The organism is Thalassotalea piscium (assembly GCF_030295935.1).
Classification (GTDB): domain Bacteria; phylum Pseudomonadota; class Gammaproteobacteria; order Enterobacterales; family Alteromonadaceae; genus Thalassotalea_B; species Thalassotalea_B piscium.
In genome coordinates this window covers 173,015-403,700 of record NZ_AP027362.1, presented here as the reverse complement: position 1 = coordinate 403,700, position 230,686 = coordinate 173,015, and the positions used below count along the sequence as shown (strand labels likewise).

170 protein-coding genes, 2 tRNA genes, 3 rRNA genes and 2 pseudogenes (2 of these 177 cut by a window edge) are annotated in these 230,686 nt (G+C 37.5%); 80 read left to right on the top strand and 97 right to left on the bottom strand.

Going from position 1 to position 230,686, the window contains the following annotated elements:
- The 3 genes from accB to QUD79_RS01615 all read left to right on the top strand — a co-directional run.
- A protein-coding gene (gene accB / locus QUD79_RS01625) for an acetyl-CoA carboxylase biotin carboxyl carrier protein (RefSeq protein WP_184425193.1) crosses the window boundary here: on the top strand, positions 1-218 show its 3' end. Its footprint begins 229 nt before the window's first position; the window shows 218 of its 447 coding nt (coding positions 230-447); the start codon falls outside the window, past its left edge; it ends in the stop codon at positions 216-218.
- A gap of 24 nt (positions 219-242) precedes the next feature.
- Positions 243-1,589: an acetyl-CoA carboxylase biotin carboxylase subunit gene (gene accC / locus QUD79_RS01620; RefSeq protein ID WP_184425191.1), complete on the top strand. Its 1,347-nt coding sequence runs from the start codon at positions 243-245 to the stop codon at positions 1,587-1,589.
- A 117-nt stretch (positions 1,590-1,706) separates the two neighbouring features.
- Positions 1,707-1,871, top strand: coding sequence for an oxidoreductase-like domain-containing protein (locus QUD79_RS01615; protein ID WP_221435229.1), 165 nt, complete (start codon positions 1,707-1,709; stop codon positions 1,869-1,871).
- A gap of 45 nt (positions 1,872-1,916) precedes the next feature.
- Here QUD79_RS01615 and elbB read toward each other — a convergent pair whose 3' ends face one another.
- From elbB to QUD79_RS01600, 3 genes are all read right to left on the bottom strand, one after another.
- Positions 1,917-2,570 (bottom strand): isoprenoid biosynthesis glyoxalase ElbB, encoded by a 654-nt coding sequence (gene elbB, locus QUD79_RS01610; protein WP_184425189.1) that lies wholly within the window; start codon positions 2,568-2,570, stop codon positions 1,917-1,919.
- 28 nt (positions 2,571-2,598) lie between these two features.
- On the bottom strand, positions 2,599-4,041 hold the full coding sequence (locus QUD79_RS01605; protein WP_184425187.1) for an aminotransferase-like domain-containing protein: 1,443 nt from the start codon (positions 4,039-4,041) through the stop codon (positions 2,599-2,601).
- Positions 4,042-4,714: 673 nt separating this feature from the next.
- Positions 4,715-7,138: a zinc-dependent metalloprotease gene (locus QUD79_RS01600; RefSeq protein WP_184425185.1), complete on the bottom strand. Its 2,424-nt coding sequence runs from the start codon at positions 7,136-7,138 to the stop codon at positions 4,715-4,717.
- Positions 7,139-7,333: 195 nt separating this feature from the next.
- On the opposite strand from QUD79_RS01600, the gene QUD79_RS01595 reads away from it, so the two are divergent.
- The 6 genes from QUD79_RS01595 to QUD79_RS01570 all read left to right on the top strand — a co-directional run bounded on the left by QUD79_RS01595 (position 7,334) and on the right by QUD79_RS01570 (position 13,587).
- A complete protein-coding gene (locus QUD79_RS01595) occupies positions 7,334-8,305 on the top strand; it encodes a class 1 fructose-bisphosphatase (RefSeq protein ID WP_184425183.1) in 972 nt (323 codons plus the stop codon).
- 186 nt (positions 8,306-8,491) lie between these two features.
- Entirely contained in the window at positions 8,492-9,034 is a 543-nt protein-coding gene (locus QUD79_RS01590) for a GbsR/MarR family transcriptional regulator (RefSeq protein WP_184425181.1), read from the top strand.
- Positions 9,035-9,049: 15 nt separating this feature from the next.
- The gene (locus QUD79_RS01585; RefSeq protein WP_221435228.1) at positions 9,050-10,459 is read left to right on the top strand and encodes a cytochrome ubiquinol oxidase subunit I; all 1,410 of its coding nucleotides are present in this window, start codon (positions 9,050-9,052) and stop codon (positions 10,457-10,459) included.
- A complete protein-coding gene (locus QUD79_RS01580; protein ID WP_184425179.1) occupies positions 10,456-11,472 on the top strand; it encodes a cytochrome d ubiquinol oxidase subunit II in 1,017 nt (338 codons plus the stop codon). Before QUD79_RS01585 ends, QUD79_RS01580 begins: the two co-directional genes overlap by 4 nt.
- A 295-nt stretch (positions 11,473-11,767) precedes the next feature.
- Complete coding sequence (locus QUD79_RS01575) at positions 11,768-12,688, top strand: manganese-dependent inorganic pyrophosphatase (protein ID WP_184425177.1); 921 nt, start codon at positions 11,768-11,770, stop codon at positions 12,686-12,688.
- A gap of 350 nt (positions 12,689-13,038) precedes the next feature.
- Positions 13,039-13,587, top strand: a complete 549-nt coding sequence (locus QUD79_RS01570) for a GNAT family N-acetyltransferase (protein WP_184425174.1) — start codon at positions 13,039-13,041, stop codon at positions 13,585-13,587.
- Between the two features lie 115 nt (positions 13,588-13,702).
- On the opposite strand, the gene QUD79_RS01565 is transcribed toward QUD79_RS01570, so the two are convergent.
- Both QUD79_RS01565 and QUD79_RS01560 read right to left on the bottom strand, forming a co-directional pair.
- Positions 13,703-16,399 (bottom strand): M14 family zinc carboxypeptidase, encoded by a 2,697-nt coding sequence (locus QUD79_RS01565; RefSeq protein ID WP_184425172.1) that lies wholly within the window; start codon positions 16,397-16,399, stop codon positions 13,703-13,705.
- Between the two features lie 140 nt (positions 16,400-16,539).
- Entirely contained in the window at positions 16,540-17,013 is a 474-nt protein-coding gene (locus tag QUD79_RS01560) for a hypothetical protein (protein ID WP_184425170.1), read from the bottom strand.
- A gap of 242 nt (positions 17,014-17,255) precedes the next feature.
- On the opposite strand from QUD79_RS01560, the gene norR reads away from it, so the two are divergent.
- From norR to QUD79_RS01535, 5 genes are all read left to right on the top strand, one after another.
- On the top strand, positions 17,256-18,818 hold the full coding sequence (gene norR / locus QUD79_RS01555) for a nitric oxide reductase transcriptional regulator NorR (RefSeq protein ID WP_184425168.1): 1,563 nt from the start codon (positions 17,256-17,258) through the stop codon (positions 18,816-18,818).
- Between the two features lie 392 nt (positions 18,819-19,210).
- Positions 19,211-19,480: a hypothetical protein gene (locus QUD79_RS01550; protein ID WP_184425232.1), complete on the top strand. Its 270-nt coding sequence runs from the start codon at positions 19,211-19,213 to the stop codon at positions 19,478-19,480.
- Positions 19,467-20,663, top strand: a complete 1,197-nt coding sequence (locus QUD79_RS01545) for an NnrS family protein (RefSeq protein WP_184425166.1) — start codon at positions 19,467-19,469, stop codon at positions 20,661-20,663. Before QUD79_RS01550 ends, QUD79_RS01545 begins: the two co-directional genes overlap by 14 nt.
- 79 nt (positions 20,664-20,742) lie before the next feature.
- A complete protein-coding gene (locus QUD79_RS01540; RefSeq protein WP_184425164.1) occupies positions 20,743-20,907 on the top strand; it encodes a CCGSCS motif protein in 165 nt (54 codons plus the stop codon).
- A gap of 225 nt (positions 20,908-21,132) precedes the next feature.
- Positions 21,133-23,055: a DNA topoisomerase III gene (locus QUD79_RS01535; protein ID WP_184425162.1), complete on the top strand. Its 1,923-nt coding sequence runs from the start codon at positions 21,133-21,135 to the stop codon at positions 23,053-23,055.
- Positions 23,056-23,085: 30 nt separating this feature from the next.
- Here the strand turns inward: QUD79_RS01535 and QUD79_RS01530 are convergent, their stop codons facing one another.
- The 13 genes from QUD79_RS01530 to QUD79_RS01470 form a co-directional block, all read right to left on the bottom strand.
- Positions 23,086-23,277, bottom strand: a complete 192-nt coding sequence (locus tag QUD79_RS01530) for a DUF3185 family protein (protein WP_184425160.1) — start codon at positions 23,275-23,277, stop codon at positions 23,086-23,088.
- A 323-nt stretch (positions 23,278-23,600) separates the two neighbouring features.
- Positions 23,601-23,819 (bottom strand): DMT family transporter, encoded by a 219-nt coding sequence (locus QUD79_RS01525; protein WP_286290737.1) that lies wholly within the window; start codon positions 23,817-23,819, stop codon positions 23,601-23,603.
- 553 nt (positions 23,820-24,372) lie between these two features.
- The gene (gene fadA, locus QUD79_RS01520; RefSeq protein ID WP_184425156.1) at positions 24,373-25,536 is read right to left on the bottom strand and encodes an acetyl-CoA C-acyltransferase FadA; all 1,164 of its coding nucleotides are present in this window, start codon (positions 25,534-25,536) and stop codon (positions 24,373-24,375) included.
- A gap of 15 nt (positions 25,537-25,551) precedes the next feature.
- Positions 25,552-27,711: a fatty acid oxidation complex subunit alpha FadB gene (gene fadB, locus QUD79_RS01515; protein ID WP_184425154.1), complete on the bottom strand. Its 2,160-nt coding sequence runs from the start codon at positions 27,709-27,711 to the stop codon at positions 25,552-25,554.
- 245 nt (positions 27,712-27,956) lie between these two features.
- Positions 27,957-29,507 carry a M23 family metallopeptidase gene (locus QUD79_RS01510; protein WP_184425152.1) on the bottom strand — a complete coding sequence of 517 codons (1,551 nt, stop codon included), beginning with the start codon at positions 29,505-29,507 and terminating at the stop codon, positions 27,957-27,959.
- Positions 29,508-29,581: 74 nt separating this feature from the next.
- Complete coding sequence (locus QUD79_RS01505) at positions 29,582-31,519, bottom strand: pre-peptidase C-terminal domain-containing protein (RefSeq protein WP_184425150.1); 1,938 nt, start codon at positions 31,517-31,519, stop codon at positions 29,582-29,584.
- Positions 31,520-32,221: 702 nt separating this feature from the next.
- Positions 32,222-32,650, bottom strand: coding sequence for an ion channel (locus QUD79_RS01500; protein ID WP_343043974.1), 429 nt, complete (start codon positions 32,648-32,650; stop codon positions 32,222-32,224).
- 243 nt (positions 32,651-32,893) lie between these two features.
- Positions 32,894-34,129, bottom strand: a complete 1,236-nt coding sequence (locus tag QUD79_RS01495) for an ABC transporter permease (RefSeq protein WP_184425148.1) — start codon at positions 34,127-34,129, stop codon at positions 32,894-32,896.
- Complete coding sequence (locus tag QUD79_RS01490) at positions 34,129-35,313, bottom strand: efflux RND transporter periplasmic adaptor subunit (RefSeq protein ID WP_184425146.1); 1,185 nt, start codon at positions 35,311-35,313, stop codon at positions 34,129-34,131. Before QUD79_RS01490 ends, QUD79_RS01495 begins: the two co-directional genes overlap by 1 nt.
- Positions 35,310-36,467, bottom strand: a complete 1,158-nt coding sequence (locus tag QUD79_RS01485) for an efflux RND transporter periplasmic adaptor subunit (RefSeq protein ID WP_184425144.1) — start codon at positions 36,465-36,467, stop codon at positions 35,310-35,312. The genes QUD79_RS01490 and QUD79_RS01485 overlap by 4 nt, the downstream gene beginning before the upstream one ends.
- Positions 36,460-37,419 (bottom strand): HlyD family secretion protein, encoded by a 960-nt coding sequence (locus QUD79_RS01480; RefSeq protein WP_184425142.1) that lies wholly within the window; start codon positions 37,417-37,419, stop codon positions 36,460-36,462. The genes QUD79_RS01485 and QUD79_RS01480 overlap by 8 nt, the downstream gene beginning before the upstream one ends.
- A complete protein-coding gene (locus QUD79_RS01475) occupies positions 37,407-38,087 on the bottom strand; it encodes an ABC transporter ATP-binding protein (protein WP_184425140.1) in 681 nt (226 codons plus the stop codon). Before QUD79_RS01475 ends, QUD79_RS01480 begins: the two co-directional genes overlap by 13 nt.
- Positions 38,088-38,416: 329 nt before the next feature.
- A complete protein-coding gene (locus QUD79_RS01470; RefSeq protein ID WP_184425138.1) occupies positions 38,417-40,639 on the bottom strand; it encodes a bifunctional diguanylate cyclase/phosphodiesterase in 2,223 nt (740 codons plus the stop codon).
- Positions 40,640-40,953: 314 nt separating this feature from the next.
- On the opposite strand from QUD79_RS01470, the gene QUD79_RS01465 reads away from it, so the two are divergent.
- Positions 40,954-41,859, top strand: coding sequence for a TIGR03899 family protein (locus QUD79_RS01465; protein ID WP_184425136.1), 906 nt, complete (start codon positions 40,954-40,956; stop codon positions 41,857-41,859).
- Between the two features lie 325 nt (positions 41,860-42,184).
- Here the strand turns inward: QUD79_RS01465 and QUD79_RS01460 are convergent, their stop codons facing one another.
- From QUD79_RS01460 to QUD79_RS01425, 8 genes are all read right to left on the bottom strand, one after another.
- Positions 42,185-42,925 carry a phosphoadenylyl-sulfate reductase gene (locus tag QUD79_RS01460; protein WP_184425134.1) on the bottom strand — a complete coding sequence of 247 codons (741 nt, stop codon included), beginning with the start codon at positions 42,923-42,925 and terminating at the stop codon, positions 42,185-42,187.
- Positions 42,918-44,660 carry an assimilatory sulfite reductase (NADPH) hemoprotein subunit gene (gene cysI, locus QUD79_RS01455; RefSeq protein WP_184425132.1) on the bottom strand — a complete coding sequence of 581 codons (1,743 nt, stop codon included), beginning with the start codon at positions 44,658-44,660 and terminating at the stop codon, positions 42,918-42,920. The genes QUD79_RS01460 and cysI overlap by 8 nt, the downstream gene beginning before the upstream one ends.
- The gene (locus QUD79_RS01450; RefSeq protein WP_184425130.1) at positions 44,660-46,453 is read right to left on the bottom strand and encodes an assimilatory sulfite reductase (NADPH) flavoprotein subunit; all 1,794 of its coding nucleotides are present in this window, start codon (positions 46,451-46,453) and stop codon (positions 44,660-44,662) included. The genes cysI and QUD79_RS01450 overlap by 1 nt, the downstream gene beginning before the upstream one ends.
- A 386-nt stretch (positions 46,454-46,839) precedes the next feature.
- Positions 46,840-46,954 (bottom strand): 5S ribosomal RNA (gene rrf / locus QUD79_RS01445).
- A 224-nt stretch (positions 46,955-47,178) separates the two neighbouring features.
- A 23S ribosomal RNA gene (locus tag QUD79_RS01440) occupies positions 47,179-50,174 on the bottom strand.
- Positions 50,175-50,570: 396 nt separating this feature from the next.
- Positions 50,571-50,646: transfer RNA gene (locus QUD79_RS01435), tRNA-Ala, on the bottom strand.
- Positions 50,647-50,774: 128 nt separating this feature from the next.
- Positions 50,775-50,851 (bottom strand) — tRNA-Ile (locus QUD79_RS01430).
- 115 nt (positions 50,852-50,966) lie between these two features.
- Positions 50,967-52,509, bottom strand: a 16S ribosomal RNA gene (locus tag QUD79_RS01425).
- Together the 16S, 23S and 5S rRNA genes with 2 tRNA genes alongside form the textbook arrangement of a ribosomal RNA operon.
- 801 nt (positions 52,510-53,310) lie before the next feature.
- Here QUD79_RS01425 and QUD79_RS01420 point away from each other — a divergent pair.
- On the top strand, positions 53,311-53,757 hold the full coding sequence (locus tag QUD79_RS01420) for an RNA recognition motif domain-containing protein (RefSeq protein ID WP_184425568.1): 447 nt from the start codon (positions 53,311-53,313) through the stop codon (positions 53,755-53,757).
- A 263-nt stretch (positions 53,758-54,020) separates the two neighbouring features.
- Here QUD79_RS01420 and kynA read toward each other — a convergent pair whose 3' ends face one another.
- The 7 genes from kynA to QUD79_RS01385 are packed head-to-tail and all read right to left on the bottom strand — an operon-like array spanning position 54,021 to position 61,068.
- Positions 54,021-54,869 (bottom strand): tryptophan 2,3-dioxygenase, encoded by an 849-nt coding sequence (gene kynA / locus QUD79_RS01415; protein WP_184425566.1) that lies wholly within the window; start codon positions 54,867-54,869, stop codon positions 54,021-54,023.
- Between the two features lie 3 nt (positions 54,870-54,872).
- Positions 54,873-56,261, bottom strand: a complete 1,389-nt coding sequence (locus QUD79_RS01410; protein ID WP_184425564.1) for an FAD-dependent oxidoreductase — start codon at positions 56,259-56,261, stop codon at positions 54,873-54,875.
- Between the two features lie 2 nt (positions 56,262-56,263).
- The gene (gene kynU / locus QUD79_RS01405) at positions 56,264-57,547 is read right to left on the bottom strand and encodes a kynureninase (RefSeq protein WP_184425562.1); all 1,284 of its coding nucleotides are present in this window, start codon (positions 57,545-57,547) and stop codon (positions 56,264-56,266) included.
- 26 nt (positions 57,548-57,573) lie between these two features.
- Complete coding sequence (locus tag QUD79_RS01400; RefSeq protein WP_184425579.1) at positions 57,574-58,587, bottom strand: amidohydrolase family protein; 1,014 nt, start codon at positions 58,585-58,587, stop codon at positions 57,574-57,576.
- Positions 58,587-59,150: a 3-hydroxyanthranilate 3,4-dioxygenase gene (locus QUD79_RS01395; protein WP_184425560.1), complete on the bottom strand. Its 564-nt coding sequence runs from the start codon at positions 59,148-59,150 to the stop codon at positions 58,587-58,589. The genes QUD79_RS01400 and QUD79_RS01395 overlap by 1 nt, the downstream gene beginning before the upstream one ends.
- A 16-nt stretch (positions 59,151-59,166) precedes the next feature.
- Entirely contained in the window at positions 59,167-59,595 is a 429-nt protein-coding gene (locus tag QUD79_RS01390; protein ID WP_184425558.1) for a RidA family protein, read from the bottom strand.
- 9 nt (positions 59,596-59,604) lie between these two features.
- Positions 59,605-61,068, bottom strand: coding sequence for a 2-hydroxymuconic semialdehyde dehydrogenase (locus QUD79_RS01385; RefSeq protein WP_184425557.1), 1,464 nt, complete (start codon positions 61,066-61,068; stop codon positions 59,605-59,607).
- Positions 61,069-61,591: 523 nt separating this feature from the next.
- Here QUD79_RS01385 and QUD79_RS01380 point away from each other — a divergent pair.
- Positions 61,592-64,474: a M16 family metallopeptidase gene (locus tag QUD79_RS01380; protein ID WP_184425555.1), complete on the top strand. Its 2,883-nt coding sequence runs from the start codon at positions 61,592-61,594 to the stop codon at positions 64,472-64,474.
- Positions 64,475-64,799: 325 nt separating this feature from the next.
- Here QUD79_RS01380 and QUD79_RS01375 read toward each other — a convergent pair whose 3' ends face one another.
- Entirely contained in the window at positions 64,800-66,680 is a 1,881-nt protein-coding gene (locus tag QUD79_RS01375; protein ID WP_184425553.1) for a methyl-accepting chemotaxis protein, read from the bottom strand.
- 329 nt (positions 66,681-67,009) lie between these two features.
- Positions 67,010-67,621, bottom strand: a complete 612-nt coding sequence (locus tag QUD79_RS01370) for a DUF938 domain-containing protein (protein ID WP_184425551.1) — start codon at positions 67,619-67,621, stop codon at positions 67,010-67,012.
- A 276-nt stretch (positions 67,622-67,897) separates the two neighbouring features.
- Between QUD79_RS01370 and QUD79_RS01365 the strand changes: the two genes are divergently transcribed.
- The 9 genes from QUD79_RS01365 to QUD79_RS01325 all read left to right on the top strand — a co-directional run bounded on the left by QUD79_RS01365 (position 67,898) and on the right by QUD79_RS01325 (position 78,349).
- Positions 67,898-69,175, top strand: a complete 1,278-nt coding sequence (locus QUD79_RS01365; protein WP_184425549.1) for a lipopolysaccharide biosynthesis protein — start codon at positions 67,898-67,900, stop codon at positions 69,173-69,175.
- A complete protein-coding gene (locus QUD79_RS01360) occupies positions 69,172-70,269 on the top strand; it encodes a glycosyltransferase (RefSeq protein ID WP_184425547.1) in 1,098 nt (365 codons plus the stop codon). Before QUD79_RS01365 ends, QUD79_RS01360 begins: the two co-directional genes overlap by 4 nt.
- The gene (gene wzy, locus QUD79_RS01355; protein ID WP_184425545.1) at positions 70,253-71,605 is read left to right on the top strand and encodes an O-antigen polysaccharide polymerase Wzy; all 1,353 of its coding nucleotides are present in this window, start codon (positions 70,253-70,255) and stop codon (positions 71,603-71,605) included. The genes QUD79_RS01360 and wzy overlap by 17 nt, the downstream gene beginning before the upstream one ends.
- A gap of 5 nt (positions 71,606-71,610) precedes the next feature.
- A complete protein-coding gene (locus tag QUD79_RS01350; RefSeq protein ID WP_184425543.1) occupies positions 71,611-72,774 on the top strand; it encodes a glycosyltransferase family 4 protein in 1,164 nt (387 codons plus the stop codon).
- Positions 72,771-73,931, top strand: coding sequence for a glycosyltransferase family 4 protein (locus tag QUD79_RS01345; RefSeq protein ID WP_184425541.1), 1,161 nt, complete (start codon positions 72,771-72,773; stop codon positions 73,929-73,931). Before QUD79_RS01350 ends, QUD79_RS01345 begins: the two co-directional genes overlap by 4 nt.
- The gene (locus tag QUD79_RS01340) at positions 73,924-74,523 is read left to right on the top strand and encodes a sugar transferase (RefSeq protein WP_184425539.1); all 600 of its coding nucleotides are present in this window, start codon (positions 73,924-73,926) and stop codon (positions 74,521-74,523) included. Before QUD79_RS01345 ends, QUD79_RS01340 begins: the two co-directional genes overlap by 8 nt.
- On the top strand, positions 74,516-75,157 hold the full coding sequence (locus QUD79_RS01335; protein WP_184425537.1) for an acetyltransferase: 642 nt from the start codon (positions 74,516-74,518) through the stop codon (positions 75,155-75,157). Before QUD79_RS01340 ends, QUD79_RS01335 begins: the two co-directional genes overlap by 8 nt.
- Positions 75,158-75,169: 12 nt before the next feature.
- Complete coding sequence (locus QUD79_RS01330; protein WP_184425535.1) at positions 75,170-76,351, top strand: DegT/DnrJ/EryC1/StrS family aminotransferase; 1,182 nt, start codon at positions 75,170-75,172, stop codon at positions 76,349-76,351.
- 66 nt (positions 76,352-76,417) lie between these two features.
- Entirely contained in the window at positions 76,418-78,349 is a 1,932-nt protein-coding gene (locus QUD79_RS01325) for a polysaccharide biosynthesis protein (protein WP_184425533.1), read from the top strand.
- Positions 78,350-78,379: 30 nt separating this feature from the next.
- Here QUD79_RS01325 and QUD79_RS01320 read toward each other — a convergent pair whose 3' ends face one another.
- The 3 genes from QUD79_RS01320 to QUD79_RS01310 form a co-directional block, all read right to left on the bottom strand.
- Positions 78,380-78,841, bottom strand: coding sequence for an RNA methyltransferase (locus QUD79_RS01320; protein ID WP_184425531.1), 462 nt, complete (start codon positions 78,839-78,841; stop codon positions 78,380-78,382).
- A gap of 87 nt (positions 78,842-78,928) precedes the next feature.
- Positions 78,929-80,062, bottom strand: coding sequence for an MltA domain-containing protein (locus tag QUD79_RS01315; RefSeq protein ID WP_184425529.1), 1,134 nt, complete (start codon positions 80,060-80,062; stop codon positions 78,929-78,931).
- Positions 80,062-80,619: a glutathione peroxidase gene (locus QUD79_RS01310; protein ID WP_184425577.1), complete on the bottom strand. Its 558-nt coding sequence runs from the start codon at positions 80,617-80,619 to the stop codon at positions 80,062-80,064. Before QUD79_RS01310 ends, QUD79_RS01315 begins: the two co-directional genes overlap by 1 nt.
- Positions 80,620-80,724: 105 nt before the next feature.
- Here QUD79_RS01310 and QUD79_RS01305 point away from each other — a divergent pair, with 105 nt between their 5' ends.
- The 3 genes from QUD79_RS01305 to QUD79_RS01295 all read left to right on the top strand — a co-directional run bounded on the left by QUD79_RS01305 (position 80,725) and on the right by QUD79_RS01295 (position 86,195).
- Entirely contained in the window at positions 80,725-81,825 is a 1,101-nt protein-coding gene (locus tag QUD79_RS01305) for a M28 family metallopeptidase (RefSeq protein ID WP_184425527.1), read from the top strand.
- Positions 81,826-82,032: 207 nt separating this feature from the next.
- On the top strand, positions 82,033-83,115 hold the full coding sequence (locus QUD79_RS01300) for an efflux RND transporter periplasmic adaptor subunit (protein ID WP_184425525.1): 1,083 nt from the start codon (positions 82,033-82,035) through the stop codon (positions 83,113-83,115).
- On the top strand, positions 83,112-86,195 hold the full coding sequence (locus QUD79_RS01295) for an efflux RND transporter permease subunit (RefSeq protein ID WP_184425523.1): 3,084 nt from the start codon (positions 83,112-83,114) through the stop codon (positions 86,193-86,195). The genes QUD79_RS01300 and QUD79_RS01295 overlap by 4 nt, the downstream gene beginning before the upstream one ends.
- A gap of 476 nt (positions 86,196-86,671) precedes the next feature.
- On the opposite strand, the gene orn is transcribed toward QUD79_RS01295, so the two are convergent.
- A complete protein-coding gene (gene orn / locus QUD79_RS01290) occupies positions 86,672-87,220 on the bottom strand; it encodes an oligoribonuclease (protein WP_184425521.1) in 549 nt (182 codons plus the stop codon).
- A gap of 207 nt (positions 87,221-87,427) precedes the next feature.
- On the opposite strand from orn, the gene rsgA reads away from it, so the two are divergent.
- The 5 genes from rsgA (at position 87,428) to QUD79_RS01265 (ending at position 92,761) form a co-directional block, all read left to right on the top strand.
- A complete protein-coding gene (gene rsgA, locus QUD79_RS01285; RefSeq protein ID WP_184425519.1) occupies positions 87,428-88,462 on the top strand; it encodes a small ribosomal subunit biogenesis GTPase RsgA in 1,035 nt (344 codons plus the stop codon).
- Positions 88,463-88,528: 66 nt separating this feature from the next.
- The gene (gene asd, locus QUD79_RS01280) at positions 88,529-89,407 is read left to right on the top strand and encodes an archaetidylserine decarboxylase (protein WP_491590167.1); all 879 of its coding nucleotides are present in this window, start codon (positions 88,529-88,531) and stop codon (positions 89,405-89,407) included.
- A 4-nt stretch (positions 89,408-89,411) separates the two neighbouring features.
- The gene (locus QUD79_RS01275; protein WP_184425517.1) at positions 89,412-90,158 is read left to right on the top strand and encodes a glycerophosphodiester phosphodiesterase; all 747 of its coding nucleotides are present in this window, start codon (positions 89,412-89,414) and stop codon (positions 90,156-90,158) included.
- Positions 90,159-90,415: 257 nt separating this feature from the next.
- Entirely contained in the window at positions 90,416-90,802 is a 387-nt protein-coding gene (locus tag QUD79_RS01270; RefSeq protein ID WP_184425515.1) for a BlaI/MecI/CopY family transcriptional regulator, read from the top strand.
- A gap of 12 nt (positions 90,803-90,814) precedes the next feature.
- Positions 90,815-92,761 carry a M56 family metallopeptidase gene (locus QUD79_RS01265; protein WP_184425513.1) on the top strand — a complete coding sequence of 649 codons (1,947 nt, stop codon included), beginning with the start codon at positions 90,815-90,817 and terminating at the stop codon, positions 92,759-92,761.
- Between the two features lie 398 nt (positions 92,762-93,159).
- Here QUD79_RS01265 and QUD79_RS01260 read toward each other — a convergent pair whose 3' ends face one another.
- Complete coding sequence (locus tag QUD79_RS01260; protein WP_184425511.1) at positions 93,160-93,621, bottom strand: Spy/CpxP family protein refolding chaperone; 462 nt, start codon at positions 93,619-93,621, stop codon at positions 93,160-93,162.
- A 146-nt stretch (positions 93,622-93,767) separates the two neighbouring features.
- On the opposite strand from QUD79_RS01260, the gene QUD79_RS01255 reads away from it, so the two are divergent.
- Genes QUD79_RS01255 through QUD79_RS01245 form a run of 3 tightly spaced genes read left to right on the top strand, consistent with a single transcriptional unit; the run spans position 93,768 to position 96,930 of the window.
- Complete coding sequence (locus tag QUD79_RS01255) at positions 93,768-94,469, top strand: response regulator transcription factor (protein ID WP_184425509.1); 702 nt, start codon at positions 93,768-93,770, stop codon at positions 94,467-94,469.
- Positions 94,469-95,851, top strand: a complete 1,383-nt coding sequence (locus QUD79_RS01250; RefSeq protein ID WP_184425507.1) for an ATP-binding protein — start codon at positions 94,469-94,471, stop codon at positions 95,849-95,851. Before QUD79_RS01255 ends, QUD79_RS01250 begins: the two co-directional genes overlap by 1 nt.
- A 26-nt stretch (positions 95,852-95,877) precedes the next feature.
- Positions 95,878-96,930 (top strand): alpha/beta fold hydrolase, encoded by a 1,053-nt coding sequence (locus tag QUD79_RS01245; protein ID WP_184425505.1) that lies wholly within the window; start codon positions 95,878-95,880, stop codon positions 96,928-96,930.
- Here the strand turns inward: QUD79_RS01245 and QUD79_RS01240 are convergent, their stop codons facing one another.
- Positions 96,931-97,830, bottom strand: a complete 900-nt coding sequence (locus QUD79_RS01240; protein ID WP_184425503.1) for a cation diffusion facilitator family transporter — start codon at positions 97,828-97,830, stop codon at positions 96,931-96,933. It abuts the gene before it with no gap.
- 126 nt (positions 97,831-97,956) lie between these two features.
- On the opposite strand from QUD79_RS01240, the gene trmL reads away from it, so the two are divergent.
- Positions 97,957-98,421 (top strand): tRNA (uridine(34)/cytosine(34)/5-carboxymethylaminomethyluridine(34)-2'-O)-methyltransferase TrmL, encoded by a 465-nt coding sequence (gene trmL / locus QUD79_RS01235; RefSeq protein WP_184425501.1) that lies wholly within the window; start codon positions 97,957-97,959, stop codon positions 98,419-98,421.
- Between the two features lie 41 nt (positions 98,422-98,462).
- On the opposite strand, the gene gpsA is transcribed toward trmL, so the two are convergent.
- From gpsA to QUD79_RS01215, 4 genes are all read right to left on the bottom strand, one after another.
- Positions 98,463-99,458 carry an NAD(P)H-dependent glycerol-3-phosphate dehydrogenase gene (gene gpsA, locus QUD79_RS01230; protein WP_184425499.1) on the bottom strand — a complete coding sequence of 332 codons (996 nt, stop codon included), beginning with the start codon at positions 99,456-99,458 and terminating at the stop codon, positions 98,463-98,465.
- Positions 99,459-99,470: 12 nt separating this feature from the next.
- The gene (gene secB / locus QUD79_RS01225; protein WP_184425497.1) at positions 99,471-99,980 is read right to left on the bottom strand and encodes a protein-export chaperone SecB; all 510 of its coding nucleotides are present in this window, start codon (positions 99,978-99,980) and stop codon (positions 99,471-99,473) included.
- 65 nt (positions 99,981-100,045) lie between these two features.
- A complete protein-coding gene (grxC, locus tag QUD79_RS01220) occupies positions 100,046-100,303 on the bottom strand; it encodes a glutaredoxin 3 (protein WP_221435245.1) in 258 nt (85 codons plus the stop codon).
- 56 nt (positions 100,304-100,359) lie between these two features.
- On the bottom strand, positions 100,360-100,785 hold the full coding sequence (locus QUD79_RS01215) for a rhodanese-like domain-containing protein (RefSeq protein ID WP_184425495.1): 426 nt from the start codon (positions 100,783-100,785) through the stop codon (positions 100,360-100,362).
- A 287-nt stretch (positions 100,786-101,072) separates the two neighbouring features.
- Here QUD79_RS01215 and gpmI point away from each other — a divergent pair, with 287 nt between their 5' ends.
- The 3 genes from gpmI to QUD79_RS01200 all read left to right on the top strand — a co-directional run bounded on the left by gpmI (position 101,073) and on the right by QUD79_RS01200 (position 104,636).
- Positions 101,073-102,614, top strand: coding sequence for a 2,3-bisphosphoglycerate-independent phosphoglycerate mutase (gene gpmI / locus QUD79_RS01210; protein WP_184425493.1), 1,542 nt, complete (start codon positions 101,073-101,075; stop codon positions 102,612-102,614).
- Positions 102,615-102,627: 13 nt separating this feature from the next.
- On the top strand, positions 102,628-103,788 hold the full coding sequence (locus tag QUD79_RS01205; protein WP_184425491.1) for a murein hydrolase activator EnvC family protein: 1,161 nt from the start codon (positions 102,628-102,630) through the stop codon (positions 103,786-103,788).
- A 92-nt stretch (positions 103,789-103,880) separates the two neighbouring features.
- Entirely contained in the window at positions 103,881-104,636 is a 756-nt protein-coding gene (locus tag QUD79_RS01200; protein ID WP_286289531.1) for a divergent polysaccharide deacetylase family protein, read from the top strand.
- Positions 104,637-104,654: 18 nt separating this feature from the next.
- Here the strand turns inward: QUD79_RS01200 and QUD79_RS01195 are convergent, their stop codons facing one another.
- Positions 104,655-105,428: a S1 family peptidase gene (locus QUD79_RS01195; RefSeq protein WP_184425489.1), complete on the bottom strand. Its 774-nt coding sequence runs from the start codon at positions 105,426-105,428 to the stop codon at positions 104,655-104,657.
- A gap of 203 nt (positions 105,429-105,631) precedes the next feature.
- Between QUD79_RS01195 and QUD79_RS01190 the strand changes: the two genes are divergently transcribed.
- The 3 genes from QUD79_RS01190 to QUD79_RS01180 all read left to right on the top strand — a co-directional run bounded on the left by QUD79_RS01190 (position 105,632) and on the right by QUD79_RS01180 (position 108,633).
- Positions 105,632-106,462: a patatin-like phospholipase family protein gene (locus QUD79_RS01190; protein ID WP_184425487.1), complete on the top strand. Its 831-nt coding sequence runs from the start codon at positions 105,632-105,634 to the stop codon at positions 106,460-106,462.
- A gap of 429 nt (positions 106,463-106,891) precedes the next feature.
- Positions 106,892-107,695, top strand: a complete 804-nt coding sequence (locus QUD79_RS01185; protein ID WP_184425485.1) for a PEP-CTERM/exosortase system-associated acyltransferase — start codon at positions 106,892-106,894, stop codon at positions 107,693-107,695.
- 47 nt (positions 107,696-107,742) lie between these two features.
- Complete coding sequence (locus tag QUD79_RS01180) at positions 107,743-108,633, top strand: ThiF family adenylyltransferase (protein WP_184425483.1); 891 nt, start codon at positions 107,743-107,745, stop codon at positions 108,631-108,633.
- Between the two features lie 427 nt (positions 108,634-109,060).
- On the opposite strand, the gene QUD79_RS01175 is transcribed toward QUD79_RS01180, so the two are convergent.
- The 5 genes from QUD79_RS01175 to wecB all read right to left on the bottom strand — a co-directional run bounded on the left by QUD79_RS01175 (position 109,061) and on the right by wecB (position 120,336).
- Positions 109,061-109,513, bottom strand: coding sequence for an REP-associated tyrosine transposase (locus tag QUD79_RS01175; RefSeq protein WP_184425481.1), 453 nt, complete (start codon positions 109,511-109,513; stop codon positions 109,061-109,063).
- Between the two features lie 1,921 nt (positions 109,514-111,434).
- Positions 111,435-112,271, bottom strand: a complete 837-nt coding sequence (locus tag QUD79_RS01170; RefSeq protein WP_184421917.1) for a PEP-CTERM sorting domain-containing protein — start codon at positions 112,269-112,271, stop codon at positions 111,435-111,437.
- 148 nt (positions 112,272-112,419) lie between these two features.
- A complete protein-coding gene (gene prsT / locus QUD79_RS01165) occupies positions 112,420-115,194 on the bottom strand; it encodes an XrtA/PEP-CTERM system TPR-repeat protein PrsT (RefSeq protein ID WP_184421920.1) in 2,775 nt (924 codons plus the stop codon).
- Between the two features lie 35 nt (positions 115,195-115,229).
- Positions 115,230-117,983 (bottom strand): XrtA/PEP-CTERM system TPR-repeat protein PrsT, encoded by a 2,754-nt coding sequence (prsT, locus tag QUD79_RS01160; RefSeq protein WP_184421923.1) that lies wholly within the window; start codon positions 117,981-117,983, stop codon positions 115,230-115,232.
- A gap of 88 nt (positions 117,984-118,071) precedes the next feature.
- A complete protein-coding gene (wecB, locus tag QUD79_RS01155) occupies positions 118,072-120,336 on the bottom strand; it encodes a non-hydrolyzing UDP-N-acetylglucosamine 2-epimerase (protein WP_184421926.1) in 2,265 nt (754 codons plus the stop codon).
- 441 nt (positions 120,337-120,777) lie between these two features.
- Between wecB and xrt the strand changes: the two genes are divergently transcribed.
- The 8 genes from xrt (at position 120,778) to QUD79_RS17445 (ending at position 131,922) form a co-directional block, all read left to right on the top strand.
- Positions 120,778-122,169 carry an exosortase gene (gene xrt / locus QUD79_RS01150; RefSeq protein WP_184421942.1) on the top strand — a complete coding sequence of 464 codons (1,392 nt, stop codon included), beginning with the start codon at positions 120,778-120,780 and terminating at the stop codon, positions 122,167-122,169.
- 35 nt (positions 122,170-122,204) lie between these two features.
- Positions 122,205-123,689: a right-handed parallel beta-helix repeat-containing protein gene (locus QUD79_RS01145; RefSeq protein ID WP_184421945.1), complete on the top strand. Its 1,485-nt coding sequence runs from the start codon at positions 122,205-122,207 to the stop codon at positions 123,687-123,689.
- A 186-nt stretch (positions 123,690-123,875) separates the two neighbouring features.
- Positions 123,876-126,524: a PKD domain-containing protein gene (locus QUD79_RS01140; protein ID WP_184421948.1), complete on the top strand. Its 2,649-nt coding sequence runs from the start codon at positions 123,876-123,878 to the stop codon at positions 126,522-126,524.
- 301 nt (positions 126,525-126,825) lie between these two features.
- Positions 126,826-128,313, top strand: a complete 1,488-nt coding sequence (locus tag QUD79_RS01135; protein WP_184421951.1) for an oligosaccharide flippase family protein — start codon at positions 126,826-126,828, stop codon at positions 128,311-128,313.
- A gap of 2 nt (positions 128,314-128,315) precedes the next feature.
- The gene (locus QUD79_RS01130; RefSeq protein ID WP_184421954.1) at positions 128,316-129,503 is read left to right on the top strand and encodes a glycosyltransferase family protein; all 1,188 of its coding nucleotides are present in this window, start codon (positions 128,316-128,318) and stop codon (positions 129,501-129,503) included.
- A 131-nt stretch (positions 129,504-129,634) separates the two neighbouring features.
- Positions 129,635-129,916, top strand: a complete 282-nt coding sequence (locus QUD79_RS01125; RefSeq protein WP_184421957.1) for an acyltransferase family protein — start codon at positions 129,635-129,637, stop codon at positions 129,914-129,916.
- Between the two features lie 23 nt (positions 129,917-129,939).
- The gene (locus QUD79_RS01120; RefSeq protein ID WP_184421960.1) at positions 129,940-131,142 is read left to right on the top strand and encodes an IS256 family transposase; all 1,203 of its coding nucleotides are present in this window, start codon (positions 129,940-129,942) and stop codon (positions 131,140-131,142) included.
- A gap of 9 nt (positions 131,143-131,151) precedes the next feature.
- Positions 131,152-131,922: an acyltransferase family protein gene (locus QUD79_RS17445; protein WP_350226576.1), complete on the top strand. Its 771-nt coding sequence runs from the start codon at positions 131,152-131,154 to the stop codon at positions 131,920-131,922.
- Positions 131,923-131,999: 77 nt separating this feature from the next.
- On the opposite strand, the gene QUD79_RS01115 is transcribed toward QUD79_RS17445, so the two are convergent.
- Positions 132,000-133,187 carry a glycosyltransferase family 4 protein gene (locus QUD79_RS01115; protein WP_184421963.1) on the bottom strand — a complete coding sequence of 396 codons (1,188 nt, stop codon included), beginning with the start codon at positions 133,185-133,187 and terminating at the stop codon, positions 132,000-132,002.
- Positions 133,188-134,452: 1,265 nt separating this feature from the next.
- Between QUD79_RS01115 and QUD79_RS01110 the strand changes: the two genes are divergently transcribed.
- Positions 134,453-136,393 carry an acyltransferase family protein gene (locus QUD79_RS01110; RefSeq protein ID WP_184421965.1) on the top strand — a complete coding sequence of 647 codons (1,941 nt, stop codon included), beginning with the start codon at positions 134,453-134,455 and terminating at the stop codon, positions 136,391-136,393.
- A gap of 64 nt (positions 136,394-136,457) precedes the next feature.
- Here QUD79_RS01110 and QUD79_RS01105 read toward each other — a convergent pair whose 3' ends face one another.
- The 10 genes from QUD79_RS01105 to QUD79_RS01060 all read right to left on the bottom strand — a co-directional run bounded on the left by QUD79_RS01105 (position 136,458) and on the right by QUD79_RS01060 (position 148,352).
- Positions 136,458-137,807 (bottom strand): O-antigen ligase family protein, encoded by a 1,350-nt coding sequence (locus QUD79_RS01105; RefSeq protein ID WP_184421967.1) that lies wholly within the window; start codon positions 137,805-137,807, stop codon positions 136,458-136,460.
- A gap of 54 nt (positions 137,808-137,861) precedes the next feature.
- A complete protein-coding gene (locus QUD79_RS01100; protein ID WP_184421970.1) occupies positions 137,862-138,890 on the bottom strand; it encodes a glycosyltransferase family 4 protein in 1,029 nt (342 codons plus the stop codon).
- Between the two features lie 691 nt (positions 138,891-139,581).
- Entirely contained in the window at positions 139,582-140,691 is a 1,110-nt protein-coding gene (locus QUD79_RS01095) for a GNAT family N-acetyltransferase (RefSeq protein ID WP_184421973.1), read from the bottom strand.
- Between the two features lie 82 nt (positions 140,692-140,773).
- The gene (locus QUD79_RS01090; protein WP_184421976.1) at positions 140,774-141,766 is read right to left on the bottom strand and encodes a polysaccharide deacetylase family protein; all 993 of its coding nucleotides are present in this window, start codon (positions 141,764-141,766) and stop codon (positions 140,774-140,776) included.
- A gap of 11 nt (positions 141,767-141,777) precedes the next feature.
- Positions 141,778-142,932 (bottom strand): hypothetical protein, encoded by a 1,155-nt coding sequence (locus QUD79_RS01085; protein WP_184421979.1) that lies wholly within the window; start codon positions 142,930-142,932, stop codon positions 141,778-141,780.
- On the bottom strand, positions 142,932-144,074 hold the full coding sequence (locus QUD79_RS01080; RefSeq protein ID WP_184421983.1) for a glycosyltransferase family 2 protein: 1,143 nt from the start codon (positions 144,072-144,074) through the stop codon (positions 142,932-142,934). The genes QUD79_RS01085 and QUD79_RS01080 overlap by 1 nt, the downstream gene beginning before the upstream one ends.
- The gene (locus QUD79_RS01075) at positions 144,068-144,586 is read right to left on the bottom strand and encodes a serine O-acetyltransferase (protein WP_286289511.1); all 519 of its coding nucleotides are present in this window, start codon (positions 144,584-144,586) and stop codon (positions 144,068-144,070) included. The genes QUD79_RS01080 and QUD79_RS01075 overlap by 7 nt, the downstream gene beginning before the upstream one ends.
- Entirely contained in the window at positions 144,583-145,698 is a 1,116-nt protein-coding gene (locus QUD79_RS01070; RefSeq protein ID WP_184421986.1) for a glycosyltransferase, read from the bottom strand. The genes QUD79_RS01075 and QUD79_RS01070 overlap by 4 nt, the downstream gene beginning before the upstream one ends.
- Before the next feature lie 3 nt (positions 145,699-145,701).
- Complete coding sequence (locus QUD79_RS01065) at positions 145,702-146,901, bottom strand: TIGR04063 family PEP-CTERM/XrtA system glycosyltransferase (RefSeq protein WP_184421989.1); 1,200 nt, start codon at positions 146,899-146,901, stop codon at positions 145,702-145,704.
- Positions 146,902-146,948: 47 nt separating this feature from the next.
- A complete protein-coding gene (locus tag QUD79_RS01060) occupies positions 146,949-148,352 on the bottom strand; it encodes a TIGR03013 family XrtA/PEP-CTERM system glycosyltransferase (protein ID WP_184421992.1) in 1,404 nt (467 codons plus the stop codon).
- A gap of 236 nt (positions 148,353-148,588) precedes the next feature.
- Between QUD79_RS01060 and QUD79_RS01055 the strand changes: the two genes are divergently transcribed.
- From QUD79_RS01055 to QUD79_RS01035, 5 genes are read left to right on the top strand one after another with little or no spacing between them, the layout of a single operon-like run.
- Positions 148,589-149,212 carry an XrtA/PEP-CTERM system exopolysaccharide export protein gene (locus QUD79_RS01055; RefSeq protein ID WP_385958500.1) on the top strand — a complete coding sequence of 208 codons (624 nt, stop codon included), beginning with the start codon at positions 148,589-148,591 and terminating at the stop codon, positions 149,210-149,212.
- Positions 149,213-149,259: 47 nt separating this feature from the next.
- Positions 149,260-150,849, top strand: coding sequence for an XrtA system polysaccharide chain length determinant (locus QUD79_RS01050; protein WP_184421998.1), 1,590 nt, complete (start codon positions 149,260-149,262; stop codon positions 150,847-150,849).
- 3 nt (positions 150,850-150,852) lie between these two features.
- Positions 150,853-151,782, top strand: a complete 930-nt coding sequence (locus tag QUD79_RS01045) for an XrtA-associated tyrosine autokinase (protein ID WP_184422001.1) — start codon at positions 150,853-150,855, stop codon at positions 151,780-151,782.
- Positions 151,748-153,343, top strand: coding sequence for a TIGR03016 family PEP-CTERM system-associated outer membrane protein (locus QUD79_RS01040; RefSeq protein ID WP_184422004.1), 1,596 nt, complete (start codon positions 151,748-151,750; stop codon positions 153,341-153,343). The genes QUD79_RS01045 and QUD79_RS01040 overlap by 35 nt, the downstream gene beginning before the upstream one ends.
- A gap of 4 nt (positions 153,344-153,347) precedes the next feature.
- Entirely contained in the window at positions 153,348-154,376 is a 1,029-nt protein-coding gene (locus tag QUD79_RS01035; RefSeq protein ID WP_184422007.1) for an XrtA/PEP-CTERM system-associated ATPase, read from the top strand.
- Between the two features lie 862 nt (positions 154,377-155,238).
- On the opposite strand, the gene prsR is transcribed toward QUD79_RS01035, so the two are convergent.
- Together prsR and prsK are read right to left on the bottom strand one after the other, a co-directional pair.
- Positions 155,239-156,591, bottom strand: coding sequence for a PEP-CTERM-box response regulator transcription factor (gene prsR / locus QUD79_RS01030; protein ID WP_184422010.1), 1,353 nt, complete (start codon positions 156,589-156,591; stop codon positions 155,239-155,241).
- Positions 156,592-156,629: 38 nt separating this feature from the next.
- Complete coding sequence (gene prsK, locus QUD79_RS01025; protein WP_184422013.1) at positions 156,630-158,666, bottom strand: XrtA/PEP-CTERM system histidine kinase PrsK; 2,037 nt, start codon at positions 158,664-158,666, stop codon at positions 156,630-156,632.
- Positions 158,667-158,941: 275 nt separating this feature from the next.
- On the opposite strand from prsK, the gene QUD79_RS01020 reads away from it, so the two are divergent.
- Positions 158,942-159,340: an MbcA/ParS/Xre antitoxin family protein gene (locus QUD79_RS01020; RefSeq protein ID WP_184422016.1), complete on the top strand. Its 399-nt coding sequence runs from the start codon at positions 158,942-158,944 to the stop codon at positions 159,338-159,340.
- Positions 159,334-160,014: an RES family NAD+ phosphorylase gene (locus tag QUD79_RS01015; protein ID WP_184422019.1), complete on the top strand. Its 681-nt coding sequence runs from the start codon at positions 159,334-159,336 to the stop codon at positions 160,012-160,014. Before QUD79_RS01020 ends, QUD79_RS01015 begins: the two co-directional genes overlap by 7 nt.
- A 94-nt stretch (positions 160,015-160,108) precedes the next feature.
- On the opposite strand, the gene QUD79_RS01010 is transcribed toward QUD79_RS01015, so the two are convergent.
- The 5 genes and pseudogenes from QUD79_RS01010 to QUD79_RS00990 all read right to left on the bottom strand — a co-directional run bounded on the left by QUD79_RS01010 (position 160,109) and on the right by QUD79_RS00990 (position 165,079).
- Positions 160,109-161,545: a sensor domain-containing diguanylate cyclase gene (locus tag QUD79_RS01010; RefSeq protein ID WP_184422021.1), complete on the bottom strand. Its 1,437-nt coding sequence runs from the start codon at positions 161,543-161,545 to the stop codon at positions 160,109-160,111.
- Between the two features lie 244 nt (positions 161,546-161,789).
- Positions 161,790-162,818: pseudogene (locus QUD79_RS01005) on the bottom strand (Abi family protein).
- 176 nt (positions 162,819-162,994) lie between these two features.
- The gene (locus tag QUD79_RS01000) at positions 162,995-164,179 is read right to left on the bottom strand and encodes a BaiN/RdsA family NAD(P)/FAD-dependent oxidoreductase (RefSeq protein WP_184422024.1); all 1,185 of its coding nucleotides are present in this window, start codon (positions 164,177-164,179) and stop codon (positions 162,995-162,997) included.
- Positions 164,180-164,273: 94 nt separating this feature from the next.
- Positions 164,274-164,747, bottom strand: a complete 474-nt coding sequence (locus QUD79_RS00995; protein ID WP_184422025.1) for a peroxiredoxin — start codon at positions 164,745-164,747, stop codon at positions 164,274-164,276.
- 143 nt (positions 164,748-164,890) lie between these two features.
- Complete coding sequence (locus QUD79_RS00990) at positions 164,891-165,079, bottom strand: YgaP family membrane protein (protein WP_184422028.1); 189 nt, start codon at positions 165,077-165,079, stop codon at positions 164,891-164,893.
- A 140-nt stretch (positions 165,080-165,219) separates the two neighbouring features.
- Between QUD79_RS00990 and QUD79_RS00985 the strand changes: the two genes are divergently transcribed.
- The 3 genes from QUD79_RS00985 to QUD79_RS00975 are packed head-to-tail and all read left to right on the top strand — an operon-like array spanning position 165,220 to position 169,930.
- The gene (locus tag QUD79_RS00985) at positions 165,220-165,543 is read left to right on the top strand and encodes an ArsR/SmtB family transcription factor (RefSeq protein ID WP_184422031.1); all 324 of its coding nucleotides are present in this window, start codon (positions 165,220-165,222) and stop codon (positions 165,541-165,543) included.
- Positions 165,540-168,851: an efflux RND transporter permease subunit gene (locus tag QUD79_RS00980; RefSeq protein ID WP_184422034.1), complete on the top strand. Its 3,312-nt coding sequence runs from the start codon at positions 165,540-165,542 to the stop codon at positions 168,849-168,851. The genes QUD79_RS00985 and QUD79_RS00980 overlap by 4 nt, the downstream gene beginning before the upstream one ends.
- Positions 168,848-169,930: an efflux RND transporter periplasmic adaptor subunit gene (locus QUD79_RS00975; RefSeq protein WP_184422038.1), complete on the top strand. Its 1,083-nt coding sequence runs from the start codon at positions 168,848-168,850 to the stop codon at positions 169,928-169,930. Before QUD79_RS00980 ends, QUD79_RS00975 begins: the two co-directional genes overlap by 4 nt.
- Positions 169,931-169,952: 22 nt before the next feature.
- On the opposite strand, the gene QUD79_RS00970 is transcribed toward QUD79_RS00975, so the two are convergent.
- The 4 genes from QUD79_RS00970 to prlC all read right to left on the bottom strand — a co-directional run bounded on the left by QUD79_RS00970 (position 169,953) and on the right by prlC (position 174,817).
- Complete coding sequence (locus QUD79_RS00970; protein WP_184422041.1) at positions 169,953-170,744, bottom strand: class I SAM-dependent methyltransferase; 792 nt, start codon at positions 170,742-170,744, stop codon at positions 169,953-169,955.
- Between the two features lie 6 nt (positions 170,745-170,750).
- The gene (locus QUD79_RS00965) at positions 170,751-171,440 is read right to left on the bottom strand and encodes a DNA-3-methyladenine glycosylase I (RefSeq protein ID WP_184422043.1); all 690 of its coding nucleotides are present in this window, start codon (positions 171,438-171,440) and stop codon (positions 170,751-170,753) included.
- Positions 171,441-171,470: 30 nt separating this feature from the next.
- Positions 171,471-172,631 (bottom strand): GGDEF domain-containing protein, encoded by a 1,161-nt coding sequence (locus QUD79_RS00960; protein ID WP_184422046.1) that lies wholly within the window; start codon positions 172,629-172,631, stop codon positions 171,471-171,473.
- A gap of 140 nt (positions 172,632-172,771) precedes the next feature.
- Positions 172,772-174,817 carry an oligopeptidase A gene (gene prlC, locus QUD79_RS00955; protein ID WP_184422049.1) on the bottom strand — a complete coding sequence of 682 codons (2,046 nt, stop codon included), beginning with the start codon at positions 174,815-174,817 and terminating at the stop codon, positions 172,772-172,774.
- A 232-nt stretch (positions 174,818-175,049) separates the two neighbouring features.
- Between prlC and QUD79_RS00950 the strand changes: the two genes are divergently transcribed.
- The 6 genes from QUD79_RS00950 (at position 175,050) to QUD79_RS00925 (ending at position 188,847) form a co-directional block, all read left to right on the top strand.
- Complete coding sequence (locus tag QUD79_RS00950) at positions 175,050-179,615, top strand: EAL domain-containing protein (RefSeq protein WP_184422052.1); 4,566 nt, start codon at positions 175,050-175,052, stop codon at positions 179,613-179,615.
- A 72-nt stretch (positions 179,616-179,687) separates the two neighbouring features.
- Entirely contained in the window at positions 179,688-181,040 is a 1,353-nt protein-coding gene (gorA, locus tag QUD79_RS00945; protein WP_184422055.1) for a glutathione-disulfide reductase, read from the top strand.
- Between the two features lie 524 nt (positions 181,041-181,564).
- Positions 181,565-182,644, top strand: coding sequence for a GGDEF domain-containing protein (locus QUD79_RS00940; RefSeq protein WP_184422069.1), 1,080 nt, complete (start codon positions 181,565-181,567; stop codon positions 182,642-182,644).
- A gap of 2 nt (positions 182,645-182,646) precedes the next feature.
- Positions 182,647-184,053 carry a sensor histidine kinase gene (locus QUD79_RS00935; protein WP_184422072.1) on the top strand — a complete coding sequence of 469 codons (1,407 nt, stop codon included), beginning with the start codon at positions 182,647-182,649 and terminating at the stop codon, positions 184,051-184,053.
- Positions 184,054-184,458: 405 nt separating this feature from the next.
- Positions 184,459-187,194 (top strand): DNA polymerase I, encoded by a 2,736-nt coding sequence (gene polA / locus QUD79_RS00930; RefSeq protein WP_184422075.1) that lies wholly within the window; start codon positions 184,459-184,461, stop codon positions 187,192-187,194.
- A gap of 228 nt (positions 187,195-187,422) precedes the next feature.
- Positions 187,423-188,847 (top strand): tetratricopeptide repeat protein, encoded by a 1,425-nt coding sequence (locus QUD79_RS00925; RefSeq protein ID WP_184422078.1) that lies wholly within the window; start codon positions 187,423-187,425, stop codon positions 188,845-188,847.
- A gap of 64 nt (positions 188,848-188,911) precedes the next feature.
- On the opposite strand, the gene QUD79_RS00920 is transcribed toward QUD79_RS00925, so the two are convergent.
- The 4 genes and pseudogenes from QUD79_RS00920 to QUD79_RS17500 all read right to left on the bottom strand — a co-directional run.
- Entirely contained in the window at positions 188,912-189,877 is a 966-nt protein-coding gene (locus tag QUD79_RS00920; protein ID WP_184422081.1) for a tetratricopeptide repeat protein, read from the bottom strand.
- Positions 189,878-189,880: 3 nt separating this feature from the next.
- Positions 189,881-191,548 carry a M1 family metallopeptidase gene (locus tag QUD79_RS00915; protein ID WP_184422084.1) on the bottom strand — a complete coding sequence of 556 codons (1,668 nt, stop codon included), beginning with the start codon at positions 191,546-191,548 and terminating at the stop codon, positions 189,881-189,883.
- 295 nt (positions 191,549-191,843) lie between these two features.
- Positions 191,844-192,491 carry a c-type cytochrome gene (locus tag QUD79_RS17505; RefSeq protein WP_385958576.1) on the bottom strand — a complete coding sequence of 216 codons (648 nt, stop codon included), beginning with the start codon at positions 192,489-192,491 and terminating at the stop codon, positions 191,844-191,846.
- Positions 192,474-193,061, bottom strand: a pseudogene (locus QUD79_RS17500) (c-type cytochrome); the annotation flags it as partial. The gene QUD79_RS17505 and the pseudogene QUD79_RS17500, both read right to left, overlap by 18 nt.
- A 248-nt stretch (positions 193,062-193,309) precedes the next feature.
- Between QUD79_RS17500 and yihA the strand changes: the two are divergent.
- Positions 193,310-193,960 (top strand): ribosome biogenesis GTP-binding protein YihA/YsxC, encoded by a 651-nt coding sequence (gene yihA / locus QUD79_RS00905; protein ID WP_184422087.1) that lies wholly within the window; start codon positions 193,310-193,312, stop codon positions 193,958-193,960.
- A gap of 323 nt (positions 193,961-194,283) precedes the next feature.
- Here the strand turns inward: yihA and gapS1 are convergent, their stop codons facing one another.
- The 4 genes from gapS1 to QUD79_RS00885 all read right to left on the bottom strand — a co-directional run bounded on the left by gapS1 (position 194,284) and on the right by QUD79_RS00885 (position 198,368).
- Entirely contained in the window at positions 194,284-195,879 is a 1,596-nt protein-coding gene (gene gapS1 / locus QUD79_RS00900) for a GapS1 family protein (RefSeq protein WP_184422090.1), read from the bottom strand.
- Between the two features lie 36 nt (positions 195,880-195,915).
- Positions 195,916-197,223 (bottom strand): hypothetical protein, encoded by a 1,308-nt coding sequence (locus QUD79_RS00895; protein WP_085285898.1) that lies wholly within the window; start codon positions 197,221-197,223, stop codon positions 195,916-195,918.
- Positions 197,224-197,261: 38 nt separating this feature from the next.
- The gene (locus QUD79_RS00890) at positions 197,262-197,927 is read right to left on the bottom strand and encodes a hypothetical protein (RefSeq protein WP_184422093.1); all 666 of its coding nucleotides are present in this window, start codon (positions 197,925-197,927) and stop codon (positions 197,262-197,264) included.
- Positions 197,928-198,002: 75 nt separating this feature from the next.
- Positions 198,003-198,368, bottom strand: a complete 366-nt coding sequence (locus tag QUD79_RS00885; RefSeq protein WP_139175630.1) for a hypothetical protein — start codon at positions 198,366-198,368, stop codon at positions 198,003-198,005.
- An 82-nt stretch (positions 198,369-198,450) separates the two neighbouring features.
- Between QUD79_RS00885 and QUD79_RS00880 the strand changes: the two genes are divergently transcribed.
- On the top strand, positions 198,451-198,609 hold the full coding sequence (locus tag QUD79_RS00880) for a hypothetical protein (RefSeq protein ID WP_184422097.1): 159 nt from the start codon (positions 198,451-198,453) through the stop codon (positions 198,607-198,609).
- An 85-nt stretch (positions 198,610-198,694) separates the two neighbouring features.
- On the opposite strand, the gene QUD79_RS00875 is transcribed toward QUD79_RS00880, so the two are convergent.
- The 6 genes from QUD79_RS00875 to QUD79_RS00850 form a co-directional block, all read right to left on the bottom strand.
- Positions 198,695-198,880, bottom strand: a complete 186-nt coding sequence (locus QUD79_RS00875) for a hypothetical protein (protein WP_143327783.1) — start codon at positions 198,878-198,880, stop codon at positions 198,695-198,697.
- A 96-nt stretch (positions 198,881-198,976) separates the two neighbouring features.
- Entirely contained in the window at positions 198,977-201,886 is a 2,910-nt protein-coding gene (locus tag QUD79_RS00870; protein ID WP_139175627.1) for an AAA family ATPase, read from the bottom strand.
- Between the two features lie 1,233 nt (positions 201,887-203,119).
- Entirely contained in the window at positions 203,120-203,377 is a 258-nt protein-coding gene (locus tag QUD79_RS00865; RefSeq protein ID WP_139175624.1) for a hypothetical protein, read from the bottom strand.
- Between the two features lie 852 nt (positions 203,378-204,229).
- Positions 204,230-204,868: a DUF2971 domain-containing protein gene (locus QUD79_RS00860; protein ID WP_085285903.1), complete on the bottom strand. Its 639-nt coding sequence runs from the start codon at positions 204,866-204,868 to the stop codon at positions 204,230-204,232.
- A gap of 420 nt (positions 204,869-205,288) precedes the next feature.
- Positions 205,289-206,785, bottom strand: a complete 1,497-nt coding sequence (locus QUD79_RS00855) for an N-6 DNA methylase (RefSeq protein WP_085285904.1) — start codon at positions 206,783-206,785, stop codon at positions 205,289-205,291.
- Between the two features lies 1 nt (position 206,786).
- The gene (locus tag QUD79_RS00850) at positions 206,787-207,401 is read right to left on the bottom strand and encodes a restriction endonuclease subunit S domain-containing protein (RefSeq protein WP_085285905.1); all 615 of its coding nucleotides are present in this window, start codon (positions 207,399-207,401) and stop codon (positions 206,787-206,789) included.
- Positions 207,402-207,916: 515 nt separating this feature from the next.
- On the opposite strand from QUD79_RS00850, the gene QUD79_RS00845 reads away from it, so the two are divergent.
- From QUD79_RS00845 to QUD79_RS00825, 5 genes are all read left to right on the top strand, one after another.
- On the top strand, positions 207,917-208,543 hold the full coding sequence (locus QUD79_RS00845) for a hypothetical protein (RefSeq protein WP_085285906.1): 627 nt from the start codon (positions 207,917-207,919) through the stop codon (positions 208,541-208,543).
- A gap of 2 nt (positions 208,544-208,545) precedes the next feature.
- Complete coding sequence (locus QUD79_RS00840; protein WP_085285907.1) at positions 208,546-210,432, top strand: TnsB C-terminal domain-containing protein; 1,887 nt, start codon at positions 208,546-208,548, stop codon at positions 210,430-210,432.
- 13 nt (positions 210,433-210,445) lie between these two features.
- A complete protein-coding gene (locus QUD79_RS00835; RefSeq protein ID WP_158088370.1) occupies positions 210,446-211,417 on the top strand; it encodes a TniB family NTP-binding protein in 972 nt (323 codons plus the stop codon).
- Between the two features lie 8 nt (positions 211,418-211,425).
- Entirely contained in the window at positions 211,426-213,090 is a 1,665-nt protein-coding gene (locus tag QUD79_RS00830) for a TniQ family protein (protein ID WP_233144071.1), read from the top strand.
- 254 nt (positions 213,091-213,344) lie between these two features.
- The gene (locus QUD79_RS00825) at positions 213,345-214,820 is read left to right on the top strand and encodes a serine hydrolase domain-containing protein (RefSeq protein WP_184422100.1); all 1,476 of its coding nucleotides are present in this window, start codon (positions 213,345-213,347) and stop codon (positions 214,818-214,820) included.
- Positions 214,821-214,989: 169 nt separating this feature from the next.
- On the opposite strand, the gene QUD79_RS00820 is transcribed toward QUD79_RS00825, so the two are convergent.
- From QUD79_RS00820 to QUD79_RS00795, 6 genes are all read right to left on the bottom strand, one after another.
- On the bottom strand, positions 214,990-215,613 hold the full coding sequence (locus tag QUD79_RS00820) for a tyrosine-type recombinase/integrase (protein WP_085285911.1): 624 nt from the start codon (positions 215,611-215,613) through the stop codon (positions 214,990-214,992).
- Between the two features lie 185 nt (positions 215,614-215,798).
- The gene (locus tag QUD79_RS00815) at positions 215,799-216,455 is read right to left on the bottom strand and encodes a Qnr family pentapeptide repeat protein (protein ID WP_085285910.1); all 657 of its coding nucleotides are present in this window, start codon (positions 216,453-216,455) and stop codon (positions 215,799-215,801) included.
- A 674-nt stretch (positions 216,456-217,129) separates the two neighbouring features.
- Positions 217,130-217,516, bottom strand: coding sequence for a hypothetical protein (locus QUD79_RS00810; protein WP_184422104.1), 387 nt, complete (start codon positions 217,514-217,516; stop codon positions 217,130-217,132).
- A 167-nt stretch (positions 217,517-217,683) separates the two neighbouring features.
- Positions 217,684-218,559, bottom strand: coding sequence for a carboxylate/amino acid/amine transporter (locus QUD79_RS00805; protein ID WP_184422106.1), 876 nt, complete (start codon positions 218,557-218,559; stop codon positions 217,684-217,686).
- 147 nt (positions 218,560-218,706) lie between these two features.
- Entirely contained in the window at positions 218,707-218,901 is a 195-nt protein-coding gene (locus QUD79_RS00800) for a DUF1294 domain-containing protein (RefSeq protein ID WP_184422109.1), read from the bottom strand.
- A gap of 132 nt (positions 218,902-219,033) precedes the next feature.
- On the bottom strand, positions 219,034-219,474 hold the full coding sequence (locus QUD79_RS00795) for a DUF1294 domain-containing protein (RefSeq protein WP_184422395.1): 441 nt from the start codon (positions 219,472-219,474) through the stop codon (positions 219,034-219,036).
- Positions 219,475-219,689: 215 nt separating this feature from the next.
- Here QUD79_RS00795 and QUD79_RS00790 point away from each other — a divergent pair, with 215 nt between their 5' ends.
- Together QUD79_RS00790 and QUD79_RS00785 are read left to right on the top strand one after the other, a co-directional pair.
- The gene (locus QUD79_RS00790; RefSeq protein ID WP_184422112.1) at positions 219,690-222,113 is read left to right on the top strand and encodes an alpha/beta hydrolase family protein; all 2,424 of its coding nucleotides are present in this window, start codon (positions 219,690-219,692) and stop codon (positions 222,111-222,113) included.
- Positions 222,114-222,573: 460 nt separating this feature from the next.
- Positions 222,574-223,524, top strand: a complete 951-nt coding sequence (locus QUD79_RS00785) for a DMT family transporter (RefSeq protein ID WP_184422114.1) — start codon at positions 222,574-222,576, stop codon at positions 223,522-223,524.
- Positions 223,525-223,581: 57 nt separating this feature from the next.
- Here QUD79_RS00785 and QUD79_RS00780 read toward each other — a convergent pair whose 3' ends face one another.
- The 3 genes from QUD79_RS00780 to QUD79_RS00770 all read right to left on the bottom strand — a co-directional run bounded on the left by QUD79_RS00780 (position 223,582) and on the right by QUD79_RS00770 (position 227,651).
- The gene (locus QUD79_RS00780) at positions 223,582-223,812 is read right to left on the bottom strand and encodes a hexameric tyrosine-coordinated heme protein (protein ID WP_184422117.1); all 231 of its coding nucleotides are present in this window, start codon (positions 223,810-223,812) and stop codon (positions 223,582-223,584) included.
- 73 nt (positions 223,813-223,885) lie between these two features.
- On the bottom strand, positions 223,886-226,705 hold the full coding sequence (locus tag QUD79_RS00775) for a DUF2339 domain-containing protein (RefSeq protein ID WP_184422120.1): 2,820 nt from the start codon (positions 226,703-226,705) through the stop codon (positions 223,886-223,888).
- A 58-nt stretch (positions 226,706-226,763) separates the two neighbouring features.
- On the bottom strand, positions 226,764-227,651 hold the full coding sequence (locus tag QUD79_RS00770; RefSeq protein ID WP_286289452.1) for a LysR substrate-binding domain-containing protein: 888 nt from the start codon (positions 227,649-227,651) through the stop codon (positions 226,764-226,766).
- 139 nt (positions 227,652-227,790) lie between these two features.
- Between QUD79_RS00770 and QUD79_RS00765 the strand changes: the two genes are divergently transcribed.
- On the top strand, positions 227,791-228,921 hold the full coding sequence (locus tag QUD79_RS00765) for an S-(hydroxymethyl)glutathione dehydrogenase/class III alcohol dehydrogenase (RefSeq protein WP_184422123.1): 1,131 nt from the start codon (positions 227,791-227,793) through the stop codon (positions 228,919-228,921).
- Positions 228,922-228,993: 72 nt separating this feature from the next.
- Positions 228,994-229,833: an S-formylglutathione hydrolase gene (gene fghA / locus QUD79_RS00760; protein WP_184422126.1), complete on the top strand. Its 840-nt coding sequence runs from the start codon at positions 228,994-228,996 to the stop codon at positions 229,831-229,833.
- 91 nt (positions 229,834-229,924) lie between these two features.
- On the opposite strand, the gene dmeF is transcribed toward fghA, so the two are convergent.
- Positions 229,925-230,686, bottom strand: the 3' portion of a protein-coding gene (gene dmeF / locus QUD79_RS00755) for a CDF family Co(II)/Ni(II) efflux transporter DmeF (RefSeq protein ID WP_184422144.1). Its footprint extends 210 nt past the window's final position; 762 of the gene's 972 nt are visible here — the last part of the coding sequence; its start codon lies beyond the right edge, outside the window; it ends in the stop codon at positions 229,925-229,927.

Sequence of the window (230,686 nt, the reverse complement as noted above, 5' to 3'; positions counted from 1 at the left end):
CTCCTATGGTTGGAACTTATTATTCAGCAGGCTCACCAGATTCTCCAGCGTTTGTAGAAGTAGGTCAGCACGTTCATGTTGGTGACACGCTTTGTATCGTTGAAGCAATGAAGATGATGAACCAAATAGAAGCAGACAAATCAGGTGTGATCAAAGAAATTCTAGCTGATAACGAAGATGCTATTGAGTTCGACCAACCGCTATTCATCATTGAATAAGCCCAACAAATAAAGGGTCATTCTATGTTAGATAAAGTTGTTATCGCCAACCGAGGCGAAATTGCACTAAGAATACTTCGTGCATGTAAAGAATTAGGAATTAAAACGGTAGCCGTTCACTCCACTGCAGACAGAACGTTAAAACATGTATTATTAGCCGATGAAACAATTTGTATAGGTAAACCTTCTGCTACTGACAGTTACCTTAATATTCCTATGATAATTACTGCGGCTGAAGTCACTAATGCTGTCGCCATTCATCCTGGATATGGTTTTCTAGCTGAAAATGCTGACTTTGCTGAGCAGGTAGAAAAGTCAGGCTTTACTTTTATTGGTCCAAAAGCTGAAAGTATCCGATTAATGGGAGATAAAGTGTCTGCCATCAAGGCAATGAAGGCAGCAGGTGTACCTTGCGTACCGGGTTCAGACGGACCTTTAACTAATGATGAGTCGCTAAACCTCGCTCATGCTAAACGTATCGGTTACCCAGTAATTATTAAAGCATCAGGTGGTGGTGGTGGTCGTGGTATGCGTGTAGTGCGTGAAGAGTCTGAACTCATCAATGCAATTCAGCTTACCAAAAGCGAAGCACGCGTTACCTTTAATAATGATATGGTTTACATGGAAAAGTTTCTTGAAAACCCACGTCATGTTGAAATTCAAATAATGGCTGACGGACAGGGTGGCGCAATTCACTTAGGTGAGCGTGACTGTTCAATGCAACGTCGTCATCAGAAGGTAGTTGAAGAAGCGCCAGCCCCTGGAATAACACCAGCAATGCGTGCCCAAATTGGCGAGCGTTGTTGTCGTGCATGTATAGAAATTGGTTATCGTGGTGCAGGAACTTTCGAATTTTTATATGAAAATGGTGAGTTCTACTTTATTGAAATGAATACTCGTATTCAAGTAGAGCACCCTGTAACAGAAATGGTCACCGGCGTTGATCTAATTAAAGAGCAACTACGCATCGCTGCTGGACAACCATTGTCTTATACTCAAGAAGATATAAAAATTTCAGGTCATGCAATAGAATGCCGCATTAATGCTGAGGATCCACGCACGTTTGTACCTTCGCCAGGTGTAATTACACGCTTTCATCCGCCAGGTGGTATGGGAGTTCGTTGGGATTCTCATATTTATGCTGATTATGCTGTACCACCACATTATGATTCTATGATTGGTAAATTGATTACCTACGGCGATAATCGTGATGTTGCGATTGCCCGTATGCGTAACGCGTTGAATGAGTTAGTTATCGACGGTATTAAAACAAATATTGCTTTGCATAAAGACATTCTTAATGATCAAGGCTTTATTAATGGCGGAGCAAACATCCATTACTTAGAGAAGAAGCTTGCTGAAGCGGAATAGTTTAGGCTAGCCGACAAAGTTGATTAAAGCTCTGCACACGCAGAGCTTTTTTATTTATAATAGCTATGCACTACGTATACAGAAATAACCAAATAGAAGGTGAGAATTAAAAGTTATATGCCAGATTTACTAGAAAAACCAGAGCCTCCTACAGACGGTGAATGTTGTGACAGCGCATGTACCCCGTGTGTATGGGATACATACTACGCGGCAAGAAAAGCTTGGCGTTTACAACAGGCTGAGCTAAAAGAACAACAAGAAAAGCAAAGTAATAATGAATAAGCAAAATGCTAGCCTGGTTTAAACGCCAAATCATATTTATGCTAATTAAATAAGCTCAATAACTTTTGCCACAAGCTTGTTTATTCCCTGCGCAGCTTCACTAATATTAGTCGCCAACATAAAAGCGGGTGTAGTTACAAGTTTCGCTTGTTGATCCACAACAATACCATCCACTGGACAATTTTGATGGCTAAGTCCTAAGGCAGTTAACGCACTTGCAACGCCCACATCTGTACCTATAGTACCTTGAATGTTCTTGCCATAAATAAATGGCAGCATCGCTGGTGCAATACACATATAACCTGCTGGTTTACTTGCTTTAGCAAAAGATTTAGCTGCATTTAAAATTAATGGATTTACCGTGCATTGATCACCATTGATAGCAAAGTCGCATAAGTTTTTTGCTGCGCCAAATCCACCAGGAAAAATAATCGCATCAAACTCACTTTCAACAAGCACTTCTATATTTTCAACATCACCTCGTGCTATTCGAGCCGACTCAACCAAAACATTTCGCGTTTCACCGTCACTTACTTCACCCGTTAAGTGATTAATAACGTGATGTTGCTCAATGTTAGGCGCAAAACAGCGATACTTTGCTCCTGCTTGTTCAATGGCTAATAATGTAAGCACGGTTTCATAAATCTCGCTACCGTCATAAACACCGCAGCCACTAAGTATTACTGCCACATTTTTCATAGTTACCTCTTTTATTACTATATTTACGCTAATTTGAATATTGCTGAACTAGCTTACCTAATTTTTTAACTGCCTGCTCAATATCCTCACCCCACTGTACGCCATAACTTATCCGCATAAAATTTTTAAATTGTCCTGAAGGTGAAAACATTTGGCCTGGGGCAAAGCTCACCCCATTTTCAATCGCCTGATGAAAGAAGTCACTTGTATTTACATGAGACTGACACCTTACCCACAAAACACTTCCCCCTTGGGGTTGAGAAATACGAACTTGATCAGGAAAATCAGCAGCAATAGCAGCTCGAAGTCTCTCACAATTATAAGAAAGCTTTTTTCTTAATACGATAAGATGACGATCATACTCTCCACTCATTAAGTAATCATTAAGTGTCCATTGTGGTAGCATTGCAGTGGAGCATGACTGCGCTCTTTTTATCCGTTTTGCCTTCTCTTCATACTTTCCTGCCAGCAACCACCCGACACGATATCCTGGTGCTGCGGTTTTCGAAAAAGAAGAGCACGTCATCACTAAGCCTTTTTCTGAATATAGTTGGGCTGGTGTAGGGCGTTTACCTGTAAAGTATAAATCGCTATATACATCATCTTCAATTAAAGGAATATTACGTTTTTCTAACATTGACACCAATTGCTGACGTTGTTTGTCTGGCATTAAAGAGCCGAGCGGATTATTTACTGCAGTTGAAAATAAACAAGCTGTTACTTGATGCTGGTCGAGTAAGCTTTCAAGATCGCTAATACTTACACCATTATCGGTACAGGTATACACTTCTAACGCTTTCATCCCTAGGCTTTCAATAAGTTCAATAATACCGAAAAAACAGGGCGACTCAATCGCAATGATGTCTCCGGCCTTTGCCACACACTGTAATGCAATAGACAGCGCTTCTTGAGCACCGCTTGTGATCAGTATTTCTTGGTGGTTTATATCAACACCCAAATTTTGATAACGTGTTGCTAAACTTAATCGCAGCTTTATATCGCCATTTACCGGACCATAACTTACCGCTTTATCAGAAACCTTACTCAACACACTGCGCATATAACGTGCAAGTGTTTTATCAGGTGGATGTGCTTGAATAGGATTTGATACTCCTAGCGCTACAGTATCAGGACGATGAATAACTTCGTAGTTTTTTTCAATTAAGTGTCCGCAAGTAACGGCTTCAGGCGGTCGACAGGCCCACTTATCACGTCTTGGCAATAATTTTTTTGCTTGCTTTGCTCGTAAATAATAGCCTGATTGCGGCCTTGCAGAAATGAGTCCTTGGCGCTCAAGTTCAACATAAGCCTGTTTAACGGTTGGTATACTAATGGAGAATTGTTGGCTTAACTTACGCAGGCTAGGTAATTTATCACCCGCCATTAAGTTTCCATTAACTTCTTGTTTGGTTATGTAGTCTATAACTTGCTGATAAAGAAAGTCTGATGAGCTTCGATCTAATAAACGCATAACTGTATAGGTGCTATTTCCGTTTTTCTGTATATGTTATTACAACAAAAACGCCGTAAACTGTCCAACCATAAAGTGTTCAACCTGAATTCTGGATAAGCTAAGTACACCAATGCACATAGAACTTGTGAAGAAACAATTTATACCAATCTCACTAATTATGTGATCATTTCTACTGGCTAAAACAATCAACTACTGCGTTATTTATTTTATAATTAGAACAACTAGTTATGAAAATAAATGCCTTGTATTTGACTGTTTTCACTGCGTATAAAATAGATCACTTATTTAATGAAACTGGTATTAAAGCATTGTAAAACTTTACTTTTTCTTTTGTTTGCGCACATCCATTACCCCGAGCTCAGGTTACTTATTTTTAGGTGTGCAAATATTTAGTTTCCAACTTTAGAAAAGATGAAAAGCACATTTTTAGAAATTTTTTATGGTCATTAAGAATTGAGTCAACAAAATATCGGTTGGCGATTTCATATTAACGCTAAACCCGTTAATGAACGCGTAAAAAAACCCACTTATCCCGTTATAAGTGCATGCGCAAGAGAATCACCATAGGATAGAGGCTTAAAACCCTTGAGTAGTTTTGTGCACCAGACATTTTTTAAGTGTAAATGCACCACGGCATAGTATCCTTCCTTACTATGCCGTTTTTTTTCGGTTAGTTATTGCCAATCGGCGAACCAGGTGGCAATTGAATTGTAGAGGTTGGCGTAACCAACTTACCTTGTGCCAAGCTAAAACTAATTTGATTCGCTAATAGTTTAAACTGTGCAGCCATTAACTTATATTTCTTTGAACGGCTTTTATCAGATAACCACTGATTCAACTCAGTTAGGGTTACAAATACCTCCGCTCTTACTTCGCTAACAAGCGCTTCATTGTGCCAAAGCCCTAAGAGTTGCTCGACTACTTGCTGGTTTACTCGTTGCTGAACCAGCAAACCTAATCCTGATGGCACTGAAGACTTTATCGTTTGTGATATTATCTGCTCAAACATAGTTGAGACTGAAGGAATATCCGAGTCCATAACGGCTTGCTGCTGTAAACGTGCTAAACGTTGCGCATTAAACATTAATGCTAATACTTGCTTAGCACTCGCTTGTGCTGCTGAAACCGGATCAAATGTTAAGCCTGTTTTAGCATCAAAGCTTTCGCGGTTGCGGCTATAGCCATAAGCTTTAGGCGGAATTAATTTAACAATATGACTTGGTAACGTTAATACTTCAGTACGCAAACTACTTAATAATGCATTAATCGCTTGTTGCTGAAGTTTTCCATCTACCCATACCATTGAGCTGTCACTGTCTAGTCCTCTCACTTGGTAGCTATAATCAACACCAGCAATTAGTTTAGCCGCCGCTTCAACCTGATAGCGATGAAAGTTGTATATTGGCACTAATACTTGCTCTATTTCTGACAGCGGTGTATTAACCGGAATACTATTAAGGCCAAAGTTTGCTAGCGCTTTATCTCTAATCGAAAGTACTCTAATCAACTCTTCTGCTGGGTTCTTGCCATTATCCCATAAGTGTCCTGTGTTATGAGCTCCTGATGCCGGTCTAGCGTCTGGATCAGATACATAAAGCAAACCTTTATCCTGTGCTGTTTTAATCGCAGAAGCTAAGTATTGTTGTTCTTTATCTGCAGGTATATCAGCGTAACCATAATCAATTACATATTTATCCCAAACACCGATTTTATCATCGTAAGCATTCGATAAATCTATTTCGCCATCGACTAATTCAATTAATGGATGAGGGTAATCCATAACCGATGCACGGTCATTAACACTTGCTGCAAAGTTATGTGCAATACCTAATGTATGACCAACTTCATGTGCAGATAATTGACGAATTCTCGCAAGTGCCATCTCTTTCATTATACTCGTATCTACATGTTCAGATGTAAAAGGTGATGTTAACCCTAGCGCAATTAAATAATCTTGGCGTACACGTAAAGAGCCTAAAGTTACATGACCTTTTATAATTTCACCTGTTCTTGGATCAATTACTGATGAACCATAAGACCAGCCACGAGTAGCACGATGAACCCATTGAATAACGTTATAACGAACATCCATTGGATCTGCATCTGCAGGTAGTACTTTTACTTGAAACGCATTTTTATAGCCAATAGCTTCAAACGCTTGGTTCCACCAACGTGCACCGTCAAGTAAAGCGCTCTTCACGGGCTCAGGCACGCCAGCATCTAAATAATAAACTATCGGTTCAACCGCTTCACTGACAGCAGCCGTAGGAGATTTTTTAGCTAAGCGATGGCGAGGGATAAAACGTTTAATAATTGGCTCATCAATAGCGCTTGCATAGTCCGCATAGCTTTGTGACCAATAACCACTATAAGGATGAAATATACGCTGCTTATAATTATTGTCTGGAAGTTTAATTAATGAGTGATGTAAATTAACAGTAACCGCTTTAGCATCTGGAGTTACGCTACGTAAATACCTACCCGCACCAGAGCCTTTAAAAGTAACCGTTGCTTCTAATTCAATATTTTCTGGAAATGCCTTACTACGCTGTGGATAAACAAAACTTCTAGAAAGATCTATTGCAAAATTACCTTGCTTACTATTTTTGAGTCGGTCGGCTAAATTATGAATGTCTGACAGTAAAAAAGGTGTGTAATCAACAATCACTTTTTTACCGTTTTCTCCTTCACTCTCAATATTGAAGCCCCAAATGATAGAGCTAGCAAACGCTTCGTTAACTGATTTTTTTTCTAGTTCGTTATCAGTATCAGCGCGATAATCAGTATTTAATTGCCTCAACATTACTTTATCGCCAGCTCTTTCAAAGCGAACTAAGCGGGTATCACCCAATTGTCCTCTATCTAGGCCTATATCATTTGAACCGATGCCATGAGGTAGACTACTTTGAAATATAAAGTCATGGTTAAATTGACTAATTTCTAAATAGACTTTGCCTGTTGTGTCATCTAAATAAAAAGAAAAATAGCCACTTTGAATTTTCTTATCTGCGATAAACTCAGTATAGTTACTGGCAGCCTTTGTAGTAAAAGCAATACTCAATAACACCAAAGCAAAAAGACGAACGAATTTCATATAATTCCTTATTCTATTATAATAATGTTAATTTCTACTGAAGAAAGTCTATTTCTAGGTATAATTACCATGAAATTTTCAATTAAACTTTCAGATTACGTAAACAATTTAACCGCACCTGCTAGTAACTTTGTAGTATAGCTAGTAGAGCATAATTTAAAATACATACAACAACAAAGTTAATTAGGTATCAAAATGCAACGACTTGCGCCGGCACTACGAGCTGACAATGTTCCTCTCGATTTAATCTCATTAATAAAAACCATACTTGCAGCTACCAAAGAAATTTCATTTCGTGTAAGCCAAGCACAATTAGGCGGTTTAATGGGCTCTACCCTTGATGAGAATATACAAGGCGAAGTGCAAAAAAAACTCGACGTAGTCGCTAATGAATTGTTTAAAGATATCTTGCTAGAATCTGGTTTTGTTAAAGCTATTTCATCAGAAGAAGAAGACACTTCCGTTGCCGGTGAAGACAATGGTAAATTTATTGTTTCATTTGACCCATTAGATGGCAGCTCTAATATTGATATTAACTCACTCATTGGCACCATCTTTTCTATTCATAAAGCAAAACCTGAATTAGCCGCTGGTGACCCTGATCAATTTAAGCAAGCAGGTAATACTCAAGTGTGCGCAGGCTATGTACTATATGGCCCTTCAACTATGTTGGTAATGACCACAGGTAAAGGCACCCACTTTTATGTACTAGATCGCACACATGGTGGCTATTTACTAGTTGAGCGTAATGTACAAGTACCTGTTGATACACAAGAATTTGCCATTAACATGTCGAATCAACGCTTTTGGCAAGCCCCAATGCAAAATTATATTAATGACTTACTTGCAGGTGATACTGGCCCTAGAGGAAAGAACTTTAATATGCGTTGGATCGCTGCTATGGTTGGCGACATTCATCGCGTACTAACTCGCGGTGGTATTTTTACCTACCCTGCTGACAATAAAGATGCTAATAAACCTTATAAACTGCGCTTAATGTATGAAGCAAACCCAATGAGTTTTTTAATTGAGCAAGCTGGAGGCATGGCAATGACTAGCGAAGGTCGTATTATGGATATGGAACCAAGCGATATTCACCAACGTGTTGAAGTAATTATGGGCTCTAAAAACGAAGTAGAACACTGCCTGTCTTATTACAAAAAATAATTTCGTTAAAGTTAAAAACCAGTACAGCCCGTTAAACATCTGTTTAACGGGCTTTTTTAATCCCATGAAAGCAAGTTGCTTTCATTTTCGCTTCAACATACAGCAAAAAAAGTGGCAATTGTATTGACTTAAATCAATAAAGGATTACAATTTTCACAAATTACTGAAAATTCAAAAGATACAAAAATGACAATAACACCAATGCAGCAAACATTAATTTCTCATTTTGGTGAAATGGGCTCTCGATGGGGGCTAAATCGAACATTAGGGCAAATGTACGCGCTTATTGTGTTAACTGAACAGCCAATTAATGCCGATCAAATCAGTGATGCGTTACTCATTTCTCGTTCGAATGTAAGCATGGGTTTAAAAGAGCTTAAATCTTGGAATCTAATAAAACTACACCATATTCCTGGCGATCGTAAAGAGTACTTCTTAGCTCCTAAAGACATCTGGGAAATTGCCCGTACCTTGATAGTTGAACGCAGAAAACGAGAACTCGACCCAACGCTCAGTACATTTCGTGATGCACTATTACAAGAACCAGTAAATGATGCCGACAAATATACTCAGCAACGCGTTAGAGAAATGCATGACTTAATGGAAATGGTTACCGTTTGGAGTACTGAACTGCAAAATATGTCTTCTGAGAAGCTATCTACACTGCTAAAGCTGGGTTCAGGCATTAGCAAAATTATTGACGCTAAAGAAAAATTCCTTAAAAAATAACGGAGTAGTACTGTTATGCTCGATATAGCTACGGATCCTAACGAGTTAAGCTTTATGCTTTCTCGGATTCAATTTGCCTTAAATATTAGTTTTCATATTTTGTTTCCAACGATAAATATTGCGCTTAGTTGGATGCTGTTATTTTTCAAAATACGATATAGTCAAACCCAAGACGAGACTTGGATGCGTATCTACCGATTTTGGGTACGTATTTTTGCCCTTAGCTTTGCCATTGGCGTTGTTACAGGTATAACTATGTCATTTCAGTTTGGTACAAACTGGCCTGGTTATATGGAAACTGTCGGCAATGTTGCAGGACCTTTATTAGGCTATGAAGTGCTTACCGCTTTCTTTTTAGAGGCCTCTTTTTTATCTATTATGCTTTTTGGTGGTGAACGTGTTTCCCAACGCGTTCATACCGCGGCAACATTATTTGTCGCCATAGGTACCAGCATGTCGGCGTTTTGGATAATTGCGCTTAATTCATGGATGCACACTCCTCAAGGTTACGAAATGATCGACGGTGTAGCCTATGTAACTAGTTGGATTGAGGTGATTTTTAATCCTTCTATGCCTTACCGCGTAATTCATATGTTATTAGCATCAGCGCTAACTGCAGCTTTCTTTGTTGCAGGTATATCAGCTTATCGAGTATATAAAGGTGATAGTAAGTCGTCTGCAAAAATAGCGTTAAAATTTGCGTTAGTCGTTGCTGCAATAGCGATGCCTTTGCAACTGTTTATAGGCGATTTACATGGGTTGAATACATTTAAATATCAACCTGCTAAAGTAGCAGCAATGGAAGGAGCATGGCAAACTGAAAAAGGGTTACCATTATTAATTTTTGCGATACCTGATGAAGAAACGCGTAAAAATAATTTTGAAATAGCCATACCAAAATTAGCTAGCCTTATTTTAACTCACGACAAAAATGGTGAAGTAAAAGGCCTCAACGAATTTAAGGGTGAGCACCCACCCGTAGCACCAGTTTTTTATAGCTTTCGAATTATGATCGGGGTTGGCTTACTCATGTTAACTTGCGCTTGGTTAGGTTGTTATTTTTTCGTCTATAAAAAACAGTTTCCATCTTGGTTACTTAAAAGCACTATCCTAATGACCTTTTCTGGGTGGGTGGCTACGCTTGCCGGATGGTACGTTACTGAGATAGGTCGACAACCTTACCTAGTTACAGGTTTATTAAGAACACGAGATGCTGTAACCAATACGCCTTCTGAGCATATCGCAATATCACTGACCATTTATATAGCCGTATATACATTTTTATTATTTGCCTACATAAGCACATTGTTTGTAATGACACATAGAGCCATTAACTTAGAACAAAAAGATCTGGCCAGATCGGACATGAAAGACGATCAGTTACTTGAAATCCCTAACAATACTCAAACAAGGTCTGCACCATGAATATTCCTGACAACGATTGGTTACCCGCGGTTTTTCTAGGGTTAATGGCATTATCATTTTTAGTTTATGCAATATTGGATGGTTATGATTTAGGGGTCGGTGTTTTACTTCCATCCGACACTGCTCAAGAAAACAATCAACAACATCGCGATATGATGATTTACTCTATTGGTCCTTTTTGGGACGCCAACGAAACATGGTTAGTTATGGCAATTGGCTTATTGCTTATTGCTTTTCCAAGCGCATACTCAATAATTTTACAAGCGCTCTACCTTCCCACAGCCTTGATGTTGGTAGGTCTAATATTGAGAGGCGTTTCTTTCGATTTTAGAACAAAAGCCCCAAGTAAAAATAAAACAAAATGGGACTTAGCTTTTAAAGCAGGTTCTTTATTAACCACTCTCAGCCAAGGCTATATGTTGGGACGCTATGTTACAGGTTTCGAAAACACCACTTTTGGCTATGGTTTTTCTATTTTGGCAAGTATCTGCGTAACCGCTGGTTATTCTTTTATTGGGGCTGCTTGGTTAGTCATGCGCACTGAAGGTAAGCTACAAATTAAAGCAGCACGATGGGCTATTTATTGTAATACATTAATGGCAATAGGTATTATTGCCGTTTGTTTAACAAATCTATTCTTTAATAAAGCGATAATGGATAAGTGGTTAAGTTTTCCGCAAGTTTTTGTCATGATCCCAATGAGCTTTTTATTAATATTCTTGTTTAGTTCTATTCATCTATATCTTACAAAAGTGCCAACTAAGAATGATGTTGGCTGCTGGTTTCCATTTGTATGTGCAACACTGATTTTTATTTTATCGTTTTTAGGGCTGGCATATAGTTTTTATCCCTACATAATTTGGCAAAAAATTACTATTTGGGAGGCTGCTAGCGCACGTAATTCCTTAATGTTTATTTTTATAGGTGCCGTCATAGTGCTACCAACTATTATCGCTTATACAATTTTTTCTTATCGCGTTTTCTGGGGTAAAACAACTAAGCTAAATTACTAGGGCGTGTTGATCTTTCGAGTAAAAATTTCGTACGAATTAAACATGATTTAATTGAGGCGTAGCGAATAAAGTGTAGTTTTTCTACGGCGTTTTCACTTATTTATGGGGAACAACCCCATTACATAAGTTCAGCCTTGTATAAACACCAAATAAATCGCTGCAAAAGTGTACAGTAAAGATCAACACGCCCTAAGGGTTAATATGGATGTAGCACATAAAAAAAATACAGGTATGTTTTTACCTTAGTAATAAGTTTTTGTTAGAATGTCGCAAAATTAAGTAAGAGATATTTTAAATGCCAAATTATGTGGTGGGTCATAAAACCCCTGATTCAGATTCAATAGTTTCAGCTATTGCCCTTTCATACCTAAAAACCACTTTAGGCGAAGAAACAGTACCTGCACGTTTAGGTGAGTTATCACCAGAAACCATGTTTATTTTAGACAAGTTTGGCTTCGAACAACCTGAACTAAAAACAAGCTATGCTGGTGAAAGTTTATATATTGTGGATCACTCTGATCGCGTACAAGGTCCAGACGATATTGATGATGCAACTATTTTAGGCATCATCGACCATCATAAATTAGGTGACATCACTACCTCTACTCCATTAGAGATTTGGGTTAGGCCTGTAGGGTGTACCAATACCATTATTAAAATGATGTACGATTTTTATGATGTAGAGATACCTAAAGATATTGCGGGTGCAATGCTTTGCGCAATTTTAAGCGATACGGTTATTTTTAAATCACCCACTTGTACAACAGCTGATATTAAGTGTGTTGAAGCACTAGCTGAAATTGCTGGTATTGAAGATCCTAAAGCATTAGGCATGGAAATGTTTAAAGTAAAATCAGCGGTAGAAGACACACCAATTCGTGATCTGGTGTTACGTGATTTTAAAGACTTTAACATGCACGGGAAGTTAGTTGGGATTGGTCAACTAGAAGTCATCGATTTAAGTATTTTTGACACAATGAAAGACGAATTAATTGCTGACATTGCTCAATTAAAAACTGAAGGTAATCGCCATAGTGTTATTTTATTACTTACCGATATTATGAAAGAAGGTTCAGAACTTTTAGTGGTTAGTGATAACGACAACTTAACTGAAAAAGCCTACGGTAAAGCAACGGTAAATAATCGTGTATGGATTGACGGTGTTTTATCACGTAAAAAACAAGTGGTTCCACCACTTCAAGACTCGTTAGCCTAAGCTTAACTAGTCGGCTTTGTCCATTACCCCAACTTAAAAATTAAGCTAACCTGAGTTCGGGATAATGGATGTGCATAAAAACCATCTAAAGTAATACTTTACAATCCGTTAAATTATTTTTCACAAGTTCTGTGCATTTTTACTACCAATGCTATAAGTTTTGTGCGAATCAAGGCTGATTTGTGTACCTAATAGCTGGCTATTAGTAGCAAATTAAACGTAGATACGCGCAAAAATCGTAGCTTTGGTGTACTTAGCTTATCCCGAATTCAGGTTAAGTATTAAGCTCTGTAAAATACAGAGCTTATGCTTTAGTCTATAACACTCCCCTTCACCAATTATTGCTGACTATGAAAATTGCTAATTCCACTCGATTATCATACAGATTAATGAATAATGATGATGCTGATAAGCTGTTTCAGCTTGATCAAGACCCAGCAGTAATGGCATTTATTAATGGCGGGAAGCCATCATCACGTGACCAAATAAATACAGTATTAATACCACGTATGAATGCCTATCGAAATGCAGTAAAAGGCTGGGGCTTATGGCAGGTTAATACCATAGATACTAATGAGTATATTGGTTGGGTTTTAGCTCGCCCGATGCACTTTTTTTCAGATACCCCTGAGATTGATAATATTGAACTTGGTTGGCGTTTTTTTCAATCAACATGGGGAAAAGGCTATGCAAGCGAAGCTGCACTAAATATTATAAAGCAATTAAGTACAAACAAAGAGATTAAATGCTTTAGCGCAATCGCTGATGAAACTAACCTTGCTTCAATCGGCGTAATGAAAAAAATAGGGATGAGCTATATAAAAACATATCGCCATATTGACCCATTATTTGAATGTGATGTGGTTTACTATCAAGTTAGCAATAACTATAAAACCTAGAAACAAATCTAGAAACAAACGTAGAAATAAAAACTACCAATCATTTAATGCCAGTCAGTTAATAGCTGACTGGCATTTTTAATGTTAGTTATTTCAATTGGTATTACTAGCCATTTTATCTTAGAGGCGATGCATGAGCAGACGCCCTGAAAATACTATTTAACAACATAAGGTTTAAACCGTCTAAATAAGCCCTTGTTGTTGGATCTTGGGTAAAGCTAATAATCATACCTTTGGACATAGGCTGATGAATTAAAAAAGGCTTGTAAGCAAGTTGTTTCTTATTTTCTTCCCATAAGTAGCCGCTAGCTAGCACGTTATCGGCAGCATTGAACCAAGCTAGGTTTTTACCCGAGGCTAACTTAATTGGTGTATATATATCGTTACCTGCTGCAATAGCCACTAAACTTTTATTAACACCTGCAGTAAGCCAGTGCTCTTGATCTACTTCAATATTAGCCAGTACACCAGCAACATAATCTGGTTTTTCTTTGCTATTTTCACTTGCACTGACTAAATCGTCTTTTGAGGTAAATAGTTTTCCGTCAACCATAGATTCTTCTTTACTCTTATCGTCAGACGACTTGTCATCTGAGTCTTTAAATGCACGCTCTCTTTTAACATCTAATAAAGCAACAGTATGGTCAGCAGCGAACTTGGTTGCACTGCCTAGGGTAATTAATACGCCTCCTTGTTTGACCCATTGCTTAATATTACTTACCCCAGCTTTACCTAATACACTTTTATAGTTGCCAGCAGGCAGAATAAGCACTTGGTAATGAGATAAGTCTGCAGTTTTTAAGGTTTGTGTGCGAATTGCAGTTACCGGATAGTTAAATTGACGTTCAATAACAAACCTTGTGCTACCTGCACTTAGCGAATTAACAGGCACGTCCCACGCCATCGCAATATTAGGGGCTGTCATGGTAACTGTATTGCCACTACCAAAACTTGGTCCTTGCGTTACCCAACTGGTATTAACACCCATAACCTGTGCACCTGTTAAGGCAGCTATTTTTTCAATTTTCGTCATTAAGTCAGCATCGTTATTACGTTTTTCAATTATTAACGATCCCGCATTAAAGTGATGTTTTCCATCTAAAACAAAAGCTTTATCTGCACTTTTAACCGCTATATTTTGTAATAACGCTTCAGTTAAAAAGCGTCCTGCTGCCATATCTCCCCATTGCACAACATAACCGACAGTGGCAGCTAAATTAGTTACTGCGCCAGTCAGTTTATCGTTTTCGCTGACTTTGTCGCTCGCGATAGTGATTGCTTTACCACAGTGCTCTACATCGACATCGAACATTAGAGGTAATGACCAACCCGTGGTGTCATATATTTCATCGTTTAATTTACGGCTACGTCTACGTTCTTGCTCTTTTAAAAAGTTGCTATCCATATCAACTTGTTGAGTAAAGGTAGTTTGTACAAAACGGCCTTTAGGTTGAGCAGTATCGATATAGTAAGTACCTGCTTGATAACTTTTACCACAACTTTTAAATGCTTCTTTGGCTCTAAAAACATCAACATCATGCTGTGCCATTAAGGTAGCAAGTCGGTGAGTACCCGCTTTATTACGCTGATTTGGCATAATAAAAACACGCTCTTTTTTGTTGTCTTTACCTGCTTTAATCGCACTCACTTGATATTCATAATAATCAGCGAGAAGCTTCTCATGATTTTTTGCAACTGCTTCTGCTGTTGAAATTGAAGCAACGAAATGTCGGTGAACGGTATTGAAATACGTGAGCATCTCGCCGGTATTCTTTTTAAAGATCTCACCTCTAGATGATGAAACTTCATACGTAGATGCTGATGCACCATAGAAGGTCGGCCAACTATCGCCATAACCAGGATAGAACGCATCAAATATTTCACGGGTAAAAAAGTCAAAACCTAAACGATCAAAATGTTTACCATTATTTTTACCAATAACCGACATGTTATCAATTTGAGTTTTTGTCATATGTGGATTAAAGGGTTGCGCTGAAGGTGAGAAATAATAGCTTTGATCGCCTCCCATTTCGTGTAAATCAATAACCACTAAAGGACGATAATAATTCATTGCTTTAATTCTTCCAGCCGTTTCAGGTTGGGTAATTGCTAACCAATCTCTATTCATATCAAATAGATAGTGGTTAGAACGCCCACTTGGCCATGGTTCGTTATGCTCTGCACTTAACCGGTCGCTACTATGCTTCATTCCTACAGTCGCATAATACCTGCTAGTAAAGCGAGTACGGCCATCAGGGTTTTGTAAAGGGTCAATAAAGACAATAGTGCTTTTTAAAATGGCTTGGTTAGTAGGCTCATTTTTCGCTGCTAATAAATGGTAAGCGGTCATCATAGCCGCGTCGGTACTGCTTATTTCATTACCATGTACGCCATAGCCTAACCATACTGAGCTTGGCAACTGGTTAATTAAGGACTTTGCTGTGTTTTTATCAGTTTTACGAGGATCAGATAGTTTTTGCATTTGTGTTGCAAACCCGTCTAAATCTGCAATATTTTCACTATTGCCTATCGCCGCATAAATAAGTTTTCGCCCTTCCCAAGTACGTCCGTATTCAAATAGCTTAATCCGCTTAGGGTCAGCCAACTCTAGAGCTTCAAAATAGCGAAGCATATCCCTATGGTCAGTAATTCTTTCGCCTACATCGTAACCCAAAACCTGCTTAAACGTAGGAATACTTGTATCGTATTGGCTGCCAGGCCACATGTTTAAAGTAGAGTTAGCTAAAGTTGTAAAAGAAATAAAAAGGGTAATAAACAATGTATAAATTATAGGATTAACGTAAAACGCCATGAGCTTACCAATTCCAAGTATTAAGATAGTGACTAAACTATCGTTAAGTTGCTTTTTTATCAATAGAAATAGTCACTCACATTAGACTATATTTGCGTTTACTGAGTGACGTATTTATCTTTCTACAATATTTATAACTATTAATGTAGCAGCGCCTGCCATTGTGGGTCGTTAAAATAATCAGGGTAATCTTTTAATGCTTTTATCACCAATATCGCCCCCTGTTTTTTCTTATTGCCTTGTTTCATTTTACCTGCACCTTCAGCAATTTGTGCTAATAAAATATGAAGCTGTGCGTCGGCTTCTGGCGGCAGTTTGCAGTTTTCAAAAAGGTAGTTTAGCTGATTATTGAGTGCTCCAGCTAACTGTGCATATTGTGGTTCTGTAAAACGGTCATAATGAATTTCATCTATATGCTTTGTGATCTCTTGCTTAATTGATGTCATACCAATATGTAAGCTTTCATCAATTGCCCATTTCTCACCATGGTTCAAAACTATTTGTTGCTGACTCGCATCATGGTGATGACTGTGATCCACTTTTTCTTCAGCCATAACATAAAAATTACTGCCCAAAGTAATTAATAATAGTAAGGGTAAATTAATCAGTTTCATTTAAAATCCTAACAAAGAATGTAAAGCTAGATATAAGCACAAATTAAAAAGATTTCATAGCGAGATAATCAACCAAGTGTGTTTCATATTAACAGACAATTAATTTTGCAGTGGTGTACCTAACTCTTATGCTAGTTTGAGTATAAAATATATAACAACAATGCTAAGCTCATACAACGAAATAGCGGGATCCAATAACGATAGTAGATAAGTTACTATCACTTTTCAGTAAAGGTACTATTTTGTTAGATAAAACCTTATTAAAAATCGCACTAGATTTAAGTTTAAGCTTACCCAAAAAAGCACATTATAAACGTTTGATGCAAGCGGTTAATGAAGTGATGCCTTGTGATGCTGTTGCTTTACTTGAGTTAGAAGGCGACAAGCTAGTACCTGTTGCTATTGATGGTTTATCGCCTGAAGTTTTAAATATGAAGTTTAACCCTGAAGAGCACCCCCGCTTAAAAGCAATTTTGTCTTCTAGAAAACCAATACGCTTTGATGCAGATTCAAGCTACCCCGATCCCTATGATGGGCTGTTAGCCATAGATCCTAAGCGGACATTAGACGTGCATGACTGTATGGGCTGTTGCTTATATGTAGAAGAAAAGCTTGTAGGAGTGCTCACCTTAGACGCATTAACAGTTGGTGCATTTCGCGCAATAGACGACATAACAATTGCAACAATCGCTGCACTTGCGGCAGCCACTATTCGTAACGCAAAGTTAATTGCCCAACTTGAACAAAAAAACGAACAAAGTATCTGCTTAGCCAATGAGTTAGTTAAAGAAGCACGCGATGCTAAAGGCTCAAGCTTTATTGGTAAAAGTGCCAGCATGCGCGAACTTAAGAATGAAATTAAAGTGGTTGCCCAATCTCAATTATCTGTACTTATTACAGGTGAAACCGGCGTTGGAAAGGAAGTGGTGGCAAGAACACTCCACGCTGAGTCTTTAAGAAATAATAATGCACTGGTACAAATTAATTGTGCTGCTTTATCTGAAAGTATAATAGAGAGTGAACTTTTTGGTCATGTTAAAGGTGCATTTACTGGCGCAGATAAAGAACGCATTGGAAAGTTTGAGCTTGCTAATAAAGGCACTTTATTTCTTGATGAAATAGGCGAGCTTTCTTTAAATGGACAAGCAAAGTTATTAAGGGCATTGCAAGAAGGAGAAATTCAACGCGTTGGTATGGATAAAAACATTTACGTTGATGTGAGAATTATTGCTGCCACTAACAGAAACTTACTAGAAGAAGTTGAGCAAGGTCGTTTTCGTGAAGATCTATACCACAGGCTAAGTGTTTTCCCACTACACATTCCTGCGTTGAGAAACCGAATTGAAGACATACCCGAATTAAGCAGCTTTATTCTTGATAATATTAAAGGAAAACTGGGCACTAATAATGTCAAAATAAGCCAAGCGGCGATGGAGCTATTAATGCATTATGATTGGCCTGGTAACGTTAGGGAGCTACAGCATGTATTAATGCGCGCAGGCTTACGTGCAACAACGAATACACGAGGTAAACAAGGAATGATAGAACCTGAACACTTAGGTTTAGATATCCCCACTGCAGCCCAGATTCAAGATACGTCAGCATTATTAACTCATCAAAATTTACCGTTCAACGAGGCAGTTGCCAACTTTCAACGTAAAATAATTATATCAGCTCTAACAAGTAATGATTATATCTGGGCAAAGGCTGCTCGAGAGCTACAACTAGATCGTGCTAATCTCTACAGGTTGTCCAAACGCCTCGGCATTGATATCAGTCAACTGCAACAAAACAAGTCAAATTGACACGAACCTACATTGCAACCAAACCAAACCTTATTAGAGCTCACCATAAAAACCATTAAATTCAAAAGCATAAAATATAAAATTTGAAAGTCAGATATTTTTATAAAACTGTAGCCCAAATAACTTTCTCTAGCCGCTATCCGTGTCATTTAGACATTAAAATAAAGTCAAAATGACACCTTTTAGTTATAACTACTCATCCAAAAAACAATAAGTCACTGATAATTAAGTGTAAATTATTCTGGCATGCTTTGTGTATTGTTACTATAAAGTAGAAATTCTTATGAGTTTTGATGTTATTTCTAACCCTTTAAGGCCAATTATCGATGCGAATCTTCAAAGCAAGCCTAGCGCTAATTAACACTTTATTTTCTCTGTTAGCGGAGTAAACAATGCTTAAACCTATGCCTTTACTCAATCAAGTAATCCATTATGGTCGCTACCTGTTAATTTTCTCGTTTATCGGGTTTATTAGTTGCTTACTGATTAGTTATCCATACGCAGAGTATTTTTCTATTGGGGTACAAGTCAGTGCACATATTTTAACAATTGTTTTAGCTGGCATATTTAAATTAACTGTTGTTGCTTTAATGGCAGCTACAAAAGAATTGAACGCTGACAGTGCCAGCACAAAAGCTAAGGATGTTTATGCTACAGCCTGAAGTGTTAAGCAAAGAATTATCAATTATGCCTTTTTTTAGACTAGCATTTAGGCCATTTTTCTTATTACCTGTATTGCTTTCGATACTCTCATTAATTGTTTGGCTAGCTGTTATTAATGGCGCTATAACATGGAAGGGAGGTATCGCAGTTAATAACTGGCACGGTCATGAGATGGTATTCGGCTTTGCCGCTAGTATTGTTATTGGTTTTTTACTGACTGCAGCACAAACATGGACAGGGGTTCGAAGCATACATGGCTGGAATTTAGCCCTTTTAGTGTTATGTTGGCTGGTTGCACGTATTGCTTTTATCAGTAACTCACCTGCAATATTGATAATAGGAATGATAGCCCAATTAATATGGTGGGCTGTTTCTGTTGCCTACCTCAGCTATATGCTTATTAAGTCAAACAATGGTCGTAATCTAGTTTTTATTCCATTGTTACTACTATTAGCAACGTTAAACGCAACAATGCTATATGCTAGCATTACTTACAATATTTCTTTTGCAAGCCACTTAGCTTATCTAGCCGTACTTATGATCACAGCTGTTGTTACTATTTTAGGTGGTCGAGTCATTCCATTCTTTACAACTCGCGCCTTAAACTTACCCGCAATAAATGCAAAGCTTTTTTTAGAACGATTTATGGCCATTGTAATGGCATTAACCATTGCATGTTTTGCACTAAGTTACTGGTTTAATCTTTCGGTTGTATTACCGGTATTATTTTTAATTGCAGGAGCTTGCCAAATTGCCCGTATGGCGAACTGGCGAACTTTATCAACCCTAAAAACACCATTGTTATGGTCATTACATTTTGCCTATTTAAACATGGGCATTGGCTATGTAGCCTTAGGTAGCAGCTATTATTTTAATGTGATCAGTTTCTCCGCAGCCCTGCATATTATTACCGTAGGTACAATAGGTACTATGACACTAGCCATGATGTCGCGCGTATCGTTAGGCCATACGGCTAGATCATTACAAAGTAATGGATGGGTTAACCTCTCATTTGCTGTGCTGTTAATTGCCACCTTACTACGCTTTATTTTACCATTATTTAATTTGTCATCTTTAGGCTACTTGCTTGCTGGTATCGGCTGGGCATTGGGCTTTGGAATATTCCTTATTTATTACACACCTATTTTACTTAAGGCACGAACCGATGGCCGAAGTGGTTAACCAACAACTAATCAATTTCAGTCATCATCGCTGAAGACTGAATAACATAAATATTTAACATCAAAAAAGAGGATACATTATGTTTAGCTTTTTAAACCCAACAAAGACTAAAAAAGAATTAGCACCAGAGCAATTCACACCAAGCGATGCAGAGCATAAACAAGCCGTTGAACAAAAAGTTGAAAAAGAAAAGCCCGTTCACGGTGAAGATGGCGTTTGTTGCGGTGGTTGTGGCGGACAATAACTCAAAAGTAGTTATCTCAATTACTGCCAGCGGTAGGGTCTGATTATGGGGAGCAACCACACGAAACAGACGCCGCCCTGTATAAGTACCAAACAAACTGTTGCAAAAACAACTGTTAAAGATCAACAGGCTCTAGTATTGATTCATTAGTTTTGCTGCTTTGAACTGGATATATAAACAGTGTTTGGTTAAACTAGTCATTAGTTTAACCAATTAGCGCTTTACATGAATTTATATATTGCTGAAAAGCCCAGTTTAGGGCGTGCTATTGCCGATGCACTGCCTAAGCCTCACAAGAAGCAACAAGGCTATATTGAAGTTGGCAACGGTGATATTGTTACTTGGTGCATAGGCCATATTCTCGAGCAAGTTGAGCCTGATGCATATGATCCAAAGTATAAAAAATGGCAACTTGACCATCTACCTATCATTCCAGAACAATGGCAACTCAAGCCTAAATACAAAACTAAAGGGCAACTTGCTGTTATTCGCACACTGGTAAAAAAAGCAACGCGCTTAATTCATGCTGGTGACCCAGACCGTGAAGGACAACTGTTAATTGATGAAGTCATCGACTATCTCAAAGTAAGTGCTGCTAAAAAGAAAAGTGCTCAGCGCTTATTAGTAAGCGATTTAAACGTGTCTGCCGTGCAAAGATCGTTAAAACAGCTTAAATCTAACCAAGCGTTTATCCCACTTTCAATTTCGGCATTAGCTCGCAGCCGAGCTGATTGGTTATACGGCATTAACCTAACCAGAGCGTATACGTTACAAGGCGCAAAAGTAGGTTATCAGGGGGTCTTATCTGTAGGCCGTGTACAAACACCTATTTTAGGTTTAGTCGTAGCGCGCGATCTAGAAATTGAAAACTTTGTTGCTAAACCTTTTTATCAAGTGAGTGCCGATATCGTCACCCCAAATAATGAAACGTTTACCGCTCTGTGGCAACCAAGTGAAGCTTGTCAACCTTATATGGACGAAGAAGGACGCGTATTGTTGCAGAGCCTAGCTGAAAATGTAATCAAACGCGTAACCGATCAGCCTGCCCATGTAGTAGAAACAAAAAATGAGGAAAAAAAGCAACAACCGCCGCTACCATTTAACTTATCTACACTACAAATAGAAGCAGCGAAACAGTTTTCTATGAATGCAAAATTAGTGCTCGATGTTTGTCAGGCATTGTATGAGAAGCATAAATTAATTACCTACCCTCGTTCGGACTGCCGTTACCTACCTAATGATCAACACCAACAAGCACAAGGCATTATAAATCATATTGCGAGTTCCAATTCACCATTAGCAGAAGGTGCCAGTAATGCTAATGCTCAATTAAAAAGCTTTGCGTGGAACGACAAAAAAATAACCGCTCACCATGCGATTATCCCGACAGAAAAATCGGCTAAGAACATTACCCTTAACAGTTTTGAAAGCAATGTATATCAGTTAATCTCTCGCCAATACCTTGCCCAGTTTTATCCTGTGTATCGCTATTCTCACCGAAAGATATCACTAAAAATAGCCGGCGGATTATTTAATGCTAGTGCTAATGTACCAATTCAAATTGGTTGGAAATGCTTATATAAAAAGTCGACTAATGCAGCTGCTGAGGATAGTAAGCAACAACATTTACCTGATGTTAAACAAGGTGAAACATTGCATTGCTTGAAAGGAAATTTATTAGAAAAGCTAACACAATGCCCTGCAGCATTTACCGACGCAACATTATTAGCCGCAATGACAGGCATTAACCGCTTTGTGACTGATAAAGTACTAAAGGCAGTATTAAAAGACACTGATGGCTTAGGCACTGAGGCTACACGCGCAGGCATTATTGATTTGCTGTTTAAGCGCTGCTACTTACAACGCCAAGGTAAAAAGATACATGCCACAGATGTTGGTAAAGGCTTAATAAATGCGCTACCTGAACAATGCACAAAACCTGACATGACAGCTCAATGGGAAGCTTCATTAAATGCCATAGGTGAACAAGCAACAAGCTATCAACAATTTATGACCCCCTTGAATGAGACATTAATTCAATTGATTGCTAGTGCTTCAAGCCAACTACCAACGAGCTTACAAGGAGTGAAATCGACTCAAAAGCCGGCGTATAAAAAACGCTGGAAAGCGAAGAAAAAAAGTAGTTAACATGGTTATTTTTTTGATTTTGTTTTTAGCCTACTTTAGCTTGGTAATACCAATTAAAACACAAACCACTCCACCAATAAGGCCAGCCCATGCTTCAATGGGAGTATCGCCACTAAGCGCTCTACCCACCTGAGATGCTGCAGAATCATAAACATCATAACCCCAAACGGTTAAGGCAACACCAATAACAACAAGTACTATTGCAATCACTTTATTATTCATTTGAACTCCAAACAATTATATTATTTCAACTTATACCAGTTTCATTAATTAAGTGATCTACTTTTTATGCAGTGAAAACAGTCAAATACAAGCCATTTATTTTCATAACGTGTTGCTCAGGGCAATTATGCTCCCGCATTGCCCACATAAGCTACATCCTTGTAGCGATAATTATAAAATAAATAACGCAGTAGTTGATTGTTTTAGCCAGTAGAAATGATCACATAGTTAGTGAGATTGGTATTAATATACATGATAATTAATAAACACGCCCTACTGTTACCCTATTTTATCATTTAATAGCTAACCATTTATCGGAATCATTAACCAATTACTTTAAGCCCAACAACACCAACAAATATTAAGCCAAAACAAAAAAGATGCGCAAGTGTGTGCTGTTGATCAAACAAGTAATGATTAATGACTGCAATAGAAGATGCACCCACTGCTAACCAAACCAAATAGGCATGGCTTATAGGAATGCTTTTCAAGGCAATTGAAAATAGTACTAAACTCAGTGTCATCGAAATAACAGCAAAGATAACATAAGGGATGTTAGGGTCTGTTAATCTTTCCTTTTAGGCTCTGCTATAGGTTAATTTTTAAGATAACAAGGCGAAAATAGTGCAATGTATTCATTCTACCTTAACTATTTTTAACGTGGTTAGGTTGAAAAATAACCATAACCCTTTGGGTTGCCTTGAAAAATCGTCACTCTTTGTTGCTTAATGTGCATTTGGAACAACCAAATATTACATTAAGCGCCTCGATTGACACCTTATTCAAGTGCAACAGAGCTATAAACTGAAAGATCAACAGCCCCTTGCAAAAGATTCTGACTTTTGAAGACCTACTAACCACCCAGCCTCTAGAATTCCTGCAATAAATAAGATTAACCAAGACATAATATACCCTATTAAATGTGGGGTCGTCCCCTAATAAAATAGAGCGGTGAGGTCGTCCCCACATCAATGTTAATTTAACTTGGCAAATTCTAACAACTATAAAATTAAAAAAGCCAACCAGTGCTTCAACTGATTGGCTTTTTATATAGCTGCTTAAAGACTCAGCAAAATTACATTATTAAAGGAAGTGTTAAACACGCTCGATAACGGTTGCAATACCTTGGCCTAAACCAATACACATAGTCGATAAACCAATATTTACGTCTTTGCTTTCCATTAAGTTAAGCAATGTAGTAGTAATACGAGCACCCGAACAACCTAATGGGTGACCTAAAGCAATGGCACCGCCGTTAAGGTTGATCATCTCGTCCATTTTATCTTCAATACCTAAATGGCGAACACATGACAATGCTTGAGCAGCGAAAGCTTCATTAAACTCCGCTAATTCGATATCTTCGATACTTAAACCAGCACGCTTTAATGCTTTTTTAGTGGCAGGTACAGGACCGAAACCCATCGTAGATGGATCACAACCGGCAACACCCATGCCACGAATTTTCGCCCGCGGTGTTAAACCTAGCTCTTTTGCTCGCTCTGCAGACATTACTAACATTGCTGATGCGCCATCAGATAACGCTGATGAAGTACCCGCTGTTACCGTACCATTTACAGGATCAAATACTGGACGAAGCCCAGCTAAGCCTTCAATCGTTGTTTCTGGTCGAATAACTTCATCATGTTCTATCAGTTTTAATGCACCCATAGCATCATGCCCAAGGGTTGGTACAATTTCATTCGCCCAACGACCTTCAAGCATCGCTTTATGCGCCAAGCGATGCGAACGCTCAGCAAAGGCGTCTTGTTGTTCACGAGTAACGCCATGTTGTTTACCTAATAACTCAGCAGTTAACCCCATATTACCGGCAGCACGCGAAATATATTTACTTAATGCAGGATCAAAATCTACATCGTACATCATAGGTACATGCCCCATGTGCTCAACACCACCAATAATAAATACGTCGCCTTGACCTGACATAATATTAGTTGACGCATCATGCAACGCTTGCATAGAAGACCCACATAAACGGTTAACCGTTACTGCGCCAACATGCTTTGGAATGCTCGTTAACAGCTGAGCATTACGTGCAATATTAAAACCCTGTTCTTTCGTTTGTTTAACATTACCCCAAATAATATCTTCAATTAATGCAGGATCTAAATTAGGGTTGCGTGTTAACAATGCTTGCATCAAATGAGCTGAAAGCCCTTCTGCTCTAACATTTCTAAAAACGCCCGCTTTAGAGCGTCCCATTGGTGTACGAATACAATCGACAATTACGACTTCTTTCATGGTGTTCTCCTCGGCTTAAGCTGTTTTTACGTCAGTGGTGAAATACGATTTACCTGATTTTGCCATTTCACGTAGGCCATCAGTTACTTGGTATATCTCGCCAAGATGCGCATATTTATCAGCCATAGCGATAAATTTATCTAAACCTAATGTTTCTAAATAGCGAATTGGACCACCTCTAAATGGAGGGAAGCCAAGACCATAAATGAGACCCATATCCGCTTCAGCCGCAGTGTCAACTACACCTTCTTCTAAACAACGAACCACTTCATTCACCATAGGGATCATCAAACGAGCAATAATCTCTTCACTTTCAAAAGCCTTGTGCTCTACAGAGATCAGGTCGTAGGCAGCTTGCGCTGCTAGTTTTGTTGGCTTACCGCGTTTATCTTTGCCGTAGTCATAAAACCCAGTACCGTTTTTCTGACCAAAACGTTTAGCATTATATAATGCACTTACTGGGTCATTCTCAAGTTTCCCCATTCGTGTTGGAAATCCATCAGACATTACGCCTGTACAATGATCAGCAGTATCGATACCAACAACATCTAGTAAATATGCAGGTCCCATCGGCCAACCAAATTGTTTTTCCATAACTTTATCAACGGCAGTAAAGTCAGCACCTTCAAGTACTAGCTGGCTAAAGCCTGCAAAGTATGGGAATAAGACACGATTAATATAAAAACCTGGGCAATCGTTAACAACAATCGGTGATTTCCCCATTTTAGCGGCATAAGCTACAACCGCAGCAATAGTTTCATCAGAAGTATCTTTACCTCTTATCACTTCAACTAATGGCATTTTATGTACAGGGTTAAAAAAGTGCATACCACAGAATTTATCTTTTCGTTTAATGCTTTGCGCTAATAAATCAATTGAGATAGTTGAAGTATTTGACGTTAAAATAGTATCTTCGCTAACATTGTTTTCAACTTCAGCTAACACTGAAGCTTTAATTTTAGGGTTTTCAACAACCGCTTCAACCACAATATCAACATCTTTAACACTGTCATAACTGAGTGTTGGCGTAATATTATTTAAAACGCCTGCCATTTTCTTAGCAGTAATACGTCCACGATCGGCAAGTTTAGTTAAAATACCTGCCGCGGTAGTTAAACCAAGGTCTAATGCAGCATCGTTAATGTCTTTCATTATAATAGGCGTGCCTTTATAGGCAGACTGATATGCAATACCACCACCCATAATTCCTGCACCTAATACTGCGGCTTTGTTCACAACTTTAGTCGCTTGCTTGCCCGCTTTCTTAGCCTTACCTTTTACAACTTGGTCAGCTAAAAACAAACCGATTTGTGCAGTTGCTGCATCTGTTTTAGCTAATTTTGCAAAACCTTTGTTTTCACATGCCATTGCGCCGGCACGATCAAGGCCTGCAGCAGTTTCAATGGTATTAACCATAACCATAGGCGCTGGATAATGCTTGCCAGCATTGGCAGCTATCATTCCTTTACATGTACTGAAAGTCATAACGCTTTCAACTGGGCTAAGCTTTAAAGCTTCAAGCTTAGGTTGGCGCTTACTGCGCCAGTCAAGCTTGTTGGCAATCGCATCATTAAGCATATTTAAAGCTGCTTCACGTAGGTTTTCAGGAGCAACCACAGCGTCTAATACTCCTACCGCTAATGCTTGTTCGGGTTTATGTGCTCGGCCTGTAGACATCCACTCAACCGCATTATCTGCACCAATTAAACGAGGTAAGCGTACAGTACCACCAAATCCAGGCATCAAGCCTAGCTTCACTTCTGGTAGACCAATAGAGCAGGTTGTATCTGCAATGCGGTAATCACACGCTAAGGTCATTTCACAACCTCCGCCTAATGCAAAACCATTAATAGCAGCAATTGTTGGCATATTTAAATCTTCAAACGCGTCAAAAACATCTGAACCATCTTTAATCCATGGAATTAGTTTTTCTTCTGGTAACTTAAACGTTTCAATAAATTCGGTAATATCAGCACCAACAATGAAGTTAGATTTACCTGAGGTCACTAAAACACCTTTGGCTTCTTTGCATTGATTGATTGCTGAAATCGCAGCTTTGTAGTCTTGAAATGTTGCTTGATCAAATTTATTCACTGAACCTTCAGCGTCAAATTTAAACTCTACTATGCCATTTTCCAACAACTCGGCGGAAAGGCTCTTGCCCTGAAATAACATGCCTGTCTCCTCATATTTAATTTAGGAATATATCTTTGCTACTAATAATAGTTGATTGAGTGTGCCTTGAAAGAAAAATAATTGCAAATTATTTAAACGGGCGTTTTAATCGGGTGTCTTAAAATAAGATAATTATCAAAATAGCGTAACCAAGTAATCTAGTTTGTCGTTTCATAATAATTAGGTATTTAGAGAGGGTAGTATATGAAAACCGCCCAAATAATGGGTATTTGGGCGAGAAGTAATTATTTTGACAGTGAGAGTGTATAATTGCCATAACCAGAATATGAATAAACAATCACTCGGTAATAGCCACTATTAGCACTATAGTTAATTAGTTCTGTGGAACTAGGCTTTGTAGATGTAGCCACCGAATACCATTGGTAACCATTCCAGCGCTCAAGTCGTAATTCAAAATCAGCACTTGAAGGACCACTAAGGCTTGCTTTTATAGCACCGCCATTATAATAAAACCAGCTTCCGTTAGGTTGTATTTGGCTAGCGCGATTAGCTAAATAACCAGTATAAATTACACTGTTATCAGGCGGTGTCGTTTCACTAACACCTGAATTATAAATATTTGACCAAGCGCAATAACGTCGGCTATTTTTCTCTAACCAAAAATAATTACAGTTTTCATCGTAGCTATTGCGACCTGTTTTCACTTTATAATCAGAAAATTTCATGCCATTTAAATGATAGTATTGACCATTTTTTTTCATTGAAAAGTGCAAATGTGGCCCAGTTGACGCCCCGCCATTACAGAGCGCTTGTGACTTATTGCTTGCATAGTTGGCAATAGGTGTATTTCGCTCAACATAAGCACCTGTTCCATACTGGATGTTTGATAGATGATAATAGGTAGTTGACCAACCATCTTGATGTATAACCTCCATTAGGCAAGATGAATGATACTTAACGGTACCGGGGGCTGCTGCAGACACCCAGATATAACTTAAGTTGTCACCCCAATAACCACCCTGGTTAAAGTCAAGCGATGACTGAGGATAGCTTCCACTTCCAGAATTGCCGTGACTACCCCCATTTTTCCAATAATCACCTTCAGGAAATGGCAACTGAAAATAGCTATCCAAGTCATTAACATCATTGCTAGTTTGCTGTCTTAGTGCATTGCGCTCTGTTTCAGTATTTATAGCATTAAATAGCAAATTATACTGGGTTATCAAACCAATCATTTTTGATTGATTTATCTGCTCAACTGCAGCCAAGTTATTAGTGCTTTTTTCTTGCTTAGAGAATAGTTGATTAATTGCACGAATAGCGTCAGCATCTGTTGTTAATTTTTCATTCTTACCTGTAACTTTAAACGAGTGCCCTTGATAGAAAGATGATGCTAGTTTTTCACTAATCTCTTCAACTTGCTCTGCAAAACCTGTTTTGCTCGAAAGTGTCGCGAACGGCTTTTGCAATTGCTCATCTGTGCCAGGAGCTGAAATCAACCCTGTTTGTTGCTCAATAAGTGAAATAAGAAGTTTAGGGCTAATTGAGGAGTAACCCGCGTAATGCGATATAACTTCCGCATAATCAACAAGGTGTGGAGAGTTCTGCTGCAAATATTCTTTAACATCAAAACTAAGCATTTCCTCATAGCCGTACAATAGCTGCTGTTTGGTAACCGTCATTAACTTTTGCTGTTCGACAATTTCAGCAGGGGTTTTTACGCTGTTTTCCACATTCAGAGGTGTTGCAAATGTCAGTGCTGAGTAACAACCGACAGCAAATCCTAAAATTAATTTACTGCTCGTTGCTAATAGTCCTTTATTAAATTGTTTCATATTTTAGCCTATAAATTTACAATACAAATAAAATAAGGCTCCTTTAACAGTTCTTAAAGGAGCCTTTCTCAATGTTATTCAGGGATGTTGTAGCGTAAGGTCGCGTTGCCATTACCCGAGTAGCTATATATATACCAACGATAGTAACCTGCGCTGCCAGTATAATTTATGCTTTCATTATTCTGGGGTGTTTTACTGCTTGCAACATAAGTCCACTGATAGCCATTCCAGCGCTGTAAGTATAAGTCAAAATCTGTTTGACCTGTCGCTGAAACCGACAATTGAGCTTGATGAGTGCCAGCCTTAGCATAATAATAACCGTAGTAATTGTCGGGTAAAGTGACATAGTGTCCTTGGCTAATATACTTACGACCTAAGTACTTGTAATTATTAGTTTCTACATTGTAATCTGCTAACACATTAATATTATTACTATTAACAATTGCAGCTACCGTAATATAATATGTGCCTTGCTGTGGATTGCTGATAGTACAACTTTCTGTATTAGAACTACCTTGGCTTTGACAGTCGTATTGACGGCTACTCGCTTCACTACCAAAGTGAACAAACACATCAACATCGCCACTTCCGCCATTTGTAGTAACTTTTAAATTATTAACATTACTAGGTACATTAATACGATATTGTTGGCTGATATTTCTACCCAAGCTACTTAAGGTAACCGATTCACCTTTATTTAATTCAATAGTTTCACGAGGGGGCGTAGGAGGAGTGGTATCTTCACCTTGGCGAAAGTTTGCAACATACGCTCTAGTATCATTTAAGCGGCGTGCGTTATTGTGATAGGCGCTACCTGTTGCATATCCATTGTAATAAACATTCGGATTTGAAAAGTTGTTAATAGCAGGACACCAGTTACATGAGCTGCCGTAAGCCATAATGGTATGAGTATTGTTAGCTAATAGGTGACCATAGTTATATTGATACGGCCCTGGTGTACCACCGGCATTTCTTTCGTCATGCTGCAACCCCATATTATGACCAAATTCGTGCGATATCGTCCAACCACCTACACAATTACGGCGAGTAACTTGAAAGCCGCGTGAAGCAAAGTTTGTACTAGGGGTCGACATGTACCAACCTAAACCACATAAGTTGCCTGGATTTTCTATAATCATTCCCACTAAGTCAGCACCATAGGTATTACGTAACTGACCTACATAGGCATTTGATGTTACCCAGTTAAGATCGGTAGAGCCATTACCTGTTTCTTGGTAAGAGATTTCATTAGCGTATACTAAATTTACCCAAGCATTAACTTCACTATTCTCTAACGACAGGTTCATCTGATCGATTGATTGCTGTGCTAATGCTTGCATATAGCTTGTGCCGCCAGCACCAACTCGAGCTGCGCCAGTGTATAACAACATTACATCAACTTGGCTATTTGCTGTATTGTTAGCCACTTCATTGCTTATCTGCAGATCTATCGCAGGGGTAACTTGTGACTCTATTTGACGCTCTAATTCATGGTCAACTTTACCACCACCACATTGGTGTTCTTCACCCAAAATTGGCTCAATAATAGATATGCCATCAGATTCAGGAATAATTTTATAGCTTATATCGTCCAACAATACCGTACCTGCATAGGCCTGATTGTTAACAACGTTGAGTGCCACTTTTTGGGTTGGCTGACCTTCAATATGCCCAAAAAATGAATAGCCATTATTAGTGTTTTCTTTAAAACGGTTAACAACAACACTGCGTAAGGAGCCATCTGGCAGTACGATCTGAAGCTCAGCTCGATCATTACGTAGTTGGTCTATTCTTTTATTCTTGTGTTTAAATTTATTATAGTGATCTGACATTACGTCTTTATTTATTCGCACCTTAATAGCTGCGTGCGTATGCAGATCTTGCGCTTTACTCATTGCGCTGAGAGTTTGTGCTTTATGGTTTTGGTCTTCAAGCGCTTCAAACAATGGTTTGTCTTGCCCCTGTGCTGCCCCCATAAAAATTAATGAGCAGCAAAATAATGCTAGTTTCATTTGTTGTCCTTAAATATTTGGATGTTTAGCAAATACACGCATTTTTAATGCGATGAATCTACTGGTTTGCCTACTCTATAAAGCCTACAAACCAAAACTCACTACAGGTCAACCAGACAAAACAAAGTAAATTAACCTTATATTAACCAATTATTAACCAATTTAAAACCAGCCAGTAAAATAAAATGAACACTATTTAATAGATAATGTAGGTAATACCTTGAAAAACGCCGATATAGCTAACTATGTGATCATTTAATTAATGAAACTGGTCTAATTGTCTGAAATTCGCGATAGATTTTGTGTTAATGCAGGATTATTTATTCTCAGCAGCGCTAAGTCCTTAAGCTGAACTAAATAAAAGGGACAAGATAAATAGATTTGGTGAGTAATGTATTAGGGCGTGTTAAATTTTTGAGAACAAATTTTGTACGAATTAAACATGATTTAATTGAGGCGTAGCGAAAAAGTGTAGATATTCTACATAAATGAGCTAGACAGCTTCCGCGTCCTGCTCACGCTAAGTACCTACTTCCGTGTAAGCAACGAAAAGTAAATTATGTTTAAACGTATCCGCAGGACAGCGCCTCTTTGGTTTTTCTGCGGCGTTTTCACTCATTTATGGGGAACAACCCCATTACATAAGTTCAGCCTTGTATAAACACCAAACAAATCACTGCTAAAACGTACAGCAAAATCCCCCTAGTCTATTGACCATTGTCTTTGCATTTCAATATATAAAAATGACGCTGACCATGTTATCAAAATCAATCCAGTGAGCGATTCAATGCCGGCTAAATACCTTAAGCTCCCCATCGGCTCAATATCACCAAAGCCAACGGTGCTATAAACAGTAAAAGAAAAATAAGCACAATCTAATAAACTACCATCAAAGTTGCCCATTAACTCTCCCCAGCCTTGTGCTTTATTCATCCAATAGAAAGCAAGAGCAAAAAGCCAAACTTCAATAACATGGGCAATAAAAGTGCCAAATACAGTCAGTACTAGGCTAAATCGATGTGTTCCTTTCAGTCGAGGAACATATAAGTTTAAACGGTAAAGAAATTCATAATGAATGAGTACAGCAAGTGCGACAATTAAGGCATTGATCAAAAAAACTAAGATCATCATGGAATCCATATTAAACTAACCTATGTTAGGGGCTGTTGTGCTTATAACTTGTAGTTGTACTGCCATAATTATAGTAGCGAATAATGCAGTAGTTACTTGTTATACCAAGAAAGCAGCTAACGTGACCCGCGCTGATTAAATGGTTGAGCTTTATCAACAATAACGAGTGATATACTTTTCTAGCAACCTTTTACAAGCAAAGCAGAAACCAATCCCAACATTCAAAGTAATAAGCTCAAGAGGCTAATCACTTTGAAGCGCATCTATGGGGTCAAGTTTTGACGCCTTAATTGCCGGGTATACTCCAAATATCAGACCTATCATTGCACAAATACTAAATGATAGAACAATCGCACTTATCGACCAAGACACTGCCCATTCAGAATATATTGAGATAACCTCAGAAAGTAATATCCCAAATACAACGCCCAGTATCCCGCCCAGAATTGAGATAGTAAAGCTTTCAGCTATAAACTGAATTTGTATATCTTTTTGGGTAGCGCCAACTGCTCTTAGTAAACCAATTTCTTTGGTACGCTCTAATACTGTAGCCAGCATAATGTTCATAATGCCAATACCACCAACCAATAATGAGATCCCAGCGACACAAGACATTACAATGTTAAAAATCTGTTGAGTTTGTTTCTGTTGTGCTAATAATGCAGCTGGTACAATAATACTATAATCGTCTACATCATTGTGCCGTCTATCAAGCAAATGTCCAATAGCAACAGCAGCTTGGATAGGGTCAATATTATCGTCTATCTTTAACTTCAAGCTACTTACTTCACTGGCTAAATTTTTGCTGGCATATTTATGAATAGCGGTTTTTAGAGGAATAAAGACCTGATTTTGATCACCGCCTAATTTAATACCTTGAAACTCATCTTTCTTTAGAAAAGGCGGCGATAACACTCCAACCACTTTAAACCAAAGGTGGTTGATTTTAATGTTCTTTCCAACGGCAGCCCCTAACGGAAATAACTGTTTCGCTGTTGCTGAACCTAATAATGCAACCTGAGCGAAAGCGATATCGTCTTCTTCTGTTAATACTCGGCCCTGCGATAAAGTAAACTTGGAAAGCTCAAAGTAACTTGGGCTCACTCCAACCGCTTCGCCGTCACTTTTACCTACCGAACTGAATATAGTGTAGGTTTCTACTTTTTTTTGTGCACTAAAATCAACAACAAATGGTAAAGATTCAGTACTTATTTCTCCATCCCGAATACTTAAACCTCTAGAGTGTTTTCGTTGTTCTTTAAGCTCTTTTTCTTCGAATTCTTTACTCTCAATAATTAAGTTTTGTAACCCCATGGTATTGATCATTTTGAGCGCTTCACGCTCTGCCCCTTCACCAATGTTAAGCATAGCAATAACGGCACCCACGCCGAAAATCATACCAAGCAAAGTCAGCAAGGTTCTTAACTTATGCTGAAGCAATTCATCGAAGGTATCAACAATTAATGCATAATACTTCATTAGCGCTTCTCCTGCGATATAAGTGATATTTCTTGTCCTGATGTTAAACCTGACGTTATCTCAAAGTAGCTTAGACTAGACTGTCCTATTTCTACTTTATTTTTGATAAAATCACCTGACTTATAAAGGTAAACATACGACTGATTGCGGTCTGAAAATACACTTTGCTTTGGCACAATTAGGCGAGACTTTTTAGCCATAACAGTAATTAATGCTTCAACTTTTTGACCAGGAACAAATTGGTCTGGGTGTTGTTCATCTAACTCAACAATTACTTCAAAATACTTTTGCGGGTCACCACGGCGAATAGTCTTTGGAAATGCGGTAACGGCTGCTATCGTGCCGTAATAAACTTGTTGGGCGTTGGCATTTAAACGCAAACTAACCTTTTTACCTTTGCCTAAATCAATCGCTTCGTTTTCGATCACCCAAAGTTTAGCTTTCATTACACTAGTGTCGGGTAGCTCAGCAATTTTTTGACCAGGCCACATTGTTTGCCCTGTACGCGCTTTCTCTCCACGCCAGTTAACCTTATAAGCTAAAAGCCCATCATGTGGTGCTTTTACTTCTAACTGAGATAAGCGGGCAGATAATTGATCAATTTTAGTTTGATGGAGCTGTTGCTTCATCTCCAATAGTCCCATATCTCCTTTGGCACTTTCACTAAAGCTGTCGCTCTTCCAGTTCAAGTAGTCTTGTTTAGTTCCTAGATATTCTGCGTTTTGTAATGATTCTATAATTTCAAGTTTAGAACGAATACGTTCATCTTCAATTGAAAATTGCTCTGCAAATAACTTTTCTTGATCAACCATGATCATATCTTTATTAATACCACTAAGCTCTTTATTCAACGCTCCACTTTTTTCCAGCATGTCTTGCTGAGTTTTCGCTAGTTCGTTAAGTTTATTTTTGCTTTCTACCTGCATTGACTCGCCGTCGAAACGAATAATGACATCTCCTTTTTTAACATGCGAAAACTCTGGTGCTAGCCAAGCAATAACTTGCATTCCGTTACTCGACATTGGCGCATTAATAGCCGTAGCCTGAGCAGCAAATAACTCACCTTTTGCAGGTATTTTTACATCAAAAGGCTTTTCTTCTACGTGATAAAGTAAAGGTGGCGACTCAGACTCAGTACAACCGAACAATACTAGTGCCGCAATTAGCGTAAGAATATATTTCATAGCGCGACAACATCTCCTTGTTGTAAGCCTTCTTTAATTATTATTTTATTGCCGGTAACATCAGCTACCTCAACTCTAATCTGGGTATGGCCAAAAGTATCGATACGCTCTACATAATGTACATTATCGATGGTATTAACTGTATCAACGGGTAATGTTAATACATCGTTTAATGTCTTTGCGATAATTTCAATCCGAGCTGTCATACCTGGTCGCATCACTTTGCTATCAATATTATCGAACTCAATAATTGCATCAAAAATGCGCTTTCTATCTTGATTAGTTTTGTCTCTAAACACTTTGCCTAAACTGGTTATTTTGCCCCAAGTAACTAATTCTTGAGTACCGTCTAAGGTTATTTTAACACGTTGCCCCTTCATTATTAGACCGCTATCGGGCTCTAAAATTTGTGCTTTAAGCTGCATGTCTTCAACCACCGAAATTTCGAGTACCGGTTGCCCAAAGTTAACATTTTCACCTTCTGCAGGCTTTTCACCATTCCAGTTACTCCGATAAATGACCATACCATCTATGGGTGCTTTTACTTTTAGCCGTTCTATGTCATTTTTTAAATCATTTACTTTAGCGGTTAAGCGATTTACTTTGCCCTCAGCTAACTTTAAGTTGAGTGCGGTATTTTTTCGATGATAAGCAAGCTTTTGCTTTGCAAGCATCCAATCGTTGTTAGCAATAGTAAAATCAATTTCTCTTTTTTTACGTTCATTTTCAGAGCGACTGTGATCAACTATCTCTGCAATACGCTTAGCTTTATCGTATTGCATTTTCCTTTCCGCTAATGTCAGAACTAACTCTTGCTCTTTCTCAGTTTCTTTTATTTTTTTATTCTCTAACTCTTTTTGAGCTTGTTCTAATTCCCCTTTTTGTTGAATAAGGCTATCTGCCACTTTCTTATCATCAAAAGATACTAGTATTTGGCCTTTTGTAACTTTAGTATTTTCTGGAATAAGCTTCTTGATTTGAAATTGCCACATACGTGAAACCGATGGGGGAGCAATTAACGCAGTATTTTTAGATTCTAACTCACCGTTTGCCTTAATAATTATTTCAACATCCTCCTGCTTTACTTGAGTTGAAGGCACAGGTTCACAAGCTATTAAGCATAAAGTAACGAAAGCTAATAGTAGTTTATTCATTACTCACTCCTTGAAATTCTAATTGGGCACTCATACCAGGCAATAAACCGGTATTAACATCAACAGTAAAATCAACAACAGTGCGATAATAGACACCATCGCCCCAAAGCATTCGCTCTTCTGGTTGTGTTGAAAGTGTCTTTATCGTCGCAGTAAAAACCTGATTTGGATATGCATCAAACGTTAATTTAGCACTATCGCCAACAGCTACTTTTTTATAGTCAACTTCATGCACCCAAGCTTCTATATATAACCCTTTCATTGAAGGTATTTCTGCTATTTTCCAAGCAGGCTGGGCGGTCATACCTACAAATATTTTTTCACCTGTCCATGGGTGGTTTGCATATAAAATAGGTCCGGTACGCTCAGCATACAAGCTCATTTTTGACAATTTATTTTGATTATAATCAAGGTCAAATTCGTATTTTTTGATTGTTAATTCTTGCTTAGTTATATTGACCTCGTTAACTACTTTTTGTTGGGCTAGTTCATCTTTAGCTTTTGCATTAGCAAGCAATGCTTTTTCTAGATCTAATTGATACTTTTCATAATCATATTGGCTTAAGTGTTCTACTGGAATTGATGCATCAATTCTCGCCTTAGCGAGCAATAATTCCGTGCGTTTTTGAGCAAACTCTTTTTCCATTAATTGCTGTTTAGCATCACTTTTCTTACGAGCTAACTCTTCTTTTGCTGCATAAAGGTTAACGTCAGTTTGTTCAATAGTGCTTTGAATTGCACCACTATCAAAAACCACAACAAGGTCGCCTTTATTGGCAATTTCACCCTCTGGTAGTAGCCATTGTAACTGTACTCGCCAGTTATCAGTTTTGGGTGAATAGAATGTCTGATTATCTCCTGCTTTTATCTCACCCGATAAAATTAACACATTTTGAGCTAACACCTGCGTAAAGAATAAACTCAATAAGAAGAAAGTAATCACTCTGTACATGCAGTGTCTCCTATTACTTCGCCATCCTTCATGCGAATAACTCGCTGAGCGTATGCTGCAATATCTTCTTCGTGAGTAACCATAACAATGGTTTGTCCTTGCTTATGCAGTTCACAAAGAAGATTCATAATTTCAAAGGATGTTTTAGAGTCTAAGTTGCCCGTTGGTTCATCAGCAAAAATTACTTTAGGGTTATTTACCAAAGCCCTCGCAATAGCTACGCGTTGGCGTTGGCCTCCTGACATTTCAAATGGCTTATGGTGTGAACGTGAAGATAAACCGACTTTTTCTAGCATAACAGCTCCTCTAGATTCAGCCTCTGCTTGCTCTACATCACTATACCTTAAAGGCAAAATAACATTATGAAGGGCGGTTAACCTAGGTAGTAAGTGAAATGTTTGAAAAATAAAGCCAATTTTATTATTTCGTATTTTAGATAAAGTGACATCGTCAATGCTTTTAATTGATTCACCTGATAAGAAGTATTCGCCAGAGCTAGGTGTATCTAAACAACCTAGTACGTTCATTAATGTTGACTTACCTGAACCCGAGGTCCCCATAATCGCAACAAATTCATTTTCTTTTATAGTCAATGTCACGTTTTTTAACGCGTTAACTTCCGATTCACCACTTCCGTATGTGCGGCTAATATTCTCGACCCTGATCATTCGGGAATTCCTAATTAAAATTTCTTTCTGGTTAGAGCAAACTGATTAAATTCAAGCAGGTAGCAATATACCCGCTAAAAATTTCAAATACAAACAGCAATTGCTATAGCTAAAAGTAATAAATATTGATTTAAAAGTGCGTTGCTAGTGCTACCATTTAACATTAATAGACTAGGGCGTCTTGAATAGCTTTGGGTTACCCAAACTATGGTTAACCCACACTGTGAAAATTACTAAAATCAAGTAATCTGTTAAGCAATAGAATGTTACAAAAAGTTATTAACTTTGCAGTTAATAACTTTTAGATGTTAAAGGGTTACTAGGGTGTGTTAGCTATTATTTTTTAGGAAAGTTAAAAATTCATTTTCAGGCATAGGCTTGGCGTAGAAAAAGCCTTGTACTTCATCGCAACCTAAGCCCTTCAAATACTCTTGTTGCGCAACTTCTTCAATTCCTTCGGCAATAACAGTTAAATTCATTTGTTTACCTAAGTTAATGATTGTTTCTGCAATAATTGCTTTACCAGGCTCTGCAATATGAGTAATAAAAGATCGATCTACTTTCAAACGATCTAATGGAAGTTGTTGCAAGTAACTCATTGACGAATAACCCGTACCAAAGTCATCTAATGCAATACTTATCCCCTCTTTCTTTAATTTAACTAAGGCATCAACAACAACTTGTGGCTCATCCATCAGAATATTTTCTGTTATTTCTAACTCTAACTTATTAGGTGGAATTTTATGTGTTTTTGTTGCTTGGATAACATTATCAACAAAGTTATCTTTCTTAAATTGTGGGATAGAGACATTCACCGAAATACCGACATGACCAAAGCCATTACTTTCGAGGCTCTTAATCGTGCTACATGCTTTATTAATCACCCAGTCACCAATATCAATAATTAGCCCTGAATATTCAGCCAAAGGAATAAAAATAGCCGGTGAAATAAAGTTACCGTCAGCAGTTTTCCAGCGTAGAAGCGCTTCAGCACCAATAACCTTACCCGTATTCAGGTTAAGCTGCGGCTGATACCAAAGCTCTAAGCGTTTTTCAGCAAAATCGGTTCTAAGCTGACGGATCATTCCTAACCGCCATAACGTTTTTTCTTCCATTTCTTGTTGGTAATAAACAAAATGGAATTGGTTGCTTTTTTTAGCTAAGTTCAACGCAATATTGATCTGATTTAAGATATTGACCCCACGAGAGCCCGCATCAGCTTTCATACATAAACCAAAACTAGCTTTCACAGGTAAACGCTGTTCCCCTGCAGCAAAGGGTTCAGAAAACAATTCGGTAAGTTTTTCAGGGTTTACTAAATCTTGTGGGCCAATAAGACCAAAAACATCAGCGCCAACTCTAGCGATTTTGCAACGTTCGCTTAGCGTTTTCAATCTAGCTGATACAGCCATTAATAATTGGTTACCTAGGTCTTGGCCTAAACCGTCGTTAATATCGCTGAACTGTGTTAAATCTATTAATGCTGCAACTTTGCTAAGGTCGCTACTTTGTCCGAAGTCATCTAATAAGTTAACAAATTCTAATCGATTAGGAAGCTCAGTTAGCCAGTCTTTGTATGCCGCATTGCGTAGCTTTTGAAATAGGTGTACATTTTCATAACCTATTGAGATATTAGTGAGAAAAACTTCAATAATTTGCTGATCAATTTCTGAAAGTGGCGCTGAAAATTCAATATATATAACTGCTCGGCACACACCACTTGAAAGATAAAAACATGACGCTTCAGAGCCTAGTAAATGATATTTCTGTTGGAAACACTTTTTAATTAACTCTTCAATTTCATTATTTTTGAGGGCTGAAATTTTTTGGTTTACTAATCCATTATCAACACCCGATTGACCTAACACATATAAACTTAAGTCATCGGCAGCATCTACAATACCTTGCCCTCTAGCGCAAAAAAAACTTTTTTCAATATCAGCTAAATTAGTGAGCTGACTTAACACACCTTCAGCATATTTATGTACAGTATGTAATTCTAGTAATTCAGCTGCAGCCGCAATTATTTTTTCTAAACCTTGGCGATTTTGAGTAACTGTATCTATTTGTTGAAAAGAGCGAATTGCGGCATAAACGGTAGTAACCAATTTACGACGAGTTAACTCTGTTTTTGTTTTATAATCGTTGATGTCATAATCTTTAATTACACTTTCTTCAGGTGCGTACCCAGGCTGTCCGGTTCTAAGCACTATTCGTATATCTTGTCGCTGAAGAGTTTCTCGAATATGTTTTACTACATTTAAGCCGGCATCGTCTGTTTCCATTACAACATCAAGCAGCACTAAAACAATATCTTCATTTTGTTCAATTAATTGGCATGCGTCTTTCCCTGAATATGCGTGTAAATATTCAAGCCTTTTTCCAAGTACGACTAAGTCAGACAACGCAAGTTGTGTAACCGAATGAATTTCAGGATCGTCATCAACAATTAATACTTTCCAAGTACCATTACTTGAATCATCAAGAATTTCATCTTCATCACTATCGTCGATAAATAAAAAATCATCATTAGTATCTTCAGATGCCCGCATACTACCCTCAAATTACCAACCTAAGTGATTAGTTAATTTCAAAAATGCATATTATAAAATTTTGTTTTATTACTTTGTTCTAAATCCATCATAAAAGTCAGTTCGATAATATTCAACAAACTATTACAATTATTTTAATTCTTTCAAAGATATATCACTATAGCCTAAGTTTAGGTAATTATTTTAACCTTTACACTTTTTTATTCGCTTTTTTTACTAAAATTACTCTATCATGTATTTCTAGTAGCCTTCAATTACCTTTTTAGGGTGAATTTAGCGCTTAAAGACCAACACTATAATGGATGAATAGGCAGATGAAAATCACAACAACTTCAGTTAATCCTGTAGCAAAAACTACTGAAATAAATAAACCACCTGTTGTGAGCACAGAAGAAACATCAAATTCTGCGTCGAATAAATCATCTAAATCTGGAGCTTCTTCTCAATTACAGTTATTAAATTTAGCTAAACAGTTTATCCTAGACGGTGCGCTGATTAGCGCATCGAAGCAATGCCCTCTCGAAGAAAGAACACAAAAGCGAGATCGTTATATTCGCTTTAGAAAACAGCAGAACCTTGAAGTTATTATTCAAAAAGCCATTAGTTATTGTTCAGATAAAGAAATTACGGATAGGGCAGATGTCGATTGGTTTAATAGCTTTACTGAGTTTGCAGAAGGGATCAGCAATCCTACTATGCAAGAGTTATGGGCTAAAATTTTAGCGTATGAAGTCACTAGGCCTGGATCCTTTTCTTTAAAGACATTGCAAGCTTTTAGAACAATGAGCATGGGTGAGGCTAAATTATTCGCTAAAGCATGCGCGCTAGCCTTAAAAGATAGTACTCGTAAAAACCTTCGTATAATATCGGGCTCTTCACAACTACCTGGAATGTTTAACTTTTTTAGTAAGAAAAGGCTTCAAAAGATTAATTTAGGTAAGTTTGGTTTATCATATGCAGAGCTTTTAACGCTTGCTGATAATCATTTAATTTTCATTCAAGAAACAGAGTCTTCACCAATCGCGCTTGGCGAAAGTATTCATTTTTATTGCAATAATTCGCCAATGATACTTTCTCCAATAAAGCACAATTGTTTATTAAGCTTTTATAAATTCACTCCCATTGGCGCAGAGCTGGCAAATTTGATTAGTGACTCAGTCGATGAAAGTTATTTAGAATTGGTTAAGGACACCCTTTCATCACACTTTGTGATTAATTAATACCAATTGCAATAACTATTTAACCAATTCAGAGCATCGTCAGGGAAGTTAGCACAAAGCAAATTGATGCAGGTGTAGTATTCTCCGTCCAATCAATTTTTAACGTTATCACTTTTCTGACGAGCTCCCAAGGGCGAGTTTAAAAGGCTTATACGCAGCGTTACTGATTTTGATAAGGTCCCCATATGGAAGTGGGATGGTAGGGTAACGCAGAAGCAGTTGCCGAGAATAACCATTATCTGTGATCAGTGCCTTGCCTCTAAGCCTTTTAATTCTCGCTGAATGAACAAATATTTTTTCAATTGGTAAAAGAACGTTCCAGCGCCTAAATTCCATCTCCGTCGGTATGCAAACCACATTCTCTTTGCACCCCACCAAATCGCGTGTCGCTTTCTTCCATCCCTAAGGTAAGTGGACGCGTACTATGCACATCACCTATAGAAACATAACCTTTTTCCCATAAAGGGTGGTAAGGCAATCCGTGCTTGGTAAGATATTGGTGAATATCTTTATTCGTCCAATCTATAATAGGGTGTACTTTAAACCTACCCCGTAATATGCCAACTACAGGTAGTGACTCCCTATATTCAGACTGTTGCCTTCTAATACCTGAAAACCAAGTGCCTGCATTCAATTGATCTAGACCGCGCTCAAGTGGTTCTACTTTGTTACGACGATTGTATGCCTTTAGCGCTGAATCGTCTTTTGCCCACTCTTCTCCATATTTTGCCATTTGCCAAGCAGCACTTTCTTTTGCGCTAAACACATGCAAGTTTAATTTTAACCTTTCTGCTAACGTATCAATAAACTGGTACGTTTCAGGAAAAAGATGTCCTGTATCTGTTAACAACACTGGAATATTTGCATCAAGTTGCGTCAGCATGTGTAACATTACCGCCGATTGAACACCAAAACTTGATGATAATACAAACTGGGAAGGTAAGTTTTCCATTGCCCATTCAACTCGATTTACAGCACTTTCTTTTTCTAGTAACTCGTTCCATTGATTTAACCATGGTTCGGGTAAAGACGCAGGAAAACGATTATTTATAGTAGTCTTAATCATAAAAATCCTGTTTGCTCACTTTTACTTCAGCAATTATCCCACTACGAATTACATAATCACCAAATGCCTCACTACTGTTTCGCTCAGCTACCCAGCGTTCAACTAAGTGGTCTATCTCAAATAAAACACTTTGTTCATCAAGGTTCTCTTTATACATTTTAGGTACTCTTGTACCAGCTAAGTTACCACCTAAGTGCATATTATATTTACCTGGACCTTTTCCAACCAAGCCTATTTCAGCTAGCATTGCTCGTCCACAGCCGTTAGGACAACCCGTTACCCGAAGAATGATACTTTCATTACTAATATTATGTTTAGTTAGTATCCCTTCTACATCCGTTACTAAAGTAGGTAAATAGCGCTCAGCTTCAGCCATTGCTAAAGGACAAGTAGGAAAAGCAACACAAGCCATTGAGTTTTTACGCTGCTCACTTACAGACATATCCATCAAGCCATACTTAATAGCAATTGCTTCAATTTCCGCTTTTTGAGATGTTGGAACCCCTGCCACTATTAGGTTCTGATTTGCTGTAATTCTAAAGTCACCCTGATGTACTTTAGCAAGTTCTGCCATCCCTGTTTTTAGAGGTTGATTTGGGCGGTCTATTATACGGCCATTTTCAATAAACAATGCTAAGTAGTGTTTATCGTCTATACCTTGAGACCAACCAATACGATCGCCACGCTCTGTAAATTCGTACGGCCGTGACGGTTCAAATTTACTTCCAGCTCGTTTTTCCACCTCTTGTTTAAAAACATCAGAGCCGACGCGATCAAGGGTATATTTTGTTTTAGCATTTTTACGATTTACCCTGTTACCCCAATCCCTTTGTGTAGTCACTACCGCTTCAGCAAACGCGATTGTCTGCTCTGCGGAAATAAATCCAAAATCGTCCGCTTTTCTTGGATAGGTAGACTTATCTCCATGTGTCATGGCTAAGCCACCACCCACTAATACATTAAAACCAATAAGTTCCCCTGCTTCTTGTATTGCAACAAAGCTTAAATCATTCCCATGAACATCAACATCATTCAACGGTGGTATTACAACTGCAGTTTTAAATTTTCGCGGTAAATAAGTGCTACCCAATATAGGTTCTGCTTCTTGTGCAGTGTCCTCTACCTTTTCTGAGTCCAGCCAAACTTCAGCATAACCCCGTGTCTGTGGTAAAAAGTGTTCGCTAATTTTTTTTGCCCACTCATACGCTTCTTGATGCACTTCTGATTGATATGGATTGGAGGTGCAGAGTACATTTCGGTTCATATCTGCTGCTGTAGCGATTGAGTCGATACCAATACTATTTAGTGCTTTATGTACTGTCTTAATGTTAGGCTTTAAAATACCGTGGTATTGAAAAGTTTGCCTAGTGGTTAAGCGGATACTGCCATACATAGTATGTTCAGTAGCCCACTTATCTACACCCAGCCACTGCTCTGGTGTAATAATACCTCCAGGCAAGCGTGCTCTAAGCATTAAACTATGCAGCGGTTCTAGCTTTTGTTTTGCTCTTTCTGCGCGTATATCTCGATCGTCTTGTTGATACATACCATGAAAACGGATCAGCTGAAAATTATCGCCTGACATTCCTCCAGTTACTTGGTTTTTTAAATCATCGGATATTGTTCCTCGCAAGAAGTTACTTTCTTTTTTAAGACGTTCATTATCAGATAATTTACCTTCCACAACCAAAGGACCTACAACCTTTACATCTTCAGCTTTACTATTGGTACTCATTAATAAACATCCTTCTGATAACGCTTGGCACTACGTAGTACTTTTAAATAATCTTGTGCTTGACTGCTTGACATACCACCCTCTGTTTCAATAATACCTAGTAGCACTTGTTCAACATCTTTCGCCATTCGGTTCATGTCACCACAAATATATAAGTATGCGCCTCGCTCTAACCATTCAAATACAGATTTACCATGCTCTTTAAGTCTATCCTGCACGTATATTTTCTCAGTTTGATCTCTTGAAAAAGCAAGATCAATGCGTGTCAAAAGCCCTGATTTGACATACCCCTGCCACTCCACTTGATATAAAAAATCTTGTGTGTAAGTTTGGTCCCCAAAGAACAACCAATTATCGCCCACTGCATTTTGAGCTTCTCGTTCCTGTAAAAACGCTCTAAAAGGCGCAATACCAGTACCAGGACCAATCATTATGATCGGAGTATCATTATTTTCAGGTAAACGAAAATTATCGTTATGCTCAACAAAAACCTTAACCTGTGCCCCTTCTTCTAGTCTGTTTGCTAAAAAGCCAGATGCACCACCTGTTCGGATCTTATTGTTATTTTCATACTCAACAACACCAACAGTTAAATGTACTTCATCTTCAACTTCTAATTGGCTTGAAGCTATTGAGTATAAACGAGGTGTTATTTTTCTCAGTGAATCTGCTAACTCCTGCGCTGTTACGTTTGCAGGTGCAGATGAGACAACATCGATAACTTGATGTGTACTAGCGTATTGACGTAGGCTATTTTTATCTTTTGCTAGAGATAATAATGCCGCTGCCTGGCTTTTATTAGCCCAGAACTCAATAAAATTAATATTTGTCTGAGTTATCTCTAATTGACTAGTTAATGCTTCTTTTATCGTTACTGTTTCTTTATTAACATGAACAACTTCGTCATCACAAATCCCAAGCACAGAAAGCAGTTCATTTACTAACAAGCTTTCATTTTCAAACCAAACCCCAAGTGCGTCACCTGGCTGGTATGTTATACCTGAATCTAGTAAATCTATTTCTATGTGACGAACATCCTTTGAAGACTCACGCCCTGTAATTTTTTGGCTTAAACCAAGTTCAGCAGTAAATGGTTGTTGTTTACTGTAAAGGCTTGTTGCTCCAGCCGTTGGCAAATTAATAATTTCAGCCGCTTGTGAGTTTCCTAGCATACCTTTAGTTTGTTCTATAATGGTTTCAGACCATTCACTTGCACTCTCTTCATAATCAACATCACAGTCTACCCGAGGTAAAATCTGTATTGCACCAAGCTTATTCAAATACTCATCGAAGTCTTTTCCTGTTTGGCAAAAGTATTCATAACTAGTATCACCTAATGCAAGCACACTATAATGCAAGTGCTTCAAAGATGGTGCTTTTTTTGAAGATAAGAATTCATGTAATGCGACCGCATCGTCAGGTGCTTCACCTTCGCCATTAGTGCTAGCAACGATTAATAAATGAGAAACATTTTTAATCGATTTAGGTTTAAACTCACCCATACTTTTTAAATCAACTGTCAATCCTTGGGCTTTTGCCTGTGCTGCTAACTTTGTTGCTACGCCTTTAGCATTACCAGTTTGTGAACCGAACAAGATAGTTAACGTTGAAGATGCTAAAGGTTTTGATGCGGTAGGAAGAACAGCAACAGATGAACCTTCAGCTTTTGCTGCTAAATAACCACTTGCCCATGCAAGTTGTAAAGGTGAATAATTCCCTACAGCATTTTTTAAAGACGATAGCTGTTCACTATTAAGCATAGATTGGCTTAAGTCTTGTTGTTCTGACAACATACGATCAAATACCTATTAAATGGTGATAACCAGATTGTAGGCTCAAGAGGTTAAACTTAAAAAGAATATAAAATGATTTTTTATGCCAATTAGATATAAGAAAGGGATTCTATCACACAAAGTAAAAAGCCCGACTCTTTCGAATCGGGCTTTTGACGTGCATGGATGCACTAATGTCGAGCTGCCATATTCTTACAAGGATGTAAGTCATTAGGGTAATGCAGGAGCAATTACCGAGATGGCAAGGAACGACCTAAAAAGAAGTCTAGCAATGTCCTACTCTCACATAAAAAGAAGAACACCCACACGCTATACCATCCGCCGCTACTGCGTTTCACACAAAGCAAAAAGCCCGACTCTTTCGAATCGGGCTTTTTTAAAGAGAAGTCTAGCAATGTCCTACTCTCACATGGGAACTCCCACACTACCATCGGCGCTGCTGCGTTTCACTTCTGAGTTCGGAAAGGGATCAGGTGGTACCACAGTGCTATTGTCGCTAGACAAAAAACGTTTTGTACATGGATGTACTTATGTCGCGAAGCCATGGATGGCTAGGAGCGACGTATCTCCATCTACAAATTAATTCGGAAAGCTTTATAAATACGTGTTATTCAATCTAATTCACTCTAACTCACTACTGAGTACGTGATTTGTGCTTATCGCACTCGTCAAACAAACAACCCGTTTACGTCTCTATCGAGCACGCAAAACTATTTGGGTGTTGTATGGTTAAGCCTCACGGGTAATTAGTATTGGTTAGCTCAATGCCTCGCAGCACTTCCACACCCAACCTATCAACGTTGTAGTCTCCAACGACCCTTTAGGGAGCTTAAAGCTCCAGTGAGAACTCATCTCAAAGCCTGCTTCCCGCTTAGATGCTTTCAGCGGTTATCAGTTCCGAACGTAGCTACCGGGCAATGCCATTGGCATGACAACCCGAACACCAGTGGTTCGTCCACTCCGGTCCTCTCGTACTAGGAGCAGCCCTCTTCAATTCTCAAACGCCCACGGCAGATAGGGACCGAACTGTCTCACGACGTTCTAAACCCAGCTCGCGTACCACTTTAAATGGCGAACAGCCATACCCTTGGGACCGACTTCAGCCCCAGGATGTGATGAGCCGACATCGAGGTGCCAAACACCGCCGTCGATATGAACTCTTGGGCGGTATCAGCCTGTTATCCCCGGAGTACCTTTTATCCGTTGAGCGATGGCCCTTCCATACAGAACCACCGGATCACTATGACCTACTTTCGTACCTGCTCGACGTGTCTGTCTCGCAGTTAAGCTGGCTTATGCCATTGCACTAACCGTATGATGTCCGACCATACTTAGCCAACCTTCGTGCTCCTCCGTTACTCTTTAGGAGGAGACCGCCCCAGTCAAACTACCCACCAGACAGTGTCCCCAAGCCCGATAAGGGCCCTAGGTTAGAACATCACGCATACAAGGGTGGTATTTCAAGGTTGGCTCCACCGCATCTAGCGACGCGGTTTCAAAGCCTCCCACCTATCCTACACATGTAGGAGCAATGTTCACTGTCAAGCTATAGTAAAGGTTCACGGGGTCTTTCCGTCTAGCCGCGGGTATACGGCATCTTAACCGCAAATTCAATTTCACTGAGTCTCGGGTGGAGACAGTGTGGCCATGATTACGCCATTCGTGCAGGTCGGAACTTACCCGACAAGGAATTTCGCTACCTTAGGACCGTTATAGTTACGGCCGCCGTTTACCGGGGCTTCGATCATGAGCTTCGCCGAAGCTAACCCAATCAATTAACCTTCCGGCACCGGGCAGGCGTCACACCGTATACGTCATCTTTCGATTTTGCACAGTGCTGTGTTTTTAATAAACAGTTCCAGCCACCTGGTTACTTCGACTCTCCGATGCTTACGCAGCAAGTGCTTCACATTAGAGAGCGTACCTTCTCCCGAAGTTACGGTACTATTTTGCCTAGTTCCTTCACCCGAGTTCTCTCAAGCGCCTTAGTATTCTCTACCTAACCACCTGTGTCGGTTTGGGGTACGGTTCCTATATATCTGACGCTTAGAAGCTTTTCCTGGAAGCATGGCATCAATGACTTCGTGTCCTTGGACACTCGTCTCGTATCTCAGCCTTAAGGATACCCGGATTTACCTAAGTTTCCAGCCTACATACTTTCACACGGACTACCAACGCCGTGCTCACCTAGCCTACTCCGTCCCTCCTTCGCAATATATAGAAGTACAGAAATATTAATCTGTTTCCCATCGACTACACCTTTCGGTCTCGCCTTAGGGGCCGACTTACCCTGCCCTGATTAACATGGGACAGGAAACCTTGGTCTTTCGGCGGGGGAGTTTTTCACTCCCCTTATCGTTACTCATGTCAGCATTCGCACTTCTGATACCTCCAGCAAGCTTTACAACTCACCTTCAACGGCTTACAGAACGCTCCCCTACCACTAGGACGTATCCTTAAGGTATCTGTTGACTTCGCTTCCCAACTCAACGTTCGGGTGAGCTTGACCGTTTTTCTTCTCTAAAACAATGAGAAAAACGTTAGTCTTAAATAGCTTAAGTGATACGTCCTAATCCGCAGCTTCGGTGCATAGTTTAGCCCCGTTACATCTTCCGCGCAGACCGACTCGACTAGTGAGCTATTACGCTTTCTTTAAAGGATGGCTGCTTCTAAGCCAACCTCCTAGCTGTCTATGCCTTTCCACATCGTTTCCCACTTAACTATGACTTTGGGACCTTAGCTGGCGGTCTGGGTTGTTTCCCTCTTCACAACGGACGTTAGCACCCGCAGTGTGTCTCCCGCATATCACTCATTGGTATTCGGAGTTTGCAAAGGGTTGGTAAGTCGGGATGACCCCCTAGCCTTAACAGTGCTCTACCCCCAATGGTGTTCGTGCGAGGCTCTACCTAAATAGATTTCGGGGAGAACCAGCTATCTCCCGGCTTGATTAGCCTTTCACTCCGACCCACAAGTCATCACCGCATTTTTCAACATACGTGTGTTCGGTCCTCCAGTTGATGTTACTCAACCTTCAACCTGCCCATGGGTAGATCGCCGGGTTTCGGGTCTATACCTTGCAACTAAACGCGCAGTTAACACTCGCTTTCGCTACGGCTCCCCTATTCGGTTAACCTTGCTACAAAATATAAGTCGCTGACCCATTATACAAAAGGTACGCAGTCACCCCGAAGGGCTTCCACTGCTTGTACGTATACGGTTTCAGGTTCTATTTCACTCCCCTCACAGGGGTTCTTTTCGCCTTTCCCTCACGGTACTGGTTCACTATCGGTCAGTTAGGAGTATTTAGCCTTGGAGGATGGTCCCCCCATGTTCAGTCAACGTTTCACGTGTGCCGACCTACTCGATTTCATGATAAGTTTATTTTCGTGTACGGGGCTATCACCCTGTATCGCTGCCCTTTCCAGAGCATTCCACTAATTTACAAACCACTTAAGGGCTAATTCCCGTTCGCTCGCCGCTACTAAGGAAATCTCGGTTGATTTCTTTTCCTCGGGGTACTTAGATGTTTCAGTTCTCCCGGTTCGCCTCTTTACGCTATGTATTCACGCAAAGATACTTGCTTATGCAAGTGGGTTTCCCCATTCGGATATCTCAGTCTGTAACGGTTTTTATCACCTTAACTGAGCTTTTCGCAGATTAACACGTCCTTCATCGCCTCTAACTGCCAAGGCATCCACCATATACGCTTAGTCACTTAACCATACAACCCCAAATAGTTTCCTATTGTGGTGTCTTGATGACAAGACCAAGACTGAATGTATGTCTGACATTTTCACGTACTCGTTATGGTACTTATTGCTAAGTAGTCATAATGGAGTTACTTGAATTAGATTTTTCGTTAACAGATAACAAGTTATCTCTTAACCAGCTCGTTCGATGACCGATAAAATCATCTGACTCGCTGTGGGTAGTTATCATTATGCATTTGAGCGCGCGACACGCCATTTGCCTGATAAATACCGGTATTTATATCAGCTTTCCAAATTGTTAAAGAGTTCGTTTTAGGACGCATTCGCCTAACCCGTGGTTTAAAAAACCAAACGTAATCTATTCATCTGAATACCTTAAGTTTGGTTTCTATTTCCTTTAGAAGAAGTGGTGGAGCTAAGCAGGATCGAACTGCTGACCTCCTGCGTGCAAGGCAGGCGCTCTCCCAGCTGAGCTATAGCCCCTCTTTTACTCAAAGAGAGTGGGTAACATGTTATTAAAGCAACTTCAATTACGTGATAGACAAGGCGAATAAATACGACGTGTGCAACGCGCACATGAGTGTTTATTCAACGCAGTATCTCGCGTAATTTGGTAGGTCTGGGCAGACTTGAACTGCCGACCTCACCCTTATCAGGGGTGCGCTCTAACCAGCTGAGCTACAGACCTATATAAATTGCCCGAAGCTTACATGTTAGGACTTCTTCTTTACTTTAGTTATCATTGCAATTTGTGTAGACACTCTGAAATGCAAGCATTTCCATTGAGCCGTTTTACTTCAAGATAAGGAGGTGATCCAACCCCAGGTTCCCCTAGGGTTACCTTGTTACGACTTCACCCCAGTCATGAATCACAAAGTGGTGACCGTCCTCCCGAAGGTTAAACTAGCCACTTCTTTTGCAACCCACTCCCATGGTGTGACGGGCGGTGTGTACAAGGCCCGGGAACGTATTCACCGTAGCATTCTGATCTACGATTACTAGCGATTCCGACTTCACGGAGTCGAGTTGCAGACTCCGATCCGGACTACGACGTACTTTGTGTGATTCGCTCCACCTCGCGGTATTGCAGCACTCTGTATACGCCATTGTAGCACGTGTGTAGCCCATCCCGTAAGGGCCATGATGACTTGACGTCGTCCCCACCTTCCTCCGGTTTATCACCGGCAGTCTCCTTAAAGTTCCCGACTTAACTCGCTGGCAAATAAGGATAGGGGTTGCGCTCGTTGCGGGACTTAACCCAACATTTCACAACACGAGCTGACGACAGCCATGCAGCACCTGTCTCACAGTTCCCGAAGGCACAAATCTATCTCTAGAAATTTCTGTGGATGTCAAGGGATGGTAAGGTTCTTCGCGTTGCATCGAATTAAACCACATGCTCCACCGCTTGTGCGGGCCCCCGTCAATTCATTTGAGTTTTAACCTTGCGGCCGTACTCCCCAGGCGGTCAACTTAGCGCGTTAGCTACGCTACCCACAGATCAAGTCCACAGACAGCTAGTTGACATCGTTTACGGCGTGGACTACCAGGGTATCTAATCCTGTTTGCTCCCCACGCTTTCGTGCCTCAGCGTCAGTATCTGTCCAGGTGGCCGCCTTCGCCACTGATGTTCCTTCCAATCTCTACGCATTTCACCGCTACACTGGAAATTCCACCACCCTCTACAGTACTCTAGCTAACCAGTTTCAAATGCAGTTCCGAGGTTGAGCCCCGGGATTTCACATCTGACTTAATTAACCGCCTACGCACGCTTTACGCCCAGTAATTCCGATTAACGCTCGCACCCTCCGTATTACCGCGGCTGCTGGCACGGAGTTAGCCGGTGCTTCTTCTGTTGCTAACGTCACAGTGCAAGGGTATTAACCTTACACCTTTCCTCACAACTGAAAGTGCTTTACAACCCGAAGGCCTTCTTCACACACGCGGCATGGCTGCATCAGGGTTTCCCCCATTGTGCAATATTCCCCACTGCTGCCTCCCGTAGGAGTCTGGGCCGTGTCTCAGTCCCAGTGTGGCTGATCATCCTCTCAAACCAGCTAGAGATCGTCGCCATGGTAAGCCTTTACCTTACCATCTAGCTAATCTCACTTGGGCTAATCTAAAGGCGAAAGGTGCCGAAGCATCCCCTCCTTTGGTCCGTAGACATTATGCGGTATTAGCAGTCGTTTCCAACTGTTGTCCCCCACCTAAAGGCATATTCCCAAGCATTACTCACCCGTCCGCCGCTCGTCAGCAGATAGCAAGCTATCTCTGTTACCGCTCGACTTGCATGTGTTAAGCCTGCCGCCAGCGTTCAATCTGAGCCATGATCAAACTCTTCAATTAAAAATCGTTTGTGCGCTCCTCTACCTAAGTAAAGGCTCGCTGCTCAATGAATTCTGTCGTGTTATCCACCGAAGTGAATAACTACATAAAACGTACTAATTATTCTTTCCTAATAAAAGGAGAGAAAATTAATACTTATTTGTGTGACTTCTTCATTGCGCTGTTTTTGCTACCTAAGTAGCTGGTAAAATCAACATCAATGTGAGTGCCCACACAAATTGCATGATAACTAATTGTTAAAGAAATTCTTCGACTTACAAGAAGTGGAAGAAAAGTTAAAGCACATTCGTTTAACCTTATCGCTCTAGGCCTTGCCTTAAGCGAGATGCGCATTCTACGCACTTGAATTTTAATGTCAACAGGTTTTTAAAAAGTTTTTAAATTTATCAAAACATTTTTAAACCTTAGTTAACCGTTTAAGAAGCTAAAGCGCTTAGTAAACCTGTTAAAACTCTCACTTGGTCATCCTATTTAAGTGAACGTCGTATTTTCCATTACTTCGTCCTTCTCAAGTTCCCCTGAAGAAGTGGAGCGCATTCTAGCGACTTCATCAAAAGGATCAAGATCTTTTTTCGCTTTTTTGTTTGTTTGCTGTTTTTTAATTCGATTTGTTTATTATCACAGCGAGTTTATGAGGTTTATCTTCTATATAGGGCAAATTAATTAAGTCCGACCGCATTTCTATCTCTATATAATACGCTTATATGATTATTTTTTACACTTTGGCTTGCACATTATCAAAAGCTCGGTAACATAGAATTTGCAGTATTTTGATTTTAAAATAATAATTAGGTATTTCGTATGAATTCTTCTCTACTTTTAACATTCGGAGTTGCTTTTGTACTTGCTATTGTCTCTTATGTCATAGCAGGTCAAGTTGAGCTTACTCCATTAATCGTTTCCGTAATTGCATTTGTAAGTGCAATAATTTTTCCTCTCTTCTTTAATAAGACTAGCAACTCCTCTTCTTCAATCGAAGTAAAGACGCTTTATGTCGGTAATTTACCTTACCGTGCAAACGAAGGCTCAGTAAGAGCTTTATTTGCAGAGCATGGGCAAGTGCATTCTGTTAGATTAATGAAAGATAAACAAACAGGTAAAAGACGTGGCTTTGGTTTTGTTGAAATTTCAGCAACTGATGCCAGCGCTGCTATTACCAAACTGAATGACTCAGAGTTTCAACAACGTACTTTAAAAGTTCGTGAAGCAAAAGAAAGACCTGAAAAAGGCGATTCTGAAGAGCAATAGCTTTCAACCATTAAGCGCTTAACTAATGCCATTCATTTATAATGAGTGGCATTTTTTATTTACCTACTAATACTTACCCATTACCTATTGATGTAGAAGCTTTCCTAATAATAATGTTAAATCTTCTAACTCCCCTTATATGAAGACACAAAATCCCAATATATTTTTAAGCCAGTAGTGGTTCGTAAAAGCTCACACATTATTTTAAAATAACTGATACTTAATGATTGAATGATAATATCAATTTTCAATGATTTTGTTATTTATAAATGCGTTCTTAATTCAAATAGCTCTGGGAAAAAGCTTATATCCAGTGCCTTCTTCAAAAAACTAACTCCAGAAGAGCCGCCTGTTCCCATTTTATTACCAATAATACGCTGAACAGTGTACATATGTTTAAACCGCCATTGCTGAAATGCATCTTCAATATCAACAAGTTTCTCTGCTAATTCATATAGCTCAAAAAACTGTTCTTCATTTCTATATACTTCAAGCCAAGCGTTTAATACGGAAGTATTTGACTGATATGGTTGGCTAAAGTCACGCGATAAAGCGTCCTTATCTATTTTTAAGCCCTGCTTGGCAAGCACTTTAATCACTTCATCATATAAGCTAGGTTGAACTAACACCTTATTTAGCTCTTGATAAACACGATCATTTGACTGATGCACTTTAAGTAATTTGGCATTCTTGTTTCCCAATAAAAACTCTAGCTTACGATAACTATAAGACTGAAAGCCTGATGAATGCCCCAATGAGTCTCGAAACTTAAGGTAATCAACCGGTGTTAACGTTGACAATATATTCCAAGATTGCGTCAGTTGTATAAAAATTTGTTTAACTCTGGAAATCACTTTAAATGCATGACCAAAATCAGCGTTTTGAATATTACCAATCGCTTCGGTTAATTCATGTCCTGCTAATTTTAACCAAAGCTCACTACTTTGGTGAATAGTGATAAAAAGCATTTCGTCATGCTGATTTGATAATGGCTGCTGGGCCGATAACACTTGGTCTAAGCGTAAATAGTCAGCGTAAGACATATCTTCGTTAAAGTCTGTATGAATGCTATCTTCCATATCCCTGTAGTTATTATTATGTGGACAACTCATTATTTACCCCAATTTAGTTAAGGCTAATTCATACATAGCACTATAAATAGCATCGTCTTGCCAAATATTTTCAATATCTGGAGTTTGCATTATTTGATCCATAATTTCGTTTTGAATATCGCCCACAGCTAATGCTTTGCTATAAGGGATATTTGGCGAAAAGGTTACCATCGAATACAAAGGTACCCACAACGAGGGATGTTGTTGATGAAACTTAGCTTCAATTTTTTTTCGCAACAAAAAGTTAGCATTACCGGCTAAATCACTCATTTCTACAAAGTTGCGTTGAGCTAACTCAGTAATTGCATCGCAGTTGGGTTTGCGAGAGCGTTGATACTCTTGCAGTACAAGCGGCCACTTTCCTTGGGTGGTATCAACTAAATCACTTAGAATTCGGCAGTCTTCAAAACCACAATTCATACCTTGCCCATAAAAAGGCACCATCGCATGAGCTGAATCACCAATTAATGCAACTTGATCATTAACCAACCACGGATAAATATGTACTAAACACAAAGGCGAAGCAGCCTTAGCTAAAAACGCTTCAACTGGGTTTTCAAGTAACGAAACGGCATCTGGAAAATATTGGTTAAAAAATGCGTTAACTGATGAATGTTCCTTTAAAGCATCAAACGAAATATCACCAGTTTGATCCATAAACAATGTACAGGTAAAAGATCCATCTAGATTGGGTAACGCAATGAGCATAAAGTCTTTTCTAGGCCAAATATGTAATGCATTTTTTTCTAACTTATGACTACCGTCATCATTAGCTGCAATACTCAACTCAATGTAACTTTGCGGCATATAATCTAAACTATAACTTATCCGCTGTTTCGGTAGCTCTTGCATTAATCGACGCACTTTGGAAAAAGCACCATCAGCACCAAAAACTAAATCACTTTGATGAGTAACTACTTGGTTATTGCTATCTAAATACACTGCCGTATTATCATTGAAATTAAGTTGTGTTAAACGATGAGAAAAGTGTATGTTAATTAGCTCACTCTTTTCAGCGTAACTAATTAACTGTTCATTAATACCAGATCGAGACACCGACCATATAGCTTGATTATCTTTACCATAGGCTTGTTTCGTTAAATTACCTTCAAGATCATGCATTACACGGCAATACATAGGGATAGCCTGTTCGCGAATTTCATTGGCAATACCTAAAGTCTCTAAGGCCAACCAACCTCGTTCAGAGAGGGCAAAATTAATAGACTTTCCCTGATAAATGTTTGTTTTACGAGAATCAGGCCGCGATTCGAATAAATCAATCTGATAGCCCTTTTTAGCTAACATTAACGCTAATAAAGCACCTACAGGTCCTGCACCAACAATGCTAATCGCTTCTTTTTCTGTTTCTGTCTCTTCAACAGTTTCCGCCATAGCTATTTCCACGAAGTTAATAAATTAGTTAATATTTGCCCAAAGCGATAAACGTCTTCAAAACTATTATAAAGTGGCGTTGGCGCTAAACGAATTACATTAGGCTCTCTAAAGTCTGCTATTACGCCAGCATCAGTTAACGCCTGAAAGAAGCGTTTGTCTGTTCCTTCTAACTTAACAGATAACTGACATCCTCTTTGATTAGAGTCAGCAGGGGTAATTATTTCTAAATTAATATCAGGAAAAAGCTCAATCACATTATTAAAGACAAATTCTAAAAAGGCAGTTAGCTTAATACTTTTAGTCCTCAACTTTTCCATACCAACTTCTTGAAAGATATCAAGAGAAGACTTCAAAATAGCCATTCCCATTACTGGCGCATTACTCAACTGCCAACCTTCAGCACCATTCATGGGTTCAAATTGATTTTCCATTAAGAACCTACGCTCTTTATTATGTCCCCACCAACCACCGAAGCGTGGTATTTCAGTATTTTCGCCATGACGTTCATGAACAAAAATAGCACCAACATTACCCGCACTGCCATTTAAATACTTATAAGTACACCAAGCCGCAAAATCTACGTTCCAGTCGTGTAAGTTTAGCGGAATATTTCCGGCGGCATGGGCTAAGTCAAATCCGGCTAATGCACCTACTTGATGAGCGGCATCGGTTAACTTTTTCATGTCGAATAGCTGCCCGGTAAAATAGTTTACTCCACCAAAAAAAACTAACGCGACTTGATCACCGTGCGCGGCAATTGTCGCCAATATATCTTCTTCACGAATTAAGTGTTCACCTTCGCGCGGAGCTACTTCAATAATAGCATCGTCAGGCTCGAAGCCATGGTGCTGTGCTTGTGTTTCCAGCAAATATCGATCTGATGGGAACATTTTGGCTTCACTAATAATTTTATAACGTTGCTTTGTTGGTCGATAAAAAGAAACAAATAATAAGTGTAGGTTAGTGGTCAATGAATTCATGCAAACCACTTCAGACTCTTTCGCCCCAACAATCATCGCTGATGCTGGTGTTAAAATTTCGTGATAGCTCACCCAAGGGTTCGTTGCATGAAAATGCCCTTCTACTCCCCACTTAGCCCATTCATCAAGCTCTGCATTAACATAGCTTTTTGCAGCTTTTGGCGAAAGTCCCAAAGAGTTACCGGTAAAGTACAGCACAGCTTTGTTATTAATTACTGGTTGATGAAATAAGTCTTGGTATGCCGACAAAGGGTCTTGTTGATCTTGTTGCTGGGCAAAGGTTAAGGTATTTTCTAAATTCATCTTTTACTCAATTATGTTGCGATTAATTATTTAGGTAACACAAAAAACTGCTCTGCATTACTGGCTAGAAGTTTTTGTTTATTTAGCTCTGTAAGCTGTGGCGCTGTTTTAATTAACTGTCCCATTTGCTGTTCACCTAACGGGAAGGGGTAATCGGTACCAAACATCAAGCGATCTGTGCCCATTTTACTGACCAATAGCTGTAAGGCATCATGATCGAAAACAGCCGTATCTAAATAAAAGCGATCAAGATAATAACTCGGTGGATGTGCCGATTTACCACGAGCAATATCTCGATGTAGCCAAGCATTTTCTAGACGCCCTAGTAAGAAAGCAAAAGCGCCGCCACCATGAGCGAAGCATATTTTTAACTCTTTACTCACACGATCAAAACCTCCGCCAAGAATCATAGAAACAATTGAAAGCTGTGTTTCAGCTGGCATACCAACAGTCCAGCCCATCATATAATCTTTAGTGCGCTCCGCAGCCATCATATCCCACGGATGAACAAATACAGGGATATCTTCACTAGCACAATGCTGTAAAAAGGTAAGCACTCCTTCATCGTCCATATTTTTTAAGCCAACATGATTGCCAATTTGAATACCAACATGGCCAGTACTTTTAGCTCGACTTGCTTCAACACATGCAACATCGGGGTCCTGCAATGGTACTTGTGCCATGGCAAATAGTCGCTGCGGATTAACTTGGCAAATCTCTAAAGCAGCATCATTAAAAAGCTGCGCGCAATATAGTGACTGCTCAACAGGTTTTTCGTAAGCAAACAATATTGGCGTAGCTGAGATTATTTGCTGATCAACACCATGCTGATCCATTTCTTCAATACGTACTTTTCCATCCCAACAAGCCGAATAAATAGGGCGAAACTCTTTATTGCCTTTCATTAACATTGCTTTTTCTAAGCCCGAGCCATTACTTTTTTGATGACGTAACCAAGGCCAGTCATCACCACCAAACTTTTGTTGCAAGCTTGGCCAAGTTTTTGGAAAAAAGTGAGAATGAATATCGACTACTTTCATCACAAACTGTCCTTCTCATTAAGGGTAACCCAACCGTCTGGTGGCTGTTTACCTGGGTGAATTTCACCACAGCTAGTACAAGTTCTGGCCTCAACATCTTGATAAAAAGCCTGATATAAAGGGGGCAAGTCATCAACTATCGAGGTTAATAACACTTCAGTACGATGAACTAAGCTATTACAATTAAAGCAATACCATTCAAACGCATCTTTTTCTCCCGGTGGGCGTTTCGGCTCAATCACTAACCCTATACTTCCAGCCACCGGACGTTGCGGAGAATGACGAACATGAGCAGGCAAGAAAAATATATCTCCCTCGCGAATAAACACATCTTTACAGACTCCTCCTTCTATTACCTTTAAAACCATGTCGCCTTTTATCTGATAAAAAAATTCTTCAACAGGGTCATCATGAAAGTCAGTACGTTGATTCGGGCCGCCAACAACAGTTACCATCATGTCGGTGTTTTGCCAAATTTGCACATTGCCTACTGGCGGTTTCAACAAATGTTCGTGCTCTTCTATCCAGCGCTGAAAATTAAATGCGCTCAGTGTGGCTGTCATTATATTGTCCTTAACCTTAGCTATTGCTAATCATTGGTTTATAAGCAATTGCTTTACATTCAATTAATAGATGAGGGTGCGGTAATTGATGTACTGCGACTGTGGTACGTGTTGGTCCATCAAAATCAAAATACTCTCCATAAACTTGGTTATAGCCTGCAAAGTCATTCATATTAACTAAAAAGGTACTTATCTCCACTAAGTCAGTTAACTCAGCACCTACCGATGCTAATATATCGCGAATATTCTCAATTACCGCACGAGTTTGTAGTTTAATATTTAAGTTAGTTGCTCCGAACTCATCTACTTCTACACCGGCAAAACTATTATCGGGCAGTCTCGAACTTGTACCTGAAATATAGATAAAATCACCAGCACGTTTTACGTGTGGAAACTTCCCTCTAGGTACAGCTTTACCTACAATTACTTTACTTTCTGTTGTCATTTCTTTGTCCTAATCTATCTTGATACAGATATTGGTAGGCTCACTATAAAAGCGCATTGAATGTTGTCCGCCTTCTCTACCTATACCCGATAATTTCACCCCGCCAAAAGCGGTTCGAAGATCACGTAAAAACCAAGTATTCACCCAAACAATGCCTACGTCTAATTTAGGTGCAACCCGATGCGCACGAGATAAGTTCTCCGTCCATATTGCTGCTGCCAAACCATATTCGGTATTATTAGCTCTGCGAATAACTTCATCTTCTTCGTCAAATATTGAAATATGACAAATAGGACCAAAAATTTCTTCTTGATTGACGCGCGCATTATCATCAAGCCCAGTAATAATGGTAGGCTCAATATAACAGCCATTATCACGTTCATCACCAAAATGAGGGACACCACCACCATAAATAACCTCTGCGCCTTCATCTTTTGCCAACTGATAATACGACAATACTTTTTCTTGATGAGCTTTAGACACTAAAGGCCCAATAAAGACACCTGCTTCTTTTGGGTAGCCTATTTTTATCTGGCTAGCACTGTGCTTCAGCCCTTGAATGAAAGCTTGAGCAATATCTCGGTGAACATACACTTTTTCTGTACATAAGCACACTTGTCCGCAATTAGTAAACGTTGAACGAGTAACACCGGCAATGGCTTTTTTAAGGTCGGCATCACTAAACACAATTGCTGAATTTTTCCCCCCCAGTTCAAATGAAATAGGTTTAACCCCTTGAGCCACAGAGCGCATAATATGCTGGCCAGTTGCAGATGCTCCAGTAAAAGTAACCGCGTCAACCCCACGATGTGCAGTTAAATAATCTCCAACAATACTTCCTCGGCCTAAAATTAGATTAAAAACGCCTTTTGGTACACCAACTTCATCCATAACTTGTGCAAGAAGCATTGCTGTAGATGAAGTTTCTTCTGAAGGTTTTAAAATAACACAGTTACCACATGCTAACGCCGGCGCTATTTTCCATGTAGCTAATAATAAAGGTAGGTTCCAAGGTGAGATTACTGCAACCACGCCGAGTGGTTTGTTTACGCTATAGTTAAGTGCTTTTTCTCCATTGGGTGTTTCGGTAAGAAAAGTTTCACCGCTAGTAAATTTTGCCATATCGGCAAAAACGTTAAAGTTTGCCGCACCCCTTGGTATATCAATAGTTTCAACTTGAAAAAGCGATTTACCAGTATCAGCAATTTCAGCCTCTATAAATTCAGCTTGCCGCTCAATCATGCGCTCGGCCACTTTATGCAATAGGTCGCATCGTTGATTGACCGACATTTCCCCCCACGCTCCTTTAAAGGCAAACGTTGCACTGTTCACAGCTTTATCTATTAGCGCAGGGGTAGCTTCACATAATTGAGAAATAACTTCGCCGTTAACAGGATTAATATTATTAACATACTGCCCTGTATCAATAAAAACACCATTGACATAACAAGGTATTAAACCTTTAAACTCCATGAACAAGTCCTTCCGTAATTTTACAAATAAGTATTAACAAAGCACTTAGTATTAATACTATTAGCATAGTGAATAAGTGACTGTATCGCCTCTTCATTGATAATTAAAATTACATTAATTGTGCCAAACCATTCATAGATATTATCTACTTTTGTATTAAATACTAGGGCGTGTTGACTTTTCGAGTACAAATTTTGTACGAATTAAACATGATTTAATTGAGGCGTAGCGAATAAAGTGTAGTATTCTACATAAATGAGCTAGAACGAAAAGTAAATCATGTTTAAACGTATCCGTAGGACAGCGCCTCTTTGGTTTTTCTACGGCGTTTTCACTTACTTATGGGGAACAACCCCATTACATAAGTTCAGCCTTGTATAAACACCAAACAGATTGCTGCAAAAATGTACAGCAAAGATCAACACGCCCTAGGACCTGTTGACCTTTGTAGAAAAATTTACCTGTTGTTAACACTAAAATTCATTCAAAATAGCAAGCATTAACCCCTTTTCAGGAAAATTAAATGAAAATAACACATTTACTCAAAGTAACAGCGCTATGTACTAGTGCTTTATTGATTAGTTGCTCTGAACAAGCAACTAAGTCTGCATCAACAAGTTCAGTTCAAACAGAAAAAAACAGCAGTACTGCACCAACAAGTGATTTAAATATCGCTTACGAAAAGTTTACCCTCGACAATGGGCTGCAAGTTATTTTTCATGTTGACCGCTCAGACCCTGTAGTTGCTGTGGCACTTACTGCCCATGTTGGCTCAGCAAGAGAGCTCCCTGGAAGAACAGGCTTTGCTCATTTATTTGAACACTTACTTTTTCTTGAATCTGAAAACTTAGGTAAAGGTGGTTTAGATAAAATGAGTGCGCGAATTGGTGGTTCAGGCGCTAATGGTTCAACGAGTCGCGACCGTACTAATTATTTTCAAACAGTACCTAAAAATGCCTTAGAAAAAATGATCTGGGCAGAAGCTGACAAACTCGGTTACTTTATCAATACCGTAACAGCACCAGTGCTAGCCAAAGAAAAACAAGTGGTAAAAAACGAGAAACGCCAAAGTAATGACAACAGACCATACGGCCATACTCAATATGTAATTGATAAAAATTTATACCCTGAAGGTCACCCATACAGCTGGCAAGTAATAGGTTCGCTTGAAGATCTTCAAAATGCGACATTACAAGATGTAAAAGACTTTTTTAATCGTTGGTACGTACCTAATAACGTCACGCTGGTGGTTTCAGGCGACTTTAACGAAAACCAAGCCAAGCAGTGGGTCCAAAAATATTTTAACGAAATACCAAAAGGTCAGGAAATTGAGCGCAACAAAAAACAAGCCGCTAATCTAAAAGAAAGTAAGCGTTTGTATTTTGAAGATAACTACGCCAAAGCACCACAACTTACGATCACTTGGCCAACCGTGCCACTTTATCATCCTGACAGTTATCCGCTTGAAGTACTTAGAGAGTTATTAACTGACGGCAAAAACGCCGCGATGAACCAAATCCTCATTGATCAACTCAAGCTAACCAGTTCAGTTAGTATGGGAGCCTACGACTCTGAACTTGCTGGACAAACGTCTTTAAGAGTCACTGCTTTTGAAAATACTGACTTAAACGCTATTTTTAATGCCGTTAATCAAGCGTTTGCTCTTTTTGAACAAGAAAAGTTTACAGAAGACGACCTTAACCGTGTTAAAGCTGCACAAGAAACAGGTTTTTACCAAAGCTTATCAAGTGCTTTAGGTAAAGGGTTTCAGTTAGCCCAATATAACATTTATACAGGTGACCCTGGTTTTGTTAAACAAGATGTTAATAACATTCTTTCGGTTTCTAGTGACGATGTCTGGCGGGTGTATAATAAATACATTAAAAATCAACATTATGTGGCAACAAGTTTTGTTCCTAAAGGAAAAGCACAGTTAGCACTAAACAACTCTACGTTAGCTAATGTAGCTGAAGAAAAAATTGTTGTAGGTGCAGAAGAAAAATTCGATGCATCGCAAAAAGCAAGCTACGAACGCACAGCTTCAAGCTTTGATCGCTCTATTGAACCCCCTTACGATAGCTCGCCTATAGTGCTAAAAGCGCCGCCAGTTTGGCAATCGAAATTAGCTAATGGATTAAGCATTTATGGCATAACACACAACGAAGTACCTTTAGTTAGTTTTTCCATCGAAATAGGTGGCGGGATGCTCTTTGATCAACCAGATAAAATTGGTGTTGCTCGATTAACAGCTGAGCTTATGAATAAAGGTACCCAAGAAAAAGATCGTGCTGAGCTTGAAGAAGCTATCAAAAAGCTAGGTGCAACGATCCACGTTAATGCGGGTAAACAAAGTATTACAATATCGGGAAGCACATTATCTAAAAATTACGCTAAAACAATACAATTAGTTAAAGAAATTTTATTAAAGCCGCGTTGGGATGAAACTGAATTTAACTTAGCAAAAGAAGCAACCATTAACTCAATAAAAAATATGTCTGCTAACCCTAATATAATAGCGGCTAACGAATTTAATAAGCTGCTTTATGGTAATAACCACCTGTTAGCGAATAACCTATTTGGCACAGAAGAGTCAGTCAATGCGATTAACTTAGCTGATCTGAAGAACTACTACGAAAGCGCAATATCTCCCAACTTAACACGCTTTCATATTGTTGGTGATATTGCCGAGCAAGAAGTGACTAATTCATTAAAAGATCTAGCCAATGCGTGGCCTGAAAAGGCACTAACATTACCTAAGCTAGACATGCCAGCAATGCCTAAAAAAGCTCAAGTTTATTTTTATGATGTACCTAATGCGAAACAATCAATGATTTATATTGGTAACCCATCATTAAAAGCAACAGATCCTAACTATTACTCTGCACAAGTCATGAATTATCGCTTGGGCGGTGGTAGTTTTGCCTCAAAGCTGACCCAAGAGCTAAGAGAAACAAAAGGTTATACTTATGGTATACGTTCTGGCTTTTCAGGTAGCCCAATTGATGGGTATTTTTTGATTAATAGTGGCGTACGCGCAAACATTACACTTGAAGCCGTAGCACTGATCAGAGACATTTTGAGAAATTACCAACCTGAATTCAATGAACAAGACTTAGCAGTAACTAAAGGTTATTTTTTGAAAAGTAACGCTCGCCGTTTTGAAACGCCAAATGCAAAGCTTACTGTGCTAAAAAACATGAGTGAATATGGCTTACCCGCAGATTATGTACAACAGCGAGCCTCTGCATTAGAAGTACTTACACTGGAAGATATAAAAGCATTAGCTCAGCAATATATCCAGCCAGATAACATGATTTATTTAATTGTTGGGGATGCAGCAACACAACTTGAGCGACTAGATGCACTCGGGTTAGGTGAAGCTATTTTGCTTAATACGCAAGAATAACGTCAATACGATATTTACTTAACCTTAACTCGGATTAAGAGATAAGTTAATGCCCTGAAGTTGCTAGGCTTGTGGTTGTAGCAACTCACTCGCTTGATGGTTTTTCTTAATTCAGGGCAAATTCATTAAGAATAGATAATTCTATTGTTTATGAATTTAACGCAGAAGCCAGGAAAAATAGCTGCTAGAGAGCTATTTAACCTGAGTTGAGGTTACTTATACATTAAAGGCATCTTAAGATGCCTTTTTTATTGGCAGATATTTATATTTTAATAGAAGAAAAAATCACACTATAGCGCATAAAGAAGTAACCACTTACTTATAATCACACTTTAAACTGACCAACCAAACTATTTAAGCGGCTAAATTCACTTTTTAAACGGTCACAAGCTTGGTCAGTTTGTTGTAAATTTTCAACACCTTGTTGATTTAATTCCATTAACTGAGTGATATCTTCGTCAATAGAAACCATAACATCACTTTGCTGCTGAGTGGCCTCTGCCACCGCATGATTCTCATTATCAACTTGTTCTAATGATCGAACAATTGAGTGCATTTGTTGATCTGCGACATTAGCTTTATCAACACTATCACTACTATTTTTCTGACTTTTTTCCATCGAACTGACAACAGATAATGTTCCTTGCTGGAGTTTATCAATCATGGTTTCAATTTCTGTTGCGGCTTCTTGTGTGCGCTGCGCTAAACTTCTAACTTCATCAGCAACCACTGCAAAGCCTCGACCTGCTTCGCCAGCCCTAGCCGCTTCAATGGCTGCATTTAGTGCAAGTAAATTAGTTTGAGTACTTACCCCTTTTATTACATCTAAAATACTAACAATATTTTGCGTTTCTAAGTTTAATTTTTCAATATCGTCGCTTGAGTTAGCCATAATATGCGATAAGTGTTGAATCGACTCGATATTATCTTTCAGAGCGTTCATTCCTGCTTGCGATTGATCTTGCATCGCTCGAGTTAACTCTGACGCTGTAGCAGCATTAGTCGATATTTCATTAGACGAGTTACTTAATTCGGTAATAGCACTAGAGACATTAGCACTACGATTTAATTGTTGTTCAGCCATTGATATACCATGATGAGCACTTTGTCGAACCAACTCAATATGCTCGTTAAGCGAAGCTGCAGATCTGTTCACTTGTTGCATTGAATGATGAATAGTTTCAATAAAGCCATTGAAGTTGGACGATAATTGACCAATCTCATCCTGCGTATCAACCGATAAACGTTGTGTTAAATCGCCGTCACCCTCAGAAATGTCTTTAATAGCCGTATTTAAACGATAAATAGGTTTCATTAAATGACCAATTAAAAAATGCAGTAGCACCACGGTAATACATAAACTAACTAAACCAACAATAATGGCGGTACTACGGGCATCCACCAAAGATTGGTAAGCTTTTTCTTTATCGAGTACTACCCCAATATACCAATCTACTGATTCAATGCCATTAATAGGCACAAATGACACAATATTTTTATCATCTAGTTCATTTAGTTTCGGGGTAAATGCCGGTCGACTACCCAATAACTCTTCAACATTTTTATTGACCATTTTATTATTGGGATGGCTTAATATTTTACCTTTAGAGGTAACTAAATAAGCGTAACCTAGATCAAGAAAGTCAATCTGATTCAGTATTTCAATAATGTCGTCAAGAAATATGTCGCCACCCGCAACACCCACAAAATTACCATTTGGCATTACTGGCGAAACGGGTGATATCACCAATTTATCTATCGTCACATCTAAATACGGTTCTGTAAATGTTGGTTTTTTTGTTTGTTTAACTTGGGTATACCAGGGGCGTTTTCTGGCATCGTAACCTTCTGGTAAAACTAATGATTCGTCATCTAAAATAAATTTACCACTGCTTTCTACACCAACATAAGCGTTTTTAAATGCCCCAGACTTTACGGCTTGTTGCACCGTTTTAAGCACAGTGTTAGCTTCAGGGTTTTCTGAGGTGCTTTGCGCTATAGAATTAACAATACGGAGTTTGCCGTTTAGCCAATTGGCAATATTGCTTGAAACTGAATAGCCAATTTCATCAATGGCTCGATTAAGGTTTTCTTGAGTATCACTTTTTAAAGAAATATAGTTTATGGTTGTGGAAACCAACAAAGCAAGTACTAACAAAACAGCACTAATAATAATAATTTTATGGGCAAACTTCAGTTGGAACACAAGCACTCACTTTTATAATGATTTAGAAAGTAAAATTTACTTTATCACCAGATTATTAAAAATCCAATGTCATCAAAAATTAAATAATATCCACTAAAACTACAAGGTTATATATTATCGGTGATATAACTCACACTGACTTTACAACAGCACCAACAAATGTATCAGATCCCGGTACTGTTGCCATATTGGTATAAGATTTAATAGGTTTTGCTCTCAGACGTAAAAATCAATCGGCTTAATATTTATTATTTTGGGGGCAACCTAATAAAAATGCGTTAGCCGTGTTTAATTACAGCCCCTTAGTTTAACGACGAGTTTTTTTATTGTTATACCCTCTCCATTTCTTTTTCCATACGCCATAGTAGTAACTGATTGTTCGCTGGCATTTTAATATCTGCTTGAAGTTTAAAACCGATATTTTCTGCTAATTTGTTTACCCACTCAAAGTCACGAATTCCGCTTAACGGATCACGATCTTGTAGCCATTGCTGAAATCGTTGGTTACTCTCACTACTAAAGTTACCATGATAATTAAACGGACCATAAATGGCTAACAAGGTGTTGGTATGGCAAACCTTAGGTAGATTCTCAAAGAGCATTTTTACATGCGCAGCTGACATTATATGTAAAGTATTAGCGCTATAAACAACATCAAACTTTTGTTTTGGCCACTCTTGAGCGTTACTAACATCAAGCGCTATAGGTGCGAGTACATTATTGAGTTTAACCTCAGAATAGTTTTGATATAAAGCTTCCATCCCTTCTGCTCTATCTGATAGCTGCCAACTTATATGCGGTAACTGTTGAGCAAAGTGAAAAGCATGCTGTCCAGAATAACTACCTATTTCTAAAACGGAGTGATAATTAATAAGAAGCGGCGTTAACACCTCTAATATTGGGTGTTTATTGCGCTCACAAGCGTCTGAAAAATTTAACATGATTAATACATTAAGTTACCTACAGAAGGCGTAGACTACTTAAAAATTGATACTATGCCAAATAATTACATTAAAGTATGTTAATGTTGAATCAAACAGAATAACGCACACCTCTTTTAACAATTTATATCGCAAGCTCTGTTACTTCATGCAAAATGTAAATATTAAAACAGCAGGCAGCCAAGCATAATCATTAGATAAACAAGCATAACATTTTAATCTCTAAGGTTTATATGGTAAAACTGTTGGTATAAAAATAATAAAGATTAAGGTGTCATGGGTAATAACTTGACGGTCATTCGCCATACCAGTTTAACAACCATAGCTAACTTAGCTCATGCTGCCAGCCAATGGCTTCTGCTTGTGATAATTGTTAAGCAATTTGATGATTATATTTTAGGGTCACTTGTGCTAACCCTGTCTGTAGTTTCTCCTCTTTTCTTATTATTTAGCTTTAAGTTACGTTCATTAATCGTCACTGACTATCATAATAACTATACCTTTGAGCAGTACTTACATACTCGGTTATTAGCGCAATTGTGGATTCTATTTTTATTGTTTTTTTTAGTGCCACTACTATTGCCTGAGGTATCCTTGGCGATAGTATTTAGCGTAGTTATTTTTAAGGTTTTTGATGGCATTTCAGAGCTTTGTTATAGCTACTTACACAAACAGCAGGCATTTAGTCACGCGGCAATATCACAAACGCTGAGAAGTGGCATTACAATTTCAGCTTTACTTGGTTCGGCTATATTAACTCAGAATATTAGTATTACCTTTTTTACATGGGCATCAGTCACTTGCCTATTTGCCTTTATTGACATAACCATTGTTGCTCGTTTAATCAAACGCAATGAAAAGCGCAAATTTAGTGCTAAAAACACAGTTTTTTCTTATAAAAAGATCCAAGCATCGCTTAAGTTATATAAGCAATATTGGCCAATTGGTATTTCAATCGCCTTTGGTGCAATGTTTGTTTATATTCCCAATTATGCGTTAGAGCATTATCGCGGTACGGCAGAAGTTGGACAGTTTGCCGCAATTAGCTATTTTTTAGTCGCCGGTGGCATTTTAATTAATAGTCTATCGCAGGCTGCAACGCCTAAGCTGTCATCCTTGTTTAATCTTGGACAGCACCAAGGATTTCTAAAATTACTTCAGAAACTTATGGTATTTGGTGTACTCATTGGTGTTATTGGACTTGTCATTGCTTCAACAATTGGCGCTTGGTTGCTTAACCTCATTTATAATGACGCTATCGCCCAATTAACTACAGAACTACAGCTTATTATTTTTGCGAGTTTAATTCGCTACAGTTACATATTTCTTGGTGCAGGATTAAACGTACTGCAGTGCTTTAATCAGCAAACCTTAGTTTATGGAAGTGGCACGCTAGGCTTAACCATCGCCTGCTTAGTGTTAGTGCCAATGTATGGAACATTAGGCGCAAGTATTGCGATGGTTATCGCCTGTATTATTGAACTGCTGGTTATGAGCATTATTTTTGTCAGAAAATGGCAAACAATTTCTAACACACAGAGTGCTGCTCCATGAGTAAAAAAGTACTACATATTTTTGGTATTATGAACCGAGGTGGCGCTGAACTAAGAACCTTGGACACTTTATCGCCATTAGCTAAAAAGGGGGTCGCGCTTGAATTTTGTGCATTAACTGGTCGGCAAGGGGTGCTTGATCAAGGTATAGTCGCGCAGCAGAGTAAAGTACATTATTGTCGTCTAGGCGTGCTGTTTCCTTTACGTTTTTTCTTATTACTAAAAAAGCACAACTTTGACTGTGTTCACAGCCATGTCGCTGATGTATCAGGCGTTATATTATTTATCGCTTGGCTTGCAGGTGTAAAACAACGGATTGCACATTATCGTAGTACCCAAGTATCGGCGCAAACATCCTTAGTCAAAAAAATGAGAAACAGGTGTTTTAAACAACTTATTGATTGGTTTGCAACCGACATTATTGGTGTATGTAATGCGGCATTAAACGCTTTTTGGTCGAATAATTGGCAACAAGATAAAAGGTGTCGAGTTATATATAATGGCTTACAACGCCCACCAATTTCAACAAAACAGCCTGAGTATTGGCATCAATTTAAGCTCACTAAAGACCTTCCTGTGGTAATAAATATTGCGCGAATGGATCCCCCTAAAAACCATGGTTTTATTATTGATGTATTTATAGCTCTGTTCAAAAAGCAACCTTGTTACTTAGTGTTAGTTGGGAAAGAAAACACAACCGTTAAACACGCATTACTCGAACGTCTTGAGGCTGAAAATTTAACTGAATACGTGTTGTTCGCTCAAGAACAAGCGAATGTTTATCCATTTATTCAGCACGCTAATGCCATGTTATTCCCCTCGCTTTGGGAAGGTTTACCTGGCGCTGTAATCGAAGCGGCATCACTTGGGTTACCTGTAATTTCCAGCGCACTCGCTGGCGTAGACGAAATTGCTCAGTATCTGCCTTGTGTTAAGCAACTGCCGTTAACAGCAGAAATTAGTGCGTGGGAAACTGCGCTGACTAACGCCTTCGCGCAAACAGAAGAATCACAGCAACAGGCCCAACATGCCTTTACGCAAAGCCCTTTTAATATAACCCTGTGCGTTGAGTCTTTATATGCTGTCTATAAATAATATCAATCCGTTCCATCAGCTTTTATATGTTATTATTATCGCGAGTATTGGCTTCATATTAATACCTATTCATTTTAATATAGTGCAAGTTTCTCGCGATACCTTAGAGCTGATTACCCTTTTTAATTGGCTAGTGATCAGCGTTATTTTAATTTATGCAATTCCTAAAGGTATTTGGTCAATAAGTTTCTTCTTCTTTTTTACTTTTAGTATATTTCATGGTGGTTTAGTCTTTGTATCTGCAATAGATATGATCACCGATCAAGCCATTTTAAAAGCCATTCGCTATTGGTACCCTCTACAAGAAACCAGCTTAGCGATTTACCTTTTTAATTATACTATGGTGCTTTATGCGATCACCGTTATTATTTTCTCAAAAGCCCCAGTACCAGCACAAGAAACCATACATAGTAAACTCATTAAACGCTTACACCATATTGGCGGGTTAATGTTACTCTTTATGGTGTTAGTTTTTTTCGCTATCGGCTTTGGCACAGGGGCATTAAGCTCGTATGGCGCTTACCTTGAAATAGTAAAAAAATCGCCACTGATCACACTAATATTTGTTTATATTTACCTTTTTATTGGAATGTCGATTGTCTTTGTTGCCGCTTCATATCGTGAAGGTTTTGGTTATACCTATTTTATTGTTTTTGCCATTTGGGGACTGCTAGCCTTTAAAGTAGGCTTACGGGGTGAGGTAATGTTTCCAACGGCTGTAACTGCTGCAATACTGGGAAGAAGGCGAATTCCATTAAAAACACATAAACTTTTTCTTGCAGTAACGCTTATGTTATTTGCCACCATTATCGTCAAAAATGCACGTATCTCTGGCGACTATTCTTCAGTTGATAATATCAACCCACTCAATGCTATTGCTGAAATGGGCAGTAGCTTAAGAGCAATTGAAGAAGTGATCACATGGCGTAATACTGGTTTCGAATTATTAAACGGTGAAAGTTATTGGGCTCCAATAGAGCGGCAGTTAGCTTTATTCTTACCGATTGAAAGATTACCTTCGTTGCAAGATAAACGGTTGTTAAACGTAGTGGTGATGGAAAAAGCAGGCCCCATTGGTTTTTCTCCCGTCGCAGAAGCGTATGCTAATTTCGGTGAAAAAGGCATTATTATAATGTCACTTGTTTTAGGTGGTTTATTTGCCAAGCTCGACCGTATCTCGTCAACGCTGCGATCAGACATATTAATTGGCGTAGCTATTATCCCGCTATTTGTGATGATCCGAAATAGTTTTGCTTTTATTCCTGTACAAATTTTTATTGGCTTAGTACTCGCTTTTATTATCTTACAACTGGCGAAAGTCAAAGTGGACACTTAATCTTTATGAACTTAATTATTAGTTGTGAATTTCATTTTTATCAAACACCAGATAAACAAGTTTGGACAACATCCTCGTTTAGTTACGATTTTTGGCAGCGTTATCTAAACTGTTTTGAAAGTGTTATTGTAATTGCTCGAGTGAAAAATGTTGCCAAAGCTCAAGCTCAATGGAGACCTTCTAGTGGCAAGTCAGTGTCTTTTTTTAACTTGCCTGAATACCAAGGTCTTTTCGGATTAATTAAAAGACTACCTAAACTAATATTACGATTAAAAGCAGCAACAAAACTTGAAGGAATGTTTTTATTTAGAGTTCCTTCGCAAACGGCCAGTATTCTTACTAGCCTTTTACCACGCCAGCGAACGTATGCGCTAGAAGTGGTTGGCGACCCTGAAGATGTATTTTCTTCAGGGGTGGGTGGTAAAATGCTAGCACCTATACTGGGTTACTTCAGTAAACGTACATTAAAAAAACAATGCCAACGGGCGGTGGGAGTTAGTTATGTTACGCAGCATTACTTACAGCAAAAATACCCGAGTGCAGCACATGCCATTACTAGCCATTATTCTTCATTACAGTTAAACGAAAAATATTTTAGCCAAAAACCGCGCGTATATACCTACCCGGCTCGAAAATTAGTGTTTATTGGATCGCTCAATCAACTCTACAAAGCACCCGACATTCTATTTAAAGCCTTCGCCAAACTCGTCAAAAGAGACTGCAATTTTCACCTAACGGTAATTGGCACCGGCGTACATCAATTGATGCTCGAACAATTAGCACAAGCATTGGAGATTCAACATAACATTACCTTTACTGGGGAAGTTAATCACCAACAAGTACTTAGTTATTTACAGCACGCTGAAGTGTTTGTATTACCGTCGCGAACTGAAGGGTTACCAAGAGCAATGATCGAGGCCATGGCACAGGGATTACCATGCGTAGGTAGTGTTGCCGGAGGTATTCCAGAACTATTGGCACCAGATTTTTGTGTACCTATTAACGATATTAATGCATTGTATATGGCACTAAACACTTTATGTAACAACACCCAATTACTGACCGCCCAATCGACTATCAACTTAGCCGCGTCAAATGATTATCAAGAAGGTGTACTTACCCAAAGAAGAACCGATTTTTATCAGAAATTAAAAGACCTTAATTCATGAAAGTATTACACCTACTAAAAACCTCTACTGGCGCTACTTGGGCGTTACGTCAATTACGAGAACTCGTTAAACTAGGTATTGAAGTTCATGTTGCTTTACCTGACGGCCCTTTGGTAAAAGAGTACCAAGCAGTTGGTGTGCATACTCACCTGTTACAAACCGGAATTTATGTAAAAACACCTTGGAAAAATATCGCGCTTTTTAAGCAGTTTAAACAACTGGTTGAGCAGGTAAAGCCAGATATTATCCATAGCCATTTTGTTGCAACCACGTTAACAATGCGCTTAGCTTTAGGTAAAAACCATCCAATTAAACGGATATTTCATGTACCAGGGCCATTACATTTAGAGCATAAACTATTTAGAAATGTAGAGCTTTTCACCGCCGGCAATGCCGATTACTGGTTAGCCTCATGTCGCTGGACAGCAAAGGCATATCAACGTTTTGGCGTTGATAAAAAAAGAATAGGGTTAGTATATTACGGTGTAGATATTAACGACTTTAAAATTGGGCTTAGTGCAAAGTTACATCAAGCACTTGAGCTTTCACCTGACACGAAAATTATAGGAAATGTTGCGTACTTTTATGCCCCTAAAAAACACTTGGGACAAAAGCGTGGCTTAAAAGGGCACGAAGATTTAATAGATGCCATAGATATCGCCTCAAAAACACAAAAAGACATTGTGGGAGTTTTTGTTGGTGGGCCATGGGCGGGCTGCCAAGATTATATGAATGAGGTAATAGAATATGCAAAAAACAAACGCTATGGTCGGTATTATTTTTTAGGCTTACGCCGCGATATTCAACAATTATACGGCGACTTTACTCTAGCTGTTCACCCTTCTCACTCAGAGAACGTTGGCGGCGCCGTAGAGTCATTATTTTGTCAATGTCCTACAATTTCAAGTGATGTCGGCGGTTTTCCTGATCTGGTAAAACCAAATGTTACCGGTTGGCTTACACCAGCAAAAGATCCACAAGCATTAGCAAGCACACTACTTATCGCACTGGAAGACAAAACAACAAGAGATACACTCGCAAAACAAGGCCGAGCTTTAGCACAACAAATGTTTGATGTTAGAAACAACGCACAAGATGTTGCAAACTATTATACAAAGCTATTAAGTGACAATGAATTGGGGGTCAGTAATGATTAAGCGATTATTCGATTTTACTTGCGCATTAATTTTACTTTTTCTACTTGCTCCAGTAATGATAGTTACCGCCATTATTCTCTTTGCTTCTCATTGCCGACCTGTAATATATACACAACCACGCCCAGGCAAAGATGATCAAATATTTAATATGATAAAATTTCGCTCAATGACAGATGAAAAAAATACTGCCGGCGAGTTATTACCCGATAGTGAGCGTTTAACATCTTTTGGTAAATTTATTCGAAAAACCAGTATTGATGAACTACCTGGTTTATGGAACGTACTCGTAGGTCATATGAGCTTAGTTGGGCCCCGCCCTCTGTTAATTGAATACCTACCTTTATATTCAGCTGAACAAGCACAGCGCCATAAGGTAAAACCTGGGATCACAGGCTGGGCACAAGTTAATGGGCGTAACGCTATCAGCTGGAACGAAAAATTTAAGCTCGATGTTTGGTATGTCAATAATCAAAGCTTTTGGTTAGATATAAAAATTTTATTATTGACCGTAAAAAAAGTATTTGCTCAAGCGGATATTAATGCAGCGGGTCAAGCAACAATGACAAAATTTACAGGCAAACAAGATGACTGACACAACGAAGAGTAAACTTATAATAATTGGCGCGGGTGGCCACGGTCGAGTAGTCGCTGATTGCGCATTCACTACTGGTAAATACCAAGAAATTGCCTTTTTAGATGATTGTTATCCTCAGCGTAAAGAAAATGCGATTTGGCCAATTATTGGTAAAGTCAGTGAGTTTGGCCAATACCTTAATGAAGCAGTATTTGTTGTCGCCTTTGGTAATAATAAACTTCGTCAAACAATTCAAAGTCAATTAAAAAGCGCTAACGCAACTATTGTTTCAGTTATTCATCCTCATAGCGTTATCAGTACTCGGGCTACTATTGGGCTTGGTTCGGTAGTTTGTGCAAATACTACAATAAATATTGGTGCAAATGTGGGTGAGGGTTGTATTATAAACACAGGCTCAACAATTGAGCATGACTGCGTTATTGGCGAGTTTGTTCATATCTCACCCAATGCAGCGCTAGCAGGCGGCATAACCATTGGCGATTTATCTTGGCTAGGTATAAATTCAACCATCATAGAATGCTTAACCATTGCACCTAACACCCAAATAGGTGCTGGTGCAGTAGTGATTAATAATACAGAAAAAAACTCACTTTACGTCGGCAACCCGGCAAAGTATATCAGAACTCTTTAGGTAGGAACGAACGTGCTAAATACTCAATTATCTCCATGGCCTTGTTTTTCAGAACAAGAAGTAGACGCTGTTAGTGCGGTATTACGCTCAAATAAGGTAAATTACTGGACAGGACAAGAAGGCCGTCAGTTTGAACAAGAGTTTGCCAACTTTGTTGACTGTAAATATGCTATTGCGCTTGCAAATGGCACGTTAGCACTTGATTTAGCACTTCATGGATTAGGGATTGGTAAAGGCGATGAAGTTATTGTCACCTCACGCACCTTTATTGCTAGCATTAGCTCAATTATAAATGCAGGCGCAACACCCGTTTTTGCTGATGTAGAGTTAGACAGCCAAAATATTAGTGCCGCAACCATTAAGCCCGTACTTACCAGTAAAACTAAAGCGATTATATGTGTGCATTTGGCCGGTTGGCCTTGTGAAATGGACGACATCATGAGCTTAGCAAAAACTAACAATCTATTAGTAATTGAAGACTGTGCACAGGCACACGGTGCTAAATATAAAGGGCGTCCAGTTGGTAGTATTGGCCATGTAGGTGCTTGGTCTTTTTGCCAAGACAAAATTATGACAACCGGTGGCGAAGGAGGCATGCTCACCACCAATGACGAACAACTTTGGCGTAAAGCATGGGCATTTAAAGATCATGGTAAATCTTATGCCGCTGTTTACGAAAAGGAACATCCGCCAGGCTACCGTTGGCTACATGAATCTTTTGGTACTAATTGGCGTATTACCGAAATGCAATCTGCTATTGGTAGAATTCAAATACAACAAATGCCACACTGGTTTAAACAACGTAATCATTATGCAAAGCAAATTTTAACAACTTGCCAAGAATTCAATTTTATTTATGTACCAGAAATCCCTGAATATATAGCACACGCTTTTTACAAATGTTATGCCTTTGTTGATCTAGCACAATTACCTCAGCAATGGAGTCGTGACACAATAATATCTGCACTTAATGAACAAGGAGTACCATGCTTCTCGGGTAGTTGCTCTGAAGTTTATTTAGAAAAAGCATTCGATAACCAGCACTTTAAGCCTGAAACACCATTAACAAACGCCCAACAACTAGGTGAAACCAGTTTAATGTTTTTAGTGCACCCAAGTCTGAAGCAACATGAAGTAGACCAAGTCTGCCAAGTAATAGGGAAATTATTTAAAGAAATACAAACAACAGCCTAAAAGCTGTTAGTATAGTTAAAAAAATGTAAATAAAAATAATAATTAGAACCTTTAAAAGGCACAACTATGATCAGAAAAATTGATTTGATCCCCCGCTCAGTAAAGCTATTCGTTTTACTAGCTTACGACTTATTTTCTTTAGGTTTTGCATTTTTTCTCGCCTACTTTATTCGCCTCGGTGTCTCGAATCTTGAATTTAATCAAGCAGAGTGGTCAGTATTTATTACCGTTTCACTTAGCACTATGCTGCTTTTTTACTTTTTTGGCACCTACCGAACGGTTATTCGATATTTTAATGCAAAGGCAACACTTAAAACCTTATTATTACTCGGACTCGCCAGTATAATATTTTACTTATCTGGCATACTTTACGATGCCTTTTTACCACGCTCAGTTCCGATAGTGTTCTTTGTTATCAGCAGTATTTTAATTGCTGGCGCTCGAGCAGGCTTTGGCTTAATGCTCGGTAAACATTGGTTTGATAAACGCACCGCTGTTGTTATTTATGGTGCGGGTAAAACAGGCCAACAACTTGCAAGTGCATTAACCTCTGCAAGCACGTACCAGCCCGTAGCATTTATCGATGAGAAAAGTCGCTACCATGGCCGCGAGTTGCTTGGCATTAAAGTATATTCAGCCAATAATATAGGGAAATTAATTAAGCGCTATGGCAACTTTAAAATACTTATCGCACTTTCACATGTTGGCCCTGTTCGCCTCAAAGAAATTATTGCCACTTTTGAACCCCATGCCATTGAATTATTGTCTATCCCAAGTATGGCTGACATTGTTTCAGGTAAACAAAAAATAGATCAGTTACGTGAAGTCTCAGTAGATGAATTATTAGGGCGAGAGCCAGTAACACCCGTAGCTGAATTAATGCATGCCAATATAAAAGATAAAGTGGTTATGGTATCTGGTGCTGGTGGCTCTATTGGTAAAGAACTTTGTCGCCAAATAATTAAGCAAGGCCCGAGTAAACTTGTTTTACTTGATGTCAGCGAAGCATTTCTTTATGAGATTAATCAAGAGCTGAATGTTTATATCAATGAGCTTAATGTCGATATACCGTTAGTGCCGCTTATTGGTAACGTTCAAAATGGCATACTAATGAGTTCTATTTTTCATACACACACTGTACAAACTATTTATCATGCGGCTGCCTATAAACACGTACCTTTAGTAGAAGGCAATGTTATCGCTGGTATTTCTAATAATATAATGGGCACCTATGAAATTGCACAAGCCGCTATATATTGCGACGTAGAAACCTTTGTACTTATTTCAACAGACAAAGCAGTACGACCAACCAACGTGATGGGGGCAACAAAGCGCATGGCTGAACTTGTACTGCAATCGTTAGCCCCACGAGACCACAACACACGATTTGTTATGGTGCGTTTTGGTAACGTGCTTGGTTCCTCTGGTTCAGTAGTGCCTTTGTTTAGACGGCAAATTAAAAAAGGCGGCCCTATTACGGTTACTCATCCAGATATTATTCGTTACTTTATGACTATCCCTGAAGCGGCTCAATTAGTTATTCAAGCTGGGGCTATGGGTAAAGGCGGTGATGTTTTCGTGCTCGACATGGGTAAACCCGTTAAAATTGTTGATCTAGCGAAAAAAATGACACATTTAATGGGGCTTACTGTTAAAAATGATGAAAACCCAGATGGTGATATTGAAATAAACTACAGTGGTTTACGCCCTGGTGAGAAATTGTATGAAGAGCTATTAATTGACGATCATGCTGAGCCCACAGCACACAAGCGAATACTCACAGCTAATGAACGCTCACTGAGCTGGCCTGAAGTGAATGTTATTCTTAATGACTTAAATGACGCAATGCGTGCTGAAGATGTAGGCAAACTCAAACAAATACTTTTAAACGCTCCACTCGAATATCAGCCAGAAACTCATACTTCAAACAAAGAAGATAAGCCGTCTGTTGATAAGTCTAATGAGTTAGATAATACCCTTGAGCCGATTTTGCCTTGAGCTCATATCAATTAAAATATAAAACTTAAGTTATTGCTTACTTACCCTGTCATAGATAACAATACTACCGGCTACCGCTACATTTAAACTAAATGTACCCGGTAGCTTAACTGTTTGATGACATTGGCTAAGTGTTTCTCTAGTTAAGCCACTCTGTTCATTACCGAGCAAGTATACGGCTCGGTTAGGGTGTTGATACTCGGCAAGTTCAATCGCATCATCATTTAGTTCAACGGCTATTAGTGGGGTGTCATAAGGTAAATTTTGCTTTAGCGCTTCAATAGTGTCGTAGTGGTACAGTGGAATTTTTTGCCAAGCATTAACCACATCAGACGTTTGCTTTTTATATTTTCGTTCAACCGTAAAAATAAATGCCGCGCCCATAATATATGCAGTGCGCCACAAAGTACCAATATTTAACTCATCATGACTATTAACAATACCAATACCGAAAAAACCGTTCTGCTGATAAGTTTGCTTCAAACGTGCCATTTTTACTTATACCACTTTAACGAGCCAATTTTAGTATGATATCAATATCACTAACTATGTGATTATTTCTACTGACTAAAACAGGCACTATTTTTTTAATAACAACCATGCGCTTGCATAGTCAGATAAATGCTTATTGGCTTCGTAATAGTCTTTCCAACCGTAATAACTACCTTTTAGCCAATCCAATTGAAATAAATTGTTATCAAATGCGCCACCTTGATCCGCTAACACCCCAAGAGCTCCTTGAGTTACTCCGTCTACTGCGTGGTTAATTAAAAACAGTTTACCTAAGCCGAGTGACTTAACATTGCCTGCAAAAGCAACGTCAGACTCAAGTGCTATTTTGGCATCAATGGTTTTACCATAACCGAGGACACTAGGCACTTCTGCAAAATACCAATAACGCGCTTGCTCTTTCTTTCCAATAGCGTAGTTATAAGCAATACCATTGTTACGGTGCACATTAAAATATCGCACTTTACCGTCAACATTCATTACACCTGTACCTTGTAACAACACATCGTGTAACGCATCTTCTGTTAACCAAATTAACGGTTTAGCTAGTTTATTATTGAGTAACTTACCTGCAATAACCTCTTGGCGAGTATACTTAAATCGAGTGAGTTGATTGCCTTTTGCATCAGCTTCAGCCAACGTTAGGGCTTGTTCGTCAAAAGGCAAAGCATATAACGCCTGATCATACACTGCTGTTTTAACACTGCTAGCATTTAACAGTTTAGTGTAATACTTAGTGAGCAAAATTTGATCTTTAGGGATATTAGTTAACAACCTTGTTTTAACTTTGTTAGTACTTTTTTGCGCAAAAACATTAGCTTGTTTTTTTTCAGGGTACCAACGATAAAAATCAAAATGTTGTTTAAGAAATTCACCTTGGTTTAACTTACTTTTATTTTCAGGTTTACACATAAAGACTAACGTTTCTTGCACCCGCGAAAGCGTTAGGCCTTTAATTATATTTTCGCCTGCATGTACCGCAAACGTATCATCTTGGTACTTTGTTAAGTATGCTTGTGTATTGTTAGCGACTCGACACAAAGATTCAGCATTAAACGGCATGTCAGCACTTATACTAGGGTTTGAATCTAGAATAAATTCAGCTCGTGTTACCATCGTAAAGCTTAACAATAATAGAATAGCACTGTAGCCTATTAACTGTTTAAGTAGGTACTTGGGTTTTAAAGCATTAGCAAAAATCATTAAGTGTTACTGGCATCTTTGTTAATTAACAACTCTATTGCTTCAATAAATTCAGGATCGTCAGGATTAGTTTTTGGACTAAACGACGTTACTTTTTCACCTTTGCCGTCTATTAAATATTTATAAAAATTCCATTTAGGAGACGATGACTTATCCCCTAAGAACTTAAATACGCTATTAACGTCACTTCCTCTGACCGCACTTGGAGCTAACATGGTAAAGGTTACACCATAATTAACAAAACATACTTTTGCTGTATCTTTTTCGTCACTTTCTTCTTGAAAAAAGTCATTTGACGGAAAGCCAATAACCACAAGGCCTTTATCTTGATATTTTTCGTGAATAGCTTCTAAACCTTCAAAATGATGTGTAAAGCCACAGTTGCTAGCCGTATTAACAATTAACACGGGTTTATTCTGAGCTAACTCACATAAATTTACTTGTTCAGAAGAATGTAGTTTTTTTAAAGTAACATCTAAGTAGTCAGGACAACTTGCTGCTGAGGCCGTTATGCTTGGCAGTAATAATAATGTGAATATGCAGATTAATTTTTTCATCATGATCCTAATTTTTTAAGTAAATTCTGTGAGTTTAGATCGAATAATATCTCGATATGTTATACATTACTTGGCTATTAGCCAATTTAAACTATTGATAAATATATGTTCAAAATAAAACTGACCTGTTCAGCCATCATATTATACGCTTTTACTACGTTTACGGTTCACAGTACCACTAATAATGATAAAAACATTAGCACTATTGTTAATCAGCACCTGCAAGCCATTGCTGATCCAATTAAAGGTATTGGCGCTCGTGAAGCAGGTAGTGCTAAAGAGCAAGAAACTATTAATTATGTCGAAAACCGTTTTAAAGCAATGGGGCTAGTGGTAAGTGTACAGCCTTTTACACTGCCTAAAAACGAATTAGTTTCAGCCAATGTTATTGCTGATCTCAATATAGATAAAAAATACACCCTAATACTTGCAGCTCACCTTGACTCAACAGGTGAAGCACTTGGTTCTCAGGGCGCTATTGATAACGCTACCGGCCTTGCAGCAATGTTGACGGTAGCTGAACTATTAGCAAATAAAAAAGCGTTGCCTTATAACGTACGTTTTATTGCTTTAGGTGCTGAAGAGGCAGGTATACTCGGCGCTAAACATTACGTTAAAACGCTGATCGACACGCAAGAATCGACAAATAATATTTTAGCAATGATCAACCTAGACACCATAGCTGGTGGCGACTACCTCTATGTACATAGCGCCCATACTACACCTTATCGATGTGGTGACATTTCTGGAAGTTATAACAGTGAAGCTCATATCAGAGACGCGTTGTTCAATATCTCAAAACAGCTGATTGAGCCAAAACAACAATATATTATTCACCCTGCTTACGAAGGCTACCCTGAAGGTGTAACAGGCTCATGGTCTGATCATGCACCTTTCGCCTGTTCAGGCGTACCTATTGCGTATATTGAAACTACTAACTTTTCTATTAACGGTAAAGACGGTTACGATGGCTATTCGCAAAGCGAACATTCAGCCTTATGGGACTGCTTTGACAGTGAAACACACTCTGCCTGTGATCGTAAAAAAGAAACCAAGTGGGGCCATATTTGGCATAAAGAGTTTGACCAGTTAAGCACTATGGAACAGTTGTTTCCACAACGCATTACTCAACAATTAACAGCCACTGTTAAAGTATTAGTTGAGTTTTTAAGTACATTTAAGGTGGTAAATACTACCGACAAATAATGAACAATTTATTTGGCAGTACTTGTCATCCTTTTGAGGTTAAAAAACGTATAACAATGAAGTTACCGACAAATAATCTCAAATAAAATTAGTATAACTAAGGCGTGCTTAACTGTTATTTTAAAGCACTCTCTTACATTATTGACTACACTCACTTGGGTAAACTGTTACCCATGATAGCTTTAGATAGATTTACAATAGGATTTTATGACTAAATTCATACCATATATCTCGTTAACCATTCTTTCAGGAGTGATCTGCATTTATTCATCTTTTGCAGTCGCCCAACAAAGCCGTGCTGCAAATGTTAATGTTGCTCAGGTTATTCAAACTACATTATCACCTGTGGCATGGGTATCTGGAACCGTAGTTAGTCGTAATAATTCAGCAATAGCCTCTGAAGTTTCAGGCCGTTTAAAAAGCCTTGCTGATTTAGGCGACATTGTGACTCAAGGACAAGTTATCGCTACCATCAATGATACGTCTTTAAAACTTATCATTGATGAAGCAAAAGCCAATTTAGCCAATAGCGAAGCTCAATTAACCTTTGAGACAACAGAAATTGAGCGTAAGAAAAGCTTAGTTAAACGCAAGCTTATCTCTCAAACTGAGTTAGACCAAAGCTTATCAAATTTCAGCGTTGCACAAGCCAATGTAGATGTCGCAAAATCTAAACTAGCGCAAGCTGAAAAAAATCTCAGTTATAGCCAATTAAAAGCACCTTTTAGCGGTATTGTAACGCAACGCTTAAGTAATGAGGGAGAATATATCAGCAGTGGTACTGCAATTATTCGCTTAGTACAAACAGACAATATTGAGGCTTCAGTATTTGCCCCACTAACCTCTTATTTATTCGTTAAGGCTAGAGAGTCTATGACCATTCGCTCAGCGTTAGGCCAAACTCAAGTCCCAATTAAAGCGATTATACCTGTTGCTGATAATCGTTCACACTTAATGGAAGTGCGCCTCGATTTAAGCGCGGTTCAATGGCCTATTGGTTTAAATATTCAAGCCGCTGTCGCTAATGGAGAAAGAAAAACAACTCTAGCTATTCCTCGTGACGCAGTAGTATTAAGACGTAACAGCACAACCGTTTTTCGTATCAGTAACGAAAACATTGCTGAACAAGTACAAGTTCAATTAGGGTTAAGTGAAGGTGAACTAATTGAAGTATTAGGCAATATAAATGAAGGTGATAAAGTAGTAATTCGCGGAGCAGAAAGGCTACAACCAGGTCAATCTGTTGTTATTAAGGAAAATAACCAAGCGCTAGTGTCAGGTAAATCATGATATTAACAAGAGCCTCACTTAATAATCCTACAGCGGTAATTGTTGCCATTTTATTAGTTGCGCTATTTGGTGCGATTAGTTTATTTAAATTACCCATTCAATTAACGCCTGAAATCAGCCAACCACAAATTGTTATTTCTACTAGTTGGCGCGGTTCTGCTCCTGAAGAAATTGAAGCTGAAATTATTGAACGTCAAGAAGATGTTCTTAAAGGGTTACAGGGCTTAGACCTTTTAGAGTCAAGCTCTAGCCAAGGTAGCGGTAGCATTACTTTACGATATCGTACTGGTATTAACTTAGAGCGTGCATTAATCGACGTAATGAACGCGCTAAATCAAGTACCAAACTACCCACCTGATGCAACCGAACCAACAATTTCAGTAGGTGGCGCAAGTACCTTCACCGCAATAGCTTGGTTCGCGCTAAAGCCAACCGAAGGCAATAACAATGACATTTCAGGCTATCAAGATTATGTTGAAGAAGTAGTACAAACACGTATTGAACGTGTTGCAGGCGTTTCTCAAAGTAACGCTTTTGGCGGTTTACCGTCTGAATTACGTATTACCTTCGACCCCTATAAAACCGCTAACCTTGGTTTACATTTACCGCAACTTGCCAGTACTTTAACCAATAACACCGATGTTTCTGCCGGCTTTAACGAAGTTGGTCGACGTAAATATACCATACGGTTTTCTGGCAAATATGGCGTTGAAAAGCTGCAAGATATGGTAATTGACTGGCGTGATGGACAGCCAATTTTACTTAAAGATATTGCAACAGTTGAATTAACCTATGCCGACCGTACAGGCATTTTAACCTTAGATGGTGACCCTGCAATTGCAATGAACGTGCAAGTTGAGCAAGGTGTTAATGTTATTGAGGTTATGGAAGGTTTACAGGCTGCAATGAAAGAGCTTAATGAAGGCCCACTAAAACGTTCTGGGCTAGAGCTTATTCAAATGTACGATGAAACTATCTACATTGGCCGTTCAATGGCATTAGTGCAAAGCAACTTACTAATGGGTATTTTCCTTGCGGTAGTTGTTTTATGGTGGTTTTTAAGAAAATTCCGCGCCACGTTAATTGTTGCACTATCAATCCCTATTTCATTAATTATTACCTTAATTGTTATGTACACCGCAGGCCGTACATTAAATATTATTTCTATGGCAGGGCTCGCGTTTGCTGTTGGTATGGTGCTAGATGCTGCAATTGTGGTATTAGAAAATATTGTACGCTTGAGAGAAAGAGGTGAATTACCTGAAAATGCGTCTTTACTTGGCACCTCGCAAGTATGGGGAGCATTACTTTCTTCAACAATTACTACAGTGGCTATATTCTTACCTATCGCTTTTTTAGAAGAGGTGTCCGGACAATTATTTGCCGACTTAGCCATTACCATTGCGGTTGCTATTGTCGCCTCACTACTGATTGCGATCACCGTTTTACCTACCGCTGCACGGCGATTATTAACCGAAGTATCTGAAGAAGATCCTCACCAGCACTGGTGGCACAATATCACACAAGGGATCATGAAAATCACCTCATCGCCACGTAAGCGTATGGCATGGGTACTTGGATTAATGATGTTCTCATTTTTAGGCTCTTACTTAATGTTTCCTAAGATCGATTACTTACCTAAAGGAAATCAAAACTCATTCAATGTGTTTATATTACCTCCTCCGGGGCAAAGCTATCTAGCTGCTCGGGTTGAAATGAGTGACGTAATCAACGAGCGTCTGAAACCCTATCTCAAAGGTGAAAAGTCGCCAAAAATTGAGCATGTTTGGATGGGCTTTTTTGGTAACTTTGGTTTTATGGGTGGCCGTGGACAAGACGCTGACGATATTAAAGAAATCGTAAATATCATCAACTTTGAAATTTTACGTGGTTTTCCAGACACCATTGCTTTTGCCTCACAAGAACAATTATTTAGAAACCTAGGTGGCGGACGTCGAATAGATATAGATATTCAAGGTAACGATGTTGAACAGCTGCTTATCGCTGCCCAAACAGGGTTTGGTGCAGTTAGCCAAGCATTGCCTGGCGCAAGTATCCAACCGTCACCGGGGCTCACATTAGCTGAACCAGAGCTTCAACTAATACCAAATGAACGAAGAATCGCAGAAGCAGGCTGGACTCGCCAGCAAGTCTCTTCAATTTCAAGATCGTTAGGTACAGGATTATATGTTGGCGACTTTTTTAACGGCCAGAAACGCCTGAATGTATTTTTACGCTCAACCGACTGGGAGTCTCCAGAAGAGTTGGCCGCTATTCCACTATTTACACCACAAGCGGGTATTCAACCTGTTGGTGAATTAGTTGAAGTATTACGAACAGCAGGGCCAAGCTCAATTAGGCGGGTCGATAGAAGGCGTACCATTACACTACAAGTAACACCACCAGATAATGTAAGCTTAGAAGAAGCAATTAATGTGATTAAAGAGCAAGCCGGACCTGCTATTTTCGCACAGCTGCCAGAAGATGGCGCAATTGCTTATCGTGGTACTGCTGAAGCGTTAAATGAAGCATTAGCCAGTATGAGTCAAAGCTTTATACTGGCATTGATTATTTTATACCTATTAATGTCAGCTTTATTTCGCTCATTTAAAGACAGTTTACTTGTGGTGTTAACTATTCCACTAGCAACTGTTGGTGGAATAGCCGTGCTGCAACTAACCAACATGGTAATCTTTCAACCACTTGATCTATTAACCATGATCGGCTTTATTATTTTACTGGGATTGGTTGTCAACAATGCCATTTTGCTAGTGTACCAAACACGCATCGGCGAGCGAGAAGGTTTATCACGACGCGATTCAGTACAAAATGCGGTACGTTTACGGTTACGCCCAATACTAATGAGTACATTAACCAGTATTTGCGGTATGTTACCACTGCTATTAATACCTGGAGCAGGCGCTGAACTTTACCGTGGCATTGCTGCGGTAATTGTTGGTGGCATGAGTGTTAGTACAGTATTTACCTTAATTTTCTTACCAAGCTTATTACAAATGGGTAAAGAAAAGGTCAAGCACAGTGATGAAAAAGAAAGTAATGAATTACCAAGTACAAGTTAACTTATGTTGACTTATAGTAACGATAAGTAACTATATTATTAGAGCATGTTGATAAGCGTTTTGATTTTTCGAGTACAAATTTTGTACAGCAAAGATCAACACGTCCTAGTATTGCTTTTAATAAAAATGCCGACATTAGTTGTCGGCATTATTAATTTAAAATAGAAGTTATAACTTATACCAATTGAAAAAATATTTGTTCATTCAGCGAGAATTAAAAGGCTTAGAGGCAAGGCACTGATTACAGACAATGGTTATTCTCGGTAACTGCTCCTGCGTTACCCTACTATCCCACTTCCATGTGGGGACCTTATCAAAATCAGTAACGCTGCGTATAAGCCTTTTAAACTCGCCCTTGGGAGCTCGTCAGAAAAGTGATAACGTTACAAATTGATTGGATGGAGAATACTACACCTGCATCAATTTGCTTTGTTCTAACTTCCCTGACGATGCTCTGAATTGGTCAAATAGTTATTTCAATTGGTATTAAAGAAATGCTCTTGGTATACTTTTAATTCCGCAATAGATTCACGTATATCGTCTAAGGCTAAATGCACGCCCTTTTTCACCACTTTGTCTAATACTTCAGGTTTCCATCTGCGCGCAAGCTCTTTCACCGTACTAACATCTAAATTTCTGTAATGAAAATACGCTTCAAATTCAGGCATATATTTATTAATAAAACGACGATCTTGACCAATGCTATTACCACACATTGGCGAGCTACCTTTAGGCACATACTGCTCAAGAAAAGCAATTGTATGTGCACTAGCTGTTGCTAAATCAACCGTACTTTCGCGACAACGTTTCGTTAACCCAGACTTCCCATGAACATCAATACACCACTGGCTCATGTTATCGAGAACATTATCACTTTGATGTATTGCAAAGACAGGACCTTCGGCAAGAATATTTAATTGACTATCAGTCACAATACTCGCAATTTCTAATATCACATCATGCTCAGGCTCTAAACCTGTCATTTCTAGATCTAACCAAATTAAATTTGTCTGGCTGCAAGACATAAGCTTCCCTCTGTTATATTAACTTGTACCCTATTTTCAGATTTTATTATTAAAAACTGAGATTTTATTATTAAAAACTGAGATTTTGAGACAAGTATTAGATGAAATATCATTTTATCAGTATAATACGGAACAACTGATACCAATTCTATCAAATTTTGTTTGCGCTACAGGGCAACATTAATTAACTAAATATGAAAAAAACACGTGGCAAAAGCTAAAAAATTAACTAAAGGTCAAAACCGACGCATCAAAGCTAACCAAGCAAAGAAGCTTAAAAGCGATGCCGCTGACATTAAATGGCAAGATGACGAGCTTGGTGAATTACAAACAGGCACAGTCATTAGTCGTTTTGGCCAACATGCCGACGTTGAAAATGCTCAAGGCGACTGTGTGCGCTGTAATTTAAGACGTAGTATTAAATCGCTAGTATGCGGCGACAAAGTATTATGGCGTGAAAGCATCGCTAATGAGCATAGTGTTTCAGGCATCATTGAAGCCGTACATGAACGTGAGTCTGTATTAGCCCGGCCCGATGTTTACGACGGGGTAAAACCTATTGCTGCGAATATTAGTCAAATAATAATTGTCTCAAGTGTCTTACCAGCCTTTAATAGCGATATTATTGATCGTTATATCGTAGCTGCCGAAGAAACCGGTATAAAACCGATAATTTTACTTAATAAAATTGATTTATTAACGCCGGAATTAAATGACAAAATCGAAGCACAATTAACCATTTATCGCGAAATTGGCTATCAAGTACTTTATGTAAGTAATGAAACAGCAGATGGTTTAGCGCAACTCAAACAACAACTCGATAAAAAAACTAGCATATTTGTTGGGCAGTCTGGTGTAGGTAAGTCCACACTAACAAATAGTTTAATGCCAGAGCTTGGTATCCTAACCAAAGACGTTTCCCAAAACTCAGGATTAGGTCAGCACACCACCACAGTCGCTCGTTTATATCACTTTGAAACAGGCGGTGATTTAATTGACTCACCAGGGATCAGAGAATTTGGTTTATGGCATTTAACGCCAGAGCAAGTGTGTAATGGTTTTACTGATTTCTCAGATTTTATCGGCACGTGCAAATTTAGAGACTGTAAACATGATAAAGATCCCGGATGTGCATTAGTGGAAGCAGTACAAAACAATAAAATTCATCCCGAGCGTTTAGCAAGCTTTCAACGGATTCTTGCGAGCTTAAATGACAATACACTTACCTCAAGATTTAATTAAACCAACAATAAATAATGAAAAAACTAATACAACTATTAACTAAAACTATAACGCAAGGAAAACGCAGTGTCGTTAGATAAACTTAAAATCGCTTTACAATATATGATGCCAAAACATGCGCTTTCTCGCCTAGTTGGTAAATTTGCCGCGGCAGAGCTTGGCTGGCTAACAACTAAAGCCATCAGCGCCTTTATTAAGTCATACGGCATCAATATGTCTGAGGCAAAGTATAAAAACGCCAGTGACTTTAAAACCTTTAATGACTTCTTCACCCGCGAACTTGAAGAAGGTGCGCGTGTAATCGAGCAAAACCCAAATGCTATTTGCTACCCTGTTGACGGCGCAATAAGCCAACAAGGTGATATAAAAAACGACCAACTTATTCAAGCCAAAGGTTTCGACTACAGCCTAGTTACTTTACTTGGTGGCGATAAAGCTACCGCGCTGCCCTTTGAAAATGGAAAGTTTTCGTGTATTTATCTAGCCCCAAAAGATTACCACCGTATTCATATGCCAATGGCTGCAACGCTTCGAGAAATGATTTATGTACCGGGCGATTTATTTTCAGTAAACCCGTTAACAGCAAATAATGTCCCTAATTTATTTGCCCGTAATGAGCGTGTTGTCACAGTTTTTGATACTGAGCACGGCCCAATGACCATGACCTTAGTTGGTGCAACAATAGTAGCAAGTATTGAAACAACTTGGGCTGGCACTATTACACCACCTGCGGGTAAAGATGTTTTCCGTTGGCAATACCCTGCATCTGGTACAGGCGCCATCACCTTTGAAAAAGGAGATGAAATGGGTCGTTTTAAATTAGGCTCAACCGTAATTACTACGTTCGCACCCAATATGGTTAACTTCAACGAAGCAGCAGGCCCAGGCACAGTAACTCGACTAGGCGAGCACTATGCAGATTTAATTAGCACTAACGAGCACTAATTACATGTTGATAATTGCTCATCGCGGCGCGAGTGGCGAGTATCCTGAAAATTCGATACTCGCGCTTGAAAAAGCGATAGAACAAGGTGCAGATGGTATTGAAATTGACCTTCAATATCATCAACCCAGCGGTGAATTTATTGTTTTTCATGACCGTAATTTACTTCGATTAACAGGCAAAACGGGTAACATAAACAATTATACCTTAGACGAATTATTAAAAACGAGTATAGGCAAAAACCAACATATTATTACCTTAGCCCAAGCAATTGCATTAATACCAAAGAAACTGATTCTCAATCTTGAGCTGAAAGTAAGCACTAGCGAACAATTACTTATTGAAACATTAATGCAAAAATTACAGCAGGTTTTGAATCATGCTGTTTCAATGAAGCACATTACTTGGCCGCAACTGTATATTTCATCATTTAATCATTTCTTAATTAATTACGGAAAAACCTTATTACCCAAAGCTAACTTCGCCGCACTCATTGCCCATTGCCCATTAAATTACGCAACGTTTAGTGAAACAATGGCGTTAGCAAGTATTAATCAAGACATTGACTGCTTAAATCAAGAATTAGTCAGCGACATACATCGTCATGGCTTAACTTGTTGGGTATTTACCGTTGACGACATCGACGATATAAAACAGTGCTTAGCATTAAACGTAGACGCAATTTTTACCAACTTTCCGCAAAGAACACGGGAAATAATTCGTCAAATACAACAACAAATAGTTAATAAGTAGTTGCTCATTTATTCATCACAGTATACGATTGCATTCGTATTACCTGAAATTTGTATCAGTTTCATTAATTAAATGATCTACTATATACGCAGCAAAAACAGTCAAATACAAGGCGTTTATTTTTTAACTAACTGTTCTAATTATAAAATAAATAACGTAATGGTTGATTATTTTAGCCAGTAGAAATGCTCATATAATGAGTGAGGTTGATATTAGTAACACTTTTATGGTTTTTATTCGTATATTAAGGAATTTCAATGGCTCGTGATAATGAAGGTATCAAGCCGACCGAAGCAGAACTCTCGCTGCTTAATGTTTTATGGAAAATAGGTCCAGCAACGGTCAGGCAAGTACATGATGCAATTAGTGCCACACAAACAACAGGCTACACTACTGTATTGAAAATTTTGCAAATAATGCATGAAAAAACGCTAGTGACCCGCGATGAAAGTAATCGAGCACATGTTTACGCACCAGCCAACAGCGAGGGGTTTACCCAGTCATCGCTATTGAAAGACTTGGCAAGTAAGGCGTTCGGCGGCTCTACATCAAAACTAGTAATGAGAGCCTTAGATGAATCAACCAGCAAAGAAGAAATTGCTGATATTCGTCAATTATTAAACGAACTTGATCAACAAAGCTAATACACTGTATTTATGATTGAGAATTTATTAGACAGTCCAATACTTTATAGTCTTGCGTTAACCCTACTGCATTTTTTGTGGCAAGGGTGCCTTATCGCGCTTGTATTAAAGTGTTTACTGTCAATAACTTCATATAAAAAGCCGCAATTAAGATATTTATGGGCAGCTATAGCACTCATCGTATGTTTAATTTCACCTATAGCTACATTTAGTCTTATATATACACCCAACTATTTACATACGATAGAACAGGGCCTAAATTCGGTTGCTGCATTAGATTCAACACAGTCAATCGCCGTTATAAACTCTAACTGGTATCAAATAGTCGTTGATAGTTTGCCTTTCCTATCACTTGCTTGGATGGCTACGGTACTCTTATTATCAATTAATTTAGTGTTTGCGCTTAAACAAGTAAATCAACTTGCAACCACCGACACCATTGCCGTAAATCAAACCCTGCAAACAAAATTTCAACGGCTCGTTAGCCAATTTACTTTATGGCGAAAACCACAGTTGCTAATTTCATTAAAAACCGAAGTGCCTATGGCCATAGGTTGGCTCAAGCCAGTAATTTTGTTACCTGCAGCAATGATTTCGGGCTTAACATCAGCCCAATTAGAAATGTTAATATTGCATGAGCTTGCACATATAAAGCGTCATGACTACCTCGTCAATTTTTTACAAACCATTGCTGAAATACTATTGTTTTTTCACCCTGGTGTACGCTGGATTTCAAAGCAAATGCGTAACGAACGTGAATATTGTAGTGATGACATAGCCGTAAAACATTGTGGTAATGCCATTGCTTATGCACATACGCTTGCCGACACTGCAAGCTTATGCCACAAACACCGTCACAGCTCTATTCCAACCATGGCAGTTGCAGCCTCGGGTGGCGACTTAAAACAACGTGTTATTCGTTTAATTGACCAAGAACATACATGTACGGCAGAAAATGACTCTGGCAAACTACTTGCGTCTGTGGTGATTTTGTTTGCCATTTCCAGTGTTTTTGCTAAACCATTTATCGATAACCGTATCATTGATTGGGGTGCAGGCCGTATCTCATTAATGCAATCTGCGGGTGAGTTGTTACAGCATCGAGTAAGTAATGATGAATTACCTTTATCGCAAACATCGATTGCCCAGCAATTAGTTGAACAAAATACAACAATATCTGATGATGTTATCGAACCAAATATTGACACATTAGCTGAGGTACAGGTGAAAAACACTGCAGCTACGCAAGCTCAAAAACAGATAGCAAATACGCAAGCTAAGCTCGATAAAGCCACAAATAAAATAGTAAAAGCTGTACCGAAAAAGGTAATTATTCCGGCTAACAAAGAAACGAGTAATACGTTAGCTACCAAAGTAATACCGAGTGCAAAGCACAATACAGGCCCTGTATTAGCAGCTAAACCCGCACCAAAAATTAGCCAGTTAGCGCAACCGCTATTAAGCTTATCTTCCAAAGGCGCTATTAGTAAAAATTCTGAGAAGAAATTTAGTAACCCGTATGCTGCTCAAGTTGCCTCATTAACAGAAGATCCACTACCGTCGAGTGACCAGTTAATTAATTTTGAACGCAAATTAGGACAAACACAGCCGGTTAATCATGGGTTAGTAGCCGAACGCAATCAACAAACTATTAATAACAACTACAACCAAATCTTAGCCAAATCAACTTCAGCTAAGTTAATTTCTTCTGTTGAGCCAAGGTATCCGTCGGTAGCTAAACGAAAAGGGATAGAAGTAGACGTATTAGTTACATTTGTCATTAACAAAGACGGTGTTGTCTCTGATATCGAATTTGAAGATAAAAATAAAGTCAGTTACTTTAGAGCAGCTGTGCGAACAGCAATGAATAAGTGGCACTTTGTTCCAGCAAAAATTAATGATAAGCCAGTAGAAAGTAAAATGGCAAAAATTTTCTCTTTCAGCCTAATTGAAAGCTAACTAACCTGAGTTCTGGATAAGCTAAGCACGTCAATGTCACGGTTTTTGCGCGTATCTGCGTTGCCTGCATGGACGTAGGTACTTGGTTTTTGTCTGGAACTAAAAAACCGTTAATTTGCTACTAATAGCTCGCTATTAGGTACGCAAACTTGCCTTGATTCACTCAACACTTATAACATTGATATATAACTACATAAGGAATACGGCCGCTCTATAATAAGCAATTGAAAAACATAACTTTATCGGTGTTGCTCGTACATCCGTTACCCAGAACTCAGATTAACTAGGCTTAGTAATTATAATTATATAAAAATGCCTCTGGGTACAATTAGCGTCAAAAAAGAGTAGGCACTTAGGCCTACCCTTTTACAACAAATCATGCCCACTAAAAGCTAGTTTTATCTAGGGCCTTTCCCTTTTCTTTTTCCTCTCATATTCTGAGCTTTTTCTTGTTGCTCGGGCGTCAGTATTCGCATCATTTGGTGCTTATGTTTTGCTTTGATCAAAGCCATTTCTGCAAAAGTATTTTGATAAGAGCTATGCAATTGAAGAAAGGCTTGTTCATCAAATTCAGTCGCACTTATTAGCGCTTTCATCTGCTCTTTGTAACCTTGCATTTTCTCTTTCATCGCACTGCGATTTTCTTTTGCTGTTTCTTTTAAGCTTTTAAATAGCACTTTTTGTTCGTCAGTTAAATCAAGGTGTTTAGCCATACGCTTAAACTGACGATGCTCTTGTTTAGCGCCATGGCTTTTACCCGAAAAACCGTCATGCGGGTTGGCGTTACTTACAAAGCTTATGCTTGATACTGACAATGCTAAAATAGCGGCAGTTAAACCTGTTGATACTATCTTTTTCATGAGAAAACCCTCTTTAATTAATTCAACTTAAGCTTACCAATTGCAATGCAAAGAAACGCAAACCAATGTAAAGGTTGTGTAAAGATAACTTTCAAATGTAATTGTTGGTATATTATAACGCTAAGTCCAACCTAACTTGCGTAATTATGAGTCAGAATAAAATTTTAATTATTGATGACGATAAAGAACTGTCTGAGCTTCTAGCTGAATACTTATCGAACGAAGGGTATAATATTGAATGCTGTTATGACGGTGTTTCAGGTTTAGCTCGAGCTTACGATAATAGCTTTTCATTAATTTTACTCGATGTAATGATGCCTGGATTAAATGGCTTCGAGTTGCTTAAAGCGCTAGGCGGTAAACACAAAACGCCCATTTTAATGCTCACTGCCAAAGGTGATGATGCAGACCGCATTCTTGGGTTAGAACTAGGTGCAGATGACTATTTAGCCAAACCTTTTCAGCATAAAGAGTTACTTGCCCGAATTAATGCAATTTTACGACGTATCGACATTGTTAAAAATGCCAAAGTTGCCAATAGCAAATTAGAAATTAACCATGTCACGTTAGATAATGCGACGAGAGAAGTGCATTGCCACGGTCAAATAGTAGAGCTTACCGGCACTGAATATCAAATACTTGAATTGCTAATGAATCAACAAGGCCAAATCGTTAGTAAAGAACAAATTTCAGAGCAAGTACTTCATAGAAGACTTAGTGCCTTTGATCGTAGTATCGACATGCATGTCAGTAATATTCGTCGTAAATTACAAGCAAAAAGTCCTAACGAAAAGCTTAAAACTATTCGTGGAGCTGGTTATCTCTTTTTAACGGGTGGAGTAGAGTAGTGCTTAATAAAATCACTAAATCATTGTCTTCAATTGCTTTTAAACTTTTTATTTCATTTTGGCTTTTTGCTATTTTATCTATTGCCTTAACGCGCGTAATTTCTACTCAACTTGCTGAAGAAAGCGTATTAATGCCCTTACATAAAAAAGATATACATCGCCTTAAATACTTAAAAAAAAGGATAGAACGCTCAGAGACAATAACAGTTAACCGTCTATTAGCTAAAAATTTACCACTACGAGGAGAAGCAATTCTACTCAAAGACCCAGCTACAACTAAAGTATTTGCTAACAAAAACCGCTTTTTAAATCCTCTGATACCTTATTTAGAAACAAACAGTTTTGACAGCCCTGCAAGTATACAATTCGCTAACGCTAGAATTACTGGCCCATTAAATACAACAATAGCGAACACCAATTATCAGCTATACATTGCTGTTAAGGGTGATAACCCCCACTTTAGTTCGTATGTAATGCAATTACCCAAATGGGCACGTATTATTATTCCAGTTATCGTAAGTATGCTTTTAGCTTGGTTACTCGCTCGTTCGCTCAGTAGACCACTAGTGAAAATTAAACATGCAGCGGCAAAAATAGGAAATGGTCAATTAACCACTCGAGTTGACCACAACACCACTAAGCGTATTGACGAACTTGGTGATCTTAGCCGTAGCTTTAACCAAATGGCTGAAAAACTTGAACAAAATATTACCGCGCACCAACGGCTTTTAGGCGATGTCTCACATGAACTAAGGTCGCCAATGACACGTTTACAAATGGCGATAGGTTTAGCTCTTCAATCTATTGATAACAAAGAAACATTAATAACTCATCTTTCCCGTTGTGAACTTGAAGTGACTCGTTTAGATGACATGATAGCCGAGGTATTATCTTTATCGCGCTTAGAAAATACCATTCAGCACTTATCGCTACAAACCTGTGACTTATCTTCATTATTAAATGCCTGCATTACAGACGGTCAATACCTAGCAAATAACAAATCTATTACCATCAATGCTAAAGTCCCTAAAGCTGTTACTATTCAAGCAGACGGTAAGCTCTTGGCAAGTGCAATTACCAATGTACTGATAAACGCCGTAAAATATAGCCCCGCAAATTCGACTATTAACGTATTTACCCTGTTAAGCGACAAAGACATTACCATACAGGTTGTTGACTCAGGGCCAGGTGTGCCAGAAGAATCAATTAACCAATTGTTTCAGCCGTTTTATCGGGTCGAACATGCACGAGATCGCGACACCGGCGGAACAGGGCTCGGGCTAGCCATCGCACACCAAGCAATACTGGCGCATAATGGTAATATTTTTGCTCAAAATAATGAGTCGAATGGACTAACAGTAACCCTCGTTTTACCAAGATAATTTAACTAGAAAAGTATAAAAATATTATGACTGTCAGCTTAAAATGTAACATACTCGCTATAATGCTTTTATTAACCATGCCAATGAGTGTTGCCATGACCACCAGTTCAACCTTTACCCTTGCAGATGAGATAGAATCTTATTGGCAACAAGGAACTTTTGCTACCTTTCAAGGCATTGATGAAATAGAGATAAGCTACGCCCAATTTATTACTAACCCTCAAGGGCAATGCTTAGTGATTTCACCGGGTAGAACAGAAGGCTACATCAAGTATCAAGAACTCGCGTACGACTTAGCAAAACAAGGCTACAATATTTTTATTATAGATCATCGCGGTCAAGGGTTATCACAACGCATGGCAAGTAACACCCATAAAGGTTATGTTAAAAATTTTGACGATTACGCACACGATCAAGCAACCTTTATACAACAGCATGTATTACCGCATTGCTTGCCTAACACTAAACCGCTAGTGCTCGCTCATTCAATGGGAGGCGCAATTACTGTAAGGGTATTACAACTTTACCCTGATCTAGTAAAAGCGGCAGTATTAGCTTCGCCAATGTTTGCAATTAATCTAGGGGGTATTCCGTCTTGGCTCGCCAAAGGCCTAGTAAATACAGGTGTTATGCTAAATAACTTATTCTCAAGCGAACCATGGTACTTTATTGGTTTTGGTGACTATCAAGAAGTGAGTTTTGCCGATAATTTACTCACACAATCTGAACAGCGTTATCAGGGGATAATTAATAACTTTCAAAAGCAGCCGTCGCTACAAGTGGGTGGTGTTACTTTTCAGTGGTTAAAACAAGCATTTCAGGTGAACAACGATATTTTTAACGACATTCACCAATTAAAAACACCAATATTAATCTTACAAGCCGGTAACGACACCATTGTTGATAATGCAACCCAAGACGAATTTTGTACTGCATTATATCAACAAAACAAGCGCTTATGTCCAGACCGAGTCCCTTTCAGAGTTGACGGTGCTTATCACGAGTTATTTTTTGAACAAGAGAAATATCGCAAGCAAGCACTTAACACTACATTAAACTGGTTTCAAAAATTTCAGTAATTAACCCCGTGTAACAGACACAGGATCATGATGTATAAATACTTCGCAAGGCGATAGTAAAGTTTCTATCTCCTTTTCGATACTTTCACCAATGGTATGTGCTTCAAGCAAACTTAATTGATCATCAAGTTCTAAGTGAAATTGAATAAAGCGAATATTGCCTGATTGGCGTGTACGTAAGTCGTGTAGACCTTTAGCTTGTCGATGCTTTTCAACAATAGTTTTAATTGTAGTAATATCGTCTTCGTCTAATTCGTGATCCATTAAATGCTTCACACTCAACCATACTATCTTTAAAGCACCCACTAATAAGTACACACCCACCAAAACAGTGAAAACACCATCAGCTCTTAACCAATAGCCTTGGCTTAAAAATAATGCGAGTAAAACACCAAAGTTTAACAACAGATCAGACTGATAATGTAGTGCGTCTGCGCTTATTGCAACCGAGCCAGTGCGCTTAATTACATAACGCTGTACTAGCACCAAGAACGAGGTTAAAACAATCGCTACAACGCTAATAATCATACCTACTTCAGTATGCACAATTTGCTTAGGCGTAATAATACGGTCAATACCATTTATCATTAATAATAAGGCTGAACCAAGCACAAATGCCGACTGTACCAAACCCGCTAAGCTTTCTGCTTTACCATGACCAAATTTATGTTCAGAGTCAGGCGGTGCCAGAGCAAAACGTAAAATAACCACATTCATTAATGACGCAAATAAATCTAACAACGAGTCTGTTGCAGACGCTAACATCGAACTAGCATCAGTTACAAACCATGCATACAGCTTTAAGCCTAATAATACCAAGGCCGTAGCAGTTGCAAGAAAGGCGGCCATATTAACTAAAGATTTATACTGGTTTTGCTGTGCTTGTTTCTCATCGATCATAAGAGTTTATTCACTGTTCAATTAATGTCATAAACCAAACTAAGGCTAACGATTATGTTCGCTTTACCTTGAGCAAGGTTAAACCTCATTGGTATAATAACGTAAATTAAACCAAGAGAGCTTTATATGTTAGATGTTGTGCTATTTCAGCCACAAATTCCACCTAACACCGGAAATATTATTCGACTATGTGCTAATTCGGGCTTTAGGTTACACCTTATCGAACCCTTAGGTTTTGACCTAGACGACAAAAAGCTCAGAAGAGCTGGGCTTGATTATCATGAGTTTGCCGCAATAAAGCGTCATAAAAACTACCAAGCATTTATTGAGTCAGAACAACCAGAGCGAGTATTAGCGGTAACCACGAAAACCACACACTTTTATGGTGATGTCATATTTAAAGCGGGTGATTACCTACTCTTTGGTTCAGAAACGGCAGGGTTACCCGAAGAAGTGCGCCAACAAATACCTGATGAAGATAAAATTAGAATACCCATGCTTAAAGATAGTCGCAGTATGAACTTATCAAACGCGACAGCTGTTATTATATTTGAAGCATGGCGTCAGTTAGGATTTACTAACGCCGTATAGCAATTGAACGTATGCAACAATTTACAATAACGTCACACACTTTATTCGTATTTACGTTCACGAGATAACAAATCATAAGCGGCGAGTTTAGCCGCTTTACCGCAATAAAGTACTTGATATACTTGATCAACGATTGGCATTTCAACATTCATACGTTGAGCTAACATATGCACTTCTTTAGTATTACGATAACCTTCAACAACCTGACCAATATCTGCCATGGCTTGTTCTACTTCAACACCCTTGCCTAAGGCCAAACCAAAACGTCGATTTCTCGATTGATTATCTGTACAAGTGAGTACTAAATCACCTAAGCCCGCCATACCCATAAACGTACTAGGCTCTGCATTCATTGCTGCCCCTAAACGGGTCATTTCCGCTAAACCACGGGTAATTAATGCCGTTCTCGCATTGGCACCAAAACCAATACCATCAGCAATACCTGCGCCAATGGCAATAACGTTCTTCACTGCACCACCTAACTGAACCCCAATAAAATCGTTATTTGGGTACACTCTAAATGTTTTTTCACAATGTAATAAATCGGAAAGTTCGCCAGTAAAGTCGTCATCAGTTGAAGACAAAGAAATAGCTGTAGGTAAACCCGCCGCCATTTCTTTCGCAAATGTTGGCCCTGATAACACCGCTAACGGAATCTCATCACCTAAAATATCACGTGCTACATCTTGCAATAATCGGCCAGTTTTATGATCTAAACCTTTAGTAGCCCACGCTAAGCGTGCATCGCTTCGTAGCCAGGGCTTAATTTGGGTGATCATGTCACCAAAGGCATGGCTTGGAACTACAAGCAAAATATTGCGGCTAGACTTAACCACCTCAGCTAAATCTGATTCAACTGCAAGCGTAGTAGGAAATTTAATACCAGAAAGGTATCTTTCATTAGTGCCAGATTGCTTCATTTCGTCGATATGATCAGCACTGCGGCCCCATAAAAGGGTTTTATGACCATTTCTTGCTAAGCAAATAGCAAGAGCAGTCCCGTATGAGCCTGCTCCTAAAACACAAATATCAGCCATTATGTAAGCGAACTAATGAGTTTCTGCATTAGCTTGCTGAGCAGCTTGTACTTCAGCCGCTTTCTGTTGAACATAAGAAGCAAATAATGCTTCAAAGTTAACAGGTGCTAAATTAATTTGTGGGAATGAACCACGGCTTACTAAGTTAGCAACCGCTTCACGCGCATACGGAAATAATGTTGTTGGGCAAAAAGCACCAATAGTGTGCGCTAATTGTGCTTCAGGTAAGTTACCAATAGTAAAAATACCCGCTTGTTGTACTTCAGCTAAAAAGGCTGTTTGGCCTTCTACTATTGCTGTTACTGTTAACGCTAAAACAACTTCGTACGTATCATCAGTTAACTTGTTAGAGCGTGTATCTAGGTCTAACTTAAGCTCAGGTTTCCATTCTTTTTGAAAAATAGCTGGAGAATTAGGTGTTTCAAAAGATAAATCTTTTGTATAAACACGTTGAATTGCAAATTGTGGTGCTGCCGCTTGTTCTGCAGAACCTTCTGCGCCATTTTGAGTTTCATCAGCCATTTTTTATTTCCTATGCTAAAAGTACATTCACAGTACTTATTTATTTGTTATTTATTAAGTTAATGTTATTGATCAGCAAGTAAAGCATCAAGCTTATTTTGTGCGTGTAACGCATATAATTCATCGCAACCACCAATCGGTTGGTCATTAATAAATATTTGCGGAACAGTATAGCCACCGTGGCTGCGTTCAATCATTTCATTACGAAGTTCAGCGTTGCCGTCTATTTTAATTTCACGAAAATCAACATTCTTTTGCTCAAGCAAAGCTTTTGCTCTCATGCAATAGCCACAAGTAATTTTCGTATATATTTCTACTGCCATAATTAGCTACCTTAGTGATAAGAGCAAACAATCAAATGCATGCAACAGTGTCAAAATTATTTTTTAACGGGTAATCCTGCATTAATCCATGCATTCATGCCGCCTTTAAGTATGCTAGCTTTACTGTAACCTGCTTTATATAGCTTAGACGCTATTGTTGATGCGGTAATGCCTGCTGCACATACTACAATAATGGGTTTATCTTTATACTTTTCAAGGGTCGTTAATTCATTTTTATTGATTTTTTCAACCGTTAAATGCTTCGCATCAAGAATATGACTCGTTTTAAAGTCTTTCTCTGTACGAATATCTAAGACAACGCCATCTTCTTTGTTTACAGCAAAAGTTAGCTCTTGAGGGCTTAATTGCTTAATAGGTGAAAACTGTATTTTAATCGTCATAACAACGATAGCTAAAAATATCCCAACCCATGCAGCGCTTAACATTGGATGAGCTGTTAAAAAAGCGATAAATTGATCCATAAAACTTCACATCATGTAGATAGATAAAAATTGCCGTAAGTATACAGATTACTCCTCTTTTTTACAGCGTAATTACACGATTTCATCTGCTACAGGACTATTTTTTTTATGTGCGGGTCAGTTTAACTTCACAAGAACGTATTTCCCCCTCGTGCTAACCAAGTTTTATAACATTTAAAAAACTATGCTCACATGCTCTGAAACAGGCATCTTAAGGTGGTATGACTATCTATAGATTGTTATACTCCTGCGTGAATTTAACCATATATAAGCTGATGAGGGTGAGCATGCCAAATAAAAAATCAACCGTTTTATTAATACTCGATGGTTGGGGTTATCGTGAAGATACTGAAGCAAACGCAATTTACCACGCAAATACACCAGTACTTGATAACTTAACGGCAAATTACCCAAATATGCTTATTGAAACCTCAGGTATGGCAGTAGGATTACCCGACGGACAAATGGGTAACTCTGAAGTAGGCCATGTAAATTTAGGCGCTGGCCGTATTGTTTACCAAGACTTTACCCGAATTACCAAAGCCATAGCCGACAACGAGTTCAATAACAACAATGCGTTATGCACAGCGGTAGACAAAGCAATAGCAGCCAATGGCGCTGTTCATATATTTGGTTTGTTATCTCCTGGTGGTGTTCATAGCCATGAAGATCATATCTTCGCTATGATAGAACTTGCAGCTCAACGCGGCGCAAAAAAAGTTTACTTGCACGCCTTTTTAGATGGTAGAGATACACCGCCACGTAGCGCGAAAGCGTCAATAATTAAAGCACAAAATAAGTTCAACGAACTTGGCTTTGGCCAAATAGCTTCTGTTATTGGGCGCTATTTTGCCATGGACAGAGACCAGCGTTGGGATCGCGTAGAAGCCGCCTATAATTTATTAACCTCAGGCAAAGCTCAATATCACTATCAAAATGCAGAAGCCGCATTAGAAGCCGCATATCAACGTGACGAAAATGACGAATTTGTTAAAGCAAGTGCAATTACCGATGCAAATGGCAATGCAATTGAAGTAAATGACGGTGATGCCTTAATTTTTATGAACTTTAGAGCGGATCGTGCACGTCAGTTTACCCGCTGCTTTACAGACGATAGCTTCAACAGTTTTACTCGTATTAAACAACCAAAATTATCTGACTTTGTTATGCTAACTGAATATGCAGCCGATATAAAAACCAGTTGTGCATTTCCACCAACGCCGTTGAACAACGTACTTGGAGAATGGCTAGAAAAACATAACAAAACACAATTACGTATATCAGAAACAGAGAAGTATGCTCACGTTACTTTCTTTTTTAGTGGTGGCAAAGAAGATACCTTCGTTGGTGAAGAACGAATTTTAGTGCCTTCGCCCCAAGTGGCTACCTACGACTTACAGCCTGAAATGAACTCAACATTACTCACCGATAAATTGGTTGCTGCAATTGAAAGTGGCAAGCATGACTTTATCGTGTGTAACTATCCTAACGGCGACATGGTAGGCCATACCGGTAAGTTTGACGCTGCAGTAAAAGCGTGTGAAGCAGTAGATGCAAGTATTGGTAGAGTAATTGCTGCATTAGAAAAAACTGGCGGTGAATGTTTAATAACCGCTGATCACGGCAATGCAGAACAAATGGTTGATAATGTTTCAGGGCAAGCACATACCGCACATACATGTGAGCCCGTGCCATTAATATATTATGGCCGAAAAGCAACTGTTGCTCACAAAGGTGCTCTAAGCGATATCGCCCCTACTATTTTACATTTAATGGCACTTGAGCAACCTGAAGAAATGACAGGCACCCGCTTAATGTCTATTAAATAACAGCAGTTAATCGATGAGCAAACACTACTCACTTATTATCGCATTATGGCTAGGTTGCATTAGTTACCTAGCCAGCTCAATAGTAATAGTGAATGCCAACCCATTCAGATCAGCGCAAGAAAATGAAACAGATCAAAAACTTGATCAAATCAAAAAAGAAATTAGCCAACAAAAAACAACAATTAAACAAGTTAATAGCCAACGCAACAAGCTAGAACAACAGCTAAAGCAAAGCGACTTGGCAATATCTACAGTAGTAAAAAAACTCGCTATTACACAGCAACAGTTAGCGAAAACTCAATCAACGTTAGCCTCACTTGAACAACAACAAATTAAGTTGTTAGCACAAAAACAACAACAAGAAGAGTTACTTGCTAAGCAACTACGAGCGGCCTACTCTTCTGGCAATCATGATTATATAAAACTGCTATTAAACCAAGAAAACCCCGCTAAAGTTCAGCGCAGTGTTACCTATTATCAATACCTTAACAACGCAAGAATTGCAGAAATTGACCAATTTAAAAATACTATAACTCAATTGCACCAAGTAAAAGTTGAGCAAATGGAAGAAGCGCAAAAATTACAACAATTAAAGCAAGAACAAACCGATCAGCAACAACAATTTAGCCAACAAAAAAAAGCACGAGAGCAAACTATTGCTAAGTTAAATAAACAACTTCTTAATAGCCAACAAAAGCTAAACAAGCTTGAGCAAGAAGAAGCAAACCTCAAAGCCGCACTGGCACGTATAGCCAAGTTAAGCCAGCAAGAAGCCAGCCTAAATGGTCTTAGTCAATTAAAACGTAAGCTTTCATGGCCTGTTAAAGGTAAAATTCGCCGCAGCTTTGGCTCAAGCAAACAAGGCTATTTAAAGTGGAAAGGCGTGCTACTTTCAGCGCCTGTTGGTAAACAAGTTACTACCATTCATAACGGTACGGTATTATTTTCAGACTGGTTAAAAGGATATGGGTTAGTGACTGTGGTTGATCATGGCGACGGCTATATGAGCTTATATGGTCACAACCAAGCATTACTTAAATCGGTGGGCGACAGAGTTGAAACTGGCGAACCCATTGCCTTAGTAGGGCAAAGTGGTGGACAAAACCAGTCAGGATTATATTTTGAAATCCGCCATAATGGTCAAGCGGTTAATCCTAAATTGTGGTGCCGATAGCAGAAAACTCCATTCACTTATCGATTTCACTAAAAAGACCTGCTAATCTAGCAACAATCATCCGCCTAAATACAAAAACAATAATCAATCCTGTGCGAATACTTTTAACTATACTACTTCTCAACTTTGCAGCGATATGTTCAGCAGAGCAAGCCAAGGTCGCCATAATTATTGATGATATAGGTTATCGTAAAAGTGATGTGGCTACTTTATCAATTCCTGGCGATATTACTTTTGCTGTACTACCTCACACCCCTTATGGAAAGTCTTTAGCACAAATAGCCTACCAAAGTGATCACGATGTTATCCTGCACATTCCTATGGAATCAAGTAACGGTAACAAAGTATTAGGTCCTGGCGCATTAACCAGTGATATGGACGAAACAACTATCAGAGCAACTTTAGCTAGTGCCTTTGATGAAATACCCTTTGCTATTGGCATTAATAATCATATGGGTAGCCATTTAACAACATTATATACACCAATGGCTTGGACCATGCGCTACTTAAAAGAACAAGACATGATTTTTATTGATAGCGTAACAACAAACAAAAGCAAAGCAAGAAATGTAGCTCGGCGTTTTGGCGTGCCTAATTTAGGCCGACGTATATTTTTAGATAATCAATTAGACAAAGAATACATTACTCAACAGTTCAACGCGCTAATAAAGCTAGCAAAACGCAATAAAAAAGCGATTGCCATTGCACATCCGCACCCTGAAACTGTTGCGGCATTATCTTTACTTATACCGCAACTTAAAGAAAACAATATAGAACTTGTCGGTATTTCTCAGCTTATGCCTTCCAACTTAAAAAACCTTCAAAATAGCGTAGCGCAAACCGATTAGTTAACCTGAGCTACTAGCTCACCACTTAACATTATGCTTTTCTAATAACTCATAAAGATACTTTACCGGAATAGCATACGTTATTCCGCTAGGGTTAGTGATCACCGCTTCTTTTGTTTGTTGAACAAATACTTTATTGATCACACCAATCACCTCACCAGTATCAACATCATATAACGCACTGCCGCTATTGCCAGGGTAAGCGGTTGCATCTAACTGATAAACTAAATAAGGATCACGTAAACGTTTTAACATAGCAATGTTAATTTTTTCAGCATTTTCAACCGGCACAATTGTTGGGGTAATGCTCGCAATAATACCTCGGTGCGTAACTGGATATAAACCCAAAACAGCTCCAATAGGAAAACCAGTAAAGGCAACATGGCTAGCTTCTCTAACAAAAGCTTTATCTGCTAACTTCATGGCAGGAAGAGGTGCCCCCTCTATTTTCAATATAGCTAAGTCGTACTTTGCAGACATGCCGACCAAACTCGCTTTTCTGACTGTTGCCGATTTACCAGAGCCAATAAAAACAGCCAACTTCTGCAATAAATTAACATCTAATTCTTTAGGTAATACATGGTGGTTAGTTACCACATATTGACCATTACCTATCACAAAGCCTGTACCATTTAAGCTATTTTGCGGCCTACCTGTTGGCGTGTGCACACCAATTCCAACAACCGATGGTTTAATTTTAGCTAAAGTATCAGCTAATTCCGCATTAGCCGTAAAGCTCACTACCACAAAAAATAAAGCACATACGCTAGTGCGTATAACAGAATAAATCATTACATGTTCCAAAGCGCCTTCTATTAAGTGCTTATAGTGTAGCAAAGATATTTTTCATAGTTACGCAATTTTAAAAATATTAACCATACTTAATACATTCCTGTGTATTTAACCTGAACTTTGGTTAATGGGCTTGATTTATAATAAATATTTATAAATCTTATAAAACAGTGAGTTTACAGTTATTAACAACTAAGAAAAATATGATAACAAAAAAAATAGTACCTATTTTTGCAGGAGGCGGCACTCGACTACCTGCGCATGTTGGAATACTGCAATCATTACAAGAATTCAACATCGACTTTGATCATTTAGTTGGGGTTTCAGGTGGCAGTATTATCAGTAGCTTATATGCATCAGGGTTAAGCTTGGCCGAAATAAAGCATATCGCGTTAAACACTGATTATAATCAATTTCGAGAATTTTCATTAATAAAGCTGGTTCGAAGCGGTGGACTTAGCTCAGGTGACGTATTCGAGCGCTGGATCGATCGCCTACTTAATGGAAAAACATTCGCCGAATTAGACTATAACCTACACATTGTCGCTACCGACGTTGCTCGTGGCCAACCAGTAATTTTTGATAAAGAACATACCCCCAACGTTAAGGTGTCGCTCGCAGTGCGTTTTTCTATGTCTATACCACTAGTATTTAGTTTTAAAACCTTTGGTAAACACTTAATGGTAGACGGCAGTATATTATCTGAAGACGCACTACACCGTGATTGGGCAGGTGACGGTACGCCTGTAATTTGCTTCAGACTAAAAGGCGAATATGAATACGACGAAATACAAGTAAAAGGCATCTTCCCTATTGTTCAGTACATAAGCTTACTAATACGCACTTTTATGACCACCATTTCAAGGGAGTATATCAATAACGAATTTTGGCATAATACCGTAGTAGTAAATACTGGCCTGTCTTCAGCGGTTGACTTTAATATGACATCAGACCAAAAAGAAGCACTATTCTTTAAAGGCTATCACACCGCGAATAAAATTTTACCGATAAAAATTAAAGCCATAACCAAGTAAGTGTTAAGTAGCAACAAAGTATAATTAAATTGGATAAATGACTAAAAAACAACGCACAAGCATTGCGCTTACCTGATTAGTCATTTATTGTTGATTATCAACTAAATGCGGTTAGCAACAGCCTATTAATCATGCCATTAATTAGCGCTTATGTTTTATGTTCAGGAAAGCAGTCAAATGCACAGCATTTATATTAATAACGAATTATTCTAATTTGTAAATAACGCCTTAGTTGTTTTAACTTGGCTAGTTGAAATGCTCACCTAGACTGTGAGGTTAGTTTAATCAACCAATATACTGATAAACCAACATTGCTACATCATTTCTTGTGAGGTGTATCAATAAATATCAACATAAATGAGGTAAATCGATTTATAACTGTTATATTTATATATATACATTTTAGACAGTTAGAATTGCAAACGCACAATGACAAAATACTCAATAGCAGAAAACTTTAATCAGTATTTTAAAATACGATTCGCTGATACTAAAACACTTCGGCAAGAAGCGTTTAAAATTCGCTATGGTGTTTATAGTTCAGAATTAGGATGGGAGCCTGAAAACGATCAGGAGATGGAATTTGACGAGTGCGACGATTATGCATATCACTGCTTACTTGAACACAGACGCACTGGCGTTTTTGCAGGGTGTATTCGCTTAATTATTCCACCGCCGTATGCACCCGATACAAAACTCCCATTCGAAGCAAATTGTCTGCAAAGTGCAAACAAAGAAGTATTCGACACAACAACATTGCCTAGAGGTAGTTTTGGCGAAATATCTCGTTTAGCAGTTTTAGCATCATTTAGACGTCGTGAAAAAGAAAAAAACATTCCGTTTGTGCTTAACAATGTAAACCCTGAAACTATTTATTCAGAAGATGAACGTCGTAACTTTCCTAATATAGCCATTGGCCTTTATCTTGGCGGTATTGCATTAGCCAGCTTGTTAAAACATCAAGGCATGGTGGTAATGATGGAACCAAGGCTCAACCGTCGTTTAAAACGCTTTGGCTTACCCTTCCAGCAAATAGGCGAGCCAATGGACTATCACGGTCAACGGGCAATGTTTTATTTAGCTGAAAAAGACTTTCACAAAGAGCTTACAGAGCCACTTGAAGAGCTATATACCATTATACATAAAGATATGGTCGAACAAATGAAACTTGTTAAATATGGTAAAGACAGTGCATTTAACATTCCAGACGTAGATTTAAGTAGCCATTTTTAAAGTGGTGATTTGTTATTGTCGAGAAATAAATAATACGAAGGTTATTTATGTTTAACTACGAAGAAGCATTTTCTAGAAATATTGGTTGGGTAACCGAAGCAGAACAGCAAAAGTTACGCAATACACGAGTAGCCATTGGTGGTTTAGGTGGTGTTGGCGGCGACCATGCTGTTGTATTATCTCGCTTAGGTATTGGCAACTTTAATATTTCAGACTTAGACGACTACGACGTAGCTAACTTTAACCGTCAATCTGGCGCAAACATGTCTACCCTTGGTAGACCAAAAGCCGCAGTAATGGAAGAAACAATTCGGGGGATAAACCCTGAAGCCGACATAAACAACTTCGACCACGGCATTACCGACGATAACCTTGAACAATTTTTAGACGGCGTTGATATATACATCGACAGCCTAGATATATTCGCGCTAGAAATGCGCAGAAAAGTATTTCGTCGATGCTACGAAAAAGGCATTCCTACGATAACAGCAGCACCACTTGGTATGGGCACCGCATTTCTAGTATTCATGCCTGGTAAAATGTCTTTTGATGAATACTTTGCTATTGAAGACCCTGCACCAAATGCAACCGAAGAAGAAAAAGAACAACTTTTTGCAGACAACATTATTAGATTCATTGTCGGTGTAGCGCCAGCCTGTATACAGCGTCATTACCTTGCCGAAAGAACATCAGTAAACTTCTTCAAAAAGAAAGTACCCTCAACTTGTATGGGGATCTCATTAGCAGCAGGTGTTCTATGCACCAATGCATTGAAAATCATCTTAAATAGAGGCGAAGTAATATACGCGCCAAGAGGCATGCACTTCGACGCCTACCTTAACAAAACAAAAAAAACATGGCGTCCATTTGGTAATAAAAACCCACTACAACGATACATGTTCAAAGTATTTAAAGGCATTATAGATAACAGTAAATAACTGATATTTATTCAATTATTCGATAATGTCAGGTTTTTTTACACATTGATCCTTTAAGGATCGTCATATAAAGCCCATCAGTACAATAAAAACCATCGACGGCCTAAAGGCCGACCTACAATAACCATAGATTGTATTTTTTTGTAGGTTGGCCGTATATTTGTCATGTTTTTTTGTAGGTTGGGCTTCAGCCCATCAAATATTCAAATCAAATATTCAAATCAAATTTCATTATCGACGGCCTAAAGGCCGACCTACAATAGCGATAGATTATATTTTTTGTAGGTTGGCCGTATATTTGTCATGTTTTTTTGTAGGTTGGGCTTTGCCGCCATGGATGGCGGTAGTAGGGTAATGCAGGAGCAATTACCGATAAGCCCATCAAATATTCAAATCAAATATCATTATCTACGGCCTAAAGGCCGACCTACAAATAAATTGAATTCCAAAATGAATAATAACCAATATTATTCACTAACTTTCTTCTTAATGGATTGGCCACAATATACCTTGCAATATTTTTCCTATCACCTTCCAAACGTAAAGCCCTATCATAAAAAGAAGCTTGCCAAAATTTACCTTGCCGTTTGCGCTTTTTATTAATAATCAAGCTCGTACTTCCTTTTAAACCGCCAACAACTTCAGACAAACTCGCGCCTTTTGGCTCTAGTCTTAACAAACCATGAAAATGATCAGGCATTAAAACCCAAGTTAGCCATGTACAATTATACTTAGCTTGGTTAAGTGCTAATTGTTGAGAAAACAAACAGGCGAAGTTGAAGTCGTTAAAAATAGGTTCTTTATTGTGAGTGTTAAAGGTTACAAAGTATTCACCTTGCTCATGTGAATATCTTCCTTTTCGTAAGTCACTCCATGACATAGCGTACTCCTTTTTAAACTTTCTGACGGCCTAAAGGCCGACCTACAATAGTGATAGATTGTATTTGTTTTGTAGGTTGGGCTTTGCCGCCATGGATGGCGGTAGTAGGGTAATGCAGGAGCAATTACCGATAAGCCCATCAAATATTCAAATCATATATTCAAATCAAATATCTTTATCGACGGCCTAAAGGCCGACCTACAATAGCCATAGATTGTATTTTTTTTGTAGGTTGGGCTTAAGCCCATCAAATATTACGATGAGTTAATATTATTATATAAGCATAGCTTATTTCTGACGGCCTAAAGGCCGACCTACAATAGTGATAGGTTATATTTATTTTTGTAGGTTGGGCTTTGCCGCCATGGACGGCGGTAGTAGGGTAATGCAGGAGCAATTACCGATAAGCCCATCAAATATTACGATGAGTTAATATTATTATATAAGCATAGCTTATTTCTGACGGCCTAAAGGCCGACCTACAATAGCCATAGATTGTATTTTTTTTGTAGGTTGGGCTTTGCCCATCAAATATTACGATGAGTTAATATTTTTATATAAGCATAGCTTATTTCTGACGGCCTAAAGGCCGACCTACAATAGCCATAGATTGTATTTTTTTTGTAGGTTGGGCTTTGCCGCCATGGATGGCGGTAGTAGGGTAATGCAGGAGCAATTACCGATAAGCCCATCAAATATTACGATGAGTTAATATTTTTATCTAAGCATAGCTTATTTCTGACGGCCTAAAGGCCGACCTACAATAGCCATAGATTGTATTTTTTTTGTAGGTTGGGCTTCAGCCCATCAAATATTACGATGAGTTAATATTATTATATAAGCATAGCTTATTTCTGACGGCCTAAAGGCCGACCTACAATAGTGATAGATTATATTTTTTGTTTTGAAGGTTCGTTCAGCCATCAAATATTACGATGAGTTAATATTATTATATAAGCATAGCTTATTTCTGACGGCCTAAAGGCCGACCTACAATAGCCATAGATTGTATTTGTTTTGTAGGTTGGGCTTAAGCCCATCAAATATTACGATGAGTTAATATTATTATATAAGCATAGCTTATTTCTGACGGCCTAAAGGCCGACCTACAATAGTGATAGATTATATTTTGTTTTGTAGGTTGGGCTTAAGCCCATCAAATATTACGATGAGTTAATATTATTATATAAGCATAGCTTATTTCTGACGGCCTAAAGGCCGACCTACAATAGCCATAGATTGTATTTTTTTTGTAGGTTGGGCTTCAGCCCATCAAATATTACGATGAGTTAATATTATTATATAAGCATAGCTTATTTCTGACGGCCTAAAGGCCGACCTACAATAGCCATAGATTATATTTTTTTTGTAGGTTGGGCTTCAGCCCATCAAATATTACGATGAGTTAATATTTTTATCTAAGCATAGCTTATTTCTGACGGCCTAAAGGCCGACCTACAATAGTGATAGATTATATTTTGTTTTGTAGGTTGGGCTTAAGCCCATCAAATATTACGATGAGTTAATATTATTATATAAGCATAGCTTATTTCTGACGGCCTAAAGGCCGACCTACAATAGTGATAGGTTATATTTATTTTTGTAGGTTGGGCTTAAGCCCATCAAATATTACGATGAGTTAATATTTTTATATAAGCATAGCTTATTTCTGACGGCCTAAAGGCCGACCTACAATAGCCATAGATTGTATTTTTTGTTTTGAAGGTTCGTTCAGCCATCAAATATTACGATGAGTTAATATTATTATCTAAGCATAGCTTATTTCTGACGGCCTAAAGGCCGACCTACAATAGTGATAGATTATATTTTTTTGTAGGTTGGGCTTCAGCCCATCAGATATTTTTAAATTTTAGGCATAAAAAAACCGCCTTTCGGCGGTTTTTATTAAATCTGTTTAAGATTAAGACTTACGACGTGACGCGCCAGCGAAACCTAATAAACCTAAACCTAAGATAGCAAGAGTAGTAGGCTCTGGAACAGCAAACTCTAATGAACCGTCATGCTTACCAGAAACATAAATTTCACCTTTGTTAGCATCATAACCAGTTACATTTGGCTTATCAGTATTTTGGTCAATACGAAAACGAACTGTATCTACAAATTGAGTTGCATACTGCTCAAAGCTCATTGAAGTATTACCGTAAGCGATATTAAAAATATCACCAGCAGCAACGCCATTTACTGTGTCAGTACCAAAGTTACCAATGTTACCAGAAAATACTTGGTTACCAGAGGTATAAGTATGGTTTGTAACAGTAGTAGTAAATAAGTGTACTTCTGTACCAAAGCCATTTGTTGAGTCTAATAAGAACCAATCAATGTTGCCTGAAGTATAGTTAAAGTCAGTACCGTCGTATGTACCCATAAGGTCATTAAAACGGAAGCTTATTGCCCAGTTTGCTCCGTAGCCATTATTACTTGGACCAGTACCACCAAATTCAGCAGTTTTCAAAGCTGTAACGCTGTTGTTACCTAATAACGCTGAGCCAATCATGCCACCTGATGAAACAATAGTATCACCAACTGAAAGTGCTCCGTTGTTATCAAGATCTTGTACTACAGAGTTTGACTCATAAGTAAGTGCAAGGCTGTGCTTCCAACCAGTAGTAGTGTTACCAGCTGCTGTGTCTGCGTTATTTCCGCCGTAATCAACACCATTGTTGATGTAGATATTGTCTGCTGCTGCTGTTCCTGCAAATGCTAGTGATACTAGCGCTGCTGTAATTAAATTTTTCATTTTATAATCTCCGTTTAAGTTCTGTCCTGTATAATGCACTCTGCATGCCAAGTCCGCAAAAACCAATAAATACAACCACTTAATCATATGACCTTATATCAAACTAATTGATCTGTAAAATTTTCTGACACTAATAACAGGTATTAATTTATAAGCCAAGTGCTTTAACTAAGGCATCATACCTTGGCAAAGTAAATGCGTTCAATTCTTGTCTGTTAATATCCAGCATCAGTGTTTTTGCTTCTGACATTTTACTATTAGCCAATAGTGCCTGAGCGTAATGTACTTTATAGTTAGCACTTTTATCATTAGCTTCAAACGCTTGCTTTAAATACTTTTCAGCATTTTTATTATCGTTTACCGCTAATAGCGTTAAACCATATGTATTCACAATTGCATTATTACTAGCGGCTTTACCAAATGCCTCTTTTGCCAACTCATGTGCTTGCTTATTATTACCTAACTGCAAATTAACCATAGCGGCATTATTAAGCATAGCAAAATGACGATCGCTTTTAGTTAAAATAAACGTGTAAATGTCTAATGCCTGCTCAGGTTTATCCTTTTCAAGCAACTCTGCATGTTTTAATAACAAGTCTAAAGAGGTTATAGCCTGAACTTCAGACTTATAGCGCTCAATAGTATTTAACGCATCGGCAGAACGCTGTAATTGCTGTAAAGAGGTGGCAAGTTCAAAAATAACATCTTCAGTGTTAATTGTTTTTGCCACGTTCTTTAATATAGTGTGGGCCTTAGTAAAATCATTACTTAAAAAAGCTACTTTACCTAATAGGCGTTCAACAAACACATTACCTTTACCAGCCAACTGTATGTTATTTAATATTTTAGATGCCGCAGGCAACTCTCTATTTTTAATATAAAGATCTGCTAAACCCACTTTGTACTCTGTAGAATTAGGTATAAGCTCTATAGCACTTTTTTGCGCTTCAATCGCCTCTGCATAATTACCTTTTAGGGTTAAAACATTCGCCTTTGCAACTAATGTTGTTGGGCTAAAGGCATTTTGCTCCAACGCTTTATTAAAATTAGCTATGGCTTCATCATAATGTTTACTATTAGCGAGTACTTTACCTTTTAACATTAATAACTGAAAATTATTAGGCACAGACTCAAGACCATTATTCAACACTGAATTAGCAACATCTAGCTCGTTTCTAACAATGTAAAACGCGGCTAGATAGGTGTACACAATAGGCTCAGCTGAATTTTCATCAACTAACTGCTCAAAGTAAGCTTGAACATTTTCTTTATATTCGTTATTTCTACCTATGTTCAATAATGACGACACCACAAGTGAATAATTTAAATTAGCATTAAGTGCTTTTTGGTACTGAATAAGGGCTGACCCGGTATCTTTTTCTAACTCATACACTTGGCCTAATTTAAAATAAACGCCAGCATTGTTTTTATTAATAACTAAGGCTTTTTCAAACTCAGCCTTTGCGTTATCAAGCTCGCCTTTACGTGCGTATATTAACCCTTTAAAGGTTAACGCTAGCTCTGGGTTTTTCTGTGCAACATTGTCGGCTATTTCAAACGCCTTATTGTAATCGCCAGCTTTTAATCGCTCTAATAACAACATTGACATAGCTGTTTCTAATTCAGGGTTTTTCTCTAATGCTTTTTCAAAAAACAGTGCCGCTGAATCATCATCGCTAAACATTTTAAGTAAACCTTGTTGATACAAAATATCAGCATTTTCAGGTGCAGTGCCCGCCGCTTTTTCTAACAACGAGTTTGCTGCTTCAACTTTACCTAGTTTAAATAGCTCGTTAGCTGAAGCACCTAAAAGCTCTACATCAACATTTTCACTAGGCATGTTTAACATTTCAGCTAAAACATCGTCTTCATAACCTAATTGAAATTTCAGGGCATTAAGCAGTTTTTTAGCAGGGTGTTGATAACTTAACTGCGAACTTACAGAATTTAAATGCGAATAAGCCACTTCTAACTGTTTCAATTGATAAGCACTAATACCCGCAATAACTTTTGAAAGCACCAGTTTATTGTCACTTCTAATAGCGACTTCTGCGAATTGTTTAGCTTGCTCATAATCATTTAAGGCAAAGCGTGTTTGTGCTTTAATTTGATTCAACTTAGGGTTTTTCGGCATTGGGCGCAATAACATATCTGCTTGCTCTTCCGCCTTTTCATACTGCTCAGAGTATACCAATGCAATTGCATACATCATGCGTAATTCATGAGCTTGAGGGTGAATAGCAATATAACGACCAAAATATTCGGCAGACAACGCCATATCTTGCGCTTTAAAGTGTAAATAAGCTTTATACTCAATTGCTTCAGCAAAGTTAGGAAATTCAGCCAATATATTGTCGATAACCGAAATTGCTTGCGCTATTTCTTTGTCCATACCGAGCTTCCAGGCTTTGCTTAACTCGGTATATTTAGAGTCGTAGTCAACTTCAACCACATCGTATAAATAAATAATGCCTTGCTCTAAATCTTGCTCTTTAATATAGGTTATCGCGACAAAGGTTTTTAATATCGTTTGAGTTTCTTCAGGTAACAAATCGAGTTGAGCCACTAATTCTTCTAAACCGGCTATATCACCTAAATGATAATAAGCTTTAGCAAGTAAAGGAATTACCGCGGTTGGGTCGTAGCCACTTTTGTACGCTAACTCTAATTCTTTTCCTGCTGAAATCCACAACCCCAGTGTTAAGTAAGACTTACCTAGTAAGAATCGACCTTCAGCACTTTGAGCATTAGCACTCAATAAATTCTTTAAGTTAATAATTGCGGCGTTAACTTCGCCCTGCGCTAATGAAGTTTTTGCCAGCGAGATATATTCTTCATCAGTTTTTTGTCCGCTACAGCCTACTGCTAAAGCAGCAGCAACCAATAAAGGTATTACTTTTTTACCTTTTTTTATTAAGTACATATGCCATCCTTTGTTTTATGTCTTGTTAAAACTTATTATTGTACTTGCGCAGCCAACTGCTTCTTTCTATTCATATCTGCGCTATTTTTAACATTTATTGAGTTTAATACTTTTAACGCATCGTCATTACGTTTATTAGCAATTAATACTTCAGCGTAGTTCAATGCTATTGCTGTATCGTTACCCTTCGACAACTTATATGCTTCAGATAAGCGCTTCCACGCTTCAGCATTTTTTCCGGCCTTGTACAACACCATACCGCGCGTATCAACAACACTGGCAAGCTCAGGCGCTTTTTCATAAGCAGCTTTAGAATATTCAAGCGCTTTTTCTATTTGCCCTTTATCCATGGTCAACCAAGCAAGGTTATTTAAAACAACCACGTTTTCTTTTTGTGTTTCTACTAAACGTTCATACTCAACAATCGCTTTATTGTGGTCAGTACCAATATAGCTATTAGCTAACATCATACGTGCTCTGTCATCTTTATCATTTTTCAATAAATGGTTACTCAGCAACTGTTGAGATTTTGCTTCTTGGTTATTTTCTTTATAAGCAACCGAAAGTAAAATAGCATTTTGGCTAGTAGGATAAGCTTGATAAAACGGTGCTAACTTCTCTACCGCCTTAACATAGTTTTTTTCAAGTAAGGCAATGCGCCCTTCTAAACCAGACTGTAACTCAGGTTTTACAAGCTCAAACTGTTTATCTTCATACAGTTTTTTTGCTTCATAAAGTTTAGCGTTGTCTAAAAGCAATTGAATTTTAACCACTTTTAAGGCCAAGTTATCTTTATGATGATCAGACAGTGCCTTATCAATATATTGCAGTGCTTTTTGACCTTGTCTTTGTTTCACATAATGATCAGAGATCATTAAAATAGGTTCAATATGATAAGGATTAGCCTGTAACCACTTTTCTATAGTAGTAACAAATTGCAATTCATTACCTTGTCTTCTATGAATAGCAATACGCTGTAACCAAGCTTTTTTCGGTGTTTTAACGGAACTGTCAACCGAGTTAGAAATAACAAGGGCTTCGGCTAAATTACCAGCGTTAATTAAGGCGTCAACATACAGCAAACTTATTTCAATATTATTGGTATTTTTTTGATAAGCCTGTTTAATTTTTTCTAACGACTGTTCGTCTGACTTGGCAGCGTAATAGTAACGCAATGCTTTAGGGCTTTCAGGGTAGTTGTCTACCGCCAGTTGTGCATACTTTTCAGCTTCTGCTTTATTGCCTTCAGTAAAGTTAAGCTTTGCAAGTTCAGTTAATGCAAAAAGGTTGTTAGCTTCTTTTTCTAAGCTAGTATGTAATGACTGCTTTGCTAAGTCATTTTTTTGCTGAGCAATATAAACTGCTGCTAACATATTATAACTGCCAGCAACCTCTGGGTGTTTTTCTTGCCATTTTTGCGCTACTTCAAAAGCTTTTTCATAATCGCCCGACTGCAACGCGGCATAAGCGATAGCAAGCTCGGCACCTTCTAGTTTAGGGTTAGCTTTTAGTGCCGACTCTAAGTTTTCAACACCTGACGGGTCATTCATCATTAACTTTAAAATGCCTTTGCGAGCATCATCTACAGGCGCACGCTCATCTGCGCTTACAGATTTTTCAGCCAGTTTTTTTGCCTCTTGAGTAGCCCCCACTGAAAACAAATTAAAACTTAACGTAGATAAAAATTGCTCATCGTCTTTATTTTGCGGTGAGAATGAGTCAAGCGAATCGGTTAAGTCGTCTATTAGCCCTAATTGAAATTGGCTAATAATCAGCATTTTTTTCGCCGGATGTTCAGGCACTAATAGCTCGGCAATGTAAGACAAGTGATTATGCGCTTGTTCAAAGTTACCTAAATGATAAGAACCCGCGCCAGCAATTAAGCGCACATGCGGTGTACTTAATTTACCTTGAATTGCTTTCTCTGCAAATTCAACCGCCGGTTGAAAGTCATTCGCTACAAAACGAGTGGCCGCTTTAACATAGTTTGCTATAGGCTGATTAGGTAACGACTTTAAAATAGCATCGGCATACTTTTCAGCTTCGTCGTATCTGCTGGCTTTTAATAAACTGTCGGCAATCAATAAATAAACAATGCGGGCATTAGGTTGTAGTTTCTCGTAACGCTGATAATGATCACTCGCTTTACTATATTCTTGCTGTGCAGAAGCTATTTGCGCTTCAAGCATAATGGCTTCAGGGTTATTTGCATCAATCGTGGTAACTTTTGCCACTAACCCCAACGCTTTATCAATATTATTACGTGCAAGCTCAACATAGGCTTGAGCTAACATAGTAAAAGCATTTGCCGATAGTAACTCCGACGCTTGTTGTGCCGACTTTTCCGCAAGCTCTAATTGCTGAGTTCTAATAGCGGCAAGGGTTTTATACGCCAAAAACTGTACTTTAGCTTCATCGGGCAAAGTATCGGTGCCTTTAAGTGCTAAAATACTTTCATTGTCGCTGGCAATTAAATACGCCCTTGCGAGTAAGGGTAATAATTTATTGCTTGAGTATTTTAATTCCTGCGCTTTTTCTAATTCTTTAACTGCGTCTAACGCGCTGCCTAAAGATAAATGGGCTTCTCCTAACAAAAAGCGAATTTCTGAATTTTCTGGCGCTAATCGCACTGCGTTTTTCAACGCAATAATTGACTCTTTATACTGGCTTTCTTTCGAATAATTTTGCGCCTGCGCCAAATACGTTTCAGCACTTTCTTGTTCTCCACATGCCGAAAGTGCTAAAGCAATAGACAAACACAAGGTCATTTTTTTATTTTTAATAGTCATTTTTAATCCTTTGCAACCAGTTTAACTAACTTTTATACCAATTAGGCCAAAAAAATAAAAGCCCATTTTTACATGAGCTTTTTACTTTTTATCTTCTGGTATTTAATAGAGGGATACTTATTTTTAAATCATCATAACAAGTATGATCAGTAACCAAAATCACTGCATCAGCCCATTGCTCCATTTCAGTTAAAGAGCCTACCTTTGGGCAATCCCATTTAGGTACAAACGGGTCATGATACTTAACCTCAATTCCCTGTTGTTTAAAATGCGCTAAAATGCCATCAGCCGGTGTTTCTCTACAGTCGTCTACATTGGCTTTATAAGCAACACCTAAAATACCAATTTTATTACCACCGTCTTTTTTAACTAAAGCAATAGCTTGCTCTGCAACAATAGCAGGGCGTTGGTCGTTAATTTTTCGTGCTAAGCGTACAAACTCACCAGACTTAGTGTTTTCTACCAAAAACCAAGGGTCAATAGGAATACAATGTCCACCAACACCAGGGCCAGGTGTTAATACATTAACGCGCGGATGACGATTGGCAAGTCGAATAACTTCATACACATTAACATTTAACTCGGCACATATTTCGGCTAATTCATTCGCAAAAGCAATACCCACATCACGAGAAGTATTTTCAACTAGCTTAATACATTCAGCTGTAGTTAAATCGGTTAAAAACACCTCACCGTTAACAAAGCTCTGATATATACGTTTAACTTTTTGTTGTGCTTGAGTATTAGACGCACCAATAATCCGATCATTATTTACAAGTTCATGTAAAGTATGACCAGGAATAGCTCGCTCAGGGCAATGCACAACATCAACCTGAATCCCTTTATCGGCAAAGCGTTGTTCAACTGCAATGCTCGTTTGCGGAGAAATAGTTGACTCAATAATGACGGTTTGCCCATTTTTTGCAACTTCAGCGATTGCATCAACCGCACTAAATACATAACTACGATCACAACTATTATTTTTATGAGGCGTAGGCACAGCAACTAAATACGTATCGCTCGACGGAATGTTGACAGAAGCAGTTAAAAAGCCCTGCGACACTACTTTGTTAATTAACTCGGGCATGCCAACTTCATCAAATGGGCATTCACCGCGATTAATCGCCTCAACTTTTTCTTTACTTAAATCAACACCAGTTACTGAATAACCTGCTTGTGCAATTAAACTGGCAATAGGCAGGCCCATGTAGCCCATTCCAATTACCGCTACCGACTCATTTTTAGCAACAATTTTTTCTTCGTCTTCAATATTGCGCGTATTAGTTAAAATATCAAGAATATGCTCAGCAACATGGCCATCGCCAAAGGGGTTTTCCCAGCTAACTTTACCAGCCGACAACCACTTTTTAGCTGCTTTAACTGCTTTTTCGGCATTACGCCCAACAAGTTCACTTGCGCCAACTTCAACCGCTTCAGGTCGTTCAGTGTTTTCTCGTAGCGTTAAACTTGGAACGCCTAGCAAACACGCTTCTTCTTGAATACCGCCTGAGTCAGTTAAAATTAACTTCGCATGTTTTTGTAACTGAATAAAATCTAAATAGCCAACCGGCGGAATTAGTTTTAAATAACTTGGCAATTCAATATTAAATTCTTTAAGTTTAGACTGAGTTCTAGGGTGAATTGGCCATACTATAGTGCCCGTATAATTAGCATGCATTTCATCAAGTAAATGCAATAACTCCATAAGGTTCGACGCTATATCTACGTTTGAAGCGCGGTGAGCGGTTACTAAAAAGTAATCGCCTGCGGTAAGCTCAAGATCATTTAAAATAGTGCTTTTAGCTGCAGATATTTCTAAATGCTGAAAAAGCGAATCTGATACGGTATTGCCCACAGTATAAATTTTACTAGGGTCGATCCCTTCTTTTAACAAAATAGCGTGCTGATTTGGGCCTACTGCAAACAAATAGTCGCTAATATGGTCGGTCATAATACGGTTGGTTTCTTCCGGCATAGTGCGATCGTAACTACGAAGACCGGCTTCAATGTGCCCAACTTTTATACCTAACTTAGAGGCCGCCAATGCGCCAGCAAGTACAGTGTTCGTGTCGCCCTGCACTAATACTACATCAGGCTTTTCTTCAATTAAAATAGGCTCCATTTTAATTAAAATATTACCCGTTTGATTACTGTGCAAACCAGAACCAACACCTAAGTTATAATGGGGTTTAGGTAACTCTAATTCTTTAAAAAATATACTGTCCATTTCTTCAGAATAATGCTGATTAGAGTGGATAATAAAATAAGGAATGCCACGATTTTGGCATTCACGAATGACAGGCGCCATTTTTATAATTTCAGGACGAGTACCTACGACAATCCCAATTTTCATTTAAACTTCCCTTCTATATACAGTGTTAGCAACAAATAGCATACTGTAATTAATGTTGTTTGGTTAATATTGTTTTGTATATTACTGATGGGCTGAAGCCCAACCTACAAAACAATTTAACCTAATACTACTGTAGGTCGGCATTTATGCCGTCAAATAACTTTTGCGGTAAAATCCAGTCTACAAAGTCGATGGTTTTCAACTTTTTTCTATAACTTATATTTAGCGGTAAATTATCTCATAGTTACTTGAATTCATAAAGATTGAATTGAGCAACAATTACCACTACAAAGTAAAATTATTGGTAAGTATTACAAACTATTGATAGAGTAGCCACATATACATGGAACTGTATTGACAATGTAAAGCCAACCGTCAACGCTTTTCCCCATAATAAACTAAATTTATATCAACTAACTAAGCCTATAATAACTTACAGAAATGACAAATAACAATCCTACAGTTAATCAAGAAAATAATGCATTCACCTCGTTAATTGGACTCGTGTTTGTATTTTTAATTATTGCGCTATTGAACGTTCCAGTGTTGATAACAATATGGGAAAACAGTTTTGATGACGGCACTTATTCTCATGCTTACTTAATCCCGTTTATATCAATGTTTTTATATTATAAGTTAGCGAAAACGGGTCAATTAACTTATCGAAGCAAACTTTCGTCAATACCTCTACTTTTACTTGTTTTTAGCGCCGCATTCTTCTTTATTATGTCAACGGCCCAAATAAGCCTTGGTTATTGGGCTGGCATATTAGCCATTTTACTATCAGGCGTTTTATTAATTTATCGCACTAGCTGGCAAGTACTATTTCCTTCTTTATTTCTTGTATTTTTATTCCCTGGCTGGGGGTTATTAACTGCGTTATTACAAAAAGTTGCTGTTAGTGCAGTAACCTTTTTAATGAGCTTTACTGGTATACCTACGTTTGTAGAAGGAAACTTTGTTACTATACCTGCCGGTGTATTCGAAATTGCTGATGGCTGTAGTGGCCTTAGGTACCTTATTGTTTCTCTTGCAATTAGCTCGTTATTTAATTTTCTTTATATAAAAAATATACGTAAAGCAGTATTGTTTTTTGCCGTTGCCATTTTAGGCGCATTGATTACTAACTGGATCAGAATAACTGCATTAATTCTTATTGGTGAATATACCGACATGCAAAGTAGTTTAATGACAGACCACAATACCTTTGGCTGGTATTTGTATGCGCCATTTATGGTAATACTATTTATGTGGGGAAATAAATTAGCTGACAACGACCAGTTATCTGTAGAAATTACAAGCAATAGCGCTGAAAGCAAGTTATACCCTGCAGTTGTTAACAGCTTAGCTTTACTATTTATAATTGTTATTTCATCAACTTCTATAAAAACGCTAACTTTATCAAACAGTAATATCAGCCACACACCAACAACAATGCCTAGTATTGCACCTATTATTAATAACTACTCTCATCTAGAGTTGGCTCCTGATACTGGCAATACACTTTATTTAAAGTACTTTTTTAACGGCGCATTAGCTAACGGTAAGCCAACAGCACATTATAATAACTTTATCCCTGTAGATTGGCGTAGCGTACAAGAAGAAACAGTAGGTTTATGGAAGTACATAACTATTGTAAATAAAAATAATGTCGCCTTAGTTCGCTATACCTTTGAAATAAACGGCCAACGAACAGCATCTTCTGGCGCATTTAAAAAACAACGAATCATAGCCGCATTAACGGGTAACAGTAACACCTACCTACTCTGGCAATATACCCCCTGCTTAAATAATTGTAATCAAGAGAAACTTAACCTCCAGAAAGCTATTTAAGCATAACGTAAGGTTTAAGCACTGAGCTAAATACTATGAATAAAATTTATTTATGTTTAATGGCTATGATCTCTTTCGAGATAGTAGCTAGCGATAAAGTTTGCGCACCTACACCTCTATTAGGTAAAGCTTATTATGTTTCTACTCAAGGTAACAACTATAAGGGAGATGGCAGTAGGTTAAACCCCTGGAAAACCATTGGCTATAGCGTAGTTACTATACCTGACGGAAACACTCTTATTGTTGGGGAAGGTATATACACGGGGAAAATTAAAATCAGCAAAACTTTTAATAAGGGCTTATTGATAAAGTCTGAAATACCCTATAAGGCAAAATTAACAAATAATCAACAAGTACTTACATTAGTTAAAGAAGCCGCCAACATCACTATAGAAGGCTTTGAAATTACACATAACTCAGCCACGGCGAAACCTCTCGTTTTACATATTGATGGCTGGGGTAGGAATACTGTTAAAAATATTACCTTACGAAATAACATTATTCACGACAGTTATAATAACGACTTATTAAAAATAAACCACGGCGCTGAAAATATAATTGTTGAATGTAATATGTTTTACAATCAGGGTGATTCTGACGAGCATATTGATATAAACAGTGTTGCCAATATAACCATTAGCGATAATGTGTTTTTTAATGACTTCCCAAAAAGTAATCGAAAAATAACCAACAAATCATCAAGCTTTATTGTTATTAAAGACAGTAATAATAATGATGATCGCTTTCATGGTTCAGAAAATATAACTGTTAAACGTAATATTTTTTTTAATTGGCAAGGCTCCCATGGGCAAGGTTTTGTATTAGTAGGTGAAGACGGCAAGCCCTATTATGAGGCACATAACGTAAATATTTATAATAATTTAATGTTAGGCAATAGTACTATTTCAATGCGAGCCCCTTTTATGGTTAAAGGCGCTAAAGATATTAATTTTTTTAATAATACAATAAGTGGCGATTTACCAAGTAATGCTTATGCTGTACGTGTTACGCAAGAACAAAAAAACAAAAAGCCAACCAATATTAACCTCTACAATAATATTTGGTCAGATCCCACAGGTACAATGGGCCAAGGAGCTTATGAAAGTAAGCTTGATTTTTCCGATACTTTACTTCACCAACTTAATGAATTTACGCTTAAAAACAATCTTTATTGGAATAATAGTGCCTCATTACCCTATTCAATACTCGATAAAATAAACCCTTCTTCTGACGATGCTAAAATAGTTAGTAACCCTCATTTAGGTGATAATAAACACTTAGTTACCCCTCATTGGAACAGCAAAACACACCAATTTGATGACGGTTCATTTGATATAAGAGCCGCATTTCTAAGATTAGTTAATTTTTATGGTGTACCACAGTTTAACTACAGTAAACGTGAAGTGAACTCTAAGACCATTCCCTATTTTCCGAAGGATGATATTTTAGGTCACCAGAGAGTTACTCCACATAATGTAGGTGCATATCATTTAAATTCAAAAAAAATAGATAAACCTTAGCTATAATAGGTAAGTGTGATTTTAAATTTATACATAGCTAGCTTATGTTGGCAGCCATTATACAGATTAATTAGTCACAAATTACTTAATACAAAACTTTACTTACTATCATATTAGGCTGGTCATCAAAAGATAATGAAGATTAATAGCATAGCGTTAATAACCAAGCTCTTTTATATATTTTGTATGCTTCTATCGATACAATCATGCGGTGGCGATCAACCAAAAAAAGTAAGCTCTAACTTAGAAATTGTTTCGATAGGTTCTGACCCATTTATTTATGAACAAAGTGAAGTGTCGGTAACTGCAAATATACTGGCTTCAAGTAATAGTTCTATCAGTTTTCAATGGCAGCAGGTTTCAGGTATTCCTATTACTTTAGAAAATAAGAACCAACAAATCGTAAAGTTTACTTCACCAAATATTATCGCTAATGAAAGCATTAAACTTGAATTGATAGTTCAAGATTCTAGCGGCAATGAAGACACCAAAATAAAAGAGCTAACTTTACTTTATGTTAATACTCCCCCTGTTGTAGAAGTAGATAACGAACTTTTTATTAATGCCCTTTCCGAAGTAATACTTAAAGCAAACATTACTGATGAAGAAGGTGATGTAACAAGTAACTGGCAACAAAAATCAGGAACTATAGTAGAAATAACGCCATTACAAAATTCATCAATATCTTTTAAAGCGCCTCACGTAGAGAATATAGAAACGTTAACGTTTGAGTTAACAGCAATTGACAAAGATGGAGCAACTACCACAAAAACAATCACTATAACCGTATTGCCTAGTGTTGTTGAAATTCCCCAACATGTTTTACTGCTAACCAACGAACGTATATCCAAAGTAAGGGCTAAAATTGCACAAGATGATAATGCTTGGAATGCTTTAAGTACAAAGCTTGATAGTTATTTTGTAAAGGTGCCTTATAACGCAGGAGAATACGCAGCTAGCTTCGCGTTAGCTTTTTATGTAACCGGCGAATTAAAGTATATCCAAAGAGCTATTGAACTATTAGAACAGACGTACTTTAGTGAGACTGATATCGGCTGGCAGGGCTACAATAGCCGAAATTCGTTCAGAACAGGGGCTCGTTGGGCAATTATGGGTTATACATGGATAAAGTCGTATATCCCCGCCAATAAACAAATTGAAATAGAAAACATGCTCGCTATCTGGGCTGAGTTTTGGTTAGAAAATATTGATTATAAAAGTGACTTTAAAAGTTTAAGGGTTGGAGATAGCGACAATTTAACTTCTCTAGCTGAAAATATCACCCTCCTAGGCTACGCACTTAAAGATTCTTCGCAATATGCCAGTTTGGGCGAAGACCTTTTAAGTGCTGGTGACACATTACTTAATCGTTTTGTCGTTGACTATTATATGAACGATATTATGGCTGGTGGCGCTTGGGCAGAAGGTTCCGACTATAGCGCCAACACCCAGCGCCATTGGATAAGAATATTTATGATCAATAAAGATCAACGTGATATTGCCTATCCAACCGATTACGCCCAAAAGGCTTCACAAGCCCTTATCCATCAAACACTCGCTAACTATTCAGGTGTGTATAAATACGGTTCAGAAGAGACAGCTACAGACTATGAACCGTTGCGTGACGACTATCGTTATGAATTCGCATTAGAATTAATGGGAATATTAGAAAAAGAAAAAGATCTTGCGCAGCTCTACCAATGGTTCAATACTCTTTTAAAACGTGAGGGTTTTAAAAACACTTCAATGACAACGCACTTTCAGCGCTTGCTAAACCATAATCCACTTTTTAATAGCAATTTTCCAGCTTATCCAGAAAGTACCATCAACTTTTCCTCTGGAATTGGTTTATTAAGTGCTAGAAACAATTGGACAGAGGAAGCAACTACTCTCTACTTTATTAATAGAAAACTTCGTGTTGATCATGAACACAAAGACGCATTATCGTTTGATGTAGCTCATAGAGGAAACTGGATAACTAAAGAAGTAACAGGGTATGGTGGGTGGGCGGCATTAAGTTTAGCGCATAATACAATTTTAATAGAAAATGCTGAAAATGGCTCTTCAAGCCCAACTGGTAGACCAGTGGGCAAGCCAAAATACTTACACGTATCTAATGATCAACATACAACATTGATCTCTGCAGATGCTACAAATACTTATAATATGTCAGGTTATTTTGCTACAAATTATGCCGAGTTAGTTAACAGACAGCTAGCCTTTATTAAACCAAACATAGTTATCACCTACGATCATGTAATAAGCTTACCAGATCAAATAAGAGATTTGATACAATATAACGATTTAGGTTTAACACAAGGTATGAGCCATACAAGATGGGTTAAAACTATTCAGCATTTTCAATCGAAGCCAGAAAAACAAGAAAACTTAGGTACAACTTTTTTAATTAATGATGGTAAGAGCAAAGTTTTATTTCAAAATATTTGGCCAACGAATGTAAATGTAGAGGTTGTTGATGAACAAGAGTTATGGGCTGGTGTTACCGCTTATCAAATACCAAGCAATCAAAAAAAGTGGCATTTAAGTATTTCTAATAAGTCCAAAACATCAAACAGTGAACTCATAAATATTATGCAATTTTCCTCTGAAGATGAGGATATACAATTTGATCAAGAACCTATAGTAATGACAAAAGAAAATGGTTTTATAGAAAGTAACAACGTTATAGGTATTGCAATTTCCTCACAATCAGAGAAATTTATAATTTTATTTAGCCAGTCACCCAATATTATTATAGAAAGTGTCGAATATACACTTCCTAGTGGCTATGAAAATGCTTTAATATATGGTGTTGGCGTTAGTATAAATAACTAAAGCTATTTAGCTATACTTGTCAAAGTTACAACTTCAAAAATGCAATTTTAGTTGCTGGTACTTAACTTTTATTGAGAAAAACAGTTTATTTACTTCTAGTGTCTAACAACACACCGTTAGTACTATATTAAGCTTATTCATCAAAGATGGTTATGCCGTTAGAATTTAAAGCTATTATTTTAAAATTATACAGGTGTTCGTGCAATCATTACTCTGTGTTCAGATTACTTAATTACCTAGTTCCAACGATCTTTAATTAAAAAACCTTTATAATTTATGCAAAAAAGCCAGTAACTATAAAATGAAAAAACAATTATTAAAAAGTTCAACCTTTCGCTTCATCGAGATTGGCGTTGCAACTATCTTATCTATTTTACTGACGCCTTATTTAATTCATAACCTTGGCGCAGAAAGTTATGGTTTATGGATCTTATTATTATCAACGTTAGGTTGGTTCAATTTTATTGATCTAGGTTTTTCATACGCAGTACAAAGAAATATAACAATATTCTTAGAGAAACAAGACAACCATAAAATTAATCAAATATTTTCAGTCTCAGTTGTATTATTTTCTATTTTAGGTTTATTGGCGACCGTTGGTATGCTTACATTAGCTTATTCTCCATCTTTGTTAGGCATTGAAGAAAACAAACAACATACGGCAACAATAGCCCTGTCAATGCTCGCATTAAAAGTGCTGTTTGATTTCATGATGAATAGTTTTCATGGTTTTTATGCAGCTTATCTACGAATGGATATAGATGCAAAAATCAGCACATTAAATACGATTATTAAATCGATAGCTATTTACTATTTAATATTAGAGCTCGATATTTATGGTGCGGTTATTGCTACTGTTTTAGCTGACATAGTGACGCATTCCTTAAAAATATATTTTGCCAAAAAGCTCCATCCAGAATTTAAGTTTCAGCTAAATTTAGTTAAATTTGTAGAAGTACAAAAACTCTTCGCATTCTCTAAACATTTAGTACTAAACGGCATTGCTAAAAGTGCCAATCAACGTGTTGATCCAATTATAATTTCACATTTGCTTGGCCTTCAAACATTAGCTCTTTTTAGTGTGATAAATGGGTTGATCGTTAAGGTTGGGGCATTTGTCAGCTCTGCGGTGGGTGTTTTTCAAATGCCGCTGACTAAGCTAGTAGCCCGCGGAGCCCCTATTGAAGATGTTTTTAAACAAATACTCACTATTAACTTTTTTATTGTTTTAATTTTTTATACACCATTAGCCATATTAGCTGAGGATTTTATCTATTTATGGCTAGGGCCTGACTTTATTCAAGCAGCTGAATTAGCCTCAATATTAGGTTTTGCTTTTGTGTGTAAAACGATTTCTAGACCAATAAGTAGCTTACTTTTAGCACAATCAAATCACAAACTATTATCAGTTGTTAATATGTTTGGTACGACCGTCAATATCATTTTATCGATATCTCTTGGAAGCCTTTATGGCCTAAAAGGCATTGCAATTTCAACCGCAATTTCTTTTTTTGTAACCGATGTTGTCCTCCATTTGTACCTTTTACAAAAATATACCGAATTCTTAATTTTGAATACTTTTTTAAGGTTTATATTAACCTCATGTTTTTACATTATATTTGTGCTTATTGGAAAGTATACAATGGCGCAATTCAATTATTTAAGCTGGTCAGAGCTCTTTTTGGCATCAGCTCTTACCTTTATTATTATCTCATTAATATCTTCGTACACGATTTTACAAAAACCATTAAGAGATAAAATTATTAATATGATTATCAAAAGGACTTAATTTTGGCCAATATCCTTATTATCAGTTCAGAGTTTTTACCTATGCAATCAAGTGGTATTAATCGAATTTCATTTATGAAACGATTTTTAGAATCACAAGGACATCATATTTCAGTGCTAACTACCTCAAGTGAAGCACAAGGAATAGTTAGGAATACTCAATTCGATACCAGTAATAATATATTTCGAGCTTATAGCCTTAGCAAATTACACAGAAGGTTGTTAAGCAGTAGGAAACTCCCTATATATCCTAAATTCGCCTATACGGGCAAATATGCTACATGGCAGTTCAGTGCAATAACTAAGGGGAAAAAACTGGTTAAAGAGTTAGGCATTGATTGTATTTTTGTGTCGTTTCCTGATTTTGCATCCATGGACGTTGCTACCAGAATAGCTAAAGCAACCTCAACTAGATTGGATATCGACTTTCGAGACCCCCCTTATTGGTTTTTTTCTGAGCCTGTAAATAGTGCGAGCCTAACTACCTGCAAAAGCATCGTGAATAACGCTATTGCCACCTGTAAAAATATATATACCAGCACAGAACAAAGTAAAAATATTTTAACGTCTTATTATAATATTACGCAGGAAACTACTGTTATAGGCAACGGTTATGACAAAGATATTATTGATAACTTACCTCCACGCTATAAACCGCACAGAGATCATATTGAAATTGTACACATAGGGTCTTTTTATCCTGAAGGGCGCGATATTATGCCACTCATTAAAGAGTTAGAAACGGTGTCCGCCGCTGAAAACACCAAATTTATATTAAGGTTGATTGGCGATCCTCCTTCTCAAAAAGCAATACATCAATTCGCACATATTGCTGAAACAATAACAATTTCAATTGAAGACCCATTACCTGCAAAAAAAGCTTTAATTGAGGCAAATAATGCAGACATTCTTTTACTCATTCAAGGACCTACGTTTAACAAACAAATACCCGCTAAAGCGTATGAATATATAGCACTAAACAATACGATTTTAGCTATAGTAGGCTTAAATGGCGCTACACAAAAACTATTAGAGCAATACCCTGAAAATGTAAATATTGCCGATTATGAAGAGAAAAAATCAATTAGAGAGACGATACTTCGAGCGGTCACTCATCGACCGAAGATTATTGATACCAATAACTTAAGTAGACAAGAACAAGTAAAGCTTTTAAGTTGTTGTTTTAAATAGAAAAAACAGCTTTATTGAATCAAAACATAGTAATTGGACATAAGATAATAAATTATGAAAAGGTAATGCCATCTATGCCATTACACGCTACTTAAAACTAAAGTATTTAGCTTACAAAGGAACAGACTTTAATGGACAAGAATAGGCTTTTAGAGCTAGATGCAATCAGAGGATTAGCAGCATTAGCCGTTGTTATATACCATTACTTTTATCGATATAATGGTATATATGGACACCACGGCATAACAGTTGAATGGTCGGAAATAGGTCAATATGGTGTTCAATTATTTTTTATGGTGAGTGGGTTTGTTATTTATTGGACTTTAAATAGAGCCAAGAAGCCTATGGATTTTTTAGTCTCTCGTTTCTCTAGACTCTATGGGAGTGTTCAAAAATCTGTGTCATTTCAGTAAACTAGTAAAAAGAGGAATGACACATGACAACTCAATTCGATTTTCAAGAAGCAGTTAAAGCACTTCAAGCAGGTAAAAACCTAAATGGTAAAGACGGTGTACTGACTGGGCTTATCAAAAAGTTAAGTGAAGCAGCACTGCAAGCTGAACTTGAACAACACCTAGCCAACGAACAACAACCTAACCGTAAAAACGGCTCTAGCACTAAAACCGTTAAATCCTCTGTGGGTAATTTTGAACTTGATACACCAAGGGATAGAAGCGGTAGTTTTGAACCTCAACTCGTTAAGAAAAATCAAACGTCACTCACTGATGAAATAGATCAAAAAATATTGTCCATGTTCAGCATGGGCATGAGCTATCGAGATATTAATAAACACATCGAAGATATGTACGGCATGAATGTCGCTACGGGCATGATAAGTGCAGTTACCGATAAACTTATTCCAGAGTTAAAAGCATGGCAACAGCGACCTCTCGATAGCCATTACCCTATTGTTTGGCTTGATGCTATTCATTATAAAGTCAAAGAAGATGGTCGATATATCAGCAAAGTAGTTTACACTTTGCTTGGCTTAGATATTCACGGTAAAAAAGAAATACTGGGATTGCATCTATCGGAAAATGAAGGGGCTAACTATTGGTTATCGGTGCTTACCGATTTAAATAATCGTGGTGTTAAAGATATCCTCATCGCCTGTATTGATGGCCTTACGGGGTTTCCTGAGGCGATAAAAACTATTTTCCCAGAAACTGAAATTCAATTGTGTATCGTTCATCAAATACGCAACTCAATGAAGTATGTAGCGTCTAAAAATCAAAAAGCGTTCATGGCTGATTTAAAGCCTGTCTACCGAGCGCCAACAAAGGAAGCAGCTGAGTTAGCGCTTGATGAACTTGATGCTAAATGGGGCAGTTCTTATCCGCTGGTGATTAACTCCTGGCGTAATAAGTGGCATAACTTATCGGCTTACTTTAAGTATCCAGAGCATATCCGCAAAGTTATATACACGACGAATGCGGTTGAAGCAGTACATCGTCAATTTAGAAAACTGACAAAAACTAAAGGGGCTTTCCCTAATGAAAATAGCTTGTTGAAGCTACTTTATGCTGGCATATTAAACGCTACCGAGAAATGGACAATGCCCATTCACAATTGGAGCCTTTGCTTATCTCAGTTAGCGATTTACTTTGAAGGGCGTTTAGACAGCGTGCTCGATATTTAAAAATTTAAGCTGACACAGAATATTGAACGCTCCCGACTCTATCCCGCATACTGGATTTCTGGGATATTAACTTTTTTGGTAATCTTAATTTGGGGGTTACCAGGAAGAGAAACAAGCATACACGACGCTTTCATGAATATTTTAATGTTCCATGAGTACATTGGAATTAGTCATATCGATGGTGTTTATTGGACTCTAACCATTGAATTAACCTTTTACTGCTGGATATTTGCTTTCTTCGTCACAGGGCTTTTGCAGTATGCCGAATACCTTTTTAGTCCAATAATTATACTTTCAATATTGCAATCACAAGGTATTATTGAATTGCCAAGCATTTTAAATAAAATATTCATAATACATTATTTATCTTACTTTTTAGCCGGAATATGTTTTTATAAATTAGTAAATGGTGTTGAGAATAAACTAACATCCGCTATTTTAATACTCAGTTTAATATCAATATTCTTTGTGTTTTCATTGAAGGTTTTTATACTTTCAGCGATTTTTTATACTTTCTTCTTTCTCGCAGTAACCGGAAAATTAAAGTTTCTTACTATTAAGCCACTACTTTTTTTAGGGGGCATATCCTATTCATTGTATTTAATACATCAAAACATTGGCTATGTGATAATTAACCACTTATATGATTATAATATCAACCCCCTAATTTCAATTGCAGTGTCATTATTAATTACTATAGTTTTAGCGTACTTTATTACTTATTTTGTAGAAAAACCTTCATTAGTAGCAATACGTAATATATATAGAAAATTCACATAAAACATAGATTTTTGAGCATAATAAAAATAAAGGCAAACATATACCGGTTACTTTTCCAAAGTGCATTTATACTTGCCTTACTTTATTAACCTTTTATAAATTCTAGAATATTCATTGATTTTATTTGACAAAGCAAATTTTTCAACCGATTTCAGACAATTTAAAGAAAGTTCTGTTGGTGGTCCTTCAACTATTGTTTTTATAGTATTAGCAATATCTATCGGCGATTTATGATCAAAAAAATAGCCATTAACCCCCTCTTCAATCACATCAAAATGAGCGTCAATTTTAGAAACTAAACAAGGTTTCCCTTTAGCTAAAGCCTCAAGAACCACATTAGGCAACCCTTCACTTAAACTAGGATGTATAAAGTAGTGTGCTGCCTTAATTAAATCAAATAATTTGCCTTTCGCCATTTCATCAATCAGATTAACATTTACCATTGAGTTTTCTTCTATATATGCTTTCAATGCAGCTGATTCAGGACCTTCTCCAACCAATGTTAACTGCACACAATTTTTATCTAATAACTTAATCGCTTGAAGTAAATTAGCGTAATTTTTTAATTTAATTAATCGGCCAATAGCTATAAGGTTAATTGGTAAAGTTTGCGCATTTAAGGTATGCACCTCATGATCTATCTGATCATCATCAATGCCATTGGGTAAGTATTTTACTTTCGACTTATCAACCCTAAAAATTTCAGCCGCCACTTTTTGCATACCACTATTGGGGGTAGTAATAATTTGCGAATATCTTGCTCCAATCGCGCTTGCCTTTTGAAAAAAAACTTCGCGCATTGCTCCGTAAGAATATTCAGGTAAATTACACACTTCAGCTCCTCTTAAGGAGCTAATAACTGGAATATTTAAAGAGTTACAAATATTGACAGCACAACTACCTAATGGGTACATAAAATGAGAATGAGCTACATTAATATTATTTTCTACTATTACTTTTCCAATAGCTATTTCTAGCTTTGCTAACCACCATGCTTGTTTAATATCGATAAGAAGTAATTGATAGTAATTTTTAATGTGTTTAAAAATAAAGCTAAATACTTCAAGTTTATTAATTGAATCAAATTGCCTTTTTCCAGTAAACGTAATGTTTGCAATAGTGGTATTATCAACATTGGGATGAAAATGAATAATGTTTTCATCTTTTTTTGCTAATGCGGCCGCTTCCTTTTGGATAAAGTTATAGGTTAACTTGTCACGATTATCCTGACTTACAGGAATAGATAAAAAAAGTACATTGGCCATAAATAAATTTTCTCGTTAATGCTAAAAAATACTTTTAAAGTAAATTTATAGCTCGTTATGTATAATAGACTGATTATCTGTTTGTAAAAAGTAAAATAAATCTAATGTCTCGTAAATATTACGCGAAATAAACTCAAACGTAATAATTCAATATATTGCAATAATATACAGTTAAAGTGCCACTTTTAATGTTATATAAACCATAACCATTAATCTCCAACCAACGACAATAGATTTCAAAAGCGCAGGGCTTTAAAATTGCTCTTCAAAATAAGGGCTAGTTTTATCATTTGATAATGAGAAGCCATATTCATCCCTAAAAAACAATAATAACAGGGTATATGCTCAACTAAGAAAAAAGCAGCAATTAAATACCCAACCATACTAAAAAATAAAGCTGAAACCAGTAACACCTCTTGTTCAAGCTATTTTAAAGATTCACTTTTTTTGTTTGCCTAACTTTATCGCTTAACACTCCATTGTAATTTTCTAATAACCTATTTTTATTTTTAACAATATAGTATCCGGCCAATACTGTTAAAAATATTGCACCTGTCCATAAACAATAGTCAATAAAGTCCAATTCACTCGAAACCATTACATATGAGCTATGGACTATTCTTCGATGCCATTCAAAGAAGTCCCTCTACCACACCTAGAATGGTGTTAGATAGTAACATATTTATTCGAGCAGAATTAGAGGTATCAGAAGATAAAGCGCCTCCTCTACCCGCTAACAAGATAACAACAAAGGTCCAATAACTACACAGAAATGAATAAGCTTCGTTACTCCTTTAGTAATTTACCTATAGTCTGTTTAAGGGATTAACCTATTCGCCTGTTCCATGAACCGAAAACTCATGCAAGTAAAATTAATACTTTAAGGCACAGGCATGAAGAATTAAGTTGAGTTGTATTATAATATCGATGTTTTATCAAAAAAGTAATGAGTGAACCTAAGTTTACGGCTGATTAAAATGGACTAAGAGCCATTGCAGTTCTTGTTGTTATAATATTTCACATTAATCATGATTTTCTATCTGCTGGTTTTATTGGGTTTGTTATTTTAGACCCCTTAATCTCTTTATTTTTAATATTCTTCGAGTTTAATCCCTCGCCGCTTGCGGCGTAATATTGTAGAGTATTCGCATGAGGGAAGTGATATATAAGAATAATAGTATTCCTAAGGTAATAAATAGAATATTTCATTAAATTTCAGTAGTTTTCTTAAATTGGTAGATCACACATATGTTGGATAATAAAAATTGAACTATAGAATAGATATAGACGGATTAAGAACGATAGCAGTCGCTTTAGTCATATTAAACCATGCTGGCTTTAGTGCTTTCTCTGGTGGTTTTGTTGGTGTTGATGTTTTTTTTGTTATTTCAGGATTTTTAATTACTGCCATTATATTTCCACAAATTATAGCTAAAACATTTAGCATTAAAACATTTCTAAGCCGTCGAATTAAGCGCTTAATGCCGGTGTTACTTTTTGTGGTTTTAATTACGGCTATTGTCTTTAGTTTTATTATGCTCCCTGAAGACTTAATGCGTTTTTATCGCAGTATTATATGGGTAGTGCTATATGGCGCTAACTTCTTTTTTTGGAAGGCATATGGCGGCTATTTCGATGGTGGCTCACAAGAGGCCCCGTTATTACATACATGGTCTTTAGCAATAGAAGAACAATATTACCTGCTGTGGCCATTAATGTTACTATTTGCTGTTAAGTTTTTGGGTGGAAAAGTTACCGCTTATTTATCAGTAGTTTTATTGGTTTTTGCTACTATATTTTCACAATGGGGGACAGAGTTTACCATAGGTGCCGCCTACTACTTGCTACCTACTCGGTTTTTTGAACTTTTGTTGGGTTCATGTTTAGCGATATTTTGGCATAAGTTACCTAAACTTAATACTTTAGCTAGTCATGTTCTATCGTTAATTGGCTTAGCTCTAATAATTTCAAGCGCTTTATTATTGTCGGAACATTCACAGTTCCCAGGATATAATGCACTCTACCCTACATTAGGAACAGCCTTACTTATTTATTCTGTAGGGGGTGTTGTAAATAATATCTTATCGTATAAACCTATAGTTTATACGGGAAATATCTCCTATTCATTGTATTTATGGCACTGGCCAGTACTCGTTTTATTGCGGTATACCGCTATAGAGCTTACCTTACCTACCCAGCTTTTCGCTATATTTCTTACATACATATTATCGATATTATCTTATAAGTATATCGAACAGCCTTTTCGCCTTATTAAGGTAACCACATTTGGTCGTGTAGCGAGCACAATGTATTTAATCCCCGCAGCACTTCTTATTAGTATTGCGCTTTTAGGGATCAATTCAAACGGCTACCCTAGTAGGTTTTCTCCTGAAGTTATAAAAATGGATAATGCGTTAAACTCTTTCGCCAGCAAATCAAGAGTAGGTTGCCATGCAGCTTTTAGAAATAGTGAAGACTTACCTAATAAAAAGTGCTTTTTTGGTGAAGAAGAAGCACCACAAGGCAGCTTTTTTATTTTTGGAGACTCTCATGCAAATCACCTAGTTCCCTTTTTTACCATTCTAGCGAAAGAGGCTAATTATAAAGGACAAGATTACACACTAGACAGGTGCTTACCTGTAATGGACCTCAATTGGGGATCTAATTTACATATGGCAGAAAAATGTCGACAACGAAATCATACAGCTCAACTGCATATTGAACAGCAAAAATTTGATTTTGTAGTAATGGCAGCTTCGTGGCCACATTTTACTACACAGCGAATATTTACTAACGGGCCTGTAACTGATAACCAAATAAAAAAGACATTGGTAAAAGAAAAGTTAGCTTCAACATTAAAAGTTATTATTCGAAGTGGAGCGGTTCCCATTTTTATAGAGGATACGCCAACCCTATTGGGCAAGAGCCCTAAATGTTCGCTTAAAAAAGAGCTATTCAATAGTGCTTTACAATGCGATATTAAGCGACTTGAGAATATTATGTTTAATGAAATATTAGCGGAACTTAAACCGATCTTCCCTTCACTAATTATTATGAAACCACATACACTATATTGCCAAGGTGAAAATTGTAGTATGTCTTTTAAAGAGCTACCGCTTTACCGAGATGACGATCACTTAAATGAAGAAGGTGCTAAATTACTTGCTGAAGAGTATTTAATCCAAAGAGGCAACCCTTTTAAGTAACTTATAAATTTATCAATTTGAATGAGTTAGACGATCACTTCTACTCATTCGATTTGATGAATTGCTAAAGTGCAACTTTTAAGGTGATATAAACCATTACCATTAAGCCCCAACCAACCCCAATAGAGTGAACAATTTTTTTAACATTAAACTGTTCTTTAAATACAGGCACTAACTTTATTATTCGGTAATGAGATGCCATATTCATTCCTAAAAAAACGAATAATAACAGTGTGTATGATCTACTAAGAAAAAATGCGGTTATTAAGTAGCCAACCATACTAAAAAATAAAGCTGAAGCCAATAACAGCTCTTGTTCAAGCTCTTTTACAGACTTTATTTTTGTTTGGCTATCTTTATCACCTGGTACTTCATTGCTATTTTCTAATATTCTACTTTTATTCTTAACAATATAGTATCCGGCCAGTACTGTTAAAAATATAGCACCAGCCCACAAACAATAGCCAATAAAACCTAATTCGCTCGAGACCATTACAAATGAGTTATGAGCGGTTCTTCGATGCCATTCAACAAAGTTCCCCATACCAACACCAAAAACAGGATTAGATAAAAACATCTGTATACCATGATACCATGCATCTAGCCGTCCTGAAGCTGAAGCGTCGGCAGCAGAAACTCCACCTCTAGCTGCTATTAACGTAGCGATAACGGGTCCAATAGCTATACCAAATAGGATTAATTTGGTTCCCCCTTTAGTTATCAATAAATATATTGCAATTAATGCTGCTGCACCTAAAAACGTACCTCTTGAGTCCGTTAAATATATTCCGTATAACAAAGCTGAAAAAACTGATATACACAATAACTTGCCTATAACCTTAGTCCGGACAAAGAAGTAGGCAATTAAAGGAAGGTTCATAACAAAAAACATCCCCATATCATTAGGATCCTTAAAAAAACCTAAATAAGTAATTCTACCGTCACCTACATATTGGGTGCCCGTCCATCCGAAACCATCAAAGCTATTGCGCTGCACATGCCCGTTATGGACCATTAATAACGCAGCAATGATACATACAATCATAATAATATGATGACGCTTAATTGAACTTATAAGTGAACTGTATAAAAACAAAGGAATTACTGAGCTAACAATAAACAACTCTGATTGTGATATACCTTTCATTCCATATCCATTCATTACAGCTGAAACTATTATTACTGGCAATAAAAGAAACACCATTACATGCTGAGAACTAACCCTTAAAGGTCTTTGCGAAAGTAATGTAAATAATAATGCAATTATTGCAAAAGCTTTAATTACAACCCAATCTTGCGATACTCTAAAGGCTTCATGCGGTCGAATAAAGATAGCAGCGGTATATAAAAACAAAAAGAAAAAAGCTACGGACGAGTCTTTATCTTTTGGCTGTATTGAAACTCTCTTATTCATTACGTTCACCAGTAACGTTGCAATAGTTCAAAATAAATAGGCACATACGAATACCTAATTACCGTAGGCAACGAGGTACTTTTTAGTACATCGTTCTATTGAAAAATTAGACTCAAATAGCGCGATGCTATTATTACTAAATTGTTCATACAAGGCTTTATTGTTTATCATTAATTCAATTAATTCTGCCAGCTTTTCAATATTTGAATAGTCAAATAATAATCCATTAATATTATCTCTAATAAGCTCAGGATTTCCCCCTACTTTACTCGCTATTGTAGGTGTTCCACTTGCTAACGCCTCTATTATTGCTAATGAAAGACCTTCTGTTTCTGATGCAACCACTAAACAATCTGTATTCTCGTAAATTTTATTTCGGTCGGTAACAAACCCCATAAAAGCAACATCAACATTGGGAATAAGCTCTTTAGCAAGGTTCTTATTTTTTTCCAATAAGTCACCTGTTCCATAAAAAAAAAGTTTTAATTGTTTTTGAATATCTTCAGCTAATAACCCAATAGCTTGAATTATATGATGCTGTGCTTTTAAATGTACAAATCGCCCGACATGAGCAATACGAAACTTTTCACTTTGTGTTTTAGTGGTTACCATGGGTAACACACCATTTAGCACAGTACATGACTTTTTTTCAAATGATGGATACGTTGCTAAATAATTTTGTCTTGCTTTTTCGGCAACAAATACCATTTTGTGTAAACGAAACTTAGCGATCAAATAGATGATTCGCCACTTAAATGAAGTATGTACGCGTTCATTATGCCGCGTATAAACGACTTTAATAGGGAGAAGTAACGAGGCTAATAAAACTCTTAATAAGCTATAGCTGCTATGCACATGAACAATATCGAATTGAGATAAATAAGATCTCAGTTGTGAGATATTAGTACCATGCAATAAGCCTAGATCAAAGCGCTTAACTTCGCTTTCAAGTGGCTCACCTACTTTCCCCATAGATAAAATACTTGGCTGAAGACCCTGTTGTTTTTGTTCCGTAGCAAGGTCTATAACGAAGCGTTCTGCACCACCAACATTTAAACTACTTACTACATGTAATATTTTCACTCGAAAAACACTCTATTGGTTGTAAGTGAATCATTTCACTTGATTGGTATATATTTGTTAATAAGTATCTATAAATTAAACTTTAATAACAACATGGTGTTAAGTTGGTATTAATCCCTGTTGTTCCTAAAGTAGAGATTTGACGGCATAAATGCCGACCTACAATATAACAACATCATAAACATTTACTATTGGCGGCATAAATGCCGACCTACATAAAGCAATAGTCTTAGCTTGAACTATCGATGACATAAATACCGACCTGCAATAAAACAATACCCTAAGCTTGTACTATCGATGGCATAAATACCGATCTGCAATATAACAACATCATAAACATTTACTATTGACGGCATAAATGCCGACCTACAATATAGCAACACCATAAACTTGTGGTATTGACGGGCATAAATGCCGACCTACAATATAACAACATCATAAACATTTACTATTGACGGCATAAATGCCGATCTGCAATATAACAACATCATAAACATGTACTATCGACGGCATAAATGCCGACCTACAATATAACAACATCATAAACATGTAGTATTGCCGGGTATAAATGCCGACCTACAATATAACAACATCATAAACATTTACTATTGACGGCATAAATGCCGACCTACAATATAGCTATACTCTTAGCTTGTACTATTCACGGCATAAATATAGATCTGTAGTAAAACTAGTTATGTGTACTTATTAACTTACTTATTCTTATATTAAACTTTTGAAATAATTTAATTATATTTTTTATAAATTTATATTTTAGTGTATAAGTAGAAGCATTAATTACTGTAATATCACTAGTAATATACCGTGTTTTATAAGAGTCGTTACTACCTTTCATTAAGTCATAAAACTTTAGCTTTTTTTCTCTTGCTATATTGAGCGCAACTACATGCATTGCAACACCAGCAGATGAAAGCTTACTATCGTGATTTACAGCGCTTTGATAATAATAAAGTGTGTTACCGTCTATAAATCCATAAAAAAGTGCAGCAATTTCAGTTTTATTTGCAATTTTAAAGACTACCAACTTGTTCTTTTCTAGCATTCTTTCGCTAAAAGTGCGGTGAAAAGCTACAAAACTTTTATTTTCGAATGCTCCTGTCTCACCTCGCTTTTGCCAGCTTGTATTGTGTTCGATTATAAGTTGTTGATAGAAGCCTGCTAGTGCCTTTTTTTCGTTTATTGCTATTACTTGGTAATCTGTATTGCTAATAAAGTTTTTAGCGTGCCTTTTAATACTTTTACTTTTAAAGCCTGAGAGCTGTGCTTCTTGCTTTTTTTGTACCGGTATTATGTAGCGCGTTCCAACACTATTTATTTTTTTTACCCAATTACTTATGCTTAATGTATTAAGCCATCTATTTGCGATTGATGTCTCTATAATATTATCAAATATAATAGCGGAAAAATTTTGATCTACTGTCACTTGATCAGAAAATTGCTTTAGTATTCTTTCTTCAAACTCTGCATTTATAATAAAATCTTGAAATTCGCTGCAAACTTCTGATTTTATCGGTTCACCTGTAGCAATGAAACGTAATTCCTTCCCTGCTAATGTAGTTTTAAGGTAACAAGGAATGATACCAACAATCTCTTGCTGATAACGCCATACATGTAGGTAAAGTTGGTCTTTTTCACTACCAAATATATCAAGCCAAGTGTTTAGCCAATCCCAGCCATTACATATATTATTATCGTTGTGTTGCCTTCTAAAGCTTTCCCATTTAGTTGCAAGTAATTCGAACTCTTCAAGTGAGGTGATTACAGATAACTCTAAACTCATGGTAAATGTACGCCTCCTTTGTATTTACACCGAGCAACTTTATTCTTTTAATAAAGGCTACAACATTTAATGTGTTTTCGAATTACGTAAAACAACATTCATACTTTAAGTAATTTATGTCATCAGTTGCTACACAAAAACGATTAATATCAAGTGCGTTACAAATACTACGATGGTAGCCAGGCTCATTATTAAAGCCTATTTTATAGCCTGCTTCAGCAGTGTATTCAAATGTATTTTGGTTATAGCAATAATAGCGACCAACAGGGTACGCTATTGAATTAATGGTGCAGTTCAACCTTTTTTCTAGTATTGCTTTTGATTCAACAATCTCTTTTCTGTGTTGCTCGTTTTCAAGCTGTGTAAGTATAGGATGAGTGAGTGTATGAGAGCCTATCTCCATTCCTTGCTTTAGTAGTTCTTCAGCATGTTCCCACCCCATGAACAACTCATGATTTTCGGCTAAAAGCTTTGTTCTAGCTTCAGGGAACTTTGATCTAATATCTTGTAGTGCAGTTAATACAGATAAATTCTTTGTTTGTTTTATATCAGACATTATTCGTTGAATAATTTTATCTATATTATCTTTTTCAAGTGTATATTCTAAAGTGCCGTTCGGTAGCTGGTATTTCATACCATGCGACTTTCTCAATAAATAGGCAATTTCATCCCACCAAGTTATTTGCCGAGATTCGAGTAGCTCTGTTGTTAAATAAAAAACTGCAGGTATTTTATGTTTTTTTAAAACTGGGAAAGCTTCAGTAAAATTATCTAGATAGCCATCGTCAAACGTAATAACTGCATAACGATCATTCACAATTTCACCATGCGCTATTAGCTTTGCAAGCTCTACTGTATTAATAATTTTGAAGTGTTTTTTTAGCTCTATTACTTGTTGTTCAAAGGCATTTTGCGTACATGAAAAAATAGCCCGATCAAAAGGAGTTTTTTCTTTATCACCTATCCGATGATAATTAAAGGCATAAACACCGTTTGGTAGCCTTTTCCAAAAATAGTTAATTCCTCCCGTTAATGACAGAAATTTACTAAGGCCTTGGCGAAGTTGAAAAAACACTTCTTATCTCACTACAAAGGCATAAACGATGGTTTAGGCAATACAAAGTCTCTATATAAATTTGGATCCCCACTCTCACCTGCTTCAGCTGCTTTTACAATGTTATACATTTCACGAGCTGAAACATAATGAAGCACATAGTTATCGCCATCATTATATTTAGTTTCTAAGTATGTGTGCATATCGTGTCTAGCTTGGCCTAGCAAGGTGTCCATGTCTGCTTCTTGTGTGCCATGAGTATGTACTTTAATAAACACCCACTCTGGCTTACCCTTAACATGAATATGTGAGTTAACCCATTGGTCTACTCGTGATTTTAACGGTGGCATAGTTTTACGTACATCAGAGTTTTCAATTCTGGGTAAGCCTTTAGGCGTTCGCCACTTTAGGGCTACACCTAATGGACCTTGAATTAGCATTAAATCGCCCGTAGCTGCTTTACCTACTTCAACATCAACCCCCTTGTCATGAGCTTTACAGCCACCAGGTTTACCTGTGGCATAATAAATTGCGTTAACTTTAGTTGTTTGCGCTGGGCTTGGAGCAGAAGGTAGGGTCATATCAACATAACAACCAGTTTGCTTTAGTAATGGAAGTTCGTTATCAATACCACACATATAGCCATTGGGTAGTGAATTATCTAATGCCCAGTTACCATGAATAAACGCATACATTATTTGGCCCGTTTCAGGGTGAACTGGCAGTGCGCCATGGTCATTGTGTAATGTGTTGGCAAAATTAGTCATTACATTGGTAAAGTTTTCAGGGGTGTCTTTATCATGGTGTAAGTGAATTTCTATCTCACCAAAGCCGCGATAGCACATGTCAGACAATTTGGCTAAATGCTCATATCTATACTCTTCTTCAGGATAGAAAAAAGAATGTTTAGGCATATGCCCGTCAGCATCTTTATGCTGCTCTGCCATTAGCGGATAATCTTTAAACCATCGGTCTACACGCGCACGTTCAATTTCAATGTCATCGTTTCGCCATTGCGGTTCATAATGATCAACAAAACAAAACATTACATGCACTGGCCCTTCAACTTTAGGGCGGCTGAGTACATTTTTTAGATAAGAGAAAAACCAAATATCCATGTTTTTCTTTTTTAATACTAGCCAAAATGCAAGTGCGGCTAACACTAATAGTATTAAAATGATTGTCATTACTTTGTATCTCCTGAGCGCGCTGTTCGTTGCCAGCCACCACTTTTATGACCTTTTAAAAATTTAAAAAAGCCTTGTCCTAATGCAACATTCATTGATAAAAAGAAAGTTACTATAGCAACTAATCCATTAACTTTTTTACCATTATCTATTTTTCTTTGTCCGTAATAGCCAATGGCATAAAACAACACTTGTCCGATAAATAAAAACAAATATATTGGCGTAGTAATTAATAATAAATTTGACAGAAATACCACTAGCATTAGGTGAGGCGCAAACCAACGCAGTACCTTATGCGACCAATAACATAAACTAAACCAACCTTGAAGTGGTGATAGTGCCCATAAATTTACCATAAAGGCCTTGTAGTTACCTATACCTATTCTTACGCGGCGACCATACTCTTCTTTAAGTGATGGTGCTATTTCTTCGGTTGCTACTGCTAATTCGTTATACAGCACTTGGTAACCTTGTTTTTTTATGTTCATAACTATGCAAAAGTCATCTACAACCGTATCTTTTGATAATGGGATATAAAGTTCACGCTTTATTGCATAAATAGCACCATTAGCACCTAACAAGCCACCAAGTGAAGATTCATATTTTTTAAGTAACTGTTCGTATTTCCAATATAAGCCGTCTTGGTTTTGGTTACCTGCATCAGTTTCTAATATTAACTCACCAGAAACTGCGCCAACCTTGTCGTTAAAGCTTCTAATAAGTATATCTACTGCATCAATATTAAAGTCAGTATTTGCATCGGTTAATACTAAGTATTCTGCATCTGAATGAGCAATCAAATCATTTAAAACAGATATTTTCCCTCTGTTTTCTGGAAAGTTAAACGCTTTTACTCGAGGGTCTGTAAAGCTAGTAATTATTTCACCAGTTTTATCTTTACTACCGTCTGAAGCTACCAATATATTTAATTCGCCTTGGTAGTTTTGCTGCAAAGCGTTTTCGATACGCGCTTTAATACACGACTCTTCGTTATATGCTGCTATTACTATGTCTACGCTAGGAAACTCGCTTAACGCTTGCAGCTTAATTTCTTTTGGTTTAACAAGTAATTTTAATAATAGTGGGTAAACAAAGTATGAATACACTAATAAGCTTAATGATATCCAAAAAACAATTAACATTCTTTTACACCTTTGTTTATTACTTTTGCTGGTATCCCAACAACGGTTACGTTATCAGGAACATCTTTAACCACCACAGCATTAGCACCTATTTTTACATTGTTACCCACAGTTATGCCGCCAATAATTTTGGCGCCGGCACCAATAAATATATTATCACCCAACACTGGGGCTTTACCTTTTTCGTCACCTATAACCACACCACTTTCAATAGTAATGTTTCGCCCGCCACGTACTTTTGAGTTAATTACCACACCTACAGGGTGCATAATAACTAAACCATAACTGAACTGTGCAGCAGCACCAATTACACAGCCATTAATTACCCTGTTTAACCACAAAGTAACAAGTGCTAGTGGAGATAATTTATATGAAACTAACCAACTTGTTAGTCTGTATATAGCATTTGCCGAGGTGCCGTCGCTTACTAATACCCGCAGCATTGATACATTATACCCTTCGCTGATAAGTATTTGTTGTTTTTGCTTGAAGTCGCTTTTTAGATATTTCACTGCGGTTCTATTATTTCCATTACCCGTTGTACATTTTTTTGCCAATTAAACTGAGCTGCGTGTGAAAGTAATTTTTCACTAGACCAGTTTTTATTTAGCGCTGTATTTATTGCGTTAGCGAGTTGTTCACTATTTTCTTTATCAACTAAAATACCCACATCTTCATTAACAACTTCAGGTATTCCACCCACTACTGTTGCTATTACTGGCGTACCACTTGCAAAAGACTCTAGTAAAACGTTTGGTACACCTTCTCGGTAACTAGGTAGCACTAATACGCTGGCATTGCGAACAAACTCGGCAACCAGAGGAAGCGCTACGGAGCCATGAAGCTTAATATTATCATGTAAATTATGTGCATTAATTTTATCTGCTAAAACACTTTTCATTGGTCCTTCACCTAGTATATCTAAAGTTAAGTTCGGGCATTCTTTGTGACAGAGGATAAAAGCAGAAAAAAGCTCATTAACTCCCTTTGTAGTAATTAAGCTACCAACAAAAACTAACGACTTATCATTCTGCTTGTTAGTGGCAGGGTAAAATATTTCAGGGTTTACTCCATTGTAATTTACCACAAGCTTTTCTTGTGCAATTCCAATTTTAGCTAATGCGTCTGCAAGGGCTTTACTCGCACAAAAAATACTTTGTGCTTTATTTAACCACTTTTTCATTAAACTTGCTCGGCCACTAAACTTTATATTCTCATTTACGTCAGTACCATGCACTTTGACAAATAACGGTAGATTTAAAAATTTATTCACCATAGCTACTGCTACCGCGTCAGGAAAACCCCAAGACGCTAGTAAGCCTGTCGCCTCTTGTTTTTTCATCCAAGGAAGCAGAAACAACAACGAAAAGAATTGGAAGTATGGTACTAAGCGTCGTCCAACTTTGGGGATATAAAAGTAAGGGCAGTATTTAATATTGTTATTTGATTGGCAGGCTTTGCGATGCACCAACCATTCCTTCCATGGCAGTAAAACCACAATTTTTACAGATTTTTTGTCCGCGATTATGTCAAATTGTTGTTTGTTGAAACTGGCTCGATTGGGTCCCCAGGGTACTGGATACAAGTTTGTAATAATAATAATGGGCTTATGCTGCTCTGGCATAACTTAAATAAGCCTTTCATATACTGGTAAATATTGCTTTGCTGTGTTCAACCAGTTTCTTTCTTCACGAACAAAAGTTAAACCCTGCTCACTAATTTCTGTAAGCAAGCTAGTGTTATCTATTACTTCTAGCACTTTAGTTGCTAGTGCCGACGAATTGTCGGCAGGAAATAAAAAACCTGTTTTATTATCTTCTATTAACTCTTTATGACCACCAATATCAGAAGCAATAACCGGCTTATATTGTGCCATTGACTCTAGTGGTTTTAGTGGAGTAACCAATTCAGTTAATCGAATACTTTCACGCGGGAATACCATTAAATCGGCTAAACTATAATAACGACTGACTTCTGCAAAAGGCACACGACCAACAAAAGTAACAAATTCAGCTAGGCCTTGGTCACTTACTTGTTGCTGCAAATTAGCTAACTCATTACCCGCACCTACTAATAAAAGATGAATATCTTTTCTTGTTTTAGTAATTTCTTTCATTGCACTAATGGCATAGTGCAGCCCTTCATACTTAAAAAATGTTCCGATAAAAGCGATTACTTTCTTCCCTGATAATTTGAAAGTTTGCGCTAGCTCTGGGTCGCGCTGATGCAATGGCTGAAAATTATTAATATCAACTGCATTTGGCGTAACAAATAGTTTATCTTGTGGTATGCCTCTTTTTATTAGATCTGCTTTTAGCCCTTCGCAAATACAACTTACCGCATCAGCTTTTTCAAAGGCGCGTTGTTCAATAGCTTTGATCATTTTATACTTAAAGCTACCTTCTTTGGTTTTACCCGTATCAACTGCTGCATCTTCCCATAAGGCTCGAACTTCATACGTAACCGGAATGTTATATTTTTTACCCACTTTAATCGCAGCTAGCGCATTAAACATGGGTGAATGGGTTTGAATTAAGTCAGGTTTGCCTTCAACTACTGCTTTTTCTATTCTTTTTGCTAAAAAATTTATATGGTGTAAATAATTGATAAACGGAATTTTACTTAATATAGAAGTAGAAGCTTGGGTTCGCTGGTATTCTACACCTTCAACACTTTCAGTTAGTTCAGTAAAGTCTTGGTATCTTTGGCTAGTAAGTTGTTGAGTTACAATACCTATTTGACGCTGATGGCGAATAATAGCGTCTGATCTAAGCGAGTAACCGCTTATATTTGGCCTTGAATACTCTAAAACATGTAAAACCTTCAATGTTATTTCCTTTTAAACTGACTAAGTGGTTACTCGTATGGTTAGGGTTAACGGCCCTTACCAAATAATACAATTTCAACGGTTCTTATTAAGATCAATAAATCTAACATAAAGCTTCGGTGCTTAATGTAGTACAGGTCGTACTTAAGTTTTTCTAACGAGTCTTCTTCAGTAGCACCATAAGGATATTTTAATTGCGCCCAACCGGTTAGCCCTGGTTTTACGTTATGGCGCTCGTTGTAATATGGAATGTTTTTGATTAACTGTTGCACAAACTCAGGGCGTTCAGGGCGTGGGCCAACAAAACCCATGTCGCCACGCATTACGTTATATATTTGCGGTAATTCGTCTACTCGATACTTACGAATAAACTTGCCTATTTTGGTGGTGCGGTCATCGTTTTCAGAGGCCATTTGTGCGCCATTTTTTTCTGCGTCGATGCGCATACTACGAAATTTCATAATATTAAAGGCTTGTCCGTCTAGGCCCACTCGCTCTTGATAATAAAATACAGGAGCGTTCATCCCCTCGTCGAGCTTAATAAGAATGGCGGTAATTAGCATTATTGGCCACGCTACCAGAAATAAAACAAAAGCAATACTGGCATTAAACACCCAATCAAGGGTATTGCGTAAATGGTTTGCCGATGCAAAACCGTTGGAATAGATTACCCAGCTTGGGTAAATTAAGTTAACGGCAATTTGACCAGTTTCACGTTCAATAAAGTCGAGAATTTCGGTAATTTCTACCCCTCGAATTTTACAAGCAAAAAGTTCATCTACTGGTAAGTTATTTCGGCGTTCGTCGCTCGCTACCACTATTTCGTCAATGTCGTGCTCTAAGGCATAGGTTACTAATGAGGTGTCGAGTGTTATTCTATTTTCGTTAACTATACCGCCTTCGCCGTCACCTTCCATAACAACAAAACCATGCATGGTAAAGCCTTGTCGGTCTACGTCGCGGCGCATTCTTCTTTCAATTATAGAGGCGCGTTGTCCTGCCCCTAATACCAGTACAGTACGTTTATTTAAACCAAAAAAGTCTACTTTATAAATAAAGTAACGAAAAATAGAGGCAATAATTAAGGTGGTTACTGATGCTAGTGCGAGTAATTCGATTGGTAACGAATTTTCACCAAAAAAGGGATTAACAATAGTGGCGATAAAAAAACCAATAGCAACCGACACCAATAAACGCCTAACAATACCACGAAAACTTTCACGTAATTTAGAGTTATAAAGCCCAAGTGCTAACGATGAAAGTTGAATAATAAAGGCATAAACAACGGCATAAATAAAAATAAAGTTGCCTGCCAGCTCAATTGGCTCTACAAAAAGAAAAAATTTATTTAAATAAACGGTGAGCAATAAGGCACTAGCAAAAAACACTAACTCAACTAATACCAGATATTTACTACCTGACGATAGATCTCTAAACTTTGAACTAGACATAAATAAGGCAGCTATCCCTGAAATTTTATTTTGCTAATTATTAGCGAATATTAAATTGTGAAAGTGCTAAAAATAGCAGATGCTTTCATTATAAAGAAGTGTAATCTTATGCTAGCAAGTTTAACATCATTTTTGTAGATATGAAATAATGTGCATCAATTGTAAAAATCACTTACAATCTGGTAGCTTAATAAAAAACCGTCGTAATAAAGAAGGTCACCACCATGGAAATTAGTATGATTAACAAGCTGAAAGCGTTAACAATTTTAGTTATTGGCTATATTTTGGTAGGGTGTAGTACTAATACCCTTCCCCCAGCATCTTTGCATCAGTCAACTACTGTAGATGTTAGCTCTTACAAATACTTAATTGGCGCAGGCGATGCTGTAAATATTTTTGTTTGGCGTAACCCTGAAGTTTCTGGCACTTTTGTTGTTCGTCCAGACGGTATGATTACCACTTCGTTAGTTGAAGATATTCCTGTTTCAGGCAAAACACCTACAGAGCTTGCCCGCGAAATTGAAAAAATTCTTGGCACCTATTTAAGAGAGCCGGTAGTAACGGTTACCGTTAATAATTTTGTTGGCCCGTTTAGTGAGCAAGTTCGTGTTATTGGTGAAGCAGCTCAGCCCCAGTCAATTAGCTACGTACAAAATATGACATTGCTTGATGTAATGATAAGTGTTGGCGGATTAACTGAGTTTGCCGACGGTAACGATGCAAAACTAGTACGTATTGAAAATGGCACCCAAAAGCAATACGACATTTACATTGAAGACTTACTAAAAAATGGTGAAATATCAGCAAACGTTGATGTACTGCCTGGCGATATTATTGTAATACCTGAGACATGGTTTTAATTAATAGTTGTTTATAAGTTAGTTATCCCCTGCAACAGAGGTCAGGAATGCAAGAAATAATTGAACAGGTAGTAGATTACCTAAAAGGAGTTTGGATTAAACGTCGCTATTTAATAATAGCAACGTGGCTAATTTGTCCAATTGGGTGGTTAGTAGTAGCGCAACTTGATGATGTTTATGAGTCGGAAGCTACCGTTTTTGCTGATACACAGTCTATTTTAGGGCCGTTATTAAAAGGTATTACGGTTTCAACCGATACTGAAAAACAAATTGAGCTAATGGTAAGAACATTACTAAGTCGCGACAATCTTGAGCGTATTTCAAGGATGACTGACTTAGATGTTTCAGCTAGAACGCCTTTAGAGTATGAAGAGCTTATAAAGAGTCTTAAAGAAGATATTATTATTAAAAAAACAGGTGGCCGTCAGCAAAATATCTTTAGAATTACCTATGAGCATCAAAACCCTGAAACCGCTAAAAATGTTGTGCAATCGGTATTAACTGTATTTATTGAAAGCATGTTAGGCGAAAGCCGCAGTGACTCTGACTCTGCACAACGTTTTTTAGACTCGCAAATTAAAGAGTATGAAAACCGCTTAGCTACTTCTGAAGCTAAACTGACTGACTTTAAACAAAAATATAGCGATGTACTGCCTAATCAATACGGCGGTTATTATCAAAAGCTAACTGCGGCCAAAGAGCAATTAAAGTCGATTGAGTTGATGATTCTCGAAACTAAAACTCAACTAGAGTCGGCTCGCGCCCAGCTCCCGAAAAAAGGTGATGACGCTAACCAAGCTAACAATAATATTGTAGGTGAAAATACCATTCAAACCACTTATGACTCTAGAATTGAAGAGCTTGAAACCGCACTAGACAACTTATTATTACGTTACACTGAAAAGCACCCTGATGTGGTTGAAGTAAAAAATCGTTTGGCGATGCTGTCTAAGCAACGTGAAAAAGAAATAGAAGATTTTTTAAATTCAGAGTCAAGCGAAGGTGGTAGTTATAACCTTTCTCAAAATCCTGTTACTCAGGGGATAATGATTCAAATAAACCAACTTGAGAATTTAATAGCTTCTGCAACAGTACGTGCTAATAGCTATCAGCAACAGGTAACTGAGCTTGAAAGTAAAATTCATATTTTACCAGAAATTGAAGCCGAATTAACCGCGCTTAATCGTGATTATGGCATTACTAAAGACCAGTACGAGCAATTGTTGTCGCGTAAAGAAACTGCGCAAATAGCCAAACAAGCAGACGAGTCTACTAACAAAATTAACTTTAGAATTATTGATCCGCCAAAAGCACCTACTGAGCCTTCAGGTCCGAAAAGAATATTATTTTTTATTGCTGTGTTAATTGCTGGTGTAGGTGTGGGTACTGGGTTATCACTTTTTGTAAGCCAAATTAGCCCTGTTGTAACCTCAGGCCGACAAGTATCTCAAGTTACTGGCATTCCTGTTTTTGGTGTTGTTTCAGCAACTGAGAACTTAGGTTTACAAAAATGGCATCGACGAAAAACACAGATATTTATTCTGTCTAACATGTTATTGTTATCAATATTATTCGCGTTAGTGGTATATTTTTCTTTTCCAGATGCCATTCAAGCGCTTGTTAGGAAGGTAATGTAACTGATGAGTACAATTGAAAAAGCGCTACAAAAGCAAAGAGACAAAGCAAACAACGCTACAACAGAAAGCGGTACTTTAGAAAAAGCTATTAACACTGCAGAAGTTAATGCCAATGTTACTGCCGATGTAAAGGCCGAGGCTATACAGGCGAAACAAGTTACACCAGAGCATGTAGCTTCTACCACCGCTTATACTAACGATAACGTTATTACCATTGATAAAGACGACCTTGAAAAAAGAGGTTACTTGGTAGACAACGGTTCTCGTAAAAGTATTAAAGATGAGTTTCGCCAAATTAAGCGTAAGTTATTAACCAATGCCTTTGGCGCTGCAGCAAAAACATTAAAGCACCCTAACCTTATTATGGTAAGTAGCTCTAAGCCAAATGAAGGTAAAACCTTTGTTTCAATTAATTTAGCCTTGAGTATTGCCTTAGAGCAAGATAAAACCGTGCTATTAATAGATGCCGATGTGTTAAGACCAAGTATTAATAGAGAACTTGGTCTTGATGAAATGCCAGGGTTGATTGAATACCTTTTAGGTGAAAACAAAGACATTGGTGAATCAATTTACAATAGTAATATTGATAAACTTAAGGTAATACCTGCTGGCAAGCCGCATCATTTATCGAACGAGTTATTAGCGAGTGATAAAATGGTAGCCTTAGCTGAAGAACTAGCGCAACGCTACCCTGACCGAGTTGTTATTTTTGATTGCCCACCGTTAATTGGTGTTTCTGAAACCTTAGTATTGTCTAGCTTTATGGGGCAAGCTATTTTGGTGGTGGAAGAGTCAAAAACACAACTTGCCGATATTCAAAAAGCAACTGAAAACCTTAGTGAAGATCTTGCTTTAGGTTTGGTTGTTAATAAAGCAATTAGATCTCATAGGGATATGTATGGCTACTATGGCTATGGATATGGCGCGAATTAAATCTTTATCGGTTTTTTCGCTCTTATGCTTATTACCGCAAATAAGCACAGCAGGTGAATGGGAATTTTCGCCTGAGCTTTTTGTTGATGAAATTTATACCGACAATGTAAAGTTAACTAAGTCTAACGAGATAAACAGCTTAGTTAGCCAAGTTGGTTTAGCGTTAAACACCAATTATAAAGCACAATATTTAGCATTCGATTTAAGCTCTACTAGCACCTATGCTATGTACAGCCATGATCATGATATTGATGATGATTTTCATACCTTAAACAGCCAGCTTAGTTATATGCTGTGGCCAAACGGCATAACTTTTACTGCAAGTGCTGCTATTAGTAATCAGAGCCGTAATTCAGCGCGAAATGGCCTTGCCGATATTGTAAGCGGTAACACTGTTCAAATTGAAAACTACAGCTCTGGTTTAGCTTATAATGTTGTTAACAGCGACTTTACTATTAACAGCTCGGTTCAATATCAAATTACTGAAAGTGAAGATAATATTGGTGACCGAGAAGGTGTTGTTGCATCTTTAAGCTCTAACAATGGTAAAAGTGCAAGGCACGTTTTTTGGGAAGTATCTGGCTCTTATCAAGATTTAGAAAACAATAATCGTGAGAGTACGCTTTACCGCTCAGAAATAAAGCTTGGCTGGATATCGGGTGTTGGCTTTAACCCGTTTATTCGTTATTACGATGAAGATAATGAAGGTGCCATTCAAGGGCAACGTTCGCTTGAGTCAAATTCTGTTGGTTTAGGTGTACGCTGGTTGGTTACACCGCGTTTGTTTGTAGACTTGTCTTACAATAAACCTATTGGTGACAAGCTAACTATCGATGGTGAGGTACAAGACAATTATTTAGACTATTCTATCGGCTGGCAACCTACCCAACGCACTAAGTTATCGGCAAGTTATTCGCAACGCTTTTATGGCGACAGTTATCAATTGTCGTTAACACACGAAAACAAGCGCTTAACGAATACCATTTCATATAATGAAGCGGTACAAACTTTTACACGTAATAACTTTGAAGCGGTGCTTCAAGGGGTTTATTTATGCCCTTCAAACGTAGTTGACGATTTGGCGAATTGCTATTTAAGCAATGATCAAATTGTTGATGTTACTGACATATTTACTGTGCCTGTTTATGATTTTGAGCTCGTTGAAGATTACGGACTCTCTTTAAATAAAAGCTTAAATTGGACTAGCACCCTAGCGTTGCCTAGAACGACCTTTACCCTTGGCATTAATGGTTTTGAACAAGAGAATTTAGAATCTAAACTAGTAAACACTAACAAAGCTGCTAGTTTCAGCTTTAGCCGCGAACTTAGTCCTAAATCAACGCTTAAATTGTTATTAAGTTATAGAGAGCAAGAGTTTGACTCTAATACTACCGAAGATCGCTTTAATCGCTATCGCCAAGCGTCTATTAATTATGACCGTAAGCTTAATAATAGCTTAACCTCAACCTTCAGTATCAGTAGCTTAAATAGAGAGTCAGAACTGTTATACCTAAACTATGACGAAAACCGCATTTCATTTAAAGTAACCAAAGGATTTTAACTAGATGTATGAAAGTTATTATGGTTTTAAGGAAAAGCCATTTCAATTAAGCCCTGATCCTCGTTTCTTTTTTGCTTCTAATCACCATCAACGTGCAATGTCTTATTTGCAGTATGGTTTAGACCAAGGTGAAGGTTTTATTGTGGTGACCGGCCCTATCGGCACGGGAAAAACCACTATCGCCAGAAATTTACTTAATAATATTGCCGACAACAGCATTGTTGCAGCGCAGTTAGTTACTACTAAATTAAACCCTCAAGAGCTTTTAGCTTTAGTTGCTTCAGAATTTAAAATTAAGACCAATGGCGATAGTAAAGCTGATTTACTGCAAGCAATTGAAGAGTTTTTAATTTCGCTGCATAAGCAAGGTAAGCGCGCACTGCTGATTGTAGACGAAGCCCAAAATTTACCTGCTGAAACCGTTGAAGAATTAAGAATGTTGTCTAATTTTCAATTAGATAATAAACCGTTGATTCAAAGTTTTTTATTAGGCCAAGAAGAGCTTAAACCCATTATTCAAGCACCTGATATGGAGCAATTTCGTCAACGTATTATTGCTTCAGCTCATCTAAAGCCGCTTTCAGTTGAAGAAGTTAAAGAGTATATTAATTACCGCCTGAACCAAGCTGGCTGTATTAAAGACAGTTTATTTTCTGAAGATGCTTTTGAAATTATTCATGAAAAAACACTAGGTGTGCCGCGTAAAATTAATATTTTTGTTGATCGCATTTTATTATTCGGCTTTTTAGAGGAGCTAGAGCAAATAACGCTTGATGCTATTTTAAGTGTTGCCGAAGAAATGGAAGTTGAACTAACAGGCTCATTAAACAATGCTACGCTAGAAAATAACGAACCCACTCAGGTTGTAGTTAATTCAGCTGAAAATGTTCAAAACATTAAAGATGTGTTACGTGAAGTTGAAGAAATTTTAGAAACCACGATTAAGCAAAAAGTAAAAATGGCCCGTTATGTAGATAAATTGCTTAAACATAAAAGCCGCCTTTATGCAGAGCACAATATAGATCCAGAATAACCTGTAGGTCGGCCTTTAGGCCGTCAAAAGAATTGATGGGCTGAAGCCCAACCTACAAAAACATGACAAATATACGGCCTAACCTACAAACATCGCATAATATATCTCCACACCCTGTAGGTCGGCCTTTAGGCCGTCGAAAAAATTGATGGGCTTATCGGTAATTGCTCCTGCATTACCCTACTACCGCCGTCCATGGCGGCAAAGCCAACCTACAAAACAACTTCTCAACACCAATGTAGGTCGGCCTTTAGGCCGTCAATGGCAATATTATTCGAATATTTTTGATGGGCTGAAGCCCAACCTACAAAAACATGACAAATATACGGCCTAACCTACAAACATCGCATAATATATCTCAACACCCTGTAGGTCGGCCTTTAGGCCGTCAAAAAAATTGATGGGCTTATCGGTAATTGCTCCTGCATTACCCTACTACCGCCATCCATGGCGGCAAAGCCAACCTACAAAAGATACACAATACTTCTCCACACCAATGTAGGTCGGCCTTTAGGCCGTCAATGGCAATATTATTCGAATATTTTTGATGGGCTGAAGCCCAACCTACAAAAACATGACAAATATACGGCCTAACCTACAAACATCGCATAATATATCTCAACACCCTGTAGGTCGGCCTTTAGGCCGTCAAAAAAATTGATGGGCTTATCGGTAATTGCTCCTGCATTACCCTACTACCGCCGTCCATGGCGGCAAAGCCAACCTACAAAACAACTTCTCAACACCAATGTAGGTCGGCCTTTAGGCCGTCAAAAAAATTGATGGGCTGAAGCCCAACCTACAAAAAATACACAATACTTCCCACACCAATGTAGGTCGGCCTTTAGGCCGTCAAAAAACGTTATTCTATATTTATTGGTAAGCCATATTTTTCAATTAATGAATACAAGGTTGGTCTTGCTACACCTAACAACTCTGCCGCTTTTGACATGTTTCCTTCAGATAGCGCATACGCTTTTTGAATTGCAATTGTTTCAGCTTCTTCTCGAACTTGTCGTAGGTTTAATGACAACTCTATGCCTTGGTCTACATGATCAAAAAAGCCTAGATCTATTGCGTTTACTTGTGTGCCAGGTGCCATTATTACCGAGCTTTTAACTTTGTTTTGTAATTCACGAATATTACCTGGCCAACGATGACTTTTTATTGCACTAAGTGCATCGTCTGAGAAACCTTTAATATTGCGTTTATAGTCGAGCGCGTAACGCTGTAAGAAATACTGCGCTAAAATAAGTACGTCTTCGTCTCGGTCTCTTAATGGAGGAATATTTAGGGTTATTTCACTCACACGATAATATAAGTCTTCGCGGAAGGTTTTTTCTGCCACCATTTCTTCTAAGTTTTGGTTAGTTGCACATACTACCCGTACATCAACCGATATTTCTTGGCGGCCTCCTAAACGTTCTATTTTCTTTTCTTGTAAAAAGCGTAACAGTTTTGCTTGCAAGCTGAATGGCATATCGCCGATTTCATCTAAAAAGAGTGTTCCACCCTCGGCACATTCAATTTTACCTTTTGTGGTGCGATGAGCCCCTGTGAATGCGCCTTTTTCAAAGCCAAACAGTTCACTTTCTAATAAGTTTTCAGGTATAGAAGCACAGTTTATGGCTACAAACGGCTTTTTCTTACGACCACTCGCAAGGTGAACAGCACTAGCGGTAACTTCTTTACCTGTACCACTTTCACCAAGTATTAAGGCGGTTATTTCAGTTGGTGCGATGCGTTTGATCATGGTGCGTAAACGATCAATGCTTTCACTATTTCCTATTATGCCAATATCGCTACCGGCAACTGAACGCATTCTGCGGTTTTCTTCTTCAATAATTGCTAATGAAAACGCACGCGAAACAATAACGTTTATAACATCTGAGTCGATAGGTTTTTGATAAAAATCGTAAGCGCCTGCCGTGATCGCTTTTAATGCATTGCTGCGGTCGTCGTTACCCGTAATAACTATTACTTTAGTATGCGGTGCTATTGCTAATATTTCGTCTAGTGCAGCTAAGCCTTCAGAGGCATTTGCTTCGTCAGGAGGAAGACCTAAATCAAGTGTGATAACTTTAGGTTCGTGACGACGAACAGCTGCAACTGCACTTTCTCGGTCGTCAGCAAGTATTACTTCGTAGTCTGACAAACTCCACTTAAGCTGCTTTTGAATACCTTTATCATCATCTATGATCAACAACTTTTCCATTACAAACCCTTTATAATATAACCATATACCAACTTTTTTTATTCAAATACGGGCTTTATTGGCAGTTCAATTTGAAAGGTAGAGCCTTTACCTACTTCGCTGTCTACGCTTAGTATGCCGGCAATACTTTCAATAAATTGTTTTGCTTCAAAAACTCCGATCCCCATGCCTGCATTCCCTTTTGTTGTATCAAAAGGCTTAAATAATCGTTTTTTTATAAATTCTGGTGTCATGCCACAACCATTATCACTAATTTCAATAATAATGTCTTTATCTTCATGGGCTAAAGATACTTTAACCCATCCCTCAGGGTTTGTCGCTTCTTGTGCGTTTTGAATTAAATGATTTAACACCGAATGTAGTGTGTCGCTGTCGATCGCCATATGACAGCTACTTGTTTGCGTAATGGTAACAGTAGGCTTTTTAACATTGCGCTGCTCTACTACGCTTTCAACCACTTTACTAATATCTGTTAATTCAGATTTTGACTGTGCCGCCTGTTTATTGCGTAATTGTGACAGTACTTTTTCTAAGCGCTCAGTGGCAGACTCTACTGTTTCAAACACATCATCAATAAATTCTGGGTTATCACGGTGTTTTTCTGCATTTTTATTGATCAACCCTAGCTGAGCTTGCACATTTTTTAAGTCATGCACTAAAAAAGCCGACATTCGGTTAAATGCATCAAATTGTTTAGACTCTGCAAGTTTATCGTTTGCTTCATGCAGCGACACAAAGTTACCTAATTGCTTTGAAATGGCGAAGAATAAGTCGCGGTCTTCCCAGTTTAGCCGGCCTAGTTCTTTACTTTCACCTAATAAAAAGAACCCATAAAAGGCTTTGCCAATAAAAATAGGAATAACTATGCGTATATTGCTTTGAGTACAAAGGGCTGTATCTATCGTTAAGTTTGGATATAAGCTTGGTGTACGTTCATATTCTTTAACATCTACTATCCAGCCTTTTTCTTGGCAAAAGCGACTAATTCCACCTAGTTGCTGTTTAACTTCTTTAGAAATTTCTACTTCGGTACTGTATAAGGTATTAAACTGGGTGTCTGTGACTTTTCTAATGATAGAACCACTTGATGTTTTTAGCGTAGACATCATTATTTGGGTAGCCATTTGGTAATAGTTGTCTGCGGTGGTGGTTTCTATTTTTTCAATTAGATTAAGCCATTCGTCGCGGTATTCGTATTTGTTGGCAAAGAAGTTTTTCGCAATAAATACTTTAACATTACGACGTAAAGACTCGGTAATAAGTAAGGCAATTAGCACTATACTACTAAGCACTAAAAAGCCGATGCTTACTAAGTCTCCCCACTTTCCACCAAAGTAGTTAATTAAGTAGCCCGCAAGCGCCATTACCAATAAGTATAGCCCCGCTATCATTAGCATTGAGCTATAAAACACAACATTTCTGGAGACAAAAATACGCACCGATCCATTTCGAATTCTACGCGTACTTACTAGTAACAGCGGTAATACAACTACCGCGATATAACCACGGCTATACCAAAAGTCGAAATCGATACTTGCCACCATTGTTGCTTGCGCATATAAAACAAAGTCGAAAACAGAGACACTGGCAATTGCGATAATGAGTGGCCAAATAGCCCAACGTATTTGCTCATTCGCGCTTCTAAAGAGCTGTTCAAGTAACACTAATGCCCACAAATTTAATACAATAAATAGCAGAAATAAATATTCATAAGAGTAGTTAAAGGTGTGGGTTGCCAGCCAACTCGACAACATTAGCATGAGCCATACCACTATATATTTACGGATATGTTCATTTTTAACTAACGATTTAAATGTACGAAATTCAACATTGCATAAAAGAATAAGAATTGACCAACAAGCTATTTTAATACTGTCTGCCAACATAACAAATTGTAGGCTAAAGCCCATGCTAATTTGTAGCGCTGCAACCGCATTAGCACCTACAGTAACTAAGGCTGAAATTAGCACCCATTTAGCTAATATTGTTTTATTACGCGCCGCGAAAAGAAGAAAGGCAAAAAGTAAGTAGCCAACGCTGGCAAGTCCGTATCCGAATAATCCAATGGTATTCATGTAATAAGTAGCTACCAGTAGTATGTGTGTTGATAGTAATTTTAAAGCATATCATAACTTTACAAAATATAAGAATTAACTAATTTACGCCTCTTTATTGGTAGCAAGTTAATGTTGAATGCTACAACAATGAGTTACCTACCAGTTTATTTACATACAGAAATGTTGCTTGCCTAGTTATTTTAAAAGCTTAAACCAACATTCCACAGGTAGACACTTTGCAAAAATACGTCTACAATTAGATAAACTCCATTAAATATTAATAGGTGGCGACAATGTCTTCTCAGGTAATTGAAAATACAGCAATTGATAATATAAATGCTGCAGGACTGAAAGCAGTGTTGAATATATTTAAGAAATGGGAGTGTTCAAACGAACAGATACAAAAAATTCTTAGTGTGAGCCGAGCTGCATTGCATAATTACAAACATAACCCTGAAAAAGCCAAGCTCACCGCAGACCAACTTGAACGCATTAGTTATATTCTTAATATTCATGCAACTCTGAGAACGGTATTTTCAAATCCTGAAAATCAGTATGGCTTCATGAAAATGCCTAACAATAACCCATATTTTAATGGGAAAACACCACTAGCGCTTATTGCTACTGGCAAATTTGGGATCTTATATGAAGTGTTTAAGCGTATTGACACAATGCGAGGTGGTGCTTGGTAAAACAATATAAGTCAGTTCAACTAAGCAACCAAAAAGCCTATCGGCTGGTTAATTCAAAATACCCACCCATTAGCCTATTTGATGATGTTGCCAATAGCGGCGAATTTGAGGCGTTATATCAATTACAAGCACTAACAAACCCAAGGCTATTAACTGAAGTTGGCGATTTAAACTTACTAACTAAACAAGATATTCCTTTTGGTATACCAGGTTGTAGTTACGCGATCGCTCCTTTTACACATATTAACCCTGAAGGTAGCCGCTTTAGCAATGGCGATTATGGTGTTTTATATTTAGCCGATACGATAAACACCGCTATAGCTGAAACCTTGTATCATCAAAATAAAATATTCCAAAATATAAAAGGCCTTCATTATGATGTAGTTATTATGAGAGGGCTTACCTGTATTTTTAGTGGCAACTTGGTTGATTTAACCGGTGTTAATGAGGGGATATATGATCCTATCGACACCGGTAAAGCTAATGCACTTGGCATAAAGTTAAAGAAAGCGAAAGCGGAAGGAGTGCAGTTCAACTCTGTTCGCTACACTACAGGCATGTGCTGGGGGTTGTTTACCCCAAAAAACATTCTATCGATAAAACAAACAGCCCATTATCAATACACTTTTGATGGACAAGAAATTACTAAAGTTGAAAAACTCGCTTTAGTGTAAATAAAAGTGGTTGTGACGAAACATTCGGCCGCACACTTTTGCGTTGGCAGAACGCATTATTCGTTCAATAACAGCCTGTGTTTTGGGCAAGATATTAGTCGATAATTGACACGCAATTTTTTCCATCTTTTTTAGCTTGGTATAGCGCATTATCAACCCGCTTAAATAAAGAATCTGTATCTTCGCTTTCTCTAACCTCAGTTACACCTAGGCTAACGGTAACTTTTTGCTTTGCATGCTCAATTAAAGTTGCACTATTTTCAATGTTTTTTCTTAGCTGCTCAGCAGTTTTTTGGGCATCTTCAAGTGTAGAATCAACTAATAAAATAATAAACTCTTCACCACCCCATCGCGCAACAACATCGGTATGCCTTATAGTTGTTTTTAATATACTAGCAATCTCAATTAATACTTTATCGCCAACATCATGCCCTTGGGCATCGTTAACCTGCTTAAAGTCGTCAATATCAAAAAATACTAACGATAGTTTTTGTTTATTTCGTTGCTTAAGTGAAATGAGTCGCTTGAATCGACTGAAAAACGTTCTTCTATTCGGTAAGTCAGTTAAACTGTCATTGCTTGCAAGCGCCATTAATGTTGCATGAATATTACGCACATAAAAAAGTACAATTAGCGTAATAAGTAGAGTGATAAATAAATACACAATAATATTAAAATAAAAGGCCTCTTTAACCGACTGTGTAAAGTTATCTACTTTTGCTTCTACAATTAAAAATAGATCTAATTCTTCAACGTATTTTTTAGTTAAAAGATAAGATTCACCAGACTCTTCATATTCAAATAGTGGTTTTTCGTCTTTAACCATGTCTGACATTAGTACTTTAAATTCAGGGTGCAGATTAATCCGTTCGAGTTTATTTATTCCTTGTTCTGCAATAAACACTTCGCCTTGTTTGTTAACAAAAAACACATTAAAGCTATAACGTTCGCGGAAATATTTCAGCATGTCATTTATATACGATGTTTTTAAGCCAACACCCGTTGCACCTATCATATTGTTATTCTCGTCATATATTTTATGATTAATAAACATAATTAAGGATTGGCCCATAAATTCATTGTGATCTATATTAATTTCGCTCTCTTTCGGCTTACTTTTAAAGTTAAAATACCAAGCATTATTTTTATTATCAGGTGATACTTTTTCTAGTAAACCTTCATTGCTGTAATAATTTTTACTTTCTTCTGATACCAAAAAAACAGTAAACATTTGGTATTTATCTTTAATTGACTTTAGGTATTGCGTTATTTGATCTGCATCGCTTTCTTCATGCGCGAGCCAATCTTTCATAAAAGTGTCGTTAGACATAACCGATGCAATTAAATTTGGTTCGATGATCTGTTTTTGAATTTGTGTGTAAATATTGTCAAGCGTTAAGGGCAAAGAAGCAGTTTTTAGCTGCTTACGAGTGGTGTCCATCGAATCAATATAATTAATTAACGTTAAGCTTGTTGATAAGGTAAACAGTAACCCGGTAATAATAAAAACAATTCGGTAGTTAAAGCGCATAGGTTATAATTCTTTTATGTTATTACGTTAATCTTAGCAAGATAAAAGTCAGAAAGTAATACAGGATAATTCATTATGTAGTATTTAAGCTGCTGTATCCCCTAACTATAACTATAACTAAGATAATAAATAAAGTGACCCCATATTATGTGCGTTTTATTGAGTACTAATCAAATTACTGTAAGAAACAACCTTTCTAGCAGCGTTACGTGAACAATATCACATAAAAATACAAAGCTAAGATCTATTGCGTAAAAAACTCATGCTCTTGCCAGTTGTCAGGAAAGCCCATAGGAAAAAGTGGTATTTCGGGGTGGAGCAGTATTAGAGCCTTTACTTTGTTATGCCACTGGCTATCTGGACTAACCTGCTTCATTAAATGTGCGAGCATTAATAAGATCATGTAAATACGTCGGCTTGGTTGAACTTGGCTTGGTTCTAGTCTATTTGGTAATTGCCAAATATCACCGCGAGGTATTTTAGGCTGGATTGCAAGTTCTCTATTCCAAAGGCGGCTATGATGGGCGCAGCAATTTCGTATAAAATTTAAAGTATGAAGCCAACTTTCAAAAACTTCTTGAGGTAATTCGAATCGTTTTGCAATTTCTTTTCGATCAATATCTTTAGCTAAGCCTCTATAAAGGTGTGAGATACTGCCAAATGTTAATTCTTCAGCCATCGCCTATCCTGGCATTAGTCTAGGTGTTTCGTATGTACGATGGTAGAACCGAGGGTAACTTTCTCTAACTCTTCTTTCAATCCGCTGCTGCTTTATCTCAGCGCTCGTTGAGCTACGCTCAATTTTCTTAATATCTCGCTGAAGGTCGTTAAACTCCTTTGCTTGCTTATCTTCAACTTCTTTTAGTAAACGTTTATGCTGGTAAGTTCGTTTAAAAAGATTTTCATTCAAGTACCAATGAGAGCCACTGCATTCAGCTTCTGTTTGGTATTTTATACCCATCACATTATTTAAAGTAGCTCGAATAGCGACTTCTACTCGCTCAACTGCATCCATAATAAGGAGTCTTAATTCCCGATCAAAAGCATATAGATCAACTATTTGTTTAAACTCCACACCATCTTTAAACAGGTGTTCAGTTTCTTGTTGTCTCTCGCTTTTTTGAAAAGGTCGCATATAAGCACTAAGGCGAAAAAAGCTTACAACCTCTAAGTATTTTTCTGCTCGTTTAGGTTGCTGAATATTGAGACCGCGATTTTGAAGAAGAGAGATTTGGTCTGTTACGCTGATGCTGGGCTTTTTGAATAGAGTCATGATGTCTTCTTAAGTTTTAGAAAAGCAGACATAAAAAAGCCCGCACAATTTGAGCATTTAAAAGAGGCTTGGCGGGCGTGTTACCGACAATATTAGTCTGAAGAGTTCACCCCGTCAACCTATTTCAATAAAAATACGTTACTATAATTAACTCATAAAGATCATGAACAAACAACCTAACACGCTTGCCCACAGGCTACGCCTTGTGCCCAGCAGGCCTGAAAATTGTACCCTCCGAGCCATCCGGTTACATCGATAACTTCACCAATAAAATATAAATTTGGAATTTTTTTACTTTCAAAAGTTTTAGATGAGAGTTCATCGGTGTCTACGCCACCAAGTGTTACTTCAGCTGTTCTGTAGCCTTCTGTGCCATTGGGCTTTATTTGCCAATTATGTAAGTATTGGCCAAGATGAGTAACTTCTTCTTTACTGAGTTGGTTTATAGTTTTGTCGGTTATTTCATGTTGGCTGATCATCGCTTCGATAAAACGTTTAGGCAGTATGGTTGCTAGCATATTTTTAAGTGACTTTTGCCCGTTTGTTTCCCGCCACTCATTGATAGTTCTAGTAATACATTGCGTTGGAAGTAAGTTAATACTTACCGACTGCCCAGCTTTCCAAAATGAGGATATTTGTAATATTGCGGGGCCTGATAATCCCCTGTGCGTGAATAGAATATTCTCTTGGAAGCTTACACCATTTTCACTAGTGACTGTGGTTGGAATGCTAATGCCAGATAGACCATCAAAACGTTCTTTGTCGTGGTCGTGCAAAGTAAAGGGGACTAATGCGGCTGTTGTTGGTAATAACTTTAAACCGAACTGTTCAGCAATTTTATAACCAATGGGAGATGCGCCAAGTTTAGGCATGGTTAATCCACCAGAAGCTACTACCAACGACTGACATTGGTATTCATTTTCAGTGGTATTTACCGTAAAACCTTCTGCGGTTTTAGTCACATTAAGTACTTCGCTTCTTAACTTTACTTTTACGCCAGCCCATTCACATTCGGTAAGTAATACATCAACTATATTTTGTGCAGTGTCGTCACAAAACAGTTGCCCTAGGGTTTTATGGTGATATTCAACGCCATGGCGTTCAACTAATTCGATAAAATCTTGCGCTCGATAACGACTTAAGGCAGATTTAATAAAGTGAGGGTTTTTACATAGATAGTTTTCTGGTGTGGTGTTTTCATTAGTAAAGTTACAGCGACCACCGCCACTGATCAATATTTTACGTCCTGCTTTTTTCCCCATATCAACTACCGTTACTTTTTTGCCACGGTAGCCTGCCGTTGCTGCACACATTAACCCTGCAGCGCCAGCACCAATAACCAAAACATCAGTTTGAATCACAACTTTTCCTATCTAAATATAAACAACGCATTATAAAAGCAGAAGCTGAAAGCGCCTAATGTCTATTTAACAAAAGGCTTTTCTTAGGTTACTTTTAAAGCGAGTTGAGCAGCACCTGTGCTGTACTTACTTCAAATTGCTTAGGTTGCTCAATATTTAAGTGGGTAACAATACCGTTATCAATTACCATTGAATAGCGCTGTGAACGTAATCCGCCAAATGCTCCAGTTTCCATTTCAAGGCCTAATGCTTTGGTATAGCTGCCATCGCCATCGGCAAGCATCATAATATGTTCAGCATTTTGTGCTTTACCCCATGCATTCATTACAAAGGCATCGTTAACTGCCAAACAAATAATATGGTCAATTCCTTTAGCTTTTAGCTCGTCTGCCGCAACAATAAAGCCTGGAAGGTGAGTTTCTGAACAGGTAGGCGTAAATGCACCAGGTACCGCAAATAATGCAATTTTTTTATTGGCAAATAATTCATCTGTATTGTGATTCGTCATATTACCGTCGTTCATCTGCTGTAGTTGACCCGTCGGCATTTTTGAATTTATAGCGATCATTATTTAGTCCTTTATATGGTTATAAAGGGCTATAGTAGCACTTATAAAAATAATAGCGCAAAGCAGAAGTTAAACTAAACTTCTGCTACATACACTAATGTGCTCACTTTAGAACATGTTGATCTTTGTTGCTTCAGTATTACTTAACTTTTTACACCTAGTTTTTTTAAAACAGCCATCATGGGACACCATTTAGTAAACGATGATTGCAATAGGTTTACGCCAATAAAAGCAGTAAACCACAACCAATTTATTGAAAAATTTGTTGCTAAGTATAGAGATACCAAAATCATCACCCCTGCAATTAAACGTAAAGATTCATTAATAGTCATATTCATCACCTTATTTAAATTAGAATTACCTACATTAGCTTATGCTATATTAGCAAGAGCTTAATTACTGTTTACTAATATATAGTGTTGTTGTAATATGTCAAATATTAATTTTTCAACCTATTCTGCCTTGAGGGAATATGAATATAAAACCTTCTGAATTGTCAAAAAATGCCAAAGAAGTCGCCACAATTCTTAAGCTACTTTCAAATCATTATCGACTGATGATCCTTTGTTGTCTTGCTGATGGTGAGCTAACAGTGGGCGATTTAAATAAACAGGTTGATTTATCGCAATCTGCGCTGTCGCAACACTTAACTAAATTAAGGGAAAGTGGCTTAGTAGAAACACGAAGAGAGTCTCAAACTATTTACTATAGAGTTGATAACGCTGAAATTAAGGGGCTACTTTTTTATCTTCAACAACAGTTTTGTAATAGCCCAGAAGGAAATATAACCACATGAATGGGCAACAGAATTTTACCCAAAGAATAGTTGGCTCAGTACTAAGCAGTAAACTGCCATTATTTTTACTTATTATTTCAATGTTTTCAGGTTTTATAGCCCTGAAATATACCCCTCGTGAAGAGGAGCCGCAAATTGTTGTGCCAATGATCGACATTATTGTAACGGCACCTGGGGTAAACGCTAAACAAGCTGACCGTTTAGTAACAACCCCACTTGAGAAATTATTATCACAAATTAGTGGCGTAGAGCACGTTTATTCAATGACCAATAATGGTCAGTCTGTGGTAACCCTCAGGTTTCACGTTGGAGAAAACAGAGAAAGCGCACTATTAAACACTTACAATAAATTACACTCTAATACCGATAAAATCCCTCCTTTTGTCAGCAATTGGCGTGTTAGCCCTGTTGAAGTTGATGATGTACCCATTGTAATGCTCGGTTTGTGGAGCGATTCAGCCGCACAAGTTGACGACTTTGCTTTAAGAAGACTAGCAGAAGAAGTAACGACCTTTTTACAAGCAATTGATTATACCAGCGAAGTGAACATTGTTGGCGGTCGCACCCGTGAAATACAAGTAAACCTTGATCCTGAGAAAATGGCGGCAAGGCAAGTTGCTATTGGCGATGTAATTAATGCAATTCAGTCTTCTAACAGCTTGCAACATTTAGGTAATATTACCCTGTCAAATAGTTCGCTAGTATTAGAAAGTGGTGATGTTTTTAGAGATAAAAATACCTTAGCAAATGCGCCAATATTAGCCGTTAATGGCACAACAGTTATTTTAAAAGATATTGCCAATGTAGTTGATGGACCAGCCGAGCAGCATGCCTATAATTGGATAGACTTTACCCAAGCACATGCGATGCAAAGCAGCAGTGATAACCCTTTTATTACCATTAGCATCGCTAAACAAAAAGGTAGTAATGCGGTTAATGTTGCTCAAGCCGTGCATGAAAAAATGGCTGAATTACAGCAGTCTATATTTCCTAAAGGTGTACACATTGAAGTACTTAGAGATTACGGTGAAACTGCCAATGAAAAGGTTAATAACCTCACCACGAGCCTAGCTTTTGCTGTATTTACCGTTGTCGTATTTATTGGTGTGTTTTTGGGTTGGCGGCCGGCACTTGTCGTTGGTTTAGCTGTGCCAATTTGTTATGGCATTACTCTTTCTTTAGATTTAGCCTTTGGTTACACCATTAACCGAGTTACCCTTTTTGCTTTAATTTTGTCTTTAGGTTTATTAGTTGACGACCCAATTACGGGTGTCGATAACATTGAACGTTACTTACAAAAAGGCAAAGGTAGCTTGAAAGATAAAATTGTTGATGCGATTAACGAAATTCGTGTACCACTGATCATGTCAACATTTACCATTGTACTGGCCTTTGTTCCGCTTGCATTTATTACAGGCATGATGGGCCCTTACATGGCTCCTATGGCATTTAACGTGCCCATGAGTGTGATTAGCAGTACTTTTGTTGCCTTTTTAGTAACACCTTGGTTAGCGTCAAAAATAATTAAACCTAAAGCTCTTTCAGACGTTGAAGGTCAACACCAAGGCTTTGGTGAGTTTTATCGACGTATATTAACGCCTTTACTCGACAGTAAAGCTAAGGGAAAAGCTGTACTTTGGCTATTGTTAGCCTTATTTATTGGTGCGGCAATGTTACCAGTAATGCGTTTAGTTCCTCTTAAATTACTGCCTTTTGACAATAAAAATGAAGTTCAAATTATTGTAGATATGCCAGAAAGTGCCACGCTAGAGCAAACAGCAGCTATGACCAAAAAAGTCTCTAATATTTTACAACAATTACCCGAAGTTAAAGCCATTGCTAACTATGTTGGTAAGTCTTCACCTATCGACTTTAATGGTATGGTGCGACAGTACTATTTAAGACAACTGCCGAACATGGCCGACATGCGTGTGATCCTTGTTGATAAGTCTGCACGAGATCATCAATCGCATGGCGTTGTATTAAGAATGCGTGAGTTACTAGCACCATTAAATACCAATGAAATAAAACTTAAAGTCGTTGAGGTTCCACCTGGACCGCCTGTAATGAGTACGCTTGTTGCCGAATTATACGGTGATGAATATACCACTTACGACCAGTTACGCGCGGCGGCAAATACCGTAGAGGCAAGACTTAAGCTTGAACCTCATGTGGTTGAAGTAGACACTACCGTAGGCGATGAACAGCAAAGACTGCGTTTTATTACTGATAAAAATAAAGCTGCACTTTCAGGGGTTTCTACCCAAGATATTAATCAAGCATTAGCAGTTGCCAATAACGGCAAAACAATAAGCTTTGTGCATGATGAAAGTAATGCCACACCATTACCAATTAAGTTGCAGCTCCCCATAGATGAACGTTCTACCGTAAACGATTTACAAAGAGTTGCAATGAAGGGACAGCTTGGCGTAGTACAACAAACCACACCACAAGGGATTGATATTGCGCCGCAATCTTTAGTGGCATTAGGTGAGTTGGGTTATTTTGAACATCAAGTGAACGATAAACCTATTTATCATAAAGATTTAAAACCAGTGGTATATGTTACCGCCGATATTTCAGGAAGAACGCCAGGTGAAATAATTGCCGACGTAAGTTCTGACTTAAACAGCGACGTTAGCCAAACTGATTGGCAGTACAGAACCTTCTTTAATAACGGCGGTACCACTAGCTGGACTTTACCTGAGAATATCAACCTAGTGTGGAGTGGCGAAGGTGAATGGCGTATCACCATTAGAGTATTTCGCGATATGGGTTTAGCGTTTGCATTTGCATTATTAGCTATTTATATCGTATTACGCATACAAACTAAGTCTGCCGCGTTATCTGGCATTATTATGTCAGCTATTCCACTGACCGTTATTGGTATTATGCCGGGGTTCTTTTTATTGAATCAGTTTGGTGAACGCGAAATTGCCGGTGCGCCTGAGCCAGTGCTATTTACCGCAACAGCCATGATAGGCATGATAGCGCTTGCCGGAATTGTTGTACGTAACTCACTTATTCTTATCGAGTTTATTACACAAGCAAGGGAAGCAGGCGAACCAATCAAAGAAGCACTAATTCAGGCAGGCTCAATTAGAATGCGTCCTGTTTTACTAACCGCAGGTACCACACTATTAGGCAATTTAATTATTACATTAGACCCTGTCTTTAGTGGCTTAGCCATTGCGATTATTTTTGGCATTATTTCATCAACATTATTTACTTTACTTGTAGTCCCTATTGTCTACGCATTAATTTTTGATAAGCCCCAAAGCACGGCTAAAATCGAGGAACAATCATGAATACATCGCTTATTAAAAAGAGTTTCATTCCTGTTATCGCCATAGTGATATTACTGGTAATGGTTGCTTGGCTTGCCGGTTCTTTTGATGACAAAATTGCACCTGGTCTACAAAGTAACAATCAGACAAAAAGCACAGTAAATATCAGTGCTCCTTTTCTGGTAGCTTATAGCGAACAAGCTTTGTATGAGCCTGTATCAGCTGGTGTTGAAGCTAAGCAAGCGACAATTATTTCCGCTAGAATTTTAGCGCGCATTGAACAAATACATGTTCGCGCAGGTAATAGTGTAAAAAAAGGTGACGTACTGGTTGAACTTGAACGCTCAGACTTAGACGCTCAGGTGGCTCAAGCACAAGAAAGAATCAATGGTTTAAAAGCCCGCCATCGTGAAGCAGATAATAATTTAACAAGAGCTAATAAATTATTTGAAAGTAAGCTTATTTCAGCGACAGAGCTTGATAGAAGTAAAGCTGGATTTCAGAGTATTGAAGCCGAACTTACTGCCGCTAAACAAGGGCTTGAACAAGCACAGTCAATATCTGCTTATGCAACAATTACTTCACCAATAGATGGCAAAGTAGTTAACCGTTTTGCAGAGCCTGGTGATACTGCACAACCCGGTCAAAAGTTATTAGCGGTGTATAACCCAGTATCACTTAGAGTTGAAGCCAATGTTCGTGAACAATTGGCCATTAGCCTAAAACAAGGGCAAACACTTACCGTTGAGATCCCCTCTATTAATAAAACTCAGCAAGCACAAATTGAAGAAATTGTGCCTGCTGCTAACACAGGTTCACGCAGCTTTTTAGTGAAAGCAAGTATCGCTTACAATCAAGAATTAATGCCGGGTATGTACGCCAGAATGTTAATTCCTGCTAAAACAGAGCAAGTATTGCTCGTGCCTAGCAGTAAAATTGAAACTGTTGGCCAATTAAACTTTATTTGGATAGAAGAAAATAATGAGCTACAACGAAGATTTGTTCGATTAGGTAAAACTAATACCGACGATATGACCGTTGTACTTTCAGGGTTAGCTGACGGTGATAAGGTAATTAGCCCGCCGCATTCAAATAAATAACGAGCTTAACTGATCATATAGGTTATGATTTAGGGATCGCTTGATTTACGTAAACATCAAAGCGGTTCTTTTTCATATTAATACTGGTTGACGGTTTTTTATTATCTAGCGGTGGCGCATAGCTTGGACGCTTAACCACCACGCGGTAGTGGGCAAGTTCCAGCGCAGGGCTGAGTAAGGCATCTGCATCTAAATCTTCCCCTACTAACGACTGAAATACCCGCATTTCTTTTTTTACAGCAGCAGACTTTTCACGATGCGGGTACATAGGGTCTAAATATATAACATCGGGCGAAACAGTGGTTGCCATGTTTTCAATAGAAGAGGCAAAGACTAACGAGATACGCTTTATAATATCGCCCACTTCGCTATTAATTAATGCCCTCTCAAGGCCATTTTCAAGTAATGCAGCTACTACTGGCATACGCTCCATCATGGTGACTTGGCAACCTAAAGATGCCAATACAAAAGCATCTCTGCCTAATCCTGCTGTTGCATCGAGTACATGAGGAGTAAAGCCATGCTTTAAGCCTATGGCTTTTGCAATATCTTGCCCTCGCCCACCGCCAAATTTACGCCTATGCGCAGCTGCCCCTTCAACAAAGTCAACTTTTATCGCGCCTAGTTTTGGTTCATCAAGTTTAATTAGCTCTAAAGCTTGGCAGTTTACTTGTAACAAAAACTGTAACTTTGGCTGATTAGCGACCGCAGCAACATCTCCAATGAAATTAAATTGCCATTTTTGCGCAATTTTTTTCGCTAGCTCTTTATCGACCCGATCGACATAACCAACGGCTATTTGTTCTAAATTCATGGTAATTTACTCAACTTGCACATAATTATCGCCAGTAGCAAAAGCAATTAAACGACTTAATTGGCTAAGCGATAAGTCACAACTTTGTTGCCACTGATTAAAGCTTTTTTGTATTGCGGCTAAGCTACTTTTAGTTTGAATACCACCTGAGATAATATCATGAGCACGAAAGTAGGCTTCAACGTCGCGACTGAGTATAAAAGTATCTTTACCCAGCGCACGTAACGCGTATGGACCAGTATTTCCACCTAAACGTTGGCCATTTTTTTTCAAATACGCCCATAACTCAATAATGTTATTACTTGGCCATGCACTAATAAACTCAGCAAAGCTATGGCTATTTTGCTGTTCATCAAAGATCATCATTGCGTTGGCTTTAATTGTTTTTACTTTATTGTAGTTGCGAATTATTTGCGGGTCTGATGCTTTTTGCTCAAGCATTTCTTCGGGCATCATCAACACTTTTTCAATATTAAAGTTAAAAAAAGCTTGTTCAAACCCTGGCCATTTATTTTCAACAACACGCCAAACGAAGCCAGATTGAAACACCTTTTTGGTAAATTCAGCTAAAAATCTGTCGTCTGTCAGCTCAGTAAGCTTGTGGTCGTTACCACCATCGCCTAATAGTATTTTTAGCGCTTGCTCTGAACCTTTGCGATCAGCAGCGCGGGCATAAATTTTATCAATAGATTCCATACGTTATTCTAATTAGTGTTTATAATGGTGTTAATGATTAACAGCAATCGCACGATTACGACCGCTGCCTTTTGCTTGATATAGTGCTTCATCTGCTTTATTTACACTATGTTCGATTGGGTGATTAAGGTCAACGCTTGCTATGCCAAAGCTTGCCGTAATAGTTAGGTTTTCATCACCAAAAACTATGGGGAGTTTTTCGGTAGATAACCTTAATCGGTTGGCTGTTAACAGCGCATTTTCTACATTAATTTGTGGCAGTAGAATAACAAACTCTTCGCCGCCAACGCGAATAAATATGTCTTCTGCTCTTAACGTGTTTTTAATGTTTTTTGCAAACTCAATAAGCACTTTGTCACCTGCGCCATGCCCATGGGTGTCATTAATAACTTTAAACCTATCAATATCACAAATAATTAATGATAAAGGGGTGTTAGTACGTTTCGCCATAGAAATGAGTTGCTGAGATATTTCACCTAAATAATTTCGGTTCTTTGCACCCGTTAAACGATCAGTAACCAACTCTACACGGAGTTTATCTACCAATGAATAAATAATACTTAGCGCAAACCCAAAAAATAGTACGCAAACAAAGCTAAGTAAAATAATAAAAGTGAGTGTAATGGGTACAAAGGCTTGGTCTCTAAAAAACGTACTATAAAAAAATATATAAATGAGACAAAGCATAATAGTTATCAGCAATGCGCTGTATAGCACGCGGTCACTCACTCGATCTTTTTTAAACTGTAAGTGACACTGATGTATTGTTAAGCCGTAAGGGATACAAATATTAATGAAGACAAAAACTGAACGCCAATAACCTGGTCCAAAAAGCTGGTGAAAATAATACAAACAGCTCAAAAAGATACCACTATGAACAACCATTAATAAATAATGCCGTTGGCTAATATTAGCATCGTAGCGACTATAAATAGCGCACATTAGTGAATACGCTATCGCTAGAATAAATAAGTTAGTTAACACTATTGATAAAATGGCGGCGTGCTCGTACCTGAATAAAACCGCACTTTGAGCAGCAATAACAAATAATAATAAGATACGAAAATAATAGGTGGATTTTGCTTTATTGGCGTTATCAGGTGTTGGTAAAAAGTAGGTGAACGTATATAGCACCATACACACTATGGTTAATGCAGAAAGGTATGCTAGTGCTATTTGGTATTCAGTCAAATGATTTCCAATGCGTGGTAACGTTTATTTATTTGCTTTGATTATATTATAACAACTAGATCACTCAATTGCCTATAAATGAAAGCAGGCATAAAGCAATATGCTTTATGCCCTAAGAAACAAGCGTTCAGGTTAATTATTTATTCAATACCACAATGGCGAAGCAATGCATCTATTTTAGGGGTTCGCCCTCTAAACGCTTTAAATAAAACGCTAGGCTCTTTTGAGCCGCCCATTTCTAATATATTAGTTAAAAAGTCTTGGCCAACTTTTTCGTTGAATATGCCTTCTTCTTCAAATCGAGAAAACGCATCGGCTGACAATACTTCAGCCCATTTATAGCTGTAATAACCTGCCGCATAACCACCGCCAAATATGTGGCCAAAGCCATGTTGAAAGCGATTAAACTCGGCGGTTTTAACCACCGCATAGTCTGTGCGCACTTGATCCAGAACTTGCTGAATATAGTGGCTATTATCGGCTTTCGGGTCAAAGTGTTGGTGCATTTTAAAGTCGAACAAACTAAATTCTAGCTGTCTCAGCATTTGCATTGCCGATTGAAAGTTTTTAGCTGCGAGCATTTTGTCTAGCATTGCTTCAGGTAAAGGTTCGCCTGTTTGATAATGACCTGAAATAAACGCTAACGCTTCTGGTTGCCAGCACCAGTTCTCTAAAAATTGACTGGGTAATTCTACAGCATCCCAAGGCACGCCATCGATACCTGAAACACCACTGGCGTTTATTTGCGTTAACATGTGGTGAATACCATGACCAAATTCATGAAATAATGTGATCACTTCATCATGCGTAAATAAAGCAGGTTTGTCACCAACAGGGCCATTAAAGTTACAGGTAAGGTAAGCGACAGGGTATTGAATATCACCATTTGCTGTTTGACGACGGCTGACACAGTCGTCCATCCATGCACCACCGCGCTTTTTAGCGCGCGCATACAAGTCTAAATAAAAGCTTCCGCGTAAGTTATTTTCTTGATCAAATACTTGATAAAATTTTACATCACTATGCCAGGTATCAATACCTGATAGTTCTTTGATGTTAAGGCCAAATAAACGTTTTACTACTTCAAATAAGCCTTTTACTACTCTATCTTCAGGGAAGTAAGGACGTAGTGCTTCGTCTGAAATGGCATAACGACTTTGCTTTAACTTTTCACTATAAAAAGGTAAGTCCCAGGGCTGTAAATTACTTTGATTAAATTCACGTTGTGCAAACTCAATTACTTCATCAAGATCTTTTTGCCCTTGTGCCTTTGACTTCACGCCAAGATCTTCTAAAAAACCAATGACTTCGTCGGTTGAATTAGCCATTTTAGTCGCTAGTGACTTTTCAGCAAAACTTGTAAAACCAAGTAACAGTGATAATTCATGGCGCAATTCAAGAAGCTCTAACATAATCGCGCTATTATCAAATTCGCCCGCATTTGGGCCTAGCTCTGACGCGCGCGTTACATAGCCGCGATAAAGCTGTTCACGTAATTGTTGATTTTCGCAATACATCATTACCGGTAAATAGCTGGGGATATCTAGGGTGAATAACCATCCCGTTTTATCTTCAGCTTTAGCAAGTGCTTGGGCCGCTTCTTTTGCACTTTCTGGTAAGCCTGCAAGTTCACTTTCATCAGTAATGTTTACTTGATACGCTTGGGTTGCGTCTAACACGTTGTTGCCAAAGCTTGAGCTTAACTCTGAAAGGCGTGTAGCAATTTCGCCATATCGTTTTTTATCTTCGTCGCTCAGGGCAATGCCAGACAATTTAAAATCACGTAGTGCATTATCTATCACTTTTTTCTGAGCTGTGTCTAACGTTTGGTAATGCGCACTATCTGCTAGCTGCTGATAAGCTAAAAACAATGCCTGGTGTTGGCCAACAAACGTACTGTATTCTGAAAGAATAGGTAAGCAAGACTCATACGCCTCTCTTAATTTGTCACTACTTACTACTGAGTTCATGTGCGATACTGGTGACCATAATTTACCTAGCTTATCGTCTGCTTCATCTAGTGGTATAACTAAGTTATTCCAAGTAAAGCCAGTGGTATTATTTAATACTTGCTCTATAGTTTGCTTACAGTGTGCGATTGCGTGCTCAACAGCAGGCTTGATATGCTCAGGTTTTATTTTTGAAAATTCTGGTAATGGACCATTTAAAAGTAAAGGATTGCTCATAAAGTAGGCTCAATGTGATATCAATTAAACTGGTGTTAATGTATTGATATGACGTAAATAATGATGAATATTGCTAATAGATGTAGTGCCGAGAAATAAAAATTCAAGGGACAACATCGTAATTATCATTGTATTTTCCTTGCAAAACATATAATTTTTGATGCTAATTTTGCGCTATAATATATACAAGTTGCAGGAAATAACGCTCAGGGAAGTTTTTTTAGGATGTTAAATGTCGTTGTATAAAAAAATGTGTTGCCTACTGTTCGCTATGCTGATCAGTTATCACCACTTGGGCAGTGCGAAAGTTACTAATTTATCGTTAGAGCGTATATCGGTTGAACATGGCTTATCGCAAAGTTCAATAAAAACAATGATACAAGATTCTGAAGGTTTTGTTTGGATTGGCACTGAAAATGGGCTTAACCTATACGACGGTTACAGCTTTAGAGTATTACCAGGACCAAATGATGCTTTTAGCAACCAAGATATTACTAAAGTAATTCAGGGGAAAAATGGACTTATTTGGATTAATGTGACTGGTCTTGGCCTGTATTCATATAATAAAAATAATGACCAGTACCATCTGGTTGTTAGTGGTGATCTAGAAAATAAAAATTATCATATTGCTGACATCACTGAAGGTGATAACAATACACTTTATATCGCCAGCGCAAAAACTATCATCCGCTATAACAAACAAACTCAGCAATTAACAACGTTAGCTGACTTAAGCACTGCACTAGATGGGCTATTGATAATTAATAGCGTTTTACACCATGACAATACACTATTTATAGCGACACCCGTTGGTGTTTATGCACTTAATACGCAAACTAAGCAATTAAAAAAGTTACCTGCAATAACAAAGTCAAATTTAATAGGCCCTCCGCCAACGCACAGTGCCGACGCTACAAGAACTTATAACTTGCATGTGTCCGCCCAAAAACATTTATATTTTGGTACCAATAATGGTGTCTATAAGGTGGACATTGCCAATATTGATGACTTTATTAACAGTACCACCTCTTTAAAAAACTATCGTACTGTTATTGAAGGGTTACCTAGTTGGACATTTTATGCTGATAAAGACTCATTATATATTGGTAGCCACTTAGGTTTATCAAGGGTATCTACTCTCACTGATAACGTAGAAAATCTTTTTGGTTTCAACGATGTTTATGATCACTTAAACAACAATATTGTTATGTCTATGTTTAAAGACAACCAAGGTGTTTTCTGGCTAGGTTCAAATACCAATGGTATTTTTAAATGGAACCCTTCACATAGTATTATCAGTAATTATCGTTATAAAAAGTCGAGTGAAAATAGTTTATCTGATAACTTAATTTGGTCTGCCACAGAAAATAAATCAGCTAAAGATGAAGTATGGTTAGGCACAGCAAATGGGTTAAGTTTAGTAAATTTAACAACGAAAACGACAGAGCAATTTTTAGTTGAGATACAAAGAAAAGATATTTATAGCAAGTCTTATATTTATCAAATACAGCAGGATAATAATAATCAATTATGGATCCGCAACGCCGTTAACATGCAGTTATTTGATACGTTAACAAAAAAAATAAAACCTATGCCTTTTGCTACAGAAACGCTTGATTTATTTACGCCTGAAGTGTGGTTGTTTTATATCGATACAGAAAATTATGGCTGGGTATTAACTACTGATGGACTAAATAGAATAAATTTAGACACAGGCGAATTTACTTCTTTAGACTTTATCGATCAAACAATTGGCGATAATAACATTTTTAACGTGCTTGGTTTTTTACCCAATACCCGTACCATGCTAATTTCAACCAACGATACTTTATGGGGAGCAGATCTTAAAACCAATACCGCTACAAAACTTTATACTTTTCCCAACGTTTCACCTACTGAATGGTCTTACTTTGACAGTTGGGCTATTGATAAAAACAACATAATCTGGCTTCCTTTTGTAACTAAAGGGTTAGTAGGATTAGACGCTACAAGCTTTGAATTAAAGCATTTATTAGATAAAAAAAATTCCACTATCGACCTCAATAATTACAGTGTATTTTCTGATTCAGAAGGTGATATATGGTTTTCAAGTCACAATGGTTTGTTCGTGCTTTATGCCGATAGTCTTCATCTTCGTAACTTTAATTTAAATGATGGTATAGGGGCTCGAGAATTTAACTCGGGTGCATCAGCTAAACATAGTAATGGTAAACTTATTTATGGCTCTATTAATGGTATTAGTGTCTTTGATCCACTAACACTAAAAAGAAAACAGGCGTATGAAGAACTAACTTTGCACCTAACCAACATTGAGATTTTATCGCGCGAAGCTAATTTTCCTTTTATGGTAGACCAGCAAACTACACTTAAGGTTCAACATGACGATATTGGTATAAAAATAGCCTTTTCTCCTTTAGTTTTTAGTCATCAACAAAACATGGTTTTTGAGTTTAAACTTATAGGTAAAAAAGAGGTTACTTATCCAATAACAACCGATAATTATATTACCTTCCCAACCTTACCTTCGGGCGAGCATGAACTGCAAGTTCGTTTAAAGTCTCCATTTACAGGTGAGTTTTCAAAACCAACATCTTTATTAATTTCTGTTGGGTATGCACCTTGGGCCTCACCGACTGCGTACGTTATTTATTTTTTATTGGCGTTATTACTCTTTTTGTATTGGTTAAATAGCCGAAGAAAGTACACGCAAGTATTAATTAATGCACATGAGCAAGTTCAACAACGTGAACAACGATTATCGTTAGCTTTACGAGGCAGCAACAGTGCTGTTTGGGACTGGTTAGCTGAAGATAATATGATTTTTGCAAAAAGAGTATCAAATGACTTAGGTTATAAAAATATTGGTGACTCTTACTTGTTTTCAGAGCATTTAAAGTTAATTCATAATAACGATCGAGAAGCGTTTAGCCACCAATGGCAAGAGTTTATTCGTGCTGCAGATCTTAATGATAGCTTTTCTTGTACTTATAGAATGCAGGCACAAACGGGGGAATGGTTATGGTTTAAAGACTTAGGCAAGATTGTCGCCATTGACCAAAGGGGCAACCCTACACGTATTACTGGCTCTTATACCAACATTACTGAGTCGCGAGCAGAAGCAGAAAAAGCACAGTATTACGGTGAAGCCTTCAAACAAACTAAAGAGTGGGTTTTTATTATTAGTGAAAACTTTACTCGTATTGTGGTCAATAAATCCTTACAAGATGCCTTAGGTTGGCGCAGCGATAACATTTCATTTGATGACGAACTATTCGGTTTAAATAGTAAAAGACGCGCCTTTTACCGACGCTTATTCAATTCATTAAATGAACATGACCACTGGCGCGGCGAAGAAATAATTTATGCCAAAACTGGCGAAGAATACCATGTACTGTTAACCATTAATGTTAACCGTAACCAAACAACAGATTCGTTACACTTTGTGTGTATTGCTACCGATATTACTGCGCAAAAGCAGGCAGAAAATGAGCTCCGCTATTTAGCCAATTATGATCATTTAACTGACTTACCCAATCGTGCATTACTGTTAGAGCGTATCAACCACGCCATGGAACACTCAGCCCGCTTTAAGCAGTCTTTTGCCTTATTTTTTATTGATTTAGACCGCTTTAAAAAAGTTAATGACTCTTTAGGCCATGACCAAGGTGATATTTTACTACAAGAAATAACACGCCGATTAAAAAAGGTATTGCGTGTTGATGACACAGTCGCTCGTATTGGTGGAGATGAATTTGTTATTTTACTTGAGTCATTTCGTGGTAATAGTCAATTAAGTAAAATTGCACAAAAGGTTATTAAAGAAGTGAATGAGCCGGTAATTTTACAAGGAAACATGGTTACTGTGGGTGCAAGCATTGGCATCGCACTTTACCCCGAAGATGCTGGAAGCTCTGAAGAATTACTGAAAAATGCAGACGTAGCCATGTACCATGCCAAGCAAATTGGGCGTAATACTTTTCAGTTCTATACCCCTAGAATGAATGTTGAAGCAAGTCAGCGATTAAAAATTGAAGCGAGTGTTAAATATGCGCACGAACATAATGAGTTTATCAACTATTATCAACCTATTGTTAACTCAAGCACCGGAAAAGCCATTGGCGTAGAGCTATTACTGCGTTGGAAAAAAGACAATAAATTGATTTTACCCGGTAAATTTATCTCAGTAGCCGAAGAGCTCAATTTAATTATCCCGATGACTGAACAAGCGTTAGAGCGTGGCTTACAAGATTTAAAGATATGGCATCAATACCGTAAAGATATGTTTTTATCGGTTAACTTGTCTGCCCAACACTTTTCTATTGAAAGTTTGGTTACCCATCTCACCTATTTATTAGATAAATACCAATTACCGGCATCAGTATTAAAATTAGAAATAACCGAGAGCATTTTGATTTCAGATCCCCAAAAAGCAATACACACCATGGAAACATTGGCAAAGATGGGCGTTGAGCTTGCGATTGATGACTTTGGTACGGGCTACTCTTCGTTAAACTACCTGAAACGGTTACCCTTACATTCACTAAAAATAGATAGATGCTTTATTCAAGGTATAGGTTTTGACAAAAAAGATGAAGCCATTGTTGACGCAACACTTGTGTTAGCGAAGAACTTAGACATGCACTGTATTGCCGAGGGCGTTGAAACAACAGAGCAACTAAACTATTTAGCACAAAGAAAATGTTATGCCATTCAAGGGTTCCTCTACAGTAAACCAATTTCTAGTGATAAAGTGGAGCAGTTTTTGATTGAAAATAAACAGGAAATTACCGCAAATTAATCAAACTTTCTTTATACTATTTTTATGAATGAATAAATAATCCAATAATTATTAACAACTTTAAGGCCTCTCATGACTCAACATTTTGATTTTCTCGCAATTGGCGCAGGCAGTGGCGGAATTGCCTCTGCAAATAGAGCCGCAAGGCTTGGTAAAAAAGCTGCGGTAATTGAAGCTAAAGCTATAGGTGGTACTTGTGTTAACGTAGGCTGTGTACCTAAAAAGGCCATGTGGTATGCAGGTCAAATTGCCGATGCCCTTCATTATGCCCCAGATTACGGTTTTAACGCACCATTAAAAAGTTTTGATTGGCAAAAGCTCATTGCCAACAGAGAAGCTTATATTAAACGTATTCATGCAGCCTATGAAAGAGGTTTTGCTAGCAATGGTGTAACTGTTATTGAAGGTTTTGGTAAATTTATTAATAAGAATACCGTAGAAGTCAATGGTCAACGTTATACCGCTGATCATATTTGTATCGCTACAGGAGGTAAACCGAGTATACCTAACATTGAAGGTGCAGAATTTGGTATAGATTCTGATGGTTTTTTCGCACTAGAACAACAACCCAAAAGCGCTGCCGTAATTGGCGCTGGTTATATTGCCGTAGAACTCGCAGGTGTTTTACATGCGCTCGGCAGTGAAACTCACTTATTAGTGCGTAAAGAAAAGCCATTAAGATCATTTGACACTATGTTAACAGATACCTTAGTCGAGCAAATGGCTAAGCATGGGCCAACATTACATTGCCATAGTACGCCTAAACGCATTGAAAAAAATGGTGACTTATTCACAATTCACTTAGAAAATGGCAACACAATTGGCCCTGTTGAAACTGTAATTTGGGCAATTGGCCGCACGCCTGCAACCGAAAACCTTGCACTTGACGCAGCAGAAGTAGCAACAAATGAACATGGGTATATTCCTACTGATAAATACCAAAACACTAACGTAAAAGGAATATACGCCGTTGGTGATAACACCGGCCGCGTTCAATTAACGCCTGTTGCCGTAGCAGCTGGTCGAAGGCTATGTGAGCGCATTTTTAACAATAAACCATACGAACACTTAGACTACACAAATATTGCAACCGTGGTTTTTAGCCACCCTGTTATAGGCACCATTGGCTTAACCGAGCAAGAGGCAATAGAAACTTACGGTGAAGAGCAAGTGAAAGTATACAATTCACAGTTTACAGCGCTTTATCAAGCAATGACTGAAGAGTATCGAGACCCTACTCGTATGAAACTAGTCTGTGTTGGCAAAGAAGAAAAAATTGTCGGTATTCACAGTATTGGTTTTGGTAGTGACGAATTACTGCAAGGTTTTTCAGTTGCAATGAAAATGGGCGCTACAAAAGCTGATTTTGATAACACTGTCGCTATACATCCAACGTCTGCTGAAGAATTTGTTACTATGACATAGTATGACTAATGTAGACCCTACATACAATTGAGCCTATTCTTAGACGGATTGGTATTCATCTATTAAAGAGCATTAATTTCCCTAATTAGTGCTCTTTATCTTTACGTCACTTCTCTCTTAACATCTATTTAACCTTAGCTCGGGTTAAGAGATAAGTTAATGCCCTAAAATTGCTAGACTTGTGTTTGTAGCCACTCACTAGCTTGATAGTTATTCTTAATTCAAGGCAAGTTCATTAAGAATAGATATTCTATTATTTATGAATTTAACACAGAAGTAAGGCAAAATAGCTGCTAGAGAGCTATTTAAGCTAAGCACGTCAATGTCACGATTTAACGCAGATACGCATATAAATTGTAGTTTTGGTGTACTTAGCTTATCCAGAATTCAAGTTATTTAATAATGCTTCACATAAAATAAGCGAGGACTTTCTAATAAAAATTATTAACTTTTAATTGATCAAACTCGATTATTTCTTTGCTAGTGTCTATAGTAAATTTAGTGTTGAATTAATCGGTTAGCATATGAATAAAGGAATTTTTCCTCCAAAGGAAAAGTGGAAAAAGCATGTTTCGATTGAAGCCGCTAATAATGCTGATTACAAGCGCCGTTTGTTTTCATTTATTGCGATGGCGATTATTGCAGTTACCGTATTATCTAGCCTTGTGATTAGCAACCATCAAATATATCCCTTAATTTTAACCATCACGCTTATCTTTTCATTCTTTAGTATATTGATTGTGCTTTTATTTTATTTAAAAACTAAAGCACTCTATCAAGCTATTGTAATCGCTAGCTTTATTATTTTTATGTTGATTATTTTGCTTGTTTACAGTGGTGGTAAAGACAATACCGCACTCTATTGGTTGATGTTTTCTCCACTAGTTGCGTACTCTACTTTAGGTATTTATAAAGGTTCTGCACTCTTAGTAGCAATATTAATAAGTATACTAACTCTCCTTTATGGTCCTGATATTGGGCAAGCTGTATATGGCGATACAGAAAAAAGTCGATTTCTCGGCTCTTATTGTATCGTCATATTATTTGCTTATATTAACGAATATTTTCGCAGTCAAAGTTTTGCTACACTTAATACCATTTCTTTAGAACAAAGAGAGAAAGCTAACAGCGACTCGCTAACTGGTTTACCCAATAGACGTTTTATAGATAGCTGCTTAGTTCCTAAAATACTCGGCGAACAAGAAAGCTTTTTACCTATGGCTGTTATCATGGCTGATATTGACTACTTTAAGGCCATAAATGATAACTTCGGGCATGATGCTGGCGATAAAGCCATAATTCACGTAGCAACAATAGCGAAAAGTAAGGTAAGAAATTCTGATATTGTTGCACGCTTTGGCGGCGAAGAATATTTACTATTTTTCCCTAAAACATCGCTTGATAACGCTTTAGTTATTGCAGAACAAATACGAACAAACTTAGCCAATACTCCTTTAAAAATAGAGGAGAACACTATCCCAATGACGGCTAGTTTTGGTGTAGCAGAAGTCAATAATATTAATTATTTAGAGCAAGCAATCAAGCTAGCAGACCAGAAACTGTACCAAGCTAAGCAATCCGGTAGAAATAGGGTAATAGGTTAAATATGACACAAGAAAAAGTGATGAACGAGGTCGAATTACAAAGAAAAAAGCGCATTATACAGGTGTTTTGGTTAGGCCAACTTGCTTTTTTGTTAGCAAGCTTTCATCCCATATTAACCGAACAACGGCATAATTTATTTTTCCTTTTTATCTTCTCAATATTACTGTGTTTTGCTTACCAACAAGCACAACAAAACAATTTATGTCGTGCTGCTAACATTATTATTATTGTTATTACCGCCACGATACTCACTTTTTCTTGGTTTAACGAAGGTGCAAGAGATGAGACACTGTTAATATTTCCCGCGTTAATCACCTTTGCAGTATTGATAGGCTCAAATAGAGGCCTATTTGTTATGCTATTTATTATTGTAAGTAATGTTCTGGTAATGGGGTATTTAAATAATGCTGAAATTATAATACATGAGGTTAGTGGTTCTGGGTTTGAGTCTGCAGTAGTAACTACTATAATATTTTGTGTTGTTTTTTACAGCATTAATATACTTGGTAGCGATTTGTTAAAAGCGAATAAACAATTAACCCAGCAACAAGAGCTATTAGAAACGGAAGTAAAAAACCGAACAAAAACACTTGAGCAAACTCTTGAACAATTTATTAAAACCAAAAATGAGCTTGCAGACGCTGATAAAATGGCATCGTTAGGTCGTCTTGTTGTGGGTGTAGCTCACGAAATTAACACCCCTGTTGGTATTGCCATAACAGCAGCAAGCTTAATACAAGATAAAAATGAGCACATACTTACTAGTTTTAATAGCAATACCCTTACACGCACTCAATTACAAGAATATTTAGCCGCTACAGAGCAAACGATAAAACTACTTGACACAAATTTAAGGCGCGCGTCTGATTTAGTTACCGACTTTAAGGGGGTGGCAGTACTAAGTGAAGAGGAGTGTCGTTCAGTTTTTACCATAGGCACTTTACTTTCCAATATATTTAACCATTTACAATCAGTAAGCGACAAAGAACGCTTCAAAGTAAATATTATCTGCCCCCCTAATATTAATGCTTATCAAGACCCTGCAGTTATTACACGTATTGTAGCTAATTTATATAGTAATTCAGTGAAGCACGGATTTGATGAAACAGAAGAAGGAATTATTACGATAACGGTAACAGTTGCTAATAGTATTATTGCATTAACCTATCAAGATAATGGGGTTGGAGTTCCTACTAGTGGTGTTACAAAGATATTTGAGCCCTTTTATACCACTAAGCGAGGACAAGGTGGCACAGGCCTTGGTTTGCATATTGTTTATAACTTAGTAACCCAGTCGTTAGGCGGTGAAATTAGTTACGATGGCACTTTTACCCACGGCGCAAAGTTTGATATTAGTTTTAATCAAAACATGTTGAGCCATGATCAAAACCTTCCTACCTCGCATTGACACTCGCTTATGTTTTTTAGTTATTTATTGCTTCTTTTTATCAGCAAAAGAATTTAATAATATACTAGCAATACCGTAGAATTCTGGTAATCTCTATCGTCCTTGGTTAGCAAACTATTAATAGAGTTAGTGAGCAACTAAGAGAAGTGAATATTTTATCCACATATAAAAAAATAAAAATAAAATGTGACTAAAAGGATTTTTTCTTACCTTTTTTCATTTTAAACAACAACTTAAAAGTCCAACGTCTTTTTAAATTGATAATTAGACGCTTTTTCTGATCCTAGTTTTCAACAAAGTTATCCACAGCCTAGTTAAAAAGTTTGATTTAATAACTTTATTGCTAGAGAGAAAATCGTGATTGTGGCATCCTTAACAGCAAATTAAGTAACAACACAGTACATCATGACAACAGCTTCATTATCTCCATTAATATTAGTCGACGGCTCTTCCTATTTATTCCGTGCATATCATGTTCCTTACTTACAGGCATTATCAACCGCTGATGGTCAGCCTACTGGTGCAATTACCGGTGTATTGAATATGATCAATAGCCTTAAAAAAGAATACCCAAATGGCAATGTTGTTGTGGTATTTGACGCTAAAGGCAAAACATTTCGTAACGACATGTACCCTGAATACAAGGCTACTCGCCCTCCTATGCCTGACGACTTAAGAAGCCAAATAGCACCAATACATGAAATAATTGAAGCTATGGGGTTGCCTTTGCTTGTTGTTGAAGGTGTAGAGGCTGACGATGTTATTGGCACGTTAGCCCATCAAGCATCTCAGGTTGGTATGGAAACCGTTATATCAACTGGTGATAAAGATATGGCTCAATTAGTTAATCCGCATGTTCGATTGATTAACACCATGACCAACGTTGAGCTAGATGAAGCCGGTGTTATTGAAAAGTTTGGCGTGCGCCCCGATCAAATTATCGATTACTTAGCACTCATGGGTGACAAAGTAGATAACATACCTGGCGTTGTTAAGTGTGGTCCTAAAACGGCGGTAAAGTGGTTGCTTGAGCATGAAACATTAGACAACGTTATTGCAAACGCAGACGCTGTTAAAGGTAAAATTGGAGAGAATTTACGTGCTGCTTTGCCCGATTTACCATTGTCTTATCAACTGGCAACAATAAAGCTTGATGTAGCACTCGACTACACCGTTGAACAACTACAGCCGTCTCCTGCGAATGTAGAAAAATTAACTCAGCTATACACTCAATTTGAATTACGTCGCTTACTGGCTCAATTAAATTCAGATAGTACTGAAACAACAAGTGACATTGACGATACTGACGAAGAATTAATTGAAAATATAGAGACTGAATATGAAATAATTTTTGATCAGCAAACTTTAGATGTTTGGCTAAATAAATTAAAAAGCGTTGGCATATTTGCCTTTGACACTGAAACAACCAGTGTTGACTATATGAAGGCAAAGTTAGTAGGAGTATCTTTTGCTGTTGAAGCTGGAAAAGCCGCTTATGTGCCGTTAATGCATGATTATGAAGGTGCGCCAACGCAACTACCTTTAGACGATGTGCTAAAGCAACTAAAGCCACTATTAGAAAGCACAGAAATTTTAAAGATCGGCCAAAACTTAAAGTATGATGCCAATGTTTTATCGCAATATAAGATAAAAATGGCCGGAATTGGCTTTGATACCATGCTTGAGTCTTATTGCTTAAACAGTGTTGCCAGCCGACATAATATGGATGCATTAGCAGATAAATATTTGGGTTACAAAACCACTTCTTTCCAAGATATTGCGGGAAAAGGTGCAAAACAATTAACGTTTAATCAAATTGATATTGAAAAAGCCGGCCACTATGCGGCTGAAGATGCCGATATTACCCTAAGGCTTCATCAAACCCTGTATTCTAAGTTATCAAAAAGCCCTAAACAACTGGCTGTTTATAATGAAATAGAAATGCCCTTGTTACCGGTTTTAGCCAAAATGGAACAGCTTGGTGTATTAATTGATAGCGACTTATTAAATAAACAAAGTAATGATATTGCGCCACGCCTACAAGCACTTGAAATTAAGGCACACGAAGTAGCCGGCCAAGCATTTAACCTAAGCTCTCCAAAGCAATTACAGCAAATTTTATTTGAAGAGCTGAAGATCCCGGTACTGAAAAAAACGCCTAAAGGTGCACCGTCAACTGCGGTAGATGTGCTTGAAAAATTAGAAAAAGAGGGGTATGAATTACCACGAATTATTCTTGAGCATCGTGGATTATCTAAACTTAAATCGACTTACACCGATAAACTACCACTGATAGTTGATGAAAATGGCCGTGTTCATACCACTTATCAACAAGCGGTAGCAGCTACAGGGCGTTTATCGTCGACCGATCCAAATTTACAAAACATTCCGATCAGAAGTGAGGAAGGTCGTAAAATACGCCATGCTTTTATTGCAAGTAACAACTACAAAATAGTCGCCATTGATTACTCTCAAATTGAGCTACGCATTATGGCGCACTTATCTGACGATAAAGGATTAGTATCAGCTTTTTCAGAAGGAAAAGATGTCCATAAAGCCACTGCAGCAGAAATATTTGACGTAGCACTAGACGAAGTAACAAGTGATCAGCGCCGTAGTGCAAAAGCCGTAAACTTTGGTTTAATTTACGGTATGTCTGCTTTTGGCTTAGCCGAGCAGCTTTCAATAGAGCGATACTTAGCACAAGAATATATGGATAAGTATTTCGAACGCTACCCCAATGTTTTAACTTACATGGAAGATACTCGCCAAAAAACCAAAGAATTAGGTTACGTTGAAACAGTATTTGGTCGTAGATTGTATCTACCCGATATAAAGTCTAAAAATGCGATGCGTAGAAAAGCAGCTGAACGCGAAGCCATTAATGCCCCAATGCAAGGTACCGCAGCCGATATTATTAAAAAGGCGATGTTAGCAGTTAACCGCTGGATTGAAGAACAAAATGACGATCGTATAAAAATGACCATGCAAGTGCATGATGAATTGGTTTTTGAAATCCATCAAGATATTGTTGAAGAAACCACCACAAAGCTTATAGATATTATGGACAACGTTGTTTCATTAAGTGTGCCGTTGATAGCGGAAGCTGGTATTGGCGATAACTGGGAGCAAGCACATTAAATAACCAAGAGTGAAATTTAGTCGGTGTAATAAAGTTAAATAACTGCGCTCATTTACTTGTTCTTGCGTTTTTTTGATTCTTTTTACGAAGTACTGCTTAGCCTTGCAACTAGCCGATATTACTGTATATCAAGTACATCCTAGAAAGACTAATGGTAAATTCTTTGTGTTTAGAGGAATTAACAGCTACTTTCAATAAAGCAGTGTTACGATAATGTTAAGGTAAAAATGAAAGTCACTCTACCAAGCCTATTGATACTAATGGCACTTTGTTTAATCAAAGCTAGCGGTGCCAATGCTCAAGCAACCCAAAAAGAAGTGTTTACTCCTTTTAAAATGATACAACAAACAGTTGAGGGCCGGCAGCTGCTCGACATTGCAGATAATGCTGAATATGAGCCTGAAATGTCGAAGCAACAACTCGATGTTTTAGCAAAAACTGGCATTAAGGCCAAACATATTGAATATGAAGTAGCTCAATACTTAGCGTATATTTCTGTACACAATGCATTATCAGAATTTGACAAAACATCTGCATACCTTAGCAAGCTTCACGTACTAGGAGTGAAGCTGGGCAACGAATGGATTTTAAGCCTCTATTATCATAAAAAGGCACGTCTGGCATTAAAGCAAGGTGAATACTTAAATGGACTTGATTACGCATCGCAAGCGTTAACATTAGCTGATTCAATCCATTTTAAAGAAGCCAGTGCAAGGGCTAAGTCTGTTAGAGCTATTTTCTATGGTAAATTGGGTAAAAGCACTTTAGCATTAAAAGATTATCAAGACGCTTTAACAGTATTCGACGAGTTAAATCATAAAACTCTTTCCATGAAAATATACCTAAACATGGTAGCTTTATATTTAGATCGCCAAGAGTACGACAAAGCGCTCATTGCATCTGACAATGTTATTAATATATTAGAAGCACTACCACGAAAAAACATTCGTGCGATGGCAGCCAATTATATAAATAGGGCAATAGCATTAAGTTATTTAGGCAAAGTGGAACAAGAGTTAGATGCCTATAACACTGCATTAACGTATGCGATTAGATCAAATGACATTGAAATATTAGCAACTATCTATGCCAACCTTTCCGACTATTATTTAAGAAATAACAATTACACCAATGCAGAAAAGCAAGCGAATATTTGCATTGAAACAGCCAATCGTATTAATAACATTCACATAGTCAGCGTATGCCAGCTTAACCTAGGGCTTACTTACGTTTTTCTCGATCAGACTGACGCAGGGTTTGCACTGTTAAATAAAGCACTTGAGACTATCCAAAAAGAAGGTATTAAAAGTAATTTACCCGATGCATACTTAGCATTTTCAACAGCATATCAATATTTAAACGATCATAAGTCAGCTAACAGTTGGATAGAAAAAAGGTATCAGCACCTTCTTGAACAAACTAAAGAAGATCAAGCACTCTATTACTCTGCGGTTGAACAAGACTTTCACGACTCTGTTGCTGACCGAGACAATATTTATACCTCTGTTAAGAAAGACATGCTGACGAATATTTTAACGCAAGACCAATTGGTTAAAAAACTTATTATTATTTTAATAATAATAAGTACGCTATTACTATTATTTGTCAGTTTAACTATTTATTATCGGAGAAAATTAGCAAAATATCATTAATAAATAATAGCTTAGCTAATTGTTTTAACCAGTAGAAATGATCACATTGCTAGTGGGCTTGGTATTACATATTATCAATTGAAGTCCCTAGCGCTTCGAGTTTATCTTTGTAATATATTGGTATTAGATCTTGGTTAATGGTTTGGAATATATTTTTTGCATGCATTAATTCCTGTTGTTTTAGTTTAACCTCGACTAAGCGTAGCTTAATTTGATTGACTCGCACTTCATCACCCGCACTCTTAGATAAACCTTCTGCTTGGGTAAAATATTTATCTGCGAATGCGTATTTCTCTACATTAAAATACGCATTCGCAAGCACGTAAAGCACAGTGCCTATTTGCTGTTTGTTATCAAATTCTTTGCTCCAACGCAGGGCTTTGATCCAATAATTTAATGACAACTCAGGTAAACTTAAGCGTCGAGTAATATGCCCCAAATTACCAAAAAGCTCCATTTTAAAGTGCGGATTTCTACTGCTTTTAAATTTTTGCTCTAATGCTTGTAACGTTTGGTAAGCTTCTTCGTCTTCTTCTAATTCCATTTGTAAATTAGCTAGAGTTACTAACCGCATTGGAGAGGGAAAAACATTATTCATCGCCTGTATTTTGTTTTTGGCTTTTTCAGAATATTCTCGTGCCCTGTCGATATTATTATCGATTAAGCTAGTTTTAGCATAATAAATATAAATCGTAATAAGAAATGATTCTGGTAATCTTTCATTTTCCAGCCAAGGAATTATCGCTTTATTAAGATCTTCAATTCGTTGTAAATTGTATAATGCATCAAATTTATGCTGCAATAAGCCAAACCAAAGGTAAGAATGAGTAGGTGTGTTTTTTAACTTTTTATCAACCACCGTTAAGCATTCTTTCGGTGAAAGCAAGCACACCTCACTTGCTTTGATTACCCCTTTATTAATTGCATTATATTCTGCTTTAGCTTTACTCTGAAAAACAAATAAAACAACCCACAATAATAAAAAATTGCAGAGCAAGTTGTCGTTATTCATTTTACTAAAAACGTTCAAATGCTAATCGCCTGTAATATTTAACGTGCTGATATAAAAATTAGGGTCAACGCTAATAGCTGCATTAGTTGCAGATAGTTTAAGATTAACCCACTGTGTTGTTGGTGTTATCCACTTAGCTTTGCCATTGATATAAATACGCACTGGCATATTAAAACCCTCGATAGCATTTCCCCAACGAACACGCATTTTTTGATCTATAACAACGTATTCAAGCATAGGAATACGGAAATCTCTTAAATATTGATCAAAGATTTTACTTAAGTCTTTTCCTGAAAGCTTACTTATATATGTTTCTACTTGCTCTGTTGTTACTGTTTTGTGATAAAAGGCTTTATTTAGACCACGCAATATTTCTCGCCACTTAACATCGTCATCAATAACCTGGCGAATAGTATGCAGCATATTACTTCCTTTATAATACATATCTTTAGAGCCACCTTTGTGCACGTTGTACTGCCCGATAATTGGCTTATCGTTTGCTATACTCGCTCGTAGGCCTCTAATATATTTATAAGCCGACTCTTTATCAAAGTGATACTCAAGAAATAAACTTTCCGCGTAATTCGTAAAGGCTTCATGTATCCACATATCAGCAATATCTATACTGGTAATATTATTTGCGAACCATTCATGTGCAGTTTCATGCACAATAATAAAGTCAAATAACAACCCTGGGCCCATGCCACTCAAGTCGCGCCCTAAGTAGCCATTTTTATAACCGTTACCGTAGGTTACAGAGCTTTGATGCTCCATACCTAAATATGGGGCTTCAACTAATTTATAGCTGTCTTGATAAAAAGGATAAGGCCCTAACCAATACTCTAATGCTTCAATAGTGCGCTTACCTTCTTTAAATTGCACTTTGGCTTTAGCTAAATTTTCTTTGAGCACCCAATAATCCAAATCAAGTTCGCCATTTTCACCCTGATACTTTTCACCAAAGTGAACATAGTCACCAATATTAATATTAATGCCGTAATTGTTGATGGGATTTTTAACTTGCCAATGGTAGGTTTTAGTTTTGGCTTTTTTATCGTGTTCTATATCAATTAAGCGGCCATTCGATACGTCAACCAAATGTTCCGGCACTTCCACGCTAATTATTGCACCTAAATCAGGCTCATCATAGGCGTGGTCTTTATTCGGCCACCAAATACTGGCACCAATACCTTGGTTTGAAGACGCGATAAAGTCTATTCCATTGCTGTCTTTAGTCCACGTTATTCCACCATCCCAAGGTGCTCGCTTTGCCACAAGTGGTTTACCTGAGAAAAATAATGTGACTTGATGTTCAGAGCCTACTGCTTGTATTTCGTTCAGGGTTATAAAAAAACTATAGCCATCCTTTTCTACCTCTAACGCTTGCCCATTTTGCAGGGCCTTGGTTAATTGCATAGGTGCTTGAAGCTCTATTTGTAGCCTTTTTTGTTCAGATAGCACACGATAACTAACAGTATTAGTGCCAGAAATAGTTTTCTCAGACGGGTCAACCTTCACTTTCAAATGGTAATGACTTAAGTCCCACCAAGCTCGTTCTGGTGTAATTGAGCCACGTAAAACATCTTGACGAGTTATAGTGCTAGCACTACTTCCAAAAATACTGTCGGCGTATACCGCAAAAGATAGAGCAAAATTTAATAAAACAACTATTAGAGAAAGTAATCTCATGTCTAAACAAACCTAGTAATTAATTAACCGTTATTAATATCATAAAACCATTGTTTGAAATAGTAGATTGGCGCTAATTCGGTTGTTTTCTAAGATGAATCACTAAAGTTAATAGCTAGCAGCTTCACTAGGGCGTGTTGAGCACTTTCTTATACGGATTATACCAAAGCTTTATAAATGCTGCCGATAAACGAGCATTTTAAGCCATGTAGGTAATAGAGATATTTGAGTAAATGTTTAACGTAAACTAAAAAAAACGGCCCAAGTAGGGCCGCTTTATGGTCTATTGAGCTTATTATTTCATTGCTGAAATGTATTGTGATAACGCAGAGATATCGTCGTCAGTTAAACGAACAGCAATATTACGCATCATACCATTTGAGTCATTAGCACGCGTACTTTCACGGAACTTTTCAAGTTGAGACTTAACATAAGTTGCGTTTTGACCTGCAATAGCTGGAAAGCCGGCTTTATCCATACCTTGACCATCAAGACTATGACAAGCGATACATGCAGTTACGCCACGCTTTTCATCACCACTAAAGTAAAGCTTATGGCCATATTCACTTGACTCACTCGCAGCTGGTTTTAATGTTTGTGATGCAAAGTAAGCTGATAGGTCTTTAATATCTTCTTCAGAAAGTGGCGCTGCCATTGCAGCCATCACTGGATCAGGGCGGCCATCAGCATTATTACTTGCAATAGCAGTTTTAAAATCATGTAATTGTTTAATTAAGTACGTTTCACTTTGGCCCGCTAATGAAGGGTACATAGGCACTGCTGCATTACCGTCAGCACCATGACAAGCAGCACAAGTTGCTGCTTTTGCTTTACCCGCTTCAACATTACCAGCAAACGACTTAACTACAGTAACCGCAGCGAAAGTGTTTTTTACTTCGCCAACAGCTGATGTATCTTTAAAATACGCACCTAAGTTTGCAATATCTGCTTCAGATAAATTAGCTGAAACTTGATTCATCGAAGCATTAGCACGGGTCGCATTTTTAAAATCTTTTAGTTGTTTTTCAATATACTCTGGGTGTTGTTTAGCTAAGTTAGGGTTAATATGAACTAAACTTTCACCATCTTTACCATGACAATCAACACATGCTGTAATACCACGTGCTTTATCACCGTTTTGATAAAGGGCCTTACCCGCTAATGCATCTGCAACAATCGTTGGTGCAGCTGCAGGAGCTGCAACTGTAGCACTTGTATCGCCACCTGTTGAAGCAGCGCTTTCACCTTTATTGATATCTTGAAAATAAGCCCCTAAATCGGCCATGTCTTGATCAGACAGCCCCATTGCCATTGGCGCCATTACAGGGTCTTTACGCTCACCTGATTTAAACGCTTTAAGTTGCTTCGCAATATAATCTGCATGTTGCCCAGCAAGGTTAGGATACATATCAACGGCACTAATACCATTAGCCCCATGACAAGCTGCACAAACTGCTGCTTTTGCTTTACCTGCTTGTGCATCGCCCTCAAACGCATTGGCTTGAGTTAGCATACCTAATCCGATGACGAACGAAAATATGACTTTTTTCATGGAGTGCTCTCTGTTTTAAAGGTTACTTGTTTTATTAATTTGAAAAACAAACGTGATAAATAGTTAATTAACTAAGCATTTTACACGATATAGCACAATATTTAATAGGGTTAGATGAAAAAATCACTAAAAAATGTAAGGGGATTACAATTCATTTACGTAAAAAAGAGATATAATGACGAATATTCATTTGTTTTCGGAAAATAACCTTGTCTACTTCAGTTGTTCATTTAAGTAAAGCTACATTCACAATCAGCGCGCCTGACATTCGACGCCTACCTGAAGATACAGGCATTGAAGTGGCCTTTGCTGGCCGTTCAAACGCCGGTAAATCAAGCGCATTAAATACGTTAACTAATCAAAAAAGTCTAGCGCGTATTAGTAAAACGCCAGGTCGAACTCAACTAATTAACGTTTTTGAAGTTGGCGAAAACCAACGATTAATTGACTTACCTGGCTATGGCTTTGCCAAAGTACCGCTAGAAATGAAAAAAAAGTGGCAAAAAGCGTTAGGTGAATACCTAGAAAAACGTACCAGTTTAAGAGGTTTAGTTGTTTTAATGGATATACGCCACCCATTAAAAGACTTAGATCGTAACTTAATTGAATGGGCTGCAGAAAGTAATCTGCCCGTTTTGGCACTACTCACTAAATCAGACAAACTTTCACAAGGCGCTGCCAGTAGTGAAGTATTAAAAGTTAAGAAAGCACTAAGTAACTTAAATGCCGACATTCGTGTACAAGCATTTTCATCATTAAAACGCACAGGCTTTGACAGCGCAAATCAAATAATTTGTGACTGGTTAGCGCAGGCAAACGAAAGTGAAGATGTAACAAGTGAAGCATTACCTAACGAATAAGCAAAAAAAAACCGATGATTAAGAAATCATCGGCTATATAGCTTTGGGGAAGCTAGAATATAAAATTATTACAACAGGCGTCCGCTAAGGGAACAAGTGAATTATAGAGTAAGTACTCCACAAAAGTAAAGTACTTACTCTAAAATAATTGATGTTTTTTGAAAATAATGACAATTTTGCTTTTGTGGAGGTGTCATAAATAATGAGAATGGTGTCAACAAATGAGAATTTGTGACTACGCATAATGTTTGAGATTAACAATCACTGAATTCCATTACTTAGTTAATCCGTCTGTCATGGCTGAAATAAGAGAAGGCTAAAATCTAAAATAACATTTTTCCAAAAGCAAAGCCTGCTAGTACTTTCTGATTCTTAATCCAGCCTTTGTTCCAATACGTTTGATTGCCTTTCATCATATCAATCAATCCTTCAAATATCTTATCTTTGGCATCCTTAGATGCAGTTGAGCCTATCGGAGAGGTATTTCCTAGTTTATGCATTGCTGCAAACTCCAAGATATGTTGATGCATATCAAATTTTCGAGTCTCTGGAAATTTTTGCTCCTTGGCACAAAAAGAAAGAAAATCACACATAGAGGTGTTAGCTTCATTGCAAATATGAACTATACCTTCTAAGTCTTCGATAGCACAGAAATGAATGTTCTCAGGTGGAAGCATATTGTTGATAGTTTTTTTTAGCTTTTGGCTGTGCTCTGGGAGCAAATATTCTAGCAAATCACAACAATCACCAATATAGTAATTTTGGTGAGTAACAATCAGTGCATGCCGATTTTCATATTCTTTAATACTATCGTTTTTTACTGAGTCCAAAAGTTGAATACATTGTGATACTTGTTCTACGCCTTTTAGGTGAATATCCCTGATTTGATCTCTTAAGATACGAGGGTTATCCGTAATCAATACTCGGCTTTTAGGTTCCGCACCTTTAGCATCAATTAATAGTGTTTTGTCTTTTTCAATAACAATAAAGTCAACTACTTTACCTTCTAACTTATTTTCCTTGTAAATAGATTTGATGTTAGTTTCTATGAAAAATCTATGCTTAAACTCAATCAATAGCTCTTCCAAATACCGTTCAAATGATGAGGTGAATTTATCTTTAAATCTACTTGGATCTGCTTGTTTAAGAATCCTCAATATAAACTCTGAAATACCAATACTAAGCACCGTAGAATGAGGAGTTGTAATTCCATCAGGTATAATTAATACAGGCTTTTGAATCAAAAATGGTTCTTCAAAATACTCATCCCGCCTTATTGTTCTATTTAGTAGGCGCTTTTGTTTAATTAATGACTCTATTTCGTAAACATTCCCTCCAACGAGATTCAGTAATTTTTTTAATTCCCTAAAGCTAAAATAAGGGCACATATATTCCACAAGTTCTTGATACTTAATTACGGGCGAGTGATTCCATGTAAAAACCAATTGGAGCAATGCTGAAAACAATAAGAAACGCTCAAATTCAATACCTGTGATTCTGTTGAAGTCCTCTTTGGGCAATGAGCTGGCTGATGGCTGCATTAGCATTGAATAAAATCGAAATAAGAAATAAAGGTGTTGTATCGGGTGTGTTTGAAACCTTAATTGAGGAATGATCATTTTTCGGAGAACCATTCTAAAGTTTTTATTATTAGTGATATCTGACGCATCAGATTGGATATTCCAAATATCTTCAAGAATTTGTTGAGCTTGTTTATCTGAGGCTATTTTGGGATTACTACGAGGAGTTAACTCTAAAGCCCACTCCAAAGCTAAAAAGGCAATCCAAGGTCTACGCTCGGCAGAGTGTTCATTATCAGGTTTGTAGTGTAAATATCGAATAAAGTAGCTAACTAATGATTCATGAGTAAAGGACTTTATTTTTTCTCTGATTTTAATTACCTTATCTTCAAAAGACATAATCAATCAGCTCCTCTTCGATATCCAAAACAATTACTACATAGTTTGCAATTTCAATATGTAATCGTATTTACCATCTTTATGCCAATCCGTTTTTGAAATAGAAAGGAGTTGATTCCCGATGTTTTTTTCAATACTTTTTCCAGAAGCCAGCGCTAAATAAGCATCATCAGGAATTACACATCCCATAGCTAGTTCAAATAATGTTGAAGCAAGTTCTAAAAAGGTTTCATGCGATTTGTCGAGATCATCTATTTCATTAACATTAAGTTTTAAAGTAAGTTGCTTCGCTGATACCCTACCACCTTCAATATAATACGCAATGTTGTTCGGTAATATACCAGTTCCAATCTCAAGATACCTTGAGGATGCGTGCCAAGTATCATCATAAATATTCTTATATAACCCTGTCTCTAGATTTAAATCTATTAGGTAATCTTTTGCAATGTATGGCGACCAACCCTGTTCTAAAGGTATAAAAGGAGGGTTTTTCTCGTCTTTTATCTGCTGAAACAGGTTATCAAATGAGGAATTAATATCTGCTTTAGATTTAATGTCTAAACAAGCGACATTGTTTGCCCATCTTACTAATTTGGCAAATCTAAGATGGCATTTTCTAATAGAAGTTAACTTTGCATACTTGAGTAGTTGAGGGTCTTTTATAAATAATCCTAACCTTACAAAAATGCTTTGGTAGTTGTTAAATACTGCTAGTAAATATAAAAATGGAAGCAATAAAAGTGATAGTGCTGTAGGAATAATTAGATCGTAAATAGTTTTAAGTTGTCCAAGTTCACCAAAAGCGGTAATGAGCTTATAAACTGTAAAAATAACTATAAATAATCCAATAGCTTCAGTTAACTTAGTCAAAAGTTGTTCAACTATTTTATGCTCTTCTTTTTGTTGGCTAACAGCAATCATTCCACCAATTACTACCATTAATGGAATAAAAATTAACTCTACCCAAAGGCTAAATGTATAAACACTTAAGACAAATTGAATTACTACAATAATTTTAAGGTTGTCTTTGATTGCTTTACTAAAATAATACGGCTCATCAGAAGCCTTAGTAATCTGAAAAAAAGAATAAGAAGCAGCAGAGAAAAACCAAAAAATTACGTTTTTTATTTGATGACTTTCCCAGAGACCAAATGAATCAATGGCAGCGATCATAGCCAAAGTATATACAGCCATCAAAATAAAAGAGACAATAATAAATCTACTAAAAAATATTTCGACGATCTGCCTAAATAACGCTCTTACGTTTTTTATCGTAAAAGCCCAGATCAAAAAAACTATAGCCCAAATACCAGTAGCTATTTCCCTATTGTTCAAAATGTCCATTGCAATTGATTTTCCTTTACCGATAAATCTTTGTTCTTTTACTCGAAAAGTGCTGGTACTTGTCCAAATTTTTTCATTAGTGAGTAAATACGAGCATCCAACTTTAAATACTTTGAATATACTTTAGGGTTTCCGTAGCTCCCTGTTAATTTGTTTTGAGTGATGTCTCTAATTTGACAAAGCTTTTCTAGAGCTGCTCTTGCAACATCACTATCAAATAAATTGTGTACCTCAACATTTAATATATCTTCCACTCGATTTAAACAGTCTACCCCCCAAAAACCGTCTCCATAATCTGTGAAACCAATGCTAAGCAAACCGCCCTTATTAGATAGATGATCGATCACGGTTTTATCAAAAATGACTCTGGGCCAATCAGCAAATTGACTTTCTAGCTCGTATGCTCGAATCATTGCTGGGCCGAATACAGCATCTCTTGCATGGTACAATTCCCCGTATGACATTCCACCACGTAGTGCAATACTTTGGTTCAAATAGGTATCTTGCAACATTCTAACGGTTGCGGTAACTAAAATGTTTGCTGCACTTTCAACGTAAGACTCTTTTGTTGCTATGGACAAAACAATACAGTCGCTAAAAGTTGTAGCTATTGGTTCGCTACCAATCTTACTCATGAATTCTTTATTCGACTTAAGCGTGTGCTTTATATCACTCACTACTTCATGAACGGTGCTACATTCCATAGTTTTTACAAGTGAGGAAAAACCTAGTATATCTAGAAAAAGGCATAACCTTTTTTCGTAATTATCATACATAAATTAATCAATACTCCTACCAATTATTCGACTTAAAATATTAACTACAGATCTTTCTCCAGAACGTGCATATGCGCTTATGAAGTAATTACGAAAAGTAAAAAACAACCCAACAATTCCGCTTACTATTCCAAGATATTCTAGCCAGTGAACTCTTCTTATAAGTACCATTTTTAACCCTTCAGTTATAGGTCGAGAAAGTTGTTCATCAATAGAAGACATCACCCAAGCTGGCGCGATGAAGTAAAAAAAAGTGAATGTTGCTAGCCCTAACGTCAATGCTCCCCACCACGGAAGCCTAGAGCTTGCATAAATTGAATCATTAATGATTTGAGATGAGTGAGACTTTCTTCTGTAGCGTCTTGCCATAATTAAATTCCGTTTGCTTTTTAATCCAATATTTTGTTTTTCAACTAAAATTAATATAACTAATCAGTGAAAGTTACTCCAGATGAAAAAGTCATATGGTTATCGATTACATTTTGATTGTGTCTATTTTCGATGGGACGAGAATCAATATGCCTACAGAAAAATAACCTTAGATGATTTGATACAAGCGGGTAAGCAACCCTCAACAATTGAGTGCCGTGAGGCTGTATGTAGTGGCTAATCAACCTGACCACAGTATTGTATTTTTTAATTAATAGTGCTCTACATTAAGCGGCCTAATAAACTGTATGGGATATCTCTATAATCTACTTTGATGTTACGAACTCATCAATAAGCTTTTCAAAATCAAGTTTTTCATTATTTTCGCATGCTTTGGTTACTCTATCGACAAGAGCTTTATTGATAGGGAGGTTGTCAATGCGGTTGTTAGCAATTGCTTCTCGAACATTTTTTATCGCTTGATTTGATTCAATAGTAGATTTGCTCATCATGCACCTTTGCGACCAATAACAGTTAGTTGAATTATAACCCATTTATAATTTGTCAAAACCATCTTCCGCTAGCTTTGATAACAAAGTTTCTTAAAATTAAATTTTAGGCTCTTCATTAAAGTATTTTCGCCAATAACTCTGCCAGTTGTCATTTAGAGAAAACGACTTAAATTTAGGATGTAAATCTTCTCTGATAAGAAGCCAAGGTAATAGTTTAAACTTTGTGGATCTCAATGAACGAGATACATTAGTTGACTCTTTTTTATTACCTTCATCAACTAGGTGATCATTTATAGTTTGTGTGATATCAACACCAAAGCTACTCTCAAAACCTATCAACTTTCTGACTACTAATGCACAAAGTACGAGAGGAACAAACTCGGACTTATCAACTTTTAGATTATCTAGCTTTTCAGGTAATATTTCTTTAATCAATTCAACTTCAATTGATGTATCTCTATTATTTATTGTTGGTGCTGCTGATATCGTATCTGAAAACTCTGGTAATTCGAATGTATATTGATTTGGATTGTTTATTTTTGGCGTTAGCGTTTTTTGTCGAGATTTTATTGAATAAATAAAGCTTTGTAGTTTATCTTCTGTAAGTCGGATTTCAGATAAAGCATTAGCCCCAACCGAAGTAATATTTTCTAATTTATATTGTTCTGATAAATACCAACCTAACTCTTTAGGTAATTTCGAAGTAGAAAGCAGATCAATACCATCTTTAAGAATTTCATTTTGTGTACTATCCCCCATATATGTCAAGACTTCGGCATATTCCTGCTTTATTTTCTTATAAGATTCGATATCATGAAATGGTAGATCAGGAGCTAATAGAGATAAATAAATTTGTTCACTTAAAATTTCCTGCAAAATTATTGATCCTAATGGCGAAATTTTAAATGTTTCTCCATCAGTGATATTGAAACTTACAACATCATCACCATCAGTAGGAATCTCAACACACTCGACAAGCCTTTGTCTAACACACTCTTCCACTACAGCAATAGACCAACTCCCTCTGTAGCCATACATCTGTGTGAAACATACAATTCTATTTAGTGGAATACCATGAGTTCTTTCATTTGGCTTCAGCGAATAATTAAGAAATAATAAAATCCTTAATTTCAAATAATAAGCTTGATTTACATTTTGATAAGGTATGAAGAGGTTTGGTAAAATGCTAGCCTGACCATCTTCTTGACTAACCATCAACGCCGCGATCACTTCTTCATATTTCCAGCCACTTACAGATGAACCTAATTGCTTATGAATTTGCCTAAGTAAGTCATGAAAAAGCCTTATGTTATGCCAAGATATACACGAAAGAGTTTCTAATACTCGTTGGCCAGATAAACCTTGTTGTAAACTAAGTCTAACTACTGAGGCATATTTAACACAGAAACTTTTAAATTCATTATAGTTGTAATTTCTTCGCCATTCTTTAGTTCTAAAATCGTCATCAAAATGATTTTCTATATATTTAATACGTTTAGCTATTAATTTGCTAAAATCAGGTGCCTTTAAATGAATAACTCTGTCACCACTACGAACATCTAGCCAACCTTTATCCTTATTCTTAAAGTATGTAAATTCACGCATTGTTATTATGACTGTAGCTCCAGACTCTTTGGATAACTTATGCGCAATTACATATGTTTCTTCTTGAAAATCTTCTGAAGCCCGATCAACATTATCAATGATTAGAATTACACTACTATTTTGGCTTGTTTGGTTTTTTAACGAACGTATAACAAAATTTTCATTATCACTTTTTAGACGCTGTAACTCTTCAGCTTCTTTTTCAATATACTTTTCTGGTTCGCGTTCAAAAACACTTTTATAAGCACCATTTTTTAGAGCGTTAAGCTCAGCCCGATAGGTACTTTTAAGTGAATCAAGGTGATGTATTTCTGGAAATTCATTGATAAAGCTTTCGTTGATTCGTTTAAAGATTACATCTTTTGCTTGCCTTACATTTCGAGATACATCGTTAATAAGATCAACGAGGATAGGGACGGTTGTCGTTTTATGAAACTGTTTAGTTTCGTTTAGGACTTTTTTTACTAAAGTCGTTTTACCACACCCAACAGATCCTGTTATTAATACAACTTTACCAGAACCTTTTTCTTCAATTATTGAAGCAGCGCCTTCTCCCGGCTCCATATCCTCCGTACCTAAAGGAAGAAAGTTTGGTGGCGTATCTCTTAAAATCCGCTTTAAGTCACCGCGATATTGGTCAAGCTTTGAGTCGCTAACAAAGCAATACTCAAGCATTTTCTTTTGATTGCTATTTGTGATTTCATCAAAAAAGGTACGGTAAAACTCATCCAAGTACCTTTCTTTTTCATACGTACGCCATTTTAAGTTACCAAAATCAGATTTAAGGATTTTACAAACAGGTGATGGGACATAATTTATTTCACTTAAATAACTTTCTAAATTACCTGAAACAACATGCTCTTTGGAAAGAAGTTCATAAAAAAGGTCAAAGTAAAAATTATCAGTAAAAATATTGCCAAAATAGACACCTTTCATGCTGTCTATAGTTTTCCCCGGTTTGGGTATTAGCTGTAGTACCATCCATTCTGCACCATTTGTTATAACCGCATGTACCACTGAGCTATCATAACAATATGAAGATGCCTGCTTAATTGTCTCAGTAAGCAAAGATTTAAATGCTTGTTTAAAATATGAAACGGTATATTCGTGGTGGGTTGGCTTTCTACTGGTAGGAGTGCAAAATGTTAAACCTAATTTCTTAGCTTCAACAACTAACTTTGGGGCGTTATTATATTTAAGTAAATAATCTATATAGCCATTAGTCGATGTATGTGTTTCAGGGTTAAATTCGTCAGAATTCCAACCTAACACTTTCAAAACTTCATCTATAACTAAAAGTCTTGTTTTTGCTTCATTTGCGAAATGAATGCTACATTCTTTATCCTTAAATTTATTAGCTACATCTTGTAGTTTTTGTAATGCAACTTCTTTTTGAGACAAATTGACCAAAGTAACTCCTTTACCAAAGGCTTTATTCCTAGATAACAGTAATATATAACAAGTTTAAACATATAACTATCTATCAAAAAATCTTTGCTTTATCACCATAAAACCCCCACGACGGCGCGGCTTAATAGTCATTAACAACATTAATGAAGTAAATATGAGTATTTCAAAACATTTGACTCTATTACTTTTTTAATTAGTTAGCACTACTAATAATAGCCACTCCCCAGTAGTAGTGTTACACATTTTACAAATAGGTAACTAGGAGACACTCCATGACCGAAATTTACTTTATAGGCTTACTAGTAGATAAATAAGGCCCTGTAAGTAAAATTATAAAACATCCCCCTACTATTATAAGGAATAACCACTTTTTTATTGCTGAGAATAAAGTACCGTAGTTTAATAATCTTATCCCAATAGACAACAGGATATACTATGAACGAATACAACTTGATCATATATATGATTATTGCATTAGCTGGTTCCTTTACAGCTTATTTTAAATACAAAAAATCAAAGGAGGATAATAAAAAGAAATGAAAAAGCTTAGGTATCTCGCCAAAGATTAAACCTAGGCCTTAACATTAAACAGCAGAAGTATAATATAACAATAATAAAAAGCATCCAAATCAGGTGCTTTTTTATTGTGAAAGTTGTCATAAACTATAAATTTTCAGCTTCTTGAATAAAATTAGTCACGCTACATTTATTCACCGTTTCGATAATATGCATCCACTTACTCCCATCCCTTTGGCTTCAAAAGCAGCCAAAAATAAAGCCACCTAAGCCAGAAAAGCAAAGCCCCGCGAGTACGAAGCTTTGGATTCAAACTAAAATTAGTTTCGAAATAAAGTAACACTGCTAATGTAGCATTACTATATGTTGAATTTTACTAGTTGCTATTAATGTAGCGTTACTGTTATTGCTAAATGCAAAGCCAAAGTGTTGTATGCAAACAATTTTTTTAGAATTAAACATTTTAAGTATTCCTTTTGATTAAAATTAAGAGCTATTAAGTAGCTCACTTCTATTTATCAAAAAGTATCGCCAACAAAGAAAAACAACAAAACACCATATAAAACAAACTATTAATGCGGATTTTATTTAAGAAACATGAAGTATCCCTTTGGCTTCAAAGCACCCAAAAAAAACGTTAGCCAATAAACTTTTAGATTAAAAACTATAATGAAAGATAATGGCTGACTGCTTTAACTACTCAAAATTTTAGTCGGCAATATCTTCTTGTTCTAGATCGTAATAGATTACGCGAGTCAAATTTCCTGATGAAACGACTTCATCATCAGAAAGTGCCTGATTACTGTGTTTTTTCATTGAGATTGATGATTTATTCGCATCTACTTCACAAATTAAAATATCATTTATTTTGACATCAAGCTGATCACAGATGTCATCTGGCAAAGGTATTTCATGATTTTTGCCGACTTTAAATTGATAACCCATTTTATCTCTCCTATTCACCATTATTATAATCATAGCTCAAAACAAACTGATTAAAATAGGTTAGGTTGAATCACGCCAAAACAATCTTCAGATAACCCCATTGAAAAACAGCAAGCCCCGCGAGTGCGAGGCTTTGGATTCTAAACTTAGAAAAGAAAAATGAGAATAACTCTCAAGCGCCTCCGATCCCTCTTATTTCTATGATGTTGGAACATTTCTTTTCTGATGGTTTAGAGCAACTCATATGACTTGTTTGTTAGAATTAAGGATAACCTAACAAGCATAAAAAATTGCTTTGAGATTAAGTTTGAAGGTCTTAGATGGAACCGTCTAAGCCACCAAGCAAACAAATTTTCTTATGAATCTATTAGCTCAAATAATCAAAGATAAAGATAACTGTATCAATAATATTTTCCCAGCTAATCATGAATGATTTTGCAAAGCTTATATTAAAAACAGTCAGCCCTATTTTCACGTCTAATCCGAATAAATTCAGCTTAATACTTAGTTGAAAATGTTTTTTCATTTTGATGCACCCTAAATAATGAATTTAGGTCAACGTATCAAGGTGAAAATATCCTTCAGAAAAACATACATGTGAATAACTAGATTATAAATATACAAACTCCAGCCTATTATTTTCTGAAGTGATTTATATTTTAAGTTACGTTCTTAGGTTTTATTGAACTTTGAGCAGAAAATAGCATTGATGTTGGCACTACATGCTGGTTTAACTAGGCAACATCTCCGGTCTGAAAATCTAGTGGCGCTGCACCAAAATGCCCACTCCGCTGTTGGCACTTGGCCAGTTATACCAGAATACGCTGCCCAGCCTGCTGGTAAATATGCCTATATAATTGAATTACAAAATAATTAAACTTGTAGTAATTTCATTTCAAATTTATTCTCATCTGGAAATGCTTTATAAACATTAACGTCATTGTCGCGGATGTAGGGTATTAATTCTTTATTGGTTATATCAGACTTATAGCCAATAGCTACTTCTTTAAGTTCTATCTCATGATTAAAATTTAAGTAAAAATTTCCATCGGCATCTGACTCTTTTTTAGGGACTAAAGCCCTGTATTCCTCTTCATATTGCCAGTGCTTATATTTAGTAATAAACGCTTTCATTATATCTTTTTCTTTTGGCCTTAAAGGAAACTTAATGCGATTACTAAAGTACCTGACTTTCTTTAAAGCTGATGTAATGACATCAAACCCTAAACATATACCTTTGTGGGATTCTGCATAATGTGACCATTGTACTGGATTAGTATTATTAGCTGAGAAACTAATTGTTCCGAATTTTGGAGCAAGCTGATTAATAGTATTGTTCCACGCACCTAGATCAACTTCATTACGATGTTTAAAAACATGAAAGTCAAAAGGGTCATTCAAATTTCTTATATCTGACAGCTTTAACCTTTTCCCTTGTAGAATTAACTTAGCAATTTCACAAGTCGTAAAATGGTAAACTCTCATTGTTTTTTTATTATCGTTATGTTGCATATCTTAATTCTGTGTTCATAAATAATTCTGTAAACTTCAGCTTAGTAAAAGTGTTTCTTCAAATGCTTCTATTAACTTATCTCTATAAGGTTTAATATCAGCTATACCATTGATTTTGCGACCTCTAGTTATTTGTATTGCATTAATAGCAGAATAATTCAATCAGCAAATTAATTTTAAAATTTGAGCTAATATAATTATTATTACTGATAACTAAAGGCTAAATTGAATGTTGAAGTCACATGGCCAACAACTCTGCTTTAATTTTCACAAAAGCACTCATGAGCTAATACCTGAAGATATCACGCTGGATGAACTGTTGAATGTTTTGAATAATCATAGCGATTCAGACCTAGCTCGAAGATATTACTTTGAGCAAATCAGTATGAAACGTAAGAAAAGGTAATTCAATAACAACCTTTAATTCTCAGCATCTAAAAGCTTTTCAATCTTACTGTGCTTTTCATTTAGTTTTTCTAATAAATTTTTTCTAGTAATTGATAATTCGTGAAGGTTGTACTGCTGAGTCTCTTCATTGGTTAAATAGTTAAGGCTATTGATCGAATAATTGTTTTCAGCAATATCGTGATTCGAAACGGTAAAGCTGATAGGGCTATATAATGGCCTGCTCTTAAATTCCTGTGCAAGTTTATCTATATTGTCAATGGTTGAACGATTACCACCTTCTTTTTGAAATTCCGAGGCATTAATAAACAATACGTCATTAGTGTATTTGCCTTTATTAATGACAAGCAATACCAATGGTATTGGGCAAAACGTCATTAGCTTTGAGGGTAATGTGATAACGGCATCTACCCAATTATTTTCAATTAAAAGCTTTCTCTCTTCTTTTTCTTTTCTTCTAAATAATGGACCTTTTCCCATCACCATATACCCCTTACCATAGGGGTTTAAGCATTCAATCATATGTTTAATGTATAAATGTTCTTTATAAGTGACATGCTTTCTTTCTGACTGTTCAATAGTGGTGTCTGTAATTTTATCCACTTGCATTTTAGGTTGTAATAAACAAATGGATGTATCGTAATAATTCTTTTTAACGGTAGAATTATTTGATAAACAGTAAGTATATGAACAATGAATATTTTTAGCTTGAGCAAGTGCAAACTTTCGCAATAAATGATGTGTTGATTGCCCCATAGATTCAATTCGAATTTCTTTGTCTGGATATTCTAGAGCAGCATATAGGCTTTGCTCTGCGGTGATTTCAAAAGGGGCGTAAATGCTGTTTGAGCTATCTAAATCAGCTATTTCAAAGATCAGGTCCATAAAATCAGATGGAATTTCTTCATACTGAAAACCTTCTTCAAATTGCATAGACACGTTGGTTGCCTGTAGGCGAGTTAATACTCTACTGTAAACTTCGATGGCATCAAAAGTTGTGAGAAAATCAACTGCATTAAGAGAGCTTATTGCTAATATTTCATCAATAGCTGATTTAATATCTCCTACTAAAGATAGTTTTATTTCACTCAACAGTTTAAAGAAAAGTGTGTTGTCATCAGGAGCAAGAATATCAGAGAAAGTAAAACGCAACCCATTATCTATTTCGTTTTGTTCTAATTTTGTTAATGTTGCGAACATGCCTTTTGGTAAGGCTTTTCTGGATAGTTGATAGGTTGTACTTAAAAATACTTCTACAGCTTGTCTAATACCGCTTTGTTGCTTTTCATCGATTATTGCGCTTGAAATATCATCTATCAAAGTTTCAAAAGAAAGGGGAGCAGCACTATTAATTTCTGCAAATTTAAATACGACAGAGTCTTGAGATTTATTAATCAATCGACAAAATAATACGAACAGAAAAAAATCTCTTTTTTCAATATCACCAATGAAAGCCTTTAATTTGGTAAATTTATAGTTTTGTACAATATCAATTATGATTTTTTCTAACATACTAATTTCCTGCCTTAATAATCTTCGTGGCAAACGCTTGAACTTGCTGCTCCCTATTTTCAATCAAGTCTAGAAGCAATTTTTTTTCTTCTTTGGACTCATCATTAAGTGCAATTATTTTTCGTTGGTCTTCAATAGAAAGATCAGGAAAAGGTAAGTTTGATAAAGTTTTCTTATTTAATGTGCTGCTGTACGAACCGCCAGCGTTTACATACAGCCATTTCTGGCTTTCTTTTGAATTTAGAATATATTCAATAAACTCCGGCATTATTTTTTGACTATTGGGGGATCTTAAAATCAAAAAATGATTCGTTGCGATTGCTTTATAAGGAACTTCTTTTAAAAGGAATGCTTTTTTTTCCACCCCTTTTAGTGCAATTAAAACATCATCTTTTTTAAGAAAGTCTGTTGGTTTGCTATTTACTACGTTTACTCTCGCAATTTTTGATAAATCTAGATACGAACCACGTTCATTTTTAACAATATCTCTTAATTGAATAATAAAATGCTCTCTCTTTTTTGCCTTTTTTGCAACTTCAACTAACTTTTTCACACCCTCGCGAAAAAACTTGCCGTTTAGTGTAATTATCTGAATATTTTTGACAGTACTTTTCATAAGGAGTCTGGAGTGTTTTTTTACAACCTTATCGCAACGCGTGGTGCGTTTCAAGTTTTCAGGTGTTGACGTAGTGTTTTTACCCCCCTAAACTTTGCTTCATCTACATGGCTACTGACGCGGAGGATATTTAATTGTTAATCAAAAAACATTGTTTCGATAAAGCAAAACGAAGAATTTGTTTTAACTTAAAACACAATAAAATTAATAAGCGTCATAGTTCAAGGTTAATACAATCAATTACATTTAAGTTTTCACGTATTTTGATGTCTCCAAAGATATTGTCATTTATTGATAATACCGAACTACCGACAAGGCTTAGATTCTAGCCGAACAGCGTGCTTAGTTAACAGCTTCTTTAATTTTTAAAGAAAGAATTTAGATGAAAAACACTTTTTATCTACGGACTTTTGCACGCTTTTTTTAAGAAAATTTACATAACTGTACAGAAAAATTTAGCGAGAAATCCGCTTAGGGGATTCTTGTGCTCAAAATTCACAAATGAGGTAATAAAAATGGCACAACGAGTAATGCATAACTGGCGCTCGGACAGACAGATTCGCCTGAGTAAATCATACAAAGATGGCGGGGAGTACAAATGGGGAGAGTCCCATCTGGAGTCAATGGCTCAACGAAACTTTGAATACGACTTGGATGTCTTGAGCTATAAGACCCAGCCCAAAGAGTATCGCTATATAGATGATAAAGGCGTTACTCGTTTTTATACCCCTGATACTGAAGTTGACACAACTAAGGGGCCAAAAAACGTAGAAACGAAACCTGCAATTTTCACAAAAGGTAAGCGTGCAGTTGAGCGTTTTAATCATCTGCGCCTTTGTTTTTCAGAAGCAGGTAAAGCACCTCTTTCCTACATCACTGATGAGGATGTATATCAGGGAGAACAAGTAGCTAATTTACAGAAAATACATCACTACCATCGTTTAAGTATTGATCACATTTGTATGGATGGCGTGATATGCGCTGTCGGTACAAACCCAACTTTTGGTGAACTCAGTCAACACATGAAATCACTTGGTTACCCCAAAAAACAGACTCTGGCTCTACTAGGGCATCAAAAATTTATTTTTGATTATAAAGAGTCACTGACAGAAAAAACCCAACTTACATTAGGAGTACATTAATTATGAATACTGCAATCTCACTTACTAGCGACCAATCAATTAACCTTAGCAATGGTCAGTCAATTAAACTTGCTGGCCGCCACGGTATTGTTCAATTTGCCAACCAAGAAGTCACTTTGGTTAAATTTGCTAACGGTGAACATCGACACTACCCAACGTTAGAGTTAAAAGCCGCAGCCAATGAGAAAAAACTTCATTTGATGGCTGCACCCGTTCACTTACGTTGCGTGGTTAGCTTAACCAAAAAACAGCAAAAAGAGCATGATAGACGCTTAGCTTACTGTGAAGCATTTGACCAAGTTGAAAATCCTTGTACCGCGGGAGTTCCAGAGAGAGTCGTTGATTCTGTATTTAAAAAAATACAAAAACAGCACCCCAAAAAACCTGCATGGAAAACAGTGCATGCTTGGTTTTCACGTTATTTAATCGATGGCAAAGATATGCGCCTTCAGGTGGCGTTAAAAGAAGATCAAGGCTTTCGCGTTGTAGATGAAGTTCAAGAAGTGATGGATAAAGTTATCAAAAAACATTATCTGAAAACGAGTCGCCCAACGGTGGTGTTTGCTTACAAACAGCTTCAGATAGCGTTTGCAAAAGGTAAGCGAGAATTGGAAGGTTTTTCTATTCCGTCACTTTCAACCTTTAGACGCTACATCAAAGGCTTGTCTAAATATGAAGTGGACTTAGCTCGTTATGGTAAGAAGTATGCTGAAAATGAGAATCGTGCTGCACTTAAAGTCTATAAGACTTCATTCCCTCTTGAACGCATTGAGTGTGATGCTTGTGAAATAAATATTGGCTTACTTAATGAAGACGGTACATACGCTGGCAAAGTCACAATTTTTCTTGTTATGGATGTCTTTAGTCGTGCAATTTTAGGGTATGCAGTACAAGTAGGTCATACAAAAGAATCTGCCGCGGCTGTTATTCATTCACTAGCTCACTCTATGCGCCTTAAAGACGATCCAGAGAAAAATCCCATGTCAGGTATTGGTCTTTGCTATGTATTTGATAATGGTGCGGGTTATCGAGCTGAGATGACTGCAAAGTTTCTTAACGCTATAGGTTCAGATATCGTGAGATGTCGTTCTAGAAGAGCCGACGAAAAGCCCCATGTGGAGCGGGCTATAGGCACTATGCGCCAAGCTTTTTTCAAAAATTTAGATGGCTATCTTGGTAAGAAAAGTGAAGTGAAAGTTACAGAACAAACATTGAAGCAAGCTGCAAAACTCAGTGTTAGTGAATTTATGCTGATGTTCGAAGACTATATTCAAAATGTTTATCACCACACAGGTAATCGCGGCATCAATGGATTTACACCCTATGAAATGTGGAATAACCATATTGATGAAGAAGAAGTTATCACGCTAGCTGATTTCGATGACCGATTAATGCTTCGCGGTAATGCAAAAACATTAACTTGTTCAGTTTCTGGTGGTATAGCCCATAGAGGTCAACGCTTTCATAGTCATGAGCTAAAAGAAATTATCACTCGTAAATTAAAAAACTCTGGCAGCCGTTCATGCAAAATGGAGGTGTTAATTGATGACTTTGATGCTTCTGCAATTACGGTAATCAGTGATGGGATCATGATTGAAGTTCCTAATGTTGATGATGTAAAACGCGACCAAGGATTTAGTTTTTTGAAATCACAAACTAAACAAATTGATAGTGCTAATGCACCCGTCCCGATGTCAGCAAGACAAGCTCAGGCTCAAAACCGTGTTCGTCGTATCAACGGCACTCATGTTGAATCTGACACCTTAATTCAAGATTCAGAAATTATTGAAAATACCACTAAAGAACTAGAGGAAGACCATGCAGCAACTAGCACTATTACCGAAACAGAACGAAATGCAACAGATGGATTTGGAGTTGATGATGAATAAGGAGACTATCGATATGACTAAATTACAGGCGGCAAATGATTGTGAACTACTTGATGATTCCTTGGTGTTTTTAGAGCGAAAAATTAAAACGCCAGACATTACTATTATCAAGCAGAAGTTTGACCGCTGCCGGGCAACTCGTGGTACTAAATGTGTTCAATCAATGTCATTTATTGGTGAATCTGGGAGCGGTAAGTCGTGGTTATCAGAGCAATATGTTGAAGAATCCCCGCGATATATTGAAGATGGTCAGAAAATTGTTCCTGTGCTCTATGCAAGTTTGCCCGAAAAGGCTACGTCGAAAGTGATGGTATCTCGATTGTTAAGAAACCTAACTGAGCTAAAGACTATTTCAGGAACCGAGGAGAATATACAAGGTAGATTGGTATCGCGATTAATCGCAGCGAAAACTGAACTGATTATTATTGATGAAACTCAACACTTAACACGAGAGTCCTCAAGTATATCAATTCAACATGCGGCTGACGCAATTAAAACCATCATGACTGATACTAGAATTCCAGTAGTGTGTGTAGGTATGGAAAGCAGTAAGTCATTGTTGACAGGAAAAACTCGATTCAAACATGAAAGACAACTGTTTCGTCGAAATCGTCGCCTCCATGTTCTAGCGCCGTATGAAGTAGGTACTGAACACTGGAAATCTCTCGTTAAGCAGTATCAAGTAATTCTTGAGTGTGAGGTTAACCTAACATCAGAAGGTATGCTTAAGCGCCTTTTTGCAGCAACAGGAGGTTTGTTTGGTTTTTTAACGCCATTATTCATGGAAGCCATAGAAATTGCTGGTAGCACGAAGGCAATCACACAGGAGGTTCTAGCAAAAGCTTATGTCGAGTTTCAGCCAGAAGATACTGAACTATTGTTTAATCCTTTTTCTGCAACATTAGCCCAAGTTGAAGTTGGCCTCACAAAGCTACTACTAAAGGGCAAAGGAAAGTCCAAAAATAAAGGCAAGGAGAAAGCATAGTGGAACTAATGACTAGTCTTGCTCCAAAGCCTTTAGAGAGCATTCGAAGTTTTATCGTTAGATTATCTAGTGCCAATGATTATGACAGTGTAAAACGTCTTTTTACTGAGCATAAGGGTGATAAAAACATTTGTATCGAAAGCAGTGATGCTAGCCTTTTGGACTTTGTAAAAAAATTAGTTGATATAGAAGATGTGTCGGTGTTTTCACCGATACATATCGCTGAAACGAAATCACAATCAAACCGGATAGGCGTAAAACCAATGATGGATACACACCCTCATGTGTGTCCATCATGCCTAGCTGAGAAAAGTTTAACCAATACTCAATGGCAACTATATCCGATCACACACTGCCCGAAGCATAATTTGAAGTTAATGACTCATTGCTGTTGTGGTGAAAAATTCAAGTGGGATCAAGAACTATTAGAATATGGGTGCAGTAATTGTTTTGCATCTTGGGCTGAAATTGCTCATCAACAAGAACAACAAGTTGCTCCTGATCATGTACTTCATTTCTATCGCTTAAATGGACAAGCGCAAGCCGATTTTTTAGAAGATCTCTTAACTGCTTGTATGAGAGCTTTAAGACCATACGACTCTGTACATCACGGTATTAAGCAGCTACCAAAGTGTAACGTTGACTGGACCAAACTGTCTACCCAAGCATATGACATGTTAACTGACAGAAATGTTATTGAGGATTGGTGTCATTCAATGGCGCATGTGAGAAGTGATTATGAAGTTTTTGGTAGTAACGCAGTTTTCTATCCACTAATAACGTTGCAGCAAAAGCTGCACCTGAACTGGCTGGTAAACGCTATAAAGCCAAGCCTTTGCAATGTATCGCCTTTAACCAATTTTCTTCCTTCTCATCAATTTACTAGCTGCAATGCTCGAAATAACTCGGTAACAGATTTAAGCATGAAAGCTGCTGATATTAGCCTTATACATCAACTCGACCAGCATGGTTTTTCTCAAATGACAGGCTGTAGTTTAGAGCTAACGAGAAGGATATTTAAAATCCCGTCGATTTCATCATTAGCACCCGTAGGTCGTGGACGGTTTAGTTTCATTGATACTACTGACTTTATTAAGCAATCAGTAAAAATAAACTCTGAAAATATTGCAAACACAACACCACTAACTAGTCCAACTGACCTGATGAAAACGTTCACCATGACAACTGATGATTTCATCATGCAAATCTACTTATATGAATTACCGATTCACATTAATTCCGCTGCTGAAACACTAGTTGAGGCAATATCAATAAACGAAAAAGTAATTGCCAATCACCTAGAAACTACATATTTAAAAAATGAGCATTCAATTTCATTAACACGCGCTAAAAACATTTTATGCATTCCTCGTAACCAAGTACTAATGTTAGCTAAACAAGGCGTGCTTGTAGAGCTACCGAGCACCAAAAACAAACATATGATTGCTGGTGCTTCAATTGCCCAGTTTCTAGCGAATTACACCTGTATTGAACGTTGGTCAGCTCTAAACAATGCTAGCCGAGGAAAGGTACTAAGTAGTCTGCATCAAGCAGGGTTCAAAGCAGATATTCCACCATTCATCTTCAAAAAGACACAAGGTTTACAAGACTTTTTAATGGCAAAGGTTTATACAACATGGGACAAACAAGAGCAGCTTGAATTAGTACTTTAATAAATATCACAGCTTTACAAAACCTAACAGACCGCAATAAGCTCAAACCTGTCGTTCAAAATTTCTATATAAAATTGAAGTTTATACCTTTTTATGGGTATTAATCATAGAGTATTCAAAGTAGATTCAGATTATATTTCGTATGTGTAATACTGTAAAAAAGAGCAAATGAAATATTAATATTTTACAGTCTTAAACCTCTTAGTTACTTACTTCATCTAATTAACGACTTTAATCATTTACCAAGGAAAACGATGAAATATTTATTCTCCGTCTTGTTCACAACTTCATTATTTATTTTAATCAATTGTAATTCAGCCAACGCATTGGAAGAAATACCACTTTCTATGTATACATCACTTAACCAACAATTGGCGATAAATAATGAAAGGTATGGGGTCGTTGGCCAGTCGGTTTTAATTCTAAAGAATCATCAAATACTTTATCGAGGTCTGCATGGGGTCGCTAACATCGAACTAAATGTTGATATTACCGAAAAACACATTTTCCCTAGTTATTCTATTACCAAGTTATTAACGAGTGTGCTAATGATGCAACAAGTTGAGAAAGGGAGTGTTGATCTTAAAAACTCAATACGCACATATTTACCCTATCTCCCAAAACAATGGCAGTCTGTTACTGTAGAACACTTATTAAGCCACACATCTGGTATTCCCCGTTATTTTGATATAGCAATGAAAAATGGCATTTTTTTACCAACCAAAAAAGAAGTTTTCTTGTCTCTTATTGATGAACCTGAACATTTTGAGATAGGCACAAAAAACAGCTATAACAATACAAATTTTCTCCTACTCTCTGCAATTATAGAAGCTAAGACAGGTAATACTTATCAAGCATTAGTGGCGGAGGAAATCATTAACCCTTTAGGATTAAAAAATACAGGGCATACAAGTGCAAAAGATATCATCAATAACCATGTTACTAGCTATCGTGGGGTTAACGGCAAGATTAGAAAGAATATGAATATTGATTGGCCAGAATATACATTTTCACATTCTGCACTTTATTCAACTCCCGAAGACCTTGCAACATTTATGACCGCACTCGTCACTGGCAAATTTGTCAGTCAAAAAACTTTAAAGCAATTGTGGCAACCGATGAAGCTGGCTGACGGAAAGAAAGGACGTTATGCATTTGGATTTGAGTACGATTTTGAGGACGGATATTATCATTTTGGCCATGATGGTGGTAATCATGTAAAGCTACGCCATTATTTTAATCCCAAAGATAGCACAGATAATTATACACTTGTCTATGCGACTAATGGCAATGCCTATGATGTTTGGACTGATGTGTTGGCAGATAGTTTAATGGCAATTGTTGATCCTGACAAATTTGAAATGGCAGCCATAAAAGAACAATTTTTAAGTAACATTTTAGAAAAAAATGATAAGGGTCTAATAGAAGTTTACAAAGCAGTGTCGAATATTTTCGATGGTGATGAAGCACTGATAGAGCGTTTTTTACTGTATCGGGCATATGCGATTAGGTATGGTAGTGGGGCGGAATCTTCAATTCCCGCTTTTGAGTTTCTTACCACTAAATTCCCTAATTCACCCAACGCAAGAGAAAGCTTAGCTGATATTTGGTCTGAAATTGGCAATAAAAAGAAAGCAATTGAAAACTACCGATTAGTTTTAAAAATATCTCCCAAGTCTAGAAGAGCTAAAGAACAAATTGAGAAACTCGAAGGTACAGTACAAAAATAGAAAAACATATTGTTTTTCGATCTATTAGTTTTTTCTGTTGCTTTAGTTAACGTGTTATTTAATGGCGTTATGCCTGTAATTGTCGGAAGAGTTGTTGCTTTAATTTAAAATATCTATGACCGCTATGGTGGCGTAGATGCCAGTTCCTAAATGTAGAACTGGCATATTATTAAGAATCGATACTTTCTGAAATCTCAAGAGCATCATCTACCTCTATCCCTAAATACCTGACAGTGCTTTCAAGCTTTCGATGACCTAGCAACAATTGGCACGCTCGTAAATTTTTAGTTTTTTTGTATATCAATGATGGCTTCGTTCTTCTCATCGTATGAGTTCCATATTGGGTTTGATCTAAACCAATCATGGAAACCCAAGCATCAACAATCCTTCCATACTGACGTGTTGATAGGTGTTCTGATGAATGAATACGAGATTTGAATAAATAATCATTTGAGCTTAGTTGAAAATTTGTAATTAAACTTTGAACTGAATTACGAGTGTTTTCGGTAAGTTCAAATTGAACTGGTAATCCTGTCTTTTGTTGAACAATAATAGCCCTCGACTGAATAGTTTTTCCGTGAGCAATATCTCTTATTTTTAGAGTTACTAAATCGCATCCTCTTAACTTACTATCAATAGCAAGGTTAAAAAGAGCAAGATCTCTTATATTATTTACTAATTCAAGCCTGATTCGAATTGCCCAAATTTGTTGCAGCTTAAGCGGTAATTTCTGTCCAACAATTTTGTTTTTATTCCAAGGCTCTGATGGTTTATAAACGGTTAAAGTAAACATGATAGTTCTCCGTTATTAAAGGAGAACTAAGTATGGTCTATTGTGAACTTTAAGCTCTTTGCTGTCATTGACCTTCTATCACTTGATGTATTCTTTGAGATATTAGAAAACATGTATAGAACAATTTATAATATTAACTCCATAAGGAGCTAATAGGCTTAAATTTAAGTTAATAGTTTGCCTATTTAGCTTGGTAATATGATAACTCCTAAGCTATCTAGCAGTTGCTCTTGTTGCCAATCACAAATTTTAACCCCATCAAGCCTTACTCTTCGAATGTTGAGACCATTTAATTCTGTATGTGTTAAGTCGCAGCCTTGCATTTGGAATTGCTCCCAAGCATCTTCTGAAAACTCACTTCGGCTTAAGTCTGAATTTGTAAGTGAAGCACCTTGAAGATTTGCACCACTCCAGCGGTTTTCAAATAAGTCACATTTCTCAATGCGTACTCCAGCAAAGTTTGCATAAGATAAATTACAACCAGTGATGTATGCCGAGCAAAAGTATGCATTACGTGATATTTTATTTTCAAAACTCACTTTAGAAAAATTAGCACCTTTCAAGTCACATTCCCTGAATTCAATACCTAAGCAATTCGCTCCGATAAAACTAGACATAGATAATCTACACCCCTTAAAGCTGGCATCTCGTAAGTTGGCATAATCAAATCGACACCCATCATCGACACCTTGCTCGACAAAGTTGCACTCAATAAATTTGATATCCGTTAGATCAGACCTATTAAAGTTACAGTTATAGAAATTACACTGCTTAAAGTGCATATCTTTGAGGTCTTGGTTAGAAAAGTCGTGGTCGATAAAGGTTTTGTTCGTTGTTAGCATAATTGCCCTCCAAGTGATAATTCGAGAAGATTATCATCAATACACAAAAAAGCCACCAATAAAAACACCTTAATATCAATGACTTAAAACTTCGTTATTTGGGTGCTTAAAGGCACCAAAATGAGGTTTAAAGGGCATAAAAACATAAAAATACATGTTACGTTAAAGAATAAACTTTACCATCTTAAATGAAGGGTGAAGGTGGTTACTATTCTTCATTGAATCATTAACTATCTATGTAAAGTTAGCTTTTGAAAATCGACTGCAATCGGCACACTTTAAAGTCATAAAAAGACACTCACGTGAATGACCGCTGTGGTGGCTTTTGCGACTGTCAGATTTGATTTAATTCATCACCCATCTAGCAAGATTTAAATCGACGCTTGAATAAAAAGGCAAGTTAAATGAATATCTGGCTCAACTCCAACATCGGATAGTAATATTCTCGTTATTTATAGATATAAGAGCAATTTTCTCATGATGTTTGACACGAAAAGCCATAAATAAATTCACTTGCTTGTCTATAGGGTTTATCATCCCTGATCACTCATTCTTGAAATATTCGAAGATCCACACTTTTTTTAGCATTAATCTGCTGACACTTTCCTAAACTTATTGCCCAATATAAGTAACGACAACAAAGAGTCTCACCTCTAAATATTTATCTGATCAATTCACTTTACCAGCTTCACTATTTCGCTTAATTCCCCCCTTTTAAGGTCGTGAATATATATAGCTCTCGGTTCTTTAGTGGTTGTTGAATAGATAATAACTTTTGTTTGGGTGACTTGAATACCACGATCTCCAGACTTTACGTAAACACCACCAGGGTAACGACCCGAGGTAGCATACCAATCTGATTTATTCTCATTTAGCCATGTGTTTAACGACACATACACTTCATCTTTATCATTGATAACGATAGGCTGAGCTGGTTTATCACTAAAATACATACGAACTTCAGGCTCTAGCTGAATATCTACCGACTCTGTGCACCCCATCAATCCAATCAGTAACACTATTAATAAAACTACCCTACTTTGCATTATATGTTTTTCCATATTAAGTCTTCATATTTTCTAATATTGAGGTAAAAACGCTATAGAATCTAGATTGTTGATGCATTATTTTATAACTATCATCAATAATATTCGACTAGATCAATAAATGGCGACCTTAGAAAATAGAATACGCTGTGCCTTAGTGTAGAGTTAGTATATTCATCAGATTAATTATGTCTTTTAGCTTGGTTTATTTTCTGGCTAAACTTATCGTTTACTATAAGTGCAAATAAAATAATTCCCCCGCCAATGATAAGTCGGGGGATATCTGCATCTCTATTCCAAAACACTATATTGACTATTATTCCCGCGGGTATGAGTAAGTTGTTGGCAACAGCTAATGTTCCTACACTCACCTGTGTGGCCCCTTTGTTCCATGCAAAATACCCTAAACCAGAAGCAACAATACCTAGATAAGCTAAAATCGACCACTGTAGCGAAGTAGTAGGTAACTTTGCCGGTTCTCCAAGTATTAAGTAACAAGGGATCACTATCATTAAGGCCCCAACAAAAAACAAACCAAACACTGTGTGCTGTGATATCTGTTCACATTGTTTGGCCATAATACGTTTGTAACCTACTTGCCCTGCAGCAAAACAAATATTTGCCCCTTGAACAATCAACAACCCCTTTAAAAAGCCTTGATCAATCCCTTCGTAACGAATGGTAATAGCACCAATAACGGCCAATAACGCACTAATAATAAAACCCACATTCAAACGCCGCTCAATTAGATCGTTAAGTAAGGTAATGTAAATGGGTGTCATAACGGTAAAAAGTAATACTTCTGGTACTGAAAGGTATAAAAAAGACTGGTAATAAAACCCATACATTATACCAAGCTGAACAGCACCGCACGCCATCAACTGTATGGCAAGCTTCAAATTGATTTGACGAAGCCTTAAAAAGGGTAAAAACACTAACCCACCAAGCGCTACACGTATTAATACTGAAAACCAAGCGTCTACCTGCCCAGCTAGATATACGCCAATTAAGCTAAATGAAAACGCCCAAATTAACGTGACGGTGATAAGCATCCACATGAAAAGAAATCCGTATAGGTAAAGTGGCGGTAAGTTTACCTACTTCTGTATTATGGGTATATCTGTTTGTAGATAAACAAATTTGATTTAAGAGCTACGCAAAAACAAGTATTTACGTTGGTAACGAATAAATACTCAACGTAGAGTTTAACTTAACAATACTAATAAAGCGTTACTACCTTTTGACATTAGCCATATTAACGCACCACAATTAATCATTACGGTTAACCAAAAAATTACCCTAAAGTCTCTTTTTTTAGCTTTATGACGTAATATTTCTTGAGCGACTGCGGCGCCAGGCCACCCGCCTAAAAGGGCTAGTATATGTAATACCAATCTCACTAACTATGTGATCATTTCTACTGGCTAAAACAGTCAACTACTGCGTTATTTATTTTATAATTAGAACACTAGTTATGAAAATAAATGCCTTGTATTTGACTGTTTTCACTGCGTATAAAATAGATCACTTAATTAATGAAACTGGTATATGGTAGATTCAGGTGTTCGCCATAAATTACGTTTAGCTTTAGACTTATCATTAAAATAAACGATGAATGTAACTGCGCTCATAAAAAAATAAATTAAGCTGAGCTTTAACGGAATATGGTGCGTTAGCGACAATGCAATCATTAAGCCTAAAAAAACTATAGACAGGTAAACTGAAATCTTATTTGATTTTTTTGCTTGTTGTTTTCTCAGCTTTTCCCCGGCAAATGTTGCTTGCTCTGCACAGAATCTGCCTTGTTTATCTTTTCCAATAGAGACAGTTATTATGTCATTAACTTCTGGTATACGTTTACGATTTAAAAAGGCTGTTTTATGAATAAATATATGGTCACCGCCTCCGTTAGGTGCAATAAACCCAAAGCCTTTTACCGCATCCCAATTAAGTAAATTTCCTTTTAAACGCATAAGCAATCCCTTTTTACAGTGGCCCAATAATACATAATCAATTAAATCAATTCACTCTGAAACTTTATGCTTAGCAATCGCAGTTCTCATTAATTAAACCACTGATTCATGTAGTTCATCGTAAAAAATAGTTATTGTAATCTTTTACAATTTCCTTACAAATCAAATATTGCTATGGTGGTATATTATTTCAAACTCTGAAAAGGATCACCGAATTGAAACGTCTCTTACTCATCTTAATTACTGTTTTTATCAGTCAAAGTGTTTTTGCTGATAGCGGATTTAAAGTACCGCCTAAACAACTTGCCGATTTAGTTGATGCACCAAGGCAGCCTGGCGTAACCATCTCTCCAGATAAAAAGTGGGTTGCTTTATTGGCACGCCCAGGAGCCAAGTCTATTGAAGAGCTTGCTCAAGAAGAAGTAAAGCTGGCAGGATTAAGAATAAACACTAGTATTTTTGCGCCAAGCCGCTCTAGTGGTTATACAGGTATTACACTAAAAGAAGTGAACGGTGATAAACAGATTACCGTTAAAAACTTGCCTGCTGGCAAAATAATGAGCGTAAGCTTCTCACCTAATTCTGAATACTTGGCTTTTATAGTAGAAAATAAGCAAGGCCTTACCTTGTGGAGCTATAACCTTAAAAAAAATAAAACAAAGCAAGTTAGTAAGAAAACAATTAATGCTTCACTTGGCGGAACAAAATATCGTTGGAAGCGAGATTCAACTGGGTTTTACACTCGTTTAACCGTTGCTAAAGCCAGTGAAAAGCCACAAATGTCTCTAGCGGCGATTGAGCCAGTAATTCAAGTGACTTCTGGTAAAAAAGCAGCAGTTAGAACCTATTCTAACTTATTAAAAACTCCTTACGATGAGGCGCTCCTAGAATTTTTAGCCAACTCTCAATTAGCAGAAATTAAATTATCAGGCAAAATTACTACTCTGGGTAAAGTTGCTATGTATAAGGGTTTTTCTATTTCACCTGATGGTAAGTATTTATTAGTTTCTCAAATTAAAAAGCCATTCTCTTATCTTGTTCCTGCTAGCCGTTTTCCTCTAGAAACTCAGGTATGGACAACGAAAGGTAAACTTGTAACGCAAGTTGCTGACTTAGCCTCTGGTGAAAATATTCCGAAAGGGTTTGATTCGGTTCGAGAAGGTCGTCGTAATGTAAGTTGGCGCAGCGATGTCGCTTCAACTTTAGTGTGGGCTGAAGCGCAAGACGGCGGTAATATGAATGTAGACGTTGGCTACCATGACCACGTTTATACATGGGCTTCTCCGTTTACTGGCGATCCTGAGTTATTACAAAAAGTAGAACGTCGTTTTAGCAATATTACTTGGGGAAATAATACCTTTGCCACGATCAGCGACTGGCGCTTTAGCGATCGTCAATTTAGAGAGTGGAAGTTTAATCCAAGTGATAGCAAAGACCAGAAAGTACTTTTTCAAGAGCGCTCTTATAATGATCGCTATAGCGACCCTGGTAGCTTTGTTATGCAAAGAAATCAATTCGGTTTAAACGTGATAAAAACCTTTAATAACAATAATAGTGTTTATTTAACGGGTAATGGTGCGTCTAGCCAAGGCAATATACCTTTCTTAAATCAATTTGACTTTAGCACTAAAAAAGTAACGAACTTATGGCAGTCGCAAGCACCATACTACGAGCGAGTTGTTTTAGTGTTGAATGATCAAGCTGATAAAGTAATGACATTACGTGAGTCCACTACCGAACAACCTAACTTTTTTGTTCGTGATTTAAGTAAAAACACTTTAACCCAATTTACCGACTTTCCACATCCAACCCCTGCTTTTGTTGGTATTAGCAAAGAAAAGTTAACCTATACTCGTAATGACGGTGTAGAGCTAAGTGGTACTTTGTATTTACCTGCTGGGTACGACAAATCACAAGGACCTTTACCTACCTTGATTTGGGCTTATCCTAGAGAATATAAGGATAAAGCAGTAGCCGGACAAGTGTCAGACTCGCCTTATGAGTTTGTTCGTGTGAGTTATTGGGGGCCAATGCCACATTTAGCACAAGGCTTTGCCGTTTTTTCAGGTGCTAAAATGCCAATTGTGGGTTTTGATGATGCCTTACCGAATGATACCTTTCGTGAACAACTCGTTGCTAGTGCTCAAGCAGCGGTTGATGTGTTAGTAGAAAAAGGCGTTACCGATAAAAACCGTATTGCTATTGCTGGCCATTCCTATGGTGCCTTTATGGTGGCCAACCTATTAGCACATAGCGATTTGTTTAAAGCAGGTATTGCACGCAGCGGTGCTTATAACCGTACGCTTACGCCATTTGGGTTCCAAGGTGAAGAACGCAGTTTCTGGGAAGGGCAACAAGCTTATGCCTCTATGTCTCCTTTCTTCCATGCGGAAAAAATTAATGAGCCAATGTTGATGATCCACGGTAAAGAAGACCCAAATTCAGGTACTTTTCCGATGCAATCTGAACGTATGTTTGCTGCATTAAAAGGGCTTGGTGGCAATGCTCGCTTAGTAATGTTACCGCATGAACAACATGGTTATAGAGCTAGAGAGTCTTTGCTGCATATGTTGTGGGAGCAACATCAATGGCTAGAAAAATATGTAGCCACAGCAGATAGTGATGCTAAGAAACATTAAAAACGCATATAAAAACATTTAGTCAATAAAGGCCATACTTACTATTTGTAAGTATGGCCTTTTAATTGTTGTTCAGTTTAAACTTCAGAGCTATATCAACATACCACTATCGACAATTAAATAACGCGTCTAACTAAGGCATTATAACTACGCTCCGTCAGCAATAACCGCTTAACTCCTTTAATTTACCATAAGGTAAAAAAAGTTCGCCTATCTCATATACATCACTAAACAATTGATTTATCATCACCTTATTCTCTGCTGTTGCACAAACAGACGATTTCTGGCTAATTAATTAGCAATATATTCTGGCTTTGTATAGGTGTGTGATAACCGCAAGTATCAGGAGTTATTATTGTAAAAGTATCGCTACATGCTTATTTTACGACCCGTTTGTTCTTATGATTATATTTGAGCGCTATGTATGCAGATTTAATTTAAATGGATAGGTATTTTATTAATGAACAACGAGCTCAAAGCACATTTACAGGTAGTTCTTGCCACATTGATTGTAGCAGGATCATTTATTGCAACAGCAAATATCTCTGATCAATTACACCCTATTTCATTAAATTTAATGCGATTTTGTATTGCCACTTTAGCGTTGGCTCCCTTTGTATTATTTAAGAAAAACCCGTTAAAAAAGTTAATAAGAGTTATGCCTAGAAGCCTTGTTATTAGCTTTTTTTATAGCGGATATTTTGCCTGTCATTTTATTTCAATGTTAAGTACATCAGCATTGAATGTAGGTTCACTTTTTACACTTACCCCACTAATTACCGCGTTATTAAGCATTTTCTTTTTCAAGCAAAAGTTAACTGTCACTAGCCTATTTATATACCTGTTAGGAATGATGGGCACAATTTGGGTTATTTTTGAAGGTAATTATCAGCTATTAAGCCAATTGGCGCTTAATAAAGGCGATTTAATTTTTAGTTTGGGCGTTTTGTTTATGGGCGGATTTACTATTTCAATGAAGCTGCTGTATCGGGGTGACGATGTAACTATAATGACCTTCGGTAACTTACTTGGTGGCGTGATATGGATGTTTATTGCGGCACTAGTTTTAGGCGTTTCATTGAACTGGCAATCTTTCGATTATCAATATTTCCCCAGTATGGCTTACTTAGCACTAGCCGCGACCTTTATCACTTCATATTTGTACCAAAAAGCAAGTACTGTATTAAAGCCAATTAATGTATCAGCGTATATTTACCTTAACCCACTTTGTGTTGCATTAATGGCTATTGTAGTTTTCAAAGAAAGTGTAGCGCCAATAATATGGATAGGTATAGGTGCTTCAACACTAGCGACATTAATATTACAGTATTTAGCAAATAAAAATGTAGCCCTAACCACTCCAGATAAAAGTACTAAAACAAATAAAGAAGCGGTGATAACAACTAAATAATTTACATTCGCCTTATTTAAACAGCTGCCTTTAATAAAGCAGCTGAATATAAAGAAGTTATTTGCGCCAGTAATTATTAGCTGCAGATACCGTTTGAAAGTTTATAGCAATAACTTGTGAAGATGCGATTAAACTATTAGCGTCTTCACCATAAACAGGCCTTAACTTCCCTCTAACTTCATCTGAAGGTTGTGTATATTTAACCCCCATTCTTGATAGCTTTATTGCCAACTCATAACCTTGCTGAGCATCATCTGTTATTAAGCTTGTTAACCATTGTTCTGACATGTTAAACCCTCACTGTTGGTTAGTTTAAGATTGTATCCATTGCGTTACATTTAACTCTAAAACAATAGCATGTTTAATTTGCCTGTACACGGTTCACTAGCTTTTGATACCAAAAGGACGCCACTAAAATAAAAACACCAACGCCCATAAATAGAATAACTTTTTGCCAAAGTAATGCGTTTGCCGCATCAATCATTGCTAATTTCACAATGCCTAATAAAATTAAGCCAAAGCTATATTTAACCGTTGTTAGGCGCTTATCTTTTAAAAATAGTATTAATGCTCCATGAACAGCTAAAGCTGGTGCGATGAGTAAATCTAAGCGATAGCCAGTAAAAGAGGCAAACAACACTACATAACTAACTGCAGCAACTGAATGCAAAAATAAGTCTGCATTGCTTTTTAGCAACTTCGCTAGGCTTGAGTGTAAAAACCGTTGTTCTTTCTTATATAAAGCAGCAATTAAAAATATCACAGGCACAAGCACGTAATTCACATTCACTGACATTAGTAGCCAGCCACAAATAATCAGCACTAAATTAGTGAGTGTAATGAATGTTTCATTGTTTTTTAAATGGTGAGAAATAAGCGTATTATTGAACATAGCACTCCAATAACAAGACGCAACAATAGCGCCGTACCATAAGTTATTAGAATGGAGACCAACAATTGCCGGCACTGCAAAGCCTAAAGAGAGTATTCCCCAACTACAAATAAATTGATAAACGTGCTGTGGTTCTTTTCTATTAAGCCAATACGCTATTAAGTAGAAGCTAGAGAAACCAATTAAGGTAATAGCACTATTCGTTATATTAAGTTGGCCACTTATAATAACAAAGCAAACTGTCGCTAAAGCGGTGAGTAGCTTGCTTTGCTTAACTAATAAGTGATGGTTTACATATTTAGCTAATAGCAATGCTAATAGTGGCGACCACCAAAGCAGCATAATCGCATTTTCACCAAAGTGTCGGATAACAGAGCCGACCCAACAAATTGGAATGAGTAAATAAAACGCTATTCTGGCATGCTCTGCAATAGGTAAAATTGCGCTGTTTGGCTGATATTTACGATAAAAAGCTGACCACAACCAAAGTTGTACAAATGCGGATACAACTGCTAATTGGGCAAATATTGGTAACTGAGTAAAGCGATAGCTATCAACCTCTACTGCACCTTTATAAATATAAAATAGCGGTATAGTGATCAGAACAGCGGCGAATACTTCAATAGCTACTTGCTTGCAATATTTTGCTCTAAAAAGTATTACTGCTTGTACTATTATCGCCAATGCACCTGTCCAGTTTCCTAGCCAAATATCTGCACTGACAATTAATAAAACAGTTAACCAAACAACTTCTAATAATTGCAGCATTGGCTTAACCGTAGATTGCGTAAACTTATTAAATGGCTCAGATTGATTGATAATACGTTGCCATATAGCAATAACCATTATAATTACTATTGATAAGGTCCAACCGTCAACTGATTGTAACGCCGGTAATGGAAAATACATCGCAAGCGCTGACCAAGAATATGCCAATGCTATTGCGATTAACACCTGCCCTTGATTAATCGTTGATGAAAATAGGTATTTACGACCAATATAGAGTAGTAATAACCCTTCTATTGCCCAAGCAATACCCCAGTATGCTGCGCTAATTGCACTAACAATGGTCAGTATTGCCCACGTAGCAGCTAACAAAATATAAACATCAGCTAACTCGCGTTTTACTTTATAGAACAATACACTCGCCACTAAAGCTATTAGCATATGCACTGCAAAACTAACACTAATGGCTGTTGTAAAAACATCACTTGCTTGGAAGAAAATTAAAATAGTGGCACCCGATAATGCCATCAAAAAGACCAGTAAAGGCTTAGGTGTATCGTTAGTTTTTAACAGTGAAGCAGTAATGTATGCAAAAAATAGCAGATAAAACAGGCTAATTATCCACGCAGATACCGCTATATTTTCTATACCGACAATCCATTCTAGTGAAGCCAATACAAAAGCCAAGCTCAAATGTGCAAGCCAATGCCCTAAGCGTTTGTATGCCAGAAACAAGCTACTACTAGTTACAAAAACAAGTGACAATAAATAATACAATGGCGCTATGCTAGTAGTGCTAGAAAGTATCGGCATTGTGGCAATACCAATAATACCCAAGGCCGCGACAACTTTTGTATCTAGCCATAGCGCAAGAAAATGACACAATAATGCAATTGCTACATATAACACCAAAATAACAAGGTTAGGCAACAAGCCATACACGCTTCCTGAGAAATATATCGCGCTATAAGCGAGTAAAACTCCTAAGGTAACAATGGCTGTGGCAAACTCACTAAAGCGTGTTTTAATTTTTAGCACTATGCCTAATACCATCACTAAGACAGCCCCGCCACAGACTAATAAAGACTTTGCACCTGCGCCTAATTGATCAATCAGCAACTGCATTAAGTATCCAAAACCCGAGAGCGTTAAGCCAATTCCAACAATAGTTAAAATAAACGTACCTAGCATCCCCTTTGCTTTATAGTTTTGATATATTTTTGTTAGCGGTGAAAACCAATCAAATAACGATGGTAGCAAGGTGCTAAAAAACACCATTATTAATTCAGATAAGTCGCCTGCGGGAGTATGCCAAATTTTACTCAAAAACGATTTATTTGGTGGCGTTACTTTAACCTTTTGTGATGCGTTAATTGGTGGCTCAGGGGGAAAAATATCTGTTGTAACTTGTACGGGTGAATGTTCAAGTGACACGCTATTTTGTACTGGCTCTTCTGCGCTAGTTAGTGCATTTAACCGGGCTTCAACTGCATTTAGCTTTTCGCTGAACTGTAGTTTGAGTAAGGCTAATTCAGACCTTAGTGCCTTGACTTCTTCACTCATATTACATCCTGTAACTGTATTATCTCTTAAATTATTTTTGGGTTGTTATACCGCTAGTTTAATTGCTCTTAGCGTGATCAGACACTAAGTTTTCAGCTAAGTAATCAACCAATAGCCTTATTTTTGGCGATAAATGGCGATTTTGTGGGTATACCGCCCAAATACCTTCTTCGGGTTCTCGGTAGTTGTCTAATAATGTCATTAAATCACCATTTTTAACATGTTCTTTTACGTAATAGTCGGGTAATTGCACTATACCTAACCCTTTTACACATGCATCAGCTAAACTATAACCACTGTTATAACGCACCTTGCCATGCACTCTGATATTTTTTTCTTTATTAGATTCTTTAAAACGCCAGTAATCAAGACTACCCAATAAGCAATTATGTTTATTTAATTCAGACAAGGAATGTGGGATGCCATGTTTTTTCAAGTAAATTGGTGAAGCACATATATAATTAGTTCTTTGCCCAAGCTTTTTTGCCATTAAGGTAGAATCACTTAACTTGCCAAGACGAATGGCTAAGTCGTACCCCTGTTCAACTAAGTCAATTTGCTGATTGCTTAAGTAAGCTGAAACTTCAATGTTTGGGTACTTTACAATAAAATTATTTACTAATGGCAATATAAACTGCTCACCATAAGTCACTGGCGCGGTTAGCTTTACTTTACCTTGAGGCTTAGACTGCAGGTTAGTAATAGCACGCTCAGCGGCATCTAACCCGTCAAGCACACTACGACAGTGCTGATAAAATATGCGCCCTTCTTCCGTTAACGACACTTTACGTGTAGTGCGATAAAACAATTTTATATTAAGTCGTTTTTCTAATGCGCTGATCTGGCGGCTAACCTGAGCGGTAGAAATACCTAAATTTTTTGATGCCTTGGTAAAACTTTCACTTTCAGCAACGAAAACAAATTCGCTGATACCTTCCCACTGCACTATTGTTACCCCTTAGTAAAAGTGATTTTACAAATTAGCATATTATCATTTATACAGAAACAGCTATACTAACGCAATAACAGTATGCGCTCAGTTATTTTATGCTAGAAGCATCAATCAACACAAAGGTGAGAAAAAGATGACAGATAAATTTATAAAATCTAAAGCAGCCGTTGCCTGGGGACCAAAGCAACCGCTATCGATTGAAGAAGTCGATGTAATGTTACCGCGTAAAGGCGAAGTATTAGTGAAAGTAATCGCCTCTGGCGTGTGCCACACCGACGCGTTTACCTTATCAGGTGAAGATCCGGAAGGCATTTTCCCTGTTATTTTAGGCCACGAAGGCGGTGGTATTGTTGAACAAGTCGGTGAAGGCGTTACGAGTGTTAAAGTAGGCGACCATGTTATACCGCTTTACACACCAGAGTGTGGTGAGTGTAAATTTTGTTTGTCGGGTAAAACCAACCTATGTCAAAAAATTCGTGAAACGCAAGGCCAAGGTTTAATGCCTGACGGCACCACGCGCTTTTATAAAGACGGCAAGCCAATTTTCCATTACATGGGCTGCTCAACATTTTCTGAATACACAGTTTTACCTGAAATTTCATTAGCAAAAGTGAATAAAGAAGCCCCATTAGAAGAAGTATGTTTACTTGGTTGTGGTGTAACAACAGGCATGGGTGCAGTAATGAATACGGCCAAAGTTGAAGAAGGTGCAACCGTTGCGATTTTTGGTTTAGGCGGCATTGGTTTATCAGCAATAATTGGTGCAACTATGGCGAAAGCGGGCCGTATTATTGCCATTGATATTAATGAAAGCAAATTCGAATTAGCTAGAAAACTAGGCGCAACAGATTGTATTAACCCGAAAGACTACGATAAGCCAATTCAAGACGTTATTGTTGAGCTAACTGATGGTGGCGTTGACTACTCATTTGAATGTGTGGGTAACGTTAACTTAATGCGTTCAGCGTTAGAATGTTGTCATAAAGGTTGGGGAGAGTCTGTTGTTATTGGTGTGGCTGGTGCAGGGCAAGAAATTTCAACCCGCCCATTTCAACTAGTAACGGGCCGAGTATGGCGTGGCTCTGCTTTTGGTGGTGTAAAAGGCCGTACTGAATTGCCTGACTACGTTGAGCGTTATTTAGCGGGTGAATTTAAATTAAGTGACTTTATTACCCATACCATGGCGTTAGAAGACATTAATGAGTCATTTGACTTAATGCATGAAGGTAAAAGTATTCGCAGCGTTATTCATTTCGATAAATAAAAACGACATTTTTCTTAATAAATAAACACCCAACAGCATATTTTTGCTGTTGGACAAGATGTGAGGTCTACCATGACAATTGAAAATATTAGTGCAAATAAGGTTTTTGGTGGTTGGCAGAAACAATATACCCATCAGTCAAAAACGTTAAATTGTGACATGCGCTTTGCTATCTATTTACCACCACAGGCATCAAGCGGTGAGAAAGTACCAGTGCTTTATTGGCTCTCAGGCCTTACTTGTACCGATGAAAACTTTATGCAAAAAGCAGGTGCTTTTCGCATGGCTGCAGAGCTAGGCATTGCGATTGTAGCCCCTGACACTAGCCCTCGTGGTGACGATGTAGCAGATGATGATGGTTATGATTTAGGTAAAGGTGCAGGGTTTTATGTCAATGCTACCCAAGCCCCTTGGAATAAACATTATCAAATGTACGACTATATTGTGAAAGAACTACCTGCATTAATTGAGGCAAGCTTTCCTGTGTCAAACAAGCGCGCCATTAGCGGTCATTCAATGGGTGGGCACGGCGCATTAACTATTGCGATGCGAAACCCTGAGCGATATTGCTCAATGTCAGCGTTCAGCCCTATTTGTAATCCGGTAAATGTACCTTGGGGGCAAAAAGCTTTCACCGCGTATTTAGGCAAAGATAAAAGTACATGGCAGGCTTATGATGCAAGTGAATTAATGCGACAAGCAACGCAGTTTTTACCCGCTAAAGTTGACCAAGGTGGTGCTGACAACTTTCTTAAAGAGCAACTTACGCCTGAACTATTAGAAGCTGCAGCTAAAGCCAGTAGTTATCCTTTAGAGTTGGCTATTCATGAAGGTTATGATCACAGCTACTACTTTATTTCATCGTTTATTGAAGAGCATTTGCGTTTTCATGCTAAGCATTTAGCTAAATAACCTCAGTTTGCCATAAGAAAAGCTTAAATAAACGCTTAACATGCCTTATTGTAATGCCGTCGTATATTCGACGGCATTTTTCTGGGTGTATTTAACTACAGCCACTCACATCTAATTGCTTAACCTCAATAGATATATGTGATATTTGTGGCATATCTTTCTGAATAAGTTGTTTGTAATCGCTTATTTCAGCGGTATTACTAACCTCTAACGATAAGATAAGCGCTTGATGCATAGCTGCTACTCGCCAAAGATGAATATCACGAACTTTGGTTCCCTTTACAGCAGTCACAATACGTACCACATCAGATAAGCCAGAACTTGTTGCAGTTTTATCCAATAGCACATGGCTTGACTCTTTAATTAATCCATAAGACCAACGAGCGATAACCAACGCGCCAACTATTCCCATTAAGGCGTCCATCCAAATCAAACCAAAGTACTTACCCGCTAATAGCGCAACTATTGCTAATAATGAGGTTAATGTATCAGCCAGCACATGGAAATATGCTGCTTTTAAATTATGATCATGGTTTTGATGCTTAGTGTCGAGAGTATGATCCAGTGAGTGGTCGTGATGGTGATGGTGATGGTGATGGTGATGGTGATGGTGATCATGTAGCATGTACACAGATATCACATTAACTATCAATCCTATAATGGCAACAGCGATGGCTTCATTAAAATAAATGTTTTGGGGCTGTAGTAATCGATGCACAGACTCTACACCCATAATTAACGCAACAATTGCCAACGCTACTGCGCTAGCGAATCCCCCTAAATAATTAACCTTTCCTGTTCCAAAACTAAAGTCTCTATTATTTGCATGTTTTTTAGCATAATTATAAGCAAA

What these genes read in the sequence shown, in the direction of transcription:
- QUD79_RS01060 (WP_184421992.1), bottom strand. Translation starts at nt 148,352, where the DNA reads ATGTCTAGTTCAAAGTTTAGAGATCTATCGTCAGGTAGTAAATATCTG.
- QUD79_RS01345 (WP_184425541.1), top strand. Translation starts at nt 72,771, where the DNA reads ATGAAAGTATTACACCTACTAAAAACCTCTACTGGCGCTACTTGGGCG.
- QUD79_RS01215 (WP_184425495.1), bottom strand. Translation starts at nt 100,785, where the DNA reads ATGGATCAATTTATCGCTTTTTTAACAGCTCATCCAATGTTAAGCGCT.
- QUD79_RS01360 (WP_184425547.1), top strand. Translation starts at nt 69,172, where the DNA reads ATGAGTAAAAAAGTACTACATATTTTTGGTATTATGAACCGAGGTGGC.
- prsR (WP_184422010.1), bottom strand. Translation starts at nt 156,591, where the DNA reads ATGGAAAAGTTGTTGATCATAGATGATGATAAAGGTATTCAAAAGCAG.
- QUD79_RS01180 (WP_184425483.1), top strand. Translation starts at nt 107,743, where the DNA reads ATGTTTAACTACGAAGAAGCATTTTCTAGAAATATTGGTTGGGTAACC.
- QUD79_RS01050 (WP_184421998.1), top strand. Translation starts at nt 149,260, where the DNA reads ATGCAAGAAATAATTGAACAGGTAGTAGATTACCTAAAAGGAGTTTGG.
- QUD79_RS00785 (WP_184422114.1), top strand. Translation starts at nt 222,574, where the DNA reads ATGAACAACGAGCTCAAAGCACATTTACAGGTAGTTCTTGCCACATTG.
- cysI (WP_184425132.1), bottom strand. Translation starts at nt 44,660, where the DNA reads ATGAGTACCAATAGTAAAGCTGAAGATGTAAAGGTTGTAGGTCCTTTG.
- QUD79_RS01035 (WP_184422007.1), top strand. Translation starts at nt 153,348, where the DNA reads ATGTATGAAAGTTATTATGGTTTTAAGGAAAAGCCATTTCAATTAAGC.
- QUD79_RS01080 (WP_184421983.1), bottom strand. Translation starts at nt 144,074, where the DNA reads ATGTTAATTGTTTTTTGGATATCATTAAGCTTATTAGTGTATTCATAC.
- QUD79_RS00835 (WP_158088370.1), top strand. Translation starts at nt 210,446, where the DNA reads ATGACTAAATTACAGGCGGCAAATGATTGTGAACTACTTGATGATTCC.
- wzy (WP_184425545.1), top strand. Translation starts at nt 70,253, where the DNA reads ATGCTGTCTATAAATAATATCAATCCGTTCCATCAGCTTTTATATGTT.
- QUD79_RS00915 (WP_184422084.1), bottom strand. Translation starts at nt 191,548, where the DNA reads ATGAGATTACTTTCTCTAATAGTTGTTTTATTAAATTTTGCTCTATCT.
- QUD79_RS01475 (WP_184425140.1), bottom strand. Translation starts at nt 38,087, where the DNA reads ATGATCAGGGTCGAGAATATTAGCCGCACATACGGAAGTGGTGAATCG.
- QUD79_RS01320 (WP_184425531.1), bottom strand. Translation starts at nt 78,841, where the DNA reads ATGGCACGTTTGAAGCAAACTTATCAGCAGAACGGTTTTTTCGGTATT.
- QUD79_RS01020 (WP_184422016.1), top strand. Translation starts at nt 158,942, where the DNA reads ATGTCTTCTCAGGTAATTGAAAATACAGCAATTGATAATATAAATGCT.
- QUD79_RS00820 (WP_085285911.1), bottom strand. Translation starts at nt 215,613, where the DNA reads ATGTTTACTTTAACCGTTTATAAACCATCAGAGCCTTGGAATAAAAAC.
- QUD79_RS00890 (WP_184422093.1), bottom strand. Translation starts at nt 197,927, where the DNA reads ATGGAATGTAGCACCGTTCATGAAGTAGTGAGTGATATAAAGCACACG.
- gorA (WP_184422055.1), top strand. Translation starts at nt 179,688, where the DNA reads ATGACTCAACATTTTGATTTTCTCGCAATTGGCGCAGGCAGTGGCGGA.
- QUD79_RS00970 (WP_184422041.1), bottom strand. Translation starts at nt 170,744, where the DNA reads ATGAATTTAGAACAAATAGCCGTTGGTTATGTCGATCGGGTCGATAAA.
- kynA (WP_184425566.1), bottom strand. Translation starts at nt 54,869, where the DNA reads ATGAGTTGTCCACATAATAATAACTACAGGGATATGGAAGATAGCATT.
- QUD79_RS01575 (WP_184425177.1), top strand. Translation starts at nt 11,768, where the DNA reads ATGCCAAATTATGTGGTGGGTCATAAAACCCCTGATTCAGATTCAATA.
- QUD79_RS01195 (WP_184425489.1), bottom strand. Translation starts at nt 105,428, where the DNA reads ATGATTTATTCTGTTATACGCACTAGCGTATGTGCTTTATTTTTTGTG.
- QUD79_RS01295 (WP_184425523.1), top strand. Translation starts at nt 83,112, where the DNA reads ATGATATTAACAAGAGCCTCACTTAATAATCCTACAGCGGTAATTGTT.
- QUD79_RS01205 (WP_184425491.1), top strand. Translation starts at nt 102,628, where the DNA reads ATGAGCAAACACTACTCACTTATTATCGCATTATGGCTAGGTTGCATT.
- QUD79_RS00815 (WP_085285910.1), bottom strand. Translation starts at nt 216,455, where the DNA reads ATGCTAACAACGAACAAAACCTTTATCGACCACGACTTTTCTAACCAA.
- QUD79_RS00825 (WP_184422100.1), top strand. Translation starts at nt 213,345, where the DNA reads ATGAAATATTTATTCTCCGTCTTGTTCACAACTTCATTATTTATTTTA.
- QUD79_RS01400 (WP_184425579.1), bottom strand. Translation starts at nt 58,587, where the DNA reads ATGAAAGTAGTCGATATTCATTCTCACTTTTTTCCAAAAACTTGGCCA.
- QUD79_RS00845 (WP_085285906.1), top strand. Translation starts at nt 207,917, where the DNA reads ATGGCACAACGAGTAATGCATAACTGGCGCTCGGACAGACAGATTCGC.
- QUD79_RS01495 (WP_184425148.1), bottom strand. Translation starts at nt 34,129, where the DNA reads ATGAAGTATTATGCATTAATTGTTGATACCTTCGATGAATTGCTTCAG.
- QUD79_RS00810 (WP_184422104.1), bottom strand. Translation starts at nt 217,516, where the DNA reads ATGGAAAAACATATAATGCAAAGTAGGGTAGTTTTATTAATAGTGTTA.
- QUD79_RS00925 (WP_184422078.1), top strand. Translation starts at nt 187,423, where the DNA reads ATGAAAGTCACTCTACCAAGCCTATTGATACTAATGGCACTTTGTTTA.
- QUD79_RS00980 (WP_184422034.1), top strand. Translation starts at nt 165,540, where the DNA reads ATGAATGGGCAACAGAATTTTACCCAAAGAATAGTTGGCTCAGTACTA.
- grxC (WP_221435245.1), bottom strand. Translation starts at nt 100,303, where the DNA reads ATGGCAGTAGAAATATATACGAAAATTACTTGTGGCTATTGCATGAGA.
- QUD79_RS01480 (WP_184425142.1), bottom strand. Translation starts at nt 37,419, where the DNA reads ATGTACAGAGTGATTACTTTCTTCTTATTGAGTTTATTCTTTACGCAG.
- QUD79_RS01265 (WP_184425513.1), top strand. Translation starts at nt 90,815, where the DNA reads ATGATTGAGAATTTATTAGACAGTCCAATACTTTATAGTCTTGCGTTA.
- QUD79_RS01385 (WP_184425557.1), bottom strand. Translation starts at nt 61,068, where the DNA reads ATGGAGTTTAAAGGTTTAATACCTTGTTATGTCAATGGTGTTTTTATT.
- QUD79_RS01465 (WP_184425136.1), top strand. Translation starts at nt 40,954, where the DNA reads ATGAAAATCACAACAACTTCAGTTAATCCTGTAGCAAAAACTACTGAA.
- QUD79_RS01370 (WP_184425551.1), bottom strand. Translation starts at nt 67,621, where the DNA reads ATGTTAAATTTTTCAGACGCTTGTGAGCGCAATAAACACCCAATATTA.
- QUD79_RS01395 (WP_184425560.1), bottom strand. Translation starts at nt 59,150, where the DNA reads ATGACAGCCACACTGAGCGCATTTAATTTTCAGCGCTGGATAGAAGAG.
- QUD79_RS01350 (WP_184425543.1), top strand. Translation starts at nt 71,611, where the DNA reads ATGAACTTAATTATTAGTTGTGAATTTCATTTTTATCAAACACCAGAT.
- QUD79_RS01545 (WP_184425166.1), top strand. Translation starts at nt 19,467, where the DNA reads ATGCTACAGCCTGAAGTGTTAAGCAAAGAATTATCAATTATGCCTTTT.
- elbB (WP_184425189.1), bottom strand. Translation starts at nt 2,570, where the DNA reads ATGAAAAATGTGGCAGTAATACTTAGTGGCTGCGGTGTTTATGACGGT.
- fghA (WP_184422126.1), top strand. Translation starts at nt 228,994, where the DNA reads ATGACAATTGAAAATATTAGTGCAAATAAGGTTTTTGGTGGTTGGCAG.
- QUD79_RS01190 (WP_184425487.1), top strand. Translation starts at nt 105,632, where the DNA reads ATGATAACAAAAAAAATAGTACCTATTTTTGCAGGAGGCGGCACTCGA.
- QUD79_RS00995 (WP_184422025.1), bottom strand. Translation starts at nt 164,747, where the DNA reads ATGATCGCTATAAATTCAAAAATGCCGACGGGTCAACTACAGCAGATG.
- QUD79_RS01125 (WP_184421957.1), top strand. Translation starts at nt 129,635, where the DNA reads ATGGACAAGAATAGGCTTTTAGAGCTAGATGCAATCAGAGGATTAGCA.
- fadB (WP_184425154.1), bottom strand. Translation starts at nt 27,711, where the DNA reads ATGTTATTTCAGGGCAAGAGCCTTTCCGCCGAGTTGTTGGAAAATGGC.
- wecB (WP_184421926.1), bottom strand. Translation starts at nt 120,336, where the DNA reads ATGAAAATTGGGATTGTCGTAGGTACTCGTCCTGAAATTATAAAAATG.
- QUD79_RS00795 (WP_184422395.1), bottom strand. Translation starts at nt 219,474, where the DNA reads ATGCGTTTAAAAGGAAATTTACTTAATTGGGATGCGGTAAAAGGCTTT.
- secB (WP_184425497.1), bottom strand. Translation starts at nt 99,980, where the DNA reads ATGGCTGATGAAACTCAAAATGGCGCAGAAGGTTCTGCAGAACAAGCG.
- prlC (WP_184422049.1), bottom strand. Translation starts at nt 174,817, where the DNA reads ATGAGCAATCCTTTACTTTTAAATGGTCCATTACCAGAATTTTCAAAA.
- QUD79_RS01170 (WP_184421917.1), bottom strand. Translation starts at nt 112,271, where the DNA reads ATGAAAAATTTAATTACAGCAGCGCTAGTATCACTAGCATTTGCAGGA.
- QUD79_RS01120 (WP_184421960.1), top strand. Translation starts at nt 129,940, where the DNA reads ATGACAACTCAATTCGATTTTCAAGAAGCAGTTAAAGCACTTCAAGCA.
- QUD79_RS01145 (WP_184421945.1), top strand. Translation starts at nt 122,205, where the DNA reads ATGAATAAAATTTATTTATGTTTAATGGCTATGATCTCTTTCGAGATA.
- QUD79_RS00875 (WP_143327783.1), bottom strand. Translation starts at nt 198,880, where the DNA reads ATGATGAGCAAATCTACTATTGAATCAAATCAAGCGATAAAAAATGTT.
- QUD79_RS00935 (WP_184422072.1), top strand. Translation starts at nt 182,647, where the DNA reads ATGACACAAGAAAAAGTGATGAACGAGGTCGAATTACAAAGAAAAAAG.
- QUD79_RS00885 (WP_139175630.1), bottom strand. Translation starts at nt 198,368, where the DNA reads ATGGCAAGACGCTACAGAAGAAAGTCTCACTCATCTCAAATCATTAAT.
- QUD79_RS01245 (WP_184425505.1), top strand. Translation starts at nt 95,878, where the DNA reads ATGACTGTCAGCTTAAAATGTAACATACTCGCTATAATGCTTTTATTA.
- QUD79_RS01540 (WP_184425164.1), top strand. Translation starts at nt 20,743, where the DNA reads ATGTTTAGCTTTTTAAACCCAACAAAGACTAAAAAAGAATTAGCACCA.
- QUD79_RS01140 (WP_184421948.1), top strand. Translation starts at nt 123,876, where the DNA reads ATGCTTCTATCGATACAATCATGCGGTGGCGATCAACCAAAAAAAGTA.
- prsT (WP_184421920.1), bottom strand. Translation starts at nt 115,194, where the DNA reads ATGTACTTAATAAAAAAAGGTAAAAAAGTAATACCTTTATTGGTTGCT.
- QUD79_RS00765 (WP_184422123.1), top strand. Translation starts at nt 227,791, where the DNA reads ATGACAGATAAATTTATAAAATCTAAAGCAGCCGTTGCCTGGGGACCA.
- QUD79_RS01040 (WP_184422004.1), top strand. Translation starts at nt 151,748, where the DNA reads ATGGCTACTATGGCTATGGATATGGCGCGAATTAAATCTTTATCGGTT.
- kynU (WP_184425562.1), bottom strand. Translation starts at nt 57,547, where the DNA reads ATGAATTTAGAAAATACCTTAACCTTTGCCCAGCAACAAGATCAACAA.
- QUD79_RS00965 (WP_184422043.1), bottom strand. Translation starts at nt 171,440, where the DNA reads ATGGAATCTATTGATAAAATTTATGCCCGCGCTGCTGATCGCAAAGGT.
- QUD79_RS01580 (WP_184425179.1), top strand. Translation starts at nt 10,456, where the DNA reads ATGAATATTCCTGACAACGATTGGTTACCCGCGGTTTTTCTAGGGTTA.
- QUD79_RS01485 (WP_184425144.1), bottom strand. Translation starts at nt 36,467, where the DNA reads ATGAATAAACTACTATTAGCTTTCGTTACTTTATGCTTAATAGCTTGT.
- QUD79_RS00840 (WP_085285907.1), top strand. Translation starts at nt 208,546, where the DNA reads ATGAATACTGCAATCTCACTTACTAGCGACCAATCAATTAACCTTAGC.
- QUD79_RS00895 (WP_085285898.1), bottom strand. Translation starts at nt 197,223, where the DNA reads ATGGACATTTTGAACAATAGGGAAATAGCTACTGGTATTTGGGCTATA.
- QUD79_RS00775 (WP_184422120.1), bottom strand. Translation starts at nt 226,705, where the DNA reads ATGAGTGAAGAAGTCAAGGCACTAAGGTCTGAATTAGCCTTACTCAAA.
- QUD79_RS00805 (WP_184422106.1), bottom strand. Translation starts at nt 218,559, where the DNA reads ATGTGGATGCTTATCACCGTCACGTTAATTTGGGCGTTTTCATTTAGC.
- QUD79_RS01045 (WP_184422001.1), top strand. Translation starts at nt 150,853, where the DNA reads ATGAGTACAATTGAAAAAGCGCTACAAAAGCAAAGAGACAAAGCAAAC.
- QUD79_RS01380 (WP_184425555.1), top strand. Translation starts at nt 61,592, where the DNA reads ATGAAAATAACACATTTACTCAAAGTAACAGCGCTATGTACTAGTGCT.
- fadA (WP_184425156.1), bottom strand. Translation starts at nt 25,536, where the DNA reads ATGAAAGAAGTCGTAATTGTCGATTGTATTCGTACACCAATGGGACGC.
- gapS1 (WP_184422090.1), bottom strand. Translation starts at nt 195,879, where the DNA reads ATGTCTTTTGAAGATAAGGTAATTAAAATCAGAGAAAAAATAAAGTCC.
- trmL (WP_184425501.1), top strand. Translation starts at nt 97,957, where the DNA reads ATGTTAGATGTTGTGCTATTTCAGCCACAAATTCCACCTAACACCGGA.
- QUD79_RS01550 (WP_184425232.1), top strand. Translation starts at nt 19,211, where the DNA reads ATGCTTAAACCTATGCCTTTACTCAATCAAGTAATCCATTATGGTCGC.
- QUD79_RS00975 (WP_184422038.1), top strand. Translation starts at nt 168,848, where the DNA reads ATGAATACATCGCTTATTAAAAAGAGTTTCATTCCTGTTATCGCCATA.
- QUD79_RS01135 (WP_184421951.1), top strand. Translation starts at nt 126,826, where the DNA reads ATGAAAAAACAATTATTAAAAAGTTCAACCTTTCGCTTCATCGAGATT.
- QUD79_RS01600 (WP_184425185.1), bottom strand. Translation starts at nt 7,138, where the DNA reads ATGAAATTCGTTCGTCTTTTTGCTTTGGTGTTATTGAGTATTGCTTTT.
- QUD79_RS01505 (WP_184425150.1), bottom strand. Translation starts at nt 31,519, where the DNA reads ATGAAACTAGCATTATTTTGCTGCTCATTAATTTTTATGGGGGCAGCA.
- QUD79_RS01095 (WP_184421973.1), bottom strand. Translation starts at nt 140,691, where the DNA reads ATGAGTTTAGAGTTATCTGTAATCACCTCACTTGAAGAGTTCGAATTA.
- QUD79_RS01335 (WP_184425537.1), top strand. Translation starts at nt 74,516, where the DNA reads ATGACTGACACAACGAAGAGTAAACTTATAATAATTGGCGCGGGTGGC.
- QUD79_RS01560 (WP_184425170.1), bottom strand. Translation starts at nt 17,013, where the DNA reads ATGAAACTGATTAATTTACCCTTACTATTATTAATTACTTTGGGCAGT.
- QUD79_RS00985 (WP_184422031.1), top strand. Translation starts at nt 165,220, where the DNA reads ATGAATATAAAACCTTCTGAATTGTCAAAAAATGCCAAAGAAGTCGCC.
- QUD79_RS01055 (WP_385958500.1), top strand. Translation starts at nt 148,589, where the DNA reads ATGATTAACAAGCTGAAAGCGTTAACAATTTTAGTTATTGGCTATATT.
- accC (WP_184425191.1), top strand. Translation starts at nt 243, where the DNA reads ATGTTAGATAAAGTTGTTATCGCCAACCGAGGCGAAATTGCACTAAGA.
- QUD79_RS01470 (WP_184425138.1), bottom strand. Translation starts at nt 40,639, where the DNA reads ATGCGGGCATCTGAAGATACTAATGATGATTTTTTATTTATCGACGAT.
- QUD79_RS01390 (WP_184425558.1), bottom strand. Translation starts at nt 59,595, where the DNA reads ATGACAACAGAAAGTAAAGTAATTGTAGGTAAAGCTGTACCTAGAGGG.
- QUD79_RS01530 (WP_184425160.1), bottom strand. Translation starts at nt 23,277, where the DNA reads ATGAATAATAAAGTGATTGCAATAGTACTTGTTGTTATTGGTGTTGCC.
- QUD79_RS01260 (WP_184425511.1), bottom strand. Translation starts at nt 93,621, where the DNA reads ATGAAAAAGATAGTATCAACAGGTTTAACTGCCGCTATTTTAGCATTG.
- QUD79_RS00950 (WP_184422052.1), top strand. Translation starts at nt 175,050, where the DNA reads ATGTCGTTGTATAAAAAAATGTGTTGCCTACTGTTCGCTATGCTGATC.
- QUD79_RS01305 (WP_184425527.1), top strand. Translation starts at nt 80,725, where the DNA reads ATGTTCAAAATAAAACTGACCTGTTCAGCCATCATATTATACGCTTTT.
- QUD79_RS00780 (WP_184422117.1), bottom strand. Translation starts at nt 223,812, where the DNA reads ATGTCAGAACAATGGTTAACAAGCTTAATAACAGATGATGCTCAGCAA.
- QUD79_RS01595 (WP_184425183.1), top strand. Translation starts at nt 7,334, where the DNA reads ATGCAACGACTTGCGCCGGCACTACGAGCTGACAATGTTCCTCTCGAT.
- QUD79_RS01615 (WP_221435229.1), top strand. Translation starts at nt 1,707, where the DNA reads ATGCCAGATTTACTAGAAAAACCAGAGCCTCCTACAGACGGTGAATGT.
- QUD79_RS01565 (WP_184425172.1), bottom strand. Translation starts at nt 16,399, where the DNA reads ATGGCGTTTTACGTTAATCCTATAATTTATACATTGTTTATTACCCTT.
- gpsA (WP_184425499.1), bottom strand. Translation starts at nt 99,458, where the DNA reads ATGGCTGATATTTGTGTTTTAGGAGCAGGCTCATACGGGACTGCTCTT.
- prsT (WP_184421923.1), bottom strand. Translation starts at nt 117,983, where the DNA reads ATGACTATTAAAAATAAAAAAATGACCTTGTGTTTGTCTATTGCTTTA.
- QUD79_RS01590 (WP_184425181.1), top strand. Translation starts at nt 8,492, where the DNA reads ATGACAATAACACCAATGCAGCAAACATTAATTTCTCATTTTGGTGAA.
- QUD79_RS01585 (WP_221435228.1), top strand. Translation starts at nt 9,050, where the DNA reads ATGCTCGATATAGCTACGGATCCTAACGAGTTAAGCTTTATGCTTTCT.
- QUD79_RS01175 (WP_184425481.1), bottom strand. Translation starts at nt 109,513, where the DNA reads ATGTCATGGAGTGACTTACGAAAAGGAAGATATTCACATGAGCAAGGT.
- QUD79_RS00855 (WP_085285904.1), bottom strand. Translation starts at nt 206,785, where the DNA reads ATGTTAGAAAAAATCATAATTGATATTGTACAAAACTATAAATTTACC.
- QUD79_RS01570 (WP_184425174.1), top strand. Translation starts at nt 13,039, where the DNA reads ATGAAAATTGCTAATTCCACTCGATTATCATACAGATTAATGAATAAT.
- QUD79_RS01500 (WP_343043974.1), bottom strand. Translation starts at nt 32,650, where the DNA reads ATGATGATCTTAGTTTTTTTGATCAATGCCTTAATTGTCGCACTTGCT.
- QUD79_RS01325 (WP_184425533.1), top strand. Translation starts at nt 76,418, where the DNA reads ATGATCAGAAAAATTGATTTGATCCCCCGCTCAGTAAAGCTATTCGTT.
- QUD79_RS01310 (WP_184425577.1), bottom strand. Translation starts at nt 80,619, where the DNA reads ATGAAAAAATTAATCTGCATATTCACATTATTATTACTGCCAAGCATA.
- QUD79_RS00990 (WP_184422028.1), bottom strand. Translation starts at nt 165,079, where the DNA reads ATGACTATTAATGAATCTTTACGTTTAATTGCAGGGGTGATGATTTTG.
- QUD79_RS01070 (WP_184421986.1), bottom strand. Translation starts at nt 145,698, where the DNA reads ATGCCAGAGCAGCATAAGCCCATTATTATTATTACAAACTTGTATCCA.
- QUD79_RS01490 (WP_184425146.1), bottom strand. Translation starts at nt 35,313, where the DNA reads ATGAAATATATTCTTACGCTAATTGCGGCACTAGTATTGTTCGGTTGT.
- QUD79_RS01605 (WP_184425187.1), bottom strand. Translation starts at nt 4,041, where the DNA reads ATGCGTTTATTAGATCGAAGCTCATCAGACTTTCTTTATCAGCAAGTT.
- QUD79_RS01085 (WP_184421979.1), bottom strand. Translation starts at nt 142,932, where the DNA reads ATGACAATCATTTTAATACTATTAGTGTTAGCCGCACTTGCATTTTGG.
- orn (WP_184425521.1), bottom strand. Translation starts at nt 87,220, where the DNA reads ATGTCTTGCAGCCAGACAAATTTAATTTGGTTAGATCTAGAAATGACA.
- QUD79_RS01240 (WP_184425503.1), bottom strand. Translation starts at nt 97,830, where the DNA reads ATGATCGATGAGAAACAAGCACAGCAAAACCAGTATAAATCTTTAGTT.
- prsK (WP_184422013.1), bottom strand. Translation starts at nt 158,666, where the DNA reads ATGAATACCATTGGATTATTCGGATACGGACTTGCCAGCGTTGGCTAC.
- QUD79_RS01115 (WP_184421963.1), bottom strand. Translation starts at nt 133,187, where the DNA reads ATGGCCAATGTACTTTTTTTATCTATTCCTGTAAGTCAGGATAATCGT.
- QUD79_RS01340 (WP_184425539.1), top strand. Translation starts at nt 73,924, where the DNA reads ATGATTAAGCGATTATTCGATTTTACTTGCGCATTAATTTTACTTTTT.
- QUD79_RS01535 (WP_184425162.1), top strand. Translation starts at nt 21,133, where the DNA reads ATGAATTTATATATTGCTGAAAAGCCCAGTTTAGGGCGTGCTATTGCC.
- QUD79_RS01450 (WP_184425130.1), bottom strand. Translation starts at nt 46,453, where the DNA reads ATGTTGTCAGAACAACAAGACTTAAGCCAATCTATGCTTAATAGTGAA.
- QUD79_RS00860 (WP_085285903.1), bottom strand. Translation starts at nt 204,868, where the DNA reads ATGCAACATAACGATAATAAAAAAACAATGAGAGTTTACCATTTTACG.
- QUD79_RS01255 (WP_184425509.1), top strand. Translation starts at nt 93,768, where the DNA reads ATGAGTCAGAATAAAATTTTAATTATTGATGACGATAAAGAACTGTCT.
- gpmI (WP_184425493.1), top strand. Translation starts at nt 101,073, where the DNA reads ATGCCAAATAAAAAATCAACCGTTTTATTAATACTCGATGGTTGGGGT.
- QUD79_RS01420 (WP_184425568.1), top strand. Translation starts at nt 53,311, where the DNA reads ATGAATTCTTCTCTACTTTTAACATTCGGAGTTGCTTTTGTACTTGCT.
- QUD79_RS01275 (WP_184425517.1), top strand. Translation starts at nt 89,412, where the DNA reads ATGTTGATAATTGCTCATCGCGGCGCGAGTGGCGAGTATCCTGAAAAT.
- QUD79_RS01105 (WP_184421967.1), bottom strand. Translation starts at nt 137,807, where the DNA reads ATGAATAAGAGAGTTTCAATACAGCCAAAAGATAAAGACTCGTCCGTA.
- QUD79_RS01010 (WP_184422021.1), bottom strand. Translation starts at nt 161,545, where the DNA reads ATGCGCTTTAACTACCGAATTGTTTTTATTATTACCGGGTTACTGTTT.
- QUD79_RS01270 (WP_184425515.1), top strand. Translation starts at nt 90,416, where the DNA reads ATGGCTCGTGATAATGAAGGTATCAAGCCGACCGAAGCAGAACTCTCG.
- QUD79_RS00940 (WP_184422069.1), top strand. Translation starts at nt 181,565, where the DNA reads ATGAATAAAGGAATTTTTCCTCCAAAGGAAAAGTGGAAAAAGCATGTT.
- QUD79_RS01315 (WP_184425529.1), bottom strand. Translation starts at nt 80,062, where the DNA reads ATGATTTTTGCTAATGCTTTAAAACCCAAGTACCTACTTAAACAGTTA.
- QUD79_RS01185 (WP_184425485.1), top strand. Translation starts at nt 106,892, where the DNA reads ATGACAAAATACTCAATAGCAGAAAACTTTAATCAGTATTTTAAAATA.
- QUD79_RS01410 (WP_184425564.1), bottom strand. Translation starts at nt 56,261, where the DNA reads ATGGCGGAAACTGTTGAAGAGACAGAAACAGAAAAAGAAGCGATTAGC.
- QUD79_RS01460 (WP_184425134.1), bottom strand. Translation starts at nt 42,925, where the DNA reads ATGATTAAGACTACTATAAATAATCGTTTTCCTGCGTCTTTACCCGAA.
- QUD79_RS01510 (WP_184425152.1), bottom strand. Translation starts at nt 29,507, where the DNA reads ATGAAACAATTTAATAAAGGACTATTAGCAACGAGCAGTAAATTAATT.
- QUD79_RS01300 (WP_184425525.1), top strand. Translation starts at nt 82,033, where the DNA reads ATGACTAAATTCATACCATATATCTCGTTAACCATTCTTTCAGGAGTG.
- QUD79_RS01365 (WP_184425549.1), top strand. Translation starts at nt 67,898, where the DNA reads ATGGGTAATAACTTGACGGTCATTCGCCATACCAGTTTAACAACCATA.
- xrt (WP_184421942.1), top strand. Translation starts at nt 120,778, where the DNA reads ATGACAAATAACAATCCTACAGTTAATCAAGAAAATAATGCATTCACC.
- QUD79_RS00830 (WP_233144071.1), top strand. Translation starts at nt 211,426, where the DNA reads ATGACTAGTCTTGCTCCAAAGCCTTTAGAGAGCATTCGAAGTTTTATC.
- QUD79_RS00880 (WP_184422097.1), top strand. Translation starts at nt 198,451, where the DNA reads ATGAAAAAGTCATATGGTTATCGATTACATTTTGATTGTGTCTATTTT.
- QUD79_RS00865 (WP_139175624.1), bottom strand. Translation starts at nt 203,377, where the DNA reads ATGGTGAATAGGAGAGATAAAATGGGTTATCAATTTAAAGTCGGCAAA.
- polA (WP_184422075.1), top strand. Translation starts at nt 184,459, where the DNA reads ATGACAACAGCTTCATTATCTCCATTAATATTAGTCGACGGCTCTTCC.
- QUD79_RS00850 (WP_085285905.1), bottom strand. Translation starts at nt 207,401, where the DNA reads ATGAAAAGTACTGTCAAAAATATTCAGATAATTACACTAAACGGCAAG.